This is a genomic window from Corallococcus exercitus (genome assembly GCF_042231735.1).
Classification (GTDB): domain Bacteria; phylum Myxococcota; class Myxococcia; order Myxococcales; family Myxococcaceae; genus Corallococcus; species Corallococcus exercitus_B.
Map to the genome: position 1 here is coordinate 2847162 of NZ_CP102577.1, position 229547 is coordinate 3076708.

At 70.2% G+C, this 229547-nt stretch carries 199 protein-coding genes and 7 tRNA genes (2 of these 206 cut by a window edge); 83 read left to right on the forward strand and 123 right to left on the reverse strand.

Annotated features, from left to right (window positions below):
• A protein-coding gene (locus NR792_RS10705) for an immune inhibitor A domain-containing protein (protein ID WP_375759964.1) crosses the window boundary here: on the forward strand, window positions 1–2195 show its 3' portion. Its footprint begins 154 nt before the window's first position; the window shows 2195 of its 2349 coding nt (coding positions 155–2349); its start codon lies off the left edge, out of view; it ends in the stop codon at window positions 2193–2195.
• Window positions 2196–2363: 168 nt separating this feature from the next.
• Window positions 2364–3332: a hypothetical protein gene (locus tag NR792_RS10710; RefSeq protein WP_375759965.1), complete on the forward strand. Its 969-nt coding sequence runs from the start codon at window positions 2364–2366 to the stop codon at window positions 3330–3332.
• Window positions 3333–3335: 3 nt separating this feature from the next.
• Here NR792_RS10710 and NR792_RS10715 read toward each other — a convergent pair whose 3' ends face one another.
• The 3 genes from NR792_RS10715 to map form a co-directional block, all read right to left on the reverse strand.
• Window positions 3336–5027 carry an ATP-binding protein gene (locus NR792_RS10715; protein ID WP_375759966.1) on the reverse strand — a complete coding sequence of 564 codons (1692 nt, stop codon included), beginning with the start codon at window positions 5025–5027 and terminating at the stop codon, window positions 3336–3338.
• A gap of 9 nt (window positions 5028–5036) precedes the next feature.
• Window positions 5037–6053: an endolytic transglycosylase MltG gene (mltG, locus tag NR792_RS10720; RefSeq protein WP_375759967.1), complete on the reverse strand. Its 1017-nt coding sequence runs from the start codon at window positions 6051–6053 to the stop codon at window positions 5037–5039.
• Between the two features lie 137 nt (window positions 6054–6190).
• The gene (gene map / locus NR792_RS10725; RefSeq protein WP_375759968.1) at window positions 6191–6970 is read right to left on the reverse strand and encodes a type I methionyl aminopeptidase; all 780 of its coding nucleotides are present in this window, start codon (window positions 6968–6970) and stop codon (window positions 6191–6193) included.
• A 101-nt stretch (window positions 6971–7071) separates the two neighbouring features.
• On the opposite strand from map, the gene NR792_RS10730 reads away from it, so the two are divergent.
• A complete protein-coding gene (locus NR792_RS10730; RefSeq protein WP_375759969.1) occupies window positions 7072–7365 on the forward strand; it encodes a LysR family transcriptional regulator in 294 nt (97 codons plus the stop codon).
• A gap of 3 nt (window positions 7366–7368) precedes the next feature.
• On the opposite strand, the gene NR792_RS10735 is transcribed toward NR792_RS10730, so the two are convergent.
• Complete coding sequence (locus NR792_RS10735; RefSeq protein ID WP_375759970.1) at window positions 7369–9930, reverse strand: DEAD/DEAH box helicase; 2562 nt, start codon at window positions 9928–9930, stop codon at window positions 7369–7371.
• A 194-nt stretch (window positions 9931–10124) separates the two neighbouring features.
• On the opposite strand from NR792_RS10735, the gene NR792_RS10740 reads away from it, so the two are divergent.
• The 5 genes from NR792_RS10740 to NR792_RS10760 all read left to right on the forward strand — a co-directional run bounded on the left by NR792_RS10740 (window position 10125) and on the right by NR792_RS10760 (window position 15162).
• Complete coding sequence (locus tag NR792_RS10740) at window positions 10125–10754, forward strand: DUF4142 domain-containing protein (protein WP_375759971.1); 630 nt, start codon at window positions 10125–10127, stop codon at window positions 10752–10754.
• A gap of 185 nt (window positions 10755–10939) precedes the next feature.
• Complete coding sequence (locus NR792_RS10745) at window positions 10940–11608, forward strand: DUF4142 domain-containing protein (RefSeq protein ID WP_375759972.1); 669 nt, start codon at window positions 10940–10942, stop codon at window positions 11606–11608.
• Between the two features lie 156 nt (window positions 11609–11764).
• Entirely contained in the window at window positions 11765–13438 is a 1674-nt protein-coding gene (locus NR792_RS10750) for a protein kinase (RefSeq protein ID WP_375759973.1), read from the forward strand.
• Between the two features lie 60 nt (window positions 13439–13498).
• A complete protein-coding gene (locus NR792_RS10755) occupies window positions 13499–14329 on the forward strand; it encodes a hypothetical protein (protein WP_375759974.1) in 831 nt (276 codons plus the stop codon).
• 17 nt (window positions 14330–14346) lie between these two features.
• A complete protein-coding gene (locus tag NR792_RS10760; protein WP_375759975.1) occupies window positions 14347–15162 on the forward strand; it encodes a hypothetical protein in 816 nt (271 codons plus the stop codon).
• 31 nt (window positions 15163–15193) lie between these two features.
• On the opposite strand, the gene NR792_RS10765 is transcribed toward NR792_RS10760, so the two are convergent.
• Both NR792_RS10765 and NR792_RS10770 read right to left on the reverse strand, forming a co-directional pair.
• Window positions 15194–17962 carry a bifunctional acetate--CoA ligase family protein/GNAT family N-acetyltransferase gene (locus tag NR792_RS10765; RefSeq protein WP_375759976.1) on the reverse strand — a complete coding sequence of 923 codons (2769 nt, stop codon included), beginning with the start codon at window positions 17960–17962 and terminating at the stop codon, window positions 15194–15196.
• A gap of 148 nt (window positions 17963–18110) precedes the next feature.
• Window positions 18111–19004 (reverse strand): NmrA family NAD(P)-binding protein, encoded by an 894-nt coding sequence (locus NR792_RS10770; protein WP_375759977.1) that lies wholly within the window; start codon window positions 19002–19004, stop codon window positions 18111–18113.
• Window positions 19005–19085: 81 nt separating this feature from the next.
• Here NR792_RS10770 and NR792_RS10775 point away from each other — a divergent pair, with 81 nt between their 5' ends.
• Both NR792_RS10775 and NR792_RS10780 read left to right on the forward strand, forming a co-directional pair.
• The gene (locus NR792_RS10775) at window positions 19086–20087 is read left to right on the forward strand and encodes a LysR family transcriptional regulator (RefSeq protein ID WP_375759978.1); all 1002 of its coding nucleotides are present in this window, start codon (window positions 19086–19088) and stop codon (window positions 20085–20087) included.
• A gap of 79 nt (window positions 20088–20166) precedes the next feature.
• Window positions 20167–20784: a DUF2378 family protein gene (locus tag NR792_RS10780; RefSeq protein WP_375759979.1), complete on the forward strand. Its 618-nt coding sequence runs from the start codon at window positions 20167–20169 to the stop codon at window positions 20782–20784.
• Here the strand turns inward: NR792_RS10780 and NR792_RS10785 are convergent.
• Window positions 20735–21586: a tRNA (5-methylaminomethyl-2-thiouridine)(34)-methyltransferase MnmD gene (locus NR792_RS10785; protein ID WP_375759980.1), complete on the reverse strand. Its 852-nt coding sequence runs from the start codon at window positions 21584–21586 to the stop codon at window positions 20735–20737. The genes NR792_RS10780 and NR792_RS10785 overlap by 50 nt on opposite strands.
• A gap of 48 nt (window positions 21587–21634) precedes the next feature.
• Here NR792_RS10785 and NR792_RS10790 point away from each other — a divergent pair, with 48 nt between their 5' ends.
• From NR792_RS10790 to NR792_RS10810, 5 genes are all read left to right on the forward strand, one after another.
• The gene (locus NR792_RS10790) at window positions 21635–22624 is read left to right on the forward strand and encodes a hypothetical protein (protein ID WP_375759981.1); all 990 of its coding nucleotides are present in this window, start codon (window positions 21635–21637) and stop codon (window positions 22622–22624) included.
• A 1-nt stretch (window position 22625) separates the two neighbouring features.
• Window positions 22626–23357: a hypothetical protein gene (locus NR792_RS10795; protein ID WP_375759982.1), complete on the forward strand. Its 732-nt coding sequence runs from the start codon at window positions 22626–22628 to the stop codon at window positions 23355–23357.
• A complete protein-coding gene (locus tag NR792_RS10800; protein ID WP_375759983.1) occupies window positions 23335–24339 on the forward strand; it encodes a type VI immunity family protein in 1005 nt (334 codons plus the stop codon). Before NR792_RS10795 ends, NR792_RS10800 begins: the two co-directional genes overlap by 23 nt.
• Before the next feature lie 237 nt (window positions 24340–24576).
• Window positions 24577–27759, forward strand: a complete 3183-nt coding sequence (locus tag NR792_RS10805) for a kelch repeat-containing protein (protein WP_375759984.1) — start codon at window positions 24577–24579, stop codon at window positions 27757–27759.
• Window positions 27760–27795: 36 nt separating this feature from the next.
• On the forward strand, window positions 27796–29517 hold the full coding sequence (locus tag NR792_RS10810; RefSeq protein WP_375759985.1) for an OmpA family protein: 1722 nt from the start codon (window positions 27796–27798) through the stop codon (window positions 29515–29517).
• A gap of 144 nt (window positions 29518–29661) precedes the next feature.
• Here the strand turns inward: NR792_RS10810 and NR792_RS10815 are convergent, their stop codons facing one another.
• Window positions 29662–30435: an HAD family hydrolase gene (locus NR792_RS10815; RefSeq protein ID WP_375759986.1), complete on the reverse strand. Its 774-nt coding sequence runs from the start codon at window positions 30433–30435 to the stop codon at window positions 29662–29664.
• Between the two features lie 106 nt (window positions 30436–30541).
• Here NR792_RS10815 and NR792_RS10820 point away from each other — a divergent pair, with 106 nt between their 5' ends.
• Window positions 30542–31102, forward strand: a complete 561-nt coding sequence (locus NR792_RS10820; RefSeq protein ID WP_375759987.1) for a sugar O-acetyltransferase — start codon at window positions 30542–30544, stop codon at window positions 31100–31102.
• Window positions 31103–31208: 106 nt separating this feature from the next.
• Here the strand turns inward: NR792_RS10820 and NR792_RS10825 are convergent, their stop codons facing one another.
• The 3 genes from NR792_RS10825 to tgt all read right to left on the reverse strand — a co-directional run bounded on the left by NR792_RS10825 (window position 31209) and on the right by tgt (window position 34575).
• Window positions 31209–31913, reverse strand: a complete 705-nt coding sequence (locus NR792_RS10825) for a transglutaminase-like domain-containing protein (protein ID WP_375759988.1) — start codon at window positions 31911–31913, stop codon at window positions 31209–31211.
• A gap of 178 nt (window positions 31914–32091) precedes the next feature.
• Complete coding sequence (locus tag NR792_RS10830; RefSeq protein ID WP_375759989.1) at window positions 32092–33276, reverse strand: nuclease; 1185 nt, start codon at window positions 33274–33276, stop codon at window positions 32092–32094.
• A 129-nt stretch (window positions 33277–33405) separates the two neighbouring features.
• On the reverse strand, window positions 33406–34575 hold the full coding sequence (gene tgt, locus NR792_RS10835) for a tRNA guanosine(34) transglycosylase Tgt (RefSeq protein WP_375759990.1): 1170 nt from the start codon (window positions 34573–34575) through the stop codon (window positions 33406–33408).
• 236 nt (window positions 34576–34811) lie between these two features.
• Here tgt and NR792_RS10840 point away from each other — a divergent pair, with 236 nt between their 5' ends.
• The 4 genes from NR792_RS10840 to NR792_RS10855 all read left to right on the forward strand — a co-directional run bounded on the left by NR792_RS10840 (window position 34812) and on the right by NR792_RS10855 (window position 40642).
• On the forward strand, window positions 34812–36410 hold the full coding sequence (locus NR792_RS10840) for an ABC-F family ATP-binding cassette domain-containing protein (protein WP_375759991.1): 1599 nt from the start codon (window positions 34812–34814) through the stop codon (window positions 36408–36410).
• Between the two features lie 173 nt (window positions 36411–36583).
• Window positions 36584–38080: a DUF4041 domain-containing protein gene (locus tag NR792_RS10845; protein WP_375759992.1), complete on the forward strand. Its 1497-nt coding sequence runs from the start codon at window positions 36584–36586 to the stop codon at window positions 38078–38080.
• Between the two features lie 88 nt (window positions 38081–38168).
• Window positions 38169–38957, forward strand: a complete 789-nt coding sequence (locus tag NR792_RS10850; protein WP_375759993.1) for a DUF3800 domain-containing protein — start codon at window positions 38169–38171, stop codon at window positions 38955–38957.
• Between the two features lie 275 nt (window positions 38958–39232).
• Window positions 39233–40642 carry a hypothetical protein gene (locus NR792_RS10855; protein WP_375759994.1) on the forward strand — a complete coding sequence of 470 codons (1410 nt, stop codon included), beginning with the start codon at window positions 39233–39235 and terminating at the stop codon, window positions 40640–40642.
• Here the strand turns inward: NR792_RS10855 and NR792_RS10860 are convergent.
• Window positions 40629–41702, reverse strand: coding sequence for a serine/threonine protein kinase (locus NR792_RS10860; RefSeq protein ID WP_375759995.1), 1074 nt, complete (start codon window positions 41700–41702; stop codon window positions 40629–40631). The two genes, NR792_RS10855 and NR792_RS10860, sit on opposite strands and share 14 nt — an antisense overlap.
• 207 nt (window positions 41703–41909) lie before the next feature.
• Between NR792_RS10860 and NR792_RS10865 the strand changes: the two genes are divergently transcribed.
• The 3 genes from NR792_RS10865 to NR792_RS10875 all read left to right on the forward strand — a co-directional run bounded on the left by NR792_RS10865 (window position 41910) and on the right by NR792_RS10875 (window position 45148).
• Window positions 41910–43514 (forward strand): serine hydrolase domain-containing protein, encoded by a 1605-nt coding sequence (locus tag NR792_RS10865; RefSeq protein WP_375759996.1) that lies wholly within the window; start codon window positions 41910–41912, stop codon window positions 43512–43514.
• 485 nt (window positions 43515–43999) lie between these two features.
• Complete coding sequence (locus tag NR792_RS10870; RefSeq protein WP_375759997.1) at window positions 44000–44620, forward strand: hypothetical protein; 621 nt, start codon at window positions 44000–44002, stop codon at window positions 44618–44620.
• Window positions 44621–44668: 48 nt separating this feature from the next.
• Window positions 44669–45148 carry a hypothetical protein gene (locus NR792_RS10875; protein ID WP_375759998.1) on the forward strand — a complete coding sequence of 160 codons (480 nt, stop codon included), beginning with the start codon at window positions 44669–44671 and terminating at the stop codon, window positions 45146–45148.
• Window positions 45149–45205: 57 nt separating this feature from the next.
• On the opposite strand, the gene NR792_RS10880 is transcribed toward NR792_RS10875, so the two are convergent.
• The 5 genes from NR792_RS10880 to rfbB all read right to left on the reverse strand — a co-directional run bounded on the left by NR792_RS10880 (window position 45206) and on the right by rfbB (window position 49764).
• A complete protein-coding gene (locus NR792_RS10880) occupies window positions 45206–46267 on the reverse strand; it encodes a YihY/virulence factor BrkB family protein (RefSeq protein WP_375759999.1) in 1062 nt (353 codons plus the stop codon).
• Between the two features lie 143 nt (window positions 46268–46410).
• A complete protein-coding gene (gene rfbC / locus NR792_RS10885) occupies window positions 46411–46956 on the reverse strand; it encodes a dTDP-4-dehydrorhamnose 3,5-epimerase (RefSeq protein ID WP_375760000.1) in 546 nt (181 codons plus the stop codon).
• Window positions 46953–47834: a glucose-1-phosphate thymidylyltransferase RfbA gene (gene rfbA / locus NR792_RS10890; protein ID WP_375760001.1), complete on the reverse strand. Its 882-nt coding sequence runs from the start codon at window positions 47832–47834 to the stop codon at window positions 46953–46955. The genes rfbC and rfbA overlap by 4 nt, the downstream gene beginning before the upstream one ends.
• The gene (locus NR792_RS10895; protein ID WP_375760002.1) at window positions 47831–48745 is read right to left on the reverse strand and encodes an SDR family oxidoreductase; all 915 of its coding nucleotides are present in this window, start codon (window positions 48743–48745) and stop codon (window positions 47831–47833) included. The genes rfbA and NR792_RS10895 overlap by 4 nt, the downstream gene beginning before the upstream one ends.
• A complete protein-coding gene (gene rfbB, locus NR792_RS10900; RefSeq protein ID WP_375760003.1) occupies window positions 48742–49764 on the reverse strand; it encodes a dTDP-glucose 4,6-dehydratase in 1023 nt (340 codons plus the stop codon). The genes NR792_RS10895 and rfbB overlap by 4 nt, the downstream gene beginning before the upstream one ends.
• A 151-nt stretch (window positions 49765–49915) precedes the next feature.
• On the opposite strand from rfbB, the gene NR792_RS10905 reads away from it, so the two are divergent.
• The 5 genes from NR792_RS10905 (at window position 49916) to NR792_RS10925 (ending at window position 56820) form a co-directional block, all read left to right on the forward strand.
• A complete protein-coding gene (locus NR792_RS10905) occupies window positions 49916–51526 on the forward strand; it encodes a glycosyltransferase (RefSeq protein WP_375760004.1) in 1611 nt (536 codons plus the stop codon).
• Complete coding sequence (locus NR792_RS10910) at window positions 51513–51968, forward strand: hypothetical protein (protein WP_375760005.1); 456 nt, start codon at window positions 51513–51515, stop codon at window positions 51966–51968. Before NR792_RS10905 ends, NR792_RS10910 begins: the two co-directional genes overlap by 14 nt.
• 188 nt (window positions 51969–52156) lie before the next feature.
• Window positions 52157–53434: a glycosyltransferase family 4 protein gene (locus NR792_RS10915; protein WP_375760006.1), complete on the forward strand. Its 1278-nt coding sequence runs from the start codon at window positions 52157–52159 to the stop codon at window positions 53432–53434.
• Window positions 53431–54474 carry a hypothetical protein gene (locus NR792_RS10920; RefSeq protein WP_375760007.1) on the forward strand — a complete coding sequence of 348 codons (1044 nt, stop codon included), beginning with the start codon at window positions 53431–53433 and terminating at the stop codon, window positions 54472–54474. Before NR792_RS10915 ends, NR792_RS10920 begins: the two co-directional genes overlap by 4 nt.
• A gap of 21 nt (window positions 54475–54495) precedes the next feature.
• A complete protein-coding gene (locus tag NR792_RS10925; RefSeq protein WP_375760008.1) occupies window positions 54496–56820 on the forward strand; it encodes an HAD family hydrolase in 2325 nt (774 codons plus the stop codon).
• A gap of 13 nt (window positions 56821–56833) precedes the next feature.
• Here the strand turns inward: NR792_RS10925 and NR792_RS10930 are convergent, their stop codons facing one another.
• The 8 genes from NR792_RS10930 to NR792_RS10965 form a co-directional block, all read right to left on the reverse strand.
• Window positions 56834–59500 carry a glycosyltransferase family 2 protein gene (locus NR792_RS10930; RefSeq protein ID WP_375760009.1) on the reverse strand — a complete coding sequence of 889 codons (2667 nt, stop codon included), beginning with the start codon at window positions 59498–59500 and terminating at the stop codon, window positions 56834–56836.
• 63 nt (window positions 59501–59563) lie between these two features.
• Window positions 59564–60910, reverse strand: a complete 1347-nt coding sequence (locus tag NR792_RS10935) for an ABC transporter ATP-binding protein (RefSeq protein WP_375760010.1) — start codon at window positions 60908–60910, stop codon at window positions 59564–59566.
• Complete coding sequence (locus NR792_RS10940) at window positions 60911–61690, reverse strand: ABC transporter permease (protein WP_375760011.1); 780 nt, start codon at window positions 61688–61690, stop codon at window positions 60911–60913. It lies immediately after the preceding gene.
• Between the two features lie 142 nt (window positions 61691–61832).
• Window positions 61833–61907: transfer RNA gene (locus NR792_RS10945), tRNA-Gly, on the reverse strand.
• Between the two features lie 38 nt (window positions 61908–61945).
• Window positions 61946–62020, reverse strand: a tRNA-Gly gene (locus NR792_RS10950).
• Between the two features lie 81 nt (window positions 62021–62101).
• The gene (gene pgsA, locus NR792_RS10955; protein WP_375760012.1) at window positions 62102–62791 is read right to left on the reverse strand and encodes a CDP-diacylglycerol--glycerol-3-phosphate 3-phosphatidyltransferase; all 690 of its coding nucleotides are present in this window, start codon (window positions 62789–62791) and stop codon (window positions 62102–62104) included.
• Window positions 62792–62802: 11 nt separating this feature from the next.
• Complete coding sequence (locus NR792_RS10960; protein ID WP_375760013.1) at window positions 62803–64488, reverse strand: tetratricopeptide repeat protein; 1686 nt, start codon at window positions 64486–64488, stop codon at window positions 62803–62805.
• Window positions 64445–65134 (reverse strand): transglycosylase SLT domain-containing protein, encoded by a 690-nt coding sequence (locus tag NR792_RS10965; RefSeq protein ID WP_375760014.1) that lies wholly within the window; start codon window positions 65132–65134, stop codon window positions 64445–64447. Before NR792_RS10965 ends, NR792_RS10960 begins: the two co-directional genes overlap by 44 nt.
• Window positions 65135–65222: 88 nt before the next feature.
• Here NR792_RS10965 and nadB point away from each other — a divergent pair, with 88 nt between their 5' ends.
• Genes nadB through NR792_RS10980 form a run of 3 tightly spaced genes read left to right on the forward strand, consistent with a single transcriptional unit; the run spans window position 65223 to window position 68185 of the window.
• Window positions 65223–66806, forward strand: a complete 1584-nt coding sequence (nadB, locus tag NR792_RS10970; RefSeq protein ID WP_375760015.1) for an L-aspartate oxidase — start codon at window positions 65223–65225, stop codon at window positions 66804–66806.
• Between the two features lie 6 nt (window positions 66807–66812).
• Window positions 66813–67580, forward strand: coding sequence for a rhomboid family intramembrane serine protease (locus NR792_RS10975; protein ID WP_375760016.1), 768 nt, complete (start codon window positions 66813–66815; stop codon window positions 67578–67580).
• A gap of 2 nt (window positions 67581–67582) precedes the next feature.
• Entirely contained in the window at window positions 67583–68185 is a 603-nt protein-coding gene (locus NR792_RS10980) for a TIGR00730 family Rossman fold protein (protein WP_375760017.1), read from the forward strand.
• 21 nt (window positions 68186–68206) lie between these two features.
• Here the strand turns inward: NR792_RS10980 and NR792_RS10985 are convergent, their stop codons facing one another.
• The 9 genes from NR792_RS10985 to NR792_RS11025 all read right to left on the reverse strand — a co-directional run bounded on the left by NR792_RS10985 (window position 68207) and on the right by NR792_RS11025 (window position 77674).
• A complete protein-coding gene (locus tag NR792_RS10985; protein WP_375760018.1) occupies window positions 68207–68836 on the reverse strand; it encodes a hypothetical protein in 630 nt (209 codons plus the stop codon).
• A complete protein-coding gene (gene pyrE, locus NR792_RS10990; RefSeq protein ID WP_120525531.1) occupies window positions 68833–69408 on the reverse strand; it encodes an orotate phosphoribosyltransferase in 576 nt (191 codons plus the stop codon). Before pyrE ends, NR792_RS10985 begins: the two co-directional genes overlap by 4 nt.
• A gap of 3 nt (window positions 69409–69411) precedes the next feature.
• Complete coding sequence (locus NR792_RS10995; RefSeq protein ID WP_375760019.1) at window positions 69412–70833, reverse strand: ParB/RepB/Spo0J family partition protein; 1422 nt, start codon at window positions 70831–70833, stop codon at window positions 69412–69414.
• 97 nt (window positions 70834–70930) lie between these two features.
• Complete coding sequence (gene bacP, locus NR792_RS11000; RefSeq protein ID WP_375760020.1) at window positions 70931–71647, reverse strand: bactofilin BacP; 717 nt, start codon at window positions 71645–71647, stop codon at window positions 70931–70933.
• Window positions 71648–71650: 3 nt separating this feature from the next.
• Window positions 71651–71974 (reverse strand): polymer-forming cytoskeletal protein, encoded by a 324-nt coding sequence (locus NR792_RS11005; RefSeq protein WP_002636698.1) that lies wholly within the window; start codon window positions 71972–71974, stop codon window positions 71651–71653.
• A gap of 65 nt (window positions 71975–72039) precedes the next feature.
• A complete protein-coding gene (bacN, locus tag NR792_RS11010; RefSeq protein WP_014397642.1) occupies window positions 72040–72381 on the reverse strand; it encodes a bactofilin BacN in 342 nt (113 codons plus the stop codon).
• A gap of 53 nt (window positions 72382–72434) precedes the next feature.
• The gene (locus NR792_RS11015) at window positions 72435–73271 is read right to left on the reverse strand and encodes an alpha/beta hydrolase (protein WP_375760021.1); all 837 of its coding nucleotides are present in this window, start codon (window positions 73269–73271) and stop codon (window positions 72435–72437) included.
• A gap of 12 nt (window positions 73272–73283) precedes the next feature.
• Window positions 73284–75170 carry a tetratricopeptide repeat protein gene (locus NR792_RS11020; protein ID WP_375760022.1) on the reverse strand — a complete coding sequence of 629 codons (1887 nt, stop codon included), beginning with the start codon at window positions 75168–75170 and terminating at the stop codon, window positions 73284–73286.
• Window positions 75171–75175: 5 nt separating this feature from the next.
• Window positions 75176–77674, reverse strand: a complete 2499-nt coding sequence (locus NR792_RS11025; protein WP_375761600.1) for an ATP-binding protein — start codon at window positions 77672–77674, stop codon at window positions 75176–75178.
• Window positions 77675–78128: 454 nt separating this feature from the next.
• Here NR792_RS11025 and NR792_RS11030 point away from each other — a divergent pair, with 454 nt between their 5' ends.
• Window positions 78129–79688, forward strand: coding sequence for a hypothetical protein (locus tag NR792_RS11030; RefSeq protein WP_375760023.1), 1560 nt, complete (start codon window positions 78129–78131; stop codon window positions 79686–79688).
• A gap of 9 nt (window positions 79689–79697) precedes the next feature.
• On the opposite strand, the gene NR792_RS11035 is transcribed toward NR792_RS11030, so the two are convergent.
• The 20 genes from NR792_RS11035 to NR792_RS11130 all read right to left on the reverse strand — a co-directional run bounded on the left by NR792_RS11035 (window position 79698) and on the right by NR792_RS11130 (window position 100809).
• Window positions 79698–80438 (reverse strand): TlyA family RNA methyltransferase, encoded by a 741-nt coding sequence (locus NR792_RS11035; RefSeq protein WP_375760024.1) that lies wholly within the window; start codon window positions 80436–80438, stop codon window positions 79698–79700.
• Window positions 80435–82246 carry a 1-deoxy-D-xylulose-5-phosphate synthase gene (locus NR792_RS11040; RefSeq protein ID WP_375760025.1) on the reverse strand — a complete coding sequence of 604 codons (1812 nt, stop codon included), beginning with the start codon at window positions 82244–82246 and terminating at the stop codon, window positions 80435–80437. Before NR792_RS11040 ends, NR792_RS11035 begins: the two co-directional genes overlap by 4 nt.
• Entirely contained in the window at window positions 82246–83139 is an 894-nt protein-coding gene (locus NR792_RS11045) for a polyprenyl synthetase family protein (protein ID WP_375760026.1), read from the reverse strand. The genes NR792_RS11040 and NR792_RS11045 overlap by 1 nt, the downstream gene beginning before the upstream one ends.
• Before the next feature lie 5 nt (window positions 83140–83144).
• On the reverse strand, window positions 83145–83534 hold the full coding sequence (locus NR792_RS11050; protein WP_120528860.1) for a PleD family two-component system response regulator: 390 nt from the start codon (window positions 83532–83534) through the stop codon (window positions 83145–83147).
• Between the two features lie 27 nt (window positions 83535–83561).
• Window positions 83562–83900, reverse strand: a complete 339-nt coding sequence (gene xseB, locus NR792_RS11055; protein WP_120528859.1) for an exodeoxyribonuclease VII small subunit — start codon at window positions 83898–83900, stop codon at window positions 83562–83564.
• Between the two features lie 41 nt (window positions 83901–83941).
• Window positions 83942–85654, reverse strand: coding sequence for an exodeoxyribonuclease VII large subunit (gene xseA / locus NR792_RS11060; RefSeq protein WP_375760027.1), 1713 nt, complete (start codon window positions 85652–85654; stop codon window positions 83942–83944).
• Entirely contained in the window at window positions 85651–87390 is a 1740-nt protein-coding gene (locus NR792_RS11065; protein WP_375760028.1) for an FHA domain-containing protein, read from the reverse strand. The genes xseA and NR792_RS11065 overlap by 4 nt, the downstream gene beginning before the upstream one ends.
• A gap of 36 nt (window positions 87391–87426) precedes the next feature.
• Window positions 87427–90282 (reverse strand): FHA domain-containing protein, encoded by a 2856-nt coding sequence (locus tag NR792_RS11070; protein ID WP_375760029.1) that lies wholly within the window; start codon window positions 90280–90282, stop codon window positions 87427–87429.
• Between the two features lie 73 nt (window positions 90283–90355).
• Window positions 90356–91246, reverse strand: a complete 891-nt coding sequence (locus NR792_RS11075) for a type II secretion system F family protein (RefSeq protein WP_207051078.1) — start codon at window positions 91244–91246, stop codon at window positions 90356–90358.
• 13 nt (window positions 91247–91259) lie between these two features.
• On the reverse strand, window positions 91260–92105 hold the full coding sequence (locus NR792_RS11080) for a type II secretion system F family protein (protein ID WP_375760030.1): 846 nt from the start codon (window positions 92103–92105) through the stop codon (window positions 91260–91262).
• 77 nt (window positions 92106–92182) lie between these two features.
• Window positions 92183–93001 carry a Flp pilus assembly protein CpaB gene (gene cpaB / locus NR792_RS11085; protein ID WP_120546685.1) on the reverse strand — a complete coding sequence of 273 codons (819 nt, stop codon included), beginning with the start codon at window positions 92999–93001 and terminating at the stop codon, window positions 92183–92185.
• A 233-nt stretch (window positions 93002–93234) separates the two neighbouring features.
• On the reverse strand, window positions 93235–93495 hold the full coding sequence (locus NR792_RS11090; protein WP_375760031.1) for a hypothetical protein: 261 nt from the start codon (window positions 93493–93495) through the stop codon (window positions 93235–93237).
• A 59-nt stretch (window positions 93496–93554) separates the two neighbouring features.
• Window positions 93555–94991, reverse strand: coding sequence for an anti-sigma factor family protein (locus NR792_RS11095; RefSeq protein ID WP_375760032.1), 1437 nt, complete (start codon window positions 94989–94991; stop codon window positions 93555–93557).
• On the reverse strand, window positions 94988–95635 hold the full coding sequence (locus tag NR792_RS11100) for an RNA polymerase sigma factor (protein WP_375760033.1): 648 nt from the start codon (window positions 95633–95635) through the stop codon (window positions 94988–94990). The genes NR792_RS11095 and NR792_RS11100 overlap by 4 nt, the downstream gene beginning before the upstream one ends.
• A gap of 64 nt (window positions 95636–95699) precedes the next feature.
• Entirely contained in the window at window positions 95700–96107 is a 408-nt protein-coding gene (locus NR792_RS11105; protein ID WP_375760034.1) for a DUF2085 domain-containing protein, read from the reverse strand.
• Window positions 96076–97131, reverse strand: coding sequence for an ABC transporter ATP-binding protein (locus NR792_RS11110; RefSeq protein ID WP_375760035.1), 1056 nt, complete (start codon window positions 97129–97131; stop codon window positions 96076–96078). The genes NR792_RS11105 and NR792_RS11110 overlap by 32 nt, the downstream gene beginning before the upstream one ends.
• Window positions 97128–98165 (reverse strand): ABC transporter ATP-binding protein, encoded by a 1038-nt coding sequence (locus tag NR792_RS11115; RefSeq protein ID WP_375760036.1) that lies wholly within the window; start codon window positions 98163–98165, stop codon window positions 97128–97130. The genes NR792_RS11110 and NR792_RS11115 overlap by 4 nt, the downstream gene beginning before the upstream one ends.
• Entirely contained in the window at window positions 98162–99157 is a 996-nt protein-coding gene (locus NR792_RS11120) for a hypothetical protein (protein ID WP_375760037.1), read from the reverse strand. Before NR792_RS11120 ends, NR792_RS11115 begins: the two co-directional genes overlap by 4 nt.
• Before the next feature lie 9 nt (window positions 99158–99166).
• On the reverse strand, window positions 99167–99919 hold the full coding sequence (locus tag NR792_RS11125; protein ID WP_375760038.1) for a hypothetical protein: 753 nt from the start codon (window positions 99917–99919) through the stop codon (window positions 99167–99169).
• A gap of 59 nt (window positions 99920–99978) precedes the next feature.
• Entirely contained in the window at window positions 99979–100809 is an 831-nt protein-coding gene (locus tag NR792_RS11130; protein WP_375760039.1) for a DUF4292 domain-containing protein, read from the reverse strand.
• Window positions 100810–100851: 42 nt separating this feature from the next.
• Between NR792_RS11130 and NR792_RS11135 the strand changes: the two genes are divergently transcribed.
• Window positions 100852–101580: a MotA/TolQ/ExbB proton channel family protein gene (locus NR792_RS11135; protein WP_375760040.1), complete on the forward strand. Its 729-nt coding sequence runs from the start codon at window positions 100852–100854 to the stop codon at window positions 101578–101580.
• Window positions 101581–101595: 15 nt separating this feature from the next.
• Window positions 101596–102051 (forward strand): ExbD/TolR family protein, encoded by a 456-nt coding sequence (locus NR792_RS11140; protein WP_375760041.1) that lies wholly within the window; start codon window positions 101596–101598, stop codon window positions 102049–102051.
• Window positions 102052–102126: 75 nt separating this feature from the next.
• Here NR792_RS11140 and NR792_RS11145 read toward each other — a convergent pair whose 3' ends face one another.
• From NR792_RS11145 to NR792_RS11160, 4 genes are all read right to left on the reverse strand, one after another.
• Window positions 102127–103971, reverse strand: coding sequence for an acyl-CoA dehydrogenase (locus NR792_RS11145; RefSeq protein ID WP_375760042.1), 1845 nt, complete (start codon window positions 103969–103971; stop codon window positions 102127–102129).
• 189 nt (window positions 103972–104160) lie between these two features.
• Entirely contained in the window at window positions 104161–104859 is a 699-nt protein-coding gene (locus NR792_RS11150) for a MaoC family dehydratase (RefSeq protein WP_375760043.1), read from the reverse strand.
• The gene (locus tag NR792_RS11155; RefSeq protein WP_014397671.1) at window positions 104859–105308 is read right to left on the reverse strand and encodes a MaoC family dehydratase N-terminal domain-containing protein; all 450 of its coding nucleotides are present in this window, start codon (window positions 105306–105308) and stop codon (window positions 104859–104861) included. The genes NR792_RS11150 and NR792_RS11155 overlap by 1 nt, the downstream gene beginning before the upstream one ends.
• Before the next feature lie 20 nt (window positions 105309–105328).
• Entirely contained in the window at window positions 105329–106330 is a 1002-nt protein-coding gene (locus NR792_RS11160; RefSeq protein WP_375760044.1) for a dihydrodipicolinate reductase, read from the reverse strand.
• A gap of 247 nt (window positions 106331–106577) precedes the next feature.
• Between NR792_RS11160 and NR792_RS11165 the strand changes: the two genes are divergently transcribed.
• Window positions 106578–107699: an HD domain-containing phosphohydrolase gene (locus tag NR792_RS11165; RefSeq protein ID WP_375760045.1), complete on the forward strand. Its 1122-nt coding sequence runs from the start codon at window positions 106578–106580 to the stop codon at window positions 107697–107699.
• A 15-nt stretch (window positions 107700–107714) separates the two neighbouring features.
• Here NR792_RS11165 and NR792_RS11170 read toward each other — a convergent pair whose 3' ends face one another.
• On the reverse strand, window positions 107715–109844 hold the full coding sequence (locus tag NR792_RS11170) for a peptidylprolyl isomerase (RefSeq protein WP_375760046.1): 2130 nt from the start codon (window positions 109842–109844) through the stop codon (window positions 107715–107717).
• Window positions 109845–109930: 86 nt separating this feature from the next.
• On the opposite strand from NR792_RS11170, the gene NR792_RS11175 reads away from it, so the two are divergent.
• The 4 genes from NR792_RS11175 to NR792_RS11190 all read left to right on the forward strand — a co-directional run bounded on the left by NR792_RS11175 (window position 109931) and on the right by NR792_RS11190 (window position 116193).
• Window positions 109931–110911, forward strand: coding sequence for a hypothetical protein (locus NR792_RS11175; RefSeq protein WP_375760047.1), 981 nt, complete (start codon window positions 109931–109933; stop codon window positions 110909–110911).
• A 58-nt stretch (window positions 110912–110969) separates the two neighbouring features.
• On the forward strand, window positions 110970–111905 hold the full coding sequence (locus tag NR792_RS11180; protein ID WP_375760048.1) for an AAA family ATPase: 936 nt from the start codon (window positions 110970–110972) through the stop codon (window positions 111903–111905).
• A complete protein-coding gene (locus tag NR792_RS11185) occupies window positions 111902–113230 on the forward strand; it encodes a DUF58 domain-containing protein (protein WP_375760049.1) in 1329 nt (442 codons plus the stop codon). The genes NR792_RS11180 and NR792_RS11185 overlap by 4 nt, the downstream gene beginning before the upstream one ends.
• A gap of 242 nt (window positions 113231–113472) precedes the next feature.
• Entirely contained in the window at window positions 113473–116193 is a 2721-nt protein-coding gene (locus NR792_RS11190) for an SNF2-related protein (RefSeq protein ID WP_375761601.1), read from the forward strand.
• Between the two features lie 21 nt (window positions 116194–116214).
• Here NR792_RS11190 and NR792_RS11195 read toward each other — a convergent pair whose 3' ends face one another.
• From NR792_RS11195 to NR792_RS11205, 3 genes are read right to left on the reverse strand one after another with little or no spacing between them, the layout of a single operon-like run.
• Window positions 116215–116553 (reverse strand): Smr/MutS family protein, encoded by a 339-nt coding sequence (locus tag NR792_RS11195; RefSeq protein WP_375760050.1) that lies wholly within the window; start codon window positions 116551–116553, stop codon window positions 116215–116217.
• On the reverse strand, window positions 116486–116797 hold the full coding sequence (locus tag NR792_RS11200; protein ID WP_375760051.1) for a hypothetical protein: 312 nt from the start codon (window positions 116795–116797) through the stop codon (window positions 116486–116488). Before NR792_RS11200 ends, NR792_RS11195 begins: the two co-directional genes overlap by 68 nt.
• A 38-nt stretch (window positions 116798–116835) precedes the next feature.
• The gene (locus NR792_RS11205; protein ID WP_375760052.1) at window positions 116836–117894 is read right to left on the reverse strand and encodes a DUF72 domain-containing protein; all 1059 of its coding nucleotides are present in this window, start codon (window positions 117892–117894) and stop codon (window positions 116836–116838) included.
• A 287-nt stretch (window positions 117895–118181) separates the two neighbouring features.
• On the opposite strand from NR792_RS11205, the gene NR792_RS11210 reads away from it, so the two are divergent.
• The 8 genes from NR792_RS11210 (at window position 118182) to NR792_RS11245 (ending at window position 127913) form a co-directional block, all read left to right on the forward strand.
• Entirely contained in the window at window positions 118182–119105 is a 924-nt protein-coding gene (locus NR792_RS11210) for a PAS and helix-turn-helix domain-containing protein (protein WP_375760053.1), read from the forward strand.
• Window positions 119106–119281: 176 nt separating this feature from the next.
• Complete coding sequence (locus NR792_RS11215; protein ID WP_375760054.1) at window positions 119282–121450, forward strand: chemotaxis protein CheA; 2169 nt, start codon at window positions 119282–119284, stop codon at window positions 121448–121450.
• Window positions 121447–121935 carry a chemotaxis protein CheW gene (locus NR792_RS11220; protein WP_375760055.1) on the forward strand — a complete coding sequence of 163 codons (489 nt, stop codon included), beginning with the start codon at window positions 121447–121449 and terminating at the stop codon, window positions 121933–121935. The genes NR792_RS11215 and NR792_RS11220 overlap by 4 nt, the downstream gene beginning before the upstream one ends.
• On the forward strand, window positions 121935–124019 hold the full coding sequence (locus NR792_RS11225) for a methyl-accepting chemotaxis protein (RefSeq protein WP_375760056.1): 2085 nt from the start codon (window positions 121935–121937) through the stop codon (window positions 124017–124019). The genes NR792_RS11220 and NR792_RS11225 overlap by 1 nt, the downstream gene beginning before the upstream one ends.
• 34 nt (window positions 124020–124053) lie before the next feature.
• A complete protein-coding gene (locus NR792_RS11230; RefSeq protein ID WP_375760057.1) occupies window positions 124054–125583 on the forward strand; it encodes an ABC1 kinase family protein in 1530 nt (509 codons plus the stop codon).
• A gap of 22 nt (window positions 125584–125605) precedes the next feature.
• On the forward strand, window positions 125606–125941 hold the full coding sequence (locus NR792_RS11235; protein ID WP_375760058.1) for an antibiotic biosynthesis monooxygenase family protein: 336 nt from the start codon (window positions 125606–125608) through the stop codon (window positions 125939–125941).
• Between the two features lie 11 nt (window positions 125942–125952).
• Window positions 125953–127017: a chemotaxis-specific protein-glutamate methyltransferase CheB gene (cheB, locus tag NR792_RS11240; protein WP_375760059.1), complete on the forward strand. Its 1065-nt coding sequence runs from the start codon at window positions 125953–125955 to the stop codon at window positions 127015–127017.
• Between the two features lie 2 nt (window positions 127018–127019).
• Window positions 127020–127913, forward strand: coding sequence for a CheR family methyltransferase (locus NR792_RS11245; RefSeq protein WP_375760060.1), 894 nt, complete (start codon window positions 127020–127022; stop codon window positions 127911–127913).
• Here the strand turns inward: NR792_RS11245 and NR792_RS11250 are convergent.
• Window positions 127903–128823, reverse strand: a complete 921-nt coding sequence (locus NR792_RS11250; protein ID WP_375760061.1) for a diacylglycerol/lipid kinase family protein — start codon at window positions 128821–128823, stop codon at window positions 127903–127905. The two genes, NR792_RS11245 and NR792_RS11250, sit on opposite strands and share 11 nt — an antisense overlap.
• A gap of 154 nt (window positions 128824–128977) precedes the next feature.
• Between NR792_RS11250 and NR792_RS11255 the strand changes: the two genes are divergently transcribed.
• The 3 genes from NR792_RS11255 to NR792_RS11265 are packed head-to-tail and all read left to right on the forward strand — an operon-like array spanning window position 128978 to window position 131009.
• On the forward strand, window positions 128978–129655 hold the full coding sequence (locus NR792_RS11255; RefSeq protein ID WP_375760062.1) for a Fic family protein: 678 nt from the start codon (window positions 128978–128980) through the stop codon (window positions 129653–129655).
• Window positions 129652–130317 carry a hypothetical protein gene (locus NR792_RS11260; protein ID WP_375760063.1) on the forward strand — a complete coding sequence of 222 codons (666 nt, stop codon included), beginning with the start codon at window positions 129652–129654 and terminating at the stop codon, window positions 130315–130317. Before NR792_RS11255 ends, NR792_RS11260 begins: the two co-directional genes overlap by 4 nt.
• Window positions 130314–131009 (forward strand): hypothetical protein, encoded by a 696-nt coding sequence (locus tag NR792_RS11265; RefSeq protein WP_375760064.1) that lies wholly within the window; start codon window positions 130314–130316, stop codon window positions 131007–131009. The genes NR792_RS11260 and NR792_RS11265 overlap by 4 nt, the downstream gene beginning before the upstream one ends.
• 16 nt (window positions 131010–131025) lie before the next feature.
• Here NR792_RS11265 and NR792_RS11270 read toward each other — a convergent pair whose 3' ends face one another.
• Complete coding sequence (locus NR792_RS11270; protein ID WP_375760065.1) at window positions 131026–131691, reverse strand: Hsp20/alpha crystallin family protein; 666 nt, start codon at window positions 131689–131691, stop codon at window positions 131026–131028.
• Window positions 131692–131851: 160 nt separating this feature from the next.
• Window positions 131852–132739 carry a PhzF family phenazine biosynthesis protein gene (locus NR792_RS11275; RefSeq protein ID WP_375760066.1) on the reverse strand — a complete coding sequence of 296 codons (888 nt, stop codon included), beginning with the start codon at window positions 132737–132739 and terminating at the stop codon, window positions 131852–131854.
• Window positions 132740–132883: 144 nt separating this feature from the next.
• Between NR792_RS11275 and NR792_RS11280 the strand changes: the two genes are divergently transcribed.
• Together NR792_RS11280 and proC are read left to right on the forward strand one after the other, a co-directional pair.
• On the forward strand, window positions 132884–133660 hold the full coding sequence (locus NR792_RS11280; RefSeq protein ID WP_375760067.1) for a YdiY family protein: 777 nt from the start codon (window positions 132884–132886) through the stop codon (window positions 133658–133660).
• Between the two features lie 15 nt (window positions 133661–133675).
• Window positions 133676–134527 carry a pyrroline-5-carboxylate reductase gene (gene proC / locus NR792_RS11285; protein WP_375760068.1) on the forward strand — a complete coding sequence of 284 codons (852 nt, stop codon included), beginning with the start codon at window positions 133676–133678 and terminating at the stop codon, window positions 134525–134527.
• Here proC and NR792_RS11290 read toward each other — a convergent pair.
• Window positions 134509–135192, reverse strand: a complete 684-nt coding sequence (locus tag NR792_RS11290; protein WP_375760069.1) for an ArsR/SmtB family transcription factor — start codon at window positions 135190–135192, stop codon at window positions 134509–134511. The genes proC and NR792_RS11290 overlap by 19 nt on opposite strands.
• Window positions 135193–135255: 63 nt before the next feature.
• Here NR792_RS11290 and NR792_RS11295 point away from each other — a divergent pair, with 63 nt between their 5' ends.
• The 3 genes from NR792_RS11295 to NR792_RS11305 all read left to right on the forward strand — a co-directional run bounded on the left by NR792_RS11295 (window position 135256) and on the right by NR792_RS11305 (window position 137200).
• Window positions 135256–136377, forward strand: a complete 1122-nt coding sequence (locus tag NR792_RS11295) for a cytochrome P450 (RefSeq protein ID WP_375760070.1) — start codon at window positions 135256–135258, stop codon at window positions 136375–136377.
• A complete protein-coding gene (locus NR792_RS11300; RefSeq protein ID WP_375760071.1) occupies window positions 136374–136718 on the forward strand; it encodes an antibiotic biosynthesis monooxygenase family protein in 345 nt (114 codons plus the stop codon). Before NR792_RS11295 ends, NR792_RS11300 begins: the two co-directional genes overlap by 4 nt.
• 83 nt (window positions 136719–136801) lie before the next feature.
• Window positions 136802–137200 carry a hypothetical protein gene (locus tag NR792_RS11305; RefSeq protein ID WP_375760072.1) on the forward strand — a complete coding sequence of 133 codons (399 nt, stop codon included), beginning with the start codon at window positions 136802–136804 and terminating at the stop codon, window positions 137198–137200.
• Window positions 137201–137258: 58 nt separating this feature from the next.
• Here NR792_RS11305 and NR792_RS11310 read toward each other — a convergent pair whose 3' ends face one another.
• Window positions 137259–137780, reverse strand: coding sequence for a hypothetical protein (locus tag NR792_RS11310; RefSeq protein WP_375760073.1), 522 nt, complete (start codon window positions 137778–137780; stop codon window positions 137259–137261).
• A 194-nt stretch (window positions 137781–137974) separates the two neighbouring features.
• Window positions 137975–139000 (reverse strand): hypothetical protein, encoded by a 1026-nt coding sequence (locus tag NR792_RS11315; protein WP_375760074.1) that lies wholly within the window; start codon window positions 138998–139000, stop codon window positions 137975–137977.
• An 861-nt stretch (window positions 139001–139861) separates the two neighbouring features.
• Between NR792_RS11315 and NR792_RS11320 the strand changes: the two genes are divergently transcribed.
• The 3 genes from NR792_RS11320 to NR792_RS11330 all read left to right on the forward strand — a co-directional run bounded on the left by NR792_RS11320 (window position 139862) and on the right by NR792_RS11330 (window position 142338).
• Window positions 139862–141106, forward strand: coding sequence for a FadR/GntR family transcriptional regulator (locus NR792_RS11320; RefSeq protein WP_375761602.1), 1245 nt, complete (start codon window positions 139862–139864; stop codon window positions 141104–141106).
• A gap of 92 nt (window positions 141107–141198) precedes the next feature.
• Window positions 141199–141474 (forward strand): hypothetical protein, encoded by a 276-nt coding sequence (locus tag NR792_RS11325; RefSeq protein ID WP_375760075.1) that lies wholly within the window; start codon window positions 141199–141201, stop codon window positions 141472–141474.
• A gap of 72 nt (window positions 141475–141546) precedes the next feature.
• Window positions 141547–142338: a hypothetical protein gene (locus tag NR792_RS11330; RefSeq protein ID WP_375760076.1), complete on the forward strand. Its 792-nt coding sequence runs from the start codon at window positions 141547–141549 to the stop codon at window positions 142336–142338.
• Window positions 142339–142349: 11 nt separating this feature from the next.
• Here NR792_RS11330 and NR792_RS11335 read toward each other — a convergent pair whose 3' ends face one another.
• Window positions 142350–142730 carry a hypothetical protein gene (locus NR792_RS11335; protein WP_375760077.1) on the reverse strand — a complete coding sequence of 127 codons (381 nt, stop codon included), beginning with the start codon at window positions 142728–142730 and terminating at the stop codon, window positions 142350–142352.
• Window positions 142731–142820: 90 nt separating this feature from the next.
• On the opposite strand from NR792_RS11335, the gene NR792_RS11340 reads away from it, so the two are divergent.
• Complete coding sequence (locus NR792_RS11340) at window positions 142821–143114, forward strand: hypothetical protein (RefSeq protein ID WP_375760078.1); 294 nt, start codon at window positions 142821–142823, stop codon at window positions 143112–143114.
• Between the two features lie 45 nt (window positions 143115–143159).
• Here the strand turns inward: NR792_RS11340 and NR792_RS11345 are convergent, their stop codons facing one another.
• The 3 genes from NR792_RS11345 to NR792_RS11355 form a co-directional block, all read right to left on the reverse strand.
• The gene (locus tag NR792_RS11345) at window positions 143160–143501 is read right to left on the reverse strand and encodes a hypothetical protein (protein ID WP_375760079.1); all 342 of its coding nucleotides are present in this window, start codon (window positions 143499–143501) and stop codon (window positions 143160–143162) included.
• A 166-nt stretch (window positions 143502–143667) separates the two neighbouring features.
• Window positions 143668–145971, reverse strand: coding sequence for a glycosyltransferase family 39 protein (locus NR792_RS11350; RefSeq protein ID WP_375760080.1), 2304 nt, complete (start codon window positions 145969–145971; stop codon window positions 143668–143670).
• A gap of 61 nt (window positions 145972–146032) precedes the next feature.
• Window positions 146033–148717 carry a M1 family metallopeptidase gene (locus tag NR792_RS11355; protein ID WP_375760081.1) on the reverse strand — a complete coding sequence of 895 codons (2685 nt, stop codon included), beginning with the start codon at window positions 148715–148717 and terminating at the stop codon, window positions 146033–146035.
• Between the two features lie 158 nt (window positions 148718–148875).
• Here NR792_RS11355 and NR792_RS11360 point away from each other — a divergent pair, with 158 nt between their 5' ends.
• From NR792_RS11360 to NR792_RS11375, 4 genes are all read left to right on the forward strand, one after another.
• Window positions 148876–149769 (forward strand): hypothetical protein, encoded by an 894-nt coding sequence (locus NR792_RS11360; protein WP_375760082.1) that lies wholly within the window; start codon window positions 148876–148878, stop codon window positions 149767–149769.
• Between the two features lie 90 nt (window positions 149770–149859).
• On the forward strand, window positions 149860–150681 hold the full coding sequence (locus NR792_RS11365; RefSeq protein WP_120528535.1) for an NAD(P)-dependent oxidoreductase: 822 nt from the start codon (window positions 149860–149862) through the stop codon (window positions 150679–150681).
• Window positions 150682–150702: 21 nt separating this feature from the next.
• Window positions 150703–151623, forward strand: coding sequence for a LysR family transcriptional regulator (locus tag NR792_RS11370; protein WP_338268157.1), 921 nt, complete (start codon window positions 150703–150705; stop codon window positions 151621–151623).
• Between the two features lie 92 nt (window positions 151624–151715).
• On the forward strand, window positions 151716–153311 hold the full coding sequence (locus NR792_RS11375; protein WP_375760083.1) for an aromatic amino acid hydroxylase: 1596 nt from the start codon (window positions 151716–151718) through the stop codon (window positions 153309–153311).
• 109 nt (window positions 153312–153420) lie between these two features.
• Here NR792_RS11375 and NR792_RS11380 read toward each other — a convergent pair whose 3' ends face one another.
• Window positions 153421–155037, reverse strand: a complete 1617-nt coding sequence (locus NR792_RS11380) for a LysM peptidoglycan-binding domain-containing protein (protein WP_375760084.1) — start codon at window positions 155035–155037, stop codon at window positions 153421–153423.
• A gap of 220 nt (window positions 155038–155257) precedes the next feature.
• On the opposite strand from NR792_RS11380, the gene NR792_RS11385 reads away from it, so the two are divergent.
• A complete protein-coding gene (locus NR792_RS11385) occupies window positions 155258–156262 on the forward strand; it encodes a hypothetical protein (RefSeq protein ID WP_375760085.1) in 1005 nt (334 codons plus the stop codon).
• Here NR792_RS11385 and NR792_RS11390 read toward each other — a convergent pair.
• From NR792_RS11390 to NR792_RS11400, 3 genes are all read right to left on the reverse strand, one after another.
• Window positions 156259–157812, reverse strand: coding sequence for an MXAN_6640 family putative metalloprotease (locus NR792_RS11390; RefSeq protein ID WP_375760086.1), 1554 nt, complete (start codon window positions 157810–157812; stop codon window positions 156259–156261). The two genes, NR792_RS11385 and NR792_RS11390, sit on opposite strands and share 4 nt — an antisense overlap.
• Complete coding sequence (locus tag NR792_RS11395; RefSeq protein ID WP_375760087.1) at window positions 157812–158885, reverse strand: HmuY family protein; 1074 nt, start codon at window positions 158883–158885, stop codon at window positions 157812–157814. The genes NR792_RS11390 and NR792_RS11395 overlap by 1 nt, the downstream gene beginning before the upstream one ends.
• A gap of 94 nt (window positions 158886–158979) precedes the next feature.
• The gene (locus NR792_RS11400) at window positions 158980–161259 is read right to left on the reverse strand and encodes a hypothetical protein (RefSeq protein WP_375760088.1); all 2280 of its coding nucleotides are present in this window, start codon (window positions 161257–161259) and stop codon (window positions 158980–158982) included.
• Between the two features lie 237 nt (window positions 161260–161496).
• Between NR792_RS11400 and NR792_RS11405 the strand changes: the two genes are divergently transcribed.
• The 3 genes from NR792_RS11405 to NR792_RS11415 all read left to right on the forward strand — a co-directional run bounded on the left by NR792_RS11405 (window position 161497) and on the right by NR792_RS11415 (window position 163283).
• Complete coding sequence (locus NR792_RS11405) at window positions 161497–161718, forward strand: hypothetical protein (RefSeq protein WP_375760089.1); 222 nt, start codon at window positions 161497–161499, stop codon at window positions 161716–161718.
• A 726-nt stretch (window positions 161719–162444) separates the two neighbouring features.
• Window positions 162445–162525, forward strand: a complete 81-nt coding sequence (locus NR792_RS11410) for a hypothetical protein (protein ID WP_375761603.1) — start codon at window positions 162445–162447, stop codon at window positions 162523–162525.
• Complete coding sequence (locus tag NR792_RS11415; RefSeq protein WP_375760090.1) at window positions 162522–163283, forward strand: DUF5953 family protein; 762 nt, start codon at window positions 162522–162524, stop codon at window positions 163281–163283. Before NR792_RS11410 ends, NR792_RS11415 begins: the two co-directional genes overlap by 4 nt.
• A gap of 1 nt (window position 163284) precedes the next feature.
• Here NR792_RS11415 and NR792_RS11420 read toward each other — a convergent pair whose 3' ends face one another.
• Entirely contained in the window at window positions 163285–163974 is a 690-nt protein-coding gene (locus tag NR792_RS11420) for a hypothetical protein (RefSeq protein ID WP_375760091.1), read from the reverse strand.
• Entirely contained in the window at window positions 163961–164611 is a 651-nt protein-coding gene (rdgC, locus tag NR792_RS11425) for a recombination-associated protein RdgC (protein ID WP_375761604.1), read from the reverse strand. Before rdgC ends, NR792_RS11420 begins: the two co-directional genes overlap by 14 nt.
• Window positions 164612–164802: 191 nt before the next feature.
• On the opposite strand from rdgC, the gene dacB reads away from it, so the two are divergent.
• From dacB to NR792_RS11450, 5 genes are all read left to right on the forward strand, one after another.
• Window positions 164803–166287, forward strand: a complete 1485-nt coding sequence (gene dacB / locus NR792_RS11430; RefSeq protein ID WP_375760092.1) for a D-alanyl-D-alanine carboxypeptidase/D-alanyl-D-alanine-endopeptidase — start codon at window positions 164803–164805, stop codon at window positions 166285–166287.
• A gap of 38 nt (window positions 166288–166325) precedes the next feature.
• On the forward strand, window positions 166326–168506 hold the full coding sequence (locus NR792_RS11435; protein ID WP_375760093.1) for a prolyl oligopeptidase family protein: 2181 nt from the start codon (window positions 166326–166328) through the stop codon (window positions 168504–168506).
• Between the two features lie 89 nt (window positions 168507–168595).
• Window positions 168596–169018, forward strand: coding sequence for a hypothetical protein (locus NR792_RS11440; protein ID WP_375760094.1), 423 nt, complete (start codon window positions 168596–168598; stop codon window positions 169016–169018).
• Between the two features lie 138 nt (window positions 169019–169156).
• Entirely contained in the window at window positions 169157–169435 is a 279-nt protein-coding gene (locus NR792_RS11445; protein WP_375760095.1) for a hypothetical protein, read from the forward strand.
• A gap of 89 nt (window positions 169436–169524) precedes the next feature.
• The gene (locus NR792_RS11450) at window positions 169525–170619 is read left to right on the forward strand and encodes an alanine racemase (protein ID WP_375760096.1); all 1095 of its coding nucleotides are present in this window, start codon (window positions 169525–169527) and stop codon (window positions 170617–170619) included.
• Window positions 170620–170629: 10 nt separating this feature from the next.
• Here the strand turns inward: NR792_RS11450 and NR792_RS11455 are convergent, their stop codons facing one another.
• Window positions 170630–171625: a hypothetical protein gene (locus NR792_RS11455; protein ID WP_375760097.1), complete on the reverse strand. Its 996-nt coding sequence runs from the start codon at window positions 171623–171625 to the stop codon at window positions 170630–170632.
• Window positions 171626–171838: 213 nt separating this feature from the next.
• On the opposite strand from NR792_RS11455, the gene NR792_RS11460 reads away from it, so the two are divergent.
• Both NR792_RS11460 and NR792_RS11465 read left to right on the forward strand, forming a co-directional pair.
• The gene (locus NR792_RS11460; protein WP_375760098.1) at window positions 171839–172732 is read left to right on the forward strand and encodes a cyclic nucleotide-binding domain-containing protein; all 894 of its coding nucleotides are present in this window, start codon (window positions 171839–171841) and stop codon (window positions 172730–172732) included.
• Window positions 172733–172986: 254 nt separating this feature from the next.
• Window positions 172987–174903 (forward strand): DNRLRE domain-containing protein, encoded by a 1917-nt coding sequence (locus tag NR792_RS11465; protein WP_375760099.1) that lies wholly within the window; start codon window positions 172987–172989, stop codon window positions 174901–174903.
• Between the two features lie 50 nt (window positions 174904–174953).
• Here the strand turns inward: NR792_RS11465 and NR792_RS11470 are convergent, their stop codons facing one another.
• Window positions 174954–175541, reverse strand: coding sequence for a YdeI family protein (locus NR792_RS11470; RefSeq protein WP_375760100.1), 588 nt, complete (start codon window positions 175539–175541; stop codon window positions 174954–174956).
• Window positions 175542–175647: 106 nt separating this feature from the next.
• Between NR792_RS11470 and NR792_RS11475 the strand changes: the two genes are divergently transcribed.
• Window positions 175648–176394, forward strand: a complete 747-nt coding sequence (locus tag NR792_RS11475; RefSeq protein ID WP_375760101.1) for a hypothetical protein — start codon at window positions 175648–175650, stop codon at window positions 176392–176394.
• A gap of 9 nt (window positions 176395–176403) precedes the next feature.
• Here NR792_RS11475 and NR792_RS11480 read toward each other — a convergent pair whose 3' ends face one another.
• Window positions 176404–177411, reverse strand: a complete 1008-nt coding sequence (locus tag NR792_RS11480; protein WP_375760102.1) for a DUF4105 domain-containing protein — start codon at window positions 177409–177411, stop codon at window positions 176404–176406.
• A 193-nt stretch (window positions 177412–177604) separates the two neighbouring features.
• Here NR792_RS11480 and NR792_RS11485 point away from each other — a divergent pair, with 193 nt between their 5' ends.
• Entirely contained in the window at window positions 177605–177832 is a 228-nt protein-coding gene (locus NR792_RS11485; RefSeq protein ID WP_375760103.1) for an MbtH family protein, read from the forward strand.
• 61 nt (window positions 177833–177893) lie between these two features.
• Here NR792_RS11485 and fruA read toward each other — a convergent pair whose 3' ends face one another.
• A complete protein-coding gene (gene fruA / locus NR792_RS11490; protein ID WP_043321786.1) occupies window positions 177894–178580 on the reverse strand; it encodes a response regulator transcription factor FruA in 687 nt (228 codons plus the stop codon).
• A gap of 482 nt (window positions 178581–179062) precedes the next feature.
• Here fruA and NR792_RS11495 point away from each other — a divergent pair, with 482 nt between their 5' ends.
• Both NR792_RS11495 and NR792_RS11500 read left to right on the forward strand, forming a co-directional pair.
• Window positions 179063–179842, forward strand: coding sequence for an RDD family protein (locus NR792_RS11495; protein WP_375760104.1), 780 nt, complete (start codon window positions 179063–179065; stop codon window positions 179840–179842).
• A gap of 1 nt (window position 179843) precedes the next feature.
• Window positions 179844–180854 carry a stage II sporulation protein M gene (locus NR792_RS11500; protein WP_375760105.1) on the forward strand — a complete coding sequence of 337 codons (1011 nt, stop codon included), beginning with the start codon at window positions 179844–179846 and terminating at the stop codon, window positions 180852–180854.
• Here the strand turns inward: NR792_RS11500 and NR792_RS11505 are convergent.
• Window positions 180770–181285, reverse strand: coding sequence for a J domain-containing protein (locus NR792_RS11505; protein WP_375760106.1), 516 nt, complete (start codon window positions 181283–181285; stop codon window positions 180770–180772). The genes NR792_RS11500 and NR792_RS11505 overlap by 85 nt on opposite strands.
• 146 nt (window positions 181286–181431) lie before the next feature.
• Between NR792_RS11505 and NR792_RS11510 the strand changes: the two genes are divergently transcribed.
• The 5 genes from NR792_RS11510 to NR792_RS11530 all read left to right on the forward strand — a co-directional run bounded on the left by NR792_RS11510 (window position 181432) and on the right by NR792_RS11530 (window position 184958).
• Window positions 181432–181998 (forward strand): HEAT repeat domain-containing protein, encoded by a 567-nt coding sequence (locus tag NR792_RS11510; protein WP_375760107.1) that lies wholly within the window; start codon window positions 181432–181434, stop codon window positions 181996–181998.
• A 108-nt stretch (window positions 181999–182106) separates the two neighbouring features.
• Entirely contained in the window at window positions 182107–182634 is a 528-nt protein-coding gene (locus tag NR792_RS11515) for a DivIVA domain-containing protein (protein ID WP_014397740.1), read from the forward strand.
• A 10-nt stretch (window positions 182635–182644) separates the two neighbouring features.
• On the forward strand, window positions 182645–182944 hold the full coding sequence (locus NR792_RS11520; RefSeq protein ID WP_375760108.1) for a DUF167 domain-containing protein: 300 nt from the start codon (window positions 182645–182647) through the stop codon (window positions 182942–182944).
• Between the two features lie 8 nt (window positions 182945–182952).
• Window positions 182953–184233, forward strand: coding sequence for a peptidase MA family metallohydrolase (locus NR792_RS11525; protein WP_375760109.1), 1281 nt, complete (start codon window positions 182953–182955; stop codon window positions 184231–184233).
• A 182-nt stretch (window positions 184234–184415) separates the two neighbouring features.
• Window positions 184416–184958: a hypothetical protein gene (locus tag NR792_RS11530; protein WP_375760110.1), complete on the forward strand. Its 543-nt coding sequence runs from the start codon at window positions 184416–184418 to the stop codon at window positions 184956–184958.
• 329 nt (window positions 184959–185287) lie between these two features.
• Here NR792_RS11530 and polA read toward each other — a convergent pair whose 3' ends face one another.
• The 40 genes from polA to NR792_RS11730 all read right to left on the reverse strand — a co-directional run.
• Window positions 185288–187993, reverse strand: a complete 2706-nt coding sequence (gene polA, locus NR792_RS11535; RefSeq protein ID WP_375760111.1) for a DNA polymerase I — start codon at window positions 187991–187993, stop codon at window positions 185288–185290.
• 59 nt (window positions 187994–188052) lie between these two features.
• On the reverse strand, window positions 188053–190254 hold the full coding sequence (locus tag NR792_RS11540; protein ID WP_375760112.1) for an FHA domain-containing protein: 2202 nt from the start codon (window positions 190252–190254) through the stop codon (window positions 188053–188055).
• Window positions 190255–190261: 7 nt separating this feature from the next.
• A complete protein-coding gene (locus NR792_RS11545) occupies window positions 190262–192019 on the reverse strand; it encodes an ATPase, T2SS/T4P/T4SS family (protein ID WP_375760113.1) in 1758 nt (585 codons plus the stop codon).
• 148 nt (window positions 192020–192167) lie between these two features.
• A complete protein-coding gene (locus NR792_RS11550; RefSeq protein WP_375760114.1) occupies window positions 192168–193616 on the reverse strand; it encodes a type II and III secretion system protein family protein in 1449 nt (482 codons plus the stop codon).
• 51 nt (window positions 193617–193667) lie between these two features.
• Window positions 193668–194204, reverse strand: coding sequence for a prepilin peptidase (locus NR792_RS11555; RefSeq protein WP_207057438.1), 537 nt, complete (start codon window positions 194202–194204; stop codon window positions 193668–193670).
• Between the two features lie 113 nt (window positions 194205–194317).
• Window positions 194318–195172, reverse strand: coding sequence for an FHA domain-containing protein (locus NR792_RS11560; protein ID WP_375760115.1), 855 nt, complete (start codon window positions 195170–195172; stop codon window positions 194318–194320).
• Between the two features lie 63 nt (window positions 195173–195235).
• Window positions 195236–197386, reverse strand: a complete 2151-nt coding sequence (locus tag NR792_RS11565; RefSeq protein WP_375760116.1) for a hypothetical protein — start codon at window positions 197384–197386, stop codon at window positions 195236–195238.
• 2 nt (window positions 197387–197388) lie between these two features.
• Window positions 197389–198918, reverse strand: coding sequence for a YncE family protein (locus NR792_RS11570; protein WP_375760117.1), 1530 nt, complete (start codon window positions 198916–198918; stop codon window positions 197389–197391).
• 169 nt (window positions 198919–199087) lie between these two features.
• On the reverse strand, window positions 199088–201199 hold the full coding sequence (gene glyS / locus NR792_RS11575) for a glycine--tRNA ligase subunit beta (protein ID WP_375760118.1): 2112 nt from the start codon (window positions 201197–201199) through the stop codon (window positions 199088–199090).
• Window positions 201189–202181 carry a glycine--tRNA ligase subunit alpha gene (gene glyQ / locus NR792_RS11580; RefSeq protein WP_375760119.1) on the reverse strand — a complete coding sequence of 331 codons (993 nt, stop codon included), beginning with the start codon at window positions 202179–202181 and terminating at the stop codon, window positions 201189–201191. Before glyQ ends, glyS begins: the two co-directional genes overlap by 11 nt.
• A gap of 89 nt (window positions 202182–202270) precedes the next feature.
• Window positions 202271–204463, reverse strand: a complete 2193-nt coding sequence (locus tag NR792_RS11585) for a protein kinase (protein WP_375760120.1) — start codon at window positions 204461–204463, stop codon at window positions 202271–202273.
• Window positions 204464–204648: 185 nt separating this feature from the next.
• On the reverse strand, window positions 204649–205437 hold the full coding sequence (locus NR792_RS11590; protein ID WP_375760121.1) for a DNA polymerase beta superfamily protein: 789 nt from the start codon (window positions 205435–205437) through the stop codon (window positions 204649–204651).
• Window positions 205434–206723, reverse strand: coding sequence for a DNA polymerase beta superfamily protein (locus tag NR792_RS11595; RefSeq protein WP_375760122.1), 1290 nt, complete (start codon window positions 206721–206723; stop codon window positions 205434–205436). Before NR792_RS11595 ends, NR792_RS11590 begins: the two co-directional genes overlap by 4 nt.
• A gap of 78 nt (window positions 206724–206801) precedes the next feature.
• A complete protein-coding gene (locus NR792_RS11600) occupies window positions 206802–207827 on the reverse strand; it encodes a carbohydrate kinase (RefSeq protein ID WP_375760123.1) in 1026 nt (341 codons plus the stop codon).
• Between the two features lie 32 nt (window positions 207828–207859).
• Window positions 207860–208594 (reverse strand): DNA repair protein RecO, encoded by a 735-nt coding sequence (recO, locus tag NR792_RS11605; protein ID WP_207057448.1) that lies wholly within the window; start codon window positions 208592–208594, stop codon window positions 207860–207862.
• A gap of 9 nt (window positions 208595–208603) precedes the next feature.
• Window positions 208604–208990: a helix-turn-helix domain-containing protein gene (locus tag NR792_RS11610; protein WP_375760124.1), complete on the reverse strand. Its 387-nt coding sequence runs from the start codon at window positions 208988–208990 to the stop codon at window positions 208604–208606.
• A 21-nt stretch (window positions 208991–209011) separates the two neighbouring features.
• Window positions 209012–209770: a social motility TPR repeat lipoprotein Tgl gene (gene tgl, locus NR792_RS11615; protein ID WP_375760125.1), complete on the reverse strand. Its 759-nt coding sequence runs from the start codon at window positions 209768–209770 to the stop codon at window positions 209012–209014.
• A 23-nt stretch (window positions 209771–209793) separates the two neighbouring features.
• A complete protein-coding gene (locus NR792_RS11620) occupies window positions 209794–210258 on the reverse strand; it encodes a social motility and stimulation tgl protein (protein WP_120549802.1) in 465 nt (154 codons plus the stop codon).
• A gap of 23 nt (window positions 210259–210281) precedes the next feature.
• Window positions 210282–210965 (reverse strand): hypothetical protein, encoded by a 684-nt coding sequence (locus NR792_RS11625; RefSeq protein ID WP_375760126.1) that lies wholly within the window; start codon window positions 210963–210965, stop codon window positions 210282–210284.
• 160 nt (window positions 210966–211125) lie between these two features.
• The gene (locus tag NR792_RS11630) at window positions 211126–211887 is read right to left on the reverse strand and encodes a lytic transglycosylase domain-containing protein (RefSeq protein WP_375760127.1); all 762 of its coding nucleotides are present in this window, start codon (window positions 211885–211887) and stop codon (window positions 211126–211128) included.
• Entirely contained in the window at window positions 211884–212234 is a 351-nt protein-coding gene (locus NR792_RS11635) for a phasin family protein (protein WP_120526755.1), read from the reverse strand. Before NR792_RS11635 ends, NR792_RS11630 begins: the two co-directional genes overlap by 4 nt.
• Before the next feature lie 103 nt (window positions 212235–212337).
• Entirely contained in the window at window positions 212338–212799 is a 462-nt protein-coding gene (locus NR792_RS11640) for a hypothetical protein (RefSeq protein ID WP_375760128.1), read from the reverse strand.
• A gap of 174 nt (window positions 212800–212973) precedes the next feature.
• Complete coding sequence (gene rpoC / locus NR792_RS11645) at window positions 212974–217188, reverse strand: DNA-directed RNA polymerase subunit beta' (RefSeq protein ID WP_375760129.1); 4215 nt, start codon at window positions 217186–217188, stop codon at window positions 212974–212976.
• 132 nt (window positions 217189–217320) lie between these two features.
• Window positions 217321–221547, reverse strand: coding sequence for a DNA-directed RNA polymerase subunit beta (rpoB, locus tag NR792_RS11650; protein WP_375760130.1), 4227 nt, complete (start codon window positions 221545–221547; stop codon window positions 217321–217323).
• A 181-nt stretch (window positions 221548–221728) separates the two neighbouring features.
• Window positions 221729–222100: a 50S ribosomal protein L7/L12 gene (gene rplL / locus NR792_RS11655; RefSeq protein WP_375760131.1), complete on the reverse strand. Its 372-nt coding sequence runs from the start codon at window positions 222098–222100 to the stop codon at window positions 221729–221731.
• Between the two features lie 92 nt (window positions 222101–222192).
• Entirely contained in the window at window positions 222193–222714 is a 522-nt protein-coding gene (gene rplJ / locus NR792_RS11660; RefSeq protein WP_120526760.1) for a 50S ribosomal protein L10, read from the reverse strand.
• A gap of 397 nt (window positions 222715–223111) precedes the next feature.
• Window positions 223112–223825 (reverse strand): 50S ribosomal protein L1, encoded by a 714-nt coding sequence (gene rplA, locus NR792_RS11665; RefSeq protein ID WP_375760132.1) that lies wholly within the window; start codon window positions 223823–223825, stop codon window positions 223112–223114.
• A 28-nt stretch (window positions 223826–223853) separates the two neighbouring features.
• Window positions 223854–224300, reverse strand: coding sequence for a 50S ribosomal protein L11 (gene rplK / locus NR792_RS11670; RefSeq protein WP_375760133.1), 447 nt, complete (start codon window positions 224298–224300; stop codon window positions 223854–223856).
• Between the two features lie 108 nt (window positions 224301–224408).
• The gene (gene nusG, locus NR792_RS11675) at window positions 224409–224957 is read right to left on the reverse strand and encodes a transcription termination/antitermination protein NusG (protein ID WP_014397772.1); all 549 of its coding nucleotides are present in this window, start codon (window positions 224955–224957) and stop codon (window positions 224409–224411) included.
• Window positions 224957–225400: a preprotein translocase subunit SecE gene (gene secE, locus NR792_RS11680; RefSeq protein ID WP_375760134.1), complete on the reverse strand. Its 444-nt coding sequence runs from the start codon at window positions 225398–225400 to the stop codon at window positions 224957–224959. Before secE ends, nusG begins: the two co-directional genes overlap by 1 nt.
• An 88-nt stretch (window positions 225401–225488) precedes the next feature.
• A tRNA-Trp gene (locus tag NR792_RS11685) sits at window positions 225489–225564 on the reverse strand.
• A 22-nt stretch (window positions 225565–225586) separates the two neighbouring features.
• Window positions 225587–225751 carry a 50S ribosomal protein L33 gene (gene rpmG, locus NR792_RS11690; protein ID WP_002617522.1) on the reverse strand — a complete coding sequence of 55 codons (165 nt, stop codon included), beginning with the start codon at window positions 225749–225751 and terminating at the stop codon, window positions 225587–225589.
• A 94-nt stretch (window positions 225752–225845) separates the two neighbouring features.
• The gene (tuf, locus tag NR792_RS11695; RefSeq protein WP_143901324.1) at window positions 225846–227036 is read right to left on the reverse strand and encodes an elongation factor Tu; all 1191 of its coding nucleotides are present in this window, start codon (window positions 227034–227036) and stop codon (window positions 225846–225848) included.
• A gap of 16 nt (window positions 227037–227052) precedes the next feature.
• Window positions 227053–227128, reverse strand: a tRNA-Thr gene (locus NR792_RS11700).
• Between the two features lie 21 nt (window positions 227129–227149).
• Window positions 227150–227225 (reverse strand) — tRNA-Gly (locus tag NR792_RS11705).
• A gap of 9 nt (window positions 227226–227234) precedes the next feature.
• Window positions 227235–227318: transfer RNA gene (locus NR792_RS11710), tRNA-Tyr, on the reverse strand.
• Between the two features lie 82 nt (window positions 227319–227400).
• Window positions 227401–227473: transfer RNA gene (locus NR792_RS11715), tRNA-Thr, on the reverse strand.
• Window positions 227474–227599: 126 nt separating this feature from the next.
• The gene (gene rlmB, locus NR792_RS11720) at window positions 227600–228400 is read right to left on the reverse strand and encodes a 23S rRNA (guanosine(2251)-2'-O)-methyltransferase RlmB (protein WP_375760135.1); all 801 of its coding nucleotides are present in this window, start codon (window positions 228398–228400) and stop codon (window positions 227600–227602) included.
• A gap of 5 nt (window positions 228401–228405) precedes the next feature.
• On the reverse strand, window positions 228406–228852 hold the full coding sequence (locus NR792_RS11725; RefSeq protein WP_375760136.1) for a hypothetical protein: 447 nt from the start codon (window positions 228850–228852) through the stop codon (window positions 228406–228408).
• 65 nt (window positions 228853–228917) lie between these two features.
• On the reverse strand, window positions 228918–229547 hold the 3' portion of the coding sequence (locus NR792_RS11730) for a RimK family alpha-L-glutamate ligase (RefSeq protein ID WP_375760137.1). Its footprint extends 345 nt past the window's final position; 630 of the gene's 975 nt are visible here — the last part of the coding sequence; its start codon lies off the right edge, out of view — the gene reads right to left on this strand; its stop codon occupies window positions 228918–228920.

Genomic DNA, 229547 nt, shown 5'->3' on the forward strand with positions numbered 1-229547 from the left:
TGCCCCACCGTCTGGGTGAGCAGCAGAAGGAGCTGAAGGCGCAGGCCCTGCGGGAGCGGCTGGAGGGCAGCGGCCAGGCCGGCCGCGTGCACAAGCTGGCGAACGGCAAGTTCGTGGAGCTGGAGCTGCAGCGCACGGACCGCATCTTCGTCATCCTGGTGGAGTACGGCACGCAGATCCACCCGGTGTTCGGCAACCCCACCACCAACCCGGGTGGCAACATCCCGGGCCCGCTGCACAATGAAATTCCGGCCCCGGACCGGACGGTGGACAACACCACCATCTGGCAGCCGGACTACGACCGCGCGCACTTCGAGAAGCTCTACTTCGACACGACGCCGGGCGCGGACTCGGTGGCGAACTTCTACAAGGCCGCGTCGTCCGGCCGCTACGCCGTGACCGGCGCGGTGTCCGAGTGGGTGAAGGTGCCGTACAACGCCGCCCGCTACGGCAACAACCTGTGCGGCAGCTCCAGCTGCTCCAACTCCGTGTGGCCGCTCATCAGCGACGCCATCAAGTCCTGGACGAACAGCCAGCTGGCCGCCGGCAAGACGCCCGCGGAGATCAAGGCGTACCTGGACACGTTCGACACGTGGGACCGGTATGACCACGACGGCGACGGCAACTTCGACGAGCCGGACGGCTACATCGACCACTTCCAGATCGTCCACGCGGGCATGGGCGAGGAAGTCGGCGGCGGCGCGCAGGGCCCCAACGCCGTGTGGAGCCACCGCTGGTTCGCGTACAGCAACGGCTCGGGCCCGGACGGCATCGGCCCCGCGTACAACCAGAACGGCGGCACGCGCTTCGGCACCGGCATCGACAAGTGGGTGGGCGACTACACCATCCAGCCGGAGAACGGCGGACTGGGCGTGTTCGCGCACGAGTACGGCCATGACCTGGGCCTGCCGGACCACTACGACACGACGAACGCGGCGGACAACGGGACGGGCTTCTGGACCATCATGTCGTCCGGCTCGTACCTGAACGACGGCACCACGGACATCGGCAGCCGTCCGGGTGACTTCTTCGCCTGGGACAAGCTGCAGCTGGGCTGGCTGGACTACGCCACCACGTCGGCGGGCCTGTACTCGTACCACAAGCTGGGCCCCGCGGAGTTCACGTCGCAGAACGCGAAGCAGGCGCTGGTGGTGAAGCTGCCCGGCAAGCCCATCGTGCAGCCCACGACCGCGCCGTTCGAGGGTCAGGGCATGTGGCAGGGCGGCCAGGGCAACAACCTGGACCGCGTGCTGGAGAAGACGGTCAAGCTGCCGAACAAGACGCCCATCACCTTCTCCTTCCAGACGTGGTTCGACATCGAGGAGGACTGGGACTACGCCTACGTCGCCATCTCCGTGGACGGTGGCCCGTTCGTCAACCTGCCCAGCCCCGTGAGCCGTGACACGAACCCCTGGGGCAACAACCTGGGCAACGGCATCACCGGCGCGTCCAACGGCTGGATGCCGCTGTCGTTCGACCTGTCCGCCCACGCGGGCAAGAAGGTCACGCTGAAGATCCGCTACAAGACGGACGCGGCGGAGTTCGGCAAGGGCTTCCTGGTGGACTTCGTGCAGCTGTGGGCGAAGAACACCTACGTCTTCGGTGACGACGGCGAGTGGGGCCACAAGTGGTGGGACAAGTCGACGTTCTTCGTGACGGACGGCACCAACACCCTCTACGACCACTACTACCTGGCCGAGTGGCGCCAGTTCCGCGGCTACGACGAGGGTCTGGCCACGGGCCCGTACAACTACGGCTTCAGCGCGGACGGCCTCTTCGACTGGGCGGAGCGCTACTCGTACAACCCCGGCCTGCTCGTCACCTACTGGGACACCTCCCAGCAGAACAACAACGTGTCGCAGCACCCGGGTGCGGGCCGCATCCTGCCCATCGACTCGCGCCCGCAGCCCCTGCAGCGCAGCGACGGCCGCTACTGGTCCGGCCGCGTGCAGACGCACGACGCGACGTTCGGCCTGGACCCCAGCTTCCCGCTGTCGCTCAAGCCCAACGGCTTCCCGCGCAACGAGTACCCCTCGCAGCCCGCGGTGCCGGTGTTCAACGACACGAACGAGTTCTGGTACGCCACGCAGCCGTACGCCGGCGTGAAGGTCCCGAAGACGGGCACCATCATCGAGGTGCTGTCGACGAACAAGACCGACACCGTGATGCAGGTCCAGGTGCGCCCGGTCGAGTGAGCGCCTGACCGTCGTCATCGCTGAGCAGTGAAGGAAGGCCGGTCCCGCTTCGACGCGGGGCCGGCCTTTCGCTTTCGTGCGGACACCTGGCGCAGGCGTTGAAGGAATCCGGACACCCGGCCCACGCCCACGGATGACGAACGCGCGCGGGGCGCTACGGTGCCCCCCATGGCCGAGTGCCCCGTGGGCGGTCCCGCCTCCCCTTCCCCTCCTCCCGAACCGCCCTCCGACGTCGCGCGCACCGTGGCGCTGGAGCCCGCGGATCCGCTCTCCGTCCTCAACCAGGCGTTCCGCGATGCGTACGCCGCGCGCCGGGAGGCGGTGCTGTCACGCATGGGCCCCGTCATCGCGCAGATCGACGACGTGCTCATCCTGCGCAAGGGCGGCCAGCGCTTCGAGGCCCCCGCGCGCACGCGCCGCTACCACGAGTACAAGGCCGTCACCCACGTCCCCCTCGCGCTCCACGTCCTGCTCGCCAGCCAGCAGGACGCGCTCGATGACGACACCCGAACGCGCCTCGCCACGCTGCGCGGCCTCATCACCGCGTCGGCCACGAGCCTGGACACCCGCGGCCTCCCGGCCGAAGCGCTGGCGCGGCAGCGCCGGATGCTCGACGCGTCGCTCGCGCTCGTGGACGCCGTGCTGGCCGCGAACCGCGTGACGCAGGCACAGCTCTCCACGTTCATCCACGCCCAGGTGCCGGACCTCATGAAGAACGCGGAGGACTCGGCGAGGGATCAAATCGACACGATGCACGCGTCGGTCGAAGCGTGGAAACGCCAGATGACCGCCGAGGAGCGCGGCCAGCTTCGCGCGGTGGTGGCCGCCTCGCACATGTCGCGGCCCGGCAACGTGGCGGCGCAATACTTCTCCATCACCCTGGGCGACACCTGGGAGGGGCGCTTCCACGAGGAGGATCAACAGCCCGGCAAGCGCGTCCTCTCCTCGGAGGCGACGTTCGACGAGCCCGCGGCGTTCTCGCTGCTGGCCACGCACGTGCTGGACGCGCGCACGTCGCGCGGCATCTTCGGCGAGGAGACGCGCATGGCCCGGGACCTGCTCGCGGACGCGGCCGAGCGCATCCTCGCGGACATGTTCCACACGTCGCCCCAGCCGCCCGGCACGAGCACGCCGTAGCGCTCAGGGCCGCGTGAGCGGCAGCTCCACCTTGAACGTCGCGCCCTCGCCCAGGCGGCTGTCCACGGACACGCTCCCGCCCTCGGCCTCCACGATGGTGCGGGTGAGGTAGAGGCCCAGCCCCAGGCCTCCGTAGTGGCGCTCGGACACCGCGCGGCCGTAGCGCTCGAAGAGGCGGGGCCGCTGCTCCGGCGAGATGCCGATGCCCCCGTCGCGCACCGTGAGCCGGGCCACGGCCCCGTCCACCGCGAGCCCCACGGACACCGGCGCGCCAGGGCTGTACTTGAGCGCGTTGTCCAGCAGGTGATCCAACACCTGCGCCAGCCGGGCCCGGTCGAAGCTGCCGTGCACCGGCCCCGGCGCCTCCACGCGGAAGTCGCAGTGCTCCACGGCGAACCTGGGCGCGAACCGCGCGGCCACCTCGCGCACCACCTCCGCGACGTCCACGTCCTCGCGCTGCAGGCGGAAGGTGCCGGCGCTGATGCGCGACACGTCCAGCAGGTCGTTCATCAGCTCCGTGAGCCGGCGGACCTGGCGGTGCCCCGTCTCCACGTGCGCCTCGATGACGGGCGCGAGCGGCGAGTCCGGATGCGCCTTCACCGCGCGCGACAGCGCCTGGAGCTTCAGGCTCAGCGGCGTGAGCGGCGTCTTCAGCTCATGGCTCGCGACGGACAGGAACTCGTCGCGCAGGCGGATGGCGTCGCGCGCGCCCTGCAAGAGCCGCGCGTTGTCCACCGCGAGCGCGGCCAGGTTCGCCAGCTCCTGGGCGAACCGGAGGTCGTCGTCGCCATAGCGGCGGCCGGAGGTGGTGACCAGGAAGGTCAGCGCCCCCAGGATGTGGCCCCGCGCCAGCAGCGGCACCGTGAGCATGGAGCGCATGCCCACCGTGCGCATCATCGCCAGGTGGTCCGCGTCCTGCGCCACGGCCTTCATCAGCGCGTCCGTGACCTCCGGCACCAGCGTGGACCGGCCGGTCGCCAGCGCCACCGAGGGAGGATAGATGGGCCGCTCCCGGGGCACCGGCGGCAGCCGCTGCACGGCGGCTGCGAGCGGCGCCAGGGACGGATCCGCCGTCGCCACCTGGACGCGCTCGAAGTGCCCATCCGCGTGCAGAATGTCCACGATGCACCAGTCCGCGAGCGCCGACACGGACAGCCTCGCCAGCGACGCGAACGTGGCGGCGGCGTCCAGCGACGACGAGAACAGCTCGCTGGCCCGCGCCAGGAACGCGGCGCGCTCCTCGCCCAGGGCCTGCGCCTGGATGTCGATGCAGGTGCCCACCCACTCGCGCACGGCGCCATCCGGCCCCAGCACCGGCATGCCCCGGACGAGCATCCACACGTAGGCGCCATCCGCGCGGCGCAGCCGGTAGCGCGTGGAGTACAGCTGGTTCCCGGCCCGGGCCTGCTCCCACGCCGCCAGCGCCCCTTCCCGGTCGTCCGGGTGCAGGGCCTGGAGCCAGCCCCGGTTGCGCAGCTGCTCCGGGGGCTGCCCGGTGAAGGCCGTCCACGAGGGGGAGATGGGCGACCGCGCGTCGCCCATGCGACTCGTCCAGGTGACGGTCGCCGCGGTCTCGAGCAACCGGCGGAGCCGTTCAGCCTCCTGGCGCAGCAGGGCCACCTCCTCCCGCAGCGCGGCCTCCGCGCCGGCGGCGGGAGCCGGGGGACCGTCTGGCTTGACGAGGGGGGACGTCATCGGCGGGCCTCAGTACACGTTGTACTTGGCCCGGAGTGCCTCGTGCTCCTGCGCGTTGCGGGACGGGCGCAGGACCTTCTGCGCGTCGTGCAGGTAGTACCAGTAGTCGCTCTTCACCGGCCGCAGCGCGGCGAGCAGCGAGTCCACCGTGGGCGCGCCAATGGGGCCCGGCGGCAGGCCCGCGCGGGTGCGCGAGTTCCACGGATCCGAGTTGTCCCGCAGCCGCTTGAGGAACGCCTTGCGGTCGTTCCACTCCGCGAGCTCGTAGCGGCTGGTCGCGTCCACGCCCAGCGGGAAGCCCTTGTCCACGCGCTTCCAGAGGATGCCCGCGACGAGCGCGCGCTGGGACGGCACCGGCTCCTCGCGCTCCAGCATGGAGGCCATCACGACGATGTCGTGCAGCGACCGGCCGCTCTTGGCGATCTCCTCCTGGTGCGCGTCGTAGAAGCGGGCGCGGAAGGTGTCGATCTGCCGCTGGATGAACGCCTCCACCTTGAAGTTCTCCGCGACGATGCCGTACGTCTCCGGGTACAGGTACCCCTCCAGGCTGCGCGTGGGCAGCGGGAACGGCGCCGTGAAGCGGTCCGGGCGGCTGGCCGCGGCGATGTACTCGCCCGGCTTGATGAGGCCCTGGGCGGCGAGCACCTGGTCGGTGTCGCGCAGGCGCCAGCCTTCAATCATCGCGAAGGGCACGTCCTCCGGCAGCGGCGGGCCTTCCAGCGCGGTGGCCAGCTCCGCCACGGACGCGGTGGGGCTCAGCATGAAGCGGCCGGCCTTCACGTTGAGGCTGCCCCGGCGCCACAGGTGAAAGCGCCACACCGTGGGGTCGTCCAGGAAGCCCTGGGCCTGGAGCTGCTGGCCCAGCGAGCGCGCGGACGCGCCCTTCTTCACCACGAACTCCTTGGGCGCCGGATCCGCCGCCGCGTTGGGTGCGGTGGTGGCGTTCTGGAAGTGCATGAACACGCCGCCTGCACCCGCGACCGCCAGGACGATGAGCACGAGGAGCGCGACCAGGATCTTCTTCATGGGGCGCCAACCTATCAAAGGCCCTGACGCTTCCAACGAGAACCACCTGTCACGCAGCCGGGCAGGCGGACGCAAGCGCCCCCTTCTCAACACCGGCCAGCATGGACGGCCTGGCCCAGGGGCCATGAGACGGCGCCTCAGCTCACCGGGACGTGCAGGGACAGCTCGGCCGGCGTGAGGATTTCACAGCCGTCGCGGGTGACGAGCACGGTGTGCTCGAACTGGGCGGACAGGCTGCCGTCCGCGGTCACGATGGTCCACCCGTCCGGCATCATCCGGATGTCCGGGCGCCCCAGGTTCACCATGGGTTCAATGGTGAGGACCATCCCCGAGCGCAGCGTGATGCCGGTGCCCGCCTTCCCCACGTGCGGGACGTGCGGCTCCCCGTGCATCTGCCGGCCGATGCCGTGGCCCCCGAACTCCTCCACCACGCTGCACCCCTCCGCCTTCGCCAGCGCCATCACCGCCGCGCCGATGTCCCCCAGCCGCGCGCCGTGCCGCACCACCGACACGCCCACGTCCCGGCACCGCCGCGCCACGTCCACGACGTGCCTGGCGTCGGCGGAGACCTCGCCAATCATGAACGTGGCGGACGTGTCGCCGTGGAAGCCGTCCAGGTGCGTCGTCACGTCCACGTTGATGATGTCCCCGGGCTTGAGCACTTCATCCGCGCGCGGGACGCCGTGGCACACCACGTGGTTGCGGCTGGTGCACACCGTGGAGGGGAAGCCCTTGTACCCAAGCTGGCTCGGGGTGCCGCCCCGCCGCGCCGTGTCCTCGCGAACCCACGCGTCGATGTCCGCCGTCGTCACGCCTGGCTGGAGCCGCGAGCCCACATGCGCCAGCGTGCCCGCCGCCGCGCGGCCCGCGAGCCGCAGCCGTTCCACTTCACTGCCCTTGAAGAGAGGGATGCCCATGCCGGGCAAGGTGGCACCCGCCCTTCCAGAACGTCCAATGCTGTTCTGGCATCACGCGGGCGCGTGCACGGCGCGCACGTCCCGCGCTAGCATCCGCGCGCGTGAGCATCACGCACCTCCAGTCCTTCGTCGCGGTGGCGGAAGAGGGCCACGTGGGCCGGGCCGCGCGCCGGCTGCACATCACCCAGCCGCCGCTCAGCCGTCACATCCTCGCCCTGGAGGACGAGCTGGGCACGCCCCTCTTCGAGCGCGTTCCCAAGGGCATGCGCCTGTTGCCCACCGGCGAGGCCCTGCTCCAGCACGCGCGCCGCATCCTCGCGGAGGTGGAGGTCGCCACCCGCACCGTGCGCGAGGCGGCCCGCGGCTCCGGGGACCCCAAGCCGCCTCCCGCCTGACGGCTACGACCAGGCGGCCATGCCGCCAATGCGGCGCAGCATCAGGATGGGGCCGTCGTCCATGCGCCGGCCGCGCAAATCAATCTCGCAGTCGATGACCCAGTCCCCATGGCCCTCGGGGTCCATGATGCGCTGCTGGGCCTCCCACTGGCGCGTGCCCGTCTCCTTGAGCTGCGTGTTCGCCGGCTTGCGCGCCTGGGGCGTGAGCACCACCAGCTTGTGCTCCTCGAAGTACGGCGCCATGGCCTGCTCCAGCTTCGGCGCGGTCCACTCCCCCAGCGCGTTGTCCAGCATGCCCAGCGCGTCCAGGAAGCGGCGCTGGCCCAGCGCGCGCAGCAGCCGGTGCAGCTCCTCGCGCACGCGCGCGGCGAAGGCCCGGGGGTCCTCCGTGAGCTCCTTGGGCTTCAGGTCCACCACCGGCTTCACTTCGACCGGGGCCTCCGGGTTGCGCATCCGCTCCCACTCGTCCAGGAGGCTGGAGTCCACCTGCCGCAGCGTCGCGCGCAGGTGGTCGATGATGTCGTCCAGGTCCTCGTTGCGGAACTTCTCCGGTACCGTCTGCACCAGCGACTTGTAGACGTCCCCCACGTAGCGCAGCAGCACGCCCTCGCTGCGCTGCAGGCCGTACTCACGCACGTAGTCGTGGAAGGACATGAAGCGCTCGAACATGTCCCGGACGATGGACTTGGGCCGGATGTTCTCCTCGCCCACCCACGGGTGCTTCTTCGCGAAGGCGTTGAAGGTGCCGTAGACGAACTCGCGGTTGGGCTTGGGCCACTCCAGCTTCTCCAGCTCCTCCATGCGGTCGTCGTACTCCACGCCCCGCGCCTTCATCTCCTGGATCTTCTCTCCCTTCAGCTGGTGCAGCTGCGCGTACAGCACCACCTCCGGGTTCTCCAGGATGGACTCCACCAGCGTGACGACGTCCAGCGCGTACGTCTCCAGCGTGGGATCCAAGAGTTCCAGCGTCTCGTGCAGGTACAGGGACAGCGTGTGGTTGAGGCTGAAGTCGCGCTGCAGGTCCTCGGACACCTCCACCGTCGCGGAGTGCTTCTCCCACTGCACCACCTTCACGATGCCCGCGTCGCGCAGCGTGCGGAAGTACATCGCCGCGTCCTTGAGCAGCTTCTTCTTCGTGTAGTCGGAGCTGTGCGAGCGCATCACCAGCTGCACCAGCCGCTTGTAGCCGCCGCTGCCCTCCGTCTTGTCGCTCTGGAGCAGGTTGAGCAAGAGGCCGTGGCTCACGTCGAAGCGCGACTCCAGCGGCTCCGGCAGCCCGTTCTGGAGCCGCTCGAAGGTGCTCTTGTCGTACTGCACGAAGCCCTTCTGCGGCGGCTTCGCCTTGGGCGACTTCTTCTTGCCCGCGGCCTCCTTCGCTGCCTGGCGGATGTTTTCAATCATGTACTCCGGGGCCTGCGCCACCACGCTGCCCTCGGTGTCGAAGCCCTTGCGGCCCGCGCGGCCGGCGATCTGCTTGAAGTCGCGCACGCTCAACGTCGCCAGCTTCTCGCCGTTGAACTTGAACAGCTGCGTGAAGAGCACCGTGCGGATGGGGATGTTCACGCCCACGCCCAGCGTGTCCGTGCCGCTGATGACCTTGAGCAGGCCCTGCTGCGCCAGCTTCTCCACCAGCAGCCGGTACTTGGGCAGGAGGCCCGCGTGGTGCATGCCGATGCCGTGGCGCAGGTAGCGCTGGAAGTCCTTGCCGTAGGGCGTGTCGAAGGGGGCGTCCAGCAGCGCCTGGCGGATCTCCTCCTTCTCTTCCTTCGTGTTGAAGTCCACGGACATCAGGTTTTGCGCCTGCTCGGCCGCGGCCCGCTGCGTGAAGTTCACCAGGTACACGGGGTACTTCCCGCGCGCGATGAGGTCCTGGATGGTCTCGTGCAGCGGCACCTCGCGGTAGTCGAAGTCCAGCGGCACGGGGCGCTCGGAGCTTCGCACCGTGGCCACCTCGCGGCCGGTGAGCTTCGCCAGGCTCTGCTCGATGACGTGCGTGTCGCCCAGCGTGGCGGACATCAGCAGGAACTGCGTCCTGGGCAGCGCCAGCAGCGGAATCTGCCAGGCCACCCCGCGCTCCTTGTCGGAGTAGTAGTGGAACTCGTCCATCACCACCGCGTCCACGCGCGCGGACGCGTCGCGCAGCGCGAGGTTGGACAGGATCTCCGCCGTGCAGCAGAGGATGGGCGCCTCGCGGTTGATGGACGCGTCGCCCGTGAGCATGCCCACGTTCTCCGGGCCGAAGGCCTTGGAGAGCGCGAAGAACTTCTCGTTCACCAGCGCCTTGATGGGGCACGTGTAGAACGACACCTTGCCCTCGGCCATGGCCTTGAAGTGGAGCGCCATGGCGACGAGCGACTTGCCGGAGCCGGTGGGCGTCTTGAGGAACAGGTGCTTGTCGCTCAGGAGTTCCAGGATGGCCTCCTCCTGGGCGGAGTACAGGCTCAGCCCGTTCGTGGCCACGTAGCTCACGAAGCGGTTGAGGATCTCATCGGCGTCGAGACGGGGCTCACCGGGCCTGGGCAGCAGGGCGGCGAGCGGGGCGCGGGTGTCGGCGGAGGCACTCATCGGCCCCCGACTCTAGGGGGTGCCGCCCGGTCCCCGGGAAAAATCACGCGTCCCACGCCCCTCCCGGTGCCCGGACAGGCTCCCTGGCTGCCCGGCCTGTGCACCCGGGCACATTGGCAACGGCTGAAGCGCGCATGGCCACGGACGGAACGCCTCCCCATCCTGCCCCCGCGACATTCACGGGGGGTTGAGACATGCGGACAGCGAAATTCTGGGTGGGGACGGTGCTGGCGGGCGCGCTGGCGCTTGGCTACGGGTGCGGGAGCAACGCGGAGAATCCCGCGCCACAGGAGGCACCGCAGCAGGGCCCGGACGCGGGGACCGACGCGGGCGTGGTGTTGACGCTCACCGACGCGCAGATCGCGCGGATCCTGCAGGTGGCCAACGAGGGCGAGGTGATGCTCGGCCAGTACGCCGCGCCGCTTGCCACCGACCCGGACATCCGGGCCTTCAACGAGGAGATGGTCACCGAGCACACCGCCGTCAAAGAACGGCTGGACGCGCTGCTCGCCACCGAGGGCATCGTCCCCGAGGACACCGCGCTGAGCCTCCAGCTGCAGATGGAAGTCCAGCAGATGATGCAGGTCCTCCAGGGGCCGAACGCGCCCACGGGCGCCGCGCTCGACCTGGCGCTCATCAGCGCCCAGCTCAACGCGCACGCGCGCACCGCCTTCATCGGCGACAGCCTGCTCACACCGCAGGTCGCCAACCCGGCCCTGGCGCAGGAGCTGGAGAGCGAACGGCAGGCGGTGCAGATGCACATTGACGAGGCGACGGACCTCCAGTCCGAGCTGGTGCTGCCGCCCGCCGTGCCCGTGCCGTAGTCCGTTTCATCCTGCCGCCGGAACTCACGGGCGCGCCGGCTTCGAGAGCGGCTCGCCGGGCTCCGGCGGCAGGGCGGTGGGAGGGGATGTGGGCTGAGCCACACTGCCATTGGCTGATCCGCAAGTGGTCACCGGACAAGGCGCTCCCCATCCTGGCCAGGCGACATTCACTGCGAGGGGGGAACATGCGGACAGCGAAGTTCTGGGTGGGGGCGGTGGTGGCTGGCGCCGTGGCGCTGGGGTTCGGGTGCAGTGACGACGACGAGCCCAACTTTGGCAGTGTCCCGGGCATGCCGGACCTGGAGGACAACCCGGACGCGGGCACCGATGCCGGAACGACCGATGCCGGAACGACCATTGAAGTGGGGACGATCCTGTCGCTCACCGACGCGCAGATCGCCCGTGTCCTGCAGGTGGCCAACGAGGGCGAGGTGATGCTCGGCCAGTACGCCGCGCCGCTTGCCACCGACCCGGACATCCGGGCCTTCAACGAGCAAATGGTCGCGGAGCACACCGCCGTCAAAGAACGGCTGGACGCGCTGCTCGCCACCGAGGGCATCGTCCCCGAGGACAACCCCGTGAGCCTCCAGCTGCAGAAGGAGGTCCAGCAGTTGATGGACGTCCTCCAGGGGCCGAACGCGCCCACGGGCGCCGCGCTCGACCTGGCGCTGATCAGCGCGCAGCTCAACGCGCACGCGCGCACCGCCTTCATCGGCGACAGCGTCCTGACGGCCCAGACGGACAACCCGCAACTGGCGCAGGAGCTCCTGACCGAGCGGACGGAGGTGCAGGAACACATCGAGGAGGCGCGCGACCTCCAGTCGCGCCTGGTGACGCCTCCCACCACGCCGTAGCCCGGAACACCTGGGGCGTTGCACCGTTGGATAAAATATCGGCTCGGGCTCTCAGAACGTGAGAGCCCGGGCCCGCGCACACGACCCGTGGGGGAGGATTCGACCCGGGTGCTTTCCAATCGTGTCGGCCCGGTTTAGTAGGAAATCGGACCGCCGATGCAAAAGCCTACCGAACCGACCTCCGCGCAGTCCGAGCCGTTGACGACGGGACGGATTCTGCGCGCCACGTATGAGATTGGCACCGTGCTGGGCAAGGGCGGCATGGGGGCGGTGTTCCTCGCCCGCCATCTGCGCCTGCCGGGCAAGCAGGTCGCCGTCAAGGTGCTGCACGGCGCGGAGGCGCTGTCGGAAGAGGTGGCGGTGCGCTTCCGGCGCGAGGCGGAGATCGCCTCCCGGCTGGGGCACCCGAACATCGTGGAGGTGCTGGACTTCGACACCCTGGAGGACGGCACGCCCTTCATGGTGATGGAGTACCTGCGCGGCGAAGGCCTGTCGCGCCGGCTGCGCAAGCAGAAGCAGCTGCCCCTGGAGGAGGTCTTCTCCATCGCGCGGCAGATGGGCGCGGCGTTGCAGGCGGCGCACCGCGCGGGCGTGGTGCACCGCGACCTGAAGCCGGGCAACGTGTTCCTCGTGCCCACGGAGGCCGGCGGCGTCGTGGGCGAGCGCGTGAAGCTGCTCGACTTCGGTATCTCCAAGCTCGTGGACTCGCGCACCGTGCAGACGCTGGACTCGGTGCTGATGGGGACGCCGCAGTACATGGCCCCCGAGCAGGCCATGGGCCAGAACAGCAACGTGGACGCGCGCACGGACCTGTTCGCGTTCGGCTGCATCGTCTACGAGATGCTCGCGGGCCGGCCGCCCTACTCCGGCGACAACGTCGCGGAGCTCATCTACCAAATCGTCCACCTGGAGCCGCCGCCGCTGCTGACGCTGGCGCCGGGCACGCCGCCGCACGTGGTGGCGGCCATCTCCCGCGCGATGGCGAAGAAGCCGGAGGACCGCTACCCGGACGTGGGCTCCTTCATCCTGGAGCTGACGGGCAGCCCGCTCCAGACGCTCTCCGAAATGAAGCCGGAGCAGCGCTCGCGCCCCACCACGCCCACGGCCCCGCCCCCGGTGTCGCGTCCGCCGGATCAGGAGGAGCACATCCCCACGGTGGGCATGCGCCCCCACGCCGGCCGCGACGCGTCCCCCTCCGGCCCCCAGACCGCGTCCCTGCCCGCGCAGCCCCTGGCAAGCCCCCGCCCGAAGTGGCCGGTGGCCGTGGCCGTGGGCCTGACGGTCATCATCGCGTTCGCCGTCGCCTTCTTCTGGAAGGGCGCGGGCACGACCCCGCCCACCGTCGTCGCGGCGAATCCGCCCGCGCCCACCGCCCCCGTCGCGGCGCCGCCCGTTGCCCCGCCCGTCGCGGCCGTGACGCAGCCCGTGGAGCAGAAGCAGCCCGTGGATGCTCCGGTGGATCCGGAGGCCCAGCCGCCGCGGCAGGTGGCTCCCGAGGAGAAGCGGCCGTCCGTGGAGCCGGCGGACACGCCCGCGGTGACGCCCAGGCCCAAGGCGCGCGGCGGCGCGACCGAGTCGATGCCGGACAGCGTGCGCGAGGACCTGGCGTCCGCGCAGAAGGCGCTGGACGCGTCGAACACGTCGGAAGCGCTGCGTCACATCCGGCGCAGCCAGCGCACGAAGATCACCGGCCTGTCGTTCTCGCTGCTCACCCGCGTGTACTGCCAGCAGCACGACCTGGCGAACGCGCGAGCACAATGGACCCGGGTCCCGGCAACGGAACGTCCCAGGGTCCGACAATACTGTTCGCAGTACGATATCGACCTCTAGGGTCGTCCGGGCGCGCGGAAGCTCCAGAGCGGGGGCGCGCCCGCAATTCAAGGAGTCGTCGTGAGAGTCCTATTGGCAGTGGGGGTCGTGGCGCTGTCCCTGGGCTGTTCCCGGGGCGTGCGGCCCGACAGCGCCGTGGCGGGCACGAAGCCCGTCACCGGCAAGGTGTATTCCAACGAGGCCGGCGAGCGGATCACCCTCATCGGGTTGGAGCCCGGTGACGCGCACAAGGCGCTGGTGGCGTTCGACGGCACGAAGAGCGAGCTGGACGGACAGGTGCTGGTCGCATCGGTGAACGCGGACCGGCGCAGCACGGAGTACTGGACGCAGTGGCGCGGCCACAAGCAGCGCTTCGTCGCCGTGCATGACCGGGGCGGCTACGAGGACCTGGTCTTCAGCGACGTGAACCACACGGGCTACACGCACCTGAAGCCGGACACGGCGAAGACGGGTGAGCTCAAGGTGGAGAAGGTCTTCGAGCGCTACCAGGACCTGGAAGGCGACAAGAAGTACCAGGCGATGCTCGCGTTCGACCGCAAGTTCTGGACGAACCAGGCGGAGCAGCAGCTGAAGGAAGCGGCCGCGGAGACGAACAAGGCGTGCGGCTCGAAGCTGACGGCCACCGTGGCCTGGGACGCCGTCACGGACAAGCAGCTCAACGAGATCTCCTTCGGCAGCTACTGCAAGGGCCCGCTGGAGTCGCTCCAGAAGCTGTGCGAGCGCTCCGACGAGGCCAAGCGCGCCGTCCAGCAGAAGATCCAGACGGTGGAGTGCCGCATGGACGCGCAGGCGGCGCTGAAGCTGGAAGCGCGCAAGGTCATCTGGTCCGTGACGGAAGGCGACCAGGTCCAGCCGGACAAGGCCACCTCCTTCTTCACCGACACCCTCTAGAACGAAAGCCCACTGACATGACGCTTCGACACATGGTCATCGCCCTGGGGCTCGTCCTGGCCCCGCAAGCCGCGCTCGCGCTGGATCCGCCCTGGGGGCAGGAGCAGAAGCTGCGTGAGCGCATGGTGCTGGAGTCCGCCAGGGTCTGCGCGGACGGCAAGGGCCACTACACGGTCCTCATCCCCCACACGCCGGAGCACGAGGGCGAGCTGTACTACGGGGACGGCAAGACGTTCACGCAGGTGCCGCCCGTGGGCTACACCGACAGCAAGGAGGGCATGTTCTTCGAGCCGCGCTTCTTCAACCCCAAGGCCAACGACAGCTTCCGCGGCGTGGACTACCGGGTCGTCTCCTATCTGCGGCTCAGCGAGGACGCCAAGACGTGCACGCTCAGCTGCGGGGAGAAGAGCCTGCCCCAGCAGCCGGTGCCCGCGGACCAGGCCAAGGAGCTTCTGCGCAAGGCCAGCTACCAGCCCAGCCCGGTGAAGTTCCAGCCGTACGCGCTGCTGCGCGACGACAAGGGCACGTACTACCTGGTGGAGCGCGGCATCGGCGCGGACAACAAGAGCTTCCGCATCTTCACGGGCCAGCGCGGCCAGGTGAAGCAGCAGAAGATGCTCAACGTCGTCACCGACTCGCAGGGGGAGATCTTCTCCACGCAGGGCGGCGACCTGCGCCTCGTGGTGGACCGCGAGGAGCCGTCGTTCTGGGTGGTGAAGAGCAAGCGCCAGAAGCTGCGCGCGGTGCCGGTGGGTGAGAACCTGCCGTTCATCTACAACGAGCTGGGCGTCTACACGGGCGCGCGGCTGGGCACGCCCTGCGACGACGTGTAGTGCCGTGAGGCCGTAGAGGCCCCGGGCACGGTCAGCCGTTGAGCACCTTCACGGCCTTCACCATGTCCGGGGCCAGCTCCTCGTGTTCCACGAGGGTGAACCCCAGCTTCTTGCTGACGGCCTGCATGCCGCGGTTGCGCGTGAGGATGTCCGCGACGATGCGGCGCAGGCCCCAGTCCCGGCCCACGTCCACCAGCCGCCGCAAGAGCTCCGTGCCCAGGCCCAGCCGCTGCGCGGGGTCGCTGACGGTGATGGCGAACTCCGCGTCCTTCGTGCCGCGCAGGCGCGTGAGCCGGCCCACCGCGAGGATTTCCCCCCCGCCCTTCCCGTCCGCTGACGGCCGCTCCGCGACGAGCGCCATCTCCCGCGCGTAGTCGTTGAAGCAGATGCGCGCCAGGCGCTCGTGGGCCACGCGCTGGCTGAGCTTCATCAGGCCCGCGTAGCGCATGAACACCGTCTGTTCCGACAGGGCCTGGTGGAACCGGCCCATGGCGGGCTCGTCCTCCGGGCGGATGGGGCGCACGAGCAGCTGCTCGCCGTTCTTCAGCGTGAGGACCTGCGCGTACTGGTGCGGGTACGGCTCGATGGCGAGCTTCGGCAGGGCCGCGGCGGGGACGTCCGGCGGGTGCAGCACCACGCGCGCGTCCAGCGCGATGATGCGCTCGGCGGAGACGAGCAGCGGGTTGATGTCCAGCTCGCGGATGAAGGGCTGCTCCACCACCAGCTGGCTGAAGCGCACCATCAGCCGCTCCAGCGCGCCCAGGTCCACGGGCGCCCGGCCGCGCACGCCCTTGAGCGCGTGGTGGATGCGCGTGCGCTCCATCATCCGGCGCGCCAGCGTGGTGTTGAGGGGCGGCAGGCCCAGGGCCCGGTCCTGCATCACCTCCACCAGCGTGCCGCCCGCGCCGAAGAGCAGCACCGGGCCGAACTGCGCGTCCAGGCTGCTGCCGACAATCAGCTCGTAGCCGTCCAGCTTCACCATGGGCTGCACGGTGACGCCGTCGAACCCGTCCTGGAGCCCCCGCTCCGCCAGCGCGTCGCGGATGGCGCGGAAGGACTCCCGCACGCGCGACTCGTCGCGCAGGTCCAGGCGCACGCCGCCCACGTCCGTCTTGTGCGTCACCGTGAGCGAGTGCAGCTTGAGCACCACGGGGAAGCCCAGCGCGCGGGCCTTCTCCACCGCCTGGTCCTCGGAGGTGGCGAGCCACGTCTCCACGGTGGGGATGCCGTAGGCGGCCAGGAGGCGCTTGGACTCGTACTCGGACAACAGGGTGCGGCCGGCGGCGCGGGCCTCGTCCACCAGGGCGCGCGCCACGTCACGGCCACTGCCGGTGGGCTCCTCCGCCAGCGTGGGCGTCTCATAGAGGCCGGCGATGTTGTCCGAGTAGCGCCACATGTAGTTGAAGACGCGGGCCGCGGTGTCCGGGTAGCCGAAGGTCGGGATGCCCGCGTCGTTGAGGATGCGCTCGCCGGCGGCGACCTCGGAGCCGCCCATCCAGCTGGCGAGCACGGGCTTGCCGGGCAGCTTCGCGTAGCCCTTGAGGCGGTCGGCTGTCTTGGTGGGCTCCGTCATGTCCTGCGGCGTGAGGATGACGAGCAGGCCGTCGCTGTTGGGGTCCGCGCCGGTGGTCTCCAGCGCCTTCGCGTAGCGCTCCGCGTCCGCGTCTCCCAGGATGTCCACCGGGTTGGCGTGGCTCCACGGCGGCGGCAGGAAGCCGTCCAGCTGCTTCCGGGTGTCGTCGGACAGCACGGCCAGCTCGCCGCCGCCGGACACGAGCGCGTCCGTGGCGAGCACGGCGGGGCCGCCCGCGTTGGTGAGCAGCGTGAGCCTGCGGCCGGAGGGCCGGGGCTGGCGGGCCAGCACCTCCGCCATGTGGAAGAGGTCCTCGATGGAGTCCACGCGCAGCACGCCCGCGCGGCGGAAGGCGGCGGAGAGCACCTCGTCGCTGCCGGCGAGCGTGCCGGTGTGCGACGCGGCGGCCTGCGCGGCCTGCGCGGTGCGGCCGGCCTTGATGACGATGATGGGCTTGGTGAGCGCCACCTCGCGCGCGGCGGACAGGAAGGCGCGCGCGTCGCCGATGGACTCCATGTACAGCAGGATGGAGCGCGTCATCGGATCATCCGCGAGGAAGTCGATGAGGTCCCCCCAGCCCACGTCCAGCATGGAGCCCACGGACACGAAGGCGCTGAAGCCCACGGCCTCGCGCAGGCTCCAGTCCAGGATGGAGGTGAGCAGCGCGCCGGACTGGCTGATGAAGGCCACGTTGCCGGGGCGGGCCATGCCCTTGGCGAAGGTGGCGTTGAAGCCGCCCGTGGGGCGCATCACGCCCAGGCAGTTGGGCCCGATGATGCGCAGGTTCGCGGCCTGCGCGATGCGCAGCACCTCCTGCTCCAGCTTCACGCCCTCCGGGCCCGTCTCCTTGAAGCCCGCGGAGATGATGATGGCGCCCTTGACGCCAACCTCCGCGCACTCGCGGATGATGGCCGGCACGGACTTCGCCGGGGTGACGATGACGGCCAGGTCCACGGCCTCCGGCAGCGCGCGCAGGGAAGGCCACGCCTTGATGCCGAGCACGTTGGGGCGCTGCGGGTTGACGGGATAGACGGTGCCGCCGAACGGACTGCTGATGAGGTTCCAGAGGACGGTGCGGCCCACGCTGCCGGCGCGCTCGCTTGCCCCCACCACCGCGACGCTCCGGGGGGAGAAGAGGACCTCCAGCGGCTGGCGCGTGCGCTGGTGGAGCAGGTCGATGGAGGGGTCCGTCCGGGCCGGGGGCGTGGCGGGGCGTTGCTCGTCCATGGTGCGCTCGTGTTCGGTGGGGTGGCCGTACCGGACCAATTTCCGGTCGGCCCCCATCGTGCACCAGTCAGGAGGAAGAGGACGGCCTGGCGGACGTTCCCCCGTCCACTTTTCGTACGCGGACGGACAGGCGGACGCCGGTCTTCCCTTACGACGCGCGCGCCCGCTCCACCACCGGCTTGAGCACGGTGCTGGCGAACTCCGCCAGCGTGGTGGGCGTGGTGGTCTCCTTCGAGCGCGGCTCGGCCGGGTCCATGCGCCCGTCCTGGACGGCGCCGTACATCTCCACGAAGGTGTCCGCCGCCCATGACGGCATGCCCGCGCCCGTCATGCCGTTGCGCAGGTCCTCCAGCCCCACCCGCACGTACTTCACGGGCTGGCCCAGCACCTGGGTGAGGATGCTCGCGACCTCCGGAAAGGTGAGGTCCTTGGGCCCGTGCACGCCCACGTAGCGGTGGCCGGTCCATGATGCGTCCGTCAGGAACTCGAAGGCCTTGGCGGCGATGTCCGCCGTGGCGACCATGGGCATGGCCTTCGTCTCCGGGTTCGCGCTGAAGAGCGCGCCCGCCTTCGCCAGGCCCTGCACGTCGCGCAGCAGGTTCTCCATGAAGAAGCCCGCGCGCAGGCTGACGACGTGGGGGGCCGCCGCCTGGAAGGCCTCTTCAATGGGCTTCAGCACGGACACCGGCCCCGTGCCCGGCCCGCTCTGCGCGCCGATGCTGGAGATGATCACCACGCGCTTCACGCCGTGCGCCTTCACGCGCTCCGCGGCCATCCGGCCCGTGGCCTTCGCCCACTCCTGGAAGTCCGGCCGGACGGCGGGCGGCGACAGCCAGAACAGCGCCTCCGCGCCCGGGAGCGCCGCGTCCAGCGTGGCCTGCTCGTCGATGGAGCCCCGCACCACCTTCGCGCCCAGCTTCACCAGGTCCGCCACCTTCTCCGGGGTGCGGGAGATGACCGTGACCTGGCGGCCCGCCTTCAAGAGCTTCTCCACGAGGGGACGACCGATGTTGCCGTTCGGGGTGTTGATGACGATGGACATGGGGTGCCTCCAGCGACAGCGAGATGGCGCAACAGTGCCCCCGCGCCCTGCATGAGGCCACTGCATGCTATGCATGCGCCCATGCGCCGCGCTCATGAAACCCCAGCGCCCTCCCCCGCGGAGGTGGACCTCTCCGGCATCAACCTCAACCTGATGGTGGCGCTGGATGCGCTGCTGCACGAGGTGCACGTCACCCGCGCCGCCGCGCGCGTGGGCCTCACCCAGTCCGCGATGAGCCACGCGCTCGCCCAGCTGCGGGAGCTCCTGGGCGACGCGCTCCTCATCCGCGGCCGGGGCGGCATGGTGCTGACACCTCGCGCGCAGCAGCTGGCCGCGCCGCTCAAGCGGGGCCTGGCGGAGCTGCGACGGGCCCTGCGCGACGAGCCCTCGTTCGAGCCCGCCACCGCGACCCGCCGCTTCACCGTGGCCACGCGCGACTTCTTCGGGACGGTGCTGCTGCCGGGCGCGCTGGAGCTCCTGGGCCGCGAGGCTCCCGGCGTGGACCTGTCCGTGCTGCACGTGGACAGCCACACCTTCCCCAGCCACCTGGAGACGGGCGAGGTGGACCTGGCCATCATCGTCGCGCCCGTGCCGTCCGGGCCGGGCCTGCGCCAGCAGAAGCTCTTCACCGAGGACTTCGTCTGCGTGGTGCGCAAGGACCACCCCACCGTGCGCCGCACGCTGGACGTGGACACCTACCTGAAGCTGTCCCACATCCTCATCAGCCCGAAAGGCGACGGCGTGGGCGCCGTGGACCTGGCCCTGGCCCAGCGCGGCCTGCCCCCGCGCCGCATCGCCGTGCGCGTGCCCTACTTCCTCATCGCCCCGCTGGCGGTGTCGCGCTCGGATTACGTCCTCACCGCGCCCCGCCGCCTCATCGCCGCGTTCCGCGACGCGTATGCGCTCCAGGTGTTCCCCCCGCCCATCCCCGTGCGCCCGTTCGACATCCTCCAGGTCTGGCACGAGCGCTTCGACGGCGACCCCGCGCACCAGTGGCTGCGCGGACTGGTGGCGCGGTCCGTCAACGCGGGGTCTGAAAACACCCGGAGTTCACGAAGGGTGCGGCGCGCGCCAGCTTCCTGACACTCGGGGGGCGCGGCACTGAACGTCAGTACACAGGTGGGGGAGCATCGCATGGGGGGCATCGTGTAGGGTGCTCCGCATGAATCCTGAGAAGCTTGTCTTCGCCCAGACCGTCGACGCGCTCTTCGTCCGCGCGCTGGAGAACCGGCTGACGCCCGCCTGCCGCGAGCACCTGAAGCGGGCGGGGCTGGACCTCGACCGCAAGCTGGAACGCACGTATTCGCTGGAACAGTGGCGGGAATTCCTGCGCATCGCGGCCGGCCACGTCTATGGCGGCGTGCCCGCGGAGGCCGCGTACTACTCCCTGGGCGAGCGCTTCATGGACGCCTACTTCGGCACCTTCTTTGGCCGCGCGCTGCTGGGCGTGGGCCGGCTGGCCGGTCCCCGGCGGATGCTGCTGCGCGCGGACGTGGGCTTTCGCGCCGGCAACAACTTCAGTGAAGTCAAAATCGTGGAGCGTGGCGCGACGTCGCTAGAGCTGTGGATGAACGACGTGCTGGCGGATCAGCCGACGTTCGCGGCGGGGCTGCTGGCGCGCGCGGTGGCGCTGTGCGGGGGCTGGCGGGTGGTGGCGCTGCCGGAGGAGTTCGACGGCACGGCGGCGACGTTCCACCTGCGCTGGAGCGAGGCCCCCGTCGAGACGGCGCTCAGCGCCACTGAGGATGGGTCCTCAGGCGACGCTCGACCTCAGGCGTGAGGGTGGCCCCATGCGGGGCCCGGGAGGACGAGCGCTCCCAGCGCTCCAGCCACCGGGTCCCCAGCGGGGCGGCCAGGGTTTCGTAGCGGGTCGAGGCCACGGTGGTCTCCCCCTTGGTGCCGGTGGACACGCCGGCGCCCACGTAGAACCCCGCGAGCAGCAGCGTGACGCGGGTGGGTGTGGCCGCGCTGTAGGTCATCAGCAGGGCGCCCTCCCCGTCCTCCCGGCAGTGCCGGCGCACCCGGGCGAGGACTCCCTCGGTCCACATGTCCGGGTTGGACGCGGGTGAGAACGGGTCGAAGAAGACGAGGTCGGCGGGGGGCAGCCCCGCGTCCGGCTCCAGGAAGGGCACCGCGTCTCCCAGCTTGAGCTCCCACCGGATGCCGGGCTCGGTCCAGGCGCCGTGCTTCATGAGGCTCTCGCAGGCCTCGCGGAACGGCTGGAGGAACGGGAAGCCTTCCGCGTCCGCGAGCGCCAGGCGCAGCGGGGCCAGGTCCACCTCGAAGCTGACGACGTGCAGGTCGCGGGCGCGCTGGGGGCCCAGGTCGCGGGCGCGGGTGAGCGCGGCGACGGCGTTGGTGGCGGCGCCCAGGCCCACGTCGTGGATGACGAGCGGCGGGCCGGGCTGGCGCAGGCGGTCCGCGAGGCCGGGCTGATCCACGTAGAGGCGCAGGGCTTCCTGCCACGGGCCCACCGCGGGGTGCATGACCTCGCCATGGCCCAGGTGGCGCACGGCGCGGTGGCCGTTGCGCAGGGTGACGAGCTCGAAGTCGCCGTCGCGCGGATGGGAGGGCTCGGACATGGGGCTCCTGGCCTGGAGGGGACGTGTGGGAAAGGATGGGTGCCTAGCATGAGGACTCCAGGGCAGGAACATCGCGGCGCGCTTCACGGAGAGGACGTGCGGCACTGGGAGGCGCCCCTTCCGGGAGGCCGGGTGCGGCTGTCGCTCCGGGTGGACGCCGGGACACGGGCCGTCCTGGACGCGGCGTGGGAGGCCCCGGAGTCCGTGGGCGCGGGCCATCCGCTGGCGGCGTGCCTGGAGTCGCTGTGTCAGAACGCGGTGGGCATCGGGGTGGACGTGTTCCTGCGCTTCGACGACTTCCACCTGCGGGCGGGCTGTCCGGAGGGGCTGGAGGCGACGGAGGAGGCGGGGCTGGCGGTGCGGGTGTTCCGCTTCGCGTTCAGCCAGTTCCATCCCCGGGCCACCGGGCCGGCGTACCTGTCGAGCGGGCTGGTGCTGGCGAAGCTGCCCCGGGGCACGCGGCCGGAGTGGGAGGAGCCGGGGTTCTACTTCGCGCACTACTACCGCGAGGAGCTGTGGCCCGAGGCGGTGGAGGAGGCGCGGAGGGGCGGTGTGCTGGGGCCGCGCGCGGCGTGCGCGTACATCGATGCGCTCTTGGCGAAGGCGGACGACACGGTGGAGCTGGACTGGCCCGTGGAGCAGGGCACGGCGACCTGGGAGTGGCTGACGCGCGTCTGTCTGCCGTCGGTGACCGGGAGCGAGGAGCGGACGCGGCAGCTGCTGGAGGGCGGCTACGGGGGCACGAGCGGCACGGGGAGCTTCTCCTTCGGCCACCTGGACGGAGGGCCGTGGCGTCCCCCGGAGGGCCTGCCGGAGCCAGAAGACGTGGGGCACGCGGAGTTCATCCTCGGGGACCTGGAGCACCTGCTGCCGGAGCTGCCGAAGGACGGTGTGCTGCTGGCCGCGCCCCGCTGGATGGCGGTGGGACAGACGCGCGATTCACCCGCGCTGCGCCGGGCCGACATTTCGAGCGAGGAGGCGGGAGGCTTCGGCCTGTTCAACGCGGCCGCGCATGACGTGGGCGAGGACGATGATTGATATGCGACTGCTGGGCGCGGTGATGGCCCTGCTGAGTCTGTCGTGTGCCTCGGGCCCGGCGCGCTATGCGCAGTCGACGGACTCCGCGACGAACGGATGCTTTCGCAATCCCACCTGTTACACGCAGCCGGGGGATGAGGCGTTCCTTCCATGGGTGGACAAGGCCGCCAGGGCGGCGGCCACCGCGGGGGCGACGCTGAAGGTGCTGGAGGCGGCGGACGTAGCCCTCATCGAGCACCTGCTTGTGGAGTGCTCCAAGGAAGCGAACCGCGTGGTCAATGAACGCGAGTACGGCGAGGGGAAATACCCGGACGACAAGGAGTGCTTGCGGGTGGTTGGCCAGGACAAGGACGGCAAGCCCCTTCGACGGCAGGCCGAACTCGGAACGCTGAAGCACGAGTTTGCCTTCGCATGCGTGCGGCGTGAAATTCTCCGGCGCTTCCCCAACAACGTTTCGATTGAGCCGAGCTATGTGGTCCGCCCGCGTAGAGCGGCGCAACAACCGGAACTCATGAAGCCCGACGTCGTCCTTCACGCCTCGGGCCGGCCGGATCAGGTCCAATGCGTTTATGACTTCAAGTTTCCATGCCTCAAGGCACGCAAGAGCGATCCGCTCTCGGTCCAAGAAACGAAGGATCAGCTCCGCCGGTACACGGACCTCGAAGGGCAATGCAATCCCGCCATCATCACACCTCAGCTAGGGATCATTCGTGGACAGCTACACTCCCTCTGAACATTTCGCGATGACGCTCCCCAGGGTCCAGCTGGTCCTGCGCATCGTCTTCTATCTGCCGCATGACCATGGCGTGGTGGCACCGGTCGTACGACGTCTCCTCGATATCTATCTCGCATTCATCGCAGCCAGTGGCGGAGCACTGACAACAGGAGAGGATCCCGACATCAGTGAGGCTCCTTTCCCACTCACTCCTGCTACCTGGGAGGAGGTCCACCAGGAACTGAAGAAGGCTCGTTTTGGCCCAATGGAAGACAGGGATCAAGACTCCATCTGGTTCCGCATCTTGACCAAGAGGGGCTTCGATACACTCGTCCATCTCACGGGCGGAGAGTCGGACCCCAGTGGCTATGAATTCAGCTTCCGCTCCCGGCTCCCCTGGCGAGAACCCTCTGGTGAGTACAGCGTCCTGAGCGTGAAGGTCCCCATGCAGTTCCTGGAGGACCAGGGGCCTGAGAAGGCCTTTGAGCTGGCACGGGCGCTGGCGGAGCCACTTCCCTTCTCCACGGGTCATGCGGGGCTGTCGCTGTCATTCACCCGTGGCAGGTCCAGACTCCTTCCCCTCCTCAAGGACCATCTGGTCCGGCATCCCGGCTGGGATGTTCCACGCGAGAGCACATGGGGCATGGAAGAAGGGATCGACGGCATCCACTGGATGACCTTTCTGGGAGCTCCCCTCCTGGACACCCTGGGGGGGCCCGAGGCGATCCGCGCCCGGTTGCAGCATCCGGAGACCACCGTGCAGGAACTCACCGGGAGCCGTGCCCTGATCCGCCTGGGCCCCGCGCCCCTGGCGGGAGACACGAAGCTGGGTGAAACGCTGCCGGCGTACCGCGAGCTGGCCCGGTTCCTGGAACCGTGGCTCCAGCCCTCCCCTCCCTTCACCTCCTTCGAGGGCTACACACCGGAGGAGATGCGCCAGTGGTGGCGCCGCTTCCTGGAGCCGCCCCCAGCGGCAATCTCCAATCCACGCGAGGGATGACCACGCCGGATTTTTTCACGCATTGCCCCACCACCCAGCGCACTGATAATCCGCCACCCGGAGTGTTCACGTCGAGCGGCGGGCCAACGGTCGCGTTCGTGCCAGCCCTCGCGGATCGGGGTTTCATCGATGCGGTCACAACGCGCTGTCTGGAGCGGGCTCCTGCTGTTCGTCGCGAGCCTGGGCCTTCTGTCCTGCGGCGGGAACGAGCGCCCGGCACCGGAGGGCGCCCGCTCGGTGCACTCCCGCTTGGCGACTCCGCCGGACTGGTACACCACCGCGTCCATGGCGACGGCCCGCGCGCAACACGCGGCCGTCCTGCTCCCGGACGGCAGACTGCTGGTCGTCAACGGCACCAACCAGGCCGGGTTCGCGACCACGGCGGAGCTGTATGACCCCGCCACCGGAGCCTGGACCCCCGCGGGCAGCCCCGGGATTTCGGGCAACGTCACGCTGGCCCTGCTGCTGCCCACCGGCAGGGTGCTGGTGCTGACCGAGGGCTCCCTTTCGGGACGTCTCTACGACCCCGCGACGGGCGCCTGGACCGCCACGGGCAACATGTCCGCCATCCGCGGCCTCCCGACCGCCACGTTGCTGGGCACGGGGCAGGTGCTGGTCGCGGGCGGCAACAGCGACGGCGGCGTCCGGCTCACGTCCGCGGAGCTGTATGACCCGGCCACCAACGCCTTCGTTCCCACCGGCGCCATGACCCTGGGCCGCAACGCGCACAGCGCCACGCGGCTGCGCGACGGGCGGGTGCTCGCGGTGAGCGGCTTCAACCAGGCCGACGAGGTGCCCGGCGCGGACCTCTACAACCCCGCGACCGGCACCTGGACCGCCGTCGCGCCCCCGCTGGTCCCCCGCCACTATTCCTCCAGCACCCTGCTCCCCGACGGCCGCGTGCTCGTCGCGGCTGGCTTCGCGGCGGGCGGCGCGACGACCCATTCCGAGCTCTACGACCCGGCGGCCAACACCTGGACCGCCACGGGCAGCCTCGCGTTCCCGCGCTATGGCCATATGGCCACGCTGCTTCCCAACGGCCGCGTCCTCGTCACCGGTGGCAGCGTCTTCAACGCGGCGCCGCAGCTCGAGTCGGAAATCTATGATCCCGCCACCGGCACCTGGACCCCCGCGGGCACGATGAATGTCGGTCGCACCAACCACACCGCGACGCTGCTGCCGACTGGCAAGGTGTTCATCGCGGGCGGCTCCGCCGCGGTCCCGGCCGGGACCTACTTCGCGCAGACGGAGGTCTACGACCCCGCCGTGAGCCGGTGGTCGCCCGCGGGCGCCATGGGCACGCCCCGGACCGACGCGATGGTGGCGCTGCTGCCCTCGGGCCAGGTGCTCGTCGCGGGCGGCCGCGGCCAGTTCACCTCGTCGGACGCGGCGGAGCTGTACAACCGCGCGAGCAACTCGTGGTCCGCCCTGCCCGCGCTCGCCACGCCGCGCGAGCGCGCCACCGCCACCGTGCTGCCTTCGGGGCAGGTCCTGGTCGCGGGCGGCCGCAACACCAACACCTCCACGGCCTCCGTGGAGCGCTTCGATCCCACCACCAACACCTGGCTGCCCACCGCGACGCTCGCGGGCACGCGTCACCTGCACACCGCCACGCTCCTGCCGGATGGCCGGGTGCTCGTCGCCGGTGGCCAGAGCAACACCACGGTGCTCGCCACCGCGGAGCTGTATGCGCCTGACACGAACACGTGGACCTCGGCCGGCTCGCTCGCCACGGCGCGCGCCGGACATCGCGCCGTGCTGCTCCAGGACGGCCGGGTGCTCGTCGCCGGCGGTCACGGCGGCGGCGGCTCGGAGCTGGCCTCGGCGGAGCTCTTCAACCCCGCCACCAACACCTGGGCCCCGGCGGCGAGCCTCGCGGGCGCCCGCGACGAGCTGACGCTGACGCTGCTGCCGTCGGGCCAGGTGCTCGCGGCGGGCGGTATCGCGGCCTTCACGGAGCTCACGAGCACGGAGCTGTACACGCCCGGCACGAACACCTGGGCTTCCGTGGGCGCGCTGACGCAGTCGCGCTGGCTGCACTCCGCCTCGCTGATGCCCAACGGCAAGGTGCTGGTCGCGGGCGGCATCACCACGAATGGCGACTACGCCAACACGGCGGAGGTCTACGACCCGCTCCTCCGCCGCTGGCTCAACGTCGCGGACCCCACCACCGCGGGAGGCCTGGTCACCGTCGCCCTGCCCTCGGGCGAGGTCCTGCTGTCGGGCGGCCTCAACACCCCCAACGCCGAGCTGTTCGACGACACCGGCGCCCTCCCCGCGTGGCGGCCCACGGTGACGAACCCGGCGACCCTCGTCGCCGGCTGCCCCACCGTCCTGGAGGGCCTGCTGTTCCGCGGCATCTCCGGTGCAAGCGCTGGCAACAGCACCGACTCCCCCACCGACTTCCCCCTGGTGCGGCTGCGAGGCGCCGAGGGCGGCCGCCTCTGGACGCTCCCCAGCAGCAGCACCTCGGACACCCGCGCGACGGTGACGGTCCCCGCCGGCACGCCGCTGGGCACCTACGGGCTGTCCGTCTTCGCCAACGCCATCCCCGGCGGACGCATGGTGACGCTCGTCGCCAACCGTCCCCCGACGGCGGCGGACCAGACGGTCACCGTCCCGAAGGACACCGAAGTGGAGCTCGCCCTGGCCGGCACGGATCCGGACCCCGGCCAGGTGCTGACCTGGACGGTCGTCACCCAGCCGCAGCACGGCACGCTCGGCACCAGCGCGGCGGGGCACCTGGTGTACACGCCCGAGCCCGGCTACGTGGGCCCCGACAGCTTCACCTTCCGCGTTCGTGACTGCGCCGACGACAGCAACGTCGCGACGCTGACCCTCAACGTGGTGGACGCCGTCCCGACCCTCACCTGTCCCGCGAACGTCACCGTGGAGGCCACGGAGGCGGACGGCGCCGTCGTGAACTACGACCCCGCGGTGCTGGATCCCGCGGGGCTCCCGGTGAGCTACACGCAGGCGTCGGGCTCGCGCTTCCCGCTGGGCACCACGACGGTCACCGCGACCTCCACGGGCCTCACCTGCACGTTCCAGGTGACGGTGCAGGACACCACGGCCCCCGCGCTGACCTGCCCCGCCGACATCCTGGTGGGCCCGGGTGAGCCGGTGACGTTCGAGCCCACGGCCACGGACGCGGTGACGGCCTCGCCGACGGTGACGTCGTCGCCCGCGTCGGGCAGCACCTTCGCGCCGGGCGCCACGCAGGTCACCGTCACCGCCACGGACGCCGCGGGCAACACCGCGCAGTGCACGTTCCAGGTCCGGGTCCAGGCGGAGGTCGTGGAGATCGCCGGCGGTGGCTGTGACAGCACCGGCGGCACCACGTCCGCGCTGGCGCTCCTCGCCGCGCTGGCGGCCTGGAGTCATTCGCGCCGCCGTCAGAACCCGGCCCGGGGGAACTGAACCATGCGCTCCCTCTTTTCTCGAATGGACCTCCCCTTGCGTACAAAGGCTCAGAGCTGGGCGCTGGCCGCGCTGCTGGCCACCGCCGTCTCCCCCGCCGCCTTCGGACAGACCACCCCGAGCCCCATCCGCCCGCTGGACCTGGAGCGCCTGCGCTTCCAGCCGGCGGCGACGGACTCGATGCTGGTGGACACCGGCCGCGTGCTCCCCGAGGGCGGCTACCGCCTGCTCCTCATGGTCAACTACGAGCGCGGCATCCTCCTGCTCCAGGGCAGTGATGGGCTGGAGCGCTCCATCCTCCACTACCGCACCGCGGGCTGGCTGGCCGGCGCGTGGTCGCCGGTGGACCGGTTGGAGTTCTCCGCGAAGCTGCCCGTCATCATCGCGCAGGGCGGCCATGGCGCGGAGCAGCTGGTGGGCGTGCGCGAGCCGGACTCGTTCGGCCTGGGCACGCCGGAGCTGGGCGTGCGCTACGAGCTGCTGCGGCGGGAGGAAGGCGCGCCGGTGTTCCTGGGCCTGGGCCTGGACATCGGGCTGCCGGGCGGCTCGGCGGATGCGTTCGGCCGTCAGGCGGGCTGGGCGGGCTTCCAGTTCGCGCCCCGCGTGTCGGTGAGCCGCGAGCTGGGCCCCGTGGTGCTGGGCGCCAACGCGGGCGTGCGGATCCGCTCGAAGGAAGTCGAGCCGGGTCGCGACGTCGGCACCGAGCTGGAGCAGGGCGTGGTGGTGGCCACGCGCGGCAAGGGGCTGCGCGGTGAAATCGCGCTGCAGGCCGCCGAGTCGCTCGTGGAGTCGGACCTGGCGCTGGAGCTGCTGGGCGGCGTGCGGCTGCCGGTGGGCGCGGGCTTCGAGGCGTTCGCGCTCGCGGGGCACGGCTTCACGGACATCCCGGGCACGCCGTCGTTCCGCCTGGGCGCGGGCATCGCGTACGCGAACGAGCCCGAGCCCGTGGACCGCTGCCGCACCGGCCGCAGCCACACGCCGGAAGAGTGCCCCAACGAGGATGACGACGGGGACTCGGTGGCCAACAAGGACGACCGCTGCCCGCTGGAAGCCGGCTCCGTGGAGAACAACGGCTGCCCGGACAAGGACTCGGACGGCGACGGCGTGGTGGACCGCGAGGACCAGTGCCCGACGCAGGCGGGAACGGCGCGCGACCGCGGCTGCCCGGCGCCAGACGCGGACAACGACGGCGTGCGGGACGACGAGGACGCCTGCCCGAACGAGGCCGGTCCTTCGTCCGAGCGCGGCTGCCCCGTGAAGGACACGGACAAGGACGGCGTGCCGGACAAGGACGACGCCTGCCCGAACGAGGCCGGCCCCGCGTCCGAGCGTGGCTGCCCCGCCAAGGAGCAGAAGCCACCCGAGGAGCCCAAGCCGCAGCCGCCTCCCGAGGAGAAGCCCGCGGAGGAGACGACGTCGCCGCTGGGTCACATCGTCCAGTTCCCGGTGAACCAGTCGGAGTTCCAGGAGAACGAGCAGCAGCAGCTGGATGCCATCGTGGCCTACCTGAAGGCGAACCCGAAGCTGAACGTCCGGATTGAAGGCCACACGGACAACAGCGGTCCGGAGGAAGCCAACCGCACGCTGAGCCAGCAGCGCGCGAACCGCGTGCGTGCGTACCTCATCCAGCAGGGCATCGCGGGCTCGCGCCTGGAGGCGAAGGGCTTCGGCCCCGACCGTCCGCGCGTGTCCAACGAGACGCCGGAAGGCCGCAGCGCGAACCGCCGCGTGGAGTTCGTGCCCGTCACGGAGCGCTGACACTCCCTCGCGCATCATCGTGCGCCGCTTCGTGGTCCTCCACGAAGCGGCGCACTGGAGTTCGTGCCCAATTCGGGGCGCTGACTCTCGCCCCCATCACCGTGCGCTGCTTCGTGGTCCTCCACGAAGCGGCGCACCGTTGTTTCAGGCCTCTTCGGGTTGCAGCTGCACCAGCGCCGGCAGCTCCGCCGCGCGGTCCCGCAGCCGGACCTTGGGACGGATGGCCACCGGGACGCGGGCCGCCGCGAGCAGGTCCAGGTCGAACACGTTGTCGCCGAAGGCGGCGTAGAGCGGCCGGTCCGTGCGCTGCCTCAGGCAGGTCACCTTGCCGGGGCCATAGGGCACGGGCTCGAAGACGGACGTCTGCAACCGTCCGCCCTCCTCCCTCGGCGTGCACGCCAGCACGAACTCCGGCGAGAGCCCCACCTCGCGCACCGCCGCTTCCACCACCGCGCGCGGCGACGCGCTGACCACGTAGCAGTCCACGCCCTGCCCCCGGGCCCACTCCACCACGCGGCGGGCTTCGGGATGGATGCGGCGGGCCACGCCCCTGCGCGACACCACCTCCTGGGCGAAGCCGCGCACCTCCTCCGCGTGCCAGCCCGCGAAGATCCACGCCATCATCTCGTAGGTGTCCCGCTCCGGCAGCCGCCCGGCCTCGAACGCCTTGAACAGCGCGTGCGCCAGCGTCACCGCGTCCGGATGCGCCTCCACGCCGTGGCGTGCGCCCAGCCGCTCCAGCGCCACGCGGGCCTCGGGCCGCACGCCGCCGTGCTCCAGCAGGGCCATGAACAGGTCGTCGCCCACGTCCCCGCTCCACAACGTGCCGTCCCCGTCGAAGGCCAGCACTCCGCCCGGTGTCCGCTCCACCTCGCGACGGATGCGCTCCAGCGTCTCCTCGACCCGCTCAGTCCTCATGGCCGGCATCCTGGCTGGCCGGACCGTCCAGTGTCACCCGCGTCCGGGAGGCCGGAGCACGGGCTGTTCACCATCGCGCCGTGAAGAAGTGACTACACTCCCAGGCATGGCACGGACCGAGAAAGAGAAGATGCTCGCGGGGGAGCTGTACCTCGCCACCGATCCGCAGCTGATGGCCGAGCGGGCCCGCGCCCGCAAGCTCCTGCGCCGCTACAACGACTCCACCCAGGACGAGCTGCCCCAGCGGGAGAGCCTGCTCACCGAGCTGCTGGGCAAGGTGGGCACCGGAACGTGGATCGAGCCGCCCTTCTACTGCGACTACGGCGAGCACATCCGACTGGGCGAGCGCGTCTTCATGAACTTCCAGTGCGTCATCCTGGACTGCAACACGGTGACGATTGGCGACGACGTGTCCTTCGGCCCGGGCGTGCAGGTGTACGCGGCCACGCATCCCCTGGACCCGGATGAGCGCATCAAGGGCCCGGAGCTGGGCCGCGCCATCACCATCGGCTCGAAGGTGTGGATTGGCGGCGGCTCCATCATCTGCCCGGGCGTCACCATCGGGGAGGGCTCCACCATTGGCGCGGGCAGCGTGGTGACGCGGGACATTCCCCCGTACGTCTTCGCCGCCGGCAATCCCTGCCGCGTCATCCGGAACCTCCGGTAGCGGCAATCCCACGCATCGCTCCAGCGCGATGACACAGCCCGGACTGTCCAGGAAGGGGCTCGGTGCCGTCACCCGCGCACCGTGGCGGCCGCGCTGGCGGGCGACCTCAGCCCACGGCCTGGTGGGTCTCGGTGACGCCCTGGTACTGGTAGGCGCCGCTGTCGTACGGGGTGATGGCGTCGTCGGCCTTCTTGGTGCAGGCCGCGGCGGTGGGGTCGAAGGCCTGGAACTGGCCCTTGTCGTCCTTGAACTCCACCCACGCGTGGGCCCCCCGGTCCGTATTGCCGAAGACGACGCGCGCGTCCACGCCCGCCTGCTCGAAGCGCTGCTCGGCCTCGATGGCCATGTCCACGCAGACGCCAGACTTGGACGCGTCGAAGGTGCTGGCGTTCTTCATGGCCGCATCCCACGTCTTGCCGCCCGAGTAGTCGTACTTCCAGGACGTGGCCTCCTTCGCGATGTCCTGGGCCACCAGCTCCGCGCTCTTGCCGGAGGACGGGCCCTTCGCGCCCTGCGCCTTGGACGGCTCGAAGCTGTCGCGGTTCCGGTCCTGCTGGAAGCTCTGGGCGCTGGTGGGCTTCGGGGCCTGGCCCTTCGCGCCCTCACCCTTCAGCAGGGCCTCCTGGGTCAGGCCCAGCTCCTTCAGCAGCTTCGCGAACTCCTGGGGCTGCTTCGCGGAGTCCACCGTCTTCACCGGCTTGCCATCGGGGGTGACGACCTTCACCACGACATTCCGAGGGCCCTGCGCGGCTTCGGAAGGACGCATCGCGCACGGGTTGGAGGACGGACGCGACAGGGAGGAGATCGCCATGGACAGGGCCTCGAGAAAACAGCGGGGATGCCTGTCCCATGAGCACGGCGTGTGCCAGCGCGCGCGCACCTGCGGGTCAGCGCCAAGCCCCTGTGTTTCCAGGCCCCGCAGTCCAGTCCTCGTCAGCGAAGGCCCGCGCCGCTGATGACTGCCGTTGGAGGGGTGATGGCCGGCGTCATCACCCTGCCGGCTCGGAGACGCCGTCGGCCTCCGGTGTCTCCGGGCCCTCCACGGTGCGCTCCAGCGTGCGGGCGAGCGCGGCCCGGGCCTCCGCCGCCTCCTCGAAGGGCTCATCGCTTCCAGCCCGCGCCGGGGGAGGCACCGTCGCGTCCAGCTCGTCGGGATGCAGGCGGAACCACTTCGCGACGAGCATCACCTCCTGGGCCTCCTGTGCGCGGAGACCAATCGCCTCCGGCTCGGGCACGGCGAAGATGTCCCGCACGCGAGCGTCGAGCGCCGCCTGCTCCTCCGGCGTCCGGGGCGTGGGCACCTCCGCGCGGATCCGCCCCCGCCGGATCACATACGTCCGGTCCTCGCCACCGTGCCCGCGCGCCGTGTAGACCAGCGACAGCCGCCGCAGCGTGCGGCCCAGCTCGACGATCCACGCCTGCACGTTCTCCAGCCGCTCCGCGCGGTCGCGCAGCTCCGCCGCGTACTCGAACTGGAGCCGCCGCGCCGCCATCGCCATGCGCTCGCGCAGGATGACCAGCGGCCGGTCCGACTCGCCGTTGAGGAACGCGCGCGCCAGCGCGACCTGCGCCAGGTACTCCGCCGTCGTGCACCCGCCCGCGCACGGCGAGAGGCACCGCGCGGTCTGCCCGCGCATGCACCGCGGGTCGTCCTTCATGGGAAAGAGCTGGATCTGATCCGCCAGCCGCATGGGCGTCTCGGACGGGCAGTCGCGCAGCTCCAGCAGGTCGTTCACCGCGCGCACCACGTCCGCCATGGTGTGCCGGCCGTGGAAGGGCCCGAAGTACTCCGCGCTCCCGCCGCCGCCGGGCTGGCCCACCACGCGCAGCCGGGGCACGGCCTCGCGCGTGAGCTGGAGGAAACAGTGCGCGCGGTCGCGCTTGTGCTCCACGTTGTAGAGGGGCCGGTGGCTCTTGATGAGCCGGAACTCATGCAGGAGCGCCGCGAACTCGCTGGCCGTGTACTCCCACTCCACCTGGTGCGCCTGGGAGACGATTTCCCAGGCCTTCTCGCCCTCGTCCGCGCGGAAGTACGACAAGAGCCGCGTGCGCACGCGCACGGACTTGCCCACGTAGAGCAGCTCTCCGGCGGGACCGAAGAACCGGTACACGCCGGGCCGGTTCTCCGCGCTCGCGCGGACGTGACTCAGGAGGGTGGCGGCGCGCGGGTCCATGCGGCGAGAGCGCCGGGCCTGTGCGCCCGGGCACCGCAGGCTAACCCGCCACGTCCCGCCGCACCGCCGTTCGCGCGGCCCCCGTCCCAACCCGGCCGGAGGGCGGCCAGCGGAACGCGCGCCCGGACTTCAGCCCACGTCCTTCAACGTCATCGCGGTGGCGGCGGCCTCGTCCTTCAGGTCCTTGGGCGTGGCGATGGCCGTCTTCAATTCGCGGTATGTCTGCGCGTAGCCGTTGCGCAGGATGCCCTCGCGGATGCGCTCCATCAGCTTCTGGTAGTGCCGCACGTTGTGCACCGACAGGAAGCGCGAGCCCAGGTGGTGCTTGCCGCGCATCAGGTGCTGCAGGTAGCCGCGCGAGTAGCGCTTGCACACGTAGCAGTCGCACTCGGGGTCGAGCGGGCCGTCCTCCAGCCGGTACGCGGTGCGGGTGATGCGCACCAGCCCCTGGAACGTGTACGCGTAGCCCTGCTGCGCCATCTTGGTGGGGATGATGCAGTCGAACATGTCCACGCCGCGCAGCACCGCCTCCAGTAGGTCCGTGGGCGTGCCCACGCCCATGAGGTAGCGCGGCTTGTCCTGCGGCAGGGACGCGGTGGCGCGCTCGGTCATCGTGTCGCGCTCCACCTTCGTCTCCCCCACCGCCAGCCCGCCGATGGCGAACCCGTCGAAGGGCAGCTTCGTGAGGAACGCGGCGCTCTCGTCGCGAAGGTGCGGGTGCACGCCGCCCTGGACGATGCCGAACAGCGCCTGGCCCGTGGCGCGCTGCTCCTTCGCGGCGAGGCTGCGCACGGCCCAGCGGTGGGTGCGCTCCATGGCCTCGCGGGTGCCGGCCTCGTCCGTGCGTGAGTCGATGCACACGTCCAGCACCATCATGATCTCCGAGTTGATCGCCTGCTGCATGGCGATGCTCGACTCGGGGCTCAGGAGCTGACGGCTGTTGTCGTAGAAGCTGCGGAAGTGCGCGCCCTTCTCCGTGATGAGCCGGTCCTCCGGCAGGGAGAAGATTTGAAACCCGCCCGAGTCCGTCAGCACCGCGCCGTCCCACTGCATGAACGGGTGGATGCCGCCGAAGCGCTCGAACACCTCCGGGCCGGGCCGGAGCATCAGGTGGTAGGTGTTGGCGAGGAGGATCTTCGCCCCCGTCTCCTTCACCTCCTCCATGCCGAGGTGGCGGAAGCCCGCGTGGGTGGCCACCGGCATGAACATCGGCGTGGGGAAGGACCCCTTGCGGGTGTGCAGGATGCCCGTGCGGGCGCCGGTGGGGTCGGTATTCAGGAGTTCGAAGCGGACGGCCATTGTCGGGCCTTATACCCAGCCCGCCCGTCCGGACGCACCCGCTTCCTGGGGGACGCCTGCCTGGCCTCCAGGAGGCCGCCCCGCCTCGGGAACCCCGGTTTCCCTACCCCACCCCCGGGGACGGGGGGCCGGAAGACGGCATTTCCGGGGCGGGCCGGCGGTTACATTGGGTCCTCCCGTCACCGATTCACCGCGCGTCTTGGGTCGCCGCGCCATTTCCGTTACAAGCCGCCGCCATGTTCAACGTCATCAACGTCTCCAAGGCCTACGGGCCCAAGAAACTTTTCGAGGAGGTCAACGTCGCCTTCTCGCCGGGCCGTCGCTACGGCCTGACCGGTCCGAACGGGGCCGGCAAGTCCACGTTCATGAAGATCCTCGCGGGTGACGAGGAGCAGGACATGGGCGAGATCATCCGCCCCCGCAAGCTGGGCATCCTGCGCCAGGACCACTTCCGCTACGAGAACGACCGCGTCATCGACGTGGTGCTGATGGGCAACCGCCACCTGTGGGCGGCCATGGACGAGAAGAACAAGCTCCTGGCCAAGGCCGACATCACGGAAGAGGACGGCAACCGGCTGGGTGAGCTGGAAGGCGTCATCGCGGAAGAGGACGGCTATTCGGCGGAGAGCGACGCGGCCACGCTGCTGGCGGGCCTTGGCATCGAGGAGTCCTTCCACGAAGAGCCCATGCGCCAGCTCACCGGCGGCCTGAAGCTGCGCGTGTTGCTCGCGCAGGCGCTGTTCGGCAAGCCGGAAGGCTTGCTGCTGGACGAGCCCACGAACAACCTGGACATCGACTCCATCCGCTGGCTGGAGAACTTCCTCCATGCGTACGAGGGCGTGCTGATCACCATCAGCCACGACCGGCACTTCCTGAACTCCATCTGCACGCACATCGCGGACATCGATTACGAGACCATCATCCAGTACACGGGTGGTTACGACGACATGGTCCGGCAGAAGTCGCAGCTGCGGACCCGGGTCGAGGCCGAGACGGCGGAGAAGAAGAAGAAGATCGCCCAGCTGCAGGACTTCGTGGCGCGCTTCCACGCGGGTACGCGTGCGTCGCAGGTGCAGAGCCGCATCAAGCAGATCGACAAGCTGAAGACGGAGGACCTGAAGCGCTCGAACATCGCGCGGCCGTTCATCCGGTTCGACCAGAAGGTGGTCAGCGGCCGGCAGACGCTGATGTTCGAGGGCCTGAAGAAGTCCTTCGACGGGCAGCAGGTCATCAAGCCGTTCAAGGGGCTGGTCTGCAAGGGCGAGCGCATCTGCGTCATCGGCCGCAACGCCGTGGGCAAGTCCACGCTGGTGAAGATGCTGGCGGGGCAGCTGGAGCCGGACGCGGGCACCATCACCTGGGGCCACCAGGCGACGGTGGGCTACCTGCCGCAGGACCACCACGGCGTCATCCACAAGGGCACGACGTGCTTCGGCTATCTCCGGGAGATCAGCGAGAAGCTGACCAACGAGGAGATTTCGGGCGTGCTGGGCCGGATGCTCTTCTCGGGTGAGGAGCGGATGAAGCCCACGGACACGCTCTCCGGTGGTGAGACAGTGCGCGTGCTGTTGTCCAAGCTGATGATCATGCAGGACAACGTGCTGATCCTGGACGAGCCGACGAACCACCTGGACCTGGAGTCCATCGCGGCGCTGGCCGAAGGCCTGTCCAAGTTCGAGGGCACGGTCATCTGCGTGACGCACGACCAGGAGCTCATCTCCGAGGTCGCGACCCGCATCTGGAGCCTGGAGGCGGGCAAGGAAGTCCTCGACTTCAACGGGCCTTACTCCGAGTTCATGGAGAAGCACGCGGACGCGGCGCAGAAGCGCCGGTAGTCAGCACAGGATTAGCCAGGCAGTGCCAAACGCCGCCCGTTTCCGGTCCGTCCGGAAGCGAGGCGGCGTTTTCGTGGGCTGTCCATCCCTCTTCCGGGTGATGTCCCGGCCATGAATGGATCGACAAGACTCCGCTCGAGGCCGCCAGTCCAGGGTTGGCCTGGGGGTGGCTGATGGATCAGGTCATGGTGTGGGCGCCGCTGGCGTTGTTGTTCGCCGGCCTGTGGTTCCGGTCCCGCAGGCGGGTCCGTGACCTCCAGAAGCGGTTCAAACCCATCGTGGACGTTGAAGCTGAAAAGCAGCGGATCTCCGAAGAGATTGCGCACACACAGCTCGCGGCCACACTGGCGCGCGAAGCCGAGCGTCATCGAGCGGCCCAGGAAATCGCGGAGATCCGCAATGCCGCCGCGTTGGCCACTGCCGCGGAGCAGAAGCAGGTGGCCGCAGAATGTCACCGCATGCAGGAGGAGGCTTCGCGGGCAACAATAGCCGCCGCGCGGTCCGTGAAGGACGCGGAAGAGCAACGCCAGACGCTGATCAAGGAACAACAAGATCTGAAAGCCACCATCGCGCGATTGCGCGAAGAGCTTCGCCCCCTGGATGAAGAAGCGTTTCTCCTCTCCACGGGCTTCTACAAGCCGATCTATGCCTTCTCCTCTGTCGAGGAGTACGAACGCCGCCTGCAGGAGCTTCGCGAAAAGCAGAAGTCCATGTTGCAGGACAAGCGCGCTGCGACTTGTTCCATCGAGTGGGAGGTCAATGGGAGCAAGGCTGAGGGCAAGAGGCAGACGGAACGAACGCTGAAGCTGATGCTTCGTGCGTTCAACGGCGAGGCCGACGCATGTGTCTCGAAGGTGACCTACAAGAACATCAAGACCATGGAAGCGCGCATCGAGAAAGCTGCGGATGCGATCAATGGCCTGACGAAGATCCAGAGTTGTACCATCGCGAGCCAGTATGTCGCCTTCAAGCTGGACGAACTGCGCCTTGCCCACGAGTACGCTGAGCGGATCCAACAGGAGCGCGACGAGCAGAAGCGCATTCGCGAGCAGATGCGCGAGGAAGAGGCGGCGCAGCGGGAGTTGGAGAAGGCGAAGCTGGAAGCAGAGCGCGAGGCGAAGCGAGACGCCGAGTCCTTGGCGAAGGCGAAAGCGGACTACGAGAAGGCCAAGGGCTCCGAACAGCAGAAGCTTCTGGAACGCATCGCGGAACTGGAGCGCCGCGTCGCCGAGGATCTGGAGAAGCAGCGAGCCATCTCCCAGGCCCAGCTCACACGGACGGGGCACGTCTATGTCATCTCAAACATCGGCTCGTTCGGAGAAGGCATTTTCAAGCTGGGGATGACCCGAAGGCTGGTGCCCCAGGACCGCATCGACGAACTGGGAGACGCCTCGGTGCCATTCGAGTTCGACGTCCACGCCATCATCCGGACCTCGGATGCGCCAGCGCTGGAGAGTGCCCTGCACCGAACCTTCGCGAACCGGCGCGTTAATCGCATCAACGAGCGCAAGGAGTTCTTCCGCGTCAGCCTGGAGGAAATCGCTGAGGCCGTGCGAAAACACCATGGTGAGTTTGAATTAACCTGGATTGCCGAAGCTGCGGAGTACCGGAAGTCACTGGCGCTACGGGAAGACGACAATAGCACCCAGTCACAACAAACCGCAGCGTGAGACACGAATCACCTAACAGCGATCAGCTTCCTCTGCGACAATGACACAGGCTCTTCCAACACCCGATGACGTCCCTCCTCCAGGCGTTATGAGATGGCTCATCTCCTGCGACGAATCCGGAACAGGCGGCTCGCCCTTCTACGGCTTCGGAACACTCTGGATGAACTGGCAAAGGCGTGGAAACTTCTCCGAACTCATCCAGGATCTTCGAGAGAAACATAAGTACGAATTTGAAATCAAATGGAACAAAGTCTCCGGCAGGAATTTGCCATTTTATCGAGACTTGGTGGAAGCCTTCTTCAAGACCAGCTGGATGCACTTTCACTGCATAGTCGTGAAACAGGCAGACGTGCGTTTAGATTTCCACGATCGAGACTGGGATCTTGCGCGCCGAAAGCACTTCACCATGCTCCTGACCAACAAGATCAGGCGCTGCCTCACCAAGAATCCCAATCGAGATTTGACGTTTCGAATATGGGTTGACCCCATTGCCTCACGCTACAAAAAGGCCAATGAAGCGGTGGAGATTATCGCCAACAACGCACTCCAACAGGTTTTCAAGCGACTCCGCCCCGTCGACAAGGTCATTACTCGCGATTCGCGCGACACTCCAAGCATTCAGCTTTGCGATCTCCTCCTCGGCGCGGTGATGGAAGGTTGGCAGCGAAAGTCCGACTCCGAGTCCAAGCAGGAGCTGCGCGAATGGATTGCTGAACACCTTGGTTGGGACGACTTGGCGAACGACACACACAGAGACGAAACGAAGTTCAACATCTGGTATTTTCACGATCCGATATCAAAACCCAAGCGATCCGCCCTCACGCGTCCCGTCAAATTGAGATACCCACTGCCAACCGGCAAACGGCGTCGTTCGTAGCACTCAATTCACGAGGGCCGACGAACCGGAGCCTTGAGTGAAGCGAATAGTGTAGCGCGTTTAGGGCCATCATCCTTCGTCGCGTCTTTGGACTCCTACTGGCACTGCTCCCCTTCCCGATTGGTGCTGCCCTCGTACCAGCTTTGCCCTAGCTCCACATCCAGGCAACGTGGTGTGTATGGACAACCGTTCTTAATGGCGAGGGAAACGGGCGTGAGTGGGTATGATGCAGGGCCATGTATCCGAGACGCCGTCTTCTGGCCCGTGGACCGTGGTTGTTCGATCTCAGACCGCAGCGGCTCATCGTCTTCCACGGAGCCGAAGGCGTGCGCCGGGAGGTCAGTGGCGACGTGCCGGATCATCCGTCCGCGCCCGTGGAGCTCGCCGCGCTCAACGAGGCACAGGACGTCTGGGTGGGATGCGGGGATCGGCGTGTCTTCTCCGTGGGGGCCGGCGCGGGCGCTCCCGTCCAGGCCTTTCCGAGGGAGTGCTTCGATCTCACCTCCGATGGGGACCGACTCATCGGAACGGTGGTGGACGGCGCCCGCAAGCTCACCACCCTCTTCACGACCGATGGGTCCGGGCAGCAAAGGGCGCCCATGACCTTGCCCAAGCCCGTGCGCGCCTCGCACGGGTATGGGTATTCCGAGGGGCGCCCCCAGCGTCAGTCCCCTGATGGGGCGTTCCTCGACACGAGCCCCTTTGGCATCACCGTCGTGGAGAAGGGCCGGGGCCGCGTCTACGTGCTCCGCGCGGGGGCGGCTCAGCCGGAGGGCGCGCTCCAGGTGGAGCCGGGCGGTGAGGAGGACATCTGGCGGGCCCAGGCCACTCCCCAGGGCGTGCTTCTCCTGCTCGTCATCAACTACCGGCAGACGGCGCTCCTCCACTTCGCGCTCGATGGCACCCTGCTCGGCTCCATCCCGGCGATCGATGATGAGGATGACGATGCGGAAGAACTGATCTGGGGCGGTGCCGGGGTGTGCGTCCTCGACGCGGACCGGGCGCTCCTCTTCGTCCAGGACAAGACCCTCCTGGTGTCCCTGCCCGAGCTCCAGGTGTTGGAGACGGTCGTGGGGGAGTGGCCTGCCTTCGTGTCCGTGACGCCCGCGGGGCCTGACCGGTGGTGGGTGGGCGCCGAGGACAGGGACTCGCTCTTCCTGCTCACCGCCGAGCCCGGACACCCCTTGCGCCTCCACGCCTCAAACCGTCCGGTGATCCCGGGCGCTCCGCTCATGCACGTGGGCTACAAGACGCCCGCGATCCACTGGGCCGAGCACACCTCGGCGCCGCTCACCGTTTCCGCGCCCGTGACCGAGACGTGGCGCGCGGTGGTGCGAAATGACGGGACCGCGTGTGAGGCCGTGCGGATCCGGGTGTCCGGGGCGCTCGTCGGCGCTCGCGTGGTGGATGTGAGCGTGCGGTATCGCGGCCAGCCGCTCCCGATGGTGGAGGAGCAGCGCGTGAACGTCGTGGGCATTACCGCTGGACTGGAGGCAGGGGCCACCGCGGAGCTGGAGGTAACCTTCAAGCCCCGGAGCGAGGGCTCGGGACCGCTGACCATCACCGTCGAGCCGTGCTCCTGGCAGGCGCAGGCCAAAGAATGGCAATGGGACAAAGAGCAGCCTCGCGTCCTCGTGATGACGGGCCATACGGCAAGCGCCCAGTTCCCGCTCACGGTGGAGTAGCGCGAACCTCCTTGGGTTCGGGCGCGGCGCTCATCTTCCAGAGCAGGGCGCCGCCTCCGAGCACGACCGTCAGGCCCACTGCCGCCGCGAGGATCCAGCCTCGTCCCAAGCGGGGCCGTGCCTGGGCCTCCGGGGCGTCGCTCGCGGAGACCTGCTGGACGAGTTGGGCCACCTGCCGCGATGTCACCGGCTCACCCTTCGAGCGGATGAACTCCTCCAGGTCCTTCCGGAACGCGTGGCAGTCCGGATAGCGCTGGTCCAGGTCCTTCGCGAGCGCTCGGGCGAGGATGGCGCGAAGGGCGTCGGGCAGGTCCGGGCGGTGCCGCTCGGGGGGCACCATGGGCTCGGACAAGACGGCTTGAAACACGTCCCAGTGGGACTTGCCCTCAAAGGGCTTGCGCGTGGTGAGCAGTTCGTAGAGCACCACCCCGAGGGAGTAGACGTCCACCTGCCGGTCCACCGGCAAGCCCCTGATGTCCTCGGGCGCCATGTACCCGTGCTGGCTCAGGTCGGGGGAACCGTAATGGGGTATGGGGGTCCACCGGGACCGGAAGCCGGCGACGCCGAAGTCCAACACCTTGGCTGTCCCCTGGCGCGACAGGAGGATGTTGTACGGCCGGATGCAGTGGTGGATGCGCCTCAGCGGCTGGTTCGTCTTGGGGTCGGTGAGGTCATGGGCATAAGCGAGCCCCTCGCAGGCTTGCGAGATGATGCGCGCGCACAGTGACGCCGGCAGAGCCATCCGCTGGACCGCCGCGTGCTTGATCAACCTGCGCAGGCTGGGCCCGTCGATGTGCTCCCTGGCGAGGAAGTACGTGCCGTCCGCCTTACCGAAGTCGAAGACCCGCACGAGGTGCGGATGCGTGAGCCGGGCGGCCATCTTCGCCGTGTCGAGGAATATCTGCGCGAGATCCACGTCCTCGGCCATGTCCGGCCGGAGGCACTGGAGCACCAGCGTCTTTTCGATGCCCCACTGGCCGACGGTTTTGGCCAGAGAGTCCTCGACGATGCCTCCGTCGAGCAAGCGGATGCGCTGGTATTTGCCGACGTGGGATGTCACGAGGCGTATGGCTAGCAAATACCGCCGGTTTCATCCAACGGGGCGTGTAGCGTCATCAGGGCCATGACCCGTTACCGCTTCCTTGGGCTTCTGCTGGCGCTGCTTCCCCTCCATGTCGGCGCCGTCCCCATTCCCGCGGATCCGTTGGTGGGCATTTGGGGCAGTGAGCGCGTCCTCGGACCTCAGGTCCGGGGTGAGCTGACCCTGGTGCGTGAGGGGAACACGTGGCGCGCGCGCATCGCGGGCTTCGATGTTCCTGCCCGGAACGAGGGCAGGAAGGTGTCCGTCGTCTTCCCCGGAGGCGAACTCCGAGCGACGTTGGCGGAGAACGGCCAGAGCATCACGGGTCACTGGATTCAGCCTCCCGTGCTCATGAGCGGCATGAAGTTCGCCACGCCGGTGGAGCTGCGCTCGCTTCAGCCGGGTGTCTGGCGCGGCAACGTGGCGCCGCTGGAGGACCGGTTCTCGCTGTATCTCGTCGTCCAGAAGCAGCCCGACGGCTCCGTGACGGCATTCATCCGCAACCCGGAGCGCAACTTCGGCAACCGGATGCAGTTCCGCGTGGACCTCCAGGACCGCACGGTGCGGCTCACGTCCACCAAGGGCAACACCCAGATCGAAGGCACGTTCGACGCGCAATCCGGACGGCTGTCCCTGCCCTACCCTCCCTTCGACACGACGTTCGACTTCACCCGTCGGGACCGGTCCCAGGCCGTGGGCCTCTACTCTCGCACGCCCGCTCCGGGCCCCTACGTCCACCAGAAGCCCATCGCGGAGGACGACGGCTGGACCACGGCCTCACCCGCCGACGTCGGCATGGACGTCCAACCGCTCCAGCAGCTCGTGCAGCGCATCCTCGACCAGGAGCCAAGCCCGGAGTCCGCCCCCGCCATCCAGGGGCTTCTCATCGCACGTCACGGGAAGCTCATCCTCGAAGAGTACTTCCAGGGGTTCGACAAGGAGCGCCCGCACGACTTGCGCTCCTCCTCCAAGTCCTACGCCTCCCTGCTGATTGGCATTGCCCTGGACCAGGGTGCTCCCTTCACCGTGGACACGCCCGTCGTCTCACTCTTCCCCGAGTACAAGGGCAAGCTCTCCGGCCTGGATGCGCGCAAGCGCAAGCTCACCGTCGCGCACCTGATGACCATGGCAACAGGCCTGGCTTGTGACGACGACGACCCGGCTTCCCCCGGCAACGAGGACCGGCTCGAGGACTCCGTACCGGATTGGTACAAGTACACGCTGGACCTCCCCATGGTCCGCGCGCCGGGTGAGAAGGCCGTGTACTGCTCCGCGAACATCAACCTGCTGGGCGGCGTCCTTCGCAACACCACGCGCACCTGGCTCCCCGAGTTCTTCACCCGGAACGTCGCCACGCCCCTCCAGATGCGCGGCTACCACGTCGACCTGATGCCGAACGGCGAGCAGTACCTGGGCGGCGGCATCTACATGCGCCCCCGGGATGCCCTGAAGCTCGGGCAGCTCTATCTCTCTGGCGGGACATGGAACGGGAAGCGCGTGGTCAGCCAGCGCTGGGTGGCGCGCTCCATCGCGAAGCAATCAACGATGGGGGATGGCAGGACCTATGGATACACGTGGTGGCGCCATGAGCTCCGCGTCGGCGACCGCGTGTATTCGCAATACGAGGCCAGCGGCAACGGAGGCCAGCTCGTGATGGTCGTCCCGGAGCTGGACCTCGTCGTGCTGTTCACCGCGGGCAACTACAACCACGTTGCCCTGTGGCGGAAGTTCCGTGAGGAACTCCTGCCACAGTACATCCTGGCCGCGGCGTCAACGCCTCTGCGGCCTTGAGCTGCGCTCAGTAATAGCAGCGCCAGTAGTCGTACCCTTCCCCGTCGCAATAGCAGAAGGCGTGACCCACACCCGAGGGGCGAATACAGGTACGCGGGTTGGCCCCAGTCGAGGGACAGGCCATCCCATCCAGCACGTCGCACTGGAGAATCGCCGAGGCGGAGACGTCAGGCGCCGTCTGGCTTGCCGTGTCATCCACGGTCTCGGGCTCCATCGTGCCACCACAGCCAACGAGCAGCCCAAACATCAACGCTGAAACAATCCCTCGCATGTACACCCTCCCGGTTGAGAAGCATTGCGACGATAACACCGCTTCTCGGTGGGACTCCAATAATCCGCGACATGTGACGCAACGCCAGCACAGTGCGCGGCATGGTGTCTTGGGTTACCCCTGCGTCTTCTCTTGCAGCGCAATGATCAGTCACTGTGTGTGCGAGAAGAAGCGGTGACCGTAGACCCATGGCGGGTTAGCGTTCGCGGCGCTCATGAAAACGCCCTGCCTGCTCCTGATGGCCCTGTCGTGCGCCCTCGTCCTCTCCGCCTGCGGTGAGTCCGAGTGCACTCCGGAAAGCTGCGCGAACGGTTGCTGCACCGTGGGCAACGTGTGCGTTCTCGATCTCGGCGACGCCCAATGTGGCTCCAACGGCGCCGCCTGTGAGAGCTGTCCCGAAGGCAATGTCTGCCGGCTCGACAGCCGGGCCTGCTTCACGGGCGTGATGCGGACGCGCGTGCAGCCCCGCCGGGCCGTCATCGCGGACGTCGATCCGGACAACGGTGAGGAGTGGGATTCCGACGGGTCCCCGCCCGACGTCGTCGTGGAGATGAGCTGCCCCTCCGCTCCGGAGCGCACCCGCACCGCCGAGGACGAGAGCTGGGAGCCCGAATGGCGCTCGGGCAGCTGCGAGGTCATCACCTCCAACCTGCTCGAGCACCCCATCGAGATCTCCATCTTCGACAACGACGACTTCGCCCTCGATGACGAGTTCGGCGGCCTCTCCTACCAGGTCACCCGCGCCGACCTGAACCGGGGCCGGATCGAGATCGCCCTCCCCCCGGACGTGCAGACCCTGGTCTTCGACCTCGTCCACACCTACTCCGCGCAATGAGCCACCTCTCGCTGTAACCCGCTTCGCGCTCCTGGCGTATCCCAGGTCATGCGCCTCCCCACCCTCCTGCTCCTGTGCTTCACGGCCTGTGGTCCCTCCTCCTCCGTGGACGAAGGGCTTGGGGTCATCCAGCAGCTCGACACGTCCGAGCAGGGCATCACCACGTTCGTGCGCTCGGGCCAGTACACGTCCTGGCTCGCGGAACCCTCCGTCCATGACACGCGCGCCCCTCACGGCAGCAAGGTCCGCGTCTTCTTCAACGACGTCGTCGCGCGCTCACTCCGGGAAGGCAATGCCACCCATCCCGTGGGCAGCATCCTCGTGAAGGAGCTGTTCGAGGACGACGGGAAGACGCTCCGGGGCCACGCGCTGGACGTGAAGGTCGCGGAAGGCCCTGGCAAGGACACCTGGATCTTCTACGAGGGCTTCGGGCCGGCCTACTCCAACAACTACTACGGCCGCGCCCACTCCACCTGTCACGGCTGCCATTCGGACGGGAAGGACTACGTCACCTCCCCGCTCCCCTGAAAAGACAACGGGCGGCCCCCTCGCGAGGACCGCCCGTCGTTGAGTTCTCCCAGGGACCTACCGCGCCGCGGACTTGCGGCGCATCAGGAACACGCCCAGGCCCACGCCCGCGGCCCACTTCGCCGCCGCGGCCAGGGGCGTCTTGCTCAGCGCCACCGGGCGGCTCTCGTACTGTGGCTGGGGCGGAACCGGACGGAAGTCCGTGGCGCCGGGCAGGCTCGCGCCCTTCTCCTCCGCCTCCGTCTTCGTCACGTTCGGACCCGGCGCGTCCGGATCTCGCGCGCCCGGAGCCTTCCCGTCCGGCGACTTGTGCTCGAGGATGCCGTTGATCTCCGCGCCCAGCAGCACGACCATGCAGGAGATCTGCATCCAGAGCAGCATCACGATGACACCGCCGATGGCGCCGTAGTTCACGTCATACGAGCCGAAGTTCGCCACGTACATCGAGAAGCCCCAGGACGCGATCACCCAGATGATCACGCTCACCACCGAGCCCGGGGTGATGAACTTGAACTTCTGCTTCACGTCCGGCAGCACGTAGTACAGCACCGCCAGCAGCACCATCATCAGGATGCCGGCCACCGGCATGCGCAGCCACATGACGACGCTCGACAGCGGCTCGCCCAGCTTGTCCGCCACCGCCGGCGTGACGATGGCGACGATGGCCGCGAGCACCACGGTCACCGCCGTGCCCAGCGTCGTCAGCAGCGCGATGCCTCGCTTCTTCCAGAACGGGCGCTTCTCCTCCACGCCGTACACCGTGTTGAGCGATTCCATCAGCGCCACCACGCCGCCTGACGCCGCCCAGATGGCGCCCACGCCACCGATGGTCAGCAGCCCCACCGGATTGCTGCTCGCCAGCGCCTCCAGCCGCTCGCCCAGGATCTTCGTCACCTCCTGGGGCGCCACCTTCGACATCTCCTGGATGAGCTGCTGCGCCTGGTGCGGATCAATCAGCACGCCGGCCAGCGACACGAGGAACAGCAGGAACGGGAACAGCGCCATGATGGCCGAGAACGTCAGCGCGCTCGCGACGTTGCCGACCTTGTCGCGTCCCCACTCGTCCTTGAGGGACTTGAAGAACTCCTTCCAACTGATTCCCTTGCCGGGCAAGACCATGCGTCTCCTCCTCGGAGGAGATTGGGCATTCCATCCCCAGGCTGGCTTCCTCCCCGGGGACGTTGCCTGCCCCCCTGCCTGCTCGGCGCGCAGCACCCGTGAAAAGGCAAGTCCCCCCTTCACGTCCGCCCGGCCGCTCCAAATCAGTAGGAAGGCAACACTTGCGCGTCCCGCAACCGGGGCGCGCGCTGATCCTTCACCGACAGCAGCGGTTCCTTCACGGGCCAGGGGATGGCCAGGTCCGGATCATCCCAGGCCACGCTCCGCTCGGACTCCGGGGCGTACGGCGCGGTGCACTTGTAGAAGAAGTCCGCGGAGTCGCTCAGCACGCAGAAGCCGTGCGCGAAACCCGGGGGGATCCACAGCTGCCACTTGTTCCCGGACGACAGCTCCGCCCCCATCCACCGGCCGAACGTGGGCGAGCCCTTGCGCACGTCCACCACCACGTCCCAGACCGCGCCCGCCAGCACCTGCACCAGCTTCCCCTGCCCGTTCGGCTCCTGGAAGTGCAGGCCGCGCAGCGTGCCCCGCACGGACCGCGACAGGTTGTCCTGCACGAAGGCGCTCGGGATGCCCGCGTCCTGGTAGCGCTGGGCGTGGAACGTCTCCACGAAGAAGCCCCGCGAGTCCCCGAACACGCGGGGCTCCAGCAGCAGGACGCCGGGCAGCTCCGTCGTCTGCACCTTCATGGCCCCGTCCCCCGGTTCCCCAGGAGGGCCTTCAGGTACTGACCGTAGTCGTTCTTCAGCATGGGCTCCGCGAGCGCCTCCAGCCGCGCCTCGTCGATGTAGCCCATGCGGTAGGCGATCTCCTCCGGGCAGGCGATCTTCAGGCCCTGCCGGCGCTCGATGATTTCGATGAACGACGACGCCTGCATCAGCGACTCGTGCGTCCCGGTGTCCAGCCACGCGTAGCCGCGCCCCATCAGCTCCACCGTGAGCTGGTCGCGGCGCATGTACTCCGCGTTGACGTCGGTGATCTCCAGCTCGCCGCGCTTGCTGGGCTTCAGCGCGGCGGCGATGTCCAGCACCTGGTTGTCGTAGAAGTACAACCCCGTGACGGCGTAGTGGGAGCGGGGCTTCGCGGGCTTCTCCTCGATGCTGATGGCCCGGTTGCCCGGCGCCAGCTCCACCACGCCGTAGCGCTGCGGATCCTTCACCTGGTAGCCGAACACCGTCGCCCCGGACGCGCGCCGCACCGCCCGCCGCACCAGCTCGCTCAGGCCGTCCCCGTAGAAGATGTTGTCTCCCAGGATGAGCGACACGGCGTCGCTCCCCACGAAGTCCCGGCCGATGACGAACGCCTGCGCCAGGCCTTCGGGGCGGGGCTGCTCCGCGTACTGGAAGGACATGCCCCACTGCTCGCCGTCGCCCAGCAGGTCGCGGAAGCGCGGCAGGTCCTGCGGCGTGGAGATGATCAACACCTCCCGGATGCCCGCCAGCATCAGCGTGGTCAGCGGGTAGTAGATCATCGGCTTGTCGTAGACGGGCAAGAGCTGCTTGCTCACCACGAGCGTCAGCGGATACAGGCGCGTCCCCGAGCCTCCCGCGAGGATGATTCCCTTCATCCCGCCTCCCCGGCCCGGGCCTCGAGCCAGCTCGCATGGAAGCGCCGCAGGGACTCCGCCAGCGCCAGCGGCTTCTGCGACAGCTGCTCCCGCGCCTTGTCCGTCACGAGCCCGCTCTTCAGCGGCCGGGGCGCTGACAGCTTCAGGTCCGCCATCCGCGTGGGCACCACCAGGCCCGCGTCGAAGCCGAACACCTCGCACAGCGCCCGCCCGAAGGCCACGCGGTCCAGCACCGTGCCGCCGCAGGTGTTCCACGTCCCGCCCAGCCGCCGCTCGCCCAGCTCCACCAGCATCGCGGCCACGTTGTCCGCGAAGCTGGGGGACACGACCTGGTCCTCGAAGAGCTTCACCGGCTGCCCCGCGGACAGCGTCTTCACCAGCCACGCGCCGAAGTTGAGCCGGCCCTCCACCGGAGGCCAGCCATACACCACCGCGGTCCGGGCAATCGCGCACCCGGGCGAGAGCACGCGCGCAGCCTGTTCGCCCATGTGCTTCGTCACCGCATAGACGCCCCGCGGGTTCGGCACCGCGTCCTCGGCATACGGGCCCGCGTCGCCGTCGAAGACGTAGTCGGTGGACACGTGCACCAGGTGCGCGCCGGCCTCGCGCGTCCAGCGGGCCACCGCCGCCGTGGCGGTGACGTTCGCGGCGTACGCGGCCTCGGGCGCCTTCTCGCAGGCGTCCACCTCCGTCATGGACGCGCAGTGCAGGACGACCTCTGGCGACAGCCGGGTCAGCACGGGCGCCACGTCCGGCGCGTACGTGAGATCCAACGTCTCGTAGTCGAAGGCCCCCGCCACGCGGCGCGGGCCCCGCCCCAGCCCCACCACCGCATGGCCTCGCGCCGCCAGCTGCGCGCACGCCCTGCGGCCCACCAGTCCGTTCGCTCCCGTGACGACGAAGCGGCTCATGCTCCGTGCCCTCCGTGCGCCAGCGTCACGGTGTGGCGGTACTCACCGCTCAGCACGCGCTCCCACCACTCCGGGTGCTCCACGTACCAGCGCACCGTGTCCGCCAGCCCCGCTTCGAAGGAGTGCCTGGGCGTCCATCCCAGCTCGCGCCGGCTCTTCGCCGGGTCGATGGCGTAGCGGCGGTCATGCCCCGGCCGGTCCGTGACGAACTCGATGAGCGACTCCGGCTTGCCCAGCGCCGCGAGGATGCCCTTCACCAGGTCCAGGTTCCTGCGCTCCGCGCCGCCGCCCAGGTTGTAGACCTCTCCCGCCCTTCCCCGCTCCAGCGCCTGGAGCAGCCCCTGGCAGTGGTCCTCAACGTGCAGCCAGTCGCGCACGTGCTGGCCGTCGCCGTAGACGGGGAGCTTCTGGTTCCGGAGCGCGTTCACCACCATGCGCGGGATGAGCTTCTCCGGGAACTGATAGCGCCCGTAGTTGTTCGAGCAGCGCGTCACCACCACGTCCAGGCCGTAGGTGTGGTGGTACGCCAGGGCCAGCAGGTCCGCGCCCGTCTTGGACGCCGAATAGGGGCTGGAGGGCTGGAGGGGTGACGCTTCCGTGAAGGCGCCGGACGGTCCCAGCGAGCCGTACACCTCGTCGGTGGAGACCTGCACGAACCGCCGGATGCCCCGCGCCCGGCAGGCCTCCAGCAGCTGCTGCGTGCCCAGGACGTTGGTGGTGACGAAGACGGCCGGACCTTCGATGGAGCGGTCCACGTGGCTCTCCGCGGCCAGGTGGAGGACGCAGTCGATGGCGTGCTCCTGGAGCACCCGGTCCACGCACGCCCGGTCGCCCACGTCGCCGTGCACGAAGACGTGGCGGGCGTCGTCCTCCAGGCCGAGGAGGTTCTCCAGGTTGCCGGCGTAGGTGAGCCGGTCCAGGTTGACGACCTTCCAGGCAGGCCGCTCGCGGAGCAGGTAGCGGACCAGGTTGGACCCGATGAAGCCGCAGCCACCCGTGACCAGGACGTTCGTTGACATGGACCCAACCTTGGGGGACGCGTGGCCGCCCTGGCTACTGTGCGCAGGCCCCTCCGTCAAGGCACGTCGGGCGCTCTTGTAAGGGCGGGCTGGACGGTTGTAAGGGAACGCGCGCGTGTCACCGCGACCCCCTCTCGGCCCGGGCGGACCCTTGCACATCCACCAGCTGGTCACCCGCCTGGCGTGGGGTGACGCGATTGGCAACCAGGTGCGCTACCTCCAGAGCCTGCTGCGCTCCTGGGGCCACACCTCCGAAATCTACGCGGACTCCTGGGACGACGCGTGCCGCGACCAGGTGCACGCCGCCAGGAACTACCCGCGCGAGGCCACCCGCGACTCCGTGCTGCTCGTGCACCACAGCTTCGAGTCGAAGCAGGTGCAGCTCATCGCCCGGTCGCGCGGCCGCAAGCTGCTCGTCTACCACAACATCACCCCCGCCCGGCTCTTCGAGGGCTACGACCGGGGCGCGGTGCTCGCGTGCGACGCCGCCCGCCTGGAGCTGCTCGCGCTGCGCCCGCATGTGGACGGCGCCTTCGCCTACTCGCGCTTCAGCGCGGAGGAGCTGGTCGCCGCGGGCTACCCGCGCGTGGACGTGCTGCCCTTCGCCATCGACTGGAACGCGTTCGACACGCCGCCGGATCCGGCGCTGATGGCGGAGCTGGACGACGGCTGCTCCAACATCCTCTTCGTGGGCCGCGCGGTGCCCAGCAAGTACGTGGACGACGTGCTGCGCGTCTTCACCGCGTACCAGCGCCTGTACCAGCCCAAGAGCCGCCTGCTCATCGCGGGCAACATCCACCGCGACGCGCCCTACGGCGGCTTCCTGCACGGCCTCAAGGACCTGCTCGGCCCGGACCGCATCCAGTTCCTGGGCCGCGTCAACGCCGCGCAACTGTCCGCCTGCTTCGCGTCCGCCACGGCCTACCTCTCCATGAGCCGCCACGAGGGCTTCGGCGTGCCGCTGCTGGAGGCCATGTACCGCGACGTCCCCGTCGTCGCGTACGGCGCCGCGGCCGTCCCGGAGACCCTGGGCGGCGCGGGCCTCACCACGTTCTCGCGCGAGCCCATGGACGTGGCGCAACTGCTCGCGGTGCTGGAGCGCGAACCCGCGCTGCGCCAGCAGGTGCTCACCGCGCAGCGCGCCCGCGTGGCCGCGCTGTCCCAGAAGGCCGTGGCCGCGCAGGTGCGCACCGCGCTGCAGGGCTGGCTGGGAGGAAGCGGGCCCGGTCCGGCGGTGGCCTCCTCGCAGGCGCCCGCCATCGAGCTCGTCTGCCCCGGCTTCTCCGCGCGGCCGGAGGCGCCCATGTCGCGGCTCGCCCTCGAGCTGCACCGCCGCCTGCCCGACTCCCGCATCCTCGCCCTCCGGGGGCGCGGCGAGGAGCCCGTCCTCTCGCTCGGACCCCAGACGGCCGGGGGAGCACCTGTCTGGCACTTCACCCCCGACCAGCCCGTCGGTCCCATGCCCGAGCCGCTGCCCGGCTCGTCGTCGCTGGAGACGGCGGTGCGGGCGTCGTCCGGGAAGGTGGTGCTGCTGGGCACGGACACCGCCGCGGCGCAGGCGCTGATGGCCAGCGTGGGGCGGCGGAGCTGGGGCGTGCGCGACGCGGCCGTCGCGTCCGACGAGGCGGCGACGGAAGCGGCCCGGCACCACCTGGGGCCGCGCCTGGTGGAGCTGGACCGTTCGGACCTGGACGCGGTGGCCAACGTCCTGGTCCAGGCGTTGTCATCGAAGAAGCGAGGAGCCCGCCATGCACGCCGCTGACCTGCTCACGGCCGTCCCCTCGGCCCAGGCCGTGGCCGCCGCCACCGAGCGGCTCCCCGAGCCGTCCGCCGCCGCGCGCGACCACCTGCGCCGCACGCTGGCCGCGTCACTGCGCGCCCCCGTCGCGGGCCAGTGGCCGGCGCTGCTGCTGGAGGCGCGGGCCAAGGCGGACGTGCGCTACGTGGAGCCCGCCACGTCGCACCGCCCCGTCCTGGGGCCCGTGCTCGTGTTCGCCAAGCGGACCTTCCGCGGCGCGTTCCAGCCGTTCATCAACGAGGTGCTGCGCCGCCAGGTGCACTTCAACGAAGCCATCCTGGACGCCCTCACCGTCGTCATCGAGAACCAGCGCGAACACGCGCGGACGCAGGCCCTCTGGCGGCGTGAACTGGAAGCACGGTTGAAGCAGCTGGAGAAGGATCCGCCGGGGCCTTCCTCACCCTGAGCGCATGGCTGCCTGCTCGACGGACGGCGGCCCCGCCGGGCGTTGACGCAGGAACCTCCTCCGCGCTACATCGGCCCCTCGCTTCGCCTGCCTCGTCGTCCTGAGGGGGATGCCACGGGGAGAATCAACGGCGGCGGCGAATCGTTTCCTCCGGGCCGCATCCAGCCCACGACGCGAGTTGCCAAGGCATGAAGATCGGGTTCCTCGTTGGGGACATCGCCAATATCTCCGGTGGGTCCAACGTCATCCTGGAGTACGCCTCACGGCTCCAGGACCTCGGCCATGAGGCCGTCCTCATCACCCCGGGCCCCGTCACGCTGACGTATCCCCTGTGGCACCCACGGCTGGCGGACCTGCCGCGCCGGTCGCTCGCGGAGGCCGAGGGTGAGTCCTTCGACTTCGCGCTGGCCACCTGGTGGATCACCTTCTACGACCTGTGGCGCGTCAACGCCCGGGTGTACGGCTACCTGAACCAGAGCCTGGAGTCGCGCTTCCACGCGGAGCGCCACTACAAGCTGCTCAACCGGCAGACGTACTCGCTGCCGCTCCTGTTCGTCACCGAGGCGAAGTGGCTGGTGGAGTTCATCCAGACGCTGCAGCCCGAGGGGCGCACGCTCTACGTGCAGAACGGCCTGTCCCGCGACCACTTCCCCTGCGTGCAGGCCCCGCCGAAGCGCGACGGCAAGCTGCGCGTGCTGGTGGAGGGCCCGTGGGGCGTGGGCTTCAAGGGCGTGCCGGAGACGTTCGAGGTCCTGGAGCTGGCGGCGCAGGCGGGCGTCCAGTTCGAGACGGGGTGGCTGGCGTCGTCCTCCGGCGGGCAGAAGCCCACCGTGGGCGGGCAGCCGGTGCAGGTGCACGAGCGCATCCCCATCAACCAGGTGCACCAGGTCTACGGCCAGTACGACGTGCTGCTGAAGCTCTCCCGTGTGGAGGGCATGTTCGGCCCGCCGCTGGAGATGTTCTCCCAGGGCGGCACCGCCATCACGTACACCGTCACCGGCACCGACGAGTACATGGTGCACGGGCAGAACTCGCTGATGGTGGAGCCGTACAACCACCGGCAGATCGTCCAGTTCCTGCGCCTGCTCAGCACGCAGCCCGCGTACCTCGCGCACCTGCGCGCCAACGCGCTCGCCACCGCCAAGGCGTTCACGGACTGGGAGTCCAGCACGCGCCAGGTGGCCTCCGGGCTGGAAGCGCTGCACGCGGAGGGCTGGACGAACTCGCACCTGCGCCCCGCGCTGGCCGCGATGTCCACCATGCACGGCCACTGGCTGGATGACGTCTGGCGCGCGGAGCGCGGAGGCCACTCGCCGCTGCACCCGTACGTGGGGCCCGGCGAGCAGGTGCTGCTGGAGCGCTACCGCCAGCTCAAGAAGTCCCGCCCCGTCCGCGCGCTGCAGAAGCTGGTGTCCGACGACTTGAAGAAGTCCCTGCGCGCACGCCTCACGCGAGTCCTGTCATGAGAGTCCATCCGCCCTCCCCCTCCGTCCAGCGCGTCGCCTTCGTGGGTGAGCCGGCCTTCGAGCCGCACGTGCCCGTCCAGGCGGCGTGGGCCGAGGTCCGCTTCTTCCCCGTGACGTCCGGCCAGTGGGAGCCCGCGCTCGACGCGGCCCAGGCCTGGGGCGCGAACGCGACGCTCGTGTTCCGTCCGCAGGACCTCACGCCGGAGCTGGCGGCGCGCGTTCCCGGCGCCATGCGCATCGGCGTCATCCCCGCGCCGCTGTTCAGCGCGGAGGAGATTGAGCGGCTCGCGAGCATCAGCGGCCCGGACGTGAAGGGCTTCCGCTGGCTCACCTACCTGGAGACGCCCACGTCGCCGGAGCTGGCGCGGCTGCCGCTCTTGCAGACGCTGCCCCTGCCGGTGGACACCGCGCGCTGCCCGACGGGCCCGCGGCTGGACGTGCGCCGGATGCTGGTGGCGGACTGGGCCAGCCCCACGCCGGAGGCGCTGGAGCACCTGCGCAAGCTGGGGCCGGTGGACGTGCTGTCCTCGCACGCCACGCCGGAAGAGGTGTCGCAGGCGCTGGAGAAGGCCGGGACGCTCGTCTACGCGTCGCGCGACCTGATGGGCCGCTTTGATCCGCTTCCGCTGCTGGCCATGGCGCACGGGCTGCTCGTCATCGCCGACACGGTCTTCGCCGGGGAGTGGAACATCGAGCCGGAGGACGAGTTCCTCTACCGGCCGGACGGCCAGTGGGCGCGCTCGCTGGATGAAGTCTTCCGCATGCCGGTGTCCTTCCGCGCGGTGCGCATCCGCGCGTGGCAGAAGATGCGCGAGGCCTTCGACGCGTCCGCGTGCTTCCAGCGCGTGCTGCACGACGCCCACCTGTTCGCGGACCCCGTGGCGCACCTGGCGTCGCTGACGCCCACGCGCCCCCCGGTGGCCGTCCCCGTCGCCGTCGAGTCCACCGGCGCGCGCGCTCCGGAGGCCTCCGCCCCGGAAGCCCTGGGCGCGGAGAAGGTCACGCGTCTCACCCGCGCCCGCGCGGCCGTCCCCAACTAGAGCCAAGGACACCGGAAGCAGATGACTGCCCGCCGTGAACCCGCAGCGGCCGCGCTGCTTCCCGCCCTCCAGCGCTGGGCGGTGGAGACCGCGCGCGACCTGTACCTGACGCAGAAGGGCGCCCCCGCCGCCACGAAGCACCCGCGCGCGACGCCCGGCGAGCGCATGTCGGTGATTGCCTCGGAGGCCCTGCCGCCCAACGTGGTGGACGGGCTGGCCCAGGCCTCGCGCCTCTTCCGCGCGGGCGACGCGCCCCCGATTGAGTCCTCCTCCTTCGCCACGCTGCGCGAGCGGCTGCTCACCGCGACGGCGGGCTACGACGTGGTGGGCTTCGACGTCTTCAACACGCTGGTGGTGCGCAGCGTGGAGGGCGAGTGGCTCAAGACGGCCGTGGCGCGCGGCTTCCACGCGCGGCTGAAGGAGCTGGTGCACCCCAAGGCCCTGCCCACGGTGGCCCAGGTGCGCCAGCGCCGCTTCGCCCTGGAGATGGAGGTCGCCGGGGAGCAGGTGGCCCAGGGCCGCGACAACGAGGTCGACTTCGAGGCGCTCTTGCAGCGCTGGGCGGGCAGCTGGGTGCCCCGGGAGCCGATGCGCTCGCGCATGGCCGCGGAGCTGCGCGCGCTGGAGCTGGAGCTGGAGAAGCTGGCGCTGCGTCCCGCGCCGGGCATCCCGGAGGTGCTGTCCGCGCTGAAGGCCCAGGGCAAGCGGCTCATCTTCGTGAGCGACATGTACCTGTCGCAGCCGCTGTTGCGTGAGCTGCTCCGGCACTGCGGGCTGGAGCAGTACTTCGACGCGGGCTACGTCTCCATCGACGAGGGGCTGCGCAAGGCGTCCGGCCGCCTCTTCCCGCGCGTGCTGGAGCGCGAGGGGCTCAAGCCCGAGCAGCTCTTCTTCGTCGGCGACGACGAGAACGCCGACAACGTGCAGCCGCGCCGGCTGGGCATCTCCACCCTGCGCGTGGACGACCCGGACGAGAAGCAGCGCCGCCGCCGGCTGGAGATCGCCCAGAAGGCCGTGGAGCAGAACCCGTACTGGGCCGCGCACTACGTGGACGTCGTGCTGGGCAACGAGGCCCGCCACGTCCGCCCGCCGGACGACGACGCCAGCTACCAGCTGGGGCGCACGCTGGCGCCGGGCATCGTGGCCTTCGTGGTGGACGTCATCGAGCGCTCGGAGAAGCTGGGCATCGACCACGTCTACTTCCTGGCGCGCGAGGGCCTCACGCTGCTCAAGGTGTTCGCGCTCCTGAAGGACTCCGGGCTGTTCCGCCGGGTGCCCAAGGCGCACTACCTGTTCGTCAGCCGGGCCTCCACCATCCTCGCGTCCATGCGCGAGCTGAGCTGGGAGGAGGTGCACCGCTTCTGGCGCCAGTACAGCCGCCAGTCGCTGCGCGGCCTGCTCAAGAACCTGTCGCTGCCCCAGGACGAGTTCATCCGGCTGGCCGCCGAGTGCGGCCTCACCGACCCGGACCGGCCCATCGTGGAGCCCACGAAGGACGCCGCCTTCCAGCGCTTCCTCGCGTCGCGCCGCGTGCGCGTGGCCTTCCACCAGCGCCGCGACGAAGCGCGCGCCAACCTGTCCCGCTACCTGGAGTACCGCGGGATGATGGGCCTGGAGCGCACGGCGCTCGTGGACATCGGGTGGAAGGGCAGCATGCAGGACAACCTGATGCGCGCCTTCGAGCACGACGCGCGCTTCCCGGAGCTGCACGGCTTCTACCTGGCCTACGTGCCGGACGGTCAGCCCCAGCCGAAGAAGTCCTTCAAGTACGGCTACCTGTCGGACCTGCGGCGGCGCGACCTGGAGGAGGCGGACTTCCTGCGCAACACCGCCATCTTCGAGATGATCACCACGGCGAACCACGGCAGCACGGTGCGCTATGGGAAGAACCCGTGGGCGCCGCACCTGCCCATGCCGGAGCTGCTGCACCACGACCAGGAGAAGGACAACAGCGCCCGCTTCTTCCGCCGCGTGCAGGAGGGCATGTACGACTACGCGCGGGACTACGCGCGGCTGTCTCCCCTGCTGCGCTTCACCGCGGACGAGCTGCAGCCCGGCACGCTCCAGGAGCTCTTGCGCTACACGCGCTACCCCACGGAGCAGGAGGCGCGCGAGTTCCTCAAGTACTCGCACGTGGAGAGCTTCGGCGTGCATGAGGTCACCACCTTCGGCCTCAAGCTGGAGCTGAAGAAGCTGGCGCAGGTGGGCTCGGTGAAGGGGGCCCTCAAGGAGGCGTGGAAGGCCTTCGAGACGAACCCCTGGCGCGACAGCGTGGTGCGCCGCAGCGGGGTGCCGCTGGCGAACCTGGCCTATGACGCCTGGTTCACCTGGCGGGCCATCCGCTAGGCGAAAGCCGCCGTCACTTCAGCGGGCGGCGCGCGCTGGGCACCTCGTGGGCCAGCGTGCGCACCGCCAGCGCCTCGCCGTCCTCGGGGTGGCGGCGCAGGTCGCAGTCCCCCGACAGCAGCGTGAGGTTGGGGTTGTAGTAGGGGTCGCCCTTGAGCAGCCACGGCCGGTACGACGTGAAGGAGCGCCAGTAGTCCGGCTCCGGGATGGCGTCCGTGCGGCGGCTGGCGGACTCGTGGTGCACCACGCGCGCGAAGGGCGTGCACACCACGCGCAGCCCCCGGGCGTGCAGCCGCAGGCCCAGGTCCACGTCGCTGCCGCACAGGAGGAAGCGCTCGTCGAAGCCGCCCAGCGCGTCGAAGAGGGGCCGGCGGATCATCACGCACGCGCTGGTGACGGACAGCCAGTTGCGCACCCACTCCGTGTGGCCGAAGGGCGTGAGGATGGGCCCGTCCGGCAGGCGCCAGAAGGGGTGGCCCGCCATGCCCGTCATGCCCACGACGATGCCCGCGTGCTGCACGGTGCCCTCGGGGAAGAGGAGCTTCGCGCCCACCGCGCCCACCTCCGGGCGCTGCGCCTGGGACACCAGCTCCGTGAGCCAGCCGGGGTCCACCACTTCCATGTCGTTGTTGAGGAACAGCAGCAGCTCGCCCGTGGCCTGCCCCGCCGCCCAGTTGTTGATGGCCGGGTAGTTGAAGGGGAAGTCCCAGGTGCGCTTCACCACGCGCGGGTCGTTCAGCGTGTCCAGGAGCGCGAAGGTCTCCGGGCGGACGCTGTTGTTGGACACGAGCACCAGCTCGAAGTGCGGGTACGTCGTGCGCTCCAGCAGGGTGTCCGTGAGCGTCTTCAGCAGGTCCGGCCGGTCCTTGAACGGGACGATGATGGACACCTTCGGCGTGCCCCGGACGGCGTAGCGCACGCGGTAGCGGCCCGGCCCTGGCACCGTCACCTCGGCGTCCTCGCCCCGGCGCGCCAGGTGCTCCGCGAGCGCGCGGCGGCCCTCCTGGGACACCTGCCCCACGGCGCCCAGGCGCCGGTGGTAGAGCAGGTGCGGCACGTGGCCGATGCGCTCCGACGCCTCGCTGAGGCGCAGGAAGAGGTCGTACTCCTCGGCGCCCGGGAAGCCCTCGCGGAAGCCGCCCACGGACTCCACCAGCGCGCGCCGCGCCATCACGCCCCGGCCCAGGTAGTCCACCGAGCGCAGCAGGTCCGGGGACCAGTCCGGCTTGAAGAAGGGGGCGGTGCGGCGCCCCCGCGTGTCCAGCCGGTCCTCGTCGCCGTAGACGACGTCCAGGCCCGGGTTCGCGCCCAGGGCCAGCGCCACCTCTGCCAGGGCATGGGGCGCGAGCGTGTCCTCCGCGCCCAGCACGCCCACGAAGTCACCGCTGGCGGCCTGCAGGCCCACGCGCAGCGCGCGGGCGAAGTCGGTGGGCCCGGAGAGCGTCACCCGGCGGATGCGCGGCTGGCGGCGCGACGGGCCCCAGGGCTCCGGCAGCGCGGGCCCGTCCTCCGGCCCCACGAGCACCAGCTCCCACTCCGGGTACACCTGGGCCTCCACCGACGCGAGGCACTCGCGCAGGTGCGCGGGACAGGCCCCCGCGGTGGCGACGAGGAGGGACAGCCGGGGACGGCGCGGCAGCCGGGCCATGGCCTCGCGGGCGGCCTGGATGTCCCCGGACTCGCGCAGCGTGCACCAGTGGTGGAAGTCCTCCAGCGCGGGCACGGGCGGAGGCGGCGTGCGCACGCCGAGGATGGCGGCCAGCGCCACCACCGCCTCGCCGTTGAAGCGGGACTGCCGGCGCAGCACCTCGGTCCACAGCGGCGCGGAGGCCCGGACGCCCCGGGGCAGCCCCGGCCGCGCCAGCGGAGACGCCAGCGCCACGAGCCGCGCCACCCGGTGCGTGGCCCCCAGCGGATCCAGCGTGCCGGCACCCGGAGCGGCGGCGACGGACAGCAGGGTCTCCCGCATCTGCGCGTTCCACTCCGCCTGGCGCTCGAGCAGCGGCTCCAGCACGGGCCCCAGCGCCCGGCGCCATGCGCGCCACGCCAGCTTCCAGGCCAGGTCCACGGGAGCGAAGCCGCGCGGCTCGCGCCGCTCACGCGGTCCACCCACGGCCCCGACGTCCACGAAGTTCAGCGTGCCATGCGGCGCAGGGGCCGCGGCCGCCGAAGTGCCCGCACCGGAGCCTCGCGCCCCATGCGGCTCGCGGACGGCCCCCGCTGAAGCGCCCTGCCCGGGCCCCACCGCGTCGAGCTGCTCGCGGACCCAGTCCGTCAGGTCCTCGCGTGAGCCCTGGTCGCGCCGGGCCTCCAGCCGCTCCAGCACGCGCAGCACGCGCTGGTTGAAGGCGGCCTGGGGCTTGAGCAGCTCAACGTGGAGAGGGCGCAGGCCCATCACGAAGGCGCGCTTGGCGGCCGTCACCCACTGCCCTCCCGACGCGCGGTGCGACGGCGGCACGGAGAAGTCGAACGGGACGGCGAGCCTCGCAGCGGCGAGCAGCGGCGACAGGGGCGTGTTGGCGGGAGGCACCAACCGGCGCAGGCGCTCCGTCAGCGCCGCGAGCTCCCGGGCGTTGGCCGCGGAGGGCTCCGCGCGCAGGGCGGCGATGCGCTCGGCGAGCTCTCCGGCGGACGTCGCGGCCTGCCCCCCCTCGGGCATGGTGTGGAACAAGGTGCTCACTTCCCAGGCGCCTCCCCTTCTTCAAGGCCCCGGGCCGCGGCGTGCGGGAGGCCTCCCTCCCCCTCAGGAGGCCGCGGCATGCTTGGACACGGAGACCGCCTGGACGGGAGCGGCCGGAGCCTCCTCCACCACCCAGGAATGCTCCGGCCGGAAGACACCCCGGTCGTCGTGCTCCGTGGACACGGAGAAGGTGCAGCGGGCTTCCCGGCCCGGCTCCGGATTCGCGTTGTTGCCCGTCTTCAGCTCCACGCTCAGCACGTAGGAGCCGCCCAGGAGTCCCAGCCGGGGCAGCACGAAGCGCAGCCGTCCCTGCGGCGGCAGCGGCGCCGGCAGCGCCACCCGGTCCGTCCGGGTGCTCGTCACGTACAGCACCGCCCCGTCCGCGGTGGACAGCGTGAGGACGAACTCCACGTCCTCCACCGACTCGCGCGCCACGTAGTCGATGCAGGCCTCCGCCCGCGTCTCCGTGGTGACGAGCCCCAGCTCCTCACCGCGCGGCCCGCTCAGCCACACCCGCGAGACAGCGACCGGCGGCGACGCCGGCGGCTCGTCCCGCACCACCGGGCCCTCCGACAGCGACGGCAGCGCCCCGCCCCCTTCGGTCAGGGCCGGCGGGGTGAACACGGTGGAGCGCGCCTCCGCGAGCGACACCGCCTGCCGGTACTCGGCGGCGATCTCTGCCGGAGTGCCCACGCGGCGGATCCGCCCGCCGTCCAGCCACGCCGCCTGGTCACACCAGCGCTCCACGGTGGACATGTCGTGCGTGACGAGGACGATGGTCTTCCCCAGCCGCTTGAACTCCGTCATCTTCGCGAGGCTCTTCTTGCTGAAGTGCTCGTCGCCGACGGCCAGAATCTCATCGATGATGAGGATGTCCGGGTCCACGTGCGTGGCCACGGAGAACGCCAGGCGCATGTACATGCCGCTGGAGTACGTGCGCACCGGCTCGTCGATGAACTCCCCCAGCTCGCTGAACGCGATGATGTCTTCCATCTTCGCGCGCACCTCGGCCCGGGACATGCCGAGGATGATGCCGTTGATGAGGATGTTCTCCCGGCCGGAGAAGTCAGGGTGGAAGCCCGCGCCCAGGTCCAGCAGCGCGGAGATGCGGCCGTTCACCTGGATGCTGCCGGAGGTGGGCGAGTAGATGCCGGTGATGAGCTTGAGCAGCGTGCTCTTGCCGGAGCCGTTGCGCCCCAGGATGGCCACCGTCTGGCCCTTGGGGATGCGCAGGTTCACGCCGCGCAGGGACTCAATGAAGCGCCCCCCGGCGGGCACGTTGCGCTGTCCGCGAAGCCAGCGCACGAGCTCCGACTTGAACGTGGTGTATTCCCCCCGGATGGTCTTCTTCCGGAAGTTCTTCACCACGTCCTGGATGACGATGGCGTCCTCGGTCGGTGACTGGGCCATCTAGATGGACTCCGCGAACTCCTCGCGGCGGCTCTCGAAGATCTGCGTGGCACCCCACAGCAGCACGATGGAGACGCCCAGGAGCGACACGAGCGGCACCGCATCCGGCAGCCGGTGCTCGTAGAAGATGGCCTGGTACGAGGTGATGAGGATGGACATCGGATTGAGCACCTGCAGCACGCGCCGGTACTCCTCCGGGATGGTGGACAGCTTGTAGAGCACCGGCGTCATGAAGAACCACAGCGTCATCAGGTTCATCACGATGTGCTGCAGGTCCCGGAACGTCACGTTGAAGGCGCTGACCGCGTACACCACCGCGAAGGTGAAGCACATCTGGATCAGCACCACGACGGGGAACAGCACCACGTGCCAGGACGGCACCACGCCGAAGATGAGCCCCAGCACCACCATCAGGGGCAGCGAGAAGATGAAGTTGCAGAAGTTGGTGGCCACCACCGTCGCCGGCAGCACCTGGGCCGGGAAGCGCACCTTGGTCATCAGGTCGCGCCGGTCGCTGATGGCGCTGGCCCCCGCGGACACCGACGTGGAGAACCAGATCCACGGCAAGAGGCCCACGAACATGAAGTAGGCGTAGTGCGGAATCTGGTTCTTCATGAACACGCCGAACAAGAGCGCGTACACCAGCATGTGCAGGGTGGGGTTCAGGAACGTCCAGAAGAAGCCCAGCACCGAGCCGCGATAGCGCGCCTTCAGCTCGCGCTGCACCAGGCTGAGGAGGAGCCCCCGGTACGAATAGAGTTCCCGGAAGTTGCGAATCATGCGCCGGTATCCATACCGCAAAGGGTCCGCCGGTGGCGAACGCCCTGGAACAGCGGACCGCCGGCCCCTCGCGCGCCCGCCTGCCGTGATGCCGCACGGAGAGAAAGAAAAAGGCCCCCTGGTTTCCCAGGGGGCCTTCGATTGGAGCGGGAAAAGGGATTTGAACCCTCGACCCTCGCCTTGGCAAGGCGATGCTCTACCGCTGAGCTATTCCCGCATCTGGTGCCGCTGAACGACCGTACCGCTGACTGCTTTTGGAGCGGGAAAAGGGATTTGAACCCTCGACCCTCGCCTTGGCAAGGCGATGCTCTACCGCTGAGCTATTCCCGCATCTCGGTGCCGCGTGCTGCCTACCGCCCGGTCAGTGCCGCCCCGGAAGTGGGGCGGATATACAGAGGCCTCCCGGGCACGTCAAACACTTTTCGCGTCCGGATCCGGGCCTCCCCGGCGGGCGAGCATCCCGAGGAACGCACGGAAGTAGACGACGGCGCTCCACACGGAGAACGCACCCGACAGGTACACGAGCACCTTGCCCACCTGGTTGTAGTCCACGGGGACGGTGCGGAAGCCCAGGTCCAGCGGGTGCACGTAGTGGACGCACAGGGAGATGATCCCCACCAGCTGGAGGGACGTCTTCCACTTCCCCTCCTGCCCCGCGGCGATGACCATGCCCTCGCTGGCGGCGATGGTGCGCAGGCCGCTGACGATGAACTCGCGGGCCAGCAGCACGATGACGACCCACGCGGCGATGCGGCCCAGGCGGACCATCATCACCAGGGCGGCCATGGCGATGAGCTTGTCCGCCAGCGGATCCATGAACTTGCCCACCACGGTGATGAGGTTCCAGCGCCGGGCCAGGTAGCCGTCGACCACGTCCGTGATGGCGGCCACCGCGAACACCAGGCCGGCCAGGAGCGAGTGCAGGGGGTCCGCGTCGTAGGTGAGCCAGACGAACAGGGGGATGATGAGGATGCGCCCCAGCGTGAGCATGTTGGGCAGGTTCCAGAACTCCTGCACCAGGATGCTGGGACGACGGGACGCGCGGCGGCGGGCCCGCTCCTCGCGCTTGCGCTGCTTCCTGAGGGCTCGCTCGGTGGCCATGGGCGCGCGTTCTACCGGACCCCGAGTGCGATGAGGGCAAATCCTTCACCGCCCAGCTCCACCGCCCCCCGCAGTGTCTCCCCGCCAGCGGACGCCACCAGGGGCACCACGCGGGGGGTGAGGTTGCCCACCCAGCCCACCAGGTGCGTGAGGGGCACCGTCACCGGCTGGTCCATGGCCACCGGCACCGAGCGCAGCGGGCCCGACAGGCTGAGCAGCACCCGCCCCTGCCCGCGCAGGTGCACGAGGTCCAGGTCCTGGGCCAGCTCCGACGGCACGCGGCCGTTCTCGAAGACGACGGGCTCCTCGAAGGCGAAGACGCACGCGTCACGCAGGTAGACGGACTCGTCATCCAGCACCACCGGCACCAGCTGCTGTCCGGCAGAGGGCTCCAGGTGCAGCGTCCCCTGCCCCCGGGCGCGCACCATGGCCTGGTCGCCCTCGCCAAAGGGCTTGTCCGTGGCCCGGCCCCGGAAGCGCTTCATCTCCGGCTGGAAGGTGACCTGTCCGCGCACGGCGACCAGCCCCTCCAGCCGGGTGAGCAGCTCGCCGTTCACCGTCAGCGTCACGCCCGCCGGGCCCTGGGTGAAGGGCTGTCCCGGCGTCGCGCCCGGCAGGGCCACCGTGGGCACCCACTCGGTGAGCACGGGCGGGCTCACGCCGGAGGCAGTGGCGGGCACGGAAGCCGGCTCGGCGGGCCGGGGCGTGGGAGCCGGCTCGCTCTTCGCCAGCGCGTCGAAGGTCTCCGCGAAGGCGGCGCCGGGCTCCGACTCCAGGTCGGACGCGAGGACGGGCGGCTCCTCGGAGACCTCGATCTCCTCCGACACCGGCGTGGGGGGCAGCTCGTCGGCGACCTCGACGTCGGCGCCGGAGGTGTCCGCGTCCGTGGTGGCGGCCAGCTCCGCGTCGTCTCCGTAGGTGCTCTCGCCGGCGGCGAGGCTCGGGTCCTCGTCCTCCTGGACGCGCCTGGCGAAGGCGTGCGCGTCCGTGGGGGCGGGCGGGCCCTCGTCCTCGGCGAAGCGCAGGTCGTCGTCCGGAGGCTTCGAAGGAGCCTGGGGCGGCGGCGCGGCGGCGCGCGGGCTCCGGGGCGCTTCATCCAGGCCGAACTGGGCGCCCCAGTCGCTCTCACCGGACGAAGGCGGGGGCGCGGCGCTCCCCTCCTCCTCGCGCGGACGGGCCGGCGCGGGGGCGGCGGGCGGACGGCTGTAGCCCTCCCCGGCGATGGCGCGCGACATCTTCTCCGCCATGGCGTCGCTGCCGGACAGGAGGAAGTGCTCGCGCGCGCGGCCGTACTCGCCCATCTGGGCGAAGGTCAGGCCCAGGTAGTTGTGCGCCTTCTTGTGGTCCGGGGCCAGGTCGGTGGCCGTTTCGAACTCGCGCGCCGCGCGCTGGAGCGCGTTCGTCTTCAGGTAGACGAGCCCCAGGTTCACGCGCAGCGTGGGGTCCACCGGGTTGTCCCGCACGAGCATCTCGTACAGGTCCGCGGCGCGGTCGAAGAGGCCCAGCTTGAAATACGTCAGGCCCAGGAGGTTCTGGGCCTTCTCGTGGCGCGGCTGGAGCTGGTGCGCACGCTCCAGGAAGTCCTTCGCTTCGGTGACCTTGCCGGCGCCCAGCAGCTCCGCTCCCTGGTGGAGCTGCCGCAGGAACTCCTCTTCAGCGGGGCCCGGCTCCTTCGTCCCCTTCGTGCGCGTCGTCATTCTCGGATGTGGGCTCACGGCTGCTGGCCTCGGCCTGGGCGAGCCGCTCGCGCTCCTTGTAGTGTTGGTAGAGCTGGAGGACCTTGCGCACGTACTCCTGCGTCTCGGCGTACGGCGGCACCCGGCCTCCGTACTTCTTCACCGCGTCCGGCCCGGCGTTGTACGCGGCGACCATCTTCACCATGTCGCCGTCGAACATGTTCGCCAGCACGCGCAGGTAGCGCACGCCGCCCTCGATGTTGTCCTTCGAGTCGAAGATGTCCTTCACGTACATGTCCGACGCGGTGCCCGGCATGAGCTGCATCAGCCCGCTGGCGCCCTTGTGGCTGAGCGCGTTCGGGTTGAAGTTGCTCTCCGTGTGCATGATGGCGCGCACCAGCGCCGGCGGGATGCGGTAGCGCAGCGCCGCGGTGGTGATGTGCGGATCCAATTCCGCGGGCGTCCGGGAGCGGCCCCGCACGGGCGCGGACTTGGCCGGCGCGGGCGTGAAGGTCCCGGACAGCTTGCGCGCCTTGCGCGCGCCTCCGGGCGGCACGTTCGTGTAGACGATGGTGCCGTCCTTCTCCACGTAGCTGTAGATGCCGTCGGAGGCATACGCCGGGAGGGCGGCGGTCAGCAGGACGACGAGGGCGGTCAGGACACGCATGGCGGCGGCCGAAACCTTAGACAACGCCCGGAAAGTCCTCAAGAAAACGCCTTGTTTCCAGCACTTACCGCCATTAAGGCTGTCGGCCATGCCCCATCGGTTTGATTTCCTGGTCATGGGCGGCGGCGTGGCAGGCCTGTCGTTCGCCCTGCAGGCGGCCCGGCACGGCACGGTCGCCGTGCTCACCAAGCGCGAGCGTGGCGAGGGGAACACCGCCTATGCCCAGGGGGGCATCGCCAGCGTGCTCGCTCCCACGGACACCTTCGATGCGCACATCGAGGACACGCTCGTCGCGGGCGCGGGCCTGTGCCACCGGGACGCGGTGGAGGTGACGGTGCGCGAAGGGCCCACGCGCCTCAAGGAGCTGGTCGCGCTGGGCGCGGAGTTCGACCGGCTCGGCGGCGAGTTCGACCTCACCCGCGAGGGCGGCCACTCGGCCCGCCGGGTCATCCACTCGGGCGACATCACCGGGCGCGAGGTGCAGCGCGCGCTCCTGGCCGCGTGCGACCAGGAGCCCAACATCACCTTCTTCGAGAACACGGCCGCCATCGACCTCATCCTGGACCGCCGGCCGCACGCCCCCTCCAGCCGGTGCGTGGGCGCGTACGCGCTGCTGGAGAGCGGCGCCATCGAGCGCTTCCTGTCCAAGGTGACGGTGCTGGCCACGGGCGGAGCGGGCAAGGTGTACCTCTACACGTCCAACCCGGATGTCGCGACGGGCGACGGCGTGGCCATGGCGTACCGCGCGGGCGCGCGCGTGGCGAACATGGAGTTCTACCAGTTCCACCCCACGTGCCTCTTCCACCCGGAGGCCAAGAGCTTCCTCATCAGCGAGGCGCTGCGCGGCGAGGGCGGCAAGCTCAGGCTCAAGGGCGGCCAGACGTTCATGGACCGCTACCACCCCATGCGGGACCTGGCCCCGCGCGACGTGGTGGCGCGCGCCATCGACGCGGAGCTCAAGCGCACGGGCAACGACTGCGTCTACCTGGACATGACGCACCTGGGCCGCGCGTACCTCACGGAGCGCTTCCCCAACATCTACGCCACCTGCAAGGCCTTCAACATCGACATGGCGGTGCAGCCCATCCCCGTCGTGCCCGCGGCCCACTACCAGTGCGGCGGCGTGGTGACGGACCTGCACGGGCGCACCAACGTGCCGGGCCTGTACGCCATCGGAGAGGTGTCCTGCACGGGCCTGCACGGCGCCAACCGGCTCGCGTCCAACTCGCTGCTGGAGGGCCTGGTGTTCGGCCACCGCGCGGTGACGGTGGCGGCCGAGGAGCTGTCCTCGCTGTCCCTGCCGAAGGAGGACCCGCCGGCCTGGGACTCCGGCAGCGCGGTGGACTCCGACGAGAGCGTGGTCGTCACCCACAACTGGGATGAGATCCGCCGGCTGATGTGGAACTACGTGGGCATCGTCCGCACGGACAAGCGGCTGATGCGCGCGCGGCGGCGGCTGGAGCTGCTGCGCGAGGAGATCCGCGACTACTACTGGCGCTTCAAGGTCACCCGCGACGTCATCGAGCTGCGCAACATCGCGGAGGTGGCGCACCTCATCGTGGACTGCGCGAGCCGCCGCAAGGAGAGCCGGGGCCTGCACTACACCCTGGACTACCCGCACCCGGACGAGCACCAGGGCACGCGCGACACCGTCCTCTCACGGGAGCTGTGAGCCGCCATGTCCCGTCCCCGCCGCATGCTGGATGACCTCCCCGGCCCCTCGGGCCTGGGAGAGGAGCAGGGTTCTTCACCGCGCGAGGGTGACGGGGGCGGTCCGCCGCCGGGTCCCCAGCAGCCCCAGCCCGCGCTGCCCACGCCCTACGTCAGCTACGCCATCATCGCGGGCGCGGTGGTGATGTTCTTCCTGAGCAGCTCCATGGGCCGGCAGCTGGTGACGCCGGAGGGCGGGCGCTACGGCATCGTGGGGCCGCTGGCGCTCTATGGCCCGTGGGTCCGCGACGGCGAGTACTGGCGCCTGCTGGGCATGGTGTTCGAGCACGGCGGCGCGCTGCACCTGCTCTTCAACATGTCCGCCGTCTACTCCCTGGGCGCGTCGCTGGAGCGCGGCATCGGCAGCCTGCGGTTCCTGGTGCTGTCGCTCGTCACGGCGCTGGGCGGCTCCGCGTTCGCGCTCTTCTTCAACTTCAACACCGTGACCGTGGGCGCGTCCGGGATGATCCTGGGCTGGGGCGGCGCGATGCTGCCCATCCTCACCCAGCAGGGCCGCCGGGAGCACATGTTCTGGCTCGTGCAGGTGGCGGTCATCAGCCTGCTGCCCGGGGTGAGCTGGGCGGGGCACCTGGGCGGCTTCGTCTTCGGCCTGCCGTGCGGCCTGGCGCTGCGCCAGGGCCCGAAGTTCTACTCGCGCGCCATCGCCGTCCTGCTGTTCATCGCCGCGGCGCTGGCCGTGGTGGCCGCCCACCCTCAACGGTACGGATACTTCTGACCATGGCTGAGACCCCCGTGCGCAGCGTCTGCGTCTTCTGCGGCTCGCGCTCCGGCGTGCGCGCCGAGTACCGCGAGGCCGCCTCCAGGCTGGGCGCCGCGCTGGCGAAGCGGGGGCTGACGCTCGTCTACGGCGGCGCCAGCGTGGGCTTGATGGGCGCGGTGGCGGACGCGGTCATCGCCCACGGCGGCAAGGCCGTGGGCGTGCTGCCCCACTTCATGGACGCGAAGGAGCTGGCCCACCCGCGCCTGACGGAGCTGCACCGGGTGGACTCCATGCACGCGCGCAAGGCGCTGATGGCCGAGCGCGCGGACGCGTTCCTCGCCCTGCCCGGCGGCTTCGGCACGCTGGACGAGCTCTTCGAGATCATCACCTGGGCGCAGCTGGGGCTGCACAGGAAGCCCATGGGCCTGCTGGACGTGGACGGCTTCTTCCAGCCGCTGCTCGCGCTGGTGAACCGGATGGTGGAGGCGGGCTTCGTCCCCGAGTCGCAGGGCATGCCCTTCGCGGTGAACCCCTCGCCGGACGCGCTCCTGGACCGCCTGCTCGCGGGGCCCACGATGCCGCTCACGTCGAAGTGGCTGAAGGACGGCCAGCAGACCTGAAGGTCCGCGGCCGTCCGCGCGTCAGCGCGCGTGGACCTTCAGCTCCGCGTTCCCCAGCGACGAGGCGACCCGGAGCATCACCTGCTCCGTGCCCTCGGGGATGACGGCCTGGCCGTTGGTGAACGCCTTGGGGAAGCGCACGCGGTAGGTCACCCAGAAGAGGCTGGCGTAGGGGTAGTACGCGCGCACGTTGAGGTTTGACCGGCCCATGCGGCGGATCTCCATGGGCGTGATTTCGCCCGCGGGCGTCACCAGGGCGATCCGCCAGATGCTGTTGCGGTGGGCGAAGTCGTCGTAGCGGTAGTCGTTGACGTGCACCGCCAGGAAGAACTCGTGGAACTGCTCCGCCTCGGCCTGTTCCTCCGCGAGGAGCTGCTCCACCTTCGCCGCGGGCAGCGTCTGGAAGATGGCGCGGCGGTGGATGCGGGCCTCGCGGAAGGCGGGCGTCTGGAGCGTGGCCCCCGCGAAGACGCGCGTGTCGAAGCCGTCGTAGATCTCCTTGCGGTCCGAGTACCGGTCCAGCACGGCGAGGTAGGCGGACTCCTGCTTCGGATCATCCAGCGTGGGCGCGGGCTCGCCGACGCTGGGTGCCGTGCTGGCGCAGCCGCCCAGCACGCCCAGAAGCACCGCGGCCAGCAGCAACCTTCTCACGGGATGAAGTCCTTGCGCGTGAACAGCGTGGTGAGGCGGTGGCCGGCGGCCTCCACGGCCTCGCGCCCCCCCTCCAACCGGTCCACCAGCGCGAAGGCGCCCAGCACCGTCAGGCCCTCCAGCTTCGCTCGCTCGATGGCCTTGAGCGTGGACGCGCCCGTCGTGACGACGTCCTCCACGATGGCCACCGGGGCGCCGGGGCCCAGCGCGGACAGGCCCTCAATCCACTGGCCGGTGCCGTGGCCCTTGGGCTCCTTGCGCACGATGAACGCGTGCAGGGACTTCTGGCCGCCGCCCTCCAGGAAGCTGGTGAGGCTCACCGCCGACGCGAGCGGATCCGCGCCCAGCGTCAGCCCGCCCGCGGCCACCGCCGACGGAGCGTCGCGCCGGATGGCCTCCAGCAGCAGCCGGCCGATGAGGTAGTGCCCCTCGGCGAGCAGCGCCGTGCGCTTGCAGTCGATGTAGAAGTCCGACTCCTTGCCGGAGGAGAGCACCACGCGCCGGCGCTCGAAGGAGCGCTGCGTGAGCACCTCCAGGAGCCGGGCGCGGTCGCGTTCGAGCGTGTCCGCCATGGGCTACAGACCCTCCAGGTACGCCACCAGCTGCGCCGAGTAGCGCAGCTGCATCAGCAGCTCCGCCTTGCGCGATTCATCCAGCGCGGCGAACACGTCCGCGAGCAGCGAGAGGTCCTGGTTGAGGGCGCCCATGCGCTGCGCGACGTCCACCGCCAGCTCGTCCGCGTCGATCTCTTCCTCGACGCCCTCCGGCGCCAGCGTCTCTTCCGTGGCGAGCGCCTTCTCCAGCATGTCGCGCACCGGCGCCGTCAGCCGGCCTTCGGCCTCCAGCGACTCGCGCTTGGCCTCCAGCACGTCGTGCTCCACCGGCGAGGCGTGGATGGCCTCCGCCAGGGACAACAGGAGCGCGTCCTCGTCGGACAGCTCCTCGTGCACGCGCACCTGGACCTGGTCGCGCTTGAGGAAGCGCAGCGCCGCCACGCGCCGGAAGCCGCAGATGAGCTGGTAGCGGTCCTCGCCCCGCGGGCGCACGTCCACCGGGAACAGCTGGCCCAGTCGCGCCAGGTCCGTGGCCAGCTCGGACACGTCGCCTTCGTCCCGCAGACGGAAGGTGGTGTCCTCCTCCAGTCGCTCCAGCGGCAACACCATCGCCGTCACCTGTCCCATCACGCGCGGCTCGATGGCCTCCGCGTGGGGCTCCCCTTCCGGGGTCGCCGAATCTTCGTTGGAGCCTGCTTCCGAACCCGCGCCGGAGCCCGCTTCCTCCTGGCTCGCGCGGCTCGCCACGTCCCAGATGCCGGCGCTCAGGAGCGCGTCGTCCGCGCCCGACACCGGACCGGAGCGCGGCTCCGCCAGCACGTCCTTCACCTCGCCGCCGCCGTCGCTGCCCGTGCCGGAGGCGTCCTGCACGCGCTCGCCCGAGGCCAGCTCCACGTAGCGGCCGGGGCCCGTGGAGGCCTCCTCGCCGCTCCCCGTGCCCTCGCCCTGCCGGGCTTCGCCGTGGGCTTCAGCTCCGGCACCACCCGCCACGCCGGCCTCCGTCCCACCGCCCGCGCCGCTTGCCTCGCCGGAATCCGCTCCGCCCGAGGAGCCGCTGCCCTCGCCACCCGCCGCGCTCGCGACATGTCCAGTCGAGGAGCCACTGCCCTCGCTCCCGGCCGTGCTCGCATCGGCTGCGTTCGCGGAGCCACTGCCCTCGCCGCTGGCCGTGCTCGCGACGTGTCCGCTCGCGGAGCTGCCCTCGCTCCCGGCCGTGCTCGCCTCCGTGCCGTGCGACGAGCCACTGGCCTCGGCGGCGGCCGTGCCGGCCTCCGTGCTGCTCGTGGTGCCCATGGTCTGCCCACCCTCTCCGGGCAGGTCCGTCTGGACGGCGCCTTCCGGCGTCACGTCTCCACTCGCGCCCTCGCCGTGCTTCGGCGGGGACGCGTCGGCCGCGCCCTCCTGCTGGGACGGCGTCGCGTTCTCCCCAGGTGTGCCCGGCATCCCTTCCTGTCCCTCGGCCCTGTGCTCGGCGTCCATGGTGGCACCCCCGGTTGTTCCACCCCCGCGCCGCCGGAAACGACGGCGCGGCGGGCGGGCTCTAACGGGACTTCTTCACCACGACCTTCTTCTTCGCGCCAGCACCCATCACGCGGGGCACGGGCGCGCCAGCACTGCTCGCCTGCTCAGTGGACGCCGGGCGCTGGGGCTCCGGAGCCCGGGCCGTGGTCGCGGCGGGCGGCGGGGGTGGCGGCAGCGGCTTGGCTGACGGACGGGCCACGACGGTGGCCGGCGCCGTCGTCGCGGCCGGAGTGCGCGCGGGCGGCGGGGGCGGCGTCGGGGCGGTGCGCGGCGGGGCGGCCGGCGGCGTCGGAGGACGCGGCGGGGTGGCGCCCGGGCGCACCGTGGGACGCGTCACCGCCTGGGGACGGGCCACGGCGGGGCGCTCGGACGGCAGTCGGCCCGGCTCCACGTCGCCCATGTCCACGCGGCCGCGGAAGCTGGCGCCGTCCACGATGATGACGCGGGGGGCGCGGATGTCGCCCACCATGCGGCCTTCGCGGGTGAGCTCCACGCTCTCGGTGGCGTTGATGTTGCCCACCACCACGCCGCTGACGATGGCGTTCTTCACCGCCACGTTGGCCTTCACCACGCCGGACGGCTCCACGATGAGGGTGCGGCTGAGGGTGAGCTCACCCTCGACGCGGCCGCGGACCGTGAGGTCCTCGTCACCCGTGAGCCGACCGCTGATGAGGATGGAGGGCCCCACCACGGTGTTGTCGACGGTGTTGCCTGCAAGCTCCTTGGCGGTGGCCACGGATCAGCGCTCCTTCATGTCCATGTCGACGTTGCCCTTGAAGGAGGCACCGTCGGCGATGAGGATGCGCGGGGCCTTGATGTCGCCCACCACGCGGCAGTCCGTCTTCAGCTCCACCTTGTCGCTGGCGACGATGTTGCCCGTCACGCGCCCGGCGATCTCCACGTTCTGCGTCTCGATGTCCGCCTCGACGACGCCCGAGCCCTCCACGTAGAGGCTCTCCTTGAGGGAGATCTTCCCCTTCACGGTGCCCTGGATGACCAGGTCCTCGTCACCGGAAATCTCCCCGTCGATGACGATGCTCGAACCAATGACCGTATTCGCCATGAGTGTTGTCCGCCTTGCTCGAAGCTGTGCGCCTGGGGGGCCCGTGGGACGGACCCCGGTGGATGCTAGATGTCGTCCGGCAACTTCACGTCCATCTCGATGGAGCCGTTGAACACGGCGCCGTCCTCGATGATGACCCGCGGGGCCTTGATGTCGCCCGCCACCTTCGCCGAGGCGTTGATGGCCACGCGCGTGGAAGCGTCGATGTTGCCGCTCGCCTCGCCGTTGATGGTCAGTTCCTCGGCGCGGATGTCCGCCTGGACCTTGCCGGTGCCTTCGATGGTGAGGTGGTTCTTGAGGGCAATCTGCCCCTCCACACGCCCTTCGATGACCAGGTCCCCTCCGCCCGTGAGGTTGCCCCTGATGACGATGCCCTTGCCAATGATGCCCGTTTCACCCTGTGCCATGAGGTGATCCTCGCCAGCGCCTGCTCCAGTGGGAGCGGGGCGACCTGATTATGTCAGAGATGCGCGGAGATCCAGCCGGAGATGTCCTGGAACACCGTCGCGCGGTCCCGCTCGTTGAGCGGCTCATGCCGCATGCCGGGGTACTCCTTGAACTTCTTGTCCGCCGTCCCCGCCGCCTCGAAGAAGGACCGGGCCGCCGCCGGCAGCGCCACCCCGTCCTCCTGGCCGCACAGCACGAACAGCGGCACTTGAATCTTCGGCGCCAGCGCGAGCGTCTGCGCCTGGGCGGCCGTGGACTCCACGAACCAGCGGGGCGTGGCGAAGGGGACGTACAGCGGGTCCGCCCCGACTGCCTTCTGGATTTCCGGGTCGGTGCTGAGCATCTCCGGGGCCAGGCCCGAGGGGACCTTCATCCAGGGCACCAACGTGCCCACCATGCGCGCGGCCATGACCTTCGCGGCCGGCGGGGTGATGGCCAGCTTGAGGTAGGGCGCGGAGAGGATGGCGCCGGAGAGGCCGTCCAGCCTCCCGGCCAGGGCGTGCGCGGCCATCAGCCCGCCGTGGCTGTGGGCCAGGAGGAAGATCTTCTGCGAGCCCGCGGCCTTGCGCACGCGCTGCCAGAAGCCGTCCAGGTCGTCGAGGAACTCGGTCCACTTGCTGGCGTAGGCGCGCCGGCCGTCCGCGCGGCCATGGCCCCGGTAGTCGAAGCCGTGCACGGCGAAGCCGTCCTGCACCAGCGCGTCGATGACGGGCCGGTAGCGGCCGATGTGGTCGCCGTAGCCGTGGACGATGGCGACGTGCGCGCGGGGCTCCGCGTCCGGGAGGTCCAGCGTCCAGAACAGCCGGGTGTTGTCCTTCCCGGTGAAGAAGCCTTCGTCGTGGCGGGCCATGAGCCCGGGACCTTAGCGGCCCGGCGCCGTCGAGGGTAGCGCCTTCAACTTGCGCTCCAGGGAGGTGCGCTGATCCGCGGGCTCGGCGGCCTCCGGCTCCAGCGTCAGCACCTCCAGCGCGCGCTTCCAGACCCGGGCGGCCTCCGGGGCGCGGCCCGCCTTGAGGTAGGCGTCCCCCAGGTGCTCCAGGATGGCGGGTTCGTCCGGGGACAGGTCCACCGCGCACTCCAGGACCTCCACGGCCTTCCTCGCTTCGCCGCGCTGGAAGTGCACCCACCCCAGCGAGTCCACGTAGGCGGCGTCGTCGGGCCGGAGCGCCAGCGCGCGGCGCACCAGCCGCTCCGCCTCGTCCAGGTCCCGGCCCCGCTGCGCCAGCACGTAGCCCATGAAGTTCAGCGCCGCGGAGTGGTCCGGCTTCAGCGCCAGCACCGCCCGCATGCGCGACAGCGCCCCCTCCACGTCCCCCTGGCGCTCCAGCAGGGTGCCCAGGGCGAACTGCAGGTCCTGGTTCCTGGGCGCCTTGGCCACGGCGTCCCGCAGGAGCGCGAGCGCATCCGGGGCCCGGCCCTGGCGCTCCAGCAGGGTGGCCAGCGCGTCGTACGCCATCGCCCCACCCTGCCCCGCCAGCGCCTCGCGCAGCACGCCTTCCGCCTTCGCGGCCGCCCCGCTCCGCTCCAGCGCCCGGGCGTAGCCGACGCGCACCTCCACGTCATCGGGCGCCTCCGCCATGGCGGCACGGTAGAGGGCCAGCGCGCGCGGATGGTCCCCCGCCAGCGACAGGCAGCGGGCCTGGCGCACGCGGGCGTCCGGGAACACCTCCGAGTCCGGGGGCACGCTGGCGAAGTCCGCGGCGGCGACGGTGAAGCGGCGCGTCCGCTCCGCGACGAGGCCCGCGTAGTACGCCAGCCGGGGCTCGTCCGGCGCGTCCTTGCGCGCGGCGTCCAGCACCTCCTTCGCGGCGGCGGGCTCGCCCGAGGCCAGGTAGCTGAAGGCCACCCGCACGGCCAGCTCCGGCGACGCGGACAGCGACAGCAGCCGGTCGAAGTACGCCCGCGCCCGCGTCACCGACCCGCCCTTCAGCGCGGCGCGGCCCGCCGACAGCAGCACCTCGCGGCTGTCCGGATCCGCCTCCAGCGCGCGGGCCAGCGCGTCCTCCGCGTCCCTCGCCCGGCCGGACTCCTCGTGGAGGCGGGCCAGCGTGGACCACACCTCCACGTCGCCCGGGTCGCGCTCGGCGGCCTTCGCGAGCAGGCGCTCGGCGCGGGCCGCGTCGCCGCGCTCGGCCAGGACGAGCCCCAGCCGCCGGTAGCCGGAGGGCTCCCCCGGCAGCGCGTGGGCCAGCGCCTCCACGACCTTCACCGCCTCGTCGGGGTCCTTCGCGTCGAGGTACAGCTGCGACAGGACGAGGTACGCCTCCGGGTCGCGGGGGCGCAGGGCCACCGCGCGGCGCAGGTGCTGGCGGGCGCGCGGCGCACGGCCGGACTCCATCAGCACCCGGCCCAGGAGCACGTGAGCGGCGTAGTGCTTGGGGGCCTTCTCCACGGCGCGGCGCAGCTCGCGCTCGGCGCGCGCCAGGTCGCCCAGGCGCGCGTACTCCTCGCCCAGCTGGGTGAGGAGGTTCGGGTTGCCGTCGTCGGTGGCGAGCGCCAGCCGCAGCTCGTCCACCGCGCCCCGGTGGTTGCCCTCCAGGTGCATGAGCCGCGACTGGAGGTAGTGCGCGTAGCTGGCGGACGACGCGGACGGCTCGTCGTCGCGGTTGCTCGCGTCCATGGCCTCGCGCATCGCCTCGCGGTCGACGTGCGGGGCCGGGGCCTTCCTCGCGGGCGCGGCCCCCGAACCTCCGGCGGCCAGCGCGAGGCACAACACGGCGGCACGGCTGAGGAGCGGGAGCGGGCGCACGCGGGCTAGTGGACCTCGGGCGGAGGCGCCCCCAGCTTCTCCAGCAGCTTCTCCACCGGATCGCTGTCCTGGCTGACGTCCGCCATGGCGGCCCGGTACTCGATGGAGGTCACCTTCTCCACGTCCGGCATCAGGCGGTTGATGACCGTGCGCGCCGCGTCCGCGTTGCACTCGGGCAGCACCACCGCGAAGACGCCCAGTCCCAGGTGGGCGATGGAGTCCGGGTGGCGCACGCGCTTGCGCATCACGTCCCCCATGTTGGGCGGCATCTCCTCCAGCTCGCGGTCCGGACGGAGCACCGCCAGCGTGAGGGCGCGGTGGTAGCGCCGGCTGCGGGCCACCTCCTGCTCCAGCCGCAGGAGCAGGCCGCGGCGGTCGAGCAGGCCCGTCGCCGGGTCGCTGCCGGTGCGCCGCTGGAGCGAGTTCGTCTTGTCCTGCTGGTCCTTCTCACCCTGGCGCAGCTTGAGCGCGCGCTCGGTGCGGTTGAGCAGCTCCACCGCGTTGAAGGGCTTGGCCATGTAGTCCACCGCGCCCAGGTTGAGCGCGCGGACCTTGTCGGCCACGCCCTGGTGGGCGGACAGCAGGATGACGGGGATGTGCGCCGTGTCCGACGAGGACTTGAGCGCCATGGCCGCGTCCAGGCCGTCCAGCTTGGGCAGGAACACGTCCATGACCACCAGGTCCGGCCGGGACGCCCGCGCCTTCGCCAGGCCCTCCGCGCCGTCGCGCGCCACCTCCACGCGGTACTTCGAGCGCAGCACCTCCGACAGCACGGCCGCGATCTCCGGCTCGTCCTCCACCACCAGCACGCGCGGCTGCTCGGGCGCGGCGCCGGGCGCGGGCTGCGGCCGGGGGTTGCGCGCGGCTTCCTGCGCCAGCGGCAGCGTGAAGACGAAGGTGCAGCCGCCGTCGGCCGGGCTCTCCGCCCAGATTTCACCGCCGTGCAGCTCCACGAACTCCTTGCAGATGGCCAGCCCCAGCCCCGTGCCCTTGGGCCCGTGGCGGTAGCGGTCGAACACGAGGTGCAGCTCGTCCGGGGGGATGCCCACCCCGTTGTCGCTCACCATGACGCGCACCGCGTCGCCATCCGGGCGGGACAGCCGCTGCGTGCGCACCACGACCGAGCCCGGATCGCTGGCGTGCTGGATGGCGTTGCTGATGAGGTTCTGCAGCACCTCGTGCAGCTTCACCTCGTCGCCAATCAGCATCAGGCTGTCGGGGCACTCGGAGCGCAGCGCCACGGCCTTCTCCGCCGCGAGGATTTCCAGCTCCGCCACGGCGTCGCGGCACAGCTGCGCCACGTCCAGCACGCGGGGCTCGATGGACAGCCGCGCCGCCTCGCCCTTGCCCTTCTCCAGCAGGGACTCGACCAGGGTGAGGATCTTCCGGCCCTGGCGGATCATCGCGTCCGCGGACTGCTTCTGCTGCGCCTCCAGCGGCCCTTCCAGGAGGAGCCGGCCGTGCCCCAGGAGCACCTGGAGCGGGGCGCGCAGGTCGTGGCTGCACACCGCGATGATCTCATCCTTGAGGCGGTTGAGCTCCTTGAGGCGGCGGTTCGCGTCGTTGAGCTCGCGGTAGCGCTCCACGTACGCCAGCTCCAGGTCCTCGCGCTTCTTCTTCACCGCCGTGTGCAGGCGCGCGTTGCGGATGGAGTTGGCGAGCACGCCCGCCACCGCCTCCGCGAACTCCTGCTCGTCGCGCCCGATGGACGCCTCGCCCTTGGACACGCGCAGGAAGAGCGCGCCCAAGAGGTCGTCCTGGCAGATGAGCGGCTGCACCAGGATGGACTTCACGCCCTGGGGCAGCAGCGACGTGCGCACCTCCGCCATCAGCGGGTCGCGCTGCGCCTCTTCAATCAGCACGGGCTGCCGCGTCTCCAGCGCGCGGCGCAGCTCCGGGTAGCGCGCCACCTCGATGTCCAGCTGGACGAGGCTGGGGTCCTCCTGCGTCGCGACGACCGTGGCCGTGCGCGCGTGGCTGCCCTCCACCAGCACCACGGAGCAGCGGTCCGTGCCGGTGACCTGGCCGACCTTCTCCACCGCGATGCGGAGGATCTCCTCCAGCTCCAGGGAGCTGGTGGCCGCCTGGGTGATTTCGAGCAGCATCCCCATGCGCATGCGGATGCGCTCCTCGCGCTCCTTCAGCCTCCAGGCGCGCAGGGCGGACTCCAGCCGGGGCACCAGCTCATCCGCGCCGCGCACGAAGTCGTCCACCGCCAGCCGCTTGAAGGCCTCCGCGGAACGGGCACGGCCCTGGTCCACCAGCACCGGCAGGCGCTGGAGCTTGTCCGTCTTGCGCACCGTCTCCAGCAGCTCCGCCGCCCGCTTGGCCGTCACGGCCAGGAGCACCACCTCTGGCTGGAGCTGGTCCACCATCTCCGCCAGCCCGGTCTCCCGTTCGGTGGAGGCGCACTGATAGCCACTCGCCGTGAGCCGCTCCACCAGCGCGTCACCCGCGGCCTTCGCCGCGAGTACGAGCACCCGCCCCCGCTGCTCCGACGACAACATCTCGATCCTCACGGCGCGCCTCCGCCCCGCCCAGCCAGGGAACGACGTCGCGGAAACCCGTTGGGTGCGAAAGGGGTCATGTTCGATTCCGGATCATGCCGTCTAACCCGTCCGCGGGCCAGCGGATGGACGGGGCTCTCCTGAGCGAGAGGGGTGAGGAAAGGCGCGCGACGTATACCCCGGCCCGGTGTTCTTCCTCCGGAATCCCGCACGCGCGTGACGGTCTGGTGACCGGGACCGCCTGCCCAGCCCCTTGATGGGGTGGAACAGCGCGAAAACAGTCAGGCTGTCACTTTCTTCCCTTACCACTCTTCCAACCTGGCCGGAGGCTGGCCGGGCAGGCAGGCGTCGGTGGCCGTTTCCGGCGGCCTTCGCGATCAGGATTGAGGCGGAAAGCAGGTGGGGCGTGGCCTCGCCCGCTTCCCGAGGGAGCGCGGTAGAGTGCGAAACCATGCACTCCGTCCCTTCGCGCCCGTTCTCGCAGCGGGCCTTCCTGGCCACGCTGACCTTCTGCGCTTCCGTGTTCGCCGCCTGCGGCGACCCGAAGCCGCCGCCCACCCCGGACCCGCCGGTGGTGACCCTCACCGTGCCGCAGCCCAACACGGCGGCCCCGTCGCTGACGGTGCGGGTCATCGTGGCCGGGTGTGACTCCGTGGCGCAGGTGGACATCTACGACCGGGACACGTTCCTCAAGACGGTCCCCTACACCAGCGGGTCCATGGACTTCGAGCTGGCGTCGACGGAGATCAAGTACACCCGCGGCCTCGCCGTGAACCTGTCGCTCAACGCGCGGGCGACGTGCTCTGACGGCCGGACCAACGTGTCCCAGCCGCAGGCGGCCACGTTCCTGCCGGTGACGAAGGTGGTCAAGGACCCGGATCCCAACGGCCAGGTGGTGACGGACTTCTTCATCGCCGAGGGCAGCGGCGCGAACGTCGCCTTCATCGGGTGCGGCAACCCCACCACCGGAACCGGCACCCTCTTCCGGGTGGACTCGGCGGGCGAGGTCCGCAACTCGGTGACCCTGGGCATCCCGTGCAACGCGACCACGGTCATCACCAGCATCAACCCGGTGAGCGGCAAGCGGTGGGTGTGGACGCCCGGCTCGGGCGCGGTGGCGGTGGACTCCAACTTCACCATCAGCGGCCGCACGTCGCCCACGTACTTCCTGGTCCACCTGTCGGTGATGGCCAATGGCGACGCGCTCGTGCGCGACCGCTACACGGTGTCCCGCCTCAAGCATGCCAACGCCGGCGGCACCTTCCAGTGGACGTACAAGGGCGCGGTGCTGGGCCCCATCAGCCCGCCGCAGGAGAAGGGCCAGCAGGTGCTGGTGCCCTACGTGGCGCAGCTGGAGTTCTCGCAGGTGCCGCAGGTCATCGTGGCCTACCTCGACGCGAACGGCACGAGCCAGGAGCTGCAGCCCGTGCAGGAGAAGAAGATCTTCGCGTACAACGGCGAGCTGGATGCGCCGCCCGTCACCGCGTTCAGCCCGGACGGGTCCACCCTCTACGTGGCGTTCCTCCTCGCCAACAACCAGTCGAAGGTGCAGGCCTGCTCCACGGACCTGGAGGGCTGCGAGGGCGCCGCCTTCAAGTGGAGCAGCGACACGTTCCCGGTGCCGCTGAACTTCCTGATGCCCTTCTCCGCGGGCTCGAAGCTGGCGGCCATCGGCACGCAGCGCGTGTGGTTCCTGGATTCGACGAACGGCATCATCACCAACAAGAACCGCACGTCCGTGGACGCGTCCGGTCAGCTGCGCATCTCGCAGGTGCAGCTGGGCCAGGCGACGAGCCCCGAGTTCTACCTGCTCAACGCCCCGAACGTGGACGGCGCCCTGCCCGTGGAGATCGTCGCGGTGGACTCCGCCGAAAAGGGCGAGCTGTTCCGCTACGAGGTCTCCAGCAGCCTGTCCTGCTCCGTGGATGACAGCGGGCGGCTGTGGATGCGCGTGGGCAACAACCTGGTCCAGGCCCTGCCGCTGAGCGACTACCGCGCCGTCCGGCCGTGACGGTGGCCGTCAGGGCCTGTCGGCGACGAGGAGCGCTTCCACGTTGCCGGCGGGCCCGGGCACGGGTGAGTCCATCACCCCGCGCACGGTGAGCCCGTGCTCGCGCACGAACGCCGTCACGGTGTCGATGGCGTCCTGCCGGGCCGCGGGGTCGCGCACCACGCCGCCCTTGCCCACCCGGTCCGGCCCCACCTCGAACTGGGGCTTCACCAGGGCGATGAGCAGGCCGCCCGGCAGGAGGAACGGCAGCACCGACGGCAGCACCTGGGTGAGCGAGATGAAGCTCACGTCGATGACGACCACGCCCACCTTCTCCGGCAGGTCCTCGTCCGTGAGGTAGCGCGCGTTGACCCGCTCGCGCGAGCGGACGCGCGGGTCCACGCGCAGCTTCTCGTGGAGCTGGCCGTAGCCCACGTCGATGGCGTGCACGCGCACGGCGCCGTGCTGGAGCAGGCAGTCGGTGAAGCCGCCGGTGCTGGCGCCGATGTCCGCGCCCACGCGGCCCGTCACGTCCAGGCCGAAGCGGTCCATGGCCGCCTTCAGCTTGAGGCCACCGCGAGACACGTACGGCAGCACCTCGCCCTTGAGGCGCAGCTCGGCTTCCACGGGGACCAGGGAGCCGGGCTTGTCCACGCGCTGATCCGCGACCACGACCTGGCCGGCGAGGATGAGCGCCTGGGCCTTGGTGCGCGACTCGGCGAGCCCGCGCTCCACGACCAGCACGTCCAGCCGTTCCTTCTTCGGCTTCACCGGCGCTCCTCTCCGAGCAGCGCATGGCCCGCGTGCCGCAGGCCCGCCGCGTCCAGTCCCAGCTGGGTGCGCTGCACCCGCGCGTCTCCGTGCGGCAGGAACACGTCCGGCATGCCCAGGAGCTTCACCCGGGGGGCGATGCCGGCCGCCGCGTACAGCTCCAGCACCGCGCTGCCCAGGCCGCCCCGGACGGTGCCCTCCTCCGCCACCACCACGTGCCCGCCCGCCGCGGCCTCCAGGAGCGCCGCTTCATCCAGGGGCCACGCCCGGCGCGCGTCCAGGACGCTCCAGTCCGGCTCGTTGCGAGCAGCCTCCAGCGCGGACAGCCCCAACGGCCCGAGCGTCACCAGCGTCAGACGCGAGCCGGGCACGCGCCTCAGCCAGCGGGCGCCTGAAGCCGTGAACGCGTCTGGCGCCGGCTGCACGGGCGCGGGCGCACCAGCGGACGGCCTGGGCACCTCGGGCTCCGCCTGGGCCAGCTCCAGCGGAAGGTCCGGCAGCGTGCCTCGCGGGAAGCGCAGCACGGAAGGCCCGGACGCCTGGAGCGCGGTGGCGAGCATGGGCGCCAGGTCCTCGCCCACCATCGGAGCCCACTGCGTGAGGCCCGGCAGCGGCCGGAGGAAGGACACGTCGTAGGCGCCCTGGTGCGTGGCGCCGTCCGCGCCCACGAGCCCCGCCCGGTCCACCGCGAAGACCACGGGCAGGCCCGGCAGGCACACGTCGTGGACCACCTGGTCGTACGCGCGCTGGAGGAAGGTGGAGTAGATGACGCAGACCGGCTTCGCCCCCGCCGCGGCCAGCCCCGCGCAGAAGGTGACGGCGTGCTGCTCGGCGATGCCCACGTCGTGCACGCGGTCCGGGAAACGCGCCTTCAGGCCGGTGAGCGCGCTGCCCTCCAGCATCGCGGGCGTCACGGCCACCACGCGCGGGTCGCGCTCCAGCGCTTCGCCCAGCACCTGCGCGAAGGCCTCGCTGAACGTGGGCCGGCCCCCGCGCGAGCGCACCAGCTTGCCGTCGCGCCACTCGTACGGCCCCATCGCGTGGCCGCGCGTCTGCTCGTCGGCCTCCGCCGGTGGAAAGCCGCGCCCCTTCTTCGTCAGCGCGTGCACCACCACCGGGCGCGAGGACGCCTTCGCCTCGCGCAGCGCGCGGGTGAGCGCCCCCAGGTCGTGCCCGTCCACCGGGCCCAGGTACGTGAAGCCCAGCGACTCGAAGAAGGCGCGGGCGTTGCGCGTGCGCAGGAGCGCGGGGATGGCGCCCACGTTCGCGCTGATGGACATCTGGTTGTCGTTGAGCACCACCACGAGCGGCAGCGGACTGCCTCCCGCGTTGTTGAGCCCCTCGAAGCTCAGGCCCCCGGTGAGCGCGCCGTCGCCCACCACGGCGACCACGTGGCCCGGGTGGCCCAGCTGCCGCCGGCCGGCGAGCAGGCCCAGCGCCGCGGAGATGGCCGTGCACGCGTGCCCCGCCGCCAGCGCGTCGTGGTGGCTCTCGCGCGGATCCAGGAACGGCGCGATGCCGCCCGCCTGCCGCAGCGTGTGCATGCGGTCGCGGCGGCCGGTGAGCAGCTTGTGCGCGTACGCCTGGTGTCCCACGTCGAAGAGGAGCGCGTCCTGCGGCGTGTGGAAGACGCGGTGGAGGGCCACCACCAGCTCCACCGCGCCCAGCGACGCGCCCAGGTGGCCGCCCACGCGGCCGCACGTGGTGATGATGGCCTCGCGCAGCGCCTCGCACAGGCCGGGCAGCGCGGCCTCGGGGAGCGCGCGCACATCCGCGGGAGACGCCACTCCGGACAGCACGTCCGCCATCAGGACTTCCGCTCCACCGAGTAGCGCGCCAGCGCCGCCAGCGGTCCGTCCGCGCCCTCCAGCGGGCGCACCGCCGCCTCCGCCCGGGCCACCAGGTCCGCGGCCATGCGGCGCGACTCGTCCAGCCCCACCACCGCCGGGAAGGTGAAGCGCCCGGCCTCCGCGTCCGCGCCCACCGGCTTGCCCATGGCCTCCGCGCTCGACGTCACGTCCAGCACGTCGTCGGCGATCTGGAAGGCCAGGCCCACTGCTTCTCCGTACGTCACCGCGCTCGCGAGCGCCGCCGCGTCGCCCCCCGCCGCCAGGACGCCCATCCGGCATGCCGCCAGGATGAGCGCGCCCGTCTTCATCCGGTGCAGCCGCAGGAGGTAGTCCAGCGTCGCGGCCCGGTCCGCCGCGATGTCCAGCACCTGCCCGCCCACCATGCCCGCCGCGCCCGCCGCGCGCGCCAGCTCCGCGCACAGCGTGCCGCGCACCGGCTCCGGCCCGGAGGCGAGCAGCGTGAAGGCCTCCGTGAGCAGCGCGTCCCCGGCCAGCAGCGCCACCGCTTCCCCGTGGACCTTGTGGTTCGTGGGCACGCCCCGGCGCAGGTCGTCGTTGTCCAGGCAGGGCAGGTCGTCATGCACCAGCGAGTACGTGTGCACGTACTCCAGCGCGCACGCGGCATCCCGCACGACGGCGGTGTCGGTGCTCGACTTCGCCACCGCGTCCGCGAAGGCCAGGCACAGCACCGGGCGCAGGCGCTTGCCACCCGCGAGCAGCGAGTAGCGCATGGACTCCGCCAGCCGGGGCGGCGTGCCCGCGGGGCCCCAGCGGTCCGCGCTCTCGCGCAGGAGCGCCTCCACCCGCGCCTGGCTCGAGCGCATGAAGGGTTCCAGGTTGAAAGCGGCCATCGGCGTCAGGGCTCCTTCGCCACGTCGGCGGGGATGAGTTGGCGGATGCGCTTGACGAGCGCGTCCAGCTCCAGCGGCTTCACGAAGTAGTCGGCCGCGCCGACCTCCATGCCGCGCCGTTTGTCCTCCGGGTCTCCCCGCCCGCTGATGAAGATGATGGGGATGTCCCGGAACTGCTTGTTCTGCTTCACGGCCTGACACAGCTCGAAGCCGTTGATCCAGGACATGTTCACGTCCAGGAGGATGGCGTGCGGCCGGTGCAGCTCCAGCGACGCGACCAGCCGCAGGCCGTTGGCCGCGGACATGACCTCGAACCCCTCGGCCCCCAGGGCCTCGGCGAGCAGCTCGCGCGTGTCGCGGTCGTCATCGACAATCGTAATCTTCGGCTTCGACATGCCCGGCCTCCGCCCTTCCCCTGATGCCTAGAACGGGACATCGTCCTCCGGTGGCGGACGCGCCTGCGCGGCCGTCCGGGGGGCTGCCTGGGGAGCGGGCCGGGCCGCCACCGCCAGCGGCGCGACGACCTCCTGGCCATCCTCGTCCACCAGCAGCTGCTCGATGCGCTGCTCGGCCTCCGTGAGCAGCTTCTCGCCCCTGCGGACGAGGCGGATGCCCTCCTCGAACGCCTTGAGCGACTCTTCCAGCGACAGGTCGCCGCTTTCCAGCCGCGCCACCGTCTCTTCCAGGCGCGACACCACGTCCCCGTACTGCTCCGGGGCGGGCTCCACCTTGGGGTTCTTGTCCGACTTCGCCACGGCCATCCACCTCCCCGAGCGGGGCGCGGAATGTAGAGGGTGGCCCGCTAGCAGTCCACCGGGCCTTTCAGGCTGGTAACGGTCGCTTCGATTTCTTCACACCCACCCAGGGTTTTCGCCCCGTGGGCCGCCAGCTTGATGCCCAGCACGTCCCCCACCGCCACGTCCGCCATGGAACGCACCACCACGCCATCCCGCTGGCGGAACGTCACCGCGTAGCCGCGCGACATCACCTTCAGGGGGCTCAGGGCGTCCAGCCGGCCCCCCAACCGTCCGAAGTGCGTCTGCGCGGACGACAGCATGCCCCGCTGCAGCTCCAGGAGCCGCGCCCGCGCCTGCGCCACCTTCGCCCGCTCGGCGGCCACCCGCGCCGTGGGTGACGCCCGCTCCAGGCCCAGCCGCGTGTCCGCCAGCGCACTCCGCCGCCGGGACACGCCCGCGCGCGCCGCCTCCGACAGGCGCATGGCCAGCTTCAAGAGGTGCGCCCGCTGCTCCGACAGCCGCGTCTGGGGCCGCGCCCGCTGCAGCCGCTCCTGGAGGCCGCGCAGCGTCTCCCGGTCCTGACGCACGCGGGGGCGCAGCACGCGCATCATCGCCTCCACCTGTTCGGACAGGTGCAGGCGCTGGTGGTTCACCTCGCGGCGGGGGTCCGGCAGCCGCGCGCGAAGCTGGCCCTGGCGCTCGCGCAGCTCCAGCACCCGCCGCTCCATGGCCCGGCGCAGCCGGCCGGACTGCGTGGCCAGCGTCAGCTCCAGGTCCGCCAGCACCGGCGCCAGCCGCTCCGCCGCCGCGCTGGGCGTGGGCGCGCGCAGGTCCGCGACGAAGTCGGAGATGGTGAAGTCGATTTCGTGGCCGATGGCGGACACCACCGGCACCGGCGAGGCGAAGATGGCGCGCGCCACCCGCTCCTCGTTGAACGTCCAGAGGTCCTCCACGGACCCTCCGCCGCGCGTCACGACGATGACGTCCACGTCGGTGCGCCCCAGCCGCTCGATGGCCCGCGCCACGTCCTCCGCGGAGCCCTCGCCCTGCACGCGCGCGTCCGCCAGCAGCACGCCCAGCCGGGGGTTGCGCGAGTGCAGCACGCGCAGGAAGTCCTGGAGCGCCGCGCCGGTGCGGCTCGTCACGACGCCGATGCGCCGGGGCAGGAACGGCACGGGCCGGGGCGGCCGCACGCGCCGGTCTCCGATGAGCCCCTCCGCCGCCAGCCGCTGCTTGAGCTGCTCGAACGCGAGCGCCAGCGCGCCCTCGCCCACCGGCTCCAGCCGGGACACGATGAGGCTGTAGCGGCCCTGCGGCTCGTACAGGTCCACGCTGCCCTCGGCCAGCACCTCCATGCCGTCGCGCAGCGCGAAGCGCATCCGCCCCGCCATGGACGCCCACACCTTCGCGTCGATGGAGGCGTCCGCGTCCTTGAGCGTGAAGTACCAGTGGCCGCGCGCGTTGGCGCCCCGGAAGCTGGACACCTCGCCGCGCACCAGCACGCGCGGGAAGCGCGACTCCACCGTCTGCTTGATCTGCCGGGTGAGCTCGCCCACCGACAGCACCGTGCGCTCCGGGCGCGGCGGCGGGGTGACGGCGGCGAGGGGCGGCGCAGCGGCTTCCGCCACCGGCGCGGGCGGCGGGGCCACGGGCGGCTTGCTCGCGCTCGCGGCCTTCGCGGGAGGGGGGCGCAGGGGTGGCAGGAGCGACGTGCCGAACAGGTCGCCCTGCCCCGGCTCCTCGGCCGGGGGCGGCTCCATCCCCTTGCGCTTCTTCATCGCGACAGCTTCTCGACCCAGCCCTGGGCCTTGCCGTGCAGCTCGTCGTCGGGCGGCGTCATCGTGACGACGTCGCGGAACTTGGGCAGCGCGTCCTCGGGGCTGGAGTCCTTGATGGAGTAGGCCTGCATGTACAGGTCCTTCGCCTTGCCCTTGAGGTCGTTGACGATGTTGGCGGCGCCCGTGTGGTTGGGGTCCGCCCGGAGCGCGTTGCGGGCGGCCTCCATGGCGCGCGACCACTGGCCGGCGGCCTTCGCGGCCGCGGCGCTCTTGTAATAGATGGTCGCCGCGCGGGTGCCCGCGTTGCGCCCCATCTTGCTGCCGCGCCCGTCGGTGATGTCCTTGTCCAGCGCGAGCAGCCGGGTGAGGCCCTTGGCTTCCAGCTCCTCCAGCTTCTTGTAGAGGTTGCCGAACTCCGTCACCTGCCCCATCAGCTGCTTGCACTGCGGCGTCTTGGCCGCGCACGCGTTGAGGATGGCCACCGCGCCGGACGTGTCACCGTCGCGGAAGCGGTCCACGGCGGGCTCCCACGGCTTGGGCGCCGCGGCCACGCGCACCGGATCCGGACGGGTCAGGTCCGCGATGACGCGCACGGCGTCGTCGTTGACGAGCTTGCCGTCGCGGTGCTCCGGGAAGGCCGCGAGCACGTCGTCGGTGATGGCCTTGGCCTGCTGCACGTTCTCCAGCTGGCGGGTGTCCAGCAGCTGCTTGGCCTCCTTCGTGCGCTTGTCGGCGGCGTCCGTCAGGTTCTTGCGCGCCGTCTTCAGCTGCTCGTAGAGCTGGGTGTCGCTGCTCACCTTCGCGATGGACGCCTTCGCGCTGGCGAGCTCCCCCTTGTCCAACGCCGCCTGGGCCGTGGCCAGGTGGTTCTGGTTGGGGATCTCCCGCTCCGAGGCCTTGAGGTAGTCCTCCACGCCGGGGTAGTCCGGCGCCTGCGCGTGGAGTTCCTCCAGCTTCGCCTTGGCCTGCTGCCACTGGCCCTCGCGCACCAGGTTCTTGGCCTCCTGGAAGAGGCCCCCCAGCTGCTCGCGGTACTGGCGCTGCTCCGCCTCGATGCGGCCCTGCTCCTCCTGCTGCTGCCGCATGCGCGAGCGCGCGACGCCCAGGCCCGCGAAGAGCAACACCAGCACGGCGGCGCCCGCGAGCTTCATCCGCATGCGCCTGCGCTGGATCTCCGGCGTGAGCTCCGCGGCGGCCGCGGCCCGCGCCGTCTGCGGGCGCGCACGGCCCTCGCGGGCAGGACGCGAGGGCACGGCCGTGGGACCGCGCCCTCCCGCCGTGGACGGACGGGGCCGGGGGCCGGAGGGGGCCTGCACCTTGGCGGTGCTGTTGGCGGTGTCCTCGTAGCGCAGCTCCGAGTCCCCCAGCGTGATGACGTCGCCGTTGGCGAGCAGCGTCTCCTCGGAGATGGGCTCGCCGTTGACGATGGTCCCGTTGCCGGAGCCCATGTCGCTGACCATCCAGCCGGCGGACTCCTTGCGCAGCGTCACGTGCTTGCGGGAGACGGACGTGTCCTGGATGCAGATGGGGTTGTCGGTGGAGCGGCCGACCGTGTACTCGAGCTCGGAGAGCGAGAACTCCTCACCCTCCATGGGGCCGGCGATGACGACGAGCTTCGCGGGGCGGGCCGCGGCGGCCCCGGCGGAGGACCGGCGGGCCGGCGCGCGCTGTCCGGTCCCGGAGGCGGGCGTACCGGATGTAGGCCGTCGGCGGGCGGGGGGTGGTGCGTTCGACATGGCGGTCACCGCGTCCTGCTGAGGGGGGCACGGGCCCTAAAGCTCGTGCTCATAGGCTTTTTCCAGCCCGAGATTGTGGCAGCGATGCTCGGCGGTAGGGAAGCGTCTCCGCACGTCTTCGAGGGTCGCGACCGCATCCCGTCGGCTGCGGAACTGAACGGCCCGCTGGAATTGCATCATCAGCTGCCCGCAGCGGTGGTCCAGCTCCGTTGAAATCTGGGCGATCCGCTCCCGCACGTCGTCGTACAGCTCCGGCTTGTCGTCGAGCGCTTCCAGGGTGATCCACGCGGCGCGGTACTCCCGCCACGCCTTGAACAGGTTCTCCGCGCCCACGTCCTTCAGCTCGTAGAAGCGGGCTCCGGCCTTCGCGGACTCCCGGGCGGAAGCCACCAGCTGGTCCGGCGGCAGCTCGGGCACCGGGATGACCTCCAGGCGCAGGTTCCAGATGCGCCAGGGGTCGCGGCCGGGCGGGTTGAGGGCGTTGTCGAAGAGCAGCTGGTTGTTGGCGTTGCGGCGCAGGAGGCTGGGGGGCAGCACCTGCTCCAGCTCGCGCTCGGCCGTCTGCGCCGTGTCCGGGGGCACCCAGCCCAGGGACACGCCGTTGAGGGACAGGTTGACCTCGTCCCGGGCGATGTTGCTGGCCTGGTAGTGCAGCACCGCCACCGCGCGCGTGGGGGACACGAAGCGGAAGTCGAAGAGCTTGTCGTCGGCGTGCACCCAGCGCACGCCCTCACCCAGGCCGAAGGAGTCCGTCACCGGATCCAGGCCCAGCTTGAAGGGCTCGCGGCCGGGGAGGCGGATCGCCGAGGGCACCGCGAGCGCCACGAGCAGCGTCACCACCGCCAGCGCGCCCAGCCCCGCCAGCGACGCGAAGCCGATGCGCCGGGGCAGCGACTGGCGCTGCCAGAAGAGGAGGAACCGGCCCTTGAGCGTCTTGCCCAGCTGACGCCGCTGGCGGGCCTTGTCGGCGGCGGACGACGGTTCAATCTTCGCGACGACCGTCACCGGGCCCTTGGGCACGGGCGCGAGGGCGGAGGTTTCCGGGCCAGGAGGGAGGGACTGGGGGGCGTCGCCCTCCGCCGCCGGGACGAGCGCGGGGGCCAGCAGCGGCGCCTCACCGGGCAGCGGTCCGGCGTCCAGCTTCGGCGGAGACGCGGACCGGTTCCGGCCCACGAGCGTCACGGGCTCCGGCTCCGGCTCCCGCGAAGGCGGCGGGACGGGGGGGCTCCAGGCCGGCGGGGGCGCCAGGGCCGAAGCAGCGGGCGCGAGCGCGTCCTGGCCCGCGAAGGTGGGCGAGGCCCGGGTCTCCTCCGGAGGGTCCGCGGGGATGTCGTCGTCCTGGCCGACGAAGGTCGCCGGCTCGGGGGCGCCCGGCGCGGGGGGAGCCGCCGCCGCGAGGCCAATGCGCATCGGCCTGGCCACGAGCGGGCTGACCGGGGTGATGGGCCGGAGGTCGAGGACGGTCCGCTCCTCGGGCTCCTCCAGCGTCGGCGCGGGCAGCACGGGCGCAGCGTCCAGCGGCGGTGCGGCCTCCACCAGGGGCGGCGCTTCCGGGGTCGCCGGAATCGCCATCAGCGTGCGCTCCTCGGGCTCGTCCAGGTCCGGGACGGGCAGCACGGGAGCAAATGCGGAGGGGGGCTCGGGCGAGTCCACGGTGGGAATCGCCATCAGCGTGTGCTCCGCGGGCTCGTCCAGGTCCGGGACGGGCAGCACGGGCGCCAGCGCGGAGGCAGGCACGGGCGAGTCCACGGTGGGAATCGCCATCAGCGTGCGCTCCTCGGGCTCGTCCGGCATCACCGGGGCGAGCTCCACGGGAGGCGACGCGACGGGAGGCCGTGCCGGCGGGGGCGGAGCCATGAGCCCCGGCGGCGTCGCCAACGGCAGGCCGGACACGGAAGCCGCGGACGCACGCGCGGCACCACGCCCCAGCTCGGGACGGTTCAGGGCGGGCGCGCCGACACCAGGCAGGTTCGCGACGGCCTTGCGCTTCGGGGAGGCCGCCGGCTCCACGGGGCCGGGAGCCGGGGACGCCCCCACCGCGGGCAGTCCCGACGCCGAGGCTCTTCCCGATGAGGAAGCGCCCAGCACCGGAGGCCTGGCCGGAACTCCGGCCACGTGGTTTCCCGGCGCCGAAGCCCCCAACACGGGAGGCCCGGAAGGGGCCCTGTTCGAAGCAGCTGCGTCAGCGACAAGCCCTGGCGCCAAGGGCCCCAGCACCGGAGGTCCCGCGGGAGCCTTGGCCGGGGTGGCCGCCCCCGGCGCGACGGCACCCAGCACCGGAGGTCCAGCGGAAGGCTTCGCCGCCACGGACGCTCCCGGAACGGAAGCCCCCAGCACCGGAGGTCCCACGGGAGTCCTGGCCGGCGCGGCCGCTACCGGCGGAGCGGCACCGACCGCCGGCAGATCCGGAGCGGAGGGCCGCTTCGGCGTGGCGCTCGCGACCACCGGCATCGCGGGAGCCGCCCCACCCTTCGCGGCGGGCACGGCCATCCCGGGGCGCGGAAGGGACGCGGGCCGCGCCATCGCGGGCATCGACTGCTGGTAGCTCGTGGGCGCCGCTTCGATCTCCGCGAGCGAGGCCTGCTCCACGCCCTGCGGCGACACCTTCGCGTGCGGCGGCGCGAGCGCCCGCCGGATGGGCCGGGTGACGTCGTCGTCATCCTCCGGGGCCACCCAGACGAACGTGAACTCCACCGGACCGACGGTGATGCGGTCGCCGTCGCGCAGCTGCTTCTCACCGGCCAGCGGCTGGCCGTTCAGCTGCGTGCCGTTCGCGCTGCCGACGTCCTCGGCGAAGTAACGCCCCTCCCTCGCCGTGATGCGGGCATGACGCCGGGAGACACCGTGGTCATGCAGCACCAGGTCGTTCTCCGAGGTCCGGCCGATCTTCACCTCGGCCTGCTCGAAGGCGAGCTCCCGTCCGACCTGGAGCCCCTGGGTGATGGTGAGCAGGATGGGCAGAGGACTAGCCCCCGACGTTGCCGAACATGAACTGGAACACGATGGGCCCGAAGAGCACCATGAACACCGTCGGGAAGATGCAGGCGATGAGCGGGAACAGCATCTTCACCGGGGCCTCGCCGGCCAGCTTCTCCGCGCGCTGCGTGCGGTCGATGCGCATCTGCGTGGACTGGATGCGCAGCACCTTGCCCAGGCTCGTGCCCATCTTGTCCGCCTGGATCAGCGCCGTGACGAACGTCGTCAGGGACGGCAGGTCCACGCGCACGATCATGCTCTTGAGCGCCTCTTCACGCGTCTTGCCCATCTTGAGCTGCTTGAGCACCAGCTGCAGCTCCTCGCGCAGCGGGCCCTGGCGGCCCTTCTCCACCACCTTCGCCAGCGCGCCCGTGAAGTCCATGCCCGCTTCCACCGACAGCGTCAGCAGGTCCAGGTTGTACGGAAGCGCGCGGCTGATGGCCAGATGACGGCGCTTCACCTGATCGTTCAACCAGATGAGCGGATAGAACAGGCCCAGCAGCATCACCAGCAGCGACCAGGCCAGGTTCATCCCGATGCCGTTGACCACGAACAGGCCGGCCAGCAGGGCGAAGAAGGCGCTGATCTCCTGCAGCGCCATGATGTCCTCGGGCTTGTACTGCGACGGCTCGCCCGCCTTGATGAGCTTGCGGCGCGTCTTGGACTCGTAGCCCGGCCACATGAAGCGCCGGTTCATCGCGCCCAGCTTGCGGATGGCGACGGAGCCCGCGCCCTTCACGCCGCCCGCGGACTCGTCCCGGACTTCCGACAGGAAGCGCTCCAGGACGTTGGAGTACAGGCCGATGCCCAGGAACGCCACCGCGCCCGCGGTCAGCAGGGCCGAGCCGCCCATCAGCAGAAATGTCAGGACTTCCTGCACGGTGCGCCTCGTTTCAGATGTCGATGTTGACGATGCGCCGGATGATGAGGATGCCCATGATCTCCATGATGGCGATCAGGGTCACCAGGATGTAGCCGAAGAAGTGGTTCATCATCGGCTCCATCAGGTCCGGACGCATGTAGTTGAGCACCAGGCCCAGCACCGCCGGCATGGCCGCGACGATCCACCCTTGAAGCTTGCCCTGGGACGTCAGCGCGTCGATCTTGCCTTCCAGACGGAAGCGCTCGCGGATCACCGTGGAGATGGTCTCGAACATCTCCGCCATGTTGCCGCCCAGCTGGCGCGCGATGTTGGTGGACACGACCACCAGCTCCAGGTCGTCGCTGCCCACGCGGCGGCCCATGTTGATGAGCGCCTCCTCCAGCGGCACGCCCAGCTTCACTTCCTTCACGAAGAGGCCGAACTCCTGGGACAGGGGCGGCATCGCCTCGCGCGCCACGTGCTCGATGGCCTGGGGGAACGTGAGGCCCGCCTTGAACGCGTTGGCCATGGCCTGCAGCGCGTCCACCAGCTGCACGTTGAACTTCTTGATGCGGCGCTTGCGGTAGTGCTTCACGAGCAGCATCGGCAGGAAGAAGCCGAAGATGGTCGCCAGCACCGCCAGGATGGGGTTGAAGATGATGTAGCTGAGGATGCCCAGGAGGCACATGCAGGCGATGTTGAGGATCAACATCTGCCGCGCGTCGATGAAGAGGAACATGTCGCTCAAGTCGTTCATCGACTTGGCGACGTACCGCTCCTGGTACTGCTCGTACGCCTTCGACAGGACGCTGAAGATCACCAGGCTGAAGAAGAACACCGAGCCGGTGACGAGGAGGAGGACGATACCTGCGAGCATGGGCGCGAATCCCCGGGGGATGAGGGAGGGGTCGGCAGGGCCGCTTCAGCTTAAGGAAGCGGCCCCGCGCGCGACGACTACGGAGAGCCGGCCGAGGCCTTCTCGCCGCTGCCACTGCCCTTGATGATCTGGATGATCTCCCGGCGCTTCTGCTCCAGCACGCGGGTGCGCTCGCCGGACAGGAGCGTGCTGATGGTGGCGCGGCCGCGCTCCTCGATGAGGTCCACGTCGTCCTCGTTGCGCAGGGACAGCGTCAGCTGCCCCAGCTCCGCCGCCAGCACCAGGATCTCCGCCTCTTCCGGCAGCACCATCAGCGAGACGTTGTTGTACTCGCGCTGGTTCTCCGGGATGAGGTTGATGTTCGTGGTGCCGGTGATTTTGCCCGTGGCGACCACGATGATGTTCTGCAGCAGCGTCACGGCGACGCTCTCGTCCGTCTGCGGATCACGGAACGTGCCGATGATGTCCACGTGGTCGTTGGGGCGGATCCACCCGCCCACGGACGTGGTCTGCTTCGCCTCGATGGTGATGGCGCGCGCCTTCTTCTGCACCTTCGTGGACAGGCGCTCGGCGGCCTTCGTCGTCTCGAACTGGCTCCAGAGGATGGGGTCGCCGGCCTGCAGCGCCACCAGCACCTTCTGGTTCACGATGTAGTTGGCGGAGTCCGGCTTCACCACCGACGAGGTGACGAACTGCTCCGGCACGGAGCGCTGGGAGATCATCTCGTACGTGATGACCGAACCCTCGGGCATGTCCTGGCCCGCCACCACCACGGGCACCAGGTTCCACCCGCGGCGCACATCCGATTCCTTCTTCTTGATGGCCGAGTAGGCCACGATGCCGGCGAGCAAACCGAGCACCAGTGCGACGACGAGCGGGGTCTTACCCTTCAACATGGTTCTAGGTCCTCCAGAACGGTGGGGCGCCGTCGTGGCGGCAGGACAGCTTTGGACGAGGGGGCGATGCCAGGGCGCGAACGGGGCGGAATGTTATCCATGCCCCACGCCGGGTGTCAAAACCACCTCTCGAGACAAAGCGGAATCCCGGGACACCCGGGGCTCGCGGCGCCTGCCCGCCCGGCAGGGAGGACGGCGCGTCACACGGGCCTGATCCGCGGCCTCTGCGTCGCTCAGGGGAACGGCAGGTTCAGCACGAAGTAGAACGAGTCGTAATAGATCTGGTACGCCTCGAGGAACAGGTCGATGACGTTGGTCTGCTTGTCCTCGTTCCAGCGGATCTTCACCGTGGCGCCGATGACGAGCCCGACGATCAACACCCAGTTGATCATCGAGTACTCCACCATGGCCTGGCCACGACGGGCCCGGCGCGGGGAGCGCGGCGGTGACTTCCGGGGGCTGTTCACGGGGGGAGCGTGCACGTCCGACGTCATGTCCCCATTATCCAGGACCCGGGCCCCGGACACATCGGTCATGTGGACTGCCCCCTCCCCTACTGCGCGGGCTTGGAGGGGGCGGCCTTGGCAGGAGCCGACGCGGGCGCCGCGGGAGGCGTGGCCTGACGCAGGCGGCGCTGGGCCAGCTGGGCCGCGCTGGAGCCGGGGGCCTCGGTGATGATCTGCCCGCAGACGGTGGCGGCTTCCTGGCTCCGGCCCTGGACGGACTCGGACTCGCAGAGCCGTGAGAGCAGCGCCAGCCGCTCGCTGCCCGTGGCTCCGGCCGCGAGCGCGGCGCGCAGCAGCTGCGCTTCCCGGGCGCGGTTCCCCTGGTTGGCGGCGGCCTGGGCCTGGGCGGCCAGGTCGCGCGACGTCATCGCCTCGTCAGCGGAGGCGGACTTCTCCACGGGCCTGGGCTTCGCGGCCTCGACGCGGGCAGCGGTCTCCTGCTTCGGTTCCGCGGACGGGAGCGTCGTGGTCGCCGGCGGGGACTGCCGGTCCAGCGCGCCCGTGGGGGCGGGAGCCATGGCCTCGGCCATGGGCGCGGAGGCCGCGGAAGGAGGAGGCGGCGGGGGCGCGCCGGCGGCCATGCCTTCGGCGTCTTCGTCCATGGAGAGCCCACGGCCATAGGACGCACCGCCCAGCCGCAGGGAGTCGGTCTTCGCGACCTTCCCCTTGTCGCTGCTTCCACCCGGTGCGCGGCGCGGCGCGGAGGCGTCCTTCATGGCGAGGGCGCTGTCGGCCTCCTCTTCCTTCGGAGGCGACTGCTGCGCGGCCGGGGCCTGCTCGAGAGAAGCGAATCCGTCGTCCGCGTCCCGGACGGCCTTGGACATCTTCTTCCTCGGTGCGTCGGTGTTCGCGCGGCGCTGCTCCAGCAGCGCGCCACCGCTGCCCGCGTTCATCCAATCCGACGGACGGACGTTGGCCGCGCCCTTGAGCTCCGCGCGCGCTTCGGCCTGCTTCCGTTCGGCGAGCTCATCCACCACCGGCTCGGACGCGGCCGGCTCCGGAGGCGCGCTCGAAGGCGCAGGCGGGGGCATCAGGGCTCTCGAAGCGCGGTCGCCTCGAGCGTCCGCCTCCTTCGCCGCCTCCGCCACCACCGGGCTGGAGGCCTTCTGCGACAGGTTTGGCTCCAGGTGGAGGTTCTCGCTGACCGTCAACGTGAGGAGGCCGAAGGTGCTCACCGTGGCCAGGCCCACCGCGGGCAGCAGCCAGCGGCGCCAGCGCGAGGGCTTCGGCTCGGGCCCGGCGGCGGCGCGGCGCGCGGACTGCTGCGCGTACGCGAGCAGCGACTCCAGGCCCGCGTCCGGCGCGGGTTCTGACGACAGCTGCGCCATGGTGCTCCGCACGCCGCGGATGTCCGCCAGCGCCTTCGTGCAGCGCGCGCAGCCCTGGACGTGCTGCTCCAGCGACTGGGCCTCCGACGCGGGCAGCTCGCCATAGGCGAAGTCGAGGAGCCGGTCCTCGTGCGCGTGGGCATTCTGGGCACTCATCCCGCCACCGTCCTTCCATCCTCCGACAGGTCGCCATCCACGCCCAGCTCTCCCAGGCGGCGGCGCAGGCCCTCCAGCGCGTAGCGCATCCGGCTCTTCACCGTGTTCTCGGACACGCCCGTCACCTCGGCGATCTCCTTGAACGGGATGCCGCTGTACTCACGCAGCACGAACACCTCGCGCTGCTCCTCCGGCAGGGCCGACAGGGCCCGCTCCAGCAGGGGCCGCAGGCGCGCGTTGTGCGCCCCGCGCTCCGGACTGGCGCCGGCATCCGGCAGCCCCTCGCCCAGCGGACGTCCCTCGTCCCCGTCGGTACCCGCCGCGGGGGCTTCCAGGGACGTGGCCTGGCGGTAGCTCTCTTTGCGCGTGCTGTCCACGCAGAGGTTCCTCGCGATGGTGTACAGCCAGGTCGTGAACCGGGCCTTGGGCTCGTATTCCCGGGCGCTGCGGACCACCTTGAGCCACGTCTCCTGCAGCACGTCCTCCGCCCGTGCCCGCTGCCCCACGAAGCGCAGGATGAAGTTGAACACCGGCGCGCGGTGCTTGCGCACCAACGCTTCGAACGCGCGCGCGTCTCCCGCCTGGAAGGCGAGCATCAGCTGCTCGTCTGAGGTTTCGGGTGCCAAACTTCCCCCAGTGCCCATGAAGCCACGGGTGCCATCCCCTTCACCGCCCACGGCCTGTAACGGACAGCCGTGCGCGAAAGGTCTATTCCGGCCGTGGCCGCCGGTAAGTGGCGAGAATGACAGGGACCGCCACCCCTGTCACCAGAAGTGCCTGCGCCAGCAGCACCGCCGGCAGCGGGCGCTGCACGTGCACGTACAGCGAGCGGCCAAGCCCCACCCCCAACAGGACGCCTGTCAGCGTGCGCAGCCAGTTGGAACCGGACGCGGGCCGGAAGCGTCCCACCGCCCAGTCCACCAGCGCGGGCAGCGTGAGGGCCAGCACCACCGGCACGTCCCGCTCCCACTGGAGCGGCGCCTTCAGCGCGAACAGCCCCAGGAACACGGCGGCGAGCACCGGGTACGTGCCCAGGCACCGCGCGCACACGCGCACGCCCGCGAGCACGTACGTGCGGTTGTACTCATCCGGGTGATGATGGCTGAGCCAGAACACCGGCACCTCCCGCGGACGCGGAAACAGAAGTCCCTTCCTGCGCGTTCCGCGAATCCCCTTCCGCCAGGAAGCACGCCGCGGCGTGGCCTCCGCCCAGCGGATACAGCGGCGGCGACTCGCGCCGGCAGCGCTCCATCGCATGGGGGCAGCGCGGGTGGAACGCGCAGCCGGTCGGCGGCGACAGGGGCGAGGGCGGCTCTCCCGGCAGGAGCAGCCGCGCGCGGGGACGCTCCGGATCCGGCACCGGCACCGCGGACAGCAGGGCCTGCGTGTACGGATGGCGAGGCCCGGCGTACAGCGCCCGCGACGGCGCCACCTCCACGATGCGCCCCAGGTACATCACCGCCACGCGCGTGGACACGTACTCCACAATCTTCAGGTCGTGCGCGATGAAGACGTAGGTGAGCCCGCGCTCGCGCTGCAGGTCCACCAGCAGGTTGACGATCTGCGCCTGGATGGAGACGTCCAGCGCGCTGATGGGCTCGTCCGCCACCACCAGGTCCGGACGCAACGCGATGGCACGTGCAATGCCAATGCGTTGGCGCTGGCCGCCGGAGAACTCGTGCGGGTAGCGGTGCCGCGCCTCGCGGGGCAGCCCCATGGCGTCCAGCAGCGCCAGCACCTCGTCCTCGCGCGCCTTGCCCTTCGCGAGGCCATGGATGGCGAAGGGCTCCGCGAGGATGTCCCCCACCGTCATGCGCGGGTTGAGCGACGCGTACGGATCCTGGAACACGAGCTGCATCTGCCGGCGCAGCGGCCGCAGCTCGCGCTGCGACAGGCCGGTCAGCTCGCGCCCGGCCACGCGGATGGAGCCGGAGGTCGGGTCGATGAGGCGCAGCACCGCGCGCCCCAGGGTGCTCTTGCCGCAGCCGCTCTCCCCCACCAGGCCCAGCGTCTCGCCCCGGGCGACGTCGAAGGACACGCCGTCCACCGCGCGCACCGTGCCGCGCGTCCGGCCCAGCCAGCCGCCCTTCACCGGGAAGTGCACCTTCAGGTCGCGCACCTGGACCAGGGGCTCGCTCATGGCGCGGGCACCGGGTGATGGCAGGCGGCGGACTGGGCTCCGCGCTTGGGCTCCAGCGCGGGCGTGACGCGGGCGCACAGCTCGGTGGCGCGGTCGCAGCGGTCGCGGAACGCGCACCCGGACGGCAGCGCGCCCAGCGACGGCACCATGCCGGGGATGGCCTTCAAGCGCTGGCGTCCACCCTCCACCGCCGCGCCCGCGTCGTGCAGCGACGGGATGGAGCGCAGCAGGCCCGCCGTGTACGGGTGCGCGGGCCGGGCGAACAGCTCGCGCACCGGGGCCTGCTCCACGATGCGGCCCGCGTACATCACCACCACCGCGTCACAGCTCCCGGCCACCACGCCCAGGTCGTGGGTGATGAGCATCACCGCCATGCGGCGCTCGGCCTGGAGGCGCTTGAGCAGCTCCAGGATCTGGGCCTGGATGGTGACGTCCAGCGCGGTGGTGGGCTCGTCCGCGATGAGCAGCGCCGGGTCGCACGCGAGCGCCATGGCGATCATCACGCGCTGGCGCATGCCGCCGGAGAGCTGGTGCGGGTACGCGTCCACGCGCTCGCCGGGCGCGGGGATGCCCACCTGCCGGAGCATCTCCACCGCGCGCTCACGCGCCTGCGCGCGGGTGGCGCCCAGGTGCAGCCGGACGCCCTCGCCAATCTGCTCGCCCACGGTGAACACCGGGTTGAGCGACGTCATGGGCTCCTGGAAGACCATGGCCACGTGCCGGCCGCGCACGCGCCGCATCTGCTTCTCCGGCAGGGCCAGCAGGTCCTCGCCCCGGAAGCGCACCTCGCCGCCCACCACGCGGCCGGGCGGCTGGGGGACGAGCCGCATCACCGACAGCGCCGTGAGGCTCTTGCCGCAGCCGCTCTCCCCCACCACCCCCAGCGTGCCGCCAGGAGGAACGGTGAAGGACACGCCGTCCACCGCGCGCACCGTGCCGCGCGGGAGCGACAGCTGGGTGACGAGCCCCCGCACGTCCAACAGCGGGGCCGGGGCGTCTACAAGAGCCCCGGGGGACGGCGCGACGCCGGTCACTTCTGGGCCAGTTCCTCCAGGAACTCCGCCTCCTGGATGAGCCCCTTGCGGATGAGCAGGCGGATGAGGCTCGCGACCATGCGCGCGGGCTTCACCTTCTCCGTGTCCAGGCTGGCCTCCTCGCCGCGCGAGATGCGGTCGATGTCGTCCAGCACCGCCAGGTCCTCCTCGGAGAAGTCCGGCTTGGGCGTGAGCGCCACGGACGGCTTCGAGCCCTGCGCGGCGCCGCCGAAGAGCACCACCGGCACGCGCGGCTTGCTCGGGTCCTCCGGTTCGGAGGGCGGCGGGGGCGGCGGCCGGGCCGCGGCGGGAGGAGGCGGCGGGGGCTTCGGGGCCTTGGGACGGGGCTTGGAGCCCAGGATGTCCTCCAGCACCTCCGCGCCGTCGACGCCCGAGTCGTGCGGCGGCGGAGGAGGCAGGTCCCAGTCCAGCGCCGGCGGCGCGGGCGGGCGCGGCGGCGCCGGGGGCCGCGCGGCGGCGGGAGGCGGCGGCGGCAGGATGTCCGGCGAATCGTCTTCGTCCATGTCCATCGGTTCAGCCTCCACGATGTCCAGGGGCTCGCCCCGGCCGCGCGCGAGCGCCTGCTCCATGTCATCCGGCGCGGCGACGAACACCTTGAGCTGCTTGCGCAGCTGGAAGCGCAGCTCGTCCACCAGCGTCAGGTTGCCCGGGTCCTCCACCGCGACGTGGATCCGCTCACTGCGGCCTTCCTGCTCCGACGCGAAGAGGAGCACCCGGTGCTCGTTCTGGAAGTCCATGGACACCAGCGAGGACACCCCGTGCGGGATGTACTCGGGGATCTCCACGAACGGCAGCGCGTGCTGCGCCGCCAGCGCCCGCGCGATGTCCCGGCCGGTGCACAGGCCCATGGACACCAGCACCTCGCCCAGCTTGCGGCCCTGGCCGCGACGCCCGGAGGCCAGGGCCTGCTTCACCTGCTCGTCCGTCACCACTCCGGCCTGGACGAGGAGTTCACCAATCTTCTTGCGCATGGCCGGGGGCTACCGCTTGACCTTGGCGAGGTATTCCTCGCGGGAGAAAACGCCCTTCTCGATGAGCAGCTCCACCATGGCCTTCAGCGCCGCGACCTCCTTGCGCTGGACCTCCTCCACGCTCTTGAGCAGCTCCGCGGGGCTGCCGGAGGCCGCCTGACGGGGAGGCTCCGCGGGGGGAGGCGGCCGGGCCGGGGGCGCGGCGGCGGGCTTGGGGGACATGGCCACGGCGGCGGCCGGGTCCAGGTCCTTCAGGTTCTTCACGACGGTGCGGCCCTGCGCGTCCACCACCTTGAAGTTGGTGTCCGCGTCCTCCAGCTCCGCCGTCTCCTCGTAGAGGCGCGCGAACGCCCGCGCCACGGAGGTGCGCCCCGCCACGTTGGCCACGATGCGGCACTTGGACAGGGCCCGCAGCTCGTCCAGCACCCGCACGTTGAGCGGGTCCGACATGGCGACCACGAGCGTCTTGCCGTCGTCGCGCAGCTGCAGCGGCACGACGGAGAAGTCGCGCGCCGTCTGCGCGGGAATCTTCGCCTTCACGTGCGGCGGCACCATCTGCACGGCGTCCAGGTTCACCGCCGGCATGCCGAGCTGCTTCGACAGGGCGCGCACGAGGATGTCCTCGGAGACGAGGTTCATGCGGACGAGGATCTCGCCCAGCTTCCCGCCCCACTTGGCCTGCTCGGCGAGCGCCGCCTTGAGCTGGCTCTCCTGCAGGACGTTCGCCTTGATCAGCAGTTCTCCGAGCTTGATCTGTGCCATGTCGTGCGCGCCATAGTACCCGGTTTGCGCCGGTGTGCTGCCTTTCGACGCCTGGATGCTCAGGAACCCGGCGCGGGGGGCGGGGGCGACACCGGCCCCCCCGAGCGGACTTCCTGGCCCCGTGCGTCGACGTCCACCACCCGGGCCCCCTCGGGCGCCCCCAGCTCATAGAGCGTCAGGTCCGGGCGGCCGTTGAGGCGGATGTCCGTGTACTTCAGGTCCAGCTTCGTGTCCGCCGTGGAGGCGATGAGGTGCACCTTGCCGGGGAAGAGCTGGTCGCCGCGCGGCTCGAAGTCCTCGAACGCCAGGTCGTAGCCCGGCACGCCCCGGACCTCGCTCTTCACCACGCGCAGGTGCTTGGGATCCACGCGGAGTGTCTGCGTCGCGGCTCCCCGCTGGAGCTTCAGCACGTACACCCGCTCCTGCTCGTCCAGCTCCAGGGTCATGGACTCCGGGGGTAGGAGGGGGACCTGGCCCAGCATCACCGCCACCAGCTCCTCGCTCGGCAGGACGACGGGCAGGAAGCGGGACACGTTCTCCGCGCTCGCAGGGCCCTGGAGGTATGTGTTCTCCCGCGCCTGGTAGACGCCGAAGCGCTCACCGTCGGAGACGAGCGAGGCCACCGGGCGGTTGAAGAAGTCGTACGTCTCCAGGTGGATGAGGGCCGGACGGGTGATGGAGAGGTACGCGGAGAGCGTGCCGCTGCCCTGGGGCGAGTCGACGTGCAGCTTGGCGTCGCCCTCCAGGTTCACGACCTTCGCCTGCCGCTCGCGCACGTGCTGGTAGAGCGTCTGGGCGTCCTCGATGCGTCCCTCTGGACCGAACTCGAGGCGTTTGGGGCAGGCCGAACAGAGGAGGGCCAGGAAGATTGCGGCGGCTGCGCGGTTCATATGTCCTAGTGTGAGCCAGGGCCGCCTGCCCGGTCATCCATCATGAATCTGAACGATCTACTTCATTACCTTCGCCTGGGCGGCGTCACCCTCGCCCTCCTCCTGGGCGCCTCCGTGGTGGCCCTGGGCGTGGCCATCGAGCGGCTCATCGCCCTCTGGGGTGTGAGCGAGCGCTCCCGCAACCTGGGGGAGATCGTCCAGAAGCACCTCCTGCGGGGGGACGTGGCCGCCGCCCGCACCGCCGCCGAGCGCTCCGACGCCGTGGCGGCCGACATCTTCCTCGCCGGCTTCGACCGCTGGGAGCGCTCGCGCTCCACCGGCGGCAACGGCATTGAGTCCGCCGTGGAGCGCGAGCGCGCGCAGGTGGGGCTCAAGCTGCGGCGCAACCTGTGGCTGCTCGCCACCATCGGTTCGACGACGCCCTTCGTGGGCCTCTTCGGCACCGTGGCCGGCATCATGCGTTCGTTCAAGGACCTGGGCGTGGACGTGGAGGCCGGCGGCACCGGCGGCTCCGCGGCCGTGATGATGGGCATCTCCGAGGCGCTCGTCGCCACCGCCGTGGGCATCCTCGTCGCCGTGCAGGCGATGGTCTTCTACAACTACTTCCAGGCCCGGCTGTCCCGGGTGCTGGTGGAGCTGCGCCTGCTGGGCGACGAGTTCGTGGAGGTCCTCAAGGAGCGCGCCGCCGGCGGGCCCCTGCCGGACGCCACGCCCTCGCGCGAGAGCGCCACGCCCCCGGCCCCGCGGCCGGATCCGCAGCCCGCCTCGTAAGGAGAGACGCCCACCATGGCCATGGGAAAGACGCCCGGCTCGGGCGACGACGAGGTGGAGGGCGCGGGCTTCGCGGAGATCAACATCACGCCGCTGACGGACGTGATGCTCGTGCTGCTCATCATCTTCATGGTGACCAGCTCGGTCATCACCCAGCAGGGCCCGGGGGGCGGCGCCAAGGCGGGCCTCAAGGTGAACCTGCCCAAGGGCGGCGCCGCGGACGTCACCGCGAAGACGACGGACCTGTCCGTGGCGGTGCTCGCGGACGGCCGCTTCGTGCTCGCGGGCAACGTCGTCGCGGAGGCGGAACTGAAGCAGGCCTTCGACGCCGCGAAGAACCAGAACCCCGACACCGTGGTCATCGTGCAGGCGGACGAAGGCGTCCCCCACGGCACCGTGGTGCAGGTGATGGAGCTGGCGAAGAAGGCCGGCCTCGCGCAGCTCGCCATCGGCGTGCGCGACGGCGAATAGGCGCTCGAAAGGTCAAAGGCCCTCCGGCACCACGTGCCGGAGGGCCTTCTTCATTTCAGGGCTTCAAGCCGGGCTTCAGACGCCGCCGAACGCCGCGTCGGTGATGTCCATGGGGGACGTGTCCTCGGTGGCGATGAGGCGCGCGGCGTACTCCACGTTGGGCAGCACGTTGCGCGCGTACCAGAGGGCGCTGAACTTCTTGCCCTCGTAGAACGCCTTGTCCGGGTGGTCCGCGCTCACGCTGGCGGCGGCCTTCTCCGCGATGACGGCCGCGTCCAGCAGCAGCCAGCCCACGGCCACCTCCGACATCATGTTGAGGAAGCGGTTGGCGGACAGCGGGATGAGCGGGAAGCGGCCCTGGTCCTGCGACCAGCCGAACAGCGCCATCGCGCTGGACATCAGGCCTTCCTGCGCGCCGGCCAGCGTCTTCACGGCCTCGCCCAGCACCGGGTGCTCGCGGTGCGCTTCCACGAAGCTGCCGACGTCGCCCATGAACTGCTGGAAGTGCGCGCCGCCCGCCTGGCCCATCTTGCGGCCGACGAGGTCCATGGCCTGGATGTGGTTGGTGCCCTCGTAGATGGAGAAGATCTTCGAGTCACGCGTGTACTGCTCCACCGGGTAGTCCTGGATGTAGCCGGCGCCGCCGTACACCTGGATGGCCTGCGCGCAGAGGCGGAAGGCCTGGTCGGAGCCGTAGGACTTCACCAGCGGCGTCAGCACCTCCACCTGGCCGCGGTGGTAGCTGGCCGCGTCGTCGTCCTTGCCCGCCAGCTGCTTCGCCTTGTCCAGGTGCATGGCCAGCTTGATGATCAGCGCGCGGATGCCCTCCACGTGCGACTTGATGTCCAGCAGCATGCGGCGGACGTCCGGGTGCTCGATGATGGAGGCGCGCGGCGCGGACGGGTCCTTCCACTTGGTGAAGTGGGAGCCCTGCTTGCGGTCCTTCGCGTAGTCGAGCGCGTTGTAGTACGCGGCCGACGCCAGGCTCACGCCCTGGATGCCCACGGCGATGCGCGCGCCGTTCATCATCTTGAACATCTGGCTCATGCCGACGTGCTCGACCGTGCCCACGAGCTCGCCCAGACACGCGTCGTTCTCACCGAAGTTGAGGACACAGGTGGCGGAGCCGTTGATGCCCATCTTGTGCTCGATGGACGCCACGGTGACGTCGTTGGGCTGGCCCGCGGAGCCGTCCGCGTTGATGCGCAGCTTGGGGACGATGAACAGCGACAGGCCCTTGGTGCCCACCGGCGCGCCGTCAATGCGCGCGAGCACCAGGTGGATGATGTTGCCGGCCATGTCGTGGTCGCCGCCGGAGATGAAAATCTTGGTGCCCCGGATGTTGTACGTGCCGTCCGCGTTGCGGCGCGCGGTGGACTTGGCCGCGCCCACGTCGGAGCCGGCGTGCGGCTCGGTGAGGCACATGGTGCCGCCCCACGTGCCGTTGAGCATGCGCTCCACGAACTGCTTCTGCTGCGCGGGCGTGCCGCACTCGGCGATGACCTCCGCCGCGCCGAAGGCCAGTCCCGGGTACATGTTGAAGGCCGTGTTGGCGCCGGAGAGGATCTCCTCCACCGTCACCTGGAGCATCATCGGCGCGCCCTGGCCGCCGTGGTCCGGGCTCACCGCCACCGTCTTGAAGCCCTGCTCGTAGAGCTTGCCCCACGCGTCCTTGAAGCCCTTGGGCGTGAAGACGGAGCCGTTCTCCACCCGGCAGCCCTCGCGGTCACCCACCGAGTTGAGGGGCCCCAGCACCTCGCGCGCGAAGCGGTACGTCTCCGTGAGGACCGCCTTCGCCTCGTCCGGCCCCCAGGCGTCGTAGGGCGCCTGGCCCGCCACCTGGCCGAAGCCGAACTGCTCGAACAGCGTGAAGAAGATCTCTCGAAGGTCGGTCTTGTAGGTGTTGATGCCGGCGGACATGGCCCACTCCTGCGTGGGGGCTCGCTGCCTGCTTGCTTCCCGCAGGGCGGGAAAAAGAAAGGGTCAGCGGCCCATGTGACGCAGGAAGTGTGGCGTCGACTGATTTTTGAGTCAACCCAAGATGACACCCCGCGTTGAGCAGCGGTCGAAAGCTGCCCTGCCCGAACGCGGGATTTCGTCCTGGAACGCCTACTTCTTGGCCTTCTTCGCGGCCGGGAGGGACGCCGTCTTGGCGGCGGGCTTCTCCCGGGGGGCGGTCTTCTTGGACGAGGCTCCGGCGCGGGGCTCGTCCGCCTCCTCGTCGTCCTCGTCATCCTCGTCGCGGTCCCGCTCCGGGGCGGACGGCGGCGCGCTGGAGGCGGCCTCCGGGGTGGCGGGGGCCGGGACGACCAGGCTCTCGCGGGGCACCTCCACCACGATGGGGGACTGGCCGGAGCGCTGCCGGTTCTCGTCCTCCAGCGAGTAGAAGAGCTGAATCTGCGAGCCGCCCTTCATGACGAGCTCGCCCTTCTGGTTCTCCGCCCAGAGGTCGATTTCGACGAAGTACCGGCCGCCGGAGCCGTGCCGGTCGCTCACGCGGCCCTTGCAGACCACGGTGTCGCCCGGCCACACCATCTTGATGAAGCGGACGTTGTAGCGCCGCAGCTGCCCGCCGCGCGCCCAGTCGCTGATGAGCTGGCCGAGCATGCCCATGACGAGCATGCCGGGGGCGTAGACGGACGGCATGCCCACGCTCTTGGCGTAGAGCTCGTCCACGTGCACGGGGTTGTAGTCGCCGGAGGCGCCCGCGTAGCGCGACAGCTGGACGCGGTCCACCGGGGCCTTGGCCAGCGCCGGCAGCTCGTCACCGACGCGGATGGATTCGAAGTAGAGCTTGCGCGCGGGCATCAGGCGTTCTCCTTGGCGGCACGCACCACGAGGGTCCGGCGGGCGCGGAAGACGAGGTTGCCCTCTTCGTCCCGGCCTTCGTCCTCGATGACCGCGATGTCCATCTTGCCGGACATGCCCGGCCGCTCGAAGACGTCCGACACGCGGGTGGACACGTAGATGCGGTCCCCCGCGAAGATGGGCCGCTCGTAGTCAAAGCCCTGTTCGGCGTGCAGCAGGCTCTTGATGCCCACCCCCAGCAGCTCCCGCAGGTCCGCGGCGGAATGGAACGACGCGGGGAACGTGGGCGGCGCGACGATGGTGGGGTAGCCCGAAGCACGGGCGTACTCCTCGTCGTAGTAGATGGGATTGTAGTCGCCAATCGCCTCGGCGAAGCGCCGGATGGCGCCCTTCTCCACCTCGTTGAGCGTCGGCGGCGAGGCGCGGCCAATCGCGTTCTTGTCCAGCATTTCCCTCTCCTGATGAACCTTCAGCGGCCTGCCGGAAGCTCGAGCACCGTCAGGAGCCCTGCCTCCGCGGCCGTCAAACGTGGCGCGGCATTCACCAGCGCGTTCGCGGTGGCCCGGTCGCCCGCCACTCCCCCCGGGATTTCCAGCACCAGCCTGGGATCCGCGTCGATTTCGATGCGATCCCGTGGGTTGTCCGCCCCTACCGCGATGGTCAGCTCCAGGCGGACCCGCTCCTGCCCCTCCTCCAAACCCACCACGGACTGGAACATGCCCGCGACGCGGCCTTTCTTCACGACAAATGCGCCGCCGGTGATCTCCTCCTCGGCGAAGACGGGTGCGACCTCCTCCTCGAAGTCGTCGCAGTCCAGCCCCAGCCCCAGCGCCGCCAGCGCCGCGGACTCCACCAGCCCCACGTGGCCCAGCTCCTCGCGGTCCACCAGGTCGAAGAACTCCTCCTCCGTCAGGCCCGCGCCCACCTTGCGCTGCAGGGCTTCACGGCGCGTCCGGGCATCCACCACCCGGCTGGCCAGCACCTTGCGCACGGGGCCGCAGACCTGCCCGGCGGTGGCCACCAGCCGGTCCAGGACGAAGCCGGGGTTCACGCCCGTGCCCACGATGGCGACGCCCGCCTTCTGCGCGGCGCGCTCCAGCTTCTCCGCCAGCTCCGGATACTTCAGGTGCGGGAACGCCAGCTCCTCGCAGGTGCTGGCGACGGGCAGGCCCAGCTTCAGCGCGTCCAGCAGCTGATCCATCACCTGGGACAGCCGGGAGCTGGTGGCGTGCAGCACCACCACGCCCTTGCGGCGCCCCACGGCGCGCTCCAGCGTGTCCGCGACCTTGAAGCGCGGCCCGGCCTGCCCCAGCACGTCCCCCAGGGGACGTCCCACCAGGGAGGGCTGCGAGTCCACCGCGCCCATGAGCTCTACTTCGGGGGATGACAGGGCCGCCCTGGCAATCTCCTGCCCGATGAACCCCAGCCCCATCACCACCACCGGCACCGGCCCATCAGGGGCTCTAGCCATCGGAGATTGCTCCCGAATTCCAAGGGGTTACAGCCATTTACGTCGGGTAGGCGGCCACCATAGAACACGGCTCGACGGGCAGGCAAGCAGGACGTGGAGTCCGGCGACCTCCTGTTTGAGGGAAACTTCAAGAATTCCGGCAGTTTAGCGGCACTGGAAAGCTTGGGGGGGCCTGTCTGGCCGTCCCCGGACCGGCTATAAGACTCTGAGAAAAAACGCAGCCCACTCGCTCGGAGCGTATCAGCCCATGGCCCGAATCCTCGTGGTGGACGACGACGTGCTCATCCTCGCGGCGCTGTCCCGGATCCTCCAGGCGGAGGGTTACGAGGTCGTCATGCACAGCGACCCGGTGGTGGCGGCGCGGGAGCAGGGGTTCGACGTCGTGCTGACGGACTTCATGATGCCGTACCTCAACGGCATCGAGCTCCTGTCGGCGCTCCGGGAGAAGAACCCGCGCGCGGTGCGCTTGATGCTGACGGCGGCGGCGGACTTCAAGGTCGCGTCGGAGGCGGTGAACCGGGGCGAGGTCTTCCGGCTGCTGGGCAAGCCGTGGGCCTTGAGCGAGCTGACGAGCAGCATCCGGCAGGCCTTCGAGCACCACCGGCTGGTGGCGGCCAACGAGCGGCTGACGCGCGAGGTGGCGGACAAGAACGCGGAGCTCCTGGCCATCAACATGGACCTGGAGCGCCGGGTCATCGAGCGCACCACGGGGCTCCTGGACGGGCTCATCAGCGCGCTGGACTACCGGGACACGGAGACGCAGTGGCACTCGCGTCGCGTGTCGCTGTACGCGCGGCGGCTGGCGCAGGAGATTGGCCTCAGCGGGCCGGCACTGGACGTGGTGGAACAGGGCGCGCTCTTGCACGACATCGGGAAGATTGGAGTTCGGGACTCCATCCTGCTCAAGCCCGGCCCCCTCACGCCGGATGAGTGGGTGGAGATGAAGCAGCACCCGGAGTTCGGCTACCGGATGCTGGCGAAGATGCCCTACCTGCACGAGGCGGCGCTCATCGTCCTGCAGCACCAGGAGCGCTGGGACGGCAAGGGCTATCCGCTGGGGCTCAAGGGCGAGGAGATCGTCATCGGCGCGCGCATCTTCTGCCTCGTGGACACGCTGGACGCCATCACCTCCGACCGGCCCTATCGCAAGGGGCGCCCCATGAGCGTGGCGCGCGACGAGGTCCGCCGCTGCGCGGGGACGCAGTTCGACCCGGCGCTCGCGGAGGCGTTCCTCGGCCTGCCGGAGACGGAGTGGGCCCGCATCCGCCGCGAGGTGGAGGTGATGGAAGAGGCGGAGAGCCACCGCTGGACGGGCGGCAAGCTCAACGCCCAGGGCGAGCCGATGCCCGCGCGCGCGTCCGGAGCCTGACGCGCGAGGGGCTTCTCAGGGGGCGCGGGTTCCGACGATGACGTCGTCGATGACCGTGCCCTCCAGCAGCGCATCCACGACGTCCATGCCGCTGACGACTTCGCCGAAGGCCGTGTAGCGGCCGTCCAGGTGCGGCTGCGGTGAGTGGGTGAAGAAGAACTGGCTGCCGCCGGTGTCCTTGCCCGACAGCGCCATCCCCACCGTGCCCCGTGCATACGGCCGGCGCGTCATCTCACAGCGGATGGAGTGCCCGGGACCGCCCTCCCCGTCTCCGCGCGGGTCTCCGCCCTGCGCGACGAAGTCCGGCACCACGCGGTGGAAGGTGATGCCCCGGAAGTAGCCCTGCTTCGCGAGCGCCACCAGGTTGCCGCCCGTGAGCGGCGCGTCCGGATCCAACAGGACGGTGACGTCGCCCTTGCGCGTGCGCAGCGTGAGCGTCGTCCCGGCGGGCGCGGCCGGCGGACGGTAGGTGTCCGCGGGCAGCTCCACGCGGCCGGAGCGGACGGGGCTGCCGGTGAGCGTCGTGAGGGACTCGGCCGCGACCCGGCGCACGTTGGCGTGCGGATGGGTCAGCCATTCGCGCAGGCGGGGCTCCGCGGCGCGGCCCTGCAACGCGACGAGCGCGCCCGCCACCGCCTCCGCCAGGTCCGGCTCCTTGGGGACGCGATCGGCCAGGGCCTCCAAGGCGGGCAGCGCACCGGCGTCCTTCAGCTTGCCGGCGGTGGCCGCGGCGAGCCCCGCCACCACCGCGTCGCCTCCCCCGATGAGCGCGCGCACGGGCGCCATCGCTTCGGGCACGGGGCGCTCGGAGAGGGCGTCCAGCGCGGCGCCACGCACGAGGGGACTGGCGTGGTCCAGGTAGGGCACCGCGAACGCCGCGCCGGGCACCGCCGGGCTGGCCTCGCCCGGCTTCGAGGCGGCGGTGGGCGCGCCCTTGAACAAGGCCACTTCATGGAGTCCGAGGGCGAGCCTTCGGGCTTCGGGCACGCGGCCATAGCCGCACTGGAGCACCTGCTCCAACGTGCCCTGCTGCCGGTCCATCGCCGCCGCGAACCGGCAGTCCAGCCAGGCGAGGTCCGCGTGGGCTTCGTCGGAGACGGCGACGCGGTCGGCTTCGGCGAGGGCACTCCGCAAGCGCGACAGGACCGGCCGGCCGTGGAGCGGAAGTCCCTGCTGCGCCACCGCCAGCAACGCATGGCCCTGCGCCGCCTTCCCCTCCGCCACCCGCTTCGCCCGGTGCCCCTGGCCTTCCAGGGCGAGGAGCGGATCACAAGGCGCACCGGCCTCGCACTTCGCCGCGAGCTTCGCCAGCGCACGCGCCGCTTCCGCCGACACGCGGGGCGTGGCGTCCCCCAGCATCATGTTCAGCGCCATCGTGTCCCTGGGACTGCCCAGGTCGCCCAGGCCCTTCACGCAGAGGGCCATCACATCCGGGTGCGGGTTGGCCAGACAGGAGCGGAGCGTCTCCACGGAGTCCGGCCGCTTCGCCGTCGCCAGGAGGTACGCCCCGGCGAGGTTCACCTCGATGCGCTCGCGGGGCTTCAACAGCGCGCGGATGGCATCCAGCGGGACGCTCGCCACCGCCGCGGCTCCCGCCTTGCGCGCCGCCACGCCCAGCGCCGTCGCCGCGGCCTCGGACCAGGGGCCATTCGCCGGAGTCAGGCGGGCGGTCAGCACCTCCACCGCGCCGGGCGTGGCCAGCTTGCCCAGGGACTCCAGCAGCGTGATGCGCACCCAGCCGTCGGCTTCGGAGGCCTCCGCGCGCACCAGCGCTCCGGTGAGCGCCGTCCGTGCGTCCTCCGGCAGCGGCTCCCACGACAGCGCCAGCTCGCCCGCGGCGAAGGCCGCCTCGTCGCGCACGGCCTTGTCCGGCGCCGTCAGGCCCGCGATGACGGCCTCCAGCGTGGCCACGTCCTGGATGCGCGCCAGGGCCCGCAGGGCCCGCACGCGCACGGCCACTTCCGGCGCGGAGGTGGCGAGCCGCACCAGCTCACCGCCCCCCAGCGAGCGCCGGTCCTCCCAGTCCTGGATGCGCGCCATCACCCGCGCGGGCGTCTCTGGCGGCGGAGCGGGCGGCGGCACCGTGTGGGCACAGGCGCTCACGAGGAGGAATCCGGCGGACACTGCGGCGGGCAGGCGGGCCATGGCTGCGGGGCTAGGTCAATTCCCCGCGAAAATCCAGGGGTTATGGCGCTGAACAGGTTTGACAGCCGCGCGCCGGGGCCGGGAAGATGCCGGGCCGTTTCCCCCCTCCCGGAGCACCGGCCCTGAACTGCCCAGGCTGCAATCGCAAGGTCGCGGACGACACCGCCATCTGCCCCAACTGCGACTACATCATCGACCAGTCCTTCCTTGGGGGAGCCGGGGACGAGGGAGACTCCGGCGATGACGAGAGCACCGGGGTCGGCCCTCCGCCGCGCTCGCGCCCGCCCGCGGCCCGTGCCGCGCCGGAGCCCCGTGCGCGCCCTGCCCCGGCCCGCGCCAGGACCGGCCCCCGCCCCGCCGCGCCCCCGCCCAGCGACGACGCCACCAACGTGCGCAGCATGGAGGACATCGCCCGGGAGAAGGCCCAGCGTGCTCCGTCGCGCGCGGGCAGCGGCGCCGCCAAGGCCGCTCCCGCACGGGCCCCGGCCGCCCGCCGCGCACCGGCCCCCGCGCCGGTCGAGGAAGAGGACGACGCCGGCGACGCGGTGGCGGACCCCTGGTCCCGCGAGGCGCGTGAGCTGGAGGCCACCCGCTCCCCCATCGATGATCCGGAGGTCCTGCTGGATGACGCGCGCTCGTTCCTGCGCGAGCTGGAGGGCGGCGACCGCATCGCGTTCTGGGGCGCGGCGCTGGTGGTGCTCTCCTGCTTCATCCCGTGGAAGGAGACGGCGGCGGACGGCGACTTCCTGGGCCTCATCAGCCTGGGGTTCATCTCCTTCCTCTTCGCCATCGCGACCATGGTCTTCGTGGGCCTGCGCGCGCGTCAGGTGATGACCTGGGTGAACCCCATGCTGCCGTGGGGCGCGCAGATGTTCTGCAGCGTGGTGACCCTCGTGTGGTCGCTGGTGTTCCTGAAGCTCTCCTCGGACACCACCCTCGTGCCGTCGCCGCTCGGCAACTCGGAGATGATGAACTCGTCGCCCAGCATCGGCTGCTTCCTGGGCATCCTCGGCGGCGTCATCGCGGTGCTGGGCGGCCTGATGGGGCTGAAGCGCCAGCAGGACTAGGGCCGCGAGGATTTCGCTGCCTCGCCGGACGGGAGGCGGGCTACCGTCGCCGGCCACCATGTCCGACGCCACGCCCCTCTCCCGCCTCCTCGACGCGCTGGGCTCGGCCGTCGTGGGCCAGCCCCGCGTGCTGGCCGACCTGGTGACGGCCTTCCTCGCGCGCGGCCACGTGCTGCTGGAGGGCGTGCCCGGCGTCGCCAAGACGCTCACCGCGCGCAGCATGGCGGGGGCGCTGGGCCTGTCCTTCTCCCGCGTGCAGTTCACGCCGGACCTGATGCCCGCGGACATCCTGGGCACCAACGTCTTCCAGCCGCAGTCGCAGACCTTCCGCCTGATGAAGGGCCCCGTCTTCACGGAGGTCCTGGTCGCGGATGAAATCAACCGCACGCCGCCCAAGACGCAGGCCGCGCTCCTGGAGGCCATGGAGGAGCGGCAGGTCACCATCGACGGCGTCACGCACGCGCTGCCGCCGCACTTCTTCGTCGTCGCCACGCAGAACCCGCTGGAGCTGGAGGGCACCTATCCCCTCCCCGAGGCCCAGCTGGACCGCTTCCTCATGCGCGTGCGCGTGGGCTACCCGGACGGGGACTCCGAGACGGCGCTGCTCCGCGCCTTCCACCAGCGCGAGGGCCGGCCGCCCGGCGTGGCCCGCGTGCTGGACGCCGCCACGTTGACGCAGCTGCAGGACCGCGCGGCCCGCGTCGCGTGCGACGACTCCATCCTCCAGTACGTCGTGCAGCTCGTGCGCGACACCCGCGCCCACCCCCGCGTGCGGCTGGGCGCGAGCCCCCGCGCCGCGCAGGCCCTGCTCGCGGCGGCCAAGGCGGCGGCGGCGCTGCGGGGCACCGACTTCGTCACCCCGGACGACGTGAAGGCCGTCACGCCTGGCGTGCTCAACCACCGCCTCCTCCTCAAGGCCGAGGCGGAGGTGGAGGGCGTCACCGCGGACGACGTGCTCAAGCAGATGCTCGAGCGGGTGCGAGTGCCCCGGTGAGCCCTGGGCGTCCCGTCCCCAGCGGCCTCGCCGTGGCGCTGTTCGCCGGAGCGCTCGTGCCCGCCGCGCTCGCGGTGGCGAGCCCCGCCTTCGGGTGGCTGGCGCTCGCGGTGGACGTGGCCGTGCTGCTCCTGTGCGCGGTGGACTTCGTGCGCGCGCCGCACGCCCGTGACCTCGAGGCCCACCGCGAGGTGGAGCCCATCCTCTCCTCCGGCGTGGACAACGCCGTGCGCTGGGAGCTGCGGTCGCGCACGGACCTGCCCGTGCGCGGCGAGCTTCGCGACGAGCCGCCCCTGGACGTGGAGAGCCACGGGCACCGGCAGCCCTTCTCCCTGGAGGCGGGCGGCGCGGCCACGCGGCTGACGTACCGCGTGCGTCCCCCCGCTCGCGGCGACGCGCGCTTCGGCGACGTGAACCTGCGCCTGATGGGCCCCCTGGGCCTGTGCTCGCGGCAGGTGAAGCTGCCCGCGGCCCGGGACGTGAAGGTGTATCCGGACCTGAGCGCCCTGTCGCGTGAGGCGCTGACGCTGGCGCGCGCGTCGGAGGCCGTGTCCGCGCGCACGCTCCTTCGCAAGTCGGTGGAGGGCCGCGAGTTCGAATCGCTGCGCGAGTACCGCCCCGGCGACGACTACCGCCACATCGACTGGAAGTCCTCCGCGCGCCATGGCCGCACGCTGGTGCGCACGTGGCAGCCGGAGCGCAACCAGCCGGTGCTGCTGCTCCTCGACTGCGGCCGCCACATGGCGGGCCGGGTGCAGGGGCGCAGGAAGCTGGACCACGCGGTGGACGCGGCGCTGCGGCTGGCACGCGTGAGCCTGGACGCGGGGGACGTGGTGGGCGTGCTCGCGTTCGCCAGCGACGTGCGCGCCTTCCTGCCTCCGCGAAAGGGCGCGGAGCACCTGCGCCTCATCACCGAGTCCCTCTACCGCGCGGAGGCCGGCCTGGAGGAGAGCGACTACGGCCGCGCGTTCGACTTCGCGTTCGCCCGCCAGACGCGCCGCGCGCTGGTGGTGCTCTTCACCGACCTGGTGGACCCGGACGCATCCGCCGCGCTCCTCACGCGCACGCTGGCCCTGCGCCCCCGGCACCTGCCCGTCGTCGCGTCGCTGCTGGACGAGGACCTGGAGGCCGCCGCCACCGACGTGCCCGGCGACGCCCCTTCCGCCTACGCGCGCCAGGCCGCCTCCCGCATGGAGGCCGAGTACCGCCGCACCGCCACCACGCTGCGCGACGCGGGGGCGCTGGTGGTGCGCGCACCGGCACGCGGCTTCGGCGCCGCTGCACTCAACGTGTACCTGGACGTGAAGGCGCGCGGGCGGCTCTGAGGAGTCCCGTCGCATTCGTCAAGCCCTTTGAGACCTTCCCGCACGCGCGCACGCGCGTGGCGTTTCGCCGAACGCCACGCTTGCCAATCGCGCGGAGGCCGAGTTTTCGGCCTCGGGGAGGACCCCCTTTACAGATGCCGATCGCTGCCCAGAATGGCGCGCCTCAACTGTTCGCGCGCACGCGCGCACGCTCCAAACCGGACGGGAGGCGGGACTTGGCGGAGGTCGCGAGGGGTTTGAAGCTGGAAGTGGAAGCGGACGCCGCGGCCGTCGCGGCCCGGGCCGCGGAGGAGCTGGTGGAGGCGGGGCTGACGCCCTTCCACGAGCGGCTCCTCGCCGAGGAGCTGCTGGCGCGCAGCGGTGACACGCAGCAGCGGCTGGCCAACGCGCTGGCCGAAGCGAAGGTGGACCTCAACCCCCACCAGGTCGAAGCGGCGATGTTCGCGCTGGACGCGCTGTCGCGCGGCGGCTGCATGCTCGCGGACGAGGTGGGCCTGGGGAAGACCATCGAGGCGGGCCTCGTCGTCGCCCAGCTCATGGCCGAGGGCAAGAACCGCATCCTCATCCTGGCCCCGGCGGTGCTGCGCGCCCAGTGGAACGCGGAGCTGCGCGAGAAGTTCGACCTGGACAGCGTCCTCGTCGACGGCCGCGACGTGAAGAAGCACAACAACTGCTTCGACCAGCCCTTCCCCGTCATCTGCTCGCACCCGTTCGCGGCGAACAAGTCCGCGCTCGTGTCGGAGATTCCCTGGGACCTGGTCATCATCGACGAGGCCCACCGCCTGCGCAACGCGCACCGGGCCAACAACAAGACGGGCCAGGCGCTGCGCGCGTCGCTGGCGGGCCGCCCCAAGCTGCTGCTCACCGCCACCCCGCTCCAGAACGACCTGATGGAGCTGTTCGGCCTGATGTCGCTCCTGGACGAGCAGATCCTGGGCCCCGAGCACGCCTTCCGCAGCCGCTACCGCGCCGACGAGGGCGGCGGCATGACGGAGGCCGCCGCGTGCGAGCTCAAGGAGCGGCTGGCCCCGGTGGTGCAGCGCACGCTGCGCCGGCAGGTGCGCGAATACGTCCGCTACACCAACCGCCGCAGCATCGTGGAGGACTTCCACCCGTCCCCCCAGGAGCACGACCTCTACGAGAAGGTCAGTGAGTACCTGCAGCGCTCGGAGGCCGCGGCCATCGAGCCGGGCAAGAAGACGCTCCTGACGCTGTGCTACCGCAAGCTCCTGGCCTCCTCCACGTTCGCCATCGCGCCCACGCTGCGGCGGCTGTCGGAGAACCTGGAGAAGCGCCTGACGGCCGCGCGGCTGGGGCAGCAGGCCCTGTCGCTCTTCGAGCCGGAAGAGGCCAAGCAGTTCGTGGAGGAAGGCGAGGAGTGGTCCGACGACCCCGCCAAGGCCCCCCAGGTCCGCACGCTGGAGCAGGAGGTCTGGGAGCTGCGCCAGTACGCGGACCTCGCGGACTCCATCCGCATCAACGCCAAGGGTGAGGCGCTCAAGCGCGCCCTGGACCGCACCTTCGCGGTGATGCGCACGCACTCCTGGCCGGAGAAGGCGCTCATCTTCACGGAGTCCAAGCGCACGCAGCAGTACCTCTTCAACCTGCTGTCGGAGCACGGCTACAAGGACAAGATCTCCCTGCTCTCCGGCGACGCGGGGGGCACGCCCGAGGAGCGCCGGGCGCTGGTGGAGGAGTTCCGCCACAAGACGCAGATCCTCATCTGCACGGAGGCCGGTGCCGAAGGCCTCAACCTCCAGTTCTGCAACCTGGTGGTGAACTACGACCTGCCGTGGAACCCGCAGCGCGTGGAGCAGCGCATCGGCCGGTGCCACCGCTACGGCCAGCAGCGCGACGTGCTGGTGGTGAACTTCCTCAACCGGCAGAACGCGGCGGACGCGCGCCTGTTCGAGCTGCTGGAGAAGAAGCTCAACCTCTTCGACGGCGTGTTCGGCGCGTCCGACGAAATCCTGGGCGCGCTGGAGAGCGGCGTCGACTTCGAGCGCCGCGTGCTGGACATCTACCAGTCCTGCCGCGACCCGAAGGACATCAACGTCGCCTTCGACAAGCTGCGCGAGGAGCTGGAGGGCAGCATCAACCAGCGCATGACGTCGATGCGCTCGGTGGTGCTGGAGCGCTTCGACGGCGACGTGCGCCGCCGGCTGCGCGTGGCGGGAGACGCGGCCAAGGAGGTGGTGGCCAAGCGCCAGCAGGAGGCGAAGGCGCTCACCGGCTCCGTGCTGGGCAGCCGCACCTCCGGACGGCTCCAGGTGGCCAAGGCCGCCTACGCGGTGCGCGACCGCACCCAGGACTCCGTCAGCTACCTGCAGCTGGACGCGGCGGGTCTCCCCTCCCGGCTGGCGCGGCTGGCCGGCAGCGAGGGCTGGTGGTTCGTCTACAAGTTCGAGACCACGGGCCTGAAGCCCGAGGAGAAGCTGGTCCACCTGGTGCTGGTGAAGGACCGGGACGGCGGCTTCCGCGCCCTGCCGCTGACGGACGGTGTCCACTTCACGAAGCTCGACGCCAAGGAAGAGAAGCGGCGGCAGCCCGCGCCGGTGTCGGTCCAGCTCATGCAAGAGCAGTCGCTCATGACCGCCAAGGATGAGCTGATTCGGGCTGCGGAACGGCGCAACGCGTTGGAGCTGGACAAGGCCAAGGAGCGCGCGGACCGCTACGTCGAGGACTGCCTGATGGAGTCGCGCGAGGTGGTGGAGGCCGCCCGCCAGGCGTGGTTCGACGCGCGCAAGGACGTCTCCGGCATCGAGGACGTCGCGGAACGCGCGAAAGCGCGGGCGCACTCGGACCGCCTGGAGCGCGACTACCGCCGCAAGCTGGCGTCGCTGCGCAACGAAGAGGAGAAGCGCTACGCGTCCAAGGACCGGCAGCTGGCGGAGCTGGCCAACAAGGGGCGCGTGACGGAGAAGCGCACCCTCATCGCCTCCGCGTACTTCTGGCTGTCCTGAAGCCCCCGGCCGCGGGCCCCGTCACAGGGGCTTGAGCCGCACCCACGTCGCGCCCCAGCCTCCGTCCGCCTCGGAGGCGGTCTGGAAGCTTTCCACTTCTGGCAGCGTGGGCAGCAGGGACTGCACGGTGCGCCGCAGCGCGCCCGTCCCCTTGCCGTGGATGATGCGCACGTCCAGCACGCCCTTCTGGCGGCAGGCCCAGAGGTACTCGGCGACGAGCTCCTTCACCTCGCGAGGCTGGAAGAGATGCAGGTCGAGGTTCCCATCGACCGGAATTTCTACCGCTCCCAGCTCATCGGGCGTGGGCGGGGGCTCCGGACCCTCCGGCGGCAGGGGCGGGAGTGGCTTTCGGCGTGACACCGTAGCGGGCCTCCTCCTGGCGCTGCTTCTCCTCTGCCGCCAGGCGCTGGCGCTCGCGCGCGAGCCGGAACTGTTCCTTGAGGCTGGTGATCTCCCCCTTGAGCGAGGAGATCTCGTCCTTCACCGCGCCCTCGTGGTGGGTGTTCGCCTCGTTGACGTGGTTGCCCGCCCGCTTGCCTTCCGAGCCGGCACCACCGGCGGAGGTCATCTGCATCAGCAGGGCAGCCAGGGTCATCGCCTTCATGGCCTTTCACGTAAGCAAGCGCCGTGCTCGCGCGCAAGTCATGTTGCGTGAGCGACGCCTCGCTGGCCGCCCTCCTCCTTGTGTGACACGACGCGTTCCGCGAGCCGGACGGCGGACAGGGGGGCGCTGCCTTCCGCCTTGTTGTTGATGGTCACGAAGACGGGACGCTCGCGCCGCACGGCCGCCATGCACACGCGGGCCAGCACGTCGCGGGTGCCCACGTCCTCGTCCACCAGCCGGTTGAAGGGCGCGTAGCGGGCGTAGGCCTCCTCGTAGCCGAGGTTCGGCGGCAGCATCCAGCGCACCACCACCGCGCGGGCCTCGAAGGCGCGCGTGAGCTTCGCCTGCCGCGCGACGGGCGGCATGTGGGCCCACACCGCGAGCACCGGGCTCACGCCCGTGTCCGCGAGCGCCTGCGCGAAGCCCTCCGTGAGCAGCTCCTCGTTGCGGACCTCCACCGCGTACAGCGGGCCTTTCGGCAGCGCGGAGAAGAACGCGTGCAGCCGCTCCACGAAGCGGCCCGCGCCGCCCAGCGCCGCGGGGTCCTGCGGCGGGAACTGGAAGACGAGCGGGCCGGCCTTGTCGCCCAGCCCCTCCAGGAACGGCGCCACCACGTGGTCCACCGCGTAGGCCGCCTGGAGGAACCGGTCGTTCACCTGCCCCCGGTGCGCGCCGTAGCGCTCGTGCACGGGGAAGCGCGCCAGCGTGCAGGCCTCGTGGGCCTTCACGAGGAAGCGGAAGCCGTCCGGCACCTGCTGGGCGTACTCGGCGAAGGTGGCCGCCGGCACCGGCGCGTAGAACGTCCGGTCGATGCCCACCGTGCGCAGCACCGGGTGGTGCGCGTAGGCGGCCAGGCCCTCGCGCGCCAGTTGGGTCGTGCTGGCCTCGTGGTCGTAGACGAGGCCGGTCCAGCCCGGGAAGGTCCACGACGACGTGCCCAGGTAGACGCCCTGGGGAAGCTGCTCGCCCAGCATGCGCAGACTGTCGGACGGCTCGGCGGGCCCCACCGGCTGGGTCCGGCGCCGCGAGGACACGGGCGGCTCCTCCACCGCGCCGGTGAAGAGGTCGAACTGCGCGGGTCGTCGCGATGCGCTCATGCGTTCAGCTCCTCTCCCAGGGCGGAAAACCGAGGTGGGACCCAGGGAGTAACCCCGGCGTCCATGCGATGCAGCAGGTTGCCTGGAATCGGGGCGACGTTCCAGGTTTCTGGCACGCCCCCCAGGCGGACGGGCACGCACGGCCTGTCGCCCTCCCAACGCGACGGTCTGTGATTGGCGGGGTGTCCAAATGCAAACGCAGTCGGAGCGCGGTAAGATAGTCAAACCGAGGATTCTGGCATTACATCTGTAAAGCTTGACCGTGGTTGCAACGGCTGGGGGGCTTCATGGACTGGTCGTTGACGGCATCCCTGCTCGCCGAGCGGGACACGCGGCCCATCGTCGTGATGGACCGGCGCGGGCGCATCGAGCTGGCGAACGGAGCGTTCACGTCGCTGCTGTGCCGGCCCCGCGAGGAATTGCTGGGGCGGCGCTGGACGGAGGTGTGCACGCCGCGCGAGCACGGTCGCGAGGTGGGACGGGCGCTGCGGGCCATCTTCACCAGCGCCGAGCACCGGCTGGAGACGGAGGTGCTCACGCGCGACGGCGAGCGGCTGTCGGTGGAGCTGGACGTGGCCGCCGTGGGCCAGCCGCCGCTGCGGCTGGTGGCCATCATCACGCGCGCGTCACCGTCCCTCTCCGTCCCGGAGCGCACCGTGGGCGCCGAGCCATCCCGCGCCTCCGGGCCCCACCAGGACCTGAACTACGAAATCTCCACCGAGCTGGCGTCGTTCGGGACGCTCAAGGCGGTGTGGACCTCCGGGCACGCGCAGCAGGAGGAGATGGTGGGCCGGCCCTGCTTCGGCGCCTTCGCCCACCGCGACGCGCCCTGCCTGGACTGCCCGCTGACGGCGACGTCCCCCGCGTCCTGGCCCCACACCATCGTGCGGCAGGCCTCCACGCACAGCGATGGCTACGAGGTCGTTACCGCCACGCCCACGGGCGCCGGCACCGCGCGCGTCAGCGTGCACACCATCGGCGACGCCACGCTCAGCGGCCTCTTCGAGGCGAAGGTGCGACGCATGGCGAGCGACGCGCGGCTGTCGGAGCGGGAAGGCGATGTGTTGCGCTATCTCGCGCTCGGCCGCTCGCCCACTGACATCTCGACCGTGTTAGGGATTACCGAGCGCACCGTAAAATTCCATCAGGCGAACCTGCTCCGGAAGCTGGGAGCGGAGACGCGGTACGACCTGCTCCGCCTGTTCTTCTGACCAGGACGCCTTCCCTCCGGGACAGCTTTCACGCCGTTGACGTTGGGGGATGCTGGGCCTTCGACTCCGAAAGTCTTGTGGGTCGGGGGGGCCGTTGCCCATGGGCAGCGCCAGTCACATCCGTATCATCAAAGACATACAGCCATTGTGGACTTCCGTCAAAGGGCGTCCTGTCCGTGAGTGAAACTCCGGGCTGGGACGACGTGATGCGGGAGTTCCTCGTCGAGTCCCGTGAGCACGTGCAGAGCATCGAGGCGACGGTGCTGGAGCTGGAGGCACAGCCGGGCTCGCAGCCGCTGCTGGCGCAGCTGTTCCGCAGCCTGCACACCGTGAAGGGCACCTGCGGCTTCCTGGGCTTCACCCGCCTGGAGGCGCTGATGCACGCCGCGGAGGAGCTGCTCGGCCTGGCGCGCGACCGGCGCCTGGTGCTGGACCGCGAGCGCGTGTCCACGCTGCTGGCGCTGGCGGACGCGGCGCGCGCGGCGCTGGAGCACATCGAGGCGACGGGGCTGGAGCCCGCGGTGGACCACTCCGCGCTGCTCGCGCGCATGGAGGGCGCGGCGACGGCGAACGCACCGCTGGAGGTCTCCGAGCCCCTGACGCCCCCGGGCGCCCTGCCCTGGCGCGGCGCCGCCACCGGCGTGGACTCCAAGCTGCGCGTGGACGTGGCGCTGCTGGACCGGCTGATGAACCTGATGGGCGAGCTGGTGCTGGCGCGCAACCGCATCCTCCAGTGCGCCGCTTCGCCCACGCCGGGCGCGGACCTGATGACCGCGTCGCAGCGGCTGGACGCCGTCACCACGCAGGTGCAGCAGGTGGTGATGAAGACGCGGCTCCAGCCGGTGGGTCAGGTCTGGAACCGCTTCCCCCGGCTCGTGCGCGAGCTGGCGCACGGGTGCGGCAAGCAGGTGCGGCTGCGACTCCAGGGCGCGGACACGGAGCTGGACAAGACGCTGGTGGAGGCGCTGCATGATCCGCTCACCCACCTGTTGCGCAACGCCGTGGACCACGGCGTGGAGACGCCCGAGCAGCGCCGCGAAGCGGGCAAGCCGCCCGTGGGGTGCCTGACGCTGAGCGCGTCGCACGAGGGCGGGCTCGTGCACCTGGGCATGTCCGACGACGGGGCGGGCATCGACGTGCAGCGCGTGCGGCAGGTGGCGGTGCAGCGGGGCCTGCTCACGGCCGACCAGGCGGCGCGGCTTCCGGACGCGGACGCGCTGATGCTCATCTTCATGCCGGGCTTCAGCACCGCGGAGCGCGTCACGTCGCTGTCCGGCCGGGGCGTGGGCATGGACGTGGTGCGCACGCAGGTGGAGCGCATCGGCGGCACCGTGGAGGTGCACAGCCGGCCCGGTCAGGGCACGACGTTCACCCTGAAGATTCCCCTCACGCTGGCCATCATCCCGGCGCTGCTCGTGACGTGCCGGGGCGACCGCTACGCGCTGCCGCAGGCCTCCCTGCGGGAGGTCGTGTGGCTGGAGCCGGCGCAGGCCCGCAGGGACATCACCCGCATCCAGGGCGCGTGCGTGCTCCGGCTGCGGGGAGAGCTGCTGCCGCTGGTGGTGCTGGCCTCCGAGCTGGGCGTGGGGCCCGCGACGCCGGCGCTGGACGACGGCGCCACCATCGTCGTGCTGCAGGCCGGGGAGCGCACCTTCGGGCTGTGGGTGGACGCCATCCACGACACGGAGGAGATCGTCGTCAAGCCGCTGTGGAAGCACCTGAAGGGGCTGGCCTGCTACGCGGGCGCGACGGTGCTGGGCGACGGGCGCGTGGCGCTCATCCTGGACGCCATGGGGCTGGGCCGCCGCGTGGGCACCGCCGCCGAGGCGCAGGCCCAGGTCGTCGTTCCCGAAGCCGTTCCCCAGGAGCCTCGTCCCGAGGACGCGCGCGAGCGGGTGCTCTTGTGCCGCACCGGCGCGGAGGGCCGCGTGGCCATTCCGCTGTCCCGCGTGGCTCGGCTGGAGGAGCTGCCCGCGTCGGACGTGGAGCGGCTGAGCGGGGGCATGGAGATGGCGCGCTACCACGGCCAGTTGCTGCCGCTGGTGCGCGTGGCCTCCGTGCTGGAGGCGAGGCCCGGCGCGACGGAGCGGCTCACGCAGAACCTCCAGGTCGCGTTCGGCGAGTCACTGTCCGTCGTCGTCGCCACGCACGCGGACACGCGCGTGGGGCTGGTGGTGGACGCCATCCTCGACGTCGCGGAGGTGGAGATTTCGCTCCAGCGCGAGACGCGCCGCCCGGGCGTGCTGGGCTCCATGGTGGTGCAGAGCCGCGCCACCGAGTTCCTGGACGTGGAGGGCACCGTGCGCGCCGTGCACCCGGAGTTGCTGACGGGCGGTGCGCCATGAGCGCCTTCCGCCAGCTGTGCTCGTTCCAGGTGGGCGACCACCTGTTCGGCCTGGACATCGAACGCGTGCAGGAGATTTTGCTGCCGCCCCCGCTCACGCGCGTGCCCGGTGCGCCTCCGGAGGTCGCGGGGCTGCTCAACCTGCGCGGGCAGATCGTCCCCGCCATCGACCTGCGCCGCCGCCTGGACCTGCCCGACGGCACCGCCCCCACGGACGCGCCTCACGTCGTCCTGCGTGGCGACGAAGGCGCGGTGAGCCTTCGCGTGGATGCCATTGGCGACATCCTCCCCTTCGAACAGTCGGACCTGGCGCCGCTGCCGGACAACCTGCGTGGGCCCCTGCGCTCGCTGCTGCTGGGCGTCCATGCGCTGCCGGACCGGCTGCTGCTCGTGTTGTCCGCGGACGCGGTGGTGGACGGGCTCGCGCCTGCGTCCAGCGCCTCCGCCTCCCCTTCCTTCCCCGTGCTTCCCCAGGAGTCCCGCTGATGGCCCGCCCGACCGCGCCCGCCGTGAAAACCACCCTCTTCCAGCGCCTGGGCGGCAAGGCCCCCCTGACGGCCGCCGTGCAGAAGCTCTACGCGCGGGTGATGACGGACGCGCTGCTCAAGCCTTTCTTCCGCCGCGCGGACCTGGTCCCGCTGCAGCGCCAGATGGTCGCGTTCCTCACCCAGCACCTGGGCGGCCCCGCCGCCTATCGCGGCCCGTCGATGCACGAGGTGCACGCGCGGATGGCGCTCAAGCCCCACCACCTCGAGCGCGTCGCCGAGCACCTGGCCACCGTGCTGGATGAGCTGGACGTCCCGGGCCCCGTCGCCCGGGAGCTGCTGGCGGCGGTGGGGACGCCGCGGGAGGAACCCGTCAGCAGGCCCGCGCCGAGGTCCGCCTCCCGGCCCGCCGCGAAGCGCGCCCCGGCGCGTGCCCCCCGCACGGAGGGACGCCGGGTCGCCGTGGCGTCCGTGCCCGCGGCCCGCTCCTCCCGCCGGCGCGTGGTCACGCCGCTCGAAGGCGCCCTCAACGAGACGCTGCTCAACGCGGCGCGGGTCAACCTGTTCGTCCTGGACGCGGACCTGGGCATCGTCTTCACCAACACGGTCGCCACGGAGGCCATCGAGCGCATCAGCGACGGCGCGGGGGACGCGGTGGGCAGCGACTTCCTCGGCCACTTCGAACATCAGCTGCGGCTGGAGGAGGACCGGCTGGGCACGCCCTCGGGGCTGCCGTACGAGACGACCTTCGCGGTGGGCCCCACCCTGCTCAAGGTCCACGTCGACGGCATCGAGGGCCGGGGCGGAGTGCTCACCGGCTACGTGGTGACGTGGACGGACATCACGGATCAGCAGCGCGTGGACACGGAGATGGCGCGCCTGAGGGCCATGCTGGAGAACGCGCCCACCTGCGTGATGGCGGCCGACAAGGACCTGAAGATCGTCTACCTGAACCCCGCCTCGCGCCGGCTGCTGCAGCGGGTGGAGAAGCACCTGCCCGTCAGCGCGGACCGGGTGCTGGGGGCCACCATCGACATCTTCCACCGCGACTCGGCGTACCAGCGGAAGATCCTGTCCAACGACAAGAACCTGCCGGTGCGCGCGAACATCCCCATCGGGCCGGAGGTCGCGGACCTCTTGGTGACGGCGGTGTACGACGGCCAGGGCCGCTACCTGGGCCCCATGGTGACGTGGGAGCTCATCACGGAGAAGCTCGCCGTGCAGCAGCGCGAGCAGGACCTGGACAGCACGCTGCGCGGCATCTTCCAGGAGGTGACGCAGCACTCGCAGACGCTCGCGGCGTCGTCGCAGGAGCTGTCCAGCGTCAGCCAGCAGATGGTGAGCAACGCGCAGGAGACCGCCGCGCAGGCCACCCAGGTCTCCGCCGGCGCCGAACAGGTCAGCCGCAACGTGCAGAGCGTCGCGTCCGGCATGGAGGAGGTCAACGCGAACATCCGCGAGGTGGCCCGCAACGCGAGCACCGCGGCCAAGGTCGCGTCGTCCGCCGTCAAGCTGGCGGACACGACCTCCAGCCTCGTCGGCAAGCTGGGGACCAGCAGCCAGGACATCGGCAAGGTCATCAAGGTCATCACCTCCATCGCGCAGCAGACCAACCTGCTCGCGCTCAACGCGACCATCGAGGCGGCGCGCGCGGGCGAGGCGGGCCGGGGCTTCGCGGTGGTAGCCAACGAGGTGAAGGAGCTGGCGCGCGAGACGGCCCGCGCCACCGAGGACATCGGCCAGCGGATCGGCACCATCCAGGGCGACACCGAGGAGGTGGTCAACGCCATCCTGGAGATTGGCGCCACCATCGGCCGCATCAATGAATTGCAGACGTCCATCGCCTCGTCGGTGGAGGAGCAGACGGCGACCGCGGGCGAAATCCTGCGCAACGTGGGCGAGGCCGCCAAGGGCAGCCAGCAGATCTCCGAGAACATGGCCGCCGTGGCCGAGGCCGCGCGCAGCACCACCGAGGGCGCGGGCAGCACGCAGCGCTCCGCGGTGGAGCTGGCGCATATGGCGCAGTCGCTGCAGCGGCTGGTCGTGCAGTTGGACACCACGGACAAGCAGACGCGGACGAAGTAGCGCGGGCAGCTGCAAGCCCTGGGAGCCACGGCACGTGCGGACCGGATTGAAGCGGTGGTGGGAGTTGGGCCGGGTGGCCCGCGCCTCCACGCGCCTGCGGCGGGTGTCCCGTCCCCAGGACGAGGAGCGCGCGCGGCGCGAGCTGACCCAGCGGCTGCTGGGCCTGCGGGGGTTGCCCCAGAAGGTAGGCCAGGTGCTCACGCTCTCGGAGCTGGGCGCGGAAGCGCCGGGGTTCGGCTCGCTCGCGGAGGCGCCCTCCCCGCTCGCGCCGGAGGACGCGTTGGCGGAGATCTCCCGACGGCTGGGCCGGCCGTGGCAGGAGGTGTTCACGTCGCTGGAGGGCGAGGGCATCGCCGCGTCGCTGGGCCAGGTGCACCGGGGCTTGCTGCGCGACGGGCGCGCCGTGGCGGTGAAGCTGCGGCATCCGGGCATCGCGGAGGCCGTGCGGGATGATCTGCGCGCGCTGGGATGGCTGGCCGCGCCGCTGGGCGGCTGGCGCGGGAAGCTGGACATGTCCGCCTACCGCCACGAGCTGGCCCGGATGCTCCAGGGCGAGCTGGACTACCACCACGAGGCCCAGGCCCTGCGGGACGCGGGCGCGCGCATGGCGGACGTGCCGGGCGTCGTCGTCCCCGTGCCGGTGGACGCGCTCACCCGCGAAGACCTGCTGGTGATGAGCTGGGTGGAGGGCGCTTCGCTCGCGGATGGCTGGCGCTGGTGCGAAGCGGACCGCCGGGCGCTGTCCACCACGCTGGTCCGGCTGTTCCTCCACGGCTGCTTCTCTTGGGGCGCGCTCCACGCGGATCCGCACCCGGGCAACTACCGCGTGTCCCGGGAGCCGGACGGCAAGCTTGTGTTGGGAGTGCTCGACTTCGGCTGCGTGAAGCCGCTGCCGCCGGAGCTGGCGGTGGGGCTGGGGCGGTTGATCTCCCTCCTCCGGTGTCCGAACACCACGCCGCACCCGGAGCAGCTGCTGTCCGCGTGGGTGATGCTGGGCTTCACGCCGGAGCTGCTGGAGCCCATGGCGGAAGCGCTGCCCGCCGTCAGCCGCGTGCTGCTGGAGCCCTTCCTCCTCGACGGTCCCTTCCACGCGAGGAGCTGGCGGCTGGGAGAGCGGCTCACCGAGGCGCTGGGCCCACACCGCTGGAACTTCCGCGCGGCCGGGCCCGCGTCGCTGCTGTTCGTCCTGCGCGCGTTCCACGGGCTGGTGCGCCACCTGGACGTGCTGGATGCACCCATCGCGTGGGGCCCGCTGCTGGACGAGGCCCGCGCCCCGTCGCTCCCGCCTCCGCCGTCGCCGCCCGAGGCGCGGGTGGAGGGCACCGCGCGCTACCTGAAGGTCCGCGTGACAGAAGGGGGGAACACGCGTGTCGCGCTGACGTTCCGCGCGGACGTGACGGCGCACCTGGAGGACCTGTTGCCGGAGGACCTGCCGCGGAAGCTCGCGGCGCGGGGCCTGGATCCGGTCGCCATCGGCGCGGCGGCGGTCGCGGCGGGGCTGCGGCCGTCGGAGCTGTTCCACCTGGACGAGTGCGACCGCCACGTCCGGGTCTGGCTCGAGTGAAGGACAGACAAGGAGGTGACGCATGGTCACCATCGGCATGAACTACGAAGTGCGGGAGGGCAAGGCGGAGGCCTTCGAGCGGAAGTTCGCGCTCGTCCTGGAGGCGATGCGGACGCTGCCGGCGCACGCGCACACGGAGCTGTTCAAGAGCGTGGGAGCACCAGGGCGCTACCTCATCGTCTCCGAGTGGCACAGCCGCGAGGGCTTCGACGCCTTCATCGCGTCCGAGGCCTTCCACCGCGTGACGGACTGGGGCGCGAGCGCCATCCTCGCCAGCCGGCCGCGCCACGAGGTGTATGGCGATACGGCCAACAGCGCCCCCGCGGGCCGCTGCCCGGTCGCGCACGCGGTCCGGTGACGCGGGTGCGAATGAATCCCATCCGGGTCCTGGTGGTGGACGACGCGGCCGTGGTGCGGCGGCAGGTGTCGCTGCTCCTGGGCGCCGACCCAGGCCTGGAGGTCGTCGCCACCGCGCCCAACGGACGCATCGCGCTGGCGAAGGTGGAGCAGTTCCAGCCGGACGTGGTGCTGCTGGACCTGGAGATGCCGGAGCTGGACGGGCTGGCGACGCTGAAGCTGCTGCGCCAGCGCGACCCGGACCTGCCCGTGGTGATGTTCAGCGCGCTCACCGAACGCGCGGGCATGCTGACCCTGGAGGCGCTCGCGCTGGGAGCGCGCGACTACGTGACGAAGCCCACGTCCGCGGGCGGGATGAACGTCACGGTGGAGGCCGTGCGCGACGAGCTGGTGCGCAAGCTCAAGGCGCTCAACGTCCGGCCCCCTTCCGCCACGGCGGCGCTGTTCCCGGTGACGCGCGCGCCCCAGCTCCGGCCGCAGGTGCCCGCGCGGGTGGAGGCCATCGTCATCGGCGCGTCCACCGGGGGGCCGGGCGCGCTGGTGCGCGTGGTGTCCGCGCTGCCCGCGGACCTGCCGGTGCCGGTGCTCGTCGTGCAGCACATGCCTCCCCTCTTCACGCGGCTGCTCGCGGAGCGGTTGCAGGGCGTGAGCCCGCTCCGCGTGCGCGAGGCCGTGACGGGTGCGTCCGTGCAGCCTGGCTCGGTATGGGTCGCTCCCGGCGACTTCCACCTGGCCATGTACCGGGACGCGACGGGCGTGCGGCTGCTCACGCACCAGGGGCCGGCGGAGAACGCGTGCCGTCCGGCGGTGGACCTGCTCTTCCGCTCGGCGGCGGAGGTGTACGGCGCGGGGGTGCTGGCGGTGGTGCTCACCGGCATGGGCCAGGACGGGCTGCGCGGCTGCCGCAAGGTGAGCGAGGCAGGCGGTCAGGTGGTGGTGCAGGACCAGGCCAGCTGCGTCATCGGCAGCATGCCGGGCGCGGTGGAGCAGGCGGGGCTCGCGGACGCGGTGGTGCCCCTGGACGCGCTGGCCCTGGAGCTGGCGCGGCGCGTGGATCCGCGCGGACGGAGGACCTGAGCATGTCCCTGCTTCCCGACGACTTCGCGTACCTGCGGCAGCGCGTGCTGCGCCGCTCCGGGCTCGTGCTGGAGCCCGACACGTACGCGCTGGTGGAGACGCGGCTCACGTCGCTCATGCGCGAGGAGCGCCTGCCGGACCTCTCCTCCCTCGTCGCGCGGCTGCGCTCACAGCCGGAGAGCAGCCCGCTCCACCAGCGGCTGGCGGAGGCGCTGGCCAACCACGAGACGGCCTTCTTCCGCGACGCGCCCGTGTTCGACGCCCTGCGCACCACGGTCCTGCCCGCCCTGCTGGCGAAGCGCTCCCGCACGCGGACGCTGCGCATCTGGTGCGCGGCGTGCGCCTACGGCCAGGAGCCCTACAGCGTGGCGATGACGCTGGCGGAGGCCGGGCTGCTGATCACCGGATGGACGGTGCGCATCCTCGCCACCGACTTCTCCACCCGCGCGCTCGTGCGCGCCAGCGAGGCCCGCTACGACGCGCAGGAGATCCACCGGGGCCTGACGCCCGAGCTGCGCCAGCGCTACTTCCACCAGGAGCGAGACGGGTGGCGGCTGAGCGAACAGGTCCGCAGGCCGGTGGAGTTCCGGCCGCTCAACCTGATGGACGACTTCCCACCGGAAGCGCCCGTGGACCTCGTCTTCCTTCGCAACGTGATGATCTACTGGGACGTGCCCACCCGGCGCGCGGTGCTCGCCCGCGTGCGGCGGATGCTCCACGCGGATGGCTACCTGGTGCTGGGCGCCGCGGAGGCCTCGCCCCTGGTGGAGGATGGCTTCACGCGGCACCTGATTGGACAGACCAGCTGGTACCGCCCCACGCCCGCCTCCCACGCCAGCGCGGGCGCGCCGGTGGAGGACGCGCCGCGCCCGCCCCGCTCCGGCGCTAGACCTTGAGGCGGATGGCGCCGGGCAACATCGTCATGGTGCACGGCAGCCGGCCCGGCGTCTCGCCGTCCACGTCCAGGAACACGTCGCCGTCCTCCGACTCCGCGTGGATCGTGCGGCAGCGCAGCCGCCGCGTGCCCTTCCAGGTGACGTGGTCGCCGTTGTAGACGCCCTTGGACTTGAGCACGAAGTCGGACAGTCCGTAGTTGGACCAGATGGTGACGTCGAAGAGGCCGTCGTGCGTCACCGCGTCGGGCGCGACGAACATGCCGCTGCCGAAGTAGCGCCCGTTGGCCACCGCCACCGCGGTGACGCTCACCGTCTCCGGCGTGCCGCCATCCACCGTGAGGCGCACCTGGCGCTCCTGGTACTTCAGGAGGCCCTTCACGGTGCCCCACATGAAGCTCAGGTTTCCGCCCAGCGCCTTGCTGCCCTGGTTCACCTCGCGGGCCACCACCGCGCTCACGCCGAACGAGGCGATGTTGGCGAAGAAGCGCGTGGCCGGGTTGCCGTCGTTGTCGATGAACTCCAGCCGCCCCACGTCGAAGGGCTCCGTCTTCTCCGTGCGCAGCCGCTCCAGCGCGGACGTCAGCTCCAGGTCCCACCCGAAGGTGCGGCGGAAGTCGCCGCCGGTGCCCCGGGGCAGCAGGGCCAGCGTGGCCTGGGGGTTGATGACCTGCCCGTCGCGGAAGAAGCCGTTGGTGACCTCGTTGAGGGTGCCGTCGCCGCCCACCGCGACGATGCACTCATAGCCGTCGTCGATGGCCTGCCGCGCCAGACGCGCCGCATCCATGCCGCCGCTGGTGAAGCCGTGCCCGAACTCACCGAGCACCTTGCCCACCTGCGCGGAGATCTCCACCCATCGCTTCCCCGTCTGCCCGTTGGCGCTGCGCGGGTTGACCACGAGGAACGTCTTCATTCAGTGCCTTCTCCCTGCGAGAACGGCTTGTTTACGCAATTGTGCGCCCAGGCTCCACTCCGTGACCCACATGAGGGCCCCGGCGTCCGGGGTGTTTGTCACCCGGACCGGTCCGTGCTGGGCTTCCCGCCCCCGTTTCCCCCCCGGACCCCGAGTGAAAGTCCACACTTCCACCGAGCAGCTCGCGCCCCACCGGGAGGCCACGAGCGCCCTGGACTGGGCGCTGCCCTCGCTCCGGGCGGACCTGGCGGCGGCGGCGAGGCAGCCCTTCCGGGAGACGGGAGCCCAGGAGGACTTCCTCCTCCGCCATGACGCACCGGCCCATGAAACGCGGGGGACGGCGCGGACGGAGCGCTTCGAGCGGGCCCTGGCCCGGGTGCGGCGGCTCGCGGACGCGGGCGAGCCGCTGACCTTCCCCCGGATGGTGGAGGTCCAGTCGGAGCTGCTGGGCGGGCCCACGGGCTTCCGCACCGGGGACGCCTTCGCTTGGGGCGGCGCGCACCGGTACGCGCACGTGCCCGGCCTGGAGGCGGCCTTCCGCGAGAAGGTGGAGGCGGACGCGCGGGAGGACCGCCATCCGGTGGCGCATGCCACGCGGTTGTACCTGGACCTGTGTTTCTTCCACCCCTTCCCGGACGGCAACGCCCGCGCGGCGCGGCTGTGGCTGGAATACATGCTGCGCCGGGGCCGGCTGCCCACGCCGCCGCTGGCGCCCGTGGTGCTGTGGCCCAAGCGTCCGGGAGACGCGGTGAACTACACGCGGCTGGCAAGGCTGCTGGCCCGGAGCATCGCGGGGCCGGACGCCCCGTGCCCCAATGAGGTGTCTTCATGAACGGTGACGCATCGGCTTTCACGTGGCGGCGCATCCGCGACAGCCTGGATGTCTATTCGCCAGAACAACTGGCCTCCCGGCTGCGGGACGTCCTGGCCCCGTTGCGGTCCGGCGGGATCCATGTGGCCCGGCTCAAGCAGGCGCAGAACGCCGTCCAGGACCTGCTCAAGAGCGAGCTGGGGGCCTGGTACACCATGAGCGGCCTGCCCCTGGGCAACGAAGTGCTGGGGGGCTACTGCTGGTGCCACTCGTTCTTCCGCCAGAACCCGCCGCATTACACGGCGGACGTGGATGAGAACATCCAGCTCATGTTGGCGTCGCTGGAGCGGATCCGGGCGTTTCTGTATGCGCTGGACGGCGTGTATCAGACCGCGCGCCGTCAGCTTGAGGCAGCGGCCGACGACAAGGCCCTCCGGGCGAAGGCGCTCGCGGAAGGGCTGGTGCGGACCGTGGACCTGACGGCGGAGACGACGTCCTGCGAGGAGACCTGGTACTCGGTCGCGCAGGACGCCATGTCGTGGTGCATCGAGGCGATGGGGCTGCCCTTGTCGGACGCCACGGAGGAGCTGCTGGACGCCGCCTTCGTCTTCGAGTCCTGGGTGGCGCCTCCTCCGGAAGTCCTCCGGGCCGCGGCGGCGCGCGTGGCGGAGGCGGCCGTATGACCCGGTCGGCCCTGGGCCACTGGCTGCGCATCCGCGACAGCCTGGATGGGTATGAGCCGGAGAAGCTTATCCGCCTGCTGCGCGAATACCTGGCACCGCGCGTGCCTCCGGGGACGCGCAAGCTCACGGACGAGCAGCACGACACGATGGCCAAGCACATCCAGCGGATGCTCAACCAGAACCTGGGGCCCTGGTACACGGAGACGGGCCTGTACCTGGGCAACGAGAGCTTCGGCGGCTACTGCTGGTGCCATCGCTTCTTCCGGCAGAAGCCCACGCCGAACATGAGCGTGGAATACAACATCCAGCTCATGATCGACGCGCTGGAGCGGTCACGCGAATGGCTGTTCAAGCTGGACGCCCACTTCCAGGCGCTGAAGCGCGACCTGCCCTCGGCCCCCGAGGACACCGACATCCGGATGCTCGCGCTGGCGGACGGCATCGTCACCACGATGAACCTCACCGTCGAGGCCACGGGCGGTGAGGAGGCCTGGTACACCTTCGCGGATGAAGCGCTGTCGTGGATGTTCGACGCCATCGGGCTGCGCCCGGGCTATCAGGCCGGCAAGCTGATGCGAAAGCTGTTCGCCTTCGAGTCCTGGCATACGCCGCTCGAGTGGGAGCTGCGCGACTCCGCGGAGAAGGTGGCGGCGGCCGTCGTGCAGGACGAGGGCCGCCGGCACACGCACTGAAGCACGCGCCCGTCCCTCAGTGGATGGGCTTCCCGGGCTTCATCCGGGCCTGCTCACGCGCGCCCCCCTTCACCTCGATGCGCTTGCCCCGCGGCTCGGCCTGCGGAAGCTTCAGGGAGATTTCCAGCACGCCGTTCTCGAAGGTCGCCTGGACCGTCTCCGTGTCGATGCCTTCTGGCAGCGGGATGGCGCGGTGGAACGAACCGGTGCTGCGCTCCAGGCTCCAGACCCCTTCGACCTCCTCTTCCTCCTCCACCTCGAAGGTGCGCTCGCCTTCAATCACGAGCAGGTCCTTCAGCAGCTCGACGTGGATGTCCTCCTGCTTCATGCCCGGTAGGTCGGCCTTCACGATGAGGTTTCCGTTCCGCTCCAGCACGTCCACCTGCGGTGACCAGAGGCCCTCGTCCAGCACGCCGCTCCTGGCGGCGAGGCCCCGGCCTCCGAAGCCGGTGAAGAGCTGATCCATGTCCTCCATCATCCGGCGCAGCAGCCCGAACGGGCTCATGGGCATGGACTCCCGGCCGATGGCCGGTGCATAGGACTCGCGGCGGGTGATGCCGGCGCCCGTCCTGGGCTCCTGGCCCTGCGAGCCGCCGCCCGGCACGTCGGCCTGGGCGCTCTTCACGGCGGGCGAGGAAGTGGGCCCCCCCTGCGCCCCCGGGTTCTTGTTAGCGGTTGCCATGACATCCTCCCCCGGTGGAGTCCGGCTGGCGCCCGGCCGCCGGATGACACCGGTGACTCAAGCGGGGATGGAAGTATCCCAACTCCAAGTTAGCCGTGCGCGCGGGGCCATCAAGGGCAGGAGGCTCGTCCCCTGCTGTCTGTCATTGGCGGCAGCCTCGCTACGCGAGCAGCGTGGCGTCCATCACGGTGAGGGCCACCCCACCGACGCGGGCGCGCTCGACGTGGCCCGGCCGCCCGGTGACCTGGATGTCGATGCGGCCCGGCTTGCCGAGCGTGTCGCCCTGCTCGATGCGGCCGGCCACCGTGCCGCCGTGCTCGGGCAGCCGGAGGCTCCCGTGCTCGGCCAGGTAGGCCGCCAGTGGCCCCGCGGCGGAGCCCGTCACGGGGTCCTCCAGGATGCCGAACCCCGGGACGAAGTAGCGCGCCTGGGCCACGCTCCCCTCCTCCTTCGCTTCACGGGTGAAGAGGTAGACGCCCCGCACGCCGTGCGGCATCAGCAGCGCGTTCATCGCGGCGCCTCGCGGCATCAGCGCCTCCAGGTCCGCGAGCCGACGGAGCGGCACCACCAGCCGGTGGCCCTGGCGGATCACCGGCAGCGTCGGGTCCACCTGCGCGGCCGTCCCGCCGAGCGTGGCCATCAGCGGCTCCAGCGCCACGGGGTTGGGCTGCGCGGGCGGCGGGGGCGTGGCGATCCACACGCGCGTCCCCTGCGCGCCCTGGGGCTCCAGCTCGATGCCGAACGTGCCACCGGGGCACTCCAGCGTGTACGTCCCCGGGCTCTTCAGCAGCCCCTTCTCCGCGAGCAGGTGGAAGGTGGCCACCGTGGCGTGGCCGCAGAAGGGAATCTCATCCACGGGCGTGAAGTAGCGCAGGCGGACCGTGGCGTCGCCGGGCCGGGACAGGAGGAAGGCGGTCTCCGACGCGCTGACGGCCGCGGCGGTCCGCTGCATCGTGGGGACATCCAGCGCCGCGGCGTCGAGCACCACGCCCGCGCGGTTTCCTGCACCGGCGGTGCGGGTGAAGGCATCGATGATGTGGACCTGCATGGGCGGACTCCGGACGAAGGAAGGGCCTGGGGAACGGCGCAGGCATGCTCCGCTCTGGTGTTGCCGTCAAGCGCTGGACCGACGCAGGCGGGCGCCGCACAACGGGGTTGAACAGGAGCGCCCGAGCAGGCACAGCAGTGGCGCATGGGTCTCCTGAAGCGAGGTGGGTGGGTGGTGCTGGTGGTGCTGCTCCACGCGAGCGGCGCGGCGGCACAGATCGTCAACGTGCAGGCGCTCTTCGACGAGAAGGCGGAGCTGGGGCCGGCCGCGGCCATCGAGCTGGGCGGCGACTGGCGCACGGGCAGCACGGAGCTGTTCTCGATTCGCGGCTCGCTGGTGGGCCAGCTGCGCTCCGAGCGCGACGTCTGGCTGGGCGTCATCCGGGGCGAGTACTCGTTCGCGAGCGGTGAGCGCATCGTCAGCCAGGTGCTGGAGCACGTGCGCTACCGGCGCGTGCTCACCGAGCGCGTGTCGGGCGAGGTCTTCGCGCAGCACGAGTACAACGAGTTCCGCCGGCTCCAGCTCCGGGCCCTGCTGGGCGCGGGCCCCCGCTTCGTGCTGCTCAACGAGGACGCCACGGGGCTCACCTTCGGCGTGGCGCTGATGCTGGAGCACGAGCGGCTGCGCAAGGACGGCGAGCCGGACGCGGGAGACCGCTACACGGATCCGCGCGTGTCCAGCTATCTGCTGGGCCGGGTGAAGCTGATGGAGAACATCCACCTGGTGGAGACGGTCTACCTCCAGCCGCGCGTCACCCGCCCCTCCGACCTGCGCGTGCTCAACGAGACGCTGTTCGCGGTGACGCCCAACCCCCGGGTCACGGTGGGCATCGGCTTCAACCTCACCTACGACAGCGCGCCGCCCGCGACGGTGCCGGCGCTGGACACGCAGCTTCGGACCACCGTGGGCGTGAAGCTCTAGGGGTAGACTCCGGCCATGGCCTCCCATCCCGTTCCCACACCCGTCGCCCTCCTCGGAGGCGGCAAGCTCGCCGAAGCCATCATCCAGGGGCTGCTGCGCTCCGGCCACATGCGCCCGTCCGAACTCCGCGTCACCGTTCGCCGGTCCGAGCGCGCCGAGGAGCTGCGCTCCCGGTACGGCGTGCACGTCTTCACGGACAACGCGCAGGCGGTGCGCGGCGCGCCGGTGGTCCTGCTGGTGGTCCGGCAGGCGCAGATGCGCGAGCTGATGGCGCTCATCTCCCCGGCGCTGGAGCCGGGGCAGACCGTGGTGTCGCTGTCCGCGGACGTGCGGCTGGCGCAGCTGGAAGCGGCGCTGCCCTCCAGCATCTCCGTCCTTCGCGCCATGCCCCACACGCCCGTGCGCGTGGGCGCGGGAGTGACGCCCCTGACGCCCGGGACGCGGGTGACGGAGACCGCGCGGCGGGCCACGGAGTCCCTCTTCGCGGCGACAGGCCGGCCGCTGTGGGTGTCCGAGGAAGCGCTCACGGTGTGCACGGGCGTGTCCGGCACGGGCCCCGCGTATGTCTTCCGGTTCGTGGAGGCGCTGGCCCAGGCCGCGATGGCGCACGGGATGGACGCGGCGGAGGCGGCGGCGCTCGCGAGGGGAACGCTCATCGGCGCGGCGAAGCTGCTGGCCGAACCCGACGCCACCACGCCGCAGCTCATCGCGGAGGTGGCGACGCCTGGAGGCATCACCGAGGCGGGGCTGAAGACGCTGGAAGCCCAGGGCCTCTCCCGCGTCGTGGGTGAGGCGGTGTCCGTCGCCATCCAGCGCACGAGGGAGCGCGCGGACGCGTCCGCCGCGGCCTACGTCACGCCGAAGTGACGCTTGAGTCCCCGCTGGCCTCCAGGCGTGACGATGAGGCCGCGGGAGTCGGGCTGACGCTCCACCCACCCCAGCGAGAACACCCGGGAGGCGAGCGCCGCGCCCAGCGCTCCCGCGAGATGGTCTCGCCGCTCGCTCCAGTCCAGGCAGCGGTGGGCGAAGTGGCGGCGCTGTTCGCGCACGGGCGCCAGGTCGATGCCGAAGTCCTGGAACCAGGCCTCGCCGCTCGGGGTGAGCATGAAGGCGCGCCGGCGGAGGGACAGGTGCCCGGCCCGAAGCAGCGCGTCGGTAATGCCCATGCCCAACCGGCCCGCCAGGTGGTCGTAGCAGTAGCGCGCGGCCCGCAGGGGCTCCGGGGTCGCTGACGCGCGGGGTCCCCGGACCGCCACGGTCATCAACGCTTCCACCATCCGCGCCACGGTGGGCGTGGCCAGGCGGAACACCTTGTTGCGTCCCTGCTTCGTGGAGCGAATCAGCCGGGCCTGCTCCAGCCGATGGAGGTGCGCGGTCGCCGTCGCGGGGCTGACGCCCGTGCCGAACGCGAGCTCCTTGGCGACGAGTGCTCGCCCCTCCATGAGCAGCTCCAGCATCCGGATCCGCGTGGCGTCCCCCACGGCTCCGGCCAGCGTCGTGAGGTCCGGCCCTGCATTCATCGTTCGGTCCATGGCGAACCATTTCCTAGCACACGGTCAGGGCCGAGGGAGGAGAGTGCCTGGAAGCAAGGACCGATGACACCGCCCACCGACCCGTATCAGGCCGTCACCCACCCCGACCCCTACCCGTACTACGCGGAGCTTCGCGCCCGAGGCGGACTGCACCGCATCCCCGGCTTCGTCCCATGGATCGCGGCGGACGCGGCCACCGTGCGAGCCGTGCTCACGAGCGAGCACTGCCGGGTCCGGCCGAAGGCGGAGCCGGTGCCTCCGCAGCTGGCGGGCACCGCCGCGGGAGCACTTTTCGGACGGCTGGTGCGCATGAACGACGGAGGCCCCTACCCGGCCGTGAAGCAGACCCTGTCGCGCGCGCTGCCGGAGGCGCAGCGCGAGGTGGAGGCAGAGAGCCACCGGTGGGCGGAGAAGTTGTTCGAGGCGCCGTCCCTGTCGCGGCTGCCGGACGCGGCCCTCCAGCTTCCCGTGTTCGTGCTGGGGTCGCTGCTGGGCTTCCCGGAGGACACACTGGAGGCGAGCGTGCGGGACGTGGAGGCCTATGTCCGCTCGGTCGCCGGCCCCACGGTGAACAGCGAGGGCGCGGCGAGGCTGAGCGAGCGCGTGGCGGCCTGTTTCCAGGCCATACCTGGGACCGCGTTCACGGCCCGGCTCAGGTCAGGCCCTGGCGCGGAAGAACTGCGCGTTCCCAACGCCGTGGGCCTGCTCACCCAGGCGTATGAAGCGACGGCCGGGCTCCTGGGAGCGACGCTGCGAGCCATCGCTCGCGAGCCGGCGCTGCGGGAACAGCTCTCCCGGGGCGAGTGCACGCTCGACGACGTGGTCCAGGAGGCGGCCCGCCACGAGTCGCCAGTCCAGAACACGCGGCGCTTCACCCATGCGACGGAGACCGTCGCGGGTCAGGAGCTGGAGGCCGGTGCGACCGTGGTCGTCGTGCTCGCCGCCGCGAATCGGGATCCGCTGGAGAACCCCCAGCCCGATGCCTTCCTGCCCCGGCGCGTGGGTCGTCAGACCTTCACCTTCGGCCTGGGCGCGCATGCCTGTCCGGGGCCGCTGCTGGCGACGGCGATGGCCACGGCGGCGGCGGAGCGCGTGCTCGCGACCGGCCTGGACCTGACGCCGCTGTCGGGCCCCGTCACCTGGCGTGCTTCCACCAACACCCGCGTCCTGGGAGGACTGCGATGATTGCCGTCATTTTCGAGGTCTGGGCACACGAGGATCATCGGCAGCGGTACCTGGACCTCGCCGCGGAGCTGCGGCCGCTGCTGGCCGGCATCGATGGCTTCATCTCCATCGAGCGGTTCCAGAGCCTGAGCGCGCCAGGAAAGCTGCTGTCGCTGTCGTACTGGCGCGACGAGGCGGCGGTAGCGGAATGGCGGCGCCTGGAGGCCCACCGTGAAGCCCAGCGCGAGGGCCGGGAGGGCGTGTTCAGCGACTACCGCCTGCGCGTGGCGCACGTCGTGAGGGATTACTGCCTGAAGGACCGGGCGGCCGTGCCCGCCGACAGTCGCACCGTGCACGGCTGAAGCGGCCGACGCACGGCGGCCGTCTTCCCGTCCGTCCCTCGCATGCGGGCCATGCCTCCCCCACCTTCTCCTGGGGGTGCACGATGAAGCGAGGCCATTGGAGAGGAGCCTGGGGACTGGCCGCCACGCTGCTCGGGTTGCCGGTGCTGGGGCAGCTCGAGGAGCCACCCGAGGGCGCGCCGCAATACTCCTGCTTCGAAGCGGCGCGCGAGGCCGGCGTGTTGAGCGAGACCAACGCGGCCCAGCTCTGCCAGGGAGCCCGTTCGGACGCCCCGGCGAAGTGTTTCCAGCGGGTCCAGGAGGAAGGGTTCCTCTCGGATCCGCAAGCGCTCCAGCTCTGCCAGTACGCCCAGCCCTCGGATGATCCCGCGTCCTGCTTCCTCAAGGCGCGGAAGTCCTCGTTCCTGGACGAATCACAGCTCCTGCTGCTCTGCCGCCCGCTCATCGCGGATCAGCTGAACCTGTATCCCTACGGTCCTTGACTCAAGGGGCCGAGCGCCCGCCCATCGCAGGGAACCGCTCGTAGGCCCGTCGGAGGCATCACTTCCGGTTCGCGCAGAAAGGGGCGTCGAAGGTTCCCGTCAAACCCGTCGTCGTTCCGTCGGATTTCTCCAGGACCTGGACATCGAAGCTTCCAACGAGCTGGTCCGTCGTAGCGGTCGTCAGGTGGATGCTCCCGCTGGTGGCCACCGCGAGTGTCTCCGTTCCCCCGTCCGTGAGACGCTGCTGGATCTGGACGAACCCGGGGCCGGTGGCGTTGCCGACCTCGAATGTCCCTGCCGCAGGGGGGCCGATGACCGAGACCGTCAAGAAGCGGGACGGCGGAAGGACATAGCCGGCGTCCGCGGGGGTCGTGCAGAGCCCGGAGAGGTCGCTGTCGGCCAGGATGGCAATCGAGAAAGAGGTCCCGCCGTCGGGGCTGCGCGGCAGGAGTTCGCCGGACCAGGTCACCGGGAAGGCCTTGTCGCCCTGCAAGGACCCCACGCCCTCCGTCTGTTCCGACTTGGAGCCACAGGCAGGAAGGAAGAGCAATCCGATGACGGGAAGGAGGTTCAAGCGCATGGGTCGCCCTCGATGAGCGGGTCGGGTGTTCTGGGGATCCTATACGAGCAGCGGAATGCAGTCCGGCCAATGTGCCGAACGGACTCCACAATCGGGTGGCTCGCTCGACCAGAGTGCCAATGGCGGAACTCCCAATCCCAGGATGAGGTCCCCTTTCCAGTGCCCAGGGACTTCGCGGTCCGCGACACGGCCTGCTACGTGGGAGTGGCCGGGATGACTCCCGCGCGGTTGTCTTTGAGGAACCGGGTGATGAGGACCTTCGCCTGGGGCCCCAGCGTGGGATTGAACATCAGGGACGGCAGATAGAAACGGTAGGTGCCGCCGTCCTCCCAGCGGCCCGTGTTCCAGACCTTGTCACAGCGAATCGACGCCAGCACCTCCTCCGGCGCCACCTGCTCACAGGCCACCTCCCGCGCCGCGAGCGGCCACGCGACCTGGTCCTCGTGTGAATCGAAGATGGGCGGGTAGTACTTGCGCAGCAGCTCCACCTCCGCACGCTGCTGCTCGTACGTGTTGAAGCCCTCGCGAAGGAAGCACACGAAGACGTACGTCCGCGTCACGGCTGTATCGTTCGGGAAGATGGTGGCCCCGGCCACCCGCGCCGAGAAGCAGTGCGCGGACTCCGGGAAGATGTCACCGACCTTGGGAAAGACCTCCTGGTCCAGCGTCATCCCGATGTACGAGTTGGTGCGGTACTGAATCGTCCATGGCTTGCCGCCATCGTCATCGTTCGTCCGCACGGGAAAGCCCCGCTTGAAGATCTTCAAGCAGTCCAGCGGGCTGGGGAGGTTGAGGCCGCGAAACGCCACCATGTTCAGCGGGCCCTGCCGGTACGTCACGTCGGTATAGGCAAACGAAGGCTCGAACCCGAGCTCCGCCGTCCAGAGGAAGTACGCATTGCACTCGTCGCACTCATACATGGATGCGCGCGTGTTGAAGATGCCGTCCGGTCCCTGCCGCGTCACCGCTTCCGAACGGCAGATGATCAGCGGACACCGGGGCTTGAAGACCGTCGTCTGCTTGCTCTTCTCCATCGCCACGACCTGCTGCGCCTGGGTCAGCGCTCCGAGCACCGGGGCGGAGTGACGCCGCTCCAGTCGCGGTGGGCCGGGCTGCCGGTTGACCTCCTCGTTGAGGAGTTTCTGGCAGTAGCGGCAGGACGTGGCGCGCCCCTCGGACATGAAGGTCTTCATGCAGCCGTAGCACTTGTAGAACGGCATCGACTCACCTCGCCCGCGGGACCAGCGCCGGCCCTGGGCGCGTGGAGACCCCGCCCCACGCCAATAGCAATTCAGAAGCCACGCGCAGGGGCCCGGCGTCCGCCACGAGCCCTTCTCGCACGAGGCCCCCGGCTCGCGTCCGCACGAGACGCGCCCGCGTTGCCAGGGGACGCGAAGGGACCGCCCCGGGGAGCGGGTGCTGGTGCGCGGAATGGTGCTGGAGGCCCAGAGCCGTCAGCCGTTCGGAGGTTCGCTCCAGGCGCAGCTGGAGGTGCGGGGGCCCAAGGGGGACGTCGTCCCCACCAGCACTGCGTCCACGGCGGACGCCGTCTGGGGCTACGCCTGGCCCATCCCCGCGGGCCAGGCCGGCGGCGAGTGCACCCTGCGGGTCACCTACCCGTGGACGGGCGCGGCCCCGGCAGAGCGGAAGTTCGACGTGCACGCTCCCTCAAGCAGGTGCGAATGGGTGCGGCAGGTGGGCACCCGGAGCGACGACCGGGCCACGGCGCTGGCGCGGGCCGCCAATGACGACGTCTACGTCGCGGGCGACACCCTAAGTAGGTGGCCAGAAGTTGATGAACAAGCCCTGCGGCCTGAAGGTTCTCAGCGAAGACGCGCGCCTTGCGAAGCGCAGCGGTGAGTCGCGACGGTGTGCATGCGCGGACGCCAAGGCGGGTCCACGGACAGAGGCGCGCTGGCGGGGAGCGCTTTCGCCAAACCTGTCCGACAGTCGGACAGGTTCGCGCTGCATGGGGCCCGGGGCCGCACCGGCACGGGAGGACATGAGGACGGTGTGCCCCCGCGTCCATGTCAGACCCCTCTGGTTGGATGGGCGAGGCTGGGACGAGGAGGCGGACGGTGATGGTGCGGGTGGGGCTCGTGGCGTACGTGGAGGAGCAACTCGAGCGAGAGATTTCGCTCGGGAGGCTGCCGAGGAACGGGCAGATTGGCTCGGAGCAGGTGCTGGCGCGTCGCTATGGGGTGAGCCGAGGCACCGTGCGCGAAGCGCTGCGGCGGCTGGCGGCGCGAGGCCTGGTGGTGCAGCGTCCCGGCCGTGTGACGCGTGCGGTGGCGCTGGATGAGTCACTGACGCTGGAGAACCTGGGCCTGGCGCTGCATGACGAGCGCTCCGAGGAATGCCGGCGGCTGCTGGAGGGCTTCTTCAGCCTCAAGCGGCAGGTGCTGGTGGAACTCCTGGCCGACTGCTGCGCGAGTGCCTCCGAGCGGGACGTGAGCCTGCTGGAGGACACCTGCTACAGGCTCTCGGACGCGGCGCACTGGAACCCCGGGGCACGGTGCGCGCAGCTGGAATTCGAGTTGCTGCGGCTGGCGGCCCAGGCGGCGTCACGTCCAGGGCACCTGCTCCTCATTCAGTCACTGCAACGGGCCCTGAGAGGCAACGCGGCCCGGCTGCTGTCCTTCATGGGCGGCGAATCCCTGCGCCAGTGGGCCCTGTGCGCGATGCACGCCCTGAGCGAGCGCGACGCGCAGGCACTTCAGCACCAACTGCCTGCGCTGCTGAAGGCGTGCGATGAGCGCGTGCTGGACGCCTTCTCCCCTGCCCCTCGGGAGCATGCGTCCCCCGAGGCCCAGTGCGCCCCGGAGGACCTCCTCGAAGCCCCAACGTCAGCCCCTGAGCAGGACGAGGCGCTTGATGCACGCCCGTATGTTGAGGAGCACGGCCTTGATTCCCCTGCGTCAGTCACTGCGCAAGACGACGCTTTTGAGACACACCCTTCCGTGGAGGAGCACGGCCTCGGCGCCCCCACGTCAGCCACCGAGGCGCTCGGAACTTCCCCCTGCGCGCCCAATGAGGGGGGCGTTGGGTGGGCGTGCCGGGCGCGACCTTGGGAAGCCCCATCCGACTGTCGGACGGACTGCATCACGCCACCCAGGCCCCCAGGCCCAGGGGACTGCGCGCCTCCGGAAGCTCCGTTGCTCGCTCACCAGGGCGACCTGCTTCGTGTGCAGCCACGGCCCTTCGCTTCTTCCATCGTCCATGAAGACCCGCACGTCGCCCCTCTGAAAGAGCACTCCTGTGCCGACTGCCCCCGACGTATCCGCTTGAGCCGTGCCTCCGCCCCGGATGAGGCAACGAACTCCTGAGGGCCTATCTAAGTAGGGAGCCACCAGTTCCGAGACGAATGCAGGGGCCTTGCCCGTTCCCCCCGCTTCGCCTCGGATTCGTTCAGGGACATTTGGCGACCTACTTAGGGGGCTTTCCAGGCTTCACGAATCAAGGCGGAAGCGACCTGTTCGAGCTGCGCTTCAGCGAAGAGGGGCGGCTGCTGGGGACGTGGCAACAGGGCACGCCCCTGGACGACCACGTCACCGGGCTGGCCGTGAACGCGTGCGGCAATGCCATGGTCGTCAGCTCCACCGAGGGCTCGCTGGTTCCCGGCAGCCCGCCCCAGGGCAGCCGCGATGCGTTCCGCATGAGGCTCCCGCCGCCCACGCCGCCCTTCGGGCGATGACGTCGCGCACGGGCCACTGCGCTCACCGGCGTGAAAGCGACTACGCTTGCGCTCCCCCAGGAGGCGTTCGAAATGCCGTGTATCTTCTGCGAGATTGGAATCTGCGCCGACCCCGGTCACGCCGGGGCTTCAAACCGGGGACGGCTCCAGCCGGTCAAGATCTTCGACATCCGGCGCTCCATCCCTTCCGCCCCACCCGTCACCCCCTCGTTCGATCCGCCCCGCCCGTCACCCATCCAGCCTTTGAATGGGCAGGTGCAGGTCAGGGAATACAGGGCGGACGAAGGGGGATGGAACACGGGCTCGCAGCTTGTGAATGATGCGAAGAGCCTCTTCCGGGCGTGGCTGCACAAGGCGAAACAGGACCGCGGAGAGAACTGGAGAAGCCCTCCGCTGGACAATGAGGACCTGTGCTCGGGAGCCAACTGGGCGCCTGTGGATGAAGGCATGGACGTCACGAGGCAGATCGTGAAGGTCAACACCCAGCATGGGAGGAATGAAGCGGGCGTCACCCTCTGGAGGGCCTACGGCGACGGCCCGTTCGGTCCGATGGTGGTCGGCATCCTCATCATGCAGAACGCCGTCTCCCGCGATAACGACGACGGCGTCGAGCACGAGCTGGGCATCCGGTGGCTCGTAGGCCATCCGACCATCCGTGGTGTGGGGGCGGCGCTGATGGCGAAAGCGGATGCGCTGCATCAGACCGCCCCGTACAGACGCTTCCCGATGCACGTCACCGCATCCAGGTCCTCGGTCACCTGGTATCAAAGAAATGGATTCACCGTGGTGGAGCCCGCGACCTGCAACGATGAAGACACATCGTGCGGGTGCTCCATCATGATCAAAGCGGCTCCGCCCCAGTAATCCCAGAGGCCTCACCGCGACAGCGACTCCAGGACGTGGATCGCCTCGTGGAGGACCGGGAGGAATTCAGGGTCATCGTCCTCCTCTTCGAAGGCCTCCCGGTGCGCCAGGAGCACCGGCAGCAGTGAGACATCCTCCAGCGCCTCCCCGCGAATCTTGACGTGGGGTTCGGAGAGCCGGTCCATCAGTTGGGCCAGGATGTTCGCGCCGCGTCCCCGCTCCTTCGGGGAGGCGGACTGAAGCCAGGCCGCGGCCCGCTGGAAGACGTCCACCCCGCCGCAGTGGTGCGGTTGCCAGATGGCGCGCCATGCGCCTGCGTCCTCCTCGCAGTCCTGGAGCATGCGCGCGAACAATTCATCGGTGGAGAGGTCGGCCTCGGGCGGGGAATCCATTCCACGCGGTGTAGCGCCAGTCGCCCCTACCCTGCTGGACGCCCACGCCTCACAACGTCAGCAAGAAGTTCCCGCCATTGAGGAGCCCGCATGTCGGCATCCGCTGAAGAGACCCTGAAGCAACTCCGCGCCGCGCGCCAGCAACGCGAGGAGCGCGAGCGGGAGGAGGTGGCGAAGGCCCGGGCCACGTCCGGCAAGGAGCCCTTCGACATCGAGAAGCTCCACGCCCTCTACAACCTCAGCTGGGATCTTCATGATGCGCCGCTCACGCCCTCTATCATCGAGGATTACGAGCGGCGGTACTACCTGGGCTCGCCCCAGGTGAAGACGCTCCAGCAGTTCGCGGAGCTCTTGGTCGTGCTGCGCGACAACGACGCGAACTGAAGCCTTGGCCAACCCTCGCGGTTGCTGGCGCCAACACGAACGACCTCAAGCTGGCGCGCTCCACGCTTGAATCAATTCCAGTCCGACGACCCCTGCCGAGCCGGAGCCGTCGTCAGACGCTGTGCGTCGACTGGGGTATGCCTTCAGGCCCGTGCGCGCACAGTGTCGACGCCCTTCGCCACGATGGGTCGTCGAGCGAACCCACTCCTGGCTCAACCGCTTCCCGGCTTCCCGGGACGCCACCTTCGTTTCTCGTGAGGTCCCTGCTTCCTCGGGGTAGGCGTGGCGGAACTCATACGCATCCAGTTCTTCCTTGATGGCGGCGGCGACCACCACCACGCCAAGCACGATCACGGCCCCCACGGTGATTTCAGGGGCCGCCAGCACGCAGAACCCGACTCCCACGGCGGCGGCGATTGACGATCCTCGGGCTCCGCGTCGCGCGAGCCCTTGGACTCGGCGTTGACGTGGCGCAGGCGGAGAGGAAAAGACGAAGTGCGCTGCATGCTCGCAGATGCAGGGCGTGGGTCACGGCGGGGCGCGGGGATACCGCTCAGTCGACCGTCACCAGCACGAACTTGTTGTTGATGTCCCGATCCACGGGCGTCACCACCTGGTCCGGCCCCACCGCGGTCCGCAGCAGGTTGAGGCGGTTGTGCTCCACCAGCACCCACACCCTGCCCGGCCGCGCCGCCAGGTTGCGCATGCGCGTGTTGGCGTCGCGGGCGCGGAACTGCTCCACCGTGTTCTGCGAGTAGAACGTCTCACCGCGCCAGTTCATCATGTACGCGATGATGGGCTCGTCCGCCTTGCGCTGATCGTAGTAGCGCCAGAAGAGGTCCCGCTGCGTCCAGTGGTGGGCCAGGTCCACCCAGTGGCTCCAGTTGAACCAGAGGGCCACGCCCGCGGCGAGCACCCAGAAGGTGCCGAACAGCATCACCCGCGCGCGCATGAGGGCCGCCACCACCGCCAGCGCCCCGGCCACCGCGAAGGTGAAGCCCAGGGTCCTCTTGATGTTGACGGGCTCCGACAGCGCCTTGAGCAGCGAGTCCTCCGCCACCGGCTGGCGGAAGCCCCGCACCGCGAGCGCCACGCCCACCACCGCGATGAGGCCCGCCACCGTCCGCAGCGACGAGCGGCCCTCCGTACCCGGGCGCGAGGACTGCCAGCCCAGGAAGCCGGCCACCGCCAGGAACGCCAGCCCCAGCAGCGCCCCCGCGGACACCTGCGCCCGCGACGCCACCGCGCCCAGCGTGGCCACGCCGGACAGCAGCAGCAGCAGCGCCACCGCGCGAGCCCACGGTGACGCCTTCTGCTTCGCGCGGGGAGCGAACGCGTCGAACGCGAGGTACACGCCAAAGGCCAGCAGCACCAGCGTCACCAGGTCCCCCGTCCACAGCGGGCGAGCGGCGAAGAAGGCGATGGGCTTCGTCACCAGGTCCTGCGGGTACGGGCGGTCGTAGTTGAAGACGAACAGGTCGGTGAAGTTCTTCGGGTTCTCCGCCAGGTCCTTGCCCACGAGGATGAAGAGCACGAACCCGAAGATGAGGCTCACCGCGTGCGCGGAGATGCCCTCCTCCCACAGCCGGTCCGCGAAGAGGGCCAGCAGGATGGCCATGCCCGGCAGCACGGGGAAGACGTAGTGGTGGAACTTCGTGGCGCTGGAGGACAGCAGCCAGAACGAGAAGGCCACCCACAGCACCGCGATGAGGGCCAGGTGGTCCGCCTTGCTCGCCGAGCGCAGGCGCAGCCGCGACACGACAGCGAAGGCGCCGGGCAGGAGCGCCACCCAGGGGAAGATGGCGAAGCCGCCCTGCTCGATGAAGTAGATGAAGGTGCCGCCCGGCGTGGTGGTGTAGACGCCCGCCGTGAGGCGGTTCAGGTGGTCGTGGATGAAGAAGCGGTACCAGAAGAGCTTGCCTTCATCGTCCACCTCCTTGAAGAGGGACAGGGTGAGGTACCAGGGCACCGCCACCGCGAGGAAGACGAGGATGCCCGTGCCCAGGTGCATCCGGTACATCTGCCCCCACAGCACGGGCATGGGCACGCGGCCCTCGCGCACCTCCTTGCGGAAGTCCTTGTCCGACAGCCAGCGCAGGTGCTGCTCCACGCTGGCGCCGTCCCAGGGGATGACGGCCAGCGCCGCGTACAGCACCAGGATGACGGCGGGCAGGCCCACGCCGAGCAGCCCCTTGGCCAGCGTGGCCAGGCCGGCGAAGAAGTAGAAGCCGTACCACCACACGGAGCGGTGCTTCGTCGTCTCATCCAGCTGACCGATGAGCGCGCACGCCATGGCGCAGACGAAGGTCGTGACGAAGGGCGTGTCCGTCACCGTCTGCCGCGTGAGCAGGAAGTACAGCGGCATGGTGGCCAGGATGAAGCCGGTGGCCAGGCCCGCGCGGCGGCTCACCACGCGCGACACCGCGAGCGACAGGAGCGCCACCGCGGTGATGCTGAGGAGGGCGAAGGGGATGCGCATGCCCCACTCGGTGTAGAGGGCCACCGCGCCGCTGCCGCGCACCGTGCCCACCACCTGCATGCCCAGCGCCTGCATCCACATGGTGAGCGGAGGCTTGGAGAAGAAGTAGGCGCCTTCCCAGAAGGGATACACGTAGTCGCGGCGCTCGATCATCATCCGAGCCACCTCGCCGTAGTGCGTCTCCCAGCAGTCCCACAGCCCCACTGCTCCCAGGTACGGGAGGAACAGGAGGGCCGCGAAGCCGGCGGTGGCCACCACGACGCGCGCACTGAAGGGCAGCTGAAGCCACCGCTTCATCCCATTCGCCGAGAGGGTCTCCTTGCCGAGAATGGCCTCGGTGAAGGTCTGCTCCGGCTGCTGTTCGCCTTCGCTCGCCACGGACTGAAGCTCCTTGAGTCGTTCCGGGCGGGTGGCCCGTGCGCACCACCGTACCCCAGGCTCACCGGGTGCGGAGGAACGCTTTGACGCTCGGAGCCTGGACCTTCTGGGACTCGATGCACAGCCGGATGGACTCCAGGGCCCGGGCCAGTGCGCGCGGACCGCCTTCAATCTTGTCCACGCGGGGCGTGAGGAACGTCTCCACCTGCGCCAGGTCCATCTCGTTGCAGAGGTTCCCCGTCTGTCCAATCAGCCTGCCCAGCTCATCCGAGCGCAGCCGCTGGGCCAGTGCATCGAAGTGCGTCTGGTAGAAGTTCCACGCCAATGACTGCGATTCCGGCGACATCAGCGCCATGCCGAGGATGACCTGCGAGTCGCGCACGTCGAAGTCCGGCGCCACCACGAGCCCCAGCGCCCGCCACAGCAGGTCCGGGTTCCGGAAGTACCCCAGGGACGCCAGCAGTTGGGAACGTTCGCTGCGGCCCTGCTCCTTCTTCGCCGCCTCCAGCAGCGCGTCGAACAGCGCCGCATCGCCATGCGTCGCCGCTCGGGGCAGCGCGCTGCTGAACGCCTCAGGGTCCACCGATTTGCGGTCCGCCAGCCATGCGCGCACCAGGGGCAGCGCTTCCTTCACCAGCCGCGGATCCTCCCCGGTCCCGCCGGCCAGCCGGAGGAACATCGAGCGCGACTCCTTCACCGAGTCGTCCTCGCCCGGCTTCGGCACCCAGCCCATGGCCCGCGCGCGTGCGGAGTACAGCGACGCCACCCACGCGCGGAAGCGCTTGCGCTCCTCCGGCGTGAGCTGATCCACGCGCACCTGCTCGATCAGCAAGGAACCACTCCGCACCACGAGCCGGTTCGGCGACTTCGCCGAGGCAGGCACCGCCTTCAGCGCCTCACCCAGCGGCAGGTCTCCACGCGACACCGCCGCGTCCACGTCTCCCCAGAGGGCCACCTGCTCCGCCGGGGTGAAGGCGGCGACCGGGGTCGCGAGCAGCTTCGTCAACTGCTCGCGCGTGTAACCACCGCGGTAGTAGCCCGTGCCGCCCGCGTTGAGCAGCACCCACGCCGGGCACTGCTTCGTGGGCAGCGCCACCTCCGCCGAGGCCCCCTGCAACATCGAGCACACCCGCGACGACTGCGTGCCCGTCCCCACGCGCAGACACACCGGCACCTGCCACTCCTGCCGCGCGTCCGCCTTGGAGCCCACGGGCAGGTAGCGCTCCTGCGACAGCTTCACCGTCGGCGCACCGCCCGCGGGGCACGACAGCTGCGCGCTGATTCGCGGCGCTCCCTTCTGGACGATGAACCCACCGAAGGACTGCGCCACCTCCGGCCCCGCCGCCTGGGACAGGTCCGCGAGGAAGTCCTCCATCGTCGCGACCTGCCAGGCGTGCTTGCGGATGTAGCCCCGGAGCACGTCGCGGAAGCGCTCCGGCCCCAGCCAGGCCTCGTACATGGCGATGACGGATGAGCCCTTGTCATACGTGGTCCCGTTGTCGAACGAGCCCACGATGTCGTCATTGCTGGCCACCGGCTTGCGCACGGGCAGCGCTGCCTCCAGCGCATCCGACTCCAGCGCGGAACGGGTCGCGAACATGGCGCGCTCCTGCTGGTAGTCCCAGGACGGCTCCAGCCGGTCCACCGTCTGCCGGTCCAGCCACGCGGTGAAGGACTCGTTCAGCCAGATGTCGTTCCACCACGAGCAGGTGACGACGTCGCCGAACCAGTAGTGGCCCAGCTCATGGTTGGCGATGACCGCGTAGGCCTTGCGGCGCGCCAGCGTCTCCTCTTCGGGCCGGATGAGCGTGAGCGGCTGCCCGAGCGCGACGATGCCCGGGTGCTCCATGGTGCCCCAGTACCGGGGCACCACGGCCACATCCAGCTTCTCGTAGGGATACGGCTGGTCGAAGAAGTCCTCCAGGCCCTTCACGATGCGAGGCGTGATGCTCGCGGCGTAGCGCGTCTCCGCGCCCCGGCCCTTCGGCACGATGAAGCGAAGCGGCACGTTCGTGCGGCCCACGGTGCCTGCTTCCACCACGTCGAACGGCCCCACCATGAAGGCCACGAGGTAGCTGGGCATCGGCTTGCTCTCCGCGAACGTGACGCGCTCCAGCCCGTCCGCCAGCGGCTCGCGCGACACGATGGGGTGGTTGGCCAGCGCCACGTGCCCGGCCTTCACGGTGAAGCGCAGGCGCCACGGCACCTTGAAGGTCGGCTCGTCGAAGCTCGGGAAGGCGCGGCGCGCGTCGATGGGCTCGAAGAACGTGTAGAGGTAGGACTCACCGCCCTCCGCCACTCCGTAGATGCCCTGGCTGCGCTCGCGGTCCACCTTGCCGGTGAAGTCCAACTGGAGCTGCGCCTTCCCCACGGGGAGTTCCTCTGGGAGCAGCAATCCCAGACGTCCTTCGCTCGCGGTGACGGGCTTCGCGTCGAAAGTACGGCCATTCACGGTGACGCGAGCCCGCGTGACGTCCAGGTCCTGCGCGTGCAGCCACACCTGGCGCACCGGCTCACGGACCTCCACGTCGATGGTGACGCTGCCGGGATACGTGTCCTCCGTGGGCACGAGCTTCAGGTCCAGCGCGTAGTGCACGGGCCGCACGGTGTCCGGCAGCCGCAGCGCGGGAGGCAGGGCCTCCGGCCACGACACGGCGGGCGGCGCGGAAGCCGGCGGTGCGGCCTCCGGCGCGTGCGCACAGCGGACGGTCAACACCACCAGGACAAGGAGTGGGAGCAGTCGCATGGGTGCGCAGCTTAGACCGGCGCCCCTCACAGGTCTTCGCGACCTTGATGCGGTCATTAGCCGCGGCTTCGTGCCCATGAAGACACCGGAAGATGCACAGCCTCCCGGGAGCCGCTACGGTCCCGATCCCCCCGTTTCAGCTACAAGCCGAGGAAAACATGTTTTGTCGCGGCAGCGGTCTTCCCTCCCTCTTCGTGTCCCTGCTCTTCGTCGTGGGCTTCGCGTCGTCCGCCCGCGCTGACACCTACCAGACCTATGTGACGCCTAAGGTCAATGGCTATCAGATTGGCACCTACCTCCCCAACCAGCCCACCGGCAACTTCAGCAGCGCTGGCGACACGGCCCGCCGATTCTGTCAGGACCAGGGCCACAGCGGCGCCAGCGGCTTCACCACCGCCATCCGTGGCTCCGCGTATACATACATCGTCGGCACCAATGGCTTTGGTCCGTGGAACACGACTGGCAACAGCAACGTGACGATGCTGGAGACGGTCATCTGCTTCACGTCCACCACGTCGGGCGTCACGTACACCACGCCGACGGTCAATGGCTATCAGGTGGGCACCCTCCAGCCGAACCAACCGGCCGGCAACTTCAGCTCGCCCGCTGACACAGCCCGCCGCTTCTGCCAGGACCAGGGCCATACCGGCGCCAGCAGCTTCACCACCGCCATCCGTGGCTCCGCGTACACGTACATCGTTGGGACCAACGGCGTGGGCAACTGGAACACCACCGGCAATGCCAACGTGACGATGCTGGAGACCATCACCTGCTTCGACTCGGTGGACATCACGTACACGACGCCGACGGTGAACGGTTACCAGGTCGGCACCATCCAGCCCAACTATCCCACCGGCAACTTCAGCACCGCCGCGGACACGGCCCGCCGCTTCTGCCGGGACCAGGGCCACCTGGATGCGCGCGGCTTCACCACCGCCATCCGTGGCTCCGCGTACACGTACATCGTGGGGACGAATGGCGTGGGCAACTGGAACACCACGGGCAACGGCAACGTCACCATGCTGGAGACCATCACCTGCATCACGCAGTAACCGACAGTCCGGGCCGGGGGCCCTCACGGCCCCCGCGTCCCGGGTGTCTTCCAGATGCACGCGGTGGAGGACTGGGCCAGGATGCGCCCCATGTCCAACCTCCAAGGCAAGACCCTCTTCATCACCGGCGCCAGCCGCGGCATCGGCAAGGCCATCGCGCTGCGCGCGGCCCGCGACGGCGCCAACATCGTCATCGCGGCGAAGACGACCGACCCGCACCCCAAGCTGCCCGGCACCATCTACTCGGCGGCGAAGGAGATTGAAGAGGCCGGCGGCAAGGCCCTCCCCTGCGTGGTGGACATCCGCGACGAGGCGCAGATCCACGCCGCCGTCGCCAAGGCCGTGGAGACCTTCGGCGGCATCGACATCCTGGTGAACAACGCCAGCGCCATCAGCCTCACCGGCACGCTGGAGACGCCGCTCAAGCGCTTCGACCTCATGCACGGCATCAACACGCGCGGCACCTTCGCGTGCTCGCAGGCGTGCATCCCGTACCTCAAGAAGTCCTCCAACCCGCACATCCTCAACAACTCGCCGCCGCTCAACATGGAGCCGCGCTGGTTCGGCCCCCACGTGGCCTACACCATCGCGAAGTACGGCATGAGCCTGTGTGCCCTGGGCATGGCGGAGGAGCTCAAGGACGACGGCATCGCCGTCAACACCCTCTGGCCCCGCACCGTCATCGCCACCGCCGCCGTGCAGAACCTGCTGGGCGGCGACGACACCATCAAGGGCAGCCGCAAGCCGGAGATCATGGCGGACGCCGCCTACGCCATCCTCACCAAGCCCAGCCGCTCCTTCACCGGCAACTTCTGCATCGACGACGAGGTGCTGCGCGCCGCGGGCGTCACGAACTTCGACAAGTACCAGTCCGTCCCCGGCGCGGAGCTGCTGCCCGACTTCTTCCTCTAAGGACGTCCGGCCTCCGGCCCCATGCCCCCGCGCAAGCTCCAGCGACACCTGGTCTGGCTCGAGTCCTTCACCGCCGCGGTGGAGGCCGGCAGCATCGACGCCGCCGCGGAGCACCTGGGCGTCGCGCGCTCCGTCGTGAGCGAGCACATCCGCGCCCTGGAGGAGGTGCTCGCGGACGGCGCCGCCCTGCTGGAGCGGGGGCCGGGCCGGCGCCTGCAGCTGTCCGCGCGCGGAGAGCGCCTCTACGCGGGCACCCAGACGCCGCTGCACCAGCTGGACGTGAAGCGGCTGATGGACCTGGCCCGCGTGGAGCCCACCCTGCGCCTGGGCCTCAACCCCACCCTCTCCATGTCGCTCCTGGGCGGCATCGCGCAGGACGCCGCCGCCACCGACCTCAAGCTGGTGGTGGGCTTCGGCGGCTCGCACGAGCTCATGCGGCAGGTGCAGACGCGGCAGCAGGACCTGGTGCTCGACTTCACCCCCCTGCCCCCGCACGAGGGCGTGGACACCGAGTCCCTGCTGCGCATGTCCTTCGTGGTCATCGCCGGCCCCGACTCCGCGCTCGCGAAGGCGCACCCCTCCCGCCGCTCCCTGGACGTGAAGGACCTCCAGGGCCAGCGCTTCGTGGACTGGCTGCGGGACGACCCCTACGGCGGCGCCAACAGCGCGCGCTTCGCCGCCCACGGCGTCTCCGTCACGGAGGTCGGCCGAGTGGAGAGCTTCCTCCACCTCTACGAGTTGCTGCGCGCCTACAAGGCCTGCACCATCGCCCCCGACGTGCGCCCCACCCAGCCCTTCCCGCCCGACCTCCACGTCTGGCCCCTGCGCGAGCAGGAGCCCCAGGTCGTGGAGGTGGTGGCCCTGTGGCCCTCCGGCGGCCTCAGCCCCGGCGGCCAGAGCATCCTTGACGGGCTGCGTCGTCGCCTGAACAAGCGACGATAATCCGACGAAGACGTCGATTTCTGCCGGATTTCCGTCTTCCAGTGCGATGCGTATTCTTCAGGAGTCCTGTTTCTCTTGAAGGAGCCGCCGCGATGACCCCCACGGAACGGACCATTGCCCGCCTTCCCGCCCACCTGCGCCGCTACGTCGTGTCGCAGGACTACGCGGCGTACACGCCCCGCGACCAGGCGGTGTGGCGGCACATCCTGGGGCAGCTGCGCGAGCACCTGAGCGACAAGGCGCACCCCGTCTACCTGGAGGGCCTGGAGGCCACGGGCATTGGCGCGGAGGCCATCCCCAGCCTGGACGAGATGAACGAGAAGCTGTCCCAGCTGGGCTGGTCCTGCGTGGCGGTGCGCGGCTTCATCCCGCCGGCCGTCTTCACGGAGCTGCAGGCGCTGGGCGTGCTGGCCATCGCGGCGGACATCCGCACGCACGAGCACATCCAGTACACGCCCGCGCCGGACATCGTCCATGAGAGCGCGGGGCACGCGCCCATCATCGCGAACGCGCGGTACGCCCAATACCTCAAGGCCGTGGGGCTGGTGGGGTTCAAGGCCATCGCCAGCGTGGAGGACCAGGCCGTCTTCGAGGCCATCCGCAACCTCTCCGTGGTGAAGGAGGACCCCACCGCCACCGAGGAGGAGATTGCCCACGCCCAGGCCCGCCTGGAGGCCGCCAACGCCAGCCACCGCTACATCAGCGAGAGCACCCGCGCGAGCCGCCTGTACTGGTGGACGGCGGAGTACGGGCTGATTGGCGACCTGCAGCACCCGCGCATCTACGGCGCGGGCCTGCTGTCCAGCATCGGCGAGGCGAAGCACTGCCTCACGTCCGCGGTGCACAAGCTGCCGCTGGGCGTGGCGTGCGCGGACACGGACTACGACATCACCCGCATGCAGCCGCAGCTCTTCGTGGCGCGCGACTTTGAACACCTCTTCGAAGTCCTGGCCGAGTTCGAGGCCACGCTCGCGTGGAAGCGTGGCGGGGACCTGGGCCTCAACGAGGCGCTGCGCGCCCGCACGGTCAACCACCTGGTGCTCGCGGACGGCCGGGAGGTGACGGGCAAGGTGGTGGAGCTGCTGCCGGCCCCCAAGGAGGTGGCCCTGGGCCTGTCCACCGCGCTGGCCCGGCTGGAGGGCCCCATCCTCACATCGCGGAGCGGGCACGCCCTGGACAAGCCGTTCAGCGGCGCGGCGCTGGTCGCATTTGGCCAGGGCACCCTGCCGGAGCGCGGGAGCTTTAGACTCTCGCTCGACAGCGGGCTGGTGCTGGAGGGCTTCGCGGTGGGCGGCGGTGAGGTGATTGCCCTGCGCGGCACGCTGGCGGGCCGCGAGCTGACGCTGCCGTCCATGGCGCGCCTGTACCTGACGGAGCGGCTGCCGTCCGTGGCGGGCGGGCCCGCCGACCCGGGCACGTGGGACAGGTGGTTCGGGGAGATGGACGCCTTCACCGCGGGCGACGGCGAGGCCCAGGCGCGCGAGCGCAAGGCGCAGGCCCTGCACCCGTCGCTGGCCGCCCTCTACACGGAGGTGCGCCGCATCCGCGAGACGGGGCAGCGGGCCCCCGAGCGGCTGGAGCAGATCGCCCGCGCGTCCACGGACTTCCCCACCGACTGGCTCCTGCGCGCGGAGGTGGCGGAGCTGCGCGGCGAGGTGCCCCCCCGGCGCGACACGGCGCACGCGTAGCGTCCGTCTCTTTTTCCGAAAGACAGACGGATGACGTGAAACGGCCCGGTCGACCTCCTCACGAGGTCGCCGGGCCGGCTCACTTCCGGGGGGCTTTCGCGGCGGGGGACTACCCGTTGATGCGCACCATCGCGACGTCGTAGTGGCGGTCCGTCACGTAGCCGTTCGCGGCCTTGCCGGGGCGGTACATGTTCCCGGTCTTGTCATCCACGTAGAAGCGGTTGTTCGGGTTCGTGTCCTTGCCCTTGCTGGCGTTGGTCGTGCCCGGGTCGTGGAACGTGTAGTAGGTGCGGCCCTTGTCGTCGACGCCACGGCCCGTGATGGTCACGAAGTGGTCCGTGAGGCCGTCCGCGTTGTAGCTCGCGTCCTTGTGGCTCACGCCCACGACCACCGGCTTGCCGGCTTCCAGCTGCTGGTCGATGTACTTGCGGCCCTCGGCGGCCTTCTTCGAGTCCACGTTGAGCGCGCCGACGCCGTTCTCGCTCTTGCCCACCTGGATGCGGCGGTCGGGGCCCAGCACGTTCGCGCCCTTCGCGCCCGCCATCGCCACCGCGGCCTTGAAGCACGCCGTGTCGCTGGGGGTGTAGCCGTGGCCGCCCTCGAACTGGCTGTAGTACGGCACCTTCACGTGCACCGCCGGCTTGTCCTTGGACCCGGCCACCTGCTGCGTGTCGGTGCGGTCCGCCTCCGTGGTGGGCCTGGAGGTGTTCGTGCCCTGCGTCGTGCCCGTGCCGTCCGAGCGGCCCGGCCTCGCGCTGTTGTCCACCGACGGGGGAACCACGCCCGTGTTGGTGTTGGCCGGCTTCGTCGTGGTCGCGCCCGACTGCTCCTTCTTGAGCATGGCGAGCGCGTCCTTCGCCTCCGACTTGAAGCGGTTGGCCACGCCCTTCTGCACGTCCTTGGAGCTGCCGGAGAAGTGCACCAGGGTGCCGCTGGAGTTCGTGCGGCCGCGCTCGGCGTAGATGTCCTTGATGAGCTGCTCGTCGCTCACCTTCGCGGGGTCGCGGCCGGCCAGCGCCTTCTTGAAGATGTCATCCGCCTTGCCCGGGCCGTGCTGCACGGAGGTGGACCAGGCCACGTCACGCAGCGCCGCGGAGCGCTTGTCCAGGTCGATGCCCGTCGCCTTCTTGATGTTGGCGGCGCCCGGGTCGTAGTGCGTGGCCTTGATGTAGTCGTGCTGCGCCTTGTCGAAGCCCTTCGGGTCCTTCGCCGCCAGCTGCTTCCACGCGGAGGAGAACTCCGCGGAGCCCGGCTTGCTGCCCGACAGCGCCTTGTAATAGTCCGGGTTCGTCTTCTTCAGCGAGTTGACGAAGGACTGCGCGGAGCCGTTCGCGGACGCGAACTGGTAGGAGCCGTAGGACACGCCGCCCTTGTCACCCTTGCCCGTGGACACGGTGCCGGGGCCGCGCGCCTCGTACTTGCGGCTCAGCGAGCCCAGCTCCCCGCCCGCGTTGCTGGTGGTGCCGCCCTCGGTGGAGGGCGTCGTCTTCTGCGTGCCGCTGGTGGACTGCGTGAAGCTGTCGCCCGACGTCTTCGTTCCCGCGCTCGACTTCGCGCCCTTCGTCTCGAAGCCGTCCTGCTGAACCTTGAGGGACTGGCCCGCCAGGATCTTGTTCGGATCCTTGATGTTGTTCGCCTTGGCCAGATCCGCGACGGACGTGTTGTAGCGCTTCGCGATCTCCGAAAGCGTGTCGCCAGAACGGACGCGGATGTTGGAGACGGTCATGGGAGCCCCCTCGTGTCAGGCCGCGAACACAGGCGCCGCGGACGTGCTTGGATTGCCGTGATTATCGAATGGCAGTGCGATCAGTTTCGCATCCCCAGTCGCAATCGTGTCAAACCAGTGATTCCGGCAACTTCAGTTTCGACGGAGCAATCCACTGAGACTAGAAAACCTGCCCAGGAGGACCACTCGGATGTCCAGGATCCAACCGGCTTTCAAAAGTGTGGCATTGCTGTTTGCCATTTGCGTCACGGGCGCGGTCCCGGACGCCTCGGCGCAGGGGTCCGAGGGACTCACGGGGCTCTATTCGAACAAGAGCGGGACGCTGGCCATCGTCGAGGGGAGCAACGAGACGCTGGTGCACTTCTCGGGCTCGTTCCCGCAGGGCAGCAGCGCGGGCACCTGTGATTGCGCGTGGGTCGTCCAGAAGAAGACAGCCACCGCCTGGACGTTGAGCCAGGAGGACGAGCCGCAGCCCTGGACGCTGCGCGTCAATCCCAAGCAGTTCGTGTTGGAGTCAGGCCCCACGCCCCAGTGCTGCGGCGCGGGCTACCCGGGCAAGGACTCGTTCGCCCGGAGCACGTCCAAGCCGCTGGGCATCTGCAAGGTGAAGGCGTCCAAGGCGGGCTTCCACGCGTCGGACGCCGCCAACACCGCGCGCAAGGCGTTCGTGGTGTCCGGCGACGCGGTGGAGGCGTACGTCGACCCGCTGGAGCCGGACTTCCTCGCCGCGCGCTTCCAGGGCCCGCAGAAGGCCACCGCGGGGCTGCTCAAGCGTGCGGACCTGGACTGCTCGGCGGACTCGGCGCCCACGGCCACCCAGGCGCCGGTGGCCGCGGACAAGCTCCAGCCCTTCGCGGGGACGTGGGTGGAGCTGACGCGCCAGGGCAAGGGCTTCGTCGTCCTCAAGCCCTGCTCCGCCGCGACGCGCAGCTTCACCGTCAAGCCCACGACGGGCGAGGTGGAGGTGCAGCTGGGCCAGGAGGCCACGACGCTGAAGGTGACGTCCGTGGAGCCCGGCAAGGGCGCCGGGGCCTGGGTGCTGGGGCTCGCGTCCTCCGACGGCAAGCCGGAGGCGCTCCAGTGGAAGACGGCCGACGCCGCGAAGGGCACCGTGACCGTGACGAGTCCGGACCTCTTCTCCCAGAGCCATGACTACGTGCGCCAGGAGAAGAAGTCCGCGTTCCCGTCCAAGCAGGAGACGGGGTGCGACGAGTACGAGCGCTAACGCGCCCGTGAACGCCGCCGGGCCCGCAGGCCCCCGCCGAGCAGCAGCGCGACGAGCGCACCGGACAGGGGGCCTCCCGCTGTCTGGCAGCCTCCGTCATCGGCGGGCGGCCGTGGATCATCGATGGGGTCCACGGGCCTGCCCGCGTCGACGGTGCCCGCGTCCGTGCCGGCATCGGTGGTCCCCGGCTCCGTGCCCGCATCCTGCGCTTCGAGCGGCGCGCAGGATGCGGCCTGACCGGTGGCCGCGATGCACAGCCGGCCATAGCGCCCCAGTCCTTCCTTCCGTCCGTCCACGACCGCGACCACCACGCGCGTCGCGTCGTCCGCGGCCACCTGGGCGCGCAGCGCTTCGGGCCCGTTCGCGGTCACCACCCGCAGCACGGCGTCTTCCGTGACGGCCGCGATGATCAGGTGCAGCGCGGCCAGGTCGGTGCCCGGCTCGGGTTCGAACGAGGTGCCCACGAAGGACGCGCCGCCGGGGACCTCGAAGAGCCGCGAGGCCGCCGCCGCGACGCGCACGCGGTCCTGCGTGTGGGGGAGCGCCACCGCCGTCGTCGTCACCGGCGCATAGCCCTCCCCTCGCGCATAGCCGAACCCCGGCGTCGCGCGCGGGCCGGTGCCCAGGTTCCAGGTGGCGAACAGGGTGAAGGCCTCATCGAAGCTGGAGGCGAAGTCGCGGCGCAGGCAGGTGTCCAGCAGCACCGGCCAGCGGGCCTCCGGCTGCCGCACGGACTCCTCCAGCAGCGCGACGAGCACGCCGTCTCCGTAGCGCTCGCCGAGGAGCTGGAAGAAGAGCCCCGCGCCGTAGGTGAAGCTCACGCCCGGCCCTGCCGGGTCCAACACCAGGGTGCTGTCCGGACTGATCATGTAGCCGCGGGTGAAGCCCTCCAGGTCATCGAGCGCGGGCTCGAAGCGCTCGGTGGCCCAGACGGCGGTGCCCTCGGAGGCGATGCCGCCCAGGCCGGGCCGGTAGGCGGCCTGCACCGCGTGGAAGAACTCATGGCTGGCCAGGATCTCCACAGCCTCGGCGTCGGACGGGTAGCCGTAGCCCGTGAAGTCGTTCTCCTGGAGCATGAAGCCCGTGCAGCGCGTGGCGCCTTCCCGACAGGTCTCCTGCCGGAAGGCGCCGTCGCCAATCCCCCCGAAGTCCACCAGGTACACGTCGAAGCGGCCGTCGCCGCCGTCGTCCCCGGCCGGACTCGCGTCGTCGGGCGGCAGGCGGAAGCCCAGACCCGCGTAGAACGTCGCCACGCGTTCGTAGGTGCGCCCGACGAGCTCCACGAAGTCGGGCACGCCGCTGCCATCCGCGTCCGCCACCGGCACGGCGTGCTTGCCCTGGCGGGTGAAGTGGATGCGGAAGCGCTCGCCCGGCGACAGGGCGGACTCCACCGTGTCCTCGGGCAGGTAGCGCGGCTCGGGCGCGCTGGACGCGGTGGGCCGCCCGGACTCGGCGGCCAAGCCCGGTACGGCCTCCCGCTCGTGCGGAAGGCCGCGCGGGGTTCCCGCGCCAGCCAGCAGCAGGAGCAGCGTGGGAACCCCGGTGGTCATCACGGCAGCCAGGCCCACCGCAGGCGGATCGAACCCGCGCTGGCCGACGAGCTCACCGAGCCCGTCGTGTCACACTGCGCCTGCATCGTGGGCTCATAGTACGCCTTGACCTGCAGCTTCACGTGACGGCCATCCGCCAGCTGGATGAGATAGACCTTGTTCGTCATCTGCAGGCAGCTGGCGTAGGTCCAGAACGAGAGCGTCTGGGTCGCCGGACTGCCCAGGCCGTACCCGTCCGCGCTGAAAGTGCAGGCGCCGGGGGTGTAGTAGTTCTCCACCTGGAACCGCGCATCCACCGGCACGGACGTCACCGATTCGAACGTCGTGCCGTCCGGCGTCTGCGCCACCGCCACGCACGACGGGCCGGAGACGCCGCTGTTGAAGCGGACGACGTACCGGCGCACCGCGACGTCCCACTCCGTCGAGCTCAGCGCGGACTGATCATCGATGGCGACCTTCCGCAGCCCCGTCTCAGTGAAGCGCGCGTAGGTGTACGACTCCGGCACGCTCGTGCCACCCGCGCGGCCGTCCAGGAACGTGAGGAACTCGCCCTGCGTCGTGCCCTCCTCCACCACGCCGCCAGTGGCGACGGTGCTCCGGAGCCTGAGCGTGTCGATGCTCTGCTCCGTGCAGGCCACCGTGTCGGTGCACAGCTCCGCGCCACCGTCCGTGGGCGTGCCCGCGTCGGTCTCCGTGCCCGCGTCGGTCTCCGTGCCCGCGTCGGTCTCCGTCCCGGCGTCCGTGCCCGCATCGGTCTGCGTGCCCGCGCCCGTGCCCGTGCCCGCGTCCGTGTTCGTGCCCGCGTCCGTGTTCGTGCCCGCGTCCGTGTCGCCCCCGGTGCCCGCATCCGTCTCAGGCTCAGGCGCCAGGTCGCGCAGCTCGCACTTCTGGTCCGCGTTGCAGACGTAGGCCTTTCCCTGCGGGGCCGCGCCCTGATCGCGGCAGTCGAACGCGTCCACGCACTCGTCGCTGCTGCATCCCGGCGCCACCGCCGCCAGCGCGAGGGCCACCAGGGCCCCCATGCCGTACCACCGCGCGCCGCTCTTCCGGACCACCCCTCCAGGGTTGCTCATCGTCGTCACCTTTCGATGCGGAGTCCCGCGTTCGTCGAACGGTGCCGATCTCTAATCGATAACGATTATCATTTTCAATATCGATTCTTCGACTTCAAGTGGAAGTGTCCCCGGGCTGCTTCGGCGCGTTGTGGGCGGACAGGCGGGGCTGGCCTCCGGGGCCGAGCAGGCCCTGCATGGCGTCGAAGAGGTTCAGGTTGGAGCCGCTGGGGAGGAAGACGACCTTGTCCAGGCCTCCGACGACGGCGGCCTGGGCCTGCGCGGCCACGGCCTTCACGAAGTTCTCCCCTCCGCCCAGGGACTCCACGCGCTGGCGGAACTGCGAGGCCTCCACCTCCGCGAGCCGGGACTGGCGCTCCACCTCCAGGTCGTTGAGGCGCTGCTGGCGCTCCAGCGTCACCTGGGTGGTGAGCCGTTCGCGCTCGGCCTCCGCCTCGGCGCGGATGCGGGAGGCGCGGGCGTCGGACTCGGCGCGGGCCAGGGCCTCCTCGCTCTCCACGCGGGCGCGCTCCAGCTGCGCCTCCGCCTCCACCTTGGCGCGGCTGAGCGTCTCCAGCTGGTGGTTGCGGTTCTGCAGTTCGATGAGGGATTGGCGTTCGGCTTCCGACTTGCGGTGGCTGGCGATGTCCGCGAGCTGCTTCTCCTCCTCGCTGCGGATGCGCTTGAGCTCCGCGGCGGCCTGGGCCTCCTGGCGGGAGGCGTCCAGCTGGATCTGGATGTTGGTGTCGATGGCCTCACGCAGCTTCAGGGCCGTCTTCTCGTCGACGGGGGCGATGTCCTTGATGTCGATGTCGATGATGCGCAGCTGGTTCTCGGAGAAGAGGCGGTCCTTGCGCGCGCGGCCCGCGTCGTCCATGCCGAAGATGGCGCGGCGGATGAGCACGCTGGCGTTCTTGTGGAAGGTCTCGAACTCGTTCTCCGCGGCGACCTGGCGGATGCGCGACGCGAGGTTCTCACACACGTACCCGATGAAGTCGTTCACCCGGAAGATGGCCTTGTCCTTCTCCGGGTCGCCCTGCACGTCGAACTGCCACTTGTAGGAGAGCTTGATGCGCAGCCGTGCGTGGTCGCGCGTGGCCACTTCGAACAGGTCCGTGGCGAAGTCCGGCCCCAGCCGCAGCATCAGCACCTTGAGCTGACGCGGGCGCTTGGGCGTGCTGCCGGACAAATCCAGGACGGTGACGTCCTCGTACGGGCGCAGCATCACCTTCGCGGGGCCGAACTCCACGCGCGCGTGGTTGGTCTCGAAGTCGTTGATGAGGACCGCCGTGTTGTCCTCGATGCGAAGCACGATGGCGCGCGTGCGGTCCCCCTTCTCCGCCGACGTCGTGGGCCGAGGCGCCCGGGCGTCCTTCGCGTCCGCCGGAGGGGGCAACGGCGGAGCAAGGCCCAGCAGCGCCTCCGCGTCCGGGGACAGGCGCTTCTCGTGCAGCTCCTGGTGCGCCTCCGGCATGAACTGGCACGGTCCCTGGACCAGCGACACCTTGCCCGAGCGCAGGTCGCGCACGTAGAGGCCTTCCCCCTGCCCCAGCGACAGCGCGGCGATTTCGCGGTGGATGAGGACCTTCTCGCTGGGCACGTAGGTGCGCGGGCCGCGGACGATCCACGTGTCACCGGCCTTGCGCGCGCGGGGCTCGCCGCCCTCGTTCTCGGAGAGGTCATCCAGCGCCTGGAGCTTCAGGCCCTGGAGCTCCGACAGGACGTGCTTGCGGCGCACGTCGCCTTCCAGCGCTTCGCCGGGCTCCAGGAAGAAGACGTCGGGGCCGGAGACGACCTTGCGGCGGCCTTCCTGGACGCGGCCGGTGGCGCGGTCCACGGGATTGAGGATGACGCAGTACTCGGTCTCCTTGAGGACGCGGGCCTTCTCCAGCGACACGACGGTGACGGACTCGCCGGGCACGTAGCGGCCGGGGCCTCGCACCAGCCACTCGTCACCGGCTTCGCGGCGGCGGGGGGCGTCCGGGACGTGGGTGTCCGTGAAGGCGGTGAGCGCGCGCAGCCGCAGCGCCTCCGACACGCCCAGGACGTACTCCGGGACGATGTCGCCCTCCAGCTCCTCGCCGGGGTACAGCGGGAAGACCTTCGGCCCCACGCGGACCTCGCGGTCGCCCACCGCGACGCGGGCCTGGCCGAAGTCGTCCAGCGCCACCTGGCCGTCCACGCGCACCACGGGGTTGCGCACCACGCACCAGCTGCCGGCGCCCACCTCCACCATGCGCTCCTTCGCGACGAGCGTCAGGTGGGCCTCCAGCGTGAGCACGCGTGGGCCCACCTCCATCAGCACGACGCCGCGGTTGGCGTCCTCGATGTAGGCGTACTCGCGGTTCTTCAGGGAGATGCGCTGGATGGCTTCAGTGCTGGGGGCGGACGGCACGGGACACCTGCTCGGGCGGGAGGGATTGCCCGTGTGCCATTGCGAGCCTCGTGCCTGTGTCCGCTGCCCTGGGGCGGCCTTTCACTGCTCCGGACTGGCGCGGCCGCCCGCTCCATTCCGGCCCGGACGGTGCGCCAGGCTGGAGCACCGTCGAACTTGGATCGCTTCTTCGCGTCTGTTCGAATGCCCTCGCAGTGTGGGACCGGATGCTCCGGTCCCATTCCTCCCGGAGGAAGCATGAAGCCGTCGCGACTGAAGCGGTCCATTCCTGGCCTTGCCCTGATCATCGGCGCCATGGCGGGCTCGGCCCTGGCCATGGTTCCCGGCTCGGCGCCGGAGACGACCGACACCCAGGCGGTCAGGATGATCTGTTCGGCCAGCTGCAAGCCCTGCTACAGCCAGTATGACTGTGGCCAGGGAGAGGGTTCATGCGGCATCTGGCGTTGCATCAACCCGTAGGAACCCAAGCTGTTGCTCCGAATAGGCCTCCGAGTCCCAGGACTCGGAGGCTTTTGATGATTGTGATGAGATAGCAATACGTCTTCGGACATGCGGCGCCCTTTTGCTCCTGCTCGTTTTCTCGGCCTGCGCCACGACGGAGCCACGCCCCAGAGCGTCAGCGGCCCGCAGCACGAGGGAGGCCAACCTCCAACGAGCGGCGGCGCTGCCTTGGATGGATGATGGGCGGTGCGTTGTCCGCGAAGCGTCCCAGCCTTGGTCCGTGCTGGTGGAGCGGTGCTATCCGGCACTCGACCATGACCGGCTCGAGTTCCACGACGCCACGGGCAGATGCGCGGTCGCTTCCGCTGGCGCTGGTGCCGTGGGACTCGGGTTCTGCGTGCTGGCGGCTCCTGAGATTGTTGTGGGAGCCGTCATCGTCCTGGGTGTGGTGGTGGTGGCCGTCGCCATCAAGGAGGAACTGGATGCGTATGAACTGCGCCACCCCTACCCCGAGGAAGCAGGGACCTCACGAGGGGCGAAGGTTGCGTCCCGAGATGCCGTAGCGAAACCGAAGCCCCAGCTGGAACCGGAGCCAGCCGGCCAGGGCAGGCAGCCCCCGGTGCCGCCTGTACCCGTGGACCGGGCGGGCCGCGCCAGCTGCGAGCCTGTTCCCGTGCCTCACGCGGGCGAGGATGACTCGCATAAGATGTCGCAGCGGCATGCGGATATGGCTTCGCCGTGGGAGTGAGCACCCAGGCGCACAAAGCCGCGCTGCTCGAAGAAGTTCCCAAGCTCGATGTCGTCGTCACGGGGTGTAAACGATGACCGCGCGAAAAAAACTGACGCTCATCACCTATGCCCCTGCCCTCGCGGGCAAAGACAGCCGCACACTCAATGTCATCCATGGGATGGAGAAAGCGTTCCCCGGCCTGCTCCTGGAGTGGGACGTCGGCGAAAGTGGGCGCCCCATTGCATTGCCACAGCGTGACTCCTGGCTCATGGACAGAGTTGAGGACGGGGGATTCCCACTGGTTTGCAACGGGGACGAACGTTACCCCGTGACGGTCTGGGGAATTGAAAGCTCAGGACTCTCCAGCCCAGGCGGACAGCCTCAATTTGAAGTGCACGCAAAACTGCCACTGGACGGGCCCGTGATCGCGGCAGCGGCCGCGCTGCTTGAGGCCATGGCGGAGGGAGCACGTGCGTTCTGGGGGCACGCGTCGCCGTATGGCTACGGCTCGGAGGTCGCGCAGCAGTTCCGCCGCTCGCCGGACGGACCCGAGCGTTCACCCCGTGGGCTTCCCACGCTCAACCTTCCGGAGAAGAGCCCCAGGGCCGAGACTCCCTCTTTCCTCGGATGGATGAACTATTGGTCCGCGGCTGCCGCGGAGCTCGTCGGATTCCCGGATCCGGCTCGCGATGCCGAACTGCTCACGCGGGCGCGGCGCACTCCGTCAGGCGGGTGGATCGTGCAGCTGACGGAGGCACCGCTCGATTACGACAATCCCGCCCACCTGGAAGCGCTCAAGCGTGTCTATGAGCGCTTCCCGGTGATCGGCGGACGCACAGCGCCTGGGCCGTGATTCAGCCCCGGGCGGCGCGGGCGTCACGGCCCCGGGCGCGGGCGGCCTTGGAGAGCAGGTCGCTCCCCTTCTCCTCGCCCTTCATCCACGCCTTCAGCGCGGGCACCACCTGCTTGCTCCACGCGCGGCCGGCGCGCACGGCCAGGAAGTCCTGCACCAGCGCGTCCACGATGGCGGAGAGCTGCTCGGTCAGCTCCAGCCGCTCGGAGAGCTGATCATCCTCTTCCTCCGTCATGAGCGCGGGCAGCTTGGCGGCGCGGATGTCCAGGAACTCGGAATCGAGGGTGACTTCGTACTCGCGCTCGCCGTGCGACACGCGCAGCCGCGCCTGGGACACCAGCAGGCCCCGGTCCAGCGAGTGGCGCACGTTCTCCGAGTACGGCGCCAGCGTGCCCTTGGCGCTCATCTCCGTGACGTCGCCGGCCACGCCGCGCAGCACCACCTTGCCCAGGAAGAGGACGACGACGCCCGCGCCGTCGTACTCCACCAGCGGGTCGCCCGACTCCGAGCGCCACAACAGCCACGTCATGAACTCGCGGCCCAGGTAGGCCCGGCCGCGCAGCAGCTGCTCGCGCGCCTTGCCCTTTTCGACTTCGGCTTCGTCCTTCTCCTCCTCCGTGGCGACGCCATCCACGCCGACATCGCCCCGCGCGAACGCCGCCTCTTCCCTCGCCTGCTCACGCCTCGCCATGGGCGTCCTCCACCGAAGCCGTCGCCGGCAGGTCCATGCCAATGAGCTCCGCCGTGGGGCCCAGGGCCTTCTCGTCGATGCCCGCGCGCTGCGCCATGGACGCGGGCGTGATGCCAATCACCTTCACCGCCAGGGCGCCTTCCAGCGCCACGCAGATCTCATCCACCGTCTTGCGCGACGCGGCCCAGACCTGCACCGTCTGCGTCTTCAGGTTCCACGTCACGTCCAGCACGCTGGTGCGCGGCACGGCGCGCTGACGCAAGAGCTGCTTGAGCTCCGCGCGCTGCCTGTTCTTCTCCGCGCGCGCGGGCGGGCGGCCGTTCTCCTTGCCGAAGGCGGCGGCCCACTTGTCCAGCTCCGACTTCATCATCGACGCGGGCACCTTCAGCGTGTCGATGCGAAAGCCGAACAGGGCGTACTCGCCATAGAAGAGGTTCCCGGTGGCGAACTCGGAAGCCTCCGGGTTCTCCAGCTCCACGAAACCAGCGGCGCGCTCCTCCTCGGAGCGGCGGTCGATGGGCTCGAACGCATGGGACTTGAGTCCCTTGGTCAACCAGCGCTTGACGTCGGACGGCGCATCCTTGGCCGGCTCGGTCCGGAAGCGCGAAAAGGTCACGGCACCACGTAGGACAGGCATGGGGCGCGGCAGGATGGGGGGCATGTGCCGCCGCGTCAAGGCACTCGGTGTGGCTGGACGAAACGGGCCGGGAATAGCCCGCGCGCAAGACCGTTTGCCCGCGCGCCGTCCAACCGTGCACTTCTTCCGCCCCACCCCGCCGGCGGGAAACCATGACACTCCCAGGCACGCGACATACGGTGGCCGCCGCCATGCGCCGAGCCCTCTCCTCCGCCAGCGTCGCCCTCTTCCTGTCCGCCTGCACCCACGCGCCCGCCACGCCGGACGGCGCCTCGCGCGACACCCTGCCCGGGGTGACGAACGCCCTGCTGGAGACCCTGGAGGCGGACGGCGCGCTCACGGGCGCGTATGTAGTGGACGCACGCACCGGGGAGCCCCTCTTCACCCACCGGGAGAACGTGCGGCTGCTGCCCGCGTCCACGATGAAGGTGGTGTCCACCTCCGCCGCGCTGTCCGCGCTGGGGGCGGACTTCCGCTTCGTGACCCCGGTGTCCCTGGAGGGCTCGCAGACGGGGGGCCTGTTCCTGGGCGACGTGGTGGCGCAGGCGTCCGGGGACCCGTCGCTGGGCTCGTGGCGCTTCCCGGAGACGGCGCTCGCGTGTGACCGCATCGCGGAGGCCTTCCAGGCGCGCGGCATCCACCAGTGGCGCGGCAACGTGCGCATCGCCGGCACGGAGGGCGTGGATGGCGGCATGGGCCCCGGCTGGGCCTGGGACGACGCGGCGTATGCCTACAGCGCGGCGCCCACGCCCTTCGTCTTCCGGGAGAACGTGGTGGACCTGGCGCTCGCCCGCGCTCCCGGCACCACCTGCTCGGACGCGCCCTCCGTCCAGTGGACCCCCACCTTCGCCACGCTGTCCGCGGTGGTGAACGTGGACGTCAACGCGGAGCGCGCGAACCTGGCCTGCGTGCGTGGCGGTGGCGGGGTGCGCTGCACCTGGCGCTCGCCGTCCGGTGGGCCGTGCCCCCAGTCCGCCGCGGTGAAGCTGTCCGTGGACGCGCCGGAGGCCCTCTTCGCCGCGTGCGTGGACGACGCGCTGGCGCGGCACGGGGTGACGCGGCTGCCGCTCTCGCTGGAGGCGCCCACCTCCCCCATGCCGCCGGTGCCGGTGCCGCTGGTGGAGCTGACCAGCCCGCCCCTGTCGGAGCTGGTGCGCGTGACGAACAAGGAGAGCCTCAACCTGTACGCGGAGCGGCTGGGCATGCGCTTCGCGCGCGAGCGCACCGGCAACGAGGGCTACGCCTCGCTGCGCACGGCCCTGGTCGCGGAGCTGACGCGCCGGGGCGTGCCCACCAAGGACCTGCGCCCGGTCGATGGCAGCGGCCTGTCCCGCTACAACCTGGCGTCGCCCCGGGGCATGGCGCGGGTGCTGCTCACCAGCCTCCAGGAGCCCTACGGCGCCGCGCTGGTGGACAGCCTGCCGGTGCTGGGCGTGGACGGGACGCTGGCGGGCCGCAAGACGAAGCCGTCCATCGCGGGCCGCATCCGCGCGAAGACAGGCACGCTCACGGGCCAGAAGTGCTTCGTGGGCGTGGCGGAGCGGCCGAATGACCCGGAGCACCCGCGCGTCGTGTTCGCGCTGATGCTCGGCAACATGGACGAGGGCACGAAGCCCAACGCCAACGAGACCTTCGACACCTTCTCCACCGCCCTGGTGGAGCTGCCCCTGCGATGAGCGTCCCGCAGGGGTTCCACCCGCATGCGAGGTGAACCATGAAGTCCAGAATCGCAGTGACGACCGCCGCGCTGCTCGTGCCGCTGGTGGCGGGAGCCGCCGGCAAGGCGCCCGCGAAGCCGGCCGCCGCGCAGAAGCAGCCCGTGGAGACCACCTACCACGGCACCACCGTGGCGGATCCGTACCAGTGGATGGAGTCCGCCACCGACCCCAAGGTGCAGCAGTGGACGGACTCGCAGAACGCGTACACGCGCGCGTACCTGGACAAGCTCCCGGGCCGCGAGCCGCTGCGCCAGCGCATCTCGGAGCTCCTGTCCTGGAAGTCGCCCTCCTACGGCGGCCTGGATGAGCGGGGCGGCACGCTCCTGGGGCTGAAGTTCCAGCCGCCCAAGCAGCAGCCCACGCTCATCGTGGTGGGCTCGCTGGACGACACGTCGAAGGAGCGCGTGCTGGTGGACCCCACGCAGGTGGACACCTCCGGCAAGACGACCATCGACTGGTTCCAGCTGTCGCACGACGGCAAGAAGGTCGCCGTCTCCATGTCCAAGGGCGGCACGGAGAGCGGCGACGTGTCCGTGTGGGACGTGGCCACGGCGAAGGCGATGCCCAACGAGCTGGTGCCCCGCGTCAACGGCGGCACGGCGGGCGGCAGCCTCGCGTGGAACGCGAAGGGCACGGGCTTCTTCTACACGCGCTACCCGCGCGGCGAGGAGCGCCCGCCCGTGGACCGCGAGGTGTACCAGCAGGTGTACTTCCACGCGCTGGGCACGCCCACGGAGAAGGACACGTACGCGCTGGGCAAGGACTTCCCGCGCATCGCGATGACGGACCTGGAGTCCAGCGACGACGGCCAGTACACCTTCGCGCGCGTGGCCAACGGCGACGGCGGCGAGTTCGACCTGTACCTGCACGGCCCCAAGGGCACGTGGACGCAGGTGGCGAAGTACGCGGACAAGGTGGTGGCGGCGCGCTTCGGCAGCGACGGCGCGGCGTACCTGCTCAGCCGCAAGGACGCGCCGAAGGGCAAGGTGCTGCGCCTGCCGCTGGCCACGCCCACGCTGGACAAGGCCACCGTGGTCGTCCCCGAGGGTGAGGCGACGGTGCAGGCCGCGGTGCCGACGAAGAGCCGCCTGTACCTGCTGGAGCAGCTGGGCGGCCCGTCGCAGTTGCGCATGGTGGACCTGACGGGCAAGGCGCTGGGGCTGGTGCCCACGCTGCCGGTGTCGTCGGTGGGCGGCCTGGTGCGCCAGGGCGCGGACGACCTGCTCTTCGTCAACGGCAGCTTCACCCAGCCGCACTCCTGGTTCCGCTTCACGGCGGCGGACGGCAAGGTGACCAAGACGGCGCTGGCGCGCACGGCGCCCATCGACATGAGCGACGTGGAGGTGGTGCGCACGGAGGCCACGTCGAAGGACGGCACCAAGGTGCCGCTCACCATCCTGAAGAAGAAGGGCACGAAGCTGAACGGGAACAACCCCACGTGGCTCACCGGCTACGGCGGCTTCAACGTCTCCATCAACCCGGGCTACAGCGCGCTGACGGGCATGTGGCTGGAGCAGGGCGGCGTGTTCGCGGTGGCGAACCTGCGCGGCGGCTCGGAGTTCGGCGAGGAGTGGCACAAGGGCGGCTCGCTCACGAAGAAGCAGAACGTGTTCGACGACTTCTACGCGTGCGCGAAGCTGCTCACGGACCAGAAGTACACGCAGCCGAAGAAGCTGGCCATCCAGGGTGGCAGCAACGGCGGCCTGCTGATGGGCGCGGCCGTGACGCAGCACCCGGAGCAGTACGGCGCGGTGGTGGCGCGCGTGGGCATCTACGACATGCTGCGCACGGAGCTGACGCCCAACGGCCAGTTCAACGTGACGGAGTACGGCTCGGTGAAGGACCCGGAGCAGTTCAAGGCGCTGTATGCCTATTCGCCGGTGCACCAGGTGAAGGACGGGACGAAGTACCCGCCGGTGCTCTTCACGTCCGGGGCCAATGACCCGCGCGTGGATCCGTTCCACTCGCGCAAGATGGTGGCCCGGATGCAGTCGGCGACGGCGGCCCCCAAGCCCATCCTGCTGCGCGCCAACGCGGAGACGGGCCACGGCATGGGCACGCCGCTGTCCGCGCGCATCGAGGAGGAGGTGGACGTCTACTCCTTCGTCTTCAACGAGCTGGGCATGACGTACAAGCCCAACGCGACGAAGAAGGTCTCCGCGCCCGCGCCGAAGTAGTCCTGCTTCTCTTCACGCCCGTCTCTGGAGCCGCGAGGCCCTGGAGACGGGCGTTTCTTCTTCCAGGTTTCGTGGCAGCCTGCCGCCCCATGAGCCCGCTCATCCCCTACTTCATCCTCTCGCCCATCCTCGCGGGCGGCCTGGCCTGGTGGACGCTGACGCGTCTTGGCAAGAAGCGGAACGCCCGCGCGAAGGGTTCGCTGGACGCGGTGGTGGAGAAGCTGCGCGGCCAGAAGGTGCTGGGCGCGGTGGACCTCTTCGTCCAGGACGTGTCCTGGTCCGGCGACACGGAGCTGTCCCCGCAGAACTGCCGCGTCCGCGTGGTGATGGGCGGCCAGGACGCCGGCACCATCCCCCCGCGCTTCGAGGTGGAGAGCGCACCGGGAGCGCCCCGCCCGCCCGCGGAGGTGCTCGCCGCGCTGCGCGCGCTGGATGCGCAGGCGACGGAGGCCCTGAAGTCCGGCGGCTGGAGCTGGCAGCGGCCCACGGTGGCCTTCGAGCCGGCGTCGTAGTCAGACGGATGCAATGACGGCGGAAACTCCTCGCGCCGCTGCATCCATCCGTTTGTCATTGTTTTTTTGGGCGCCATGACAAGGATTGGCGCCAGCGCCTACACTCCGGGTGATTCAATAGACGGACGCGGAGGAAACATGGCGCTGGGAAGCAAGCGGTTCGGAGTGCTCTTCGCTGGAGGGGTCGGGCTCATGCTGGGCGCGTGCGGGGGGCCCCCGGTGGAAGAGACGGAGGGCGTTGGCACCGCGTCGCAGGAGCTGGTCGTCGTCCGCGGGAACGAGGTCAGCACCGTCTACTACAGCGACAACACCTATACGGTGCAGGTCGGCTGGACCCTGACCCGCTGCGACTCCAGCTCCGTCTTCCAGGGGCAGCTCAGCGGGTATTACAAGCAGGCCGTCTACCCCTGCTACTGAGCCGCACCGGGCGGAGCTTGTCGCGAAGCAGGCAGCAGGCTCCGCGTGGCGGTGGATTCGGGTGACGGGTCGAGGAGCGCGGTGCGAGCATGCGCCGCATGTCCTCGACCTTCCTCGATACGCTCGACACGCCCGCCGCCATCGTGGACCTGGACCGCGTCGAGCGGAACCTCCAGCGCGTCGCGACCTACGCCCGCGAGCACGGCCTGCGCTGGCGTCCCCACACGAAGACGCACAAGACGGCGGAGCTGGGCGCGATGCAGGTCGCGGCGGGAGCCGCTGGCGTCACGGTGGCCACCGTCCTGGAAGCCGAGGTCATGGCGTCGGTGTCCGACGACGTGCTGCTCGCATACCCGCCGGTGGGGGCGCGCAAGCTGGCGCGGCTGATGGCCCTGCCCTCGCGCGTGCGGCTCACCGTGGCGCTCGACTCCCATGACGTGCTGGAGGGCCTGGCGCGCGCGGCCCGGGACGCGGGGCGCACCGTGGGCGTGCTCGTGGAGGTGGACCTGGGCATGCGCCGCGTGGGGCTGCGCACGCCGGAGGAGACCGTGGCCCTGGCACGCGCGGCGGCATCCACGCCCGGCGTGGCGTTTCGCGGGGTGACGTTCTACGCGGGCCACATCCGCATTCCCCAGGCGGAGCTGCCCTCCGCGATGGGAGCCCAGTCGGAAGCCCTGGCGACGTTCGTGGGCGCCTTGAGCCACGCGGGCTTGCCGCCGGAAGTGGTCAGCGGCGGCTCCACGCCGACGCTCTGGCAATCCCATACCGTGAAGGGCCTTACGGAGATCCGCCCGGGGCTCAACGCGCTGAACGACCGCAACGCGGCGGTCATCGGCGCCTGTGATTGGACGGAGTGCGCCTATTCAGTGCTGGCCACCGTGGTGAGCACGGCCGTGCCCGGCCAGGTGGTCATCGACGCGGGGGGCAAGGCGCTGGTGAAGGAGGAAGGGCTGGCGCCGGGCTATGGCGTCCTGCTGGACCGGCCGGAGGTCGTGGTGAAGAACCTGTCGGAGGAGCACGGCCTGCTGGACGTGTCCGGCACGACGTGGCGCCCACGCATTGGCGAGCGCGTGCGGGTGGTGCCCAACCATGTCTGTGTTTCCGTGCCCCAGCATCCCCGGCTGTACGTCGTGCGCGGCGACACGCACGTGGCGACGTGGGAGGTCGCGGCGCGCGGCTGGTGAGCCCCCGGCCTCAGGCGATGCGCTTCAGCTCCTGCGTCAGCATCTCCTCCAGGTGCCGGATGTTCCGGTAGACGAGGCACCGGTAGCTGGAGACATCGAAGCGCAGCTCCTTCACGTCGCGCACCAGCATCAGCGTGGGCTTGCCGCGTCCCCAGGCATAGCCCACCTCCAGGTAGACATTGGGGTTCGCCAGGGACAGGTCCGCGATGACGACCTTCGCGGTGTCGATGCGGTCCCGGATGCGCTGGATGATGGGGCCGTCGAAGACGGCCTGGTCCACGCGCTCGCACAGGAGCCCGGCCGACTTCACCGGGTTCAGGATGCCGTAGTGGTAGGTGTCCTCCAGCTCCGGCGCGAAGGGCATCGCCACGAAGGCATGGGGCTTCTCGTTGGAGTTCGCGCCCGCGGAGGCCATGGGCGGCGCCTGGACGAAGCGGGACGTCCGCCGCACGCGGAAGCCCGTGGCCCCCATCAGCGGCTCCACGCCCGGCGTGAGCCCCAGCCCCAGCGCGATGGCCTTGCGCAGCCGCTCCACGCGCTTGGGGTTCAGCTCCACCACCGTGATGCGCTCCAGGTCGCGCGGGCCACTGCCGCGCTGGAACGCGTCCACGAAGCCGCCCACCAGGGCCAGCACGGCTTCGTCCTCATCCAGCCCGTAGTTGGGGCCGTGCACGGTGCACGCGAGGTGACGCACCTCGTGCCGGGGCTCCAGGAGCTGGAGCGCGCGCACGGAGAACTGGCGGATCTCGTGGTAGCCGAACTGGCGCAGCCGCACCGTGCCCAGGAAGAGCACCAGCGGAGCCCCCAGGCTCCGGCGCGTGTCGATGAAGCGGTGGTCCCCGGGCAGCAGGTCGAAGGCGTCCATGGCCACGCCCGCCGCCTCCAGCCGGCGCGACACCGCGCCGTCCGCCCCGTGGAAGCCCTGCGCGTACTTCAGCAGCACGGCATCCGCGGCCGTCTCCCCCACGTCTCCCAGGTCCACCACGACGTCCAGCGTGTCTCCCATGGGCCTGGGACTGTAGGGCGTCCCGGTCCGCCCACGCCATCCCCCGCGCCCGTCGCCGTGCGTCAGGAGGGCGAAACACAGACGTTGCGCAAGCAGGTCAATCCCTGTTCAATGGCTCCTCGCGCCTGCCTGGCTGTCTTTCAGGCCACCACCGTGCCGCCTGTGAACCGCTTCACAGTTTCCGCCCGGGCACCCCGGTAGCATTTGCGCACCATGTCCCTGTTCGCGCGCCTGCAGGCCCTGCTGTCCGCCCACCCGTCCGCCCCGGTCTCCTCCGGCGGGCAGACGTCCGCGACCTCCGCCATGGCCCCGGCGGCAGGCGCCCCGGCGGACGCGGAAGGGGCTCCCGCGCCGCCGCCCGTCTGCACGCGCTACCTGCCCGCGGGCCAGGTGGTGGTGCGCGAGGGCGACCCGGGCCACTCGATGTTCGTCGTGCTGGAGGGCCGCGTCGCGGTGCTGCGCGGCGGGGACAGCGGCGCCAACACGGAGGTCGGCCGCCTGGGCGCTGGCGAGTTCTTCGGCGAGCTGGCGCTGCTCACCGGCACGCAGCGCACCGCCACCATCGTGACGGTGGAGGACGCCGTGCTGCTGGAGCTCACCCAGGCCGGCGTCCGGGAGCTGGGCAAGGACTACGGCGTCAAGGGCGAGCAGATGCAGGTCACCGCCCGGGAGCGCCTGCTCGCGGACGCGCTGCGCAGCAACCCGCTCATCGCCGCCCTGCCCCCGGAGGTGCAGCACGAGCTGGGTGACGCCTTCGTCCCCTGCACCGTCCCCGCCGGAGAGACGCTGCTCACCAGGGGCCAGCCGGGCGACGCGCTCTACGTCCTCATCCGGGGCCAGTGCGAGGTCTTCCACACGCACGGCGACGGCCGCCAGTCCGCCTACCCCACGCTGGAGGAAGGCGCCCTGTTCGGGGAGATCTCCCTCCTGCGCAGCCGGCTGGCCACCGCCACCGTGCGCACCGTGACTCCCTGCACGCTCCTCAAGCTGGAGCGCGACGTGTTCAAGAAGGCCTTCCTGGGCCAGCCCGACCTGCGCGGCGCCCTGGTGCGCCTGGGCCTGGAGCGGCTCAAGCACACGATGGAAGTCATGGGAGAGCCGAAGTAGTCCGCCGTCCCGCGCCATCCCCGCTACTTCCCCCCGAGAGCGTCTGGCTTCACCCGGAGGGAAGTGCCTCATCCCAGACATGCAATCGCCCGGCGATTGGAGTTGTCTGTCCAACACCTCACGACTGGTATTGGGAATGCAATTACGCCACCCCGGAGCAACCGGGAGGCGTCATGCAAGGCAGGGCTGTGCGTTGGGGCGTGAGGAGTCTGGGGTGGCTGTCCGCGTTGGTGCTGTGCACGCATTGCGGTGGGGTGGCTGAACAGGACGGGCCCGGGGAGCCCCGTCCACCTGGAACGGCGAGCGTCGAGTCGCAGGCCTCCAGTTGTCCTTCGGAGACCGTCTACGACACCGTTCGCGCCCAGGACCGGGGCGACGCATACGTGGACGCAGCGCAGCCGACGGTCAACTTCGGAGGGGCCGACCTGCTGCTGGCCGATGGCTCGCCGCGGTTGGAGTCCTACCTGAAGTTCGAGGTGACGCACGACGATCCCAACATCCCCATCGTCGGAGCACAGCTGCGCCTGTACGCGGTGGATGGCAGCACGGATGGCCCCGCGCTCTACAGCACGGACACCGGGTGGACCGAGGGAACGCTCACCTGGAACACGCGGCCCGCGCTGCTGGGCGCGCCCCTGGGGGACCTGGGCGCCGTGGAGAGCCACAGCGTGGTGGAATACGACGTGAGCACGGTCGTCCGCTCGGCGGGCGACTACAGCTTCGCGCTCATCCCCACGGGCGGGAACGGCGTCGACTTCGAGTCCTCCGAGTCCTCCTACTACATGGGAGGGGCCTCCCTGACGCTGACCCGGGCGCTCACGTTCTGCGCCCGCCAGGGCACGGGGGGAGCCCTCCAGGCGGTGCGGCAGTACGGCGGTCCGGGCGAGGAGCGCCCCTGGAACGTGGCCGCCACGCCCGATGGGGGATGGGTGGTCGCGGCGCGCTATTACAACTCCGGTGACTTCGGCGGCGGGCCCCTGGAGCCGTTCGGGTACATGGTCCTCGCGAAGTACGCCGCGGATGGCACCCACCAGTGGTCGCGCTCCTACGCGCCCTACCCGGGCTCGATCTCCGAGATCATCGTGGGCGGGCTCACGGTGACGCCGCTCGGGAACGTCATGGTCGTGGGCTCCTACACAGGCAGCCCGGACCTCGGCACGGGAGCCCTGCCGAGCACCTGGGGTTACACGCCGGGCCTCTTCATCGCCAAGTTCTCGCCGAACGGCACGCCGGTCTGGTCCAAGGGCTTCCTCGCGGGGACTCCGCAGGTGGGCTCCAACGAGAAGGCCCCCATCCGGGGACTCGCCGTCGCCACGGACGCCGCGGGCAGCCTCGTCGTCACGGGCGCCTTCTCCGGCCAGGTGAACCTGGGCGGCGGTGTGCTGGATGCCGGCGCGAGCGCTTCCGGGGTGAGCGCGCTCTTCGTGGCGCGCTTCTCCTGGGAGGGCAACCACCTCTGGTCTCGCGTCCATGCGGCCGGGAGCACGGGGTCGGAAGGACAGGCAGTCGCCACGGACAGCACGGGCGCGGTGCTGCTCGCGGGCGTCGCGAGCCCGCACTCCACCAACACCGTGCTCGGCGTGCAGGGCCCCCGGACGCCCTTCGTGGCGAAGTACTCGGCCACCGGAACGCCCCTGTGGTCCCGCGCGCTCAACGGCAGCCTGGGCTCGATGCGGGGCGTCGTGTCGCGGCCGGGTGATGCCGTGGCCTTCGCCGCTGACTTCCGCGGCACGTTCTCGTTCGCGGGGCACTCGTACAGCGAGGACACGAGCGGTCTGTCGGAGATGATCCTCGGGGCGCTCTCCGCGTCGGGCTCGGACCAGTGGGGACGGCAGCTGGGCGGGGCCGACAGCGACAGGCCCTACTCGCTCGCGGTGGACTCGCAGGGACGCCTGACGATGCAGGGCTACCTGGGCTCGCAGGCGGACCTGGGCGGCGGGCTCATCGGGCATCCAAGTTATCCGACGAACTTCCTGGTGCGGTACGCCGGGGATGGCACGCACCTGTGGTCGCGCGGCCTGGACCTGCGCCTCAGCGCGGAGACCGCCGTCAACAACGCGGGGGAGACGCTGCTCGTCGACCTCCTTGATCGGACCGTCCAGGTGGACGGAACGGTCTACTCGCCAGTCGAGGGGAGCAGTGACCTGCTGCTGCTGAAGTTCGCGCCGTAGGCACCGCTTCACGCAGGAGGCCCGCGGCCGTGAGCGCGGGCCTCCGGCCTTCAGCCGTGGAGCGTCTCCCCGGCCTCCAGCATGGCGATGAACTTCTCCAGCCGCCGCGCCCGCGTCTCCGGCTTCTTCGCGTCGTGGAGCCGGTAGAGGATGGCGTAGCGGTTGGCGCTCTTGAGCGTGGAGAAGAACGCCTGCGCCTTCGGGTTCTTCGAAAGCGCGAGCGTCAGGTCCTCCGGCACCTCGATGGTCTTCGACCCCGCGTACGCGGCCTCCCAGCGGCCATCCGCGCGCGCGGCCTCCACCTCGCGCAGGCCCGCGGGCTTCATGCGTCCGGAGGCGACCAGGGCCTCCACCTTGCCGCAGTTGATCTTCGACCACTTGCTGCGCGGCTTGCGCGGCGTGAAGCGCTGGAGCCAGTACTCCGCGTCGAACGCGTCCTTCTGCCCGTCAATCCAGCCGTAGCAGAGCGCCACCTCCAGCGCCTGCGGATACGTCACGGACGGGATGCCGGACTCCAGCTTCGCGAGCTTCACCCAGACGCCCGGCGAGTCGGCGTGGTGCTTCTCCAGCCACTTCTCCCACGCCTTCTCGGACGCGAACGGCACGACCGGGAGCTCCTGCTTCGCGTTCGACTTCATCCGAGGGCCACGCCTTTCCTAGCCCCGCGCCTTCCGCGCCGGGTTCATGACACTCCCACTCTACCGGCGGAAGGCGGCGGGCGCGGAAGCGGTTATGAAACACGCCATGGCTGATTCCACCACCTCTCCGCCGCCCGGCGCCGTGCCGCCCTCGCTCGCCCGCGTGGCCTTCCACGCCGTGGCCGCCGGGCTCACCCCGCTCATCCCCGTGCCCTTCCTGGACGACTACGCCCTGCGCCAGGTGCGCGAGCAGTCCGTGCGCGACCAGCTCAAGGAGCGGGGCCTGAAGGCACCGGACAAGGCCGTGGCGGTGCTCGCGGGCTCGTACGACGCGCGCAGCCTGGGCGGCCGGCTGGTGTCCTATCTCAAGGCCGTGGCCCTCTTCCCGGTGCGCAAGGTGTTCCGCAAGGTCTTCTTCATCCTCTGGGTGAAGGACTGCGTGGACCTGACGAGCGTGTGCCTGCACCACGGCTACCTGCTGCACCACGCGCTCCAGCGCGGTGACCTGGACGCGGAATCGCTCCAGGGGGACGCGCCCCAGAAGGTGCAGGCCGCCATCGTCGCCGCGTGCGCGGAGATGGATGCCCGCCCCATCAACCAGGCCCTGCGCCGCCTCTTCCGGAGCAGCCGCGTGCTGATGGCCGAGGCCACCCGCGCCTTCCTCAACCCCCAGGGCGGCCCCCGCGTGCCCGACCCGAAGGGCGAGAGCGCGGAGGTGAAGTCCCTCACCGACCGGCTCCTCCAGGAGCTGTGGGAGGAGCGCGGCTACTTCACCGCGCTGGAGGCCCACTACGACAAGCACCTGAAGAGCGGCCTTGCGCCCTCGGAGCCCCGGGCCGCGACGGGCACCTGAGGCCGGCCGTCACGGCGCGGGCGCGGTGGCGGTCTCCAGCGGCGCGCGGATCCGGGCGGAGAAGTCGTCCCGCCCCTGCGCGGCCAGGGCGCGCGCGTTGATGTGATAGCGCTGGCGGACCTGCGCCAGGGGCACGTCCGTGTCGATGATGCCCAGCTCGTACGCGAGCTCGTCCGCGAACGCGGGCAGCAGCGTGCGGTGGTCGTACGGCACGTCCTTCGTGGCCACCGTCTCGAAGTGGCGCACCAGGTTGGTGGTGCAGTTGCTGGTGAGCGTGTCGTAGAACTCCGGCTGCGTGTGCAGCCCGTTCATCCGCTGCACCATGTCCATGAAGAACGCGGTGATGCGCTCCCTGGATGCGTTCACCGGATACACATACACGTCGTCGTGGCGGAAGTTGGACCGCAGCTGCACCAGATCCCGCTCGTCGCCCACGACGTAGGCGATCTCGAAGCGGCGGAAGAGCCCGCCCAGCGCGGAGAACATCTCACCCTGCTCCCGCCGCACCTCCACGGAGAACACCACGCGGCGGCCGTCCTGGAAGCCGAAGCTCACCATCGTGTGCGCGGCGCCGTAGACCCCGGAGAAGGGCTCCACGATGAAGGACGCCTCCGTGAGCGCGTCCGTGTCGTAGGTGGCCGTGTACCAGGCGGGGTCCCAGTCCGTGGTGCTGCGGTAGCGGAAGTCGCGCACCTCGTGCAGCGTCACCTTCGAGCCCGCCACCTCCGCCCACGGCGCCCGCGCCAGGTCCGGCGCCCAGTCCCGCGTGTTGGAGGGCTGGAACGTCCGCACCCAGCCCTGGACGGACAGGCACCCCAGCAGCATCACCGCCACGCCCCAGCGCCGGGAGCGCCACCGCCAGGCCGCCACCGCCAGGGCCACCAGGGCCCCCGCCACGAGGGTCCGGGCCACGTGCGGCCCCTCCGGCCCCGTCCCCGTCAGGGCCAGGGCCAGCGAGGCCCAGACGCCCCCCACAAGGAGCACGAGCCCCGACACGGCGTTCTTCCAGATGCGCATGCGCCCGAGTATCCGTGCCCCATGCCGCTCGTGTCACGAAGGCGGATTCCGGGTGCAACCCCCGCGGGCGGGCGGGCGCGGCGGATCCGCCCTCCCAGGAAGGCCCGGGGGCTGTCGCGCCCACCTACCTTGACCGCTTTTCCCCGGGTGTGCGACGAAAGGGGGTCCCCTGCTTTCCAGGAGCCCACCCCCGATGAGCGACGAGCGCGAAGACACGACCCTCTACAAGGTCGTCGTGAACCACGAAGAGCAGTACTCCATCTGGCCCGCGGACCGTGAGAACGCGCTGGGCTGGAAGGACGCCGGCAAGCAGGGCCAGAAGGCCGAGTGCCTGGAGTACATCAAGGAGGTCTGGACGGACATGCGTCCCCTGAGCCTCCGCAAGAAGATGGAAGAGGACGCGGCCCGCAACAAGAACTGAGGGCCGCGCGCGCTTCCCACCGCGCCCTCCCCGCTTCAACGGGGAGGGTGGGCCGGACCGGCTAGAGGTCCGGCGGAGGCCTGACGCCCAGGTGGCAGGCGCGCAGGGCGAGCTGGGTGCGGTTCTCCGCGCCCAGCTTGCGGTAGAGCTGCGTGACGTGTGACTTCACGGTGCGCTCGGCGATTTGGAGATGCGCGGCGATCTTCAGGTTGTCCGCCCCGCCCGCCACGTACTGGAGCACCTCGCGCTCCCGCTGCGTGAGCAGCAGGAGCACGCTCGCCGTGGGTGACGTCACCGGCGGATGCTCGAAGTCGTTGCGCAACAGCTGCACCGGGAAGAGGCGCTCGCCCCGCACCAGTGACTGGACCGCGGAGGACACCGCGTTCACGCCCAGCCCCGCGCGGAAGAGGTAGCCCGAGGCTCCCTCGTCGAAGCACTGGGAGATGACCTCCGGCGTGCTCACCGCGGACAAGAGCAGCATGCGCACTTCCAGCCGGCGCTTGCGGGCCTCGCGCAGCAGGTTGAGCCCCTCCGTCACGGAGCATCCGATGGCGGCCTCGCCGTCGCTCTCCACGTCGAGGATGGCCACCTGCGGTGGATCCGTGCCGAGTCCGTCCAGGAAGCCGCGCACGTCGCGCGTCACCGAAGTGGAATGACCCTCACCCCGAAGCCCATCGGACAAGCCCTGCCAGGCCGCCCATGGTCCTTCGAGAATCGAAATACGAACTGCCGATTGATTCGCTGCCATGCGATGGCCCCCCAGCCGTCGTGGCGAATTGCTTTCAATGCTACCTGTCGACTTCAACCTGCCCCGGAGTCGGTGGAACCGCGGCGGAACTTCCGCCAGTGCTGAGCGTGCGAGAACCGCGCTTCAACTCCATCCGGGGGTCTTGTCAGTGCTGCCCTGCGGACTGCGCTTGCGACTGCCGAACTGGCCCATCCGGGCCGTTCCTCCTTTTCCGGTTCAGGCAATTCCAGCCAACCGAGACCCTAACATCATCCACGGCCTGTTGCGAACCGCCCCTGTCGGGACTGTCAATTGCGCACGAATCGTATCGAAATCCAGGGCCTCGTCCGTCAGGTCGTGATCGCTGTCGGCCGCGGGACACGCGTCCGGCGTCCACATTTCGATGTTTCGCCTGCTGTTTCTCCCGGTGTCCACGCATGGCGCCAATGCACGGGGATGGCGCGTCCTGGACGCCAAGGGCGTATGCTGTGCGTCCCGCGCGCATGACTCCCTCCGCCCCCGCACCCCACGTCGACGTCGCGACCCCTGAACGCGTCGCGCTCTCCCTGCCCGTGGCCGGCATCGGCTACCGCTGTCTCGCGTGGCTGGTGGACGCGAGCCTGCTGTTCTTCGTCTGGGTGGCGCTCTACTTCGTCATCACGCTGCTGGTGTCCGACGTGCTGGGCGCCTTCCAGGCGCTGTCGGGGCTCACGCAGACACTGCTCGCGGTGGGCCTCTTCGCCACGCAATGGCTGTACTGGACGCTGGCGGAGGTCTTCTTCCATGGACAGACACCCGGCAAGCGCGCGCTGCGCATCCGGGTGGTGCGCGAGGATGGCTCGCCGGTGGGCTTCTTCGAAAGCGCGGTGAGAAACCTCTGCCGCGCGGTGGACTTCCTGCCGGTGCTCTACGCCACCGGCTGCATCACCATGCTGCTGGACTCGCGGCACCGGCGGCTGGGGGACCTGCTCGCCGGCACCGTGCTGGTGCGCGAGGAGGCCATCGACCTGGACAAGTACACGCAGGCGCCCACGACGGATTCGACACCCGCGTCCACGCCCGGCGCCGGCATGCAGCGGCCCCTGGACGCGGAGGACGTGGAGCTGGTGCTGGCGTTCCTCGCGCGCGCGCCCGGCCTGGAGCCGGAGGTGCGGCAGCGGCTGGGCACGCGGCTGGTGGACCGCGTGGGCGCGGCCCTGACGGACGAGGAGCGCGCGCGGGTGCTCCAGTCCCCGGAGGCCACGGAGGCCTTCCTGCGCACGCGCGCGAAGGCGGTCCACTGACATGGCCGTGCCGCTGCCCACGTTCGTCACGCGGCGCCGCCCGGACTGGGACGCGCTCCAGGCGCTGCTCACGCGCCAGCGCGCGGGCCGCCTGGGGCTGACGGAGCTGCGCACGCTGGACACGCTGTACCGGCGCGCGGCCGCGGACCTGGCGCAAGCCCAGACGTTCTATCCGGGCACGGACGCGCACCGCTTCCTCAACCAGCTGTGCGCGCAGGCGTATGGCGCCATCTACCAGCCCCCGCGCGAGCGCTGGGCCTCCACGCGCGACTTCTTCCGCCGCGACTTCCCCGCCACGCTGCGCCGCGAGGCGCGCTTCGTGGCCGTGAGCGCGGGCCTGCTGGTGCTGGGCCTGCTGCTGGGCGCGCTGGTGGTGACGCTGGAGCCGCGCGGCGCGGAGCTGCTGGTGCCGGAGGGCGTGCGGCGCTACGTGGCGCAGGGGCGCATGTGGACGGACGACCTGTTGTCCGTGGCGCCGCCCAATGCCGTGGCCTCCGGCATCGCGACCAACAACCTCACCGTCACGCTGTTCGCGTTCGCGTCCGGCATCCTGCTGGGCGTGGGGCCCATCTTCACGCTCGTGAACAACGGCGTGCTCATTGGCGCGGTGGGCGCGCTGTGCTTCCGCGAGGGCATGACGGCGGGCTTCCTGGACTTCATCGCCGCGCACGGGCCGGTGGAGCTGTCCATCATCGTCATCGCGGGCGGCGCGGGGCTGATGGTGGGCCAGGCGCTCATCGACCCCGGCGAGCTGCCGCGCGCGCAGGCGCTCCAGGCGCGCGGACGTGAAGCCGTGAAGCTGGTGGTGGGCTGCGCGCCCTTCCTCGCCGGCATCGGCGTGGTGGAGGGCTTCATCTCCCCGGGCCACCTGTTCCCCACCTGGGCCAAGGTGGGGCTGGGCCTGTCATTGGGAGCGCTGTTCTGGCTCTACCTGTTGCGCGCGGGCAGGACGGACGCGGGCGTGGCGCGCGTGGACGTACCGGACGCCATGGCCTCCAGCCGCTTGCGCTGACGGTGCTTGAGGATGCGCTCGTAGGCGGCGTTGAGCTCGCGCATCTGCTCCGCGGAGCCGCCCCGGTCCGGGTGCCGCTCCATGGCCAGCGCGTGGAAGCGCGCGCGGATGACGTCCGGCGGATCCAACGGCGACACGCCCATCGTCTGGTACGGGCACTGCTCCTGGACCGCGGTGAGCCACTGGTCCAACCGGGCCTTCACCTCCACGAAGCGCGCGTCCGCGTCCGCGGTGTCCTTCACCGGGTGCGTGCGCATCTTCGCGTCCGCGCGGAAGACCTCGCTGTAGGTGCTGGACACCCAGCGGTGGCATGAACCGCACCGGTAGTACTTCACCCGGCTCCCGGGCTGGAGTGTCATCATCACGCCGCAGTGGGTGCACTCCACCGTGACGTTCTCCAGTGTCTGCCAGCTCGCGACCGCCGCACCCATGGTGACTTCGACCTCCGTTCGCAACACGCCTGTAGCAGCGGCAACCTCCCACGTCCGGCGATCCCGTCAAGAAAATGTCGTGAACGACCCAGGGGGCGTCCCCGGCGCGCTGCCGGGCTTCCCGGGTTTCGGGTAGAACGGGCCCCATGCGACCGCTCCTCGCCGCCGCCCTGCTCCTGACCGCCGCCGCGCACGCCCAGGCCCCGTCGGCCCCGGCCGCCGCGCCCAAGGCCGCCCCGAAGCCCGAGAAGGCCCTCCCGGACAGGGCCGCCCCCGTCCGGCCCCCGGAGGACGCCAGCACGTCGGACGCGGCCCTCCTGAAGGGCCTCTTGTGGGCGGCGGAGCCCGCGCCGGAGGAGATCCGCGCGCTCGCCATCGAGGACCTGGCCCTGCTGGGCGACGCGCGCGCCCTGGACCCGCTGGCCGCGTTCATCTGGGACCCGAACCCGCGCCTCCAACAGGCGGCGCTGCGCGCGGTGGCCCTCTTCCAGCACCGCCGCGCGGAGGAGATCCTGGGCAACGTCGTGCGCCACCCGCGCCTGCCGGACGCGCTGAAGATCCAGGCCCTGGGCGGTCTGCTCTACCAGCGCACGCCCACCGCGCGCCGCGTGGTGCAGGACGTGGCCGCCGACAGCCGCGTGGGCTACGCGGTGCAGAACGCCGCGCGCTCGGTGGCGTCGCAGTGGGAAGCCGCCGCGGCCCCCGCGCCCTGAAGCACGCCTGCCCGCCTGCCCTCCTTCCAGGCATGACGGTGCGTGGGGCCCGCGCGGGCCCCGGGCCGATTCCTGGAGTGCGCGCGTGTATGGGTTAGACTGGGGCGCATGAAGATCACCCCCCTCGACATCCGGCAGAAGCGCTTCGAGACGGTGATGCGCGGCTTCGCGCGTCCCGAAGTGGGCGCGTACCTGGAGCTGATCGCCGGCGAGTTCGAGGAGGTGGTGAAGGAGAACATCGCGCTCAAGGAGGAGCTGAAGCGCACGCAGGCGCGCCTTGAGCAGCATCAGGAGCGCGAGCGCACCCTCCAGGAGACGATGGTCACCGCCCAGCGCATCAGCGAGGACCTGAAGGACGCCGCGAAGAAGGAAGCGGAGATCATCATCGCGGACGCGGAGCACCAGGCGGAGAAGATCGTCCACGGCGCGCACCAGCGGCTGGTGCAGGTGGTGGAGGACATCAACGAGCTCAAGCGCCAGCGCACCCAGTTCGAGTCGCAGGTGCGCTCCGTGGTGGAGGCCCACCGCAAGCTCTTGGAGACGTTCGCCGCGCCCACCTTCGCGGACCGCGACTACGCGCGCGTGGAGGACAACGTCGCGTTCCTGTCGCAGAAGAAGGCCACCTCCAACGACTAGCGTCGCGCGCATGCCCGCCCCCTGGCTCAAGGCCGTCCCCGCCGGGGTGGAGCTGACGGTGCTCGTGCAGCCGCGCGCGTCCCGCACGAAGGTGGTGGGCGAGCATGACGGCCAGCTGAAGATCCAGCTCGCCGCGCCGCCCGTGGATGGCGAAGCGAATGCGGCCCTGGTGGAATTCATCGCCAAAACGCTGGGCGTGCCGCGTCGCCAGGTGACCCTGGTGTCGGGTGACACGTCGCGCCGTAAGCGATTGAAGGTGCAGGGGGTTGATGCGGCGGCGGTCGAGGCTGTTATCTCTGGTGGACCGTGAGGCCACGCATGCTCCGCCTGTTCGCCTTCCTGATGATGCTGCTGGCCTCGCCGGGCGTGTTCGCGCAGGTCGAGGGTCCTCGAGGCATCCACGCCACGGAGGCCGTCGTCACCGACCGCGCGCTCGTGCCCCACGCCCGCCCCACCATCGTCGCGGGCGAGCTGAAGACGCAGCGCTTCGTCATCCTGCACACCGCGAAGGCGGCGGGCGCGGCGCGGGCGCTGGCCGGGCAGATTGAAGGCGTGCGGGATGCCTTCGGCGCGATGCTGGGCCGCGACTGGCCGGGCACCACTGAAATCCGCCTGGGCGTGGGCCGTGAGGAGTTCGAGGCGCTGGCGCTCCCCGGCGGCAAGCCCCCGGGCTGGGCGGTGGCGCTCGCGTACCCCGGGCATCAAATCATCCTGCTGGACGCGCTGAGCCTGAGCGACACGGAAGGCCCCACGACGCTGCGGCATGAGCTGGCGCACGTGGCGCTGGGGCAGCTGGCGAAGGACTGGCCGCGCTGGTTCCAGGAGGGCGTGGCGCAGAACCTCACCGACGAGCGCTACTCCGTCGCCCACTACACCGCCCTCTTCCGCGCGGTGACGCAGGAGCGCGTCTTCCACTTCGAGGACCTGTCCGAGGACTGGCCGGACGTGCCCGCGGACGTGGAGATCGCCTACGCGCAGAGCGCCGCCTTCGTGGCGTACCTCACCGGCAAGCACGGCGCGCACGCCATGGGCCTGCTGGTGGACGGCGTGCGCGCGGGAGAGCCCTTCGAGCAGGCCTTCGGCAAGGCGTTCCGGACGTCGCTGCTCCTGGAGGAGCAGGACTGGCGCGAGGGGCTCGCGGCCCGGTACGGCTGGCTGCCGCTCACCACCAGCTCCGCGCTGCTGTGGCTCACCGCCTCCATCCTGTGCGTGGCCGCGTTCGCGCGCCGCATGCACCAGAAGTCCGCGCGCATGACGGAGCTGGCCGCGGAGGACGCCGCCGAGGACGCCGCGCTGCGCCTGCTCGCCGCCGCCCGCGCGGCGGGGCCCGTGCCCGTGGACGGCGCCGAGCCGCTGTCCCCCGCCCTGCCCTGGCCGGAGTGGCCCGGCGCCACCACGCCCACCCCGCCCAATCCGTCCGCGCCCGCGCGGCCGGAGGCCCTGGAGGGCGCGCCGGAGGCGCTGGAGTCGGGCGCGGGCCTCCCGGAAGCCCCGGAGGGCACGGACGCGGCGGACGAGGAGCCGGAGTCCTCCAGCGGCGAGTACGAGCTGGACGGCGAGGCCCCGTCAGGCCGCCCGCCCAAGCCGACGCTCCACTGAGAGGCGGGACGTTCCCAGGCAGGGAAGGTTCTTCCCCTGCCCCCAGCCTTTCAACATCCGCCCCGTAGGAATTACGCCCTCCGCCCTCCCTTCAGGGCTGGCCCCTTGCCCAAGTGGGCGGATTCATTGGGAACTGGCACACGTCTGGCGTTGGCAAAGCCCTTGCTATGTCTTTGCTCGCGATGCGGACGACAACGGACATGGCGGCGGAGCGGGGACGGAAGAAGGCCGGGGCGGCCCGGGTCTTCAGCAGGCAGCCGGAGCGCATCGCGGCGCTGTGGCGGCGGATGCGGCTGGCGGCGCACGAGGGCCAGGGCGTTCCGGGCCCCAGCCTGCTGGACGGACTGGTGGAGCCCTTCGTCCGGGAGCTGGGGCTGACGCTGGAGGGCGTGGAGTCCAGCCCCTGGAGCCGCACCCGCGCGGTGCTGCGCCTGGCGCCGGAGCGTGGCGCGCGGGCCCTGCACGACGAGTTCGCACTGCTGCGGCGGTGCCTGGTGGACGCCCTGGAGGTCCTGGGCGGTGGGGACGCGGAGCGCCAGCGCATCAACCGCGCGCTCGACGAGGCCGTGGACAGCGCGGTGGCGCTGCTCCAGCGGATGGCGGACCCGAAGGCGGATGGTCCCCGGGTGCCGTTTGGCGGCCTGGTGGTGGAGTACTTCGAGCGGCCGTCCCACGCGCGCAAGGCCCCCGTGGGCCGTCGCGACGAGCGGTCCGCCATGCATTGAGAGGGATTGAACGGCGCGCGGTGGGCGCCAGGGTTTTGTCGTAAGGGTTTGCCGATCCGTCCGGCTTGACACTCCTCACTGAGGAAGGGTCCGGGGGCTGGCGGGAGGGTGCGCTGTCGCGGATGGGGGTCCGTGATGTGCGCCTTGAGGGTGCGAGTTCCCGCTCGGGGGAGCGGTGAGCCGCACACGGTCGAACGCCGGAACGCGTGGATGGGGGTCCGCGCGCTCCGCCGGTCGGACGGATCGGCATGTTTTGTCGGGGGGATGTGGGGATGGGGCAGCGGGAGGGCGCCTACGGGGGTGGGCGCTCTCCCGCATTTTTTTGCGCCTCAGTGCGCGTCCGCCCAGCTCTTCCCCGCGCCCACGTCCACCTTGAGCGGCACCTTCAGCTCGGCGACGGAGGCCATGCTCTTCACGGCCAGGGCCTTCACCGCGTCCACCTCCGCGTCCGGCGCCTCGAAGAGCAGTTCGTCGTGCACCTGCAGGAGCACGCGCGTCTTCAGCTTCTGCTCCCGCAGCGCCGCGTCCACGGCGAGCATGGCCTTCTTCATCAGGTCCGCGGCGGTGCCCTGGATGGGCATGTTGATGGCGGCTCTCTCCGCGGCCTGGGCCACGCCCCGGTTCTTGGAGAGCAGGTCCCCCATCAGGCGCCGGCGGCCGTAGAGCGTCTCCACGTAGCCCACCTTGCGCGCCTTCTCCACGGTGTCCTCCAGGTACTGGCGGATGCCCGCGTACCGGGTGAAGTACCGCTCGATGACGTCGCGCGCGTTCTCCTGCGAAATTCCCAGGCGCGTGGACAGGCCGTGCGCGGACAGGCCGTACGCGATGCCGAAGTTCACCGTCTTCGCCACGCGGCGCTGCTCGCGGTCCACGTCCTTGGGGTCCACGCCGAAGATCTCCGCCGCCGTGCGGCTGTGGATGTCCTCGTCGTTGCGGAAGGCCTCGATGAGCACCGGGTCCTCCGCGATGTGCGCCAGCAGCCGCAGCTCCACCTGCGAGTAGTCCGCGCTCACCAGCTGGTGCCCGGCCTCCGCCACGAAGGCGCGCCGGATTTCACGCCCCAGCTCGGAGCGGATGGGGATGTTCTGGAGGTTCGGGTCGGACGAGGACAGCCGGCCGGTGGCGGTGGCCGCCTGGTGGTACGTCGTGTGGATGCGCCCGTCCTTCGCCACCAGCGTGGGCAGCGTGTCCAGGTAGGTGCTCTTGAGCTTGGACAGGCCCCGGTACTCGATGAGCGCCCGCGCGAGCACGCTGTCGTGCTCCTCCGCCAGCTTCTCCAGCACCTCCTGATCCGTGGACGGGCCCGTCTTGCCCCGCTTGAGGATGGGCAGCTTCTGCTCCTCGTAGAGCACCTGCGCCAGCTGCGGGTTGGAGCCCAGGTTGAAGACGTGGCCCGCGGCCTGGTGGCACTCGGCCTCCTTCGCCTTCACCTCCACGTCCACGCGCTCGGAGGTGCGCGCCAGCTCCGCCACGTCCAGCTTCACGCCCTCGCGCTCCATGCGCGCGAGCACGGGCAACAGCGGCAGCTCCAGCGTGCGCGCCAGCTCCGCCAGCCCGCCCAGCTCCAGCTCCTTCCACAGCTCCGGCGCCAGCCTCCGCGCCGCGTCCGCGCGCACCGCGTACGCCGCGGCCACCTCGTCCGGCCCGTGGTCCGCCAGCGCCCTGCCCTTCTTGCCGCCCACGGACGCGGGCAGCGCGGGCAGCTCCGAGCGCAGCCGCTCGCGCGCCAGGTCCTCCAGCGCGTGCTCCCGGCGCGACGGGTTGAGCAGGTAGCTCAAGAGCTCCACGTCGTCGTGCGCGCCCTCCAGCGTCAGGCCTTCATTGGCCAGCACCAGCGTGAGCGCCTTGAGGTCGTGGCCGCCCTTCTTCACCGCCGCGTCCGCGATGACGTCCTTCATCACCGCGGTGAAGGCCGCCACCGGCACCTGCGTCGCGCCCAGCTGCTGGTGCCGCAAGGGCACGTAGCGCGTATTTCCGTCCGGCAGCGCCACGCCCAGGCCCACCAGCGGCGCCGCGAAGGGCATGCCCTCGAAGGCGGGCACCAGCGTGAGCGCTCCGGCGGCCTTCGCCGCGTCCGCCAGCGCCTTCAGCTCCGCCTCGGTGGTGACCAGCGTGGTGGTGACGGCGAGCGGCGCCACGTCCGGACGGGCCGCGGGCTCCTCCGCCGGCAGGTCGCGCAAGAGCGCGAAGAACTCCAGCTCCGTGAACAAATCCCTCGCGCGCGTGGAGTCCGGAGGGCGGCGGACCAGGTCCTCCAGCTTCACGCCCAGGGACAGCCCGGTGTTGAAGGTCACGAGCTGCTTGGCGCGCACCAGGCTCTCGCGGTGGGACTCCAGCGCCGCGCGGATCTTCGGCTTCTTCACTTCCTCCACGCGCGACAGCAGCGTCTCCACGTCGCCGAACTGGTGGAGCAGCTCCACCGCCGTCTTGTCACCCACGCCCGGCACCTTGGCGACGTTGTCCACCGCGTCGCCCACCAGGGCCAGGAAGTCGCGCACCTGCTTGGGCAGGATGCCCATCTTCTCCTGCACGTCCGCGATGCCGATGCGCTTGTTCTTCGCGGGGTCGAAGAGGGTGATGTCCTCGTCGACGATCTGCATGAAGTCCTTGTCGCTGGTGATGACCAGGACCTGGAACCCTTCGGCCTTCGCCTGGAGCGCCAGCGTGCCGATGACGTCGTCCGCCTCCCAGCCCTCCGCGTCCAGCGAGGGCAGGTTCAGCACGTCCCCCACCTTGCGGATGAGCGGGAACTGGGGCGTCAGGTCCTCGGGCGGCGCCTTGCGGTTCGCCTTGTACGTGGGGTCGATCTTCTGACGCTCCACACGGCCGGACTTGTCGAACGCCAGCGCCACGTGCGTGGGCTTCAGCTCCTGCAGGGCCTTGAGCACCATGCGGGTGAAGCCCAGCACCGCGTTGGTGGGCACCCCCTTGCTCGTCGTGAGCGGGGGGATGGCGTGGTAGGCGCGGAAGATGAAGCCAGAGGCGTCGAAGAGCGCCAGGCGGCGCTCGGAGCGCGGGGGGCTGGTGTCGGCCATCCCCCGTCCCTAGCGCGCCTCCCGCTCCCTGTCCACGAGGCCTCGCGGCCAAGCGCCGCTCAGCGGCACTTCAGCTCGGCCTTCTTCGCCTTCACCTGCTCCGCGATGCCGTCGCCCGGCACGGCGTAGTCCTCCACCACGGCCAGGTCCGAACAGCCGCCCACGGCGGACAGCGCGTTCTGCGCCTGCGTGGAGCAGAAGGCCACCACGCGGTTCAGGTCCGTGTTGCCCTTGAAGAAGTCGAAGCCCAGCTTCCAGATGCGGCAGCCGCGGCGGCGGTCCTCGCGGTCGGCGAAGTGCTTGCCGCGCAGGTAGGCCGCGTTCGCCATGTCCTGGAAGATGTTCTTCCGATAGAAGGACACGTGGGACTCGGCGAGCTCCGCCATGATGCGCTTGTCCGTCGCCAGCGCCTCCTTGAACGGCGCCACCGCGCGCTCGGGGTCCTCGTTGGTGATGGCGCTCTCGCCCGTCTTGAAGAGCTGATCCACGTTGGACACGTCGCGGATGAGCTCGTCCGCCAGGGAGTGGAACTCCGCCTGGTCCACCTTCGCGCGCAGCTTCTGCAGCGTGGCCACGGACTCGCTGCCGCGGCCGGTCCAGTAGTCCATCATCGCCGCCTGGACGAGCTTCGGGGCGTAGCGCTTGCTGAACATGGCGCGCACCTCGCTGGCCTGATCCGGGCCCAGCTCATCCGCCGCCAGGATGTCGGACACCGGGCACGTCCACGGCGCGGCGCCGCGGTCCACCCGCGTGCGGGCGATGAGGAACTTCACGAACATGGCGTCCTTGGGGCGCCAGTCGTTCCTGCGCAGGCCACCCTCCAGGCGGAGCGTCTGGCCAATGGGCGGCTCCAGGTCCTCCTTGCTCTGCTTCTGGCACCACACCTCCATGTACTCCTGGCAGCGCGGCACCGCGGGTCCCCACTGCGAGTTGTTCAGGTAGCGCTTGCAGTCGTCCTTCGCGCGCTCCACGAACTGCTCGGCCGTCTCCCGCGCCTTGGAGCGGGCGCGGCGGAAGTACTCGCTCTCCTTCGGAATCTTGCGCAGCAGCGTCAGCGCTTCCTTCTCGCGGTTGAGCTCGATGGCCTTCTTCGCGGCCTCGAAGTTGTCGAAGGCCTCCTTCTCCAGCTTGATGCGCCGCACGAGGGTGTTCGCCTCGGCGTTGATGGGGTCCATGTCGAGCACCTGCTCGCACGTGGCCTCGGCGCGCTCCCAGTTGGGGGCGCCCATCTCGTTGGAGGCATAGGAGCGGCACTCGCTGAGCAGCTCCTGCACCTGCTGCGCGGGATCCAACGGCGCGGCCGCGACGGGCTTCTGGGCCTTCGCCGGCCCGACGGAGGACTTCACCACCGCCGCCACCGCCAGCAGGGCCACCACGCCACCCGCGACCACCAGCAGCTTGCGCTTGCTGTCCGCCGCGGGCTCCGCCCGGCTGCCACGGCGGGGCGGCACCGCGCCCGTCCCCGGACGCCGCGCGGGCGTGTCGGAGGCCTCGTAGGTCATCTCCACCACGCCGAACTGGAGGACGTCCCCGGGCTGCAGGTCGACGAACTCCTCGCCCAGCAGCTCGCCGTTGAGCAGGGTGCCGTTGGCGCTGCCCAGGTCGCGCGCGCGCACGGCGGTGCCCTCGCGCTGCACCTCCGCGTGCTTGCGGCTCACGGAGTCGTCATCCAGGACGACCGCCGCCGGAGGCGCCCGGCCCACCAGCACCGTGCCGCCGAGGGGATAGGACTTGCCCGCCCACGGCCCCGTCATGCCCTTGAGCACCGGGCCCGCGCCCGCGCCCGCCCCGGCACCCGCGGGCACGGAGCGAGCGGGCCGCTTCGCCAGCGCGCCCTCGGGCCTCGCGGCGCCGTTCTGGGTGGCCTTGGCGCGGATGCTGGGCATGGCGCGCGTGCCCTTCACGGGCGCGTCCGCGAGCGTCGCGGGATCCTCGGGCGGAGGCGTCTTCGAGCGGCGGCCGCTGGTGCTCCGGGCGCTGCCCTTGAGCTTCAGCTCGTAGTCGCCCAGGAGCACCTGCGAGCCCGGCGTCAGCGCCGTGGGCCCGTCGATGCGCTCACCGTCCACGAAGGTGCCGTTCTGGCTGCCTCCGTCCTCGATGTAGACGGTGCCGCCCTCCGCGTAGACGCGCGCGTGCTGCCGCGACACGCCGCCTTCCGTGAGGACCAGGTCATTGCCCTGCTGGCGGCCAATCTTCAGCTCGCCAGCGATCTCGTGCTCGTGCTCAGTGCCGTCAGGGTGACGGACGACCAGGGTTGCCATGGGCGCGTCAGTCCTCGCGGAAGATGCTCATGTTCACGGGAATGCCCTTGCGCTGGAGCTCGTCGTAGAACTTCGGCACGAAGCCCGAAGCCACGAAGCGCCCCCGCACCTTGTGGTCCTCCGTGAAACCGTCCTGCTTGTAATAGAAGATGTCCTGGAGGGTCACGATGTCGACCTCCATGCCGGACACCTCCGTGACGAAGCAGATCTTGCGCGTCCCGTCGGAGAAGCGCGTCTGCTGCACGATGAGGTGCACGGCGCTGGCGATCTGCTCGCGGATGGCCTTCACCGGCAGCTCCATGCCGGACATGAGCACCATCGTCTCCAGCCGGGCGATGGCGTCGCGCGGCGTGTTCGCGTGCAGCGTGGTGAGCGAACCGTCGTGGCCGGTGTTCATGGCCTGGAGCATGTCCAGCGTCTCGCCGGAGCGGCACTCGCCCACGACGATGCGGTCGGGCCGCATGCGCAGGCAGTTCTTCACCAGCTCGCGGATGGTGATGGCGCCCTTGCCTTCCAGGTTGGGCGGGCGGCTCTCCAGCTGCACCCAGTGGTCCTGCGGCAGCTGAAGCTCCGCCGCGTCCTCCACCGTGATGATGCGCTCACCCTCCGGGATGAACGAGCTGATGATGTTCAGCGTCGTCGTCTTGCCGGAGCCCGTGCCGCCGGAGATGACGATGTTGCGGCGGGCCGTGACGCACATCTCCAGGAACTCGGCCATCTGCGCGGTGATGGTCTTGTACTTGATGAGGTCCTGGATCTTCAGCGCGTCCTTCTTGAACTTGCGGATGGTGATGCAGGGGCCCTTGAGCGCCAGCGGCGGGATGATGGCGTTCACGCGGCTGCCGTCCTTGAGGCGCGCGTCCACCAGCGGGCTGGACTCGTCGATGCGCCGGCCAATGGGCGCCACGATGCGCTCGATGACGCCGAGCACCGCCTGGTTGGAGGAGAACGTCTTCTCCGACAGGGTCAGCTTGCCCTTGCGCTCGATGTAGATCTGGTTGGCGTGGTTCACCATGATCTCGCTGATCTCTTCCGACGCGAGGAACGCTTCCAGGGGCCCCAGGCCCAGCGCCTCGTTGATGACGTCGGTGAGCAGCTCCTCCCGGTCCACGTCCCCGGGAAGCTCCTGGTCCGCCTCCATCTGGTCGATGATGTCCCGGATGGCCTTCTCGGTGCGGCGCCAGAGCTCCTCGTCCCCGAGCCGGTCCATGTCCATGCGGCGCAGGTCCAGGTACTCGATGAGCCGGTCGTGGATCTCCTTCTGGAGCCGCGAGTAGCGCTCCAGCCGGGGGTCCACCTTGCGCTTGTTGCGGGCCATGGCCGCGGCCATGGACGCGGGCATGCGGCTGGGAGCGGCGGCGGCCGGCGCGGGCGCCTCCTCCTCCTCGTAGGCCTCTTCCTCCTCGTAGGCCTCTTCCTCCTCGTAGGCCTCCTCGCCCTGCTCCTCGTCGTAGCCCTCGTCGGCGGGCTCGTCGGGCAGCGGCTCGACGTTGAGGATGTAGTCGCCGATGGAGACCTGGTCGGTCGGCTTGAGCACCATGGGACCGGCGATCTTCTTGCCGTTCACGAAGGTGCCGTTCGTGGACTTCATGTCCACGATGATGAAGCGGCCGTCCTTTTCGACGATGCGGGAGTGGTTCTTGGAGACGTTCCCCTTGGCGAGGACGATGTCGTTGCCGGCAATCCGGCCGATCGTGATCTCGTTCTTGGGGTACTCCCGCTGCTCCGACCCGCCACCCTTCTCCGTCAGCGTGATGAGAAACATGGGTCGGGATGCTACCAAGCCCTCCTACGACCTCAAAGACTCCTGCGACGCTCGCCCGCCTGCTGCCCGGTAACGAACGGGCCGGCACCCGCCCCCGCTGAAGCAGGGATGGGGCCGGCCCGGAACCGACGGAGGGCTTTGGGAGCCGTCAGTCGAAGATGTTGAAGTTCACCTCGGAGCGGGCCTGCTTGTAGCGGGTCTTCACGTCCTCGATGATGCTGCGGACCTTGTCCGAGTCCGGGTTCACGATGCGCGGGGTGACGAAGATCACCAGCTCGCGCTTGGTGGAGTCGAACGCGCGGTTCTTGAACAGCTCGCCCACGATGGGGATGTGGCCCAGGCCCGGCAGCTTCGCGACGGCCTTCTGCTCGTCGTGACTGAACACGCCCGACAGCACGATGGTCTCACCGTGGCGCACGGTGACGTTCGTCTTCACCTTGCGGGTGCGGAAGCCGGGGATGGCGGACGAACCACCGAAGGACACGGACACGGAGGTGTCGATTTCAGAGGCCTCCGCCTCCACCTCCGTCTGGATGTTGCCGTTGCGGTCCGCGGTGGGGCGGATGTTCAGGATGACGCCGTAGGGCTTGTACTCCACCGTGAACTGCGTGTTGGTGATGAGCGGAATCGGGACCTCGCCGCCGGCGAGGAACTCCGCCTTCTCACCGCTGGCGCACACCAGCTTGGGCTGCGCCAGCAGGCGGCCGTAACCGTCGTTGGCCTGGAAGCCGATGCTCAGGTCCGAGCCGCCCGTCGCGCCCAGGATGAGGTTGGAGACGGCGTCGCCGGACGGGATGAGCGCCTTGTTCAGCGTCGCGGTGGCGGTCAGCGAGCCGGTGATGTCCGTGGGGTACTTGATGCCGTAGCGGTCGCGGCTGTTGCGGCGGATTTCGACGAACTGGACCTCGGAGAGGATCATCCGCTTGATGCCGACGACGAGCAGGTTCTCCACCTTCTCACCGATGGCCTTGGTGATGAGCTCCGCCTTCTGGAGGTCCTGCTGGCTCTCCACGGAGCCCTCCAGGAAGATGGTCGCGCCCACCACGTTGGCCTGCACGTTCTTCAGGCCCGCCTTCTGGAAGGCCGCGTTCAGGTTCTGGGCGACCAGCTTCTTGGCGTTGGGGGCGATCTTCACGAACGACTTCACGTTCGGGTAGAGGCTCACCACCTGCTCGATGCGGTCCGCGTCCTGCGTGGTGTAGGCCTGACCGTCCAGGTAGATGCGGTCGCCCACCATGCGCACGGACACGCCTTCGATTTCACCCAGGAGGCGCTTGATCTCCGAGATGACCTCGTTGGGGTCCTGCTTGCGGACGGTGACGAGGTAGCTGATGCGCTGACCGGAGGACTTCCAGACGAGCAGCGTCGTCTTGCCCTCCTGGTTGCCGGTGACGAGCAGCTGGCCGGTGCCGAGCGTCTTCACCTCGGCGATGGACGGGTCACCCAGCGCGACGCGGCTGAGGCCGGGGATGGTGAGCACCTTCTGGGTACCCACGCCCAGGCTGACGGTGCTGCCCTCCTGGGCCAGGGCGGGGGCACTGGCCACCAGGGTGACGAGGGCGCCGAGCGCCAGGGCTTGCGTGAAGCGAGTGGACATCGTGTGAATCCCCTTCTTGCGTGCGTGCGCGCGCCCGGACGAAGCAGCGCGCTATCCCAGATGTTGTTGCTGCCACCACATGGCCCAGAAAGTCCCGAGCGCGATGGAGACGCCGTAGGGGATGTGTCGTACGGGAGCGGGCGAGGTTTCCTCGCGCATCCATTTCATCCGCACCGCCCAGCGACGGGCCACCGCCGCCAGCGTGTCCCAGACGGCCCCCTGCCACAGCAGCGTGACGATTGCCTGCAGCGCTCCCACCAGCGAGATGAAGGCCGCCGCCGCGAGCACCGTGGGAAAGCCCAGCACGCAGCCCACGCCCGCCATCAGCTTGACGTCACCCCACCCCATGCGCCCGCGCAGCGCACCCGGCACCAGCAGCAGCGCGAGTCCCGCGCCCGCCAGAAGCCCGCTCACCAGCCCCGACTCCAGCCCGCCCCACCCCTCGGACACGCCGCGCACCCCGAGCCCCAGCACGATGAGCGGATAGGTCACGGCGTTCGGGATGAGCCGGCGCAGCACGTCGGTCACCACCGCAATCACCAGGGCCACTCCCAGAATCGTCCACAGCGCGAGCTGAACAGGTGTCATTCGGCACCTGCTCCCATGGGGAGCAGGCGACCCCCATCAAACAATGGAGGCCCCGAGCCCGTCAATTCCTGAACAAGGCCATCGCACCGTGGGGCCCTGCGTCATCCCGCGCCTCAGTGGATGACGAGGCGGATCTTCTCGCTGCAGATGAAGTACTCGTCCCCGTCTTCAACCTTGCGGCGCTTGATGCGCTGCTTGTTGAACCAGGTCCCGTTCGAGGAGCCGAGGTCCTCGATGTAGAAGTCGCCGCCGTCGCGGGCGATGACGGCGTGCTCGCGCGACACCTTGCCGGAGTTGATGACGAAGTCGCAGTGCTTGCCGCGGCCGATGACGTAGCGGTCCTTGACGATCTTCTCCTGCTCGCCGGACTCGGTGACGAGGTAGAGCGCGGCGCCCTCCTCCTCGTCCGCCTCCTCCATGGGCTCCTCTTCGGCCTCCTCGGGAGCCTCGTCCTGCATGTCGTCGAGCGGCGGCTCCTCCTGCTCCGGCAGGGGCTCCTCCTCGTCCTCGATCATGTCGTCCGCGGCGGGCGGGGGCGGCTCGTTCTTGCCCTTGATGAGCCGCTCCAGCTCGGCGGCCGTCTCCAGGACGCGCTCGGCGACCTCGCGGCGCACCGGATCATTGTCCAGCCCGTTGGAGGAGGGACGCTCCTCCGAGCCGCTGCGCGCGGCGGGGCGCGACGAGGCCGGCGCGGGCGCCAGCACCGGCGGCCCGCCCTTGGCCGCGGCGGCCGGGGGCGGCGCGGCGGCCGCTCGCGCAGAAGGCGCGGGCGAGGGCACCGCCGCCACCGCGGGCTCCCCCTTCGTCTTCACGTCGATGAAGCCGTTGAGGCGCGCGAACATGAACAGCGCCTGGTTGATGAGCGCGTCGCGATCCGACCCCATCTGCTGGGCCATCTCTTCGTACGTCTCCCACAGGTGCTCGGCGATGCCGACCTTGCGTGCGGGACGGGAGTTCTGATCGATCATCGGTCTTGGCTCGGGAAATGCTGGACGTGGGGAACGATAGCAGAGCCTGCCGGGCGCGCCCAGTTACTGGAAGGGCCGGAGAAACTGGAGGTTCTTGGCGTTGTCGCTGATGGACTCCAGGGCCACCTGGAGGATGCCGTCCGCCGAGGGGTACGCGATGAAGGCCAGGCTGGAGCCCTCCACGTCCGTGGCCACCACGGAGGCAGGCAGGGTGTAGACCGACAGGTTGCTCGTCTGGCTGGTGTCCACCTCGAAGACGAAGCGGCGGAAGCGCGGCAGCAGCGTCACCACGTAGCGGTCCCCGGCCACCAGCCGGCTCTGGGAGCCGATGGTCGCGGTCATCGTGAGCGTCAGCGGCGCGGGCACGTAGGTGGTGGGCGACCTGGGCGGCTCCAGCCCCAGGTCGAAGCCGTCCGGGTGCGCGTAGTAGTCCAGGAAGCTGGCGACCGTGTACGGCTCGTTCACGTCCAGGCGTTGGATGAACGAGGCGCTGCTCTCCGCGCCCGCATAGAGCAGGTAGGGCTTCACGTTCGGGCCCGCGCGCACGGAGAAGAGCGGGTACGAGGCGCAGGGCTCCACCGCCGTGGCGATGGCCGGGTCGGACAGGTCCGGGTAGAGCCGCGTGAGGCCGTTGCCCTGGTCCTCCAGGCGGAGGATGGGGATGGCCGCCGGGCAGGCGCCCGCGTTGTTCGCCAGCACGATGGAGTCCCCGGGCACCACGCCCCGCGACGTCGCCAGGGTGGTCTCGATGAGCAGCGGAGCCTCCTCCGCGGTCAGGTCGCGCGAGAGGTTGATCAGGCCGGGCAGCGCGCCCTGGAAGACGAAGCGGTAGGTGCCGTTGGGCACCGTCCCGTTGCAGAGGAACGCCGTGGCGTTGGTCGCCTCCACCTGGGGGCAGCCCGGCTCCGACACGGTGATGGCCTGGAACTGATCCGCGCGCACGGCCTCGGTGCTGTCGCGCAGCTCCGCGACCACGGACGCGCTCAGCGGCCCGTTTTCCGGGTCGCGGTCCAGGTTGAACGCGCGCCGCTCGTCGGCGCGGAACAGGGTGATCTCCCCGCTGGACGACGGCACGATGCCCAGCAGCGGAACGGCGGTGGAGTAGGCCACGCCGTCCGCCAGGAACTCGCGGACCTCCAGGCCCGTGCGCAGCGTGAGGCCCGTGGGCAGGCCCCGGGTCGGCTTCAGGGTCAGCATGGGTGCGCCGGTGACGTCCCGGGCGAGCACCGGCGCCGTGGAGGGCGCCAGCGGATCCGGCCCGTTGTCGAGCGCGATGACGCCCTCGCAGTCCGACGAGTTGCACGTCAGCTCATCCAGCACCACGTACACGTAGCGGCCGGCGGGCACGGTCTCGGTCTCCGACACCTTGTAGCTGGGGTGCGTGGCGACGAGCCGCGCCGGGATGTCCACCAGGTCCGTGTACGTGGGCACCGTGAAGGGGGCCGGACGCGGCCGCTTGTACGGAATCTCCACGGAGGCCCCGTCCGCGACGGCGCGCACCAGCCGGCTGGTGCCGGACACGTTGCGGATGGCGAGCACCAGCGAGTCCGTCACGTTGGCCTGCGCGGGCAGCGCGATCATGGACAGCACGGTGTCCGCCGGCTTGAGGCAGAACACCGGCAGCGCGGGTGGCAGCGCGGCCGCGTCGAAGCCCTCCGGACCGGGCAGGTCCTGGCGCATCACCACGCCGCCGCCGAAGGGACCGCACAGCTGCTCGGCGGCCTGCGGGCGCGTCTGGAGCGCGTAGTACAGGATGCTCGGCGCGCCGTCCGCCGCCGGGGCGTGCGCGGCGAAGGCGGTGATGAGCTGGCCGGTCGACAGGCGCGTCACCTCGTTGAGGCGCGCGCGGTCCGCGGCCACCACGGAGATTTCGCGGCCGCCGGAGCTGCGCGCGTAGATGTACGGGCCGGACACGTCGTTGCCGGTGGCGTCGTAGCCCACGTCGCGGATGAGCGAGTCGGGCCGCGCGATGACGGGGATGGACAGCGGCTCCAGCGGGTTCGGCGCGGGGAGGAACTCACGCGGCGAGCGCGTCAGGTCCAGCACACGCAGCTCATCCCGGTCCTGCGAGGTGACGAAGACGAGCTGGTTGGAGAGCACCAGGTCGTACGTGCCGGACAGGCCGGCGGCGCCCGCGGTGGAGGTGGTGTCGGAGCAGGCGAGCGCGAAGCTCGCGCCGCTCAGCAACAGGGCAGCAAGAAAGCCGCGCTTCAAGGTCAGTTCTCCTGGCACACGCTGGTGCCCTGGTTCGGATCGCGCTGTTGCTGCGTGCCCAGCTTCGCCACCAGCCTCGCGTCCTGGGGGCGCGCGAGGTCGGGGATGTCCACGATGGCCACCTGTCCGTCACCGAAGTTGGTCACGAACAGCCGGGCCGCGTTCGTCCCGGCCGGGTTGTCCACCGTCAGGCCGAAGGCCTGCGACGGGTTGCTGGTCTGGTTGAGGTTGTTGACGAGCGGCACCTGCGCCACGACCTGCCCGAGCGCCTCGTCGTACAGGGACAGCGCGCTGTCGCCAGTGCTCGTCACCGCGAGGATGTTGGTGTCCGCGGTGGGCGTGCCCGGCGTCCGCTCGATGAGCTGCATGTCGCTCACGCCGTCCGGCAGGGGCACCGCGGAGACCACCCGGAAGAAGGGCTGGGTGGCGGCGGCGCCCGGCACCGCGTCGTATTCGAAGTCGAGGGTGAGCAGCGTGTCCGGGCCGCGCGCCAGCATGTACAGCCGCTCGCGCACGAAGTTCGGGCGCGCCGCCCGCTCCGCCGCCGTCACCGGCCGGGGCACCACGCGCGCCGCTCGCGCCTCGCGGATGCTGAAGACCGACTGCAGCGAGGGCTCCAGGACGGTGCCGGGCTCGTTCTTGTCCACCAGCCGCAGCACGAAGTTGCCGGGCACCGTGCCGCTGATGCCGGCCACGAAGTTGCGGCCCGTCACGTAGAGGTAGCCCGCGCCCACCGTCACGGAATCCGAGCCGCCGTAGAGGTAGCCCTCGGGCGACAGCGGGATGAAGCCCAGCGTGTCGCGCGTGGGGTTGTCCAGCTTCACCGTGGCCAGGTAGTTCTCGAAGTTGGTGCTCGACTTCGCCGGCGAGTCCGCGGCCTCGGAGTGCGTCACGTACAGCGTGCCGCTCGCCTCATCCACCGTCACGCCGATGGGCGACGGGGCCCGGGGCAGGTCCGCGCGGCCTTCCACGCGCAGGGACTCCGGGATGTCGTCCGAGAGCGACAGCGCGCCGTTGCGGCAGTCCTCGCCGCCCTGCACGCAGTTGAGCACCGGCGCGCCGTTGGCATCCAAGCCCACGTCCACCGCGTGCAGGTTGTTGCCCTCCGCGCGCGAGGGAACGAACAGGCGAGGCAGCCCGCTGGCCGGGTTCACCCACAGGCTCAGCTCACCCGCGAAGCTGCGGATCTGCACGAGCGACTCGTCCGCGGACGCCAGGTCCTCGAAGGCGAGCGCCGAGTCCGGGAGCGTGCCGCCCAGGCGGGGCACCGTCACGGACTGCCCGTCCACCTGCGTGCGCAGCGTGTCCAGGTTCAGCGCCACCACCGAACCGGAGTCGTAGCAGTTGTCGAAGTTGGCGTTCGCGACGAAGAGGTAGCCGTTGCTCTCCGAGGGCCCTCCCACCGCCGGAGGGCGCCAGAACGCCACCCCGCTGGGGTACACGAAGCGGGTGGACGGAGGCGGGTTCGGTTCGGATTCAATCGAACACGCACCGAGGAGCAGCAGCGCGGGGGTCAGGAAATGGAGGCGCATCAGAGGGGGGCGGAGTGTAGGAACGGCGCCCTGCCCCGGGCAACCGAATAGGTATATCTCTATTCCCTGGTCGCCCTCCTGCTGACATCCCCCTGCCCCGCACGGACGGCGTGCGCCGCTCCCCTGGCGGGGAGACGGGCACGCTCCGGCGGGGAACGGGCGGCCGGGCTCAGGCCGCCGCGGCGGTTTCGGCCTGGATCTTGGAAAAGTCCGCCACCTGGTTGAACAGGGCGCCAATCTCCGTGAGGAACCGGATGCGGTTCTCCCGCAGGTCCTTGTCCTCGGCCATCACCATCACCTTGTCGAAGAAGGTGTCCACGGCGGGCTTCAGGCCGGTGATCTCCTTGAGCGCCCCGGCGAAGTCGTCCGCGCGCACGCGCTCGCCCACCTTGTCGCGGGCCTGGGTGAAGGCGGTGTGGAGGTTCTTCTCCGGCTCGTCCGTGAAGCGCTGCGGGTTGGTCTGCCCGCCCGCCACGTCCTTGCCCTGCTTCTCCACGATGTTGACCACGCGCTTGAACGCCGCCGCCAGCGGCTGGAAGTCCGAGTGGCCCACGAGCACGCTCAGGGCCTCCAGGCGCTTCTTCGCCGCGACGAGGTCGTCGAAGCCCACGGCCAGCACCGCCTCCACGACGTCCGTGCGGTGCTGCTCGCCCCACAGCGCCTTGAGGCGGCCGCGGAAGAACTCCAGCACCTGCTCGCGCGGGGCCGCCTCACCCGGCTTGCGCTTCACGTTGGCCAGCTTCGGGGCCAAGAGGCGCAGCGCCTCGTCCACCGCGGCGGACAGGCTGAAGCGGTAGCCGCGCCCCAGCACGATGCGGATGATGGACAGGCACGCGCGGCGCAGCGCGAACGGATCCGCCGCGCCGGACGGCGCCTTGCCGATGGCGAAGATGCCGCACAGCGAGTCCAGCCGGTCCGCCAGGCCGATGAGCGCGCCCGCGTCCTGCGACGGCAGCGCGTCCTCGGCGCCGCGGGGCAGGTAGTGCTCGAAGATGGCCAGCGCCACCGCATCGGGCTCGCCGCCCGCCTTCGCGTACTCGCGGCCCATCACGCCCTGGAGCTCCGGGAACTCGCCCACCATGCCGGTGACGAGGTCCGCCTTGGACAGCGTGGCGGCGCGCTCCACCGTGGCCGCCTCCCCTGCCCTGCCCGTGGCCTGGGCCAGGAAGCCCGCCAGCGAGCGGAAGCGCTCCACCTTCTCCAGGTACGTGCCCAGCTGGCCCTGCCACACCACGCGGCCCAGCTTCTCCACGCGGTCGGCCAGCGGCGTGCGCCGGTCCTCGTCGAAGAAGAAGCGCCCGTCCGCGAGCCGCGCCGCCAGCACGCGCTGGTAGCCGCGCAGGGACAGCTGCTCGTCGCGCACCGGCGTGTTGGACACGGCGATGAAGCGCGGCAGCAGCTTCCCCTTCGCGTCCGTCAGCGAGAAGTAGCGCTGGTGGCTCTTCATCTCCTGCACCAGCACCTCCGGCGGCAGGTCCAGGTGGCGCTCCTCGAAGCTGCCCACCACGGGGCTCGGCAGCTCCACCAGGTTCGTCACCTGGTCCACCAGCCCCTCGTCCTCCAGCAGCCGAGCGCCCGCCGAAGTGGCCGCGGCGTTCACCTTGCGCAGCAGCTCCGCGCGGCGCTTCGCGATGTCCGGCACCACGTGCGCCTTCTCCAGCGAGGCCTCGTAGTCCGAGGGCGCCTTCAGCGTGATGGCGCCCGGCGCGAGGAAGCGGTGGCCGTAGGTCGTGCGGCCCGCCTTCACGTCGCCCAGCACCACCGGCAGCTCCGTGTCGCCCAGGAGCGCCACCAGCCACTGCACCGGGCGCGCGAAGGCCGTGTCCACGTCACCCCAGCGCATGGACTTCTTGAAGTTGATGCCATGCACGGCCGCGTGCAGCGCGTCCTGGAGGATGGCCTCCGCCGGACGGCCCTTCTCCTCCACGCGCGCGGAGACGTACTCGCCCTTGGCCGTGGTGGTGCGCCCGAGCGCGTCCACGGACAGCTTGACGCTTTCGGCGAACTTCTCCGCCGCCTTGGTGGGCTTGCCCTGCGCGTCGAAGGCGGCCTTGGCGCTGGGGCCCAGCACCTCCTTCGTGATGTCCTCGCCCGCGTCCGCCACGTCGCGGACCTGGACGGCCAGCCGGCGCGGCGTGCCGAACGTGCGCACCTCGCCGTGCTTCAGGCGGGCGTCGGCCATGCGCTCGGTGAGCACGCGCTTCAGGTCCTCCAGCGCGGGGATGATGAACGACGCCGGGAGCTCCTCGGCACCGACCTCCAGCAGAAGATCACGCGCCACGGGCCACCTCCGCCTTCTCCTTCTTCTCCACCGGCTTGTTCAGCTGCACCGTCTTCCAGTAGTCGCTGGCGGGCTTGCCCTCCAGCACCGGCGGCTGCTGACCCACGGTCCATGGCGTCTTCGTCAGCGGGTAGCCCAGCCGCTCGCGCATCTGGAGATACCCTTCCGCGCACAGGCGCGCGTTGTCACGCACGCGCTTGATGAAATTGGCGCGCTCGGTGACGGAGATGGCGCCGCGCGCGTCCAGCAGGTTGAACGTGTGCGAGCACTTCAGCGCGTAGTCGTACGCGGGCATCGGCAGGTGGCGCTCGATGAGCCGCTTGCACTCCTTCTCGTACGCGTCGAACATCGAGAAGAGCATCTGCGGGTCGGACTCGTGGAGGGCGTACTTGCTCATCTCCACTTCGTTCGCGTGGAACACCTCGCGGTACTTCACGCCCTTGACCCACTCGATGTCGTAGACGTTCTCCACGTTCTGCAGGTTCATGATCAGGCGCTCGAGCCCGTACGTCAGCTCCGCGGACACGGGGCGGCAGTCGAAGCCGCCGCACTGCTGGAAGTAGGTGAACTGCGTCACCTCCATCCCGTCGCACCACACCTCCCAGCCCAGGCCCCAGGCGCCCAGCGTGGGCGACTCCCAGTCGTCCTCCACGAAGCGGATGTCGTGCTCCAGCGGATCCATTCCCACCTTCCGCAGCGACTCCAGGTACAGCTCCTGGACGTTCTTGGGCGCGGGCTTGAGGATGACCTGGAACTGGTGGTGCTGGAACAGGCGGTTCGGGTTCTCACCGAAGCGGCCGTCGGCGGGACGCCGCGAGGGCTGCACGTACGCGACGTTCCAGGGCTCGGGACCGAGCGCGCGGAGGAACGTGTACGGGGCCATCGTGCCCGCGCCGACTTCCGTGTCGTACGACTGGGTGACGATGCATCCCTGGTCGGCCCAGTGCTTCTGGAGCGTGAGGATGAGGTCCTGGAAATACATGATGGCGAGTCCTTCTCGCAGTGCGTCGAAGGCAGAGGCGGAACGCGGCGGACCCTAGTGAGGGGGTCCAGGAGCGTCAAGGACGGCCATCAGTCCGCGTAGGCCGGGAGGTCGGCCAGTCGAATCTGCAGCTTCGTCACCTCGCCCGGACGAATGGGAGCGGACAACAGCTTGCTCGTCCCACCGGGGTCCTGCGGGTCCACCACGCGCAGCCGGTACGTCCCGATGGGCAGTGGGAACTTGATGAGCGGGGACGTGCCCAGCTGCGTGGCGCCGTCGAACACCGCCGCGTTCTTCGGCACCGTGTAGAGCGTCAGCCAGCCCAGGCCCGCCTTCGCCGCGCCATGCGAGGTGGAGGTGTCGAGCACCTCCGGGTTCTCGGTCTGCGTGACGGTGGTGACGGGCTCCGGAGGCCACTCCGAGGGCTCGGGCTTCGCGGGGCGCGGCTCGGCCTTCGCCACCGCGGGCGCGGCGGGAGTGGCGGCCGGAGCACTGGGGGCCGGCTTCGTCTTGCGGCCACCCTTGCCCGCGGGCGTCTTCTTCGTGTCGACGGTCGTGGCGTCCACCACGGGCTCGGACGGAGGCGGCTCCACCTCCGGCGTCTTCTGGGGCTCCGGGGTTTCGGTCTTCTGGACGAAGCCCGGCGGAGGACCGGAGGGCTTCGGCGGCCACGCGCCGTTCGCGGCGGGGTCCACGGGCGGGGCCGGATCCAGCTCCGCCTTCACCCACTGCTTCGCGGAGTCGTACGCGGGCATGAACAGGCGGCGCACGGGCTCGAGCGTCGCCGCGTAGCCCACGCCCCCCAGGATGAGGAGCAGCAGCAGCCGCATGCCCCAGCCGGAGCTTTCGCGGGCAGGCGCGGGCGCGGGAGGCGCTTCGGCGACCTCCTCCTCCTCATGGCGGGACGGCCGCGCGGTGCCCCGCGCCGGACGGGTGCGGAAGCGCTGCGTCTGGAGATCGCTGGGCGGATCCATCAGCGGCCCTGACGGGGGCGCGCCGCGGGCCTCGGCGGGTTCGGGCCTCGCGATGGGACGTGCCCGCGAGGGCCGCACGGCGTCAGCGGGAGGACGGATGACCCGGGGAATGGGCGCCGCGTCCGAACCCGAGGGCCGCTGTGCTCGCGGGGTGACCGTCGGCGTGTTGACGCGGGAGGCGCGGGCCTCGGGGGCTTCAGCGGCGGGGCGCGGGGTCGCGCGCGGGGCGGGCGTCGCGGACTCGGTCGCGGTGCGGCGGACGGGCGTGGGCTTGAAGGACGCGGCGACGTCCGGCTGCGGGGCTTCCGCGTGCGGCGACTTCACCTGCGCGGTGGCCGCGGCGGCGGCTTGATCCGTGCCCTCCTCGGCCTGGAGCGCACCGGCGGCCTCGCTGACGCGGGCGTCCTCGGCGCGGCTGGCCAGCTCCAGGAGGGTGCGCGTCTTCTGGCGCTTCTCCTCGAAGAGCTCGCCCATGACGGCGGTCATCTGGTCTTCGTCGAACAGCTCCGCGCCCAGCGTGGCCTCGATGGCGCGCGCCATCTCCCGGCAGGTGCCGAAGCGCTGGGCCGCGTCGCGCGACAGCGCCTTGAGCACCACCGCTTCCAGGGCCTCCGGCACGGCCGCGTTGAGCGAGCGCGGCGCGGGGATGTCCCCGTCCACGATCTGCATCATCACGGCCGCCTCGCCCGGCGCGTTGAACAGGCGCTGTCCGGCCAGCAGCTCGTGGAACATCACCCCCGTGGAGAACTGGTCGCTGCGGCCATCCAGGTCCTTGTTGCGCACCTGCTCCGGGGACATGTACCCGCTGGTCCCCTTCACGGTGCCCACCTGCGTGCGGCCCAGCTTGCCGCGCGCCTTGGCGATGCCGAAGTCGATCACCTTCACGACGCCGTCGTAGGTGAGCATCACGTTCTTCGGCGACACGTCGCGGTGCACCACCGCCACGGGGCGGCCCGACGGATCCATGAAGTGGTGGGCGTAGTGCAGGCCCAGGCACGTGTCGCGGATGACGCGCGCGCTGAAGCCCAGCGGCAGCGCGTACTTGCGCCGCTCCGCCATCTTCACCACCTGCTCCAGGTTCTGGCCGGGCAGGAACTCCATGGCGAGGTACAGCTCGCCGTCCTCCTCGCCCAGGTCGAACACCTGTCCGATGTTCGCGTGCGAGAAGGCCGCGGTGATGCGCGCCTCGTCGAGGAACATCTTGACGAACTGGTCGTCCTTCTTGATGTCGGGGAGGATCTGCTTCACCGCCACGAACTTGCGGAAGCCACCGGGGCCGGAGGTGAACGCGAGGAACAGCTCCGCCATCCCTCCCATCGAGAGGCGCGTCAGGATCTCGTACTTTCCGATGCGCCGCCCCCGGTCGGGATCTTCTCCGGCGCCACCCTGCATGCTCATGGCGGGGGCGGATGTTACCCGCCGAACCCTCCCAGGTCGATGATCGTCTTTCCAGACGGCCCGCCCCCCGGAGCCAGGAGCCCCGGGAAAGCGGTTTAGGCACCGAACCGCTGGCGCCGCACGTCGAGCATCCAGCCTTCGAGGGCGGCCACGGCCGCCGGCGGTGGCTCCAGGGGCAACACGGAGGCCGCGTCCGCCGCATCCAGCACCGCGAAGGCGCGCGCCACCTCCTGCTGCCACTGCTCGCTGAGCGCGTCGGTCAGCTCGATGCGCTCACCGCTCCGCTTGCGCTCCACCAGCGCGCGGGCCTCGCCAAAGCCATACGGCTCCAGCAGCGCGGTGACGTCCGTCTCCACCTCGCCCGTGCGCAGCGCATGCGTTCCGGTGAGCGTGGTGCGCAGCACGTACAGCAGCTTCTTCACGGAGCGGAAGCCGCTCTTCTCCCACTCGCGGAGCTGGCCCTGCGCGAAGCCGCGGTAGTGCCGGTGGATGCGCCGCGACAGCACGGCCCGGACCCGCGGCCGCAGCGTCTCCAGCTCCGGCAGGGCCCGCACGGTGATGGCGCCCAGCACCCGCTCGATGTAGTTGCCGTTGCCCTGGAGGATGCCCAGCAGCACGGGCTGCAGCTCGTTGGACGAGTAGTCCACCTCCACGCCCTCCAGCACCTCCAGCCGCTCCGCCGGCACGTGCCGGGGCTGGAGCCCGAGGAGCGCGGCGGTGGGCGCGATGTGGATGGCCTTGAGGTCCAGGTCGCTGTCCTGCGACGGGAAGCCGTACGCATGCGCGCCGGACAGCGAGATGACCAGGTGCTCGCGATGGAGGGACTCGGCGTCCAGCACGCGGTCCGCCATCCGCTCCTGATGTTCCGTCACCCTGCCCTTCATTCCGTCCCTCCTTCCAGTGCCGGGGCTTCCGGCGCATCGCTGCCCAGCGGTCCAGGCGTCTTCAAGACCCAGCGCCGAGCCACTTCCTCCCCTACCCGCCGCAGCAACCGGTCCGCGCGGGCGTAGTCCGGATGCTCCGGCAACCGGCTCTCGCGGTGCGCGGCCTCCAGCTCCGGCGCCATCGCCTCGGCGTCGCGCAGCACGTCCTCCAGTGGCACCTGCCCGCCCTTGATGTCGAGCAGCCGCGCCTTCAACGCCCCCGTCGCCTCGAAGGAGGGCACGCCGTCGCGCAGCCACCCCGTCGCCAGCGCCACCAGCCGCAGCAGGTTGTAGGCGTTCTTCGGCCGCAGCTCCCGGGCGGACGGAGGACGCTGCCCGCCGCCGCGTGCGTACGCGGTGAGCGCCGCGAAGTCGTTCGCCGCGAGCAGCCCCTGGTCCCAGAGCGAGCGGTAGAGCTGCTTCACGTACGTCTTCGCCGCGAGCACCCCGTCCTCGGGCGTGGGCGCGGCGCGGGGCGACACCGCGGCCAGGCGACGGGCCACCTCGTCCAGGTCGGGCGTGGGCTCCTCGCACAGCCACGCGAGGAGCAGGTCGCGGTGCTCGGCCAGCCGCTGGCTGCGGGTGAGCTTGTCGAGCTGGCTCATGGCGTAGCGCCCGAAGCTGCCGAAGATGGCCTTGGAGACGAACGCCTCGCGTGCCTCCAGCACCCACGTGCCCAGCTCATCCACCGGCGTCGCGCCGGGGACGAAGAGGGTCTCCAGCGTGTTCGGATCCGCGCGCAGCGCCTGCTCCACCGTCTTGCGGACCTCCCAGTACGTGGTGCTGCCATCCGCGCTCACCAGGTCCTGCGGCGGCTGCCCCAGGCCCAGCGTCCACGGCAGGGGCAGTGCGAAGACACCGCGAACGTCCACGTCGGAGCGCTCATCCGCGAGCCCCCACGCGTGACTGCCCACGCGCGTCTCCAGCACCACGCACGGCCGCAACGCATTCCAGGCGGCCTCACGCCGCTGGGCGAACTGCACCTGTCCCGTGCGCCGGGGCACCAGCTCATCGCGCGCGAACCACACCTCGCCCACGCCGACGATCTGCACGTCGAAGCCGCCGTCATGCGCACGCACCACGCGGCCGATCACGCCCTGTGGAATCCGGCGCCCCCCGGACGCCACGCGCTCCACGCGCGTCGTGACCTCCGTGCCGTGCGGCAGGGGCACGGACAGCCGGTCGATCTGCTCCAATCCCCGGACCCGCGCCGGGGTGGAGGAAGCGGTCTCTCGGGTGTCACTCATCGGTCCCTCCTGCGTGGGATGGTGGGCCACGGTGGACGCAGCGAAGCACGCGAGCCTGACCCGGCACGGCGCTTCCCGTCAGCGCGCGATGCGTCGCACGTCGTCGGGCGCGGAAGACCGCGTGGGCAGCAGTGCCTCCACCTCGGACGCCATGGGGAGCGCCGCCACCGCGCCCAGCTTCGTCACCACCCGAGCCCCCACGCCCGCGGCGAAGGTCATCAGCGCGACCAGGTCCTCGCGCGTCGCCCCCTCCAGCGAGCGCGCGTCGCCATACCCGCGCACGAGCCCGGTCAACATCGCGGACACGAAGCCGTCCCCCGCGCCTGTCGTGTCCACCACCGTCACCTGGGGAGCGGGGACGGAGAGGACCTCGCCCTGCCAGAGGAACACCGCGCCGCGCGGGCCCAGCGTCACCACCGGCAGCCGCACACCCCGCGCGGCCAGGACGTGCAAGGCCGCCTCGGGCGAGTGCTCACCGGTCGCGAAGTGGATCTCCTCCTCGGACAGCTTCACCACCGTGCACAGCGGCAGCATGCGGCCCAGGAGGACGCGCAGCTCCTCGGGCCGTTCCCAGACGTGCAGCCGCAGGTTCGGATCACAGCTCACCAGCATCCCGGCATCACGCGCCAGGGTGAGCATGCGCACCATCGCCTCGCGCGCCTCCGGCAGGAGCAGGGAGTTGGAGCCACAGTGCAGCGCCTTCGCACGCCGCACGAAGTCGCCATCCACGTCCGAGCCATCCAGCAGGAACTCGGCCGAACGCGTCCGGAAGTACGTGAAGCTGCGCTCGCCGTGCGCATCCAGCGAGACGAACAGCAGGCCGGTGCGGGCGTGGTCCACCTGGCGCAGGCGGCTGACGTCGACGCCCTCCGCCGCCAGCCGGTCGCGCAGGAAGTGGCCGAACTCGTCGGACCCCACCACGCCCACCATCGCCGAGCGCAGGCCCAGCCGCGCGAGCCCCACGGAGACGTTGGCCGGCGAGCCCCCCGGCGATGGCTTCCAGGCCTCCACGTCCCGCACGCGCGTGGCGCCGCCCGACACGGGAAGGAAGTCCACCAGCGTCTCGCCGACACACACCACGTCCAGCGGTCCGGCCTCGTGCATGACACTTCCCCCTGGGGACCGCGCGCTGCCCGTCAGTCCAGGCCCACCTGCGCCATGAAGTCCACGCTCTTGAGCTTGCGGCCCAGGTGGTGCGCGATGAAGACGTTGAGCAGTCCCCGCGCCCGCGCGCGAAGGTCCGGAGGCAGCGGCGTGCGCGCGCCCTCCTGGAGCGAACGCAGGCCGGACAGCAGCGCCACCGGCACCGCGACCGAATCCCGCGCGCGTCCGCCACACGGCTCGCACACCGCGCCACCGTGGCCCTGGTCGAACCGGGGCCGTTCGCCGGGCAGGCCGCCGCACAGCGAGCAGGAGTCGAAGCGCGGCATCAGCCCCGCCTGCGCCAGCGCCGCCAGCTCGAACGCGAGCAACGACGTGGGCCCGGCCTCCTTCGCGTCCAGCCGGTGCAGGTAGCCCTCCACCAGCTCGAACAGCTCCGGGTGCGGCTCGTGGTCGCGCGTGAGCTCGCGGCACAGCTCCACCGCGTACAGCGCCCGGGCGATGAGCGACAGGTCCTCGCGCGCCGCGTAGAAGCCCGCGACGATGTCCGCCGAGTCCAGCCGCACCGTGCTGCCGCGCGTCTCCACCAACTGCACGCGCAGCCGCATGAACGGCTCCAGCGCACCCGCGAACCGGCGCTTGCTCTTGCGCGCTCCCGCTGCGAACGCGGTCAGCTTGCCGTGCTCGCGCGTCAGCAACGTCACCAGCCGGTCGGACTCACCATAGTCGACCGTGGACAGCACGAACGCGTCGTCGGCGTACCGCTCCATAACCCCTCTTCAACGCGCCGAGGGGGGCGGAAGCTTCCCGGTCAGCACCAGGAACAGGGCCGCGCCCAGGAGCAGGACCGCCAGCAGCACGGCCAGGATGACGTACGCCCGCTTGCGCCGCTCCTTCTCCAGTTGCACCGGCGAAGGCGCGGGCACCGCCCGGTCCACCTCCTCGTAGCGCAGCGCCGCTTCCTCCGGCGACAGGCCGATGACCTGCGCGTACGCGCGGATGTAGTTCAGCACGAACACGCGCTCGGGCAGCCGTTCCACCTGCCCCGCCTCCAGCGCCGCGACGAGGCTGGGGGGAATCTTCGTCTCCCGGGAGACGTCCTCGCGCGACAGGCCGCGAAGCTCGCGCTGCTGGCTGAGGTATTTGCCGAAGTCGACGTGGTCCACGGTCTTTCGGGGCCCCCGCGCCTAGAGGTGGTCCAGCAGTGAGCGGCAGTCGTCCTTGAGCACCTGCTCGTTGGGCTGGGCCTTGGACTCGCAGCCCGCGAACGCCTTCTTCGCCTCCTCCACCCGCCCGAGCTTCGCCTGGCACACGCCTTCGCGGTGGTAGGCCTCCGCCACGTCCGGGCACCGCTCACGGTAGTGCGCGAACTGCCGGCACGCCTCCTCCGTCTTGCCCGTCTCGTCGTAGATGATGCCCAGGTTCTTGTAGCCCAGGCAGAACTCCGGGTTGGTGGTGATGGCCGCCTTGATGTTCTGCAGCGCGTTCACCGTGTCGCCCTTCTTGTAGAGCGCCCAGCCCAGGTTGTTCTGCGCGGAGAAGCCGTAGCGGTACTGCATGTCGTTGAGCGACTCCTCGTACAGCTTGATGGCGTCGTCGTAGCGGCCCTGATCCAGGCGCAGGTTGCCCAGGTTGGTGCGCGCGTCGGAGAAGGTCGGCCGCAACTTCAGCGCCTGCTCGTAGTGGGATGACGCCTCGTCGAGCCTCCGGAAGGACAGGTGCAGCAGCAGCCCCACCGCGTTGTGGGCCTCCGGGTTGGACGGGTTCTGCTCCAGCGCCTTCTGGTACTCCGCGAGCGCGTCCTGCACGTGGCCGTGCTGCTGGGCCTGGATGCCCAGGTCGTAGTGGATCTCCGAGCTCCGGCGCTCCTTCTCCGTGGGGACGTGCGCGCAGCCCGCCGACGCGAGCGCGAACGCGAGGAAGCAGGAGGAAGTGATGCGGGACATGGGTGCCAATCCGGGGTGGAGGGTCAGAACGCGGCCAGGAAGCGGCCCAGGGTGGTGGCGACGTTGCGCTTCTCTTCGGCGCGGGCCTTCACGGCGGGCACGAGCGTGGGCTCCCGGAAGAACACGGGCAGCGTCTTGAGCCACTCGTCCTGCTGCGCGGGCGCCGCGGCGCGCCAGTTCGCGTTGTCCATCATGAAGCCCAGCGACTCCACGAACGCGAGCGCGTCGTCCTCGTCCTCACGCAGCTCGTCCGCGGACTGGATGCGCCGGCCGGACACGTACACCGCGCAGTCCCCCGCTTCCACGAGGTACAGGTACACGAAGACGCCCGCGCCCTGCCCTCCGCGCAGCCCCACCACGAAGGCCTGCGCGGGCCCGGCCTGCTTGCCGGGAATCGCCACGTGCGGCGTGTTGAGGGACAGGTGCAGCGCGAGCACCTGGTCGCGGTTCGCGGGGAGGCCCCGGTAGCGCTCGTCGATGGTGAACACCGTCGTCTCCCTTCCCGCGCACCCTAGCGGGTGGTGAGGGTGAACTCCTCGGTCGCGTCCTGCGCGTCCGCAGCCGTCTTCTGGAAGCGGATGAGGGGCGTGTCAATCATCACGTTGCCGCCGCCCTCGTTGCCCTCGCCGATGATCACCTTGAAGACGTTCTGGGCGGACGTGCTGCGGCGGTTCCCTGTCGCCTGCTTGCGGGCAATCAGCGTCACCGCGTTCGCGCCGGGGCGCAACTGGCTGGTGATGTCCATCACCACCTGGTCCTCGTTGTTGCGCAAACGACGCAGCCAGCGCGAGTTCACGTACACGTCGATGTCGAAGTCCGTCATGCCCGGCGTCGTCTGCTCCGTCACCAGCCAGTAGCGCTGGGTGATGCGCCCCGGCACGGACGTGGGCGCGGTGGGAGCAGCCGGCGCGGGCGCCTGCGCGACGACGCCCGCGTCCGGGGGCGTGGCGGCAGGCGGCGTGGCGGTGGATGGCGTCGCGGGCGTGGGCGTCACGGTCGTCACGCGGGCGGCGTACCCCGGCGCGTCGATGTGGACGTTTCCTTCCGCGTCGATGCGGACGGTGGCCTTCTCGAAGCGCGTGTTCGTCACACCGTCGATCTTCACGCCGTTCAGGAAGACCGAACCGGCGAGAGCCAGCATGGGAAGGAGCGAGGCCGCGACGGTGATGGCAATGCGGGCGGACGGGCGGGGCATGGGGGCATTTCTCCTGGGAATCCTCAACAGTCCCGGGAGCTTGCAACGACTTAGCGCACCCGGGGGAGCGGGACAAGGCGGGGACGGCCCCTCTTGGAGCGCTCCGCCGCCCCGAACATTCACCCGGGGGCCCGTCTTCCAGTCGGACCGCGGGGGCCCTTCAGGGCGCCGCGGTCGGCGTCTCGTCCGGCGTCGGCGGAGGCGGCTCGCGCTGCGCCAGCGCCCAGTCCCCGCCCAGGCCATGGCCCTCGCGGAAGCGGCGGAAGTCGCGCCGCACGGCCCGGGGATAGCGGCGGAACTTCTCCAGCTCCCCCGCCTTCATGGCATCCCGGATGCGCGTGGGGCCCGCGTTGTAGGCCATCAGCGCCATGTCCAGGTCCCCGCCGAAGCGGCCCTGCAGCGAGCGCAGGTAGCGGATGCCCAGGCGCACGCAGACGGCGGGGTCCGCCACCACCTCCTCGCGCGACAGCTTCAGGCCTTCCTTCTCCGCCAGGAAGTGCAGCGTGCTGGGCTTGATCTGCATCAGCCCCCGGGCGCCCTTCTCGGAGACGGACTCCTCCTCGAAGTCGGACTCCACGTCGATGAGGGCCAGCACTAGCAGCGGGTCATACCCCGTGCGGCGCGACTCCTCGTCGATGGCCTGCCCCAGCCGCCGGCGCAGCGTGAGCCCCAGGTCCGGGGCCCGCTTGGCCAGCACGGCGTCGATGAGCGCCGCCTCCTCGGAGATGGACTCCTGCGCCACCACCTCGGGGACCACGGCCTGGGGGGCGGACTCCTCCAGGAGGGGCACCACCCGCGCGGACACCACGAGCGCCACGCCCGCGAGCAGCGGGAGCCGGGAGCACCCGCTGCTCAGGGCATGCAGCCCCGCGAAGAACCGCGTTCCCAGCGACCTGCCGCCCGAGGCGGCGGGGCCACTCACTTACGGTGCTCCAGGGCCTGGATGCGTTCGTTCAGACGCTCCAGGCGGGCGCCGAAGGCCTGCAACTCCTCGCGGCGCGGCAGCTTCAGGAGGGTCAGGGCCGTGCGGACCCGCTCCTCCACGTTGTGCTCCAGGTCCTTGCGGTGCCCCGTCAGCCGCTCCGCGAACTCGCGGGCCTGACGCTTCACCTCGTCCTGGCTCCAGCCCGCGACGGACGCCACGCGCTGCACGGCGCGGGAAGCCTCCTCCTCCGCCGTGTTCACCGCCAGGAGCGCCTGGCTCCAGATCCGCTCGAACGCCTCCGCCACGGAAGGCTTCTCTCGGGGGGCCTCGGTGTTGTTGTCCATGAAGTCGCTCCGGGAGTGACCCCGGGCCCTTCCGGTGGAAGGACCCTGGGCATTCAAAGGGGTTTGCGACCTAAGCACACCCCATGGGTGATGGAAACGCTGCTCAGGCCCGCGGAGAAGACGCCGCGCCGCCCGAATTCTTGGTCGTCCGGTGGGCGCGCCGGGTGGGCTTCAGGAGCACATCCAGCTTCTTCGACAGGCGCCCCAGCTCGCGGGTGATCTGCTCCACCTGGGACTGGCTGGCAACTCCCACCGCCCCCACGACCTTCGCCTGGAATCCATCCAGCCGCTTGCGCAGCTCGACGCCCGCCTCGTCCACCTTCTTGGTCAGCTCCTGAACGCGGGGGTCCGCGCGCAGCTCACCCGCCTGGACCTTGGTCCACAGGGCCTGGACCTCCTTCGCCGCCACCTGGCCCTTCGTCTCCAGCGCGCGGAAGGCCTTGTTCGCCTCCCCTTCCAGGCCCTGGAACCGCTTCTGCGCCTCGGAGAACCGCCCCTTCAGGAAGGCCTCCACGTTCTGCGTCACGCCCTGCTTCTCCGCTGCCTTCGCACTCGTCGTCGTCATGTCGTGCTCCCCCCCGGCTGCTACCGGGTCAAATAACGTGATGCGTCAATGTAACGCACCGCGACATGCTGTCAAGCAGACAGAGGGCAGACTGTGCAAAACGAGAAAGCCGCCGCCCCGGCATGACACCAGGACGGCGGCTGGCTCACGAAGCGTCAGGGACGCTTCGGGGAATCACGAGGCGACGTCGGTGGACCGGGTGTCCGGCCGCGACGGCGGAGGGGCCAGCGGACCGGTGTCGCCGTGGGTGGCGGCCAGGGCGGCCTCCATCTCGTTGACCTCGTCCGTGGGGCTCTCCACCTCGATGTCGAGGTGCTTGTAGTTCGGCAGGCCCGTGCCGGCGGGGATGAGCCGGCCCATGATGACGTTCTCCTTGAGGCCGCGCAGGTAGTCCACCTTGCCGTTGATGGCGGCCTCGGTGAGCACCTTCGTGGTCTCCTGGAACGACGCCGAGGAGATGAACGACTCGGTGGAGAGCGACGCCTTGGTGATGCCGAGCAGCAGGGGCTCGCCCACGGCCGGGCGCTTCCCTTCGGACATGACCTTCTCGTTCTCCTCCTCGAACACCCACTTCTCGACCTGCTCGTCGACCAGGAAGTTGGTGTCGCCCACGTCGGTGACGCGCACCCGGCGCAGCATCTGCCGGACGATCGTCTCGATGTGCTTGTCGTTGATCTTCACGCCCTGCAGTCGGTAGACCTCCTGCACTTCGTCCACCAGGTAGCGCGCGAGTTCCTTCTCGCCCAGCACCTTGAGGATGTCGTGCGGGTTGGCCGCGCCGTCCATCATCGCCTCGCCGGCCTTCACGCGGTCGCCGGAGTGGACGTTGATGCTCTTGCCCTTGGAGATCAGGTACTCCTTGGCCAGGTCCGCGCGCTGCTCGCCGCTCACCTCGGGGGTGATGATGAGCTTGCGCTTGCCCTTGGTGTCCTTGCCGAAGGACACCACGCCGTCGATCTCCGCGATCGCCGCCGCGTCCTTGGGCTTGCGCGCCTCGAAGAGCTCGGCCACGCGGGGCAGACCGCCCGTGATGTCCTTGGTCTTCGTGGTCTCACGCGGCACCTTGGCGATGACCTCGCCCGCGGAGATCTCATCCTGGTCGTTGACCGTGATGATCGCGCCCTGGGGCAGGAAGTAGCTCGCCTGGTTGCGGGAGGACGGCAGGTCCTTCACGTTGCCGGCCGCGTCGCGGATGGTGACGCGCGGACGCGCCTCCGGGTCCTTGGACTCGATGACCGTCTTGCGCGACAGGCCCGTCACCTCGTCGAGCGTCTCGGACATCGTCACGCCTTCGATGATGTCCTCGTAGCGCACGACACCGCCCACTTCCGTGAGCAGGGGGATGGCGAACGGGTCCCACTCGGCCAGGAGCACGCCCGGCTCCAGCTTCTGGTTCTCCTTCACCAGGATGCGGGCGCCGTAGATGATCTGGTAGCGCTCACGCTCGCGGCCCGACTCGTCGACGATGACGATCTCGCCGTTGCGGTTCATGGCCACCAGCGTGCCGTCCGCCTTCTGCACCGTGTTCAGGCCCGCGAACTTCACGGAACCCGCGTAGCGGTTCTCCAGGCTGGACTGCTCCGCGCGACGGGTCGCCGCACCACCGATGTGGAAGGTGCGCATCGTGAGCTGCGTACCCGGCTCACCGATGGACTGCGCCGCGATGACGCCCACGGCCTCGCCCACGGACACCTTGCGGCCACGCGCCAGGTCACGGCCGTAGCACTCCACGCAGATGCCGCGCTTGGCCTGGCAGGTGAGCACCGAGCGGATCTTCACCTTGTCCAGACCGCTGTTCTCGATGCGGCGGACGCGGTCCTCGTCGATCTCCTCGTTGGCGCGCACCAGCACCTCGCCCGTCACAGGGTCGAGGATGTCGTCCAGGGCCACGCGGCCCAGGATGCGCTCCCCCAGCGGCTCGATGATCTCGCCGCCCTCGACCAGGGCGCCGATGAACAGACCGTCCATGGTGCCGCAGTCGTACTCGTTGATGATGGCGTCCTGCGCCACGTCCACGAGACGGCGGGTGAGGTAACCGGAGTTGGCCGTCTTGAGCGCCGTGTCCGCCAGGCCCTTACGGGCGCCGTGCGTGGAGATGAAGTACTGGAGCACGGAGAGGCCTTCACGGAAGTTGGCCGTGATGGGCGTCTCGATGATTTCGCCGGAGGGCTTCGCCATCAGGCCGCGCATACCCGCCAGCTGGCGGATCTGCTGGGCGCTGCCGCGGGCGCCGGAGTCGGCCATGATGTAGATGGGGTTGAACGACGGCTGCTTGCGCGTCACGCGCTTGCCGTCCACGTCCCCGGAAGCCTCGTCCTGGGAGATCTGCTGCATCATCTCCTGGGCGACCTTCTCGGTGATCTCCGCCCAGATATCGATGACCTTGTTGTAGCGCTCACCGTCGGTGATGAGGCCTTCCAGGTACTGGTTCTCGATCTCCGACACTTCCTTGCGCGCGTAGTCCAGGAACTCCTGCTTCTTCGCAGGGATGATCATGTCCTTGAGCGCGATGGAGATACCGGCACGGGTCGCGTGGAAGTAGCCCGCGCTGCGGACGCGGTCCGCCAGCAGCACCGTCTCCTTCTCGCCCGTGAGGCGGTAGCAGAGGTCGATGAGGTTACCGAGCGACTTCTTGTCGAGCACCTTGTTGATGGCGTCGAAGCCCACGCGGCGCGGAACGACTTCCCACAGCAGCACGCGGCCGACCGTGGTCTCCTTGCGCTTGCCGTCGATGCGGCACACCACCTTGGCCTGCAGGTGGACCTCACCGTGGTCGTACGCGGCGCGCACCTCGTCCGGCGACGCGAACACGCGGCCTTCGCCGTTGGCGAACTCGCGGGCGCGCGTCATGTAGTAGATGCCGAGCACCATGTCCTGCGTCGGGACGATGATGGGCTTGCCGTTCGCGGGGCTGAGGATGTTGTTCGTCGACATCATCAGCACGCGCGCTTCCATCTGCGCTTCGATGGACAGGGGCACGTGCACGGCCATCTGGTCGCCGTCGAAGTCCGCGTTGAACGCGGCGCACACCAGCGGGTGCAGCTGGATGGCCTTGCCCTCGATGAGGACGGGCTCGAAGGCCTGCATGCCCAGGCGGTGCAGCGTGGGGGCGCGGTTGAGGAGCACCGGGTGCTCGCGGATCACGTCCTCGAGGATGTCCCAGACCTCCGGACGCTCCTTCTCCACCATCTTCTTCGCGGACTTGATGGTGGTGACGTAGCCCTTCTCTTCAAGCTTGTTGTAGATGAACGGCTTGAAGAGCTCGAGCGCCATGATCTTCGGCAGGCCGCACTGGTGCAGGCGCAGCTCGGGACCCACGACGATGACGGAGCGGCCCGAGTAGTCCACGCGCTTGCCGAGCAGGTTCTGACGGAACCGGCCCTGCTTGCCCTTGAGCATGTCGGACAGCGACTTCAGCGGCCGCTTGTTCGGGCCGGTGATGGTCTTGCCGCGGCGGCCGTTGTCGAACAGCGCGTCCACGGCCTCCTGGAGCATCCGCTTCTCGTTGCGGATGATGATGTCCGGCGCGTTCAGCTCCTGCAGCCGCTTGAGGCGGTTGTTGCGGTTGATGACGCGGCGGTACAGGTCGTTGAGGTCGGAGGTCGCGAAGCGGCCGCCGTCCAGGGGCACCAGCGGACGCAGGTCGGGCGGGATGACGGGGATGACGTCCAGCATCATCCACTCCGGCTTGTTGCCGGAGACGCGGAACGCCTCGGCCACCTTCAGGCGCTTGGCGTACTTCTTCCGCTTCGCCTCGCTGGTGGTCTCGCGCATGTCCTTGCGCAGTTCCTCGGACAGCTTCTCCACGTCCAGGGACTTGAGCATCTCGCGGACGGCCTCGCCGCCCATGCCCGCGGTGAACGAGTCCTCACCGTGCTCCTGGAAGAGCCGGTGCATCTTCTCCTCGGAGATCAGCTCGCCCTTCTGGAGCGGCGTCGCCTTGGGGTCGATGACCATGTAGCTCTCGCAGTACAGCACCTTCTCCATCTCCTTGAGGGTGATGTCGAGCAGGTTGCCGATGCGGCTGGGCAGCGACTTGAGGAACCAGATGTGGGCCACGGGCGTGGCCAGCGTGATGTGTCCCAGGCGCTCACGGCGCACCTTGGACTGGATGACCTCCACGCCGCACTTCTCGCACACGACGCCACGGTGCTTCATGCGCTTGTACTTGCCGCAGTTGCACTCGTAGTCCTTCACCGGCCCGAAGATGCGGGCGCAGAAGAGCCCATCCCGCTCCGGCTTGAACGTGCGGTAGTTGATCGTCTCGGGCTTCTTCACCTCGCCGTGCGACCACTGGCGGATCTTGTCGGGCGACGCCAGCGCGATGCGGATGGCGTTGAACGACAGCGGGTCCTTCGGCTTCTCGAAGAAGTTGAAAATGTCCTTCACGTTGCCTCCGAAAACTTATGAGCGCTCAGGGCGCCAAACGTTTCGGGCCCCCGCCCTGCGCCCGGCCAACCGCCCCCTCCACGAGGAAGCAGCCAGCCGGTCAGGCGGGCGCACCGGCTTCTTTGAAAAGGCCTAGGCCTCGGTCCCCGACTTCCGGTCCTCGCCGTCGCCGCCACCCAGGAAGTCTCCGCCGAAGCTGCGCTGCCGCTCCGGGGGCGCGCTCTCCAGCAGCTCCACGTCCAGGGCCAGCGACTGGAGTTCCTTGAGGAGCACGTTGAACGACTCGGGCAGGCCGCTCTCCAGGACGTTGTCGCCCTTGACGATGGCCTCGTACATGCGCGTGCGGCCCACCACGTCGTCCGACTTGACCGTGAGGAACTCCTGCAGCGTGTACGCCGCGCCGTAGGCCTCCATCGCCCACACTTCCATCTCGCCCAGACGCTGGCCGCCGAACTGGGCCTTGCCGCCCAGGGGCTGCTGCGTGACGAGCGAGTAGGGCCCGATGGAACGGGCGTGGATCTTCTCGTCCACCAGGTGGTGCAGCTTGAGCATGTACATCACGCCCACGGTGACGTTCTGGTCGAACGGCTCACCCGTGCGGCCGTCGAAGAGCACCATCTGGCCGGAGCGCGGCAGGCGGCCCTCGTCGAAGAGGGCGTGCAGTTCCGTCTCGCGAGCGCCGTCGAACACCGGCGTCGCCACGTGGATGCCCTTCTTCAGGCGGCGGCAGAGGTCCTGGACCTCCTGGTCGGACAGCCCGTCCACGAAGTCGCCGAAGGCCTTGTCGTCGTAGACGGTCTTCAGCTGCTTCTTGAGCTGCTCGCCGCTGAAGTTCTCGTCGATGTAGCGCTGCAGCTGCTCGCCCACGCCCTTCGCGGCCCAGCCCAGGTGGACCTCGAGGATCTGCCCGATGTTCATGCGGGACGGAACGCCGAGCGGGTTGAGGACGATGTCCACCGGACGCCCGTCCTCCAGGTACGGCATGTCCTCCTCGGGGAGGACGCGGGACACGACGCCCTTGTTGCCGTGGCGGCCGGCCATCTTGTCGCCCACCGCGAGCTTGCGCTTGATGGCGACGTACACCTTCACCATCTTGATGACGCCCGGGGGAAGCTCGTCGCCCTTCTTGATGCGGGCGATCTTCTCGCCGAAGGCCAGCTTCACGGCCTCCTTCGTCTCCTCCAGGTTGCGCAGGATGTCGCGCAGGCGCGCGTCCAGCGGATCACCGACGGAGATCTCGCCCCAGTACTTGTACGGCACCGTGGCCAGCAGCTCGTCGTTGAGGATGTCCCCCTTCTTCAGGAGGATCTTCCCCTTGTCGTCCACGAGCTTGCCCTGGACCTCCTTGCCGCGGACCAGCCCACGGAGGCGGCTGTACGCGGAGTCCTGGAGGACCTTGATCTCGTCGTTCTGGTCCTTGAGGAGCTTCGCCTCCTCCATGGACTCGATCTGCTTGGCGCGCTCGTCCTTCTCCACGCCCTTGCGGCTGAACACCTTGGCGTTGATGACGGTGCCCACGACGCCCGGGGGCACGCGCAGGGAGCTGTCGCGCACGTCGCCGGCCTTCTCACCGAAGATGGCGCGCAGCAGCTTCTCTTCGGGAGACAGCTGGGTCTCGCCCTTCGGGGTGATCTTGCCCACCAGCACGTCGCCGGGCTTCACCTCGGCGCCGATGCGGATGATGCCGCTCTCGTCCAGGTCCTTGAGGGCTTCCTCACCCACGTTCGGGATGTCGCGGGTGATCTCCTCCTTGCCCAGCTTGGTGTCGCGCGCGATGCACTCGAACTCCTCGATGTGGATGGACGTGAAGACGTCCTCCTTGAGGATGCGCTCGCTGAGCAGGATGGAGTCTTCGAAGTTGTAGCCCTGCCACGGCATGAACGCGACGACCACGTTCTGCCCCAGCGCCAGCTCACCGGTTTCGGTGGCCGGACCGTCCGCGATCACGTCGCCCTTCTTCACCCGGTCACCCTTGCGGATGATGGGCTTCTGGTTGAGGCACGTGTTCTGGTTGGAGCGCTGGTACTTGAGCAGGTTGTAGATGTCGACCTCGCTGGACACGTCGCTCAGGGCCGCGTTGGAGTCCGCCTTCACCACGATGCGGCTGGCGTCCACCGACTCCACGATGCCGTCACGACGGGCCACGCACGTCACGCCCGAGTCGCGCGCGACGATGGCCTCGATGCCCGTGCCCACGAGCGGGGCCGCGGTGCGCAGGAGCGGCACCGCCTGGCGCTGCATGTTGGAGCCCATGAGCGCGCGGTTCGCGTCGTCGTTCTCCAGGAACGGGATGAGGGAGGCCGCCACCGACACCAGCTGGTTCGGGGACACGTCCATCAGGTCCACGTCCTCGGCCTTGACCTGGACGAACTCGCCGCTGCGGCGGCTCTGCACCAGCGCGTTGAGGAACTTGCCCTTCTTGTCCGTCTCCGCGTTCGCCTGGGCGATGGTGTGCTTCTCCTCCTCGAGCGCCGAGTAGAAGGCCACGTCCCCCGTCACGCTGCCCGCGTCCACCTTGCGGTACGGCGTCTCCACGAAGCCGAACTCGTTGACGCGCGCGTAGGTCGACAGCGACGCGATGAGGCCGATGTTCGGGCCTTCCGGCGTCTCGATGGGGCAGATGCGGCCGTAGTGCGTCGGGTGCACGTCGCGGACTTCGAAGCCCGCGCGCTCACGCGTGAGGCCGCCAGGCCCGAGCGCGGACAGGCGGCGCTTGTGCGTGACCTCGGAGAGCGGGTTCGTCTGGTCCATGAACTGCGACAGCTGGCTGGACCCGAAGAACTCCTTGATCACCGCCGTCACCGGCTTGGCGTTGATCAGGTCGTGCGGCATGAGCGTCTCGATCTCCTGGAGGCTCATGCGCTCCTTGATGGCGCGCTCCATGCGGACGAGGCCGATGCGGTACTGGTTCTCCAGCAGCTCGCCCACCGCGCGGACGCGGCGGTTGCCCAGGTGGTCGATGTCGTCGATCGTCCCCTTGCCGTTCTTCAGGTCGATCAGGTAGCGGATGACCTCCAGGATGTCGCGCTTGGTCAGGATCTGACCGTCCAGGGGCTCCTCGAGGCTGAACTTGAAGTTCAGCTTGAGGCGGCCGACCTTGGACAGGTCGTAGCGCTCCGGGTTGAAGAACAGGTTGCTGAACAGGTTCGTCGCCGTCTCCGGCGTCGGGGGATCACCCGGGCGCAGGCGCCGGTAGATCTCCATGATGGCCTGCTCGGGCGACTCGATCTTGTCCAGCATCAACGTCTCACGCAGGTACGGACCCACGTTGAGGTTGTCGATGAAGAGGACCTTGAACTCCTTGATGTCGCGCTTGAGGAGCTCGTCCACCTTCTCCTGCGAGACTTCCTCGTTGCACTCGAGGATGACCTCACCGGTGTTCTCGTCCACCACGTCGTAGGCGGACACCTTGGTGAAGAGCTCGTCCGCGTCGATGGGCAGCTTGGTCATCTTCGCCGCTTCGAGCTTCTTGATGGCGGCGCGCGTGAACTTGCGGTTCTTCTTGACGATCAGCTCACCGGACTTGGTCTTGATGTCGCGCGTGGCGCGCTGACCCGGCAGGAGCTCCAGCTCGACGGACTTCTCGAAGTCCGCGGCGCTCTGCAGGTAGATGGTCTCGGTGGCGTAGTAGTAGTTGAGGATCTCCTCGGTGGAGCCCTTGAAGTCGAGCGGGTTCTTCTTCGCCGTGTCACCGACGGCGCCCAGGGCGCGGATGAGCACGGTGGCCGGCAGCTTGCGGCGCCGGTCGATGCGCACGTACAGCAGGTCCTTGTGGTCGAACTCGAAGTCGATCCACGAGCCGCGGTACGGGATGATGCGGGCGTTGTAGAGCAGCTTGCCCGACGAGTGGCTCTTGCCCTTGTCGTGGTCGAAGAACGCACCCGGGCTGCGGTGCAGCTGGCTCACCACGACGCGCTCGGTGCCGTTGATGATGAACGTACCGTTCTGGGTCATCAGCGGGATTTCGCCGAAGTAGACCTCCTGCTCCTTCACGTCGCGGATGGACTGGGCGCCGGTCTCCTCGTCCTTGTCCCAGACGACCAGGCGCACGACGACCTTGATGGGCGCCGAGTAGGTCATTCCACGCTGGTGGCACTCATCGACGTCGTACTTCGGCTTCTCCAGGTGATAGCTCACAAACTCCAGCGAGGAGGTCTCGTTGAAGTCCCGGATCGGGAAGACGGACTTGAAGACACCCTGAAGGCCAAGGTCCTCACGCTTCTCCGGGGCGATGTCGGCCTGGAGGAACTTCTCGTAGGATTGCTTCTGGATGTTGATGAGATTGGGAATGTCGATGATCTTCGCGATTTTCGCGAAGGTCTTCCGCACGCGGAAATTGTTCTGGATCTGCGTCGGCATTCGGTCTCCGGGGACGGCTGCTCGGGCGGGGCAAACTTCAGTAACGCGCGGCGGCGCCGGGAAATTTGGCAAATGTCAAATGGGCAAAGCCGGCGCCCCAGCAAAGGGAGCGCCGGCCTGCTCATCCGATCAGCAGGCTGCCCGGGATTTCCCGGAAGAACAGGGCAGCCCCTGTACAGAACTACTTGATCTCGACGGTGGCGCCAGCCGCGGTGAGCTGGTCCTTGATCTTCTTGGCGTCGTCCTTGTTGACGCCTTCCTTGACCGTCTTGGGCGCGCCCTCGACCAGGTCCTTGGCCTCCTTCAGGCCCAGGCCGGTGATGGCGCGGATCTCCTTGATGACGTTGATCTTGTTGGCGCCGGCGTTCGCCAGCACCACGTTGAACTCCGTCTTCTCCTCGACAGGAGCAGCGGCGGCGGCGGGGCCAGCGGCGGCAACGGCCACGGCGGCGGCGGAAACGCCCCACTTCGCCTCAAGCTGCTTCACGAGCTCGGCCGCTTCCATGACGGTGAGCGAGGAGAGCTGGTCGACAATCGAATTCAGGTCAGCCATTGAACTGTGTCCTTCTGCGGTTGACTAACGGCGGGCGACCCGTCTGGGCTGCCACGCCGAAGAGGTTGCGGTAGAAAAACTTCTCGGGATGATTACTGCCCCTGCGACTTGTCCGCGTTGGCCTGCAGCACCCGCGCGAGCTGCGACCCGGGGGCCGCGATGGTCCGAACCAGCTTGCCTGCCGGCTGGTTGAGCATGCCGAGCAACTGCCCGCGCAGCTCGTTGAGGCCCGGCATCTTCGCCAGCGCCTTCACGCCGTTGACGTCAATCTTCTTGCCGTCCACCACGGCGCTACGGACCTTGATGGTCTCCATGTCCTTGATGAAATCCATCAGGATCTTCGCAGGAGCCACCACGTCGTCGTAGCTGATGCACAGGGCCACGGGACCGGTGAAGTCATCCGAAATCACGGAGACGGACGTGCCCTCAGCGGCACGGCGCGCCAGCGTGTTCTTGATGACCTTGTACTCGACCTTGCCCTCGCGGAACTTGCGACGCAGCTTGGTGACGGTCTCCACGTCCACCTTGGAGAACTCGGCGACAACCGCCGTCTTCGTCCGGGCGAACTTCTCGTGGAGCTCCTTGATCATCTCTTCCTTCTCGCTCTTCAGCACCTTGACTCACCTCCTTCATGGCCCGACCTGACGGTCGGGCGTGATGCCTGGGCCAAAGTGGCAGAGCGAGAGGGGGGCCTCCGAGAGGCACCACACCGCACCTCCAGTCTCGGCAGGGCTGACCTTGCGGTCGTTTGAACCAGGAGTGGATGGACGGCCCGACCGGTTGCCCGGTTCCCAACGGACGCGTCTTCTCCCTTCCAGGTCCCTGCTGTCATGAACCAGGTCGAAACGCCGCGTCTCTCGACATGGCGCTCCAATTGCAAAAGCCGGGGGCCTATACCCCCGGCTTTCGCAAAGATCCAGCACTTTCTATCGAGCTGACATTCTCCGGGCGATGGGACTGACGCTCCCCGTCAGGAAGCGCACCCTTCCCTGCCCGTCCTGACACCCGCGACTAGCGGTGACGCGCCAGGATTTCCGTGGTGTCGAGCTTGATGCCCGGCCCCATGGTCGTCGAGATGGCGATGCCCTTCAGGTACACGCCCTTGGCGGTGGCCGGCTTGAGCTTCATCACCAGGTCCACCAGCGCGTTGAAGTTCGCCTCGAGCTTGTCCGCGGCGAAGGAGGCCTTGCCCATCTTCGCGTGGACGATGCCCGCCTTCTCCGCGCGGAAGTCCACCTTACCGCCCTTGGAGTCGCGGATGGCCTTGGCGACGTCCATGGTCACCGTGCCGACCTTCGGGTTCGGCATGAGGCCACGGGGACCGAGCACCTTACCGAGGCGGCCGACGATGCCCATCATGTCCGGCGTCGCGATGACGGTGTCGAAGTCGAGGAAGCCCTCCTCGATGCGCTTCTGGAGGTCCTCGGCGCCCACGATGTCGGCGCCGGCATTGGCGGCCTCGGTGGCGCGCTCACCCTTGGCGAACACGGCCACGCGCACGGTGGCGCCGGTGCCGTGCGGGAGCACCACGGCGCCACGGACCATCTGGTCCGCGTGCTTCGGGTCCACGCCCAGGTTGATGGCGACGTCGACCGTCTGGTCGTACTTCGTCGCGCGGGTCTCGACCGTCTTCTTCAGCAGCGCGAAGCCCTCGGCGACGGCGTAGCGCTTGTTGCGGTCCACCAGCTCGTTGGACGCGCGGAACTTCTTTCCATTGGTAGCCATGGCAGGAATCCTTGAGAGATGGGGCGGGCTAACCGACGACGTCGATGCCCATGGAGCGCGCGGTGCCGGCAATGGTGTTCATGCAGGCTTCGATGGACGAGGCGGTGGTGTCCTGGATCTTCTTCTTGGCGATCTCTTCCACCTGCTGGCGGGTGATCTGCCCCACCTTCTCCTTGCCCGGCTTCTTCGCGCCCGAACCCTTCTTCTTCTCCGTGTGGAGACCCGCGGCCTTCTTGATGAGGATCGCGGCGGGAGGGGTCTTCAGGATGAAGGTGAAGGAGCGGTCCTGATACACGGTGATGATCACCGGGATGATCAGACCCTCCTTGGCCTCCGCCTGCGTCTTGGCGTTGAACTGCTTGCAGAACTCCATGATGTTCACGCCCTGCTGACCGAGCGCGGGACCAATCGGCGGGGCGGGGTTCGCCTTGCCGGCGGGGATCTGCAACTTGACCTGACCTGTGACCTTCTTCATCGGCGGACTGCTGCCTTTCGAGAGGGTGGTTCCGACGGGCCGCCAGACGGGGCGACCCTCCCACCCGTTGATCCGCGCCCGGGTGACGGACGCGGAAGACTGGGGAAACTAGCCGGTGGTCTTCTCCACCTGCATGAAGTCGAGCTCCACGGGGGTCGCACGGCCGAAGATGCTGACGAGCACGCGCACGCGGCCCTTCTCCGGGTTGACCTCTTCCACGGTGCCATTGAAGTTCGCGAACGGGCCGTCGATGACGCGCACCGTGTCGCTGGTCTCGAACTGGACCTTGGGCTTGGCCTTGTGGGCGCCCTCGGTGACCTGCGCGGTGAGACGCTCGACCTCGCGGTCCGACATGGGCCGGGGCTGCTCGTTCTGGCCGACGCCCGGGAACCCCGTCACCTTGGAGGTGTTCTTCACCAGGTGGACGGTGGTGTCGCTGAGCTCCATCTGGACGAAGATGTAGCCCGGAAACAGCTTGCGGCGGGTGGTCTTCTTCTCGCCGTTCACCATCTCCACGACCTGCTCCATGGGGATGAGGATCTCACCAATCAGATCCTGGTCCTGCAGGCCCTTGAGGCGCACCTGCTCTTCCAGGTTCTTCTTCGCCTGGTTCTCGTAGTTCGAGTAGGTCTGGACCGTGAACCATTTCTTCGCCATTACAGCTTCCCCCACAGGGCAGGCAGCCACTCCACCATCAAGTTGTAGGCGACGGTGTCGATGCAGAAGAGCAGAACGGCCGCCACCAGCGAGGCGACGACCACGGCCATGGTCGACGCACGGGTCTCCGACCAGGTAGGCCAGGTGACCTTCATCAGCTCGGACGCCACGTCGATGGAGAGGGTGTGCGTACGGGGGTGGAAGTAGGCTGCCAGCACCAGGGCCAGGGCCGCCGCGTAGCCCACCAGCGTCGACACGCGCCAGCCGAGCCCTTCGAAGAGCTCCACGTCGTTCCAGCCGAACCGGCTCCAGAGCAACCCGAAGACGTGCTCCAGGAAGAGGGCCAGGACGATGCCGGTGACGAGATAGAAGATGACCACGAGCCGCTTGGGGTCGATGCCCGAGCGGTTAGCCTGCTGGCTGGCCTCAGATGCCGTCGCCATGGTGCCTCACGAGGGACTGCGGAAGCGGGACTGCGAAAAGGCAGGGACCCCCGGCACCGCTCGGTACCGGGGGTCCCTGTACTGAAGCTGGCAGGCCAGGAGGGATTCGAACCCCCAACACGCGGATTTGGAGACCGCTGCTCTACCGTTGGAGCTACTGGCCTAAACCTTCATGGAACGGACGACCTAGACCTTGCCTTCCTTGTGGTCCGTGTGCTTGCGGCACCGAGGACAGAACTTGCTCAGCTCGAGCTTGTCCTGGCTCTTCCGCTTGTTCTTCGTGGTCGTGTAGTTCCGCTCTTTGCACGTGGTGCACTCGAGCGAGATGATGGAACGGTTACCCTTAGGCATGGTTCATTTCACCAGATGCGAGAAGGGAAGGCTACAAAAGCAGCCCTCCCCTCCGCAACTCAGTGCCCGTGAAAGCCGGTCGGCGGGAAGCCGACTAGGCGATGATCTCCGCAACGACGCCGGCGCCCACCGTACGGCCACCCTCGCGGACGGCGAACCGGAGCTCCTTCTCCATCGCGACCGGGGTGATGAGCTCCACCTCGATGGCGATGTTGTCGCCCGGCATGACCATCTCGACGTTGTCCGGCAGCTTCACCGTGCCCGTCACGTCCGTGGTGCGGAAGTAGAACTGCGGACGGTACCCCTTGAAGAACGGGGTGTGGCGGCCGCCCTCTTCCTTCGACAGCACGTAAATCTGCGCCTTGAACTTCGTGTGCGGCGTGATGCTGCCCGGCTTCGCCAGCACCTGGCCGCGCTCCATGTCCTCGCGCTTGAGGCCACGGACCAGCGCGCCGATGTTGTCGCCCGCGCGGCCCTCGTCCAGCAGCTTGCGGAACATCTCCACGCCCGTCACCACCGTCTTCTGCGTCGCGCGCAGACCGACGACTTCCACTTCCTCGCCCACCTTGATGACACCGCGCTCCACGCGGCCGGTGGCCACCGTGCCACGGCCGGCGATGGAGAAGACGTCTTCCACCGGCATCAGGAAGGGCTTGTCCGTCGCGCGCTGCGGCGTCGGGATGTAGCTGTCCACCGCCTCCATCAGCTTCAGGATGGCCGGCTCGCCGATGTCGGAGGTGTCACCCTCCAGCGCCTTCACCGCGGAGCCGGGGACGATGGGGATGGTGTCGCCGGGGAACTCGTACTTCTTCAGGAGGTCACGCACCTCCATCTCCACGAGCTCGCGCAGCTCAGGGTCGTCCAGCAGGTCCACCTTGTTCAGGAAGACCACGATGTAGGGAACACCGACCTGGCGCGCCAGCAGGATGTGCTCACGCGTCTGGGGCATCGGGCCGTCCGCCGCCGACACCACCAGGATGGCGCCGTCCATCTGCGCCGCGCCCGTGATCATGTTCTTCACGTAGTCGGCGTGCCCCGGGCAGTCGACGTGCGCGTAGTGGCGGTTCTTCGTCTTGTACTCGACGTGCGCCGTGGAGATGGTGATGCCGCGCTCGCGCTCTTCCGGCGCCTTGTCAATCTGGTCGTACGCCAGGAACGTGGCGCCACCGGTCTTCGCCAGCACCTTGGTGATGGCGGCCGTCAGCGACGTCTTGCCGTGGTCCACGTGCCCAATCGTTCCGATGTTCACGTGGGGCAGGCTGCGATCGAACTTTTCCTTGGACATGACACTCCTCGAAAAATGGAGCCCTGAACCAGGATTGAACTGGTGACCTCATCCTTACCAAGGATGCGCTCTGCCAACTGAGCTATCAGGGCTTGGCGATTCACTACAACGGTTGGAGCGGGAAATGGGATTCGAACCCACGACATTCAGCTTGGAAGGCTGACGCTCTACCAACTGAGCTATTCCCGCATTGCCGAGTGGAGAGAGGTGGATTCGAACCACCGTAGGCGTAGAGCCGGCAGATTTACAGTCTGCTCCCTTTGGCCGCTCGGGCATCTCTCCAGATATTCGCTTGTGGTGCTGCGTGCTGCTCCCTACACCATCTCGCTGCGTCTCGGGCCCTTTTCCGCGGCCCGTCCTACCTGGCCGGCGGCGGGATTTGAACCCGCGACCTACTGATTACAAATCAGTTGCTCTACCGACTGAGCTACACCGGCATCCATCCAGCAACTGCCTCGCCCTACCTCATCCCGAGCGGACCGTCAACCCCTCGGCAGCGACTTGAGAGGCGCGACCTTTTAGAAGCCCCCACTCTCCAAGTCAAGGAGATTGATCCGGGGTCATCAGCGGGAAGGACGGCCCCGCTGACGGGCGACCTCGTATAGCAGAATCGCGGCGGAAACCGAGGCATTCAGTGAACCAACCTGACCGCCCATGGGAATCCGGAGGCGGAAGTCGCAGTGCTTGAGGACGCCTTCCCTCACGCCCGCCCCCTCGGCCCCCACCACCAGCGCCAGGGGTCCGTCCAGCCGGGCGCTCCACAGGGGCTCTGCACCCTCGATGTCCGCGGCCGCGACCCAGAGGCCCGCTTCCTTCAGCTCCTCCAGGGCGCGGGAGATGTTGGTGACGCGCGCGATGGGGCAGTACTCGACGGCGCCCGCGGAGGCCTTGGCCACCGTGCCCGTCACCTGAACGGCCCGGTCCTTGGCCAGGACGACGCCGTGGGCTCCGAGTGCGTGGGCCGAGCGGATGATGGCGCCCAGGTTGTGCGGATCCTGGATGCCGTCGAGCACGACGACGAGCGCGGGCTGCTTCTTGGCCTTCGCCGCCTCCAGCACGTCCTCCAGGTCGACGTACTGGAAGCCGCGTAGCTCGGCGACGACGCCCTGGTGCACGCCGCCCTCGGCCATGGACGTCAGCCGCTCCCGGCCGACCTTCTCCACCCGGACGCCCGCGTCGCGCGCGCGGCTGAGCAGCTCGCCCGCGGCCTTGGCGCCTACCTGCCCGTCGACGATGAAGAGGCGCTCCACCGCGTCCGGGTGGGCCCTCAGGGCCTCCAGCACGGGGTTGACGCCATGGACGTAGCGCGGGGCTTCGTGGCCGCCGCGGTCGCCGCCGGAAGGCTTCGGGGAGCGCTCTCGCATGGGGACTACTGGACCTCCACGGGCAGCGAGAAGGTCTTCTTCTGACGGGCGCAGATCTTCTCCGTGCAGATGAAGAAGGTCAGCGTCGCGTCCAGCGTGCCCTTGCCGGCGGACACCACGGTGAAGGGGACCTCGAAGCGCGGATCCACGAACTGCTGGCCGTCCGCCTTCTTCGCCACCGACTGTTCACGGGTCAGCGTCTTCTGGGCGGGCGTCAGCTGCGTGCCCTTCAGCTCCAGCTTCAGCGGGGCCTCGTCGGAGACGTGGGCGCCGGGCTTCGACTTGATGGCGAGCACGAACGTGCCCTGCCCTCCGGCCTTCACCTGCGTCGACGTCCCCTCGGTGGTGACTTCATAGAGGGTGGCGGGGTCCACGTCCTGGGCCAACACCGGCGCGCCGACGAGCGTCAGCAGCAGGGGGGCCAGGGTCGGGAGGCGGCGGGGGCTGGGCATGGGGGTCTCCAGGAAGGCGGCGTTCGTATACCGGGGCTTCGGACGCGCGGGGAGCGCTTTCTCTTCTAACTCCGCGGCACGTTCACCTTCACGGCCCCCTTGCGCTCCGGCGGTGGCGGCAGGGCCTGGGGTGTCTCCAGGGCAGCGCTCCAGACGGGGACGGCGCCGGCGACGAGGGCCTCCGCGCGCTCGATGATGGGCGTGGCCAGGTCCATGCCCGTCGCGGCCTCCATCTCCAGGAGGGCGGGCGAGCTGTTCACCTCGAAGACCTTGGGGTGCCCCTGGACGTCCAGGATGTCCACCGCGGCCACCTCCAGGCCCACGAGCCGGGCGACCTTCTCCGCCGTGGCGCGGTGGCTGGGGGACAGCGTCAGGGTCTCCAGACGGGCGCCCCGGTTCAGCGTGTGGGAGAGACGACCGGGACGCGGCTTGCGCAGCACCCCGGCGATGGCCTGTCCGCCCACCACGAGGACGCGCACGTCCTGGCCGGTGCTCCGCACGTACTCCTGCATGACGAGGTTGTGCCCCAGGCCGAGCACGGCCTCGAGCGCGGCCTCCAGCGACTGGAGGCTCTCGCAGACCATCACGCCGTGCTTCTCCTGGCCCTGGAGGAGCTTCACCAGCACGGGCACCCCGCCCACGAGCCCGACCATCTCCTTGAGGTGGGCCGCGTCCCGGGCCATCACCGTGGCGGG

Coding starts and splice junctions, on each gene's coding strand:
- NR792_RS10710 (WP_375759965.1), top strand. CDS start 2,364: ATGGCCGAGTGCCCCGTGGGCGGTCCCGCCTCCCCTTCCCCTCCTCCC.
- NR792_RS10715 (WP_375759966.1), bottom strand. CDS start 5,027: ATGACGTCCCCCCTCGTCAAGCCAGACGGTCCCCCGGCTCCCGCCGCC.
- mltG (WP_375759967.1), bottom strand. CDS start 6,053: ATGAAGAAGATCCTGGTCGCGCTCCTCGTGCTCATCGTCCTGGCGGTC.
- map (WP_375759968.1), bottom strand. CDS start 6,970: ATGGGCATCCCTCTCTTCAAGGGCAGTGAAGTGGAACGGCTGCGGCTC.
- NR792_RS10735 (WP_375759970.1), bottom strand. CDS start 9,930: ATGAGTGCCTCCGCCGACACCCGCGCCCCGCTCGCCGCCCTGCTGCCC.
- NR792_RS10740 (WP_375759971.1), top strand. CDS start 10,125: ATGCGGACAGCGAAATTCTGGGTGGGGACGGTGCTGGCGGGCGCGCTG.
- NR792_RS10745 (WP_375759972.1), top strand. CDS start 10,940: ATGCGGACAGCGAAGTTCTGGGTGGGGGCGGTGGTGGCTGGCGCCGTG.
- NR792_RS10750 (WP_375759973.1), top strand. CDS start 11,765: ATGCAAAAGCCTACCGAACCGACCTCCGCGCAGTCCGAGCCGTTGACG.
- NR792_RS10760 (WP_375759975.1), top strand. CDS start 14,347: ATGACGCTTCGACACATGGTCATCGCCCTGGGGCTCGTCCTGGCCCCG.
- NR792_RS10765 (WP_375759976.1), bottom strand. CDS start 17,962: ATGGACGAGCAACGCCCCGCCACGCCCCCGGCCCGGACGGACCCCTCC.
- NR792_RS10770 (WP_375759977.1), bottom strand. CDS start 19,004: ATGTCCATCGTCATCAACACCCCGAACGGCAACATCGGTCGTCCCCTC.
- NR792_RS10775 (WP_375759978.1), top strand. CDS start 19,086: ATGCGCCGCGCTCATGAAACCCCAGCGCCCTCCCCCGCGGAGGTGGAC.
- NR792_RS10780 (WP_375759979.1), top strand. CDS start 20,167: ATGAATCCTGAGAAGCTTGTCTTCGCCCAGACCGTCGACGCGCTCTTC.
- NR792_RS10785 (WP_375759980.1), bottom strand. CDS start 21,586: ATGTCCGAGCCCTCCCATCCGCGCGACGGCGACTTCGAGCTCGTCACC.
- NR792_RS10790 (WP_375759981.1), top strand. CDS start 21,635: ATGAGGACTCCAGGGCAGGAACATCGCGGCGCGCTTCACGGAGAGGAC.
- NR792_RS10795 (WP_375759982.1), top strand. CDS start 22,626: ATGCGACTGCTGGGCGCGGTGATGGCCCTGCTGAGTCTGTCGTGTGCC.
- NR792_RS10815 (WP_375759986.1), bottom strand. CDS start 30,435: ATGAGGACTGAGCGGGTCGAGGAGACGCTGGAGCGCATCCGTCGCGAG.
- NR792_RS10820 (WP_375759987.1), top strand. CDS start 30,542: ATGGCACGGACCGAGAAAGAGAAGATGCTCGCGGGGGAGCTGTACCTC.
- NR792_RS10825 (WP_375759988.1), bottom strand. CDS start 31,913: ATGGCGATCTCCTCCCTGTCGCGTCCGTCCTCCAACCCGTGCGCGATG.
- NR792_RS10830 (WP_375759989.1), bottom strand. CDS start 33,276: ATGGACCCGCGCGCCGCCACCCTCCTGAGTCACGTCCGCGCGAGCGCG.
- tgt (WP_375759990.1), bottom strand. CDS start 34,575: ATGGCCGTCCGCTTCGAACTCCTGAATACCGACCCCACCGGCGCCCGC.
- NR792_RS10840 (WP_375759991.1), top strand. CDS start 34,812: ATGTTCAACGTCATCAACGTCTCCAAGGCCTACGGGCCCAAGAAACTT.
- NR792_RS10845 (WP_375759992.1), top strand. CDS start 36,584: ATGGATCAGGTCATGGTGTGGGCGCCGCTGGCGTTGTTGTTCGCCGGC.
- NR792_RS10850 (WP_375759993.1), top strand. CDS start 38,169: ATGAGATGGCTCATCTCCTGCGACGAATCCGGAACAGGCGGCTCGCCC.
- NR792_RS10870 (WP_375759997.1), top strand. CDS start 44,000: ATGAAAACGCCCTGCCTGCTCCTGATGGCCCTGTCGTGCGCCCTCGTC.
- NR792_RS10875 (WP_375759998.1), top strand. CDS start 44,669: ATGCGCCTCCCCACCCTCCTGCTCCTGTGCTTCACGGCCTGTGGTCCC.
- NR792_RS10880 (WP_375759999.1), bottom strand. CDS start 46,267: ATGGTCTTGCCCGGCAAGGGAATCAGTTGGAAGGAGTTCTTCAAGTCC.
- rfbC (WP_375760000.1), bottom strand. CDS start 46,956: ATGAAGGTGCAGACGACGGAGCTGCCCGGCGTCCTGCTGCTGGAGCCC.
- rfbA (WP_375760001.1), bottom strand. CDS start 47,834: ATGAAGGGAATCATCCTCGCGGGAGGCTCGGGGACGCGCCTGTATCCG.
- NR792_RS10895 (WP_375760002.1), bottom strand. CDS start 48,745: ATGAGCCGCTTCGTCGTCACGGGAGCGAACGGACTGGTGGGCCGCAGG.
- rfbB (WP_375760003.1), bottom strand. CDS start 49,764: ATGTCAACGAACGTCCTGGTCACGGGTGGCTGCGGCTTCATCGGGTCC.
- NR792_RS10910 (WP_375760005.1), top strand. CDS start 51,513: ATGCACGCCGCTGACCTGCTCACGGCCGTCCCCTCGGCCCAGGCCGTG.
- NR792_RS10915 (WP_375760006.1), top strand. CDS start 52,157: ATGAAGATCGGGTTCCTCGTTGGGGACATCGCCAATATCTCCGGTGGG.
- NR792_RS10920 (WP_375760007.1), top strand. CDS start 53,431: ATGAGAGTCCATCCGCCCTCCCCCTCCGTCCAGCGCGTCGCCTTCGTG.
- NR792_RS10925 (WP_375760008.1), top strand. CDS start 54,496: ATGACTGCCCGCCGTGAACCCGCAGCGGCCGCGCTGCTTCCCGCCCTC.
- NR792_RS10935 (WP_375760010.1), bottom strand. CDS start 60,910: ATGGCCCAGTCACCGACCGAGGACGCCATCGTCATCCAGGACGTGGTG.
- NR792_RS10940 (WP_375760011.1), bottom strand. CDS start 61,690: ATGATTCGCAACTTCCGGGAACTCTATTCGTACCGGGGGCTCCTCCTC.
- pgsA (WP_375760012.1), bottom strand. CDS start 62,791: ATGGCCACCGAGCGAGCCCTCAGGAAGCAGCGCAAGCGCGAGGAGCGG.
- NR792_RS10960 (WP_375760013.1), bottom strand. CDS start 64,488: ATGACGACGCGCACGAAGGGGACGAAGGAGCCGGGCCCCGCTGAAGAG.
- NR792_RS10965 (WP_375760014.1), bottom strand. CDS start 65,134: ATGCGTGTCCTGACCGCCCTCGTCGTCCTGCTGACCGCCGCCCTCCCG.
- nadB (WP_375760015.1), top strand. CDS start 65,223: ATGCCCCATCGGTTTGATTTCCTGGTCATGGGCGGCGGCGTGGCAGGC.
- NR792_RS10975 (WP_375760016.1), top strand. CDS start 66,813: ATGTCCCGTCCCCGCCGCATGCTGGATGACCTCCCCGGCCCCTCGGGC.
- NR792_RS10980 (WP_375760017.1), top strand. CDS start 67,583: ATGGCTGAGACCCCCGTGCGCAGCGTCTGCGTCTTCTGCGGCTCGCGC.
- pyrE (WP_120525531.1), bottom strand. CDS start 69,408: ATGGCGGACACGCTCGAACGCGACCGCGCCCGGCTCCTGGAGGTGCTC.
- NR792_RS10995 (WP_375760019.1), bottom strand. CDS start 70,833: ATGCCGGGCACACCTGGGGAGAACGCGACGCCGTCCCAGCAGGAGGGC.
- NR792_RS11005 (WP_002636698.1), bottom strand. CDS start 71,974: ATGGCGAATACGGTCATTGGTTCGAGCATCGTCATCGACGGGGAGATT.
- bacN (WP_014397642.1), bottom strand. CDS start 72,381: ATGGCACAGGGTGAAACGGGCATCATTGGCAAGGGCATCGTCATCAGG.
- NR792_RS11015 (WP_375760021.1), bottom strand. CDS start 73,271: ATGGCCCGCCACGACGAAGGCTTCTTCACCGGGAAGGACAACACCCGG.
- NR792_RS11030 (WP_375760023.1), top strand. CDS start 78,129: ATGCACTCCGTCCCTTCGCGCCCGTTCTCGCAGCGGGCCTTCCTGGCC.
- NR792_RS11040 (WP_375760025.1), bottom strand. CDS start 82,246: ATGGCGGACGTGCTGTCCGGAGTGGCGTCTCCCGCGGATGTGCGCGCG.
- NR792_RS11045 (WP_375760026.1), bottom strand. CDS start 83,139: ATGGCCGCTTTCAACCTGGAACCCTTCATGCGCTCGAGCCAGGCGCGG.
- NR792_RS11050 (WP_120528860.1), bottom strand. CDS start 83,534: ATGTCGAAGCCGAAGATTACGATTGTCGATGACGACCGCGACACGCGC.
- xseB (WP_120528859.1), bottom strand. CDS start 83,900: ATGGCCGTGGCGAAGTCGGACAAGAACCCCAAGGTGGAGCCCGCCCCG.
- xseA (WP_375760027.1), bottom strand. CDS start 85,654: ATGAAGAAGCGCAAGGGGATGGAGCCGCCCCCGGCCGAGGAGCCGGGG.
- NR792_RS11065 (WP_375760028.1), bottom strand. CDS start 87,390: ATGTCGAACGCACCACCCCCCGCCCGCCGACGGCCTACATCCGGTACG.
- NR792_RS11080 (WP_375760030.1), bottom strand. CDS start 92,105: ATGCTCGCAGGTATCGTCCTCCTCCTCGTCACCGGCTCGGTGTTCTTC.
- cpaB (WP_120546685.1), bottom strand. CDS start 93,001: ATGTTGAAGGGTAAGACCCCGCTCGTCGTCGCACTGGTGCTCGGTTTG.
- NR792_RS11090 (WP_375760031.1), bottom strand. CDS start 93,495: ATGACGTCGGACGTGCACGCTCCCCCCGTGAACAGCCCCCGGAAGTCA.
- NR792_RS11095 (WP_375760032.1), bottom strand. CDS start 94,991: ATGAGTGCCCAGAATGCCCACGCGCACGAGGACCGGCTCCTCGACTTC.
- NR792_RS11100 (WP_375760033.1), bottom strand. CDS start 95,635: ATGGGCACTGGGGGAAGTTTGGCACCCGAAACCTCAGACGAGCAGCTG.
- NR792_RS11110 (WP_375760035.1), bottom strand. CDS start 97,131: ATGAGCGAGCCCCTGGTCCAGGTGCGCGACCTGAAGGTGCACTTCCCG.
- NR792_RS11120 (WP_375760037.1), bottom strand. CDS start 99,157: ATGCGCAAGAAGATTGGTGAACTCCTCGTCCAGGCCGGAGTGGTGACG.
- NR792_RS11125 (WP_375760038.1), bottom strand. CDS start 99,919: ATGGCACAGATCAAGCTCGGAGAACTGCTGATCAAGGCGAACGTCCTG.
- NR792_RS11130 (WP_375760039.1), bottom strand. CDS start 100,809: ATGAACCGCGCAGCCGCCGCAATCTTCCTGGCCCTCCTCTGTTCGGCC.
- NR792_RS11135 (WP_375760040.1), top strand. CDS start 100,852: ATGAATCTGAACGATCTACTTCATTACCTTCGCCTGGGCGGCGTCACC.
- NR792_RS11140 (WP_375760041.1), top strand. CDS start 101,596: ATGGCCATGGGAAAGACGCCCGGCTCGGGCGACGACGAGGTGGAGGGC.
- NR792_RS11145 (WP_375760042.1), bottom strand. CDS start 103,971: ATGTCCGCCGGCATCAACACCTACAAGACCGACCTTCGAGAGATCTTC.
- NR792_RS11150 (WP_375760043.1), bottom strand. CDS start 104,859: ATGCCCGCGCGCAAGCTCTACTTCGAATCCATCCGCGTCGGTGACGAG.
- NR792_RS11155 (WP_014397671.1), bottom strand. CDS start 105,308: ATGCTGGACAAGAACGCGATTGGCCGCGCCTCGCCGCCGACGCTCAAC.
- NR792_RS11160 (WP_375760044.1), bottom strand. CDS start 106,330: ATGGCTAGAGCCCCTGATGGGCCGGTGCCGGTGGTGGTGATGGGGCTG.
- NR792_RS11165 (WP_375760045.1), top strand. CDS start 106,578: ATGGCCCGAATCCTCGTGGTGGACGACGACGTGCTCATCCTCGCGGCG.
- NR792_RS11170 (WP_375760046.1), bottom strand. CDS start 109,844: ATGGCCCGCCTGCCCGCCGCAGTGTCCGCCGGATTCCTCCTCGTGAGC.
- NR792_RS11175 (WP_375760047.1), top strand. CDS start 109,931: ATGCCGGGCCGTTTCCCCCCTCCCGGAGCACCGGCCCTGAACTGCCCA.
- NR792_RS11180 (WP_375760048.1), top strand. CDS start 110,970: ATGTCCGACGCCACGCCCCTCTCCCGCCTCCTCGACGCGCTGGGCTCG.
- NR792_RS11200 (WP_375760051.1), bottom strand. CDS start 116,797: ATGAAGGCGATGACCCTGGCTGCCCTGCTGATGCAGATGACCTCCGCC.
- NR792_RS11205 (WP_375760052.1), bottom strand. CDS start 117,894: ATGAGCGCATCGCGACGACCCGCGCAGTTCGACCTCTTCACCGGCGCG.
- NR792_RS11210 (WP_375760053.1), top strand. CDS start 118,182: ATGGACTGGTCGTTGACGGCATCCCTGCTCGCCGAGCGGGACACGCGG.
- NR792_RS11220 (WP_375760055.1), top strand. CDS start 121,447: ATGAGCGCCTTCCGCCAGCTGTGCTCGTTCCAGGTGGGCGACCACCTG.
- NR792_RS11225 (WP_375760056.1), top strand. CDS start 121,935: ATGGCCCGCCCGACCGCGCCCGCCGTGAAAACCACCCTCTTCCAGCGC.
- NR792_RS11235 (WP_375760058.1), top strand. CDS start 125,606: ATGGTCACCATCGGCATGAACTACGAAGTGCGGGAGGGCAAGGCGGAG.
- cheB (WP_375760059.1), top strand. CDS start 125,953: ATGAATCCCATCCGGGTCCTGGTGGTGGACGACGCGGCCGTGGTGCGG.
- NR792_RS11245 (WP_375760060.1), top strand. CDS start 127,020: ATGTCCCTGCTTCCCGACGACTTCGCGTACCTGCGGCAGCGCGTGCTG.
- NR792_RS11250 (WP_375760061.1), bottom strand. CDS start 128,823: ATGAAGACGTTCCTCGTGGTCAACCCGCGCAGCGCCAACGGGCAGACG.
- NR792_RS11260 (WP_375760063.1), top strand. CDS start 129,652: ATGAACGGTGACGCATCGGCTTTCACGTGGCGGCGCATCCGCGACAGC.
- NR792_RS11265 (WP_375760064.1), top strand. CDS start 130,314: ATGACCCGGTCGGCCCTGGGCCACTGGCTGCGCATCCGCGACAGCCTG.
- NR792_RS11270 (WP_375760065.1), bottom strand. CDS start 131,691: ATGGCAACCGCTAACAAGAACCCGGGGGCGCAGGGGGGGCCCACTTCC.
- NR792_RS11275 (WP_375760066.1), bottom strand. CDS start 132,739: ATGCAGGTCCACATCATCGATGCCTTCACCCGCACCGCCGGTGCAGGA.
- NR792_RS11280 (WP_375760067.1), top strand. CDS start 132,884: ATGGGTCTCCTGAAGCGAGGTGGGTGGGTGGTGCTGGTGGTGCTGCTC.
- proC (WP_375760068.1), top strand. CDS start 133,676: ATGGCCTCCCATCCCGTTCCCACACCCGTCGCCCTCCTCGGAGGCGGC.
- NR792_RS11290 (WP_375760069.1), bottom strand. CDS start 135,192: ATGGACCGAACGATGAATGCAGGGCCGGACCTCACGACGCTGGCCGGA.
- NR792_RS11295 (WP_375760070.1), top strand. CDS start 135,256: ATGACACCGCCCACCGACCCGTATCAGGCCGTCACCCACCCCGACCCC.
- NR792_RS11300 (WP_375760071.1), top strand. CDS start 136,374: ATGATTGCCGTCATTTTCGAGGTCTGGGCACACGAGGATCATCGGCAG.
- NR792_RS11305 (WP_375760072.1), top strand. CDS start 136,802: ATGAAGCGAGGCCATTGGAGAGGAGCCTGGGGACTGGCCGCCACGCTG.
- NR792_RS11310 (WP_375760073.1), bottom strand. CDS start 137,780: ATGCGCTTGAACCTCCTTCCCGTCATCGGATTGCTCTTCCTTCCTGCC.
- NR792_RS11315 (WP_375760074.1), bottom strand. CDS start 139,000: ATGCCGTTCTACAAGTGCTACGGCTGCATGAAGACCTTCATGTCCGAG.
- NR792_RS11320 (WP_375761602.1), top strand. CDS start 139,862: ATGGTGCGGGTGGGGCTCGTGGCGTACGTGGAGGAGCAACTCGAGCGA.
- NR792_RS11330 (WP_375760076.1), top strand. CDS start 141,547: ATGCCGTGTATCTTCTGCGAGATTGGAATCTGCGCCGACCCCGGTCAC.
- NR792_RS11335 (WP_375760077.1), bottom strand. CDS start 142,730: ATGGATTCCCCGCCCGAGGCCGACCTCTCCACCGATGAATTGTTCGCG.
- NR792_RS11340 (WP_375760078.1), top strand. CDS start 142,821: ATGTCGGCATCCGCTGAAGAGACCCTGAAGCAACTCCGCGCCGCGCGC.
- NR792_RS11355 (WP_375760081.1), bottom strand. CDS start 148,717: ATGCGACTGCTCCCACTCCTTGTCCTGGTGGTGTTGACCGTCCGCTGT.
- NR792_RS11360 (WP_375760082.1), top strand. CDS start 148,876: ATGTTTTGTCGCGGCAGCGGTCTTCCCTCCCTCTTCGTGTCCCTGCTC.
- NR792_RS11365 (WP_120528535.1), top strand. CDS start 149,860: ATGTCCAACCTCCAAGGCAAGACCCTCTTCATCACCGGCGCCAGCCGC.
- NR792_RS11370 (WP_338268157.1), top strand. CDS start 150,703: ATGCCCCCGCGCAAGCTCCAGCGACACCTGGTCTGGCTCGAGTCCTTC.
- NR792_RS11375 (WP_375760083.1), top strand. CDS start 151,716: ATGACCCCCACGGAACGGACCATTGCCCGCCTTCCCGCCCACCTGCGC.
- NR792_RS11380 (WP_375760084.1), bottom strand. CDS start 155,037: ATGACCGTCTCCAACATCCGCGTCCGTTCTGGCGACACGCTTTCGGAG.
- NR792_RS11390 (WP_375760086.1), bottom strand. CDS start 157,812: ATGACCACCGGGGTTCCCACGCTGCTCCTGCTGCTGGCTGGCGCGGGA.
- NR792_RS11395 (WP_375760087.1), bottom strand. CDS start 158,885: ATGAGCAACCCTGGAGGGGTGGTCCGGAAGAGCGGCGCGCGGTGGTAC.
- NR792_RS11405 (WP_375760089.1), top strand. CDS start 161,497: ATGAAGCCGTCGCGACTGAAGCGGTCCATTCCTGGCCTTGCCCTGATC.
- NR792_RS11415 (WP_375760090.1), top strand. CDS start 162,522: ATGACCGCGCGAAAAAAACTGACGCTCATCACCTATGCCCCTGCCCTC.
- NR792_RS11420 (WP_375760091.1), bottom strand. CDS start 163,974: ATGGCGAGGCGTGAGCAGGCGAGGGAAGAGGCGGCGTTCGCGCGGGGC.
- rdgC (WP_375761604.1), bottom strand. CDS start 164,611: ATGCCTGTCCTACGTGGTGCCGTGACCTTTTCGCGCTTCCGGACCGAG.
- dacB (WP_375760092.1), top strand. CDS start 164,803: ATGCGCCGAGCCCTCTCCTCCGCCAGCGTCGCCCTCTTCCTGTCCGCC.
- NR792_RS11435 (WP_375760093.1), top strand. CDS start 166,326: ATGAAGTCCAGAATCGCAGTGACGACCGCCGCGCTGCTCGTGCCGCTG.
- NR792_RS11440 (WP_375760094.1), top strand. CDS start 168,596: ATGAGCCCGCTCATCCCCTACTTCATCCTCTCGCCCATCCTCGCGGGC.
- NR792_RS11445 (WP_375760095.1), top strand. CDS start 169,157: ATGGCGCTGGGAAGCAAGCGGTTCGGAGTGCTCTTCGCTGGAGGGGTC.
- NR792_RS11450 (WP_375760096.1), top strand. CDS start 169,525: ATGCGCCGCATGTCCTCGACCTTCCTCGATACGCTCGACACGCCCGCC.
- NR792_RS11455 (WP_375760097.1), bottom strand. CDS start 171,625: ATGGGAGACACGCTGGACGTCGTGGTGGACCTGGGAGACGTGGGGGAG.
- NR792_RS11460 (WP_375760098.1), top strand. CDS start 171,839: ATGTCCCTGTTCGCGCGCCTGCAGGCCCTGCTGTCCGCCCACCCGTCC.
- NR792_RS11470 (WP_375760100.1), bottom strand. CDS start 175,541: ATGAAGTCGAACGCGAAGCAGGAGCTCCCGGTCGTGCCGTTCGCGTCC.
- NR792_RS11475 (WP_375760101.1), top strand. CDS start 175,648: ATGGCTGATTCCACCACCTCTCCGCCGCCCGGCGCCGTGCCGCCCTCG.
- NR792_RS11480 (WP_375760102.1), bottom strand. CDS start 177,411: ATGCGCATCTGGAAGAACGCCGTGTCGGGGCTCGTGCTCCTTGTGGGG.
- NR792_RS11485 (WP_375760103.1), top strand. CDS start 177,605: ATGAGCGACGAGCGCGAAGACACGACCCTCTACAAGGTCGTCGTGAAC.
- fruA (WP_043321786.1), bottom strand. CDS start 178,580: ATGGCAGCGAATCAATCGGCAGTTCGTATTTCGATTCTCGAAGGACCA.
- NR792_RS11495 (WP_375760104.1), top strand. CDS start 179,063: ATGACTCCCTCCGCCCCCGCACCCCACGTCGACGTCGCGACCCCTGAA.
- NR792_RS11500 (WP_375760105.1), top strand. CDS start 179,844: ATGGCCGTGCCGCTGCCCACGTTCGTCACGCGGCGCCGCCCGGACTGG.
- NR792_RS11505 (WP_375760106.1), bottom strand. CDS start 181,285: ATGGGTGCGGCGGTCGCGAGCTGGCAGACACTGGAGAACGTCACGGTG.
- NR792_RS11510 (WP_375760107.1), top strand. CDS start 181,432: ATGCGACCGCTCCTCGCCGCCGCCCTGCTCCTGACCGCCGCCGCGCAC.
- NR792_RS11515 (WP_014397740.1), top strand. CDS start 182,107: ATGAAGATCACCCCCCTCGACATCCGGCAGAAGCGCTTCGAGACGGTG.
- NR792_RS11520 (WP_375760108.1), top strand. CDS start 182,645: ATGCCCGCCCCCTGGCTCAAGGCCGTCCCCGCCGGGGTGGAGCTGACG.
- NR792_RS11525 (WP_375760109.1), top strand. CDS start 182,953: ATGCTCCGCCTGTTCGCCTTCCTGATGATGCTGCTGGCCTCGCCGGGC.
- NR792_RS11530 (WP_375760110.1), top strand. CDS start 184,416: ATGCGGACGACAACGGACATGGCGGCGGAGCGGGGACGGAAGAAGGCC.
- polA (WP_375760111.1), bottom strand. CDS start 187,993: ATGGCCGACACCAGCCCCCCGCGCTCCGAGCGCCGCCTGGCGCTCTTC.
- NR792_RS11540 (WP_375760112.1), bottom strand. CDS start 190,254: ATGGCAACCCTGGTCGTCCGTCACCCTGACGGCACTGAGCACGAGCAC.
- NR792_RS11545 (WP_375760113.1), bottom strand. CDS start 192,019: ATGTTTCTCATCACGCTGACGGAGAAGGGTGGCGGGTCGGAGCAGCGG.
- NR792_RS11550 (WP_375760114.1), bottom strand. CDS start 193,616: ATGTCCACTCGCTTCACGCAAGCCCTGGCGCTCGGCGCCCTCGTCACC.
- NR792_RS11555 (WP_207057438.1), bottom strand. CDS start 194,204: ATGACACCTGTTCAGCTCGCGCTGTGGACGATTCTGGGAGTGGCCCTG.
- NR792_RS11560 (WP_375760115.1), bottom strand. CDS start 195,172: ATGATCGATCAGAACTCCCGTCCCGCACGCAAGGTCGGCATCGCCGAG.
- NR792_RS11570 (WP_375760117.1), bottom strand. CDS start 198,918: ATGCGCCTCCATTTCCTGACCCCCGCGCTGCTGCTCCTCGGTGCGTGT.
- glyQ (WP_375760119.1), bottom strand. CDS start 202,181: ATGTATTTCCAGGACCTCATCCTCACGCTCCAGAAGCACTGGGCCGAC.
- NR792_RS11585 (WP_375760120.1), bottom strand. CDS start 204,463: ATGGCGGAGCTGTTCCTCGCGTTCACCTCCGGCCCCGGTGGCTTCCGC.
- NR792_RS11590 (WP_375760121.1), bottom strand. CDS start 205,437: ATGAAGGGCAGGGTGACGGAACATCAGGAGCGGATGGCGGACCGCGTG.
- NR792_RS11595 (WP_375760122.1), bottom strand. CDS start 206,723: ATGAGTGACACCCGAGAGACCGCTTCCTCCACCCCGGCGCGGGTCCGG.
- NR792_RS11600 (WP_375760123.1), bottom strand. CDS start 207,827: ATGCACGAGGCCGGACCGCTGGACGTGGTGTGTGTCGGCGAGACGCTG.
- recO (WP_207057448.1), bottom strand. CDS start 208,594: ATGGAGCGGTACGCCGACGACGCGTTCGTGCTGTCCACGGTCGACTAT.
- tgl (WP_375760125.1), bottom strand. CDS start 209,770: ATGTCCCGCATCACTTCCTCCTGCTTCCTCGCGTTCGCGCTCGCGTCG.
- NR792_RS11625 (WP_375760126.1), bottom strand. CDS start 210,965: ATGCCCCGCCCGTCCGCCCGCATTGCCATCACCGTCGCGGCCTCGCTC.
- NR792_RS11635 (WP_120526755.1), bottom strand. CDS start 212,234: ATGGACAACAACACCGAGGCCCCCCGAGAGAAGCCTTCCGTGGCGGAG.
- NR792_RS11640 (WP_375760128.1), bottom strand. CDS start 212,799: ATGACGACGACGAGTGCGAAGGCAGCGGAGAAGCAGGGCGTGACGCAG.
- rpoB (WP_375760130.1), bottom strand. CDS start 221,547: ATGCCGACGCAGATCCAGAACAATTTCCGCGTGCGGAAGACCTTCGCG.
- rplL (WP_375760131.1), bottom strand. CDS start 222,100: ATGGCTGACCTGAATTCGATTGTCGACCAGCTCTCCTCGCTCACCGTC.
- rplA (WP_375760132.1), bottom strand. CDS start 223,825: ATGGCTACCAATGGAAAGAAGTTCCGCGCGTCCAACGAGCTGGTGGAC.
- rplK (WP_375760133.1), bottom strand. CDS start 224,300: ATGAAGAAGGTCACAGGTCAGGTCAAGTTGCAGATCCCCGCCGGCAAG.
- nusG (WP_014397772.1), bottom strand. CDS start 224,957: ATGGCGAAGAAATGGTTCACGGTCCAGACCTACTCGAACTACGAGAAC.
- secE (WP_375760134.1), bottom strand. CDS start 225,400: ATGGCGACGGCATCTGAGGCCAGCCAGCAGGCTAACCGCTCGGGCATC.
- rpmG (WP_002617522.1), bottom strand. CDS start 225,751: ATGCCTAAGGGTAACCGTTCCATCATCTCGCTCGAGTGCACCACGTGC.
- tuf (WP_143901324.1), bottom strand. CDS start 227,036: ATGTCCAAGGAAAAGTTCGATCGCAGCCTGCCCCACGTGAACATCGGA.
- rlmB (WP_375760135.1), bottom strand. CDS start 228,400: ATGCGAGAGCGCTCCCCGAAGCCTTCCGGCGGCGACCGCGGCGGCCAC.
- NR792_RS11725 (WP_375760136.1), bottom strand. CDS start 228,852: ATGCCCAGCCCCCGCCGCCTCCCGACCCTGGCCCCCCTGCTGCTGACG.